The organism is Fertoeibacter niger (genome assembly GCF_009380135.2).
Classification (GTDB): domain Bacteria; phylum Pseudomonadota; class Alphaproteobacteria; order Rhodobacterales; family Rhodobacteraceae; genus Fertoeibacter; species Fertoeibacter niger.
On record NZ_WHUT02000001.1, the window covers coordinates 219,173 to 448,464 of the forward strand.

Sequence of the window (229,292 nt, forward strand, 5' to 3'; positions counted from 1 at the left end):
ACCTATGGCGAATCATCGTGTTTCACGGTAGGTAACGCTGCCATGATGCTCAAGGATTACCTCAACCAGCACGACCTCAGCTTGAAAGGCTTTGCCGATCAGTGCGGACTAAGTGCGCCGACGATCCTACGGGCCCGGGATGGGATCACCATGCCGTCCAGACGCACGTTAAAAGCCATCGTATCCGCGACCAAAGGAGCGGTCACCATCCAAGACCTCATTCGTGTTGAAACGAAAGGCTACGATGGGTGACGGGGGCGAGATTGATGATCGGGGCCGCTTTCTTGGCCATCCCAAGCGCATGCGAGCCAACATCGTCGTGCCGCGTCGGAAGCTTCTGCTGCGCATTTTCGATGCGACCGGTGCCCCCGTGATCTCGAACGACCTACCGGCCTTTATCCCCCGGTATGCGTCAAAACTGATAAGGATTCCGCATGACCGAGCCGTTGCCGTCTCCAGCACAGCCGAACCCGCAACCTCCGGCGACGGCAGGCGATATCGTCGGCGGGTTGATTTTCCTGGGCATCATCGGAGCGGTGGTGTTTGTCGCATTCCTGTTCGTCGTGAACTGGTTCAGCGATAGTGCCGACGGCTTCGGCGAGTGCAAGACTCGAACCCGTGAGATGTTGCTCGATCCCGGATCAGCACGCTTCGGCGCTCCCCGTAAAGCCGCTGCTGTCGATGATGATCGGGTGGTGCGGTTCCGGTATTCGGTTTCCGCGACCAATGGTTTCGGGGGGCGGATCGAGCGTCAGTTCATCTGCATGGTCGATGACAGCGGTCCGGTTCGGAAGGTGTCAGTATACTGAGTTCATTCCGAATGTAGATTGTTCTGGAGGGTTCTGACATGCGTTTGACGGGCAGCAGATCATGCGGCGAATGGTTCGGGCCACTGAGATGCATTGTCCAAAGCATGACTGCTGCGGTGATGCTCACGCTGGCGGCACCGCTAGCTTCCCACCATGCATACGCCGAGGACCGGGATTTTCCCGTATCGGCGACGATCCAGTTCGATGCAGCACGGTCCATGCGACTAGGAGAAGGATGCCCCCACCCCGCAACGGCATCAGCGAAGCGCAAGGCTGGGACACACATCTTCACCCTCCATGGCGGCGACGTGGGGCGGTGTCCGGGGGATGGGGAGGAAAACTACGGGTCACCGTTCCGCGAACGAGTGATGATCCATGCTATCTACTACCCCAAACGCGGAAATTGGTATCGGTTCAGTGCTCTTGTCCGGTTCGACCCCGAAACCCGGAGTTCCGACAGCACTGTGCTCTTCCAGGTGCATCAGAACCGGACACCCGAATGCCGCTGCTACCCGGTCATCATGATCTACATGATGGCCGATGGCACCCTTGAAGCCGAGACCTCATCCTACTCCGAGACCAGCTATCGCAGGCGAAAACTGGCAGGATGGACCCGTCAGGATTTCGAAAAGGGATGGGTTGAGGTCGCATTAGACGTGAGCACCGTCGAAGGCGTCCAGACGGCTAGGGTGTTTCTGGGCGGCAAACTTGTCTATGCCGAACCATCCCTCGTCTATGAAGCTGGTGCAACCCGCCCCCAGGTCGGCCTGTATCGACCAGGACCACGAAAAGGGAAGAACCCGACTGACCGGGTGTTCATCAAAGATATGCGTGCCGCCGAGTTCCGATAGACTCACAACCAAGCATCGGTCCTCCTGGAGTTCGAGACTTGTCAGCCGACGCCGGTCTGGCTCAAAATCTCTCGATGGAAGTCGTTCCGCCAGAGATACTTGGCACATTCGGAGGCCAAGATCGGCTCTGTCCGAACGGGTGCCTTCTCTTGTTTCATCATGGCTTTGTCTCTTGGCCGCGTTGCAACTGTTCGAGATGAGCGGGCAGTTCCAAGTCAAGCCCTGCCTCACCCGGGTGTTTCCCGGTCAGGTAGTCAACCCAGTTCAGGTGATCGGCCAAAGCGGCTGTAACAATTCCACCGAGCGATAGACCGTATCTCCGGATGTGTAACCGCACCCGATCAATGACGTCCTGATCAACATTCCGAACTGTAATGCGTGTTGTGTTCATGCTTCCGGCTCCGCTTATGGCAATCGTATTTATGCCTGATAACTATCATTGGCAGTCAATCTTCGTGAATCTGCCAGAATACACATGCGTTTCGTGTATCACCGCCACACCGAGACGGAATGGCTGCCAAAGATCGGCAAGGTGAAATGACATGTTTCAGTAGGTCCTGAAATATGCCCGATGGATGCCAGCCGGGTCGCACTCCCTGCCACGCAATCCTACACCGTTGCCGATTCCTCGGGAAGGCTGGAGTAGAGCGTAACGGGCCACCAGATCATTTCGTAATGTTGTTTAGTCGAGCCATAGGGAGGTAATGAACCCTTCATTCTTGATCAGAACCATTGGACGTCTTCAAGCGGTTTCGCATCGCGATGATGTTGGACGCACCCGATTTGATATGGTTCGCCAGATTCGAATCGATTGAAGGAATACTGCTCTCTTCACGAGCATAATACCGGACACCGTTGATGGTCTTTGGAACCCAGCCAAACTTCATCATGACATCCTTCACTCGACGTGTAGGCGCTCCATTGGAAGCGAAGTTGATCCCAATACGCTCACATACGGTTGCGAGGGTCGTGCGATCTACAACACCACGAAGGAAAGCCCGTATGGACTGCTCCAGTGGGTCTTCAACTGTGTAGATGTTACAGCGGTCTTCCATCAGCCTAGCTTGCTCAGAAGAGAGGCGATTGGTTTCACCAGCGCGAACCGCCGCAAGAGCTTCGGCAAAGAGTTGCTCCCGGATAGCAGTCACACCCTCAAAATCGATCTGATCAACTTCAACTGGCATCCACCTGGAATGACCGGTGGGATCGTTCAGAACCTCGATTTCATTGGTCGTCAAAACCAAGCACACCCGACGGGGAACACGTGTCTCATCGTTGGAGTATTTCGGAGTGAACTTGTCGATGCGGGTTGACAAGAATCCTTTGATCTGGTCCCGGTCTGCCCTTCCGATACCGACGCCCTCAGCGATCTCGATCAACCATTTGCCGCGAAGCTGGTTTCCGATGGTCACTTCATTCGAGATATCTCGAATTCTGTTGTCGTGCCAGTCATCATTTCCGGCCAGGATTCTGCATAGACCGGATTTACCAATGTCCTGTTTTCCCAGGAGGATGAGACTTCGCTTGCAGTCGATGCCGGGGAACATAGCCCGTTCGATCATTCCGATAAGAAACTTCCGACCAGCAATACGATTCACTTCTTCATCATCAGCACCGGCATAGTCGATCAGCCATGAATCCAACCGGGCGACACCATCGTGGGCGGGCAGGCCCTCAACATACATTTGCAATGTGTCAACCTGGTTCTCCCATCTAATGAGATCAAGAGCATCATCCACGAATTTTCGAGGGACGTTCTTCATATGAACATTCCCCAACAGGTAATACCAGACACGAGTGGTATCCGTATGTTTCCATACAATTGGCTCAATAGCCGCACCATCGATGTCACGCAAGCGCACAGCCTCTTGGGTGAAATTATCGTAGCCGATCATACCCATCAGGGCAGGACACGTAGTGAGAGCCCGGTGACAGTTGTCGGCACTCGGAGCGGGATAGTCCCCACGCTTCTCCAATGCATGCCACCATGACTCGTCGATGACGATAGCTTCTGGTTCAACGATTGGGGCCTTATACTTGGATAGAGCAGACTCGGCCATCTCATCATCCAGTATGACCGAGAGAGTCAGAACAAAGTCCTCGACCTTGTAGTTTCGCAGTTGATGGCCACGCTTGAACATAGTTTCTGGCGTTTCACCCCGTTGAATACGCTCGACAAGCCACATCAAGACGTCCAAGTCCAACCGAGGTTTACAAGTTGTGTTGGCGATTAATTCGGCATTGGATAAGTCAAGTTGGTCAATGTCCACGACAACTCGTTGAGGCAGATCAGCCTCAATCTCGGCAGTATCATCATCACTGATTGGTTCGAACTCTGGCCTATTCGCGACAGGAGCAGGCATAGGTTCGGACTTACGGACGAGCAGAGGGTTGACAATAGTCCGATCCAACAGGGTGGTGGGCTTGGGCATTGCCACAGGGGCAGAAACATCGACCGCCATAATGGCGGCTCTCATGGATGCGAGTGATAGACGATTTGCAGGCATAGCGATATTCTCCGGTTATCCCTGGTGGAGGGATTGTGTTTCTTGGAGAGTCGCCCTAAATACAGATTGTGAAACTTTGGATTTAAGGTTGTCTCTCGTGGGCAGTCTTGGGGGGTCACTATGGTAAACCCGTGTGACCCCCGTTCTTCAAGGTTTAACTTCTGGACGTAGGGCTTTCAGTTCAGAAACGAGGTTCAGGATCAGTTCTCGTTCCTCCGGGAGCAGCCAGACCTTCGCTAGTCTGTATCCCTGAGACTTCTTCTGTTTGGTCCATTCAGCAACACGTTCTGATGCAAGGCTCTTTGATTTACCAAGGTTGCAGGTATCAATTATGTTGGGTGGCATTGGCTAGGTCCTTTCTTGTCTCTGGTATTTAGGTAAGACCTACGGAAAGGGAATAGCGATTCTTCTGGATTGGCAGATTTTCTCCCTGAACCTTCATGGCCCCCCGAGAAACCGCCCTCAGTGCCTAATTGAGTGCGTAACTGGGCGTGCAATCGACAGACACCTATCTTGTTGAATTTTTTATAATAATACGATTCCCTGGAAGATTCTTTGCGCGGGTGCGCAACTTTTCGTCAGAAAGTATTCGATAGAAATATTCTAGACGGCATCGATGCGAGCGATGGCATCGTGCGTTGTGATGTGGTTTAGTTCAATCGTGTAGTTTCATCAGTGAGTTGAGCTATTAAGCACCTAGATCATGTTTTGTGAAAGAATATCAGTAGCTTACAGGGGTGCGCAATCGGGTGAATAACTGACGCAACGGACTGTTTTCTCAATTTAATCAATAGGTTGATTGGGTGGACAACGGATATGATCGACAAGGCTCGCCCGCCATCGCATTGAGCCAGCACGGCAGTTCGATGGAGTTCGAAGTTCGTTAATGACGAACGAAACGAAAGTTGGTGAAATCAACCATGGTGCTTCATATTTCCATAGTTGCCGACCAGGCGTTTGCGTCGTGCATGACCGGCACCGCCGTTGGGGCAGTTCCAAACTACTGGAGTTCGTGTTGGGCGATGCGACGTTTCCGGTATCGATTGTCCCATTTGAGTATACTCGTGCAGGACAGCCACATCTGGCCGAAAAGTGTCCGAAATAACTTCACGAATCATTTATCGGACGGTATGCAGATACGGGACAGTCAATTCGGACGCTGGAGGGGATATGGGGGAACTCATCGGATACGCTCGGGTGTCATCCCGATCCCAATCGCTCCACGTGCAGGTGGCGGCGTTGCTCGGTGCAGGGGTCAGCCAAGAACACCTTTACGCCGAGAAGGTGTCCGGTCGATCCACTGAGGGGCGTGCCGCGTTGGAGGACTTGCTCTGCCGGGGCATCCGTCGGAACGACACACTTGTCTGCACCCGTTTGGATCGTCTGGCCCGTTCTACCCGCGACCTCCTCCAGATCGCCAAGACGCTGGAAGACAAGGGTGTGAACCTCCGAGTCATCGATCAACCCATCGACACGTCAACAGCCGCCGGTAAGCTATTTTTCACGATCCTGGGAGCCTATGCCGAGTTTGAGGCTTCCATAAGGGCAGATCGGCAAAAAAGTGGGATCGATGCCGTGAAAGGCCGACCGGACAGTCCGTTCAAAGGGCGTCCGGCATCGATCAATGGAAATCGCATCATGGAATTGCACGCCGCAGGGGTCTCGCCCACCCGTATCGCACGAGACCTCAAGGTCGCGCGCTCCTCTGTGTATCGGTATTTAGCTGGGGTGGCATCGAACGGCTGATGTTCATACCCGTCGGTCGGCAATCCGCATCCGTGCTGATCGAGCGATGGCCGAGGCGGTGTTGACGAAATTGGCGATGTGACCCTGGATCAGGTGACGGGATAAGCTCACTTCCCCAATCCGGTCCGATTTACAAACAAGGTCTCAACATGTTCCCAGTGGGTGATCAGCGGGGCCAGTGCCAAGTGCAAGATCATCCAGACCCCATAGACCATGTTATGGTCCCAGAATTCTCCAGCAGGAATCTTCCCATGTGCCACTTGGTTCCGAAGCCCAGGGCCGCCCGCGAATAGAAACAGAAGGTCTATCTCATGGGCGTATCGTGGAGGAAGAATCTCATCAATTTTTGATCTCCAGGCTCCGTTTGGGTTCAATAGAATGGACAATGAAGCTTCGGTCTGGATTCCAAAATCATCCGTTACGGACGTCTCGATTCCCTTCAAGAGTAGCAGGTGCCGCAACGAGTTCTCCAACTGCGGCATTAGAACACTCGCGGCTTCGATATCTTCTCCAGCCAAAAAATGAAACATCCCCCGCGCAAAAATATGCACATGGCCTGGTGGTATGAAGGGACTATTCTCCAGCACCGCAATGAGTTCATCCATCGACACTGGGTGCTCGTCGGCAATGGTCCTTCTAATTGGGTTTATTGCGCCCGCAACTGCAAGTTGACGCGCAATGTTCCGGTGGAAGCACATCATGTATCTGGTGTGGTGTTCACTCTCCTCGGGTGTTCCGCCCGAACCTGGAGACCTGAATACGACATGACCTTGGTAGTCGTAGACCTGCATAGGCATCATGCCTTGCAAGGGGTGGCTGCTGATGTGTTCTACCGCAGTCTTTCGAATGACTGCTGGCGTGGGCGGCTTGTCACATTTTGCCAGAGCTAGAATCGCCTTCGGCAACGAATGCCCACGAACGGTGGCCAATGCGTGCTCTACTATTTCCGTTAAGTCGATTTCATGGGAGAACTCTCCCATTTCCTCACGAATGGTCGGTTGGATCGCACGGAGCTTGGCCTCCAATTCGGCTCGACGCGCACCAGTCCCACGAATTCCTCGGAGAGAGGTGATGGCGTCATGAAGAAATGATGACTGCAACATTGCCGACCCAACCGACTGATCGGACTTTTGAACCAAACACTCAGCGGCTGATGTGTTGCAACGGTCGGATTCAGTTTGGTTCCGTTGGATACGGTGGGCACGGGCCGCAATCTTCCATAAGTCCATCCTCTGATCAGGTTGTTCGGCCAGGGATAGGTGGTTTGCCAGTTGCTCTGCCGATTGTGCTATCTGGTCCACAGCAGAAATCTTGTGGTCAAGGTCGAGATGGGCGATCCGACAGAAGTCACCCGGTTGAACCCTGTCGTATGCGGCTTGCACCAACGATCCGACCAAAGACCTAAGGTTGTCGGATGACGCCAATGACCATTTGGTTGCATGAGAGATTGAAGCGGCTCTGACGAGGAGCATTACCGATTGCATACTCCATGGGGACTCGTTCCCATGCGCTTGAGTAGCAGTCCCGTCGCGAACAGATATCACGCATTCACAGTAGGATTGGATAGCTAGTTCGGCCATATCCATCCGCCGACGCTGCAAAAACCACACCACATCAGCGATGCGGGCGCGCAATCCAAGGTTCATTACACTGGGCGCAACTTGCCAAAGTTCGGTGATCTGTTCGACCATCATGTCGGTCGGGACCAGGGACCGACGGTCCCCGAAAACCATCTTGGGCCTAAACGGCTCAGTTCGATTGTCCGGATCGAAATGATAGTTGGTCAGTGCGGCGAGCAAGGCGAAGGCAGGTCTATCATCTGGCCCAGCCACAGCATGCATCTCATTGAGACATTGATTGATGTCAAAGCATGCGACTGACCCAACTTCATTCAACAAAGCGTTGAACCCACAATCCAGTATCGCCTGAGCCGGAACTATGAAGTCTACACCAGCATTTATCGTTCTTGTTGGTTCTACTTTAGCTGGTTCCGACTGGTCGTCAGGTTGTCTCAATGTTCTTTGTCCTTCGGTGGCACTGGGTCGTTTCCTGGAGCGATGGTGTCTTTGCTGCGGATGCGTCCATCGACACCTTTAGTTGTCAACTCACCGCCCCCCTGGTTGGTCAACATCGCCCGTGCTGCCGCCTCTGCCGCCTTCTGGGTGCCATGAACGCTTGATGCCTTCGATGCGTCGTTTCTCTTGTTGGCCCAAGAGCCGTCATCACGTCGGTATACCATCCTGTCTCGGTCCTTGCTCATCTATCGTCCTTTCCGTCTAGAATCGGTCACGCAAGGCTTGATAACGCAAAAAAACTGTGAGATAAACCGGTTAACGCCGCCTTGAGGTAGAATGTGACCGACCCAATCCGCCAGATCATCGAAGCTATCCCCCGAGAGTTCTTTCGGTCCCTGACTGAGAACATGGATGCTGCGTTCGTCCGTGCTGACACGATGGCCAAGAAAAGTTTTTCCGAGCCGGAACGTGTAGCCATGAGCGGCCAGCTTCGTCACGCATTCTGTGAGGATGCGGTGCGGAACGCGGCTTCTGCCGGTGGAATCCATGCAGTGGCGGGCTTCACTGAGCCCGCTGGGGCGAGATTCAGTTTCGTCTCATATCGCGGGATCAACTTGATCAGAAGCAACATCCAGAGCCACTGCGGGACGCCCCGTCCATCTCGGTTTCGTCGGCAATTTGCTGCCATGAACGCCTGGTTGCGGCCCGTGCAGACTGATTTGTTCAAGGCCGTGCAGCCGCCTCCGTCCGACAAGCTGTGCGGTATCATTGTTGCGACCATCAACCGCCACGGAGATCAGTCGCTACCTGCTTTCGTCGGTCTCGGAGTCCCGTTTCCTGACCTCTCAGGCTGGCTTGCATTCGAGCCGATCCATCAGGTAATGGCCCGCTATCAAGGTTTCGACGCAGAGCAAGATGTCGGGTTTGGCCCGGTTGTAACTGTTGCCGACAAGGCGGTTCCGAGACTGAAACGCAAGAACGATAAGTCCGAACGATAATCGGACTTACGACAGGGGGGCTCTATGCGTATCGGTATACCAGAATTCTCTGGCCAACGGCTCGTGGAAGCGAGGAATGCCCGAGGTATGACCCAAGTTGGGCTAGCGGACCTGATCAACCGGACGAGTTCGAGCGTCTCTCGGTGGGAGGGTGGGGATCAATCCCCAGAGTTAGATGCAGTTGAGGCCCTATCATCGGCACTGAACGTGCCGGTGTCTTTCTTTATGCAGCCGCTTCGGCAGCACGGAAATCGGCCACTGTTCTTCCGCTCCATGGCAAGCACTACCTTGACAGTCAGACGCCGCACGGAATCCAGGCTTCGTTGGGCCCAAAACATTTCACTAGTGCTCCAGGAATGGCTCGACTTCCCGTCAGTAGATTTGCCCCACCTGAACGTGAGCGACTATCGGAGTATTGGAGATCAAGACATAGAGCGCGTTGCGGCGGACTGTCGTGCAGCATGGGGCCTTGGACAGGGACCGATCTCTGATGTTCTGCTGGCCATGGAGAACGCTGGTGTCGTCGCAGTTAAGGAGGCGACAGGGACTGTGACCATGGACGGGTTGTCCAACTGGTCCGATGAAGATCAACGCCCCTACGTGCTGATCGCCCAGGACAAAGATACCTGCGTTCGATCCCGCATGGATGCCGCTCATGAACTGGGTCATCTTGTTTTGCATCGGCACATTTCCTCGCAGGAGTTGAACTCTAAGTCGGACTTCAAGGAGATCGAACGCCAGGCTTTCCTTTTCGCTAGCGCGTTCCTGATGCCTTCGGAATCTTTCCCGTCGGAGGTCTGGTCTCCGTCACTGAACACTTTTCTGGCCCTAAAAGAACGCTGGAGGGTTTCGATTGCCGCCATGATCATGCGGTGTTCAAAGCTTGATATGATCGGTGACGAATACCAGCAGCGGCTGTGGAAGCATTACAACAGCCGTGGGTGGAGACGCGACGAACCTCTGGATGACGTGCTTGTGCCGGAGGAACCCAGGTTGCTGAATAGATCGATCCGGCTCGTCATCGACGAGGGTGTAGTCACCCATAGCGATCTTCTTGCTCAGATTGCACTGCGTGGATCGGACGTGGAAAGCCTGTGTGGTCTACCGCGAGGTTTCCTATCTGGTGAGCAAGCAGAGGTGATCAAGTTGCCGACCCTCAAGAAGGACCTGCCCATTGACGGCGGTGGAGCGGCCATAGTTCAGTTTCCAAAAAAACACTGAGCGTCTTAATGACAGTGTTGAGGGGAACGAATTCGGGCCGAGGCGACCAAGCATTGGATCAAACTACGAACTGCTAACGCCAACGATCCCATGCGGGCCCAACTTAGATTCGTTTGACAGTTCCGTCAGAATCGACCCTGACTGCGGGCTGGGCCAACTTTAGTAAGTTGTTTGCTGGTCGATGACGCCTGATCCGTTCGTCACTATCGCTGGTAGCCAACAGTGAGAAGTCCAAACTGGCCTCGTCCGCCAATACTCCAAACCCCTCTCCGGAAGCAATGCCTCCACGCTCTGAGAGGACAGCACGGTTATGGAGCTTTCGATCCTCCTCCCATTCATATAGCTCAACCATGCAACCGTTGGGAATAACACCGTCCAGCCATCTGCGGGCATCCCGTTCAACAATTTCTATTGGCGGTCGCGAAGAGTGAGTCCGAAAATGCAACTCGATCTTTACATTGGTGCGACCCGCTGATGTCATCACAGAGAACATTTCTCTCAGCGGCCCGGTGTAGTCGGCTCCATGGTTACGAAGGTCAATGAACGGGTCGATGATAACGATGTCCTTGGAAGCAACAAGAAACAGCCGCAGGTCTTGTGCTATGCCCTTGGCACTCCTCGGAGCGGCCCATGAGACATCCGCCGAAAATAGAGGGTGCTGCTCGTCCAGATCATCGATCAACAATACGACATCCAAGCCGTTTGGGTTTTCACTAGTGATGATGGCTCTGAACGGATTCTCGTGATGTTGGCTCAAAACGTTCGGTAGCCAACTTCCCAAATCGGGGCGGTATTTACGATTGTTCCGGACAAGTGCATACCGCTCTGCCCTGGAAAGCTTCTCAGTAACCCTCTGGAGTTGGATGGTCTTCATATCCGAAGCCTTCGCTGTATCGAACACTTCACGGCACCACGAGCCTGGGAACCACGAAATCAGCCGCCCTTTGTCAAACCCGAACTTCTCGATCAGATAGCGGAAATTCTCCCAACTTGCCCCAACTGTCTTAGGATCGACCGCATACTCATAGAGCATCAAAAAAGCTCCTCAGCACGTTCTTCGAAGAAACCGTGAGGCCAGCGATCCTGGAAGTCGCCATCGTTGTCGACACGCATTGCACGGAACACCACTTCATCTTCGCGGCTCTCAACGTAAATCACTGCAATATCCGTGGGCTTGATCCCGATCACCCCTGGGGGAAGCTCACCGGTGTCAGTCTCCCGAACCCGTCGCAGCAACCTCAGCATAATGTGTTCACTGTGGGTTTCGACCAGAAGTGTTCTAGAAGTGCCGACAGTTCCGTTGCCAGACTGAATGGCCTCGATGAACAGATCGCCCATCCCGACCTGAATCGCCGGGTGGATGTGCAACTCCGGTTGCTCGACTGACAGAATGCCACGTCTGTCCTGCAAGCATCCAACGATCACAGGTATCATCTGGGATATCCCCACCCCGATATCGGACGGAGCCACCATAATGTTCTTTACGAAGTCGCGTAGTGCGATGTCGGTTCGAGTGGCCAACTTCGCGTAGAGTTCCTGTAGCTCAGGGATATCGTCCTCGGTCAAACTGCGGTCAAAAATCTGGCTAAAGCGGCTCGGCATAGGGATTTCCCGCTGCTTAATTCGAACGACTTCATATGTCGTCCCCAGACGCTCTTTGCCGCCCAGCCAATTGTTTACCGCATCTGTTAGGTCTCCACGGTTGTCCGTGTATAACAGGTCCCACGCCGCCATTCCGTGAGCCCATCGGGCTTCGTCTGGTGACAGCCTGGGCCTAAACCCACGGGCCGGGATATCCCGTAGCGGGCCGATATAAGTCATCGTGTTCAGGTAATCGCGTGTCAATCGAAGTGGTCCGATGATGACCTCATCCAGCAACGCAGCCAAGCCCCTTACCCGTGGCGTTTTCCTTTCAAGCTCGGACTTCTCCGCATCCGGATCGCGAAGGTCACTCACAAGGCTCCGATCAAGGGATGGCAGTGCCCCGAAAACCGTCTCAACGCCGATACGATACTTCTCTACCGGGATATCGCCAGCCCTCGCCATCTCACGGGACAATTCAGCAATCTGATCGGCCAACGGGTGGTCTGAGAGCCCCTCATCATCGTCAGAAATCTCGTCTGCATCGCGACTACGACGGAACAATGGGTGGTCAAAGTTGAATCCAGATAACACCGCCCGACCTGCCTGGGCCGGTGAAGAAATGGTGGCGATTTCGGCATCGTCTATTTCTATGGTGATGGATGATACAAACGGGCCACCATGGAGGTCGCTCCATTCGACTGACAACTCAACGCCCACCGCCTGAACAACAGCATAGTCTTTGAGGTCGGTGTTCTCTCCAACCAGGTATCGGATCGGGAGGTCAGCAAACTCCGAAGCATTCAACGATGCGCCAGAGTTTAGCGGTAAGCGTTCATCGCCGGTTCCGTCGATGTCGTCCATCACCAACTTGATCGTCATGGTTCTGCTCAGGTCGTGGCCGTGGATCAGATTGGCAAAGCCGCCGAGATCAATCAGTCCACCAGCGATGGTCTGGTCGGGGTCAGGGTTCCCACGAGCTAACACTTCCCGGACGTAGTGCAGCGATTGTAAGATCGTGCTCTTACCAGCAGAGTTGGGACCGAACAGTAAGGTAATCGGTGCCAGTTCGATCACTTGCTTGGTGCCGATCCCTTTAAAATTCGTGATCTCAAGGCGACTCAAGCGCATGGGAATGTCCGATCCATTTTTCTGCTGTTCGTCATTTCATCGTCCTGCCTGGTCATCATTTCAGACCCTTTGCCTTGCCAGGTGCCCCGAGGATTCGCGGCATCGCTGAAATGCACAGGCTCTGAAAAGCCCACTCCATCGCTTTGACGTCACCAGTGAAGAACTCACCGCCCTGGGATCGGAATGATTTGTCAAACTGCGCCTTGAGAAGGTCTTCCAGAGCATGCGCTGTCTGTCCGTCCGGGAACTTCTGGCTGTTCGCCAAAGTCCATTTGGATACAGATCGTTCGGGGAACCCGGCGTTGATTTCTGACAAACGACGAACCGGATCGTTGGATCGTCCGACCTTCACCAGTGCTTGACCAACGTGATCGCCCGACCGACCCAAGAGGAAGTCAGCACCCCCGGTAAACAACATCATGTAAAGGTGGTTGTCACCGTCGATCAATTCGCTCGACCGCTCACCGAACACTGGAGGTATGCCTCTTGAGGGCGACAGGACTTGATCCAACGTGCCAGAGGCCAAGTCCGGTGTGTCAATCGGCTCCTCACCGTAGACGTTCACTTGCTTGACATGGTGGCTCAACGCCCTGCGCTGTTCCTCGGGCTCCAAGAGCTTCCCCCGAAGTGTGCGGTCAAAGCGATGAACCCCCAGATATGAGTTCGGAGCAATCGTCTTGACGTGAACCCGGTTCGTTATTCTCCAGGCCCGCCGCACCTTGATGCCAAAAGTCCACCGTTCTTCGAGGCCGTGATTGATCCTGCGCGCAATCGCGTCCGGGCTCATTCGGTCTTGGTCAACGCACGTTTCCAGCGAGATTTCTAGGAAACCCAGAGCTTGCCGTTGCAAGTCCTTTTGGGTGAGGCTGTCCACAGCCCCGTAGATCAGAACCAGATCACCGTCACGCATCTTTCCCAGCATGGTGGTGCGGTTAGGTTCATGTGTGAAACCATAATACCCCTCCTCTTCCGGACCGAAGCCATAGAATGCACGCAGCCATATCTGCCGATCTTTGAACTCGTCCTGGTTCATCACGGCCTACGCATCATCATAGCTGCGTTCCATCAGCGGCTTGGCCTTCTCCAGGTCAGCCATCGACCGGATGGTCACCTCCAGGTCCCCGGTGCCGAAGTGACCGATCTTCCGAACATCGCGGGTGAAACCGGCAACCAGGTCCACCGTGTCGGGATCGACTTTCAGATACAGCACCACCTTCCTCTCGGTGTTTTTGATTTCCACGCAGCAGAAGTTCTTGATCCGCTTGAAAGCGAAGTAGAACTGCAAGACCTTGTGCTGCACATCGTCTCCCAGGCCCAGCAGATGGTCCCGCACAGCCTCGTAGAGGTCCGTCAGGGCAGCATCGGCTTTTTCCAGGTGTTCGGTGACCGTTGTGTATTTCGGCTTCCCAGCGGGCGTTTTTGGCGGAGTAGGGCCCGCCACGCCGGTGGCCGGTGCTACCGCAACGTTGATCTGTTCGAGCAGCACATGATCTTCACCGAATTTCACATACCGGATCAGGTCGATGTTCCGGTTCATCTGCTTGATGGCGTGGGCATCGAACTTGCTGAAATCCCCGGCGATGCAGATCAGCCTGGGGCTGGACCATTCCACCGCCTGCGCCGCTTCGACCCCAAGCGTTTTCAACACCAACATTTCGAAGTCACCGCGATGGGTGACGAGCCAATCCAGGTAGAACAAACCCTGATTGATGACGTTCATGTTGGTCGAACGCTTGTATTCGATGATCACCGGACACTTGTTCTCATCCAGCCCCAGCGTATCCAACCGGCCACCATGTTCGGGTCCGGTCGGAAATTCTGATGCGAGGAAGGTGACGCCCAGGAAAGTTGACAGGTTCTGCTCGATCAGGGTCTGGAGCGATTTTTCCAAGGCCAGGCCGGTGCCCTGCACTTCGACTGCCTTGGTTCCGTTAATTCTGAACAGTTTCAAATCACTCATCTGCAACCTTGTCGCGAAAATCTTCTATTTTATCAACTCAGGAAAGTGCTTTGCGAATGCATTTTGCACTGCGTTCCAATGGGCGGCATCATACTGCTTCTTGCTGTGGACCACGTTCAGCACCTTGTAGCCCGCTGCCACCAACGCATCCCGCAGCTTCTTTTCCAGCCCGGCCATCTGGTCCCGCACTGGGGTGTGCAGCAGCATCTGTTCGTGACGAAGCTGTTCTTTGGTCATCCCGATTTCCGGGAAGATCGGACCGTAAGAGATCAGGTCGAACTGCCCGCAGGTTTCCGGTTCCACCCCGGCCTCGGTCAGCAGCCGTCGCAGGCTGTTCTGGGCCTTGGAGAAACCCAGGTGCTGGCCCATGCGGGTGTAGGGGGCGGTGGCGTGGGGGCTGCTGCTGTCCCCTGTGCGGCCCACATAGAGCCGCTCCCCCTTGGGGGTCTGGACCCGCCAGACATAGAGCCAGAACCCCCGCTGGAGCATCGGGCCCGGAAGCGTCAGGCGATGCAGGCTGGCGGTCGTGGTGGCGTTGCTGGCGGTTTGATCGCCCGGGTGGGTCTGGGTGCTCATGCCATGCTCCTACAGGTCACCGGCAAAAGCACGTTGGGACAGGGATTGAAACAACTGCCTTGCGTCTTTGGCATCCTGCTCGACTTTCTGACGTAGAACCGATTGCTTTGCTGCTATCATACCAAACGCAGCAACCAATTCCCGAGGAGGCTTGATCATCGGGTAATTTTTGAGTTCCACCGGAGAGATATGCGGAATAGTGGTTTCCGTAGGGTTGCAATAACTCCAGAAGGATGGATGCCTTAGGCACTGAAAAACGAAAGGTTTTTCTGCTGGCACCGAACTCCGGATTCGGGCCACCCGTTGAACTAGAAGAGCAGGCAGATCAGCCTGAACGACCTCTGCTACCTTTAGACCCGACGAAATCCAGGGTCGGTCGAGCGCCAAAATGATGTCCCCAGATACCAAAGCATACTCCGCAAACCGGGCTGCGTCTGATACTGGCCAATACCGGGTGTCAGACCATTCCAACCGGTCAGGCATCGTGTTTGCACCCCGACAGAGCCTTATCCCCTCTTCTACATATTCGGCACTTTTGAAAGGGAATCCGATTTTGACCTCGGCTTGCAGGCTGAGTGGTTCACGATCCCAGTTCATCGGGTTTTCACCGGGATCACCAAACATCTCCAGAAACACCGACCGGAGGAAGTCATCCGCCAGGGTGAGGGCCTGTTCACGTTTGCGGAGGATGGCATCTGCCTTATCCAGTATCGCCGCGATCCGGCGTTGTTCGGTCAGCGGCGGCAAAGGGAACTTAACCCTCGACACTATAGCTTTGGACACCTCTTTGAAGGTTGCCCCGTTCCCCAAATCTTCCAGTTGTCGCCGGTTAGCCCGCAGCCACCAATAAAGATAGTCCGCGTTCAACTCCGGTCGCGGCACGAAACTCTTGAAACCTTGATTGGTGGCCATGGGGGTGGTGTTGATCGCCACCAGCCCTATGGGGGCCCGAGAACTGAACAGCACGGAACCAGGCGGCAGCAACCTGGCAGAGCACTCGTTCAGACCAGCTTCGGTAATCGTCCGGTCGGTCTTGTAGAGATGCTTGCCATCCAACCGCGATAGGTCAGTGGGTGTCGCCCATGCCACCGCACCGTCCCAGTAACGCGGAACGCTGGACTTCGGGGTCGAACCGCTGACGATATCTGCGATTTCACCTAGCGTTGTCTGCTGCCAACTCATCCCAACATGCCCTCAAGTTCGACCAGATCGATGCTGATTTCGTCATTGAGGGATTTCATCCGCCCAAGGATGTCCACCGGATCGTCCGTCTTTGCCAGCACGTAGTCGCGCTTCTTGTAGCGGCCCAAGGACAGATCGTAGTTAGCCTCCCGGATTTCATTCGCCGATACCATGAACGCTTTCTTTTTCCGGTCTGTCAGTTCGGATGCATCCCGGTTCCGCCATGCCGCTAAACATCCTGGCAGATCGTTTTCCGCGACGGGTTCCCGCTTGTCATCGAGAGAGAGCCCATCAGCCTCGACATCGTAGAAGAACACATCATCCGTCCGCCCACCCTTGGTGAACACCAGAATGCCCGTGCTGACCCCGGCATAGGGCTTGAACACGCCAGAGGGCAGCGAGATGACCGCTTCCAACTGGTTTTCATCGAGCAGTAACCGCCGCAGGGCGACGTGGGCGGTGGAAGACCCGAACAGCACCCCATCCGGCACAATGGTGGCCGACCGCCCACCCAGTTTCAGCATCCGCAGGATCAGCACCAGAAACAGCAGTTCAGTCTTCTTGGTCTTCACCTGACGCAGCAGACCGGAATGCACGTCTTCGAAATCCAATGAACCCTTGAATGGCGGGTTTGCCAGAATGAGGTCAAATGCATCCGTTGCGGTGGTGGGGAACTTTTCCGGGAAATTGTTCGACAGCGTATCCTGATAGTGGATGTCTGGATCATCCACGCCGTGCAACATCATGTTCATCGCCGCGATACGCAGCATCGTGGCATCGAAGTCGTAGCCGTGGAACATGTGACTGCGGATGTATTCCCGGTGCTCTTCCAGCAGGTCTCCTGAAAATATCTTGTAGTGCTTGCCAGTGTCCGGATCGGTCCCTTCGACTACGGCCTCGGGTGAGGTGTAGGTCTGGAGCAGATATTGCATGACCTCGACCAAAAATCCGCCGGTGCCGCAGGAAGGGTCACCGATCACATCGGTCGGCTTGGGTTCCAGCATGTCCACCATCAACCGGATGATGTGACGCGGGGTGCGAAATTGGCCGTTGATGCCAGCCGTGGTGAGTTTGCTCAGCAGGTATTCGTAGAGATCGCCCTTGGTGTCGCCATCGGTCAGGGGAAGACGGTCTATCATGTTGACCGCTTTGTTCAGAAGACTGGTCTTCTGGATCATCAACTGGGAGTCCTTCATGAACTCACCGAAGACAGTCCCTCGCAGGGCTGTTCCACGCAGGTGCGGGAAAACGCGATCCCGAACGAGAGGCAGCATCTGATCACCACCCAGGTGCCGGAATTGCGACCATCGCAGGTCTTGCTCGTCGGGACCAAATCGGCGTCGGAAATCCTTTCCGGTGTGGCGGCGGCGGTTCTCGTCACGAGTTTCGTTCACATCGAGCAGCCGGATGAACATCAGATAGGTGATCTGCTCGATCACCGTCAGAGGGTTCGTGATCCCCCCAGTCCAGAACTCCGTCCAGAGCCCGTCGATATAGCGTTTGAGTTCACCGGCAATCATCAGTGCAAGGTCCCTTTGTCGGTCTGATCACTGTCGGTGCTCCGCGACGGGGGCGCAAACAGGTTCACGATTCTCATGAGTTGGTCGATGTCGTCAGGTTTGTCGAAAACACCCTCGGGGCCGTCCGCATCCACCACGGTGAAGGGCTGGTCATAGAGCTTGTCGATGGTGATGAAGCCGAACTTGACGATGTGGTTTTGCAGCATGCCGAGGAACCGGGTCTGTTTGGCCGTCAGCTCTGGATGGCTGAGCACGAATGCCGAAAAGCGATCCCGCACCATCTCGGCGTCCAGCCCCACCATCGAACGGATAGCGATGTCCAGCGGCAGGGTGGTGGTGGCAAAGAACTCCTCCAGGGCCTCGCGGCCCACGTTGGGGTTTTGGGTCAGCACCAACGAGATGATGGCGTTCAGGTCTTCGGGCGTGACCGGCTCGCCATTGCGGATTTTCACCAGCGTGGGGTTGGTATCGAAATGCTTCCGCAGTTCAGCTTCAACTAGGGACTTATACGCGGCCATGTCCACGGTCCGCAGGCTGGCACTGCGACGGTTGGTCTGCACCAGGGACTGGTCCTCGGTCACGTCGATGATCTTGGGGCCGATGCCGGGGCCCGTGGTGGGCTCACGGTAGTGGATGATCTCCCGCAGGGGTATGCGGACCTCTTCCAGAGCGACCACTGTAAGGCCATCCCAGAATGCCAGTGACTTCACCCGCTTGATCACCTCAGCCCGCTCACGCACCGGGTTCAGGTGCATCTGGAGACGGTCGAGCCGTTCCATGAACTCGATGCGGAGATCGGCGACATCGGCGGATGCCATGATCGCAGCCGTCTGCAACCGGCAGATTAGGAGGTCAAATGCATGGGCCTCGGTCGCACCACGTATGTTCCGCCACTGCATTAGGGGTGCGATGGTGGTTCTCAGCACGTTGACCGTGTTGGGGTCAAACCGCCGCAGGTTTTCCATTGCCCCGAGAGAACGCTTCTCCCGCCACCTTTCCCGGACAGCAATTGATTCCTCAGGCAGGGCCTGGATGTCTGCCGCGATGAGACCGATCACGATGTCGAATGCAGGGATGTCGCTCTGACGCAAGGCTCTCTCGGCCAATGCCACCCGCTGTTCGAACAGCAGTTGCAGCAACGCTTTCGAAAGCTGCGGCTCAGCGGGCTGGAAGCCGTCCTCGAACCGCTGGAAATTGCCCCAGTGATCGAAGATGCGAAAAATCTTCTTGTCGCGACCCGGGCCGAACAGATCGGGACACAGACGTGTGCCACGACCCACCATCTGCCAGAACTTCACGGGTGACCTGACTGGCTTGGCGAAGACCAGGTTGACGATCTCCGGCACGTCGATTCCGGTATCAAGCATATCGACACTGATCGCCACAGTAAGCTCATTGGTGTTGCTTTTCAGATCGTCGATCAGTTGCTCGGCCCGAGGGTCGTAGTTGTCGATCACCCGGCAGAACTTCCCCCCATATTGGGGATACATCTCGTCGAAGAGACTGCTCATCAACATGGCGTGGACATGGTTACGTGCGAAGATGATCGTCTTGCCAATGGTCTGTCCCGATCCATCCCGGACGCCGTTTTCCATCAGGTTACGAATGATCGCCCTGTTGGTGTCCCGGTTGAAGATCGCTTGGTCGATCTGGTCCGACGTGAAGTCGTAGAGGTTCGGGTCTTCACCCTGGGCTTCCAGTTCGTCGATCTGCTCCGGTGTCAGGCCGTCAAGGCGTATGCCGTCACGCAAGAACTGGGTCGTGTGCTCGAACACCTCGAAGGGTGTCAGATAAGGTGGTTCGGATGTAACGGCCTGCTCCAGGTCGTAGTTGAACGTCGGAAGTTGGCCTTCGCAGTTGAATAGCCCGAAGGTGCTACGGGTCACAAAGTTCACCGGTGTTGCAGTCAGCCCGATCTGGAGACTGTCGAAGTAGTGAAAAAGGTCACCGTATACATTGTATATCGACCGATGCGATTCATCCGCGATGATCAGGTCAAAGAAGCCCACATCAAATGACTGATAGACCTTCAACATCGCGGGATAGGTGGCGATGAAAATCCGTTCGGTGGACTCGCCGCTGGCACGAGAGTTCACGATCCTGATTGGTTCCGACTCAAGGTATTCGGTGAATGCATTTTTGGCCTGTTTACGCAATTCCTTGCGGTCACACAGAAACAGAACCCTCTTGGCCCAACCCGCCCGGATGAGCAGTTCGGCCAGCGCAATTGCAACCCGGGTTTTCCCCGTGCCGGTCGCTTGGACGATAAGAGCCTTACGATGGCGATCCGTGAACCGTTCCGACACAGCCTTGATCGCTTCAATCTGATAAAGCCGGTTCACAATCCGCGCTTGAGGAACCAGTGTGGCAAGGTCCTTGCGGTTCTTTCGCTGGAACTTGACCAGATACTGTAAACTGTCCTTGGAATAATACCCAAAGACCTTCCTGGGCGGATAACCACCGGCATCGTCCCAAAGCCAGAGGTCATAGCCATTGGTGTAGAAGATCACAGGGCGTTGGCCGGTTTGAAGCTCCAATGCATCGGCATATAGCTGAGCCTGCTTCCGGCCACGCTCAGGGTCCGCCGCAGTTTTCTTGGCTTCAACGACCGCAAGGGGGGAACCGTCTGCGTCAAAGAGAACGTAGTCCACAAAGCCTTTGCCGGTCGCCGTCGGCTGACCCAGGACCTCATATTCTTTGGCCACCTGGTCAGTCGATTTCGTCCCAGCGGCCACGTTCCACCCCGCCGAGGCGATCATGGAATCGATGATCCGCGCCCGGGTTGTCGCTTCGTCGAACTTGAGGATGTCAGCGGAATCCGCACCCGATTTGGCAATCGCCTGGAGTTGAAGCTCCGAGAGCTTCTTGTCCGACGACTCGACCTGCTGACGTGCCTGCTCAAGTTCTGCCAACAAAAGGTCCATCTGGGCCTTCTGTGCTGCCAGTTGGTCCAGCACACGCTTCGTCTCAGCGGCAATGGTATTTGGCGACTGACCGCCAGCAGGCCGAACCGGCTTGGTGAACTGGGGTAGAGTCTTGACATCGGCTTTCTTGAAGTTGACCGCCAGCCACCGACCCAGGTCGAACGCCTCCCGTAGCAGCCAGAGGGCCTTATCGGTCGAGGCACCTTCCCCATGTGCTGCTTTGTTACCCTCAACACGAATGGCGTGAAGCTTATCGCGGACGACTTTTGGGGTGACCGAGCAGAAGGTGCCATCTTCGAGCAGATCGATCTGCGTTGCACGGATCGGTTTTGGCAGTTGCAGGTCTCGGTAGATGTCCTTGACCAGGTTCTCAGCAAAGAGCCGAAGGTTGAACATGGCACTGGTCGGGTCTGTATAAGCGTATGCTTCTGCAAACCCACCCAGCCCGGGGAGTTCAGGCCAATGCTGCCGAAGAAACTCGAAGTTCATCGAGATCATTTCATCGCCCCCGCTAGTGCAGCGATGAAGTCATCGCGGTTCTTCACGACCAACGGGGACTCGTGCGGTTCGTCCAACCACGGTGCCGCGTCCAACCGCAAACGCTTGTTGAAATAATACAACATAGCCCGCCGGACGCTGATCGTCAGAATGCCATCGATCATCCCGTATTCACCGGTGATGATTTGTTGCTGTTGCTCCGACAGCAGTGGGTTCGGAACGAGCACTACCTGGAAAAGCGAGTTCCACGTTTCATCCAGACTTGGGGTCGCACCCGCGATATCGACGTGCCGGGTGTCCAAACACCGTGAAACGATGAAGTCCTTGAACTTCTCGGACGTGTGGCAGAACGCCCGGACGTGCCAACGCAAACCGTCGTGACCGAACGCATGCGGTGTGATTCGCCGCCACATCGCGTCCGGCCTGTTGGTGCTCATTGAGACGTATTTGATCTCGACCGAGCGGCCCTCCGACACGCACTGTGCAATGGGCTGGAGCACGTATGGATCGATTTTGCGGTGCGGAAACGGCAAGCCTTCCGCGATGGGCTGGCGTTCTATCGCCCCGTCGGCAGGATTGCTGTCTATGGCCTGACCGACTGACGCCCGCAGGAACTCATCAGAATCCAGCGTGATGAACCCGGCCTTGAACCCAGCGGAACGGAAATATCGCCTTTTGCTAGGATCATAGGTGAGGTTTTCGGGGTGAAGTGCCTGATAGGCCGCAAGGTCCTTCGATGCCTGTGGCACAGACAAGCCAAAGTGCGATGTCAGATCACTACGGTTCAGACCGCCGCACCAGAACGCCTGATGTTCGATGAACTGGAACCGCTGTTCCGCCGCCCACTTGATGTCCTTCACGGTCTCCATCGCCGACTCACTATTCGAATACTTTTAATACGAATAGAAAATATTCTTACGTGCGTCAAGATGGACCACATCTCAGGCACAAGAAATCGTTCAGAGCCTCATCAGGCCGAACGAGTTTCTCTCAGGCGATGGCGAAAAAGGTGCATCACTTGGAAAGCTTGGGCTTCTTCCGCCGACGGGCCCGAGCCTTCCATTCTCCACCCTCCAGGATTTCCGCAGCCCGTTGTGCAAGTCCCTCGATATCGAGGGGGGCGAAGCTGATCTTGTCGTGAACCATCTCTTTCAACAGGCCAGGATCGTGACGCATGTGGATCAGGTAGTTTTCCACAGCAGCCTCGTTTTCCAGGTAGTGACCCATCGACAGCTTCTTGTGGTCGGAGTCAACTTTCGTCACGCATGACATGGCGAAGGTGTGACGGAGGCTGTGCAGCACGATCAACGGGTTCGTCACCCCAGCACGGTCTCGAAGATATTCAGTGAACCGTTGAGACAGCTTATCCGCTCGTCGTTCCCCATTCTGGTGTGGGATATCTTTGAACAGATGAACGGAGCCCAAATCCCTCGCAAGCTCCACAAAAGCAGGGAATCCGATGTCCATGATCTGTGACACCAGGGGGGCTACGCGATCAGACGACCACGTTTTGATACGTTTTCCCGTTCCGAGGACATCTTCTTCCCAGTCATCATGTTCATCGGTAGCTATCGACGTCGTCAGCTTGAGATATGGGGTAGGGGCGTTCAGCACGACATCTGCCACATGAAGTTGGGCGATCTCGTTCCGTCGTGCGCCCGTGAAATAGAGTAGCAGGGGAACCCAGAACTCCGATGGCCGATAACTGTTGTAGGTTTCTGGGTTGAATGCTTTCAGAAGGTCATCTTGGCTAAACGGCAGGCGAACGGGTGCATGTGAGCGTTTTCCGCTACCGGTGAAGCCGATGAATGGATTTGTCCAAGAATTGAGATCATCGACGAAATCATCATGTTTCGCCACCTGATCCAACACGGATTTCAAGCCACCCACCAACTTGGCGACGGTATCCTTGGCCAAGACAGGGTGCTTGTTCTCTCGTGCCCAATCAACCTGATCCTGTAGTGGCAACTGACGGATTTCGTTCGGTGGGCGCTTCGGAAGCTGCCGAAGTAGGTCTCGGAAACCCTTGGCATGTGTTCGGCTTATGCGGTTCACATCGAGATCACCGAACAGTTCGATGAATCGATCAACAGCAACTTGAAACTCCTCGACGCTTCCCGCCGTGATGGGCTTGTCAGCATCCGATCTTGTCCGTTCCGACGTGAACCTTTCGAAAGCCTTCGAAAGTCGCCGCTCACTGGTCTTCGGAACGCGACCCAGAGACTTGAACAATGGACTTCCAATGATCTCCGGATTGGATTCCGCATATTCGTCTTGGCACAGGCTAACGAGCTTATCCCAGTCGGGGGAAGGTATGGAAATCTGGATGCCGCGTTCTTCAACGAACTGTCGGACGAGCCCAGCCAACTGCTCCTTCGTCCGTAGGATCGGTTCTACGATCTCATCCCCGATAGGCTTTCCCATGGCTTGAAACGCATCCGGGAAACGTGACCCGAACACTGCCTCGGGCATGGTGAACTGAACCCTTTCCTCATACCAAAGTGACCAGAGGACCGCGTGGTCTTCCAGGTCTTCGTCGGTGATCCGCTGGTAGGTTCCGTTGCGGGCAGCTTCGATGATCTTGTCAGTTTCTACCAGCTTGACCCTAAGCCTGCGCTCAGCCTCGGACTGGCTGTCCGTGCCCAGAGATGATCGCCACGACTCGAACCCGATGATCGGCACCAGTTCCGTGGGGACTCGGCGGACAAACTGCCAGGACTTACCACGCCGACTCATATACTTCGGAAGGGTCAATGTATCACGTCCCGTGTCACAGTTTGTATCACACCCCGAAAGGGAAGGGTCTGAAAAGACCCTTGAAAAACAGTAACATGCTGAAAGTGTTATGGGAAGGGGAACCGCAAAAGCGGTTTGGTAGGCCCGGAGGGACTCGAACCCCCAACCAAGGCGTTATGAGCGCCCTGCTCTGACCGTTGAGCTACAGGCCCGGTCCCGTTCTGCGTAAGGGCTTGTGTTGCGGGGGTCAAGTGGTGGGGCATGTCCCGCAGGGCTTCGCGTTGCGCGCGGGGCGGGGATCGTCTATGCGGGCGCAGGATCGGGGCAGGCTTCGGGGGCCGGACATGACGACGACGCACAACGGGCTGACCTATGCGGATGCGGGGGTTGATATCGACGCGGGCAATGCGCTGGTCGAGCGGATCAAGCCTGCCGCCAAGCGCACCAACCGGCCTGGCACGCTGTCGGGTTTGGGCGGCTTTGGCGCGCTGTTTGACCTGAAAGCGGCGGGCTATAGCGACCCGGTGCTGGTGGCGGCCACCGACGGCGTGGGCACCAAGCTGCGCATCGCCATCGACACTGGCGAGGTGGACACGATCGGCATTGATCTGGTGGCGATGTGCGTCAACGATCTGGTCTGCCAGGGGGCAGAGCCGCTGTTCTTTCTCGACTATTTCGCTACCGGCAAGCTGGATGTCGATCAGGCCGCGCGCATCATCGAGGGGATCGCCGAAGGCTGTCGCGCCTCGGGCTGCGCGCTGATCGGCGGCGAGACGGCGGAAATGCCGGGCATGTATCACAAAGGCGACTTCGATCTGGCGGGTTTTGCCGTGGGCGCGATGGAGCGGGGGGCCGATCTGCCTGCGGGTGTGGCCGAGGGCGATGTGCTGCTGGGGCTGGCCTCTGACGGGGTGCATTCCAACGGCTATTCCTTTGTGCGCAAGGTGGTGGAGATCTCGGGCCTCGGCTGGGATGCGCCTGCGCCTTTTGCCGATGCGCCGCTGGGCCGGGCGCTGCTGACCCCCACGCGGCTTTACGTGACGCAGGCGCTGGCCGCGGTGCGGGCGGGCGGTGTGCATGCGCTGGCGCATATCACCGGGGGCGGGCTGACGGAAAACCTGCCGCGTGTGCTGCCCGAGGGGTTGGGGGCCACGATTGACCTGAATGCATGGCCGCTGCCGCCGGTGTTTCGCTGGCTGGCCGATACCGCTGGCATGGCCCAGCCCGAGCTGCTGAAAACCTTCAACTGTGGCATCGGGATGATCGCCGTGGTGGCGGCTGACCGGGCCGAGGCTTTGGCCGCCCTGCTGCGCGAACAGGGCGAAACCGTGGTTGCGATGGGCCATGTGACGGCGGGGCAGGGTGTGGCCTATACGGGCCGTCTGCTGTGAAACGGGTGGCCATCCTGATTTCGGGGGGTGGCTCCAACATGCTGGCTTTGGTGGCCAGCATGACCGGCGACCATCCGGCGCGGCCGGTTCTGGTGGCGTCGAACGATCCGGCGGCCATGGGGCTGGCGCGGGCTCAGGGCTTGGGCATCGCCACGGCGGCGGTGGATCACCGGCCCTTCAAGGGCGACCGCGTGGCGTTCGAGGCGGCGTTGCTGGAGCCTGTGCTGGCGGCGGAGCCCGACATCCTGTGTCTGGCCGGGTTCATGCGGGTGTTGACCCCCGGTTTCGTCGCGCGGTTCGAGGGGCGGATGCTGAACATCCACCCGTCGCTTTTGCCGAAATACCCCGGGCTGCACACCCATCAGCGCGCGCTGGATGCGGGCGATGCCGAGGCGGGCTGCACCGTGCATCAGGTGACGGCGGTGCTGGATGATGGCCCCATGCTGGGGCAGGCCCGCGTGCCCGTGCTGCCGGGCGACACGGCAGATGCGCTGTCGCAGCGGGTGTTGATGCAGGAACACCGGCTGTATCCGGCCTGCCTGCGCAGGTTTGCGGATGGTCAGGCAGCGCCGCTGTTTCTGTAACGCAGCACCCGCCCGTCGATCACCAGCAGCCCCAGCCCCAGCAGCGCGAAACCGGCATAGGCGCGCAACGGCAAAGCCTCGTCCAGCACCAGCGCGCCCAGCACGATGGCCACCGGGGCAACAAGCAGCGTGACAAGGCTGAGGTTGCCGGCCCCCGCCATGCCCAGCACGCGGTAATAAAGCAGATAGGCGAAGGCTGTGGAAACGGCGGCCAGATAGGCCACAGCGCCCCAGGCGGCGGGGCCGTGGTGCAGGGCAGGCGCACCTTCCAGCAGCAGCGCCAGCGGCACGGCCACCAGTGTCGAACCGGTCAGCATGCCCGCAGCCGCCACTTGCGGCGTCAGCCCGCGCAGCGCCACCCGGGCAAAGGCCCCCGCGCAGGCATAAGACAGCGCCGCCCCCAGCAGCGCCAGTTGCGCCAGTGAGGTCAGATCCAGCACCAGCAGCGCGGAAGGCCCGATCACCACCACCACCCCGGCAAAGCCGATGCCCACGCCCGCCAGCCTGCGCCCGGTCAGCCGCTCATCCCGAAACAGGATCGCCGCCACCAGCACACCCAGAATCGCCGTCGATGCGTTGAGAATCGCTGCCAGCCCGGTGGGAATCACCAGTTGCCCCCAGGTGATCAGAGAAAACGGTATGACGTTGTTCAGCATACCCATGCCCAGAAACGCCGCCCAGACCCGGGCGCTGCGCGGCACCGTGAGGCCCTTGAGCGCGACCCAGACCCACAGGATCAGGCAGGCCCCCGCCACCCGGGCGGCCACGGTGGTGAACACGCCCAATTCGTCCAGCGCCAGCCGGTTGGCCAGAAACGACCCGCCCCAGATGAACGCCAGCAGCAGAAGTTCGGCCCAGGCCCGGGGCGAGAGGGATTTTTGTGCAACCATCATGGCCCCGGGGGTATCAGGCCAAAAGCGCCGCCGCGACCCGAAATGCGACAAAAGAAAAGGCCCCGCGCGACGGCGGGGCCTTTTGCCGATGTGAAGCGATCAGAAGCGGTAGCCGACCGACAGGCCAAAGCCCATCGCCTTGCTGCCGCTAAATTGGGTGCCAGACCCGTCCACCGCATCGCCCAGTTCGACATATTCGATGCCGGCGGTGATCTTTACGGCGTCCTTGGTATAGGTGCCGCCAATGCCGATGCTTTTCATCCCGTCGGTGGGCGACAGGCGCGAAGAGATGCCGCCCTTGGCATCCTCATAGCCCAGCCGCGCGAAGACGCTGAAATTGTCGTTGATCTTGCGGCCAACGCCCAGTTGATAGGTGATCACGTCATTCTCGAAATCGGTCACGTTGTCGCCAGTCAGGCTTTCATATCCTGCCGGGCGCACCTCCCAGACCGACCATTCCGACCAGCGGATCGAGCCGAACACCAGCGTATCCTTGGCCACGCCAGACTGGAAATCCAGCGTGATGGTCTGGGGCATTTCAATCGTGGTCGTGCTGTCGGGGAAGGGCGTGGTGCCGGGAACCAGACCGAAGGCGGGGATGTTTTCGGTGGTGGCCAGCTTGTGTGTCAGCCCGCTTTCATAGGTCAGGCCCACACGCAGCGCGATTTCCGGCTTTTCATAGGCCGCGCCCAGGATATAGCCAACATCGCCATCGCGCGCGCCATTGGCGGTATAGGTCAACGACCCGGGAGGTGCGCCTGCGGCCAGCGCCATGCCCAGCGGGTCGCCCGAACCGGCCAGCCCGCCGCGGATCAGTGCATCGGGAATGGTGATTTCAGCCGACGATTCGACATAGCGCGCGCCACCGTAAACCGATACGCCCGGCGACACTTCATAGCGCAGCACGGCCGCCAGCTGCTGGCTTTTCCATTCCGCATCAAGGCCGGTATAGACGCCGCTGCCATAGCTTGCATCCGCACCATAGGGCGAATTGACGAACACGCCGAAAGACAGTTTCTCGGTGATGTCTTGCTTCAGCGCCAGCGACAGGCTGGTGTAGTCGCCCGCCATGTCGCCGGTGCTGCCGCCACCCAGACCCGGGGCATAGGTGCCTGTCACCTTGGGCGAGACATGCGAGAACGACAGTTCCACATAGCTGCCCGGTTCAAACAGGATGCCATAGCCGATCCGGCTGCGGTCGATCCCCCCTGCCGCTGCGGCGCCTGTCGTCAATGCGACAGCCCCCAGCGTCAACACAACTCTTTTCATGTTCCTCATCCCCGTTGTGCAATATAATTGCTCATTAAACCGTAGGTGTCGGCGGGATTCCGGTCAATCAATGACGCGGCGTCACGATTTTGTCATATGCTGCCTGTGGCTATTGCGCACGTCATGGTTGTTGCGCCGCTGCGCGGTTGGCGGCGCGGATGTTGATGATGTTGGCCAGCAGGATCACCCCGCCGCCCAGAAACACCAGCGCGTCCAGCGGTTCGCCATAAAGCCACATGCCGATCGCCGCGATGACCGGCAGGCGGGCGAAATCAATCGGCACCACGATGCTGGCCGAAGCCAGCGACAGCGCCGTCGTCAGGCACAGATGCGCGGTGACGCCGCAAAACCCGATCAGCGCCAGCCAGGGCAGGGTGGCGGCTGTGGGCCACGCCACTTGCCCGTCAATCCCCGCCGCGATCAGCCCGAAACACAGCTGCATCCCCGTCAGCCAGAACAGGATCGACACGATGCATTCGCCGCGGGTCAGCGCCTTGGTCAGGATGATCGTGGCGGCAAAGCAGACGGCAGAGGCCGCCGCCGCCAGCACCCCCGGGTCAAGCGCCGCAAAATCGGGCCGCGCCACGATCAGGATGCCGGCAAAGCCAAGGGCCGCCGCCAGCGCCTTTGTCCGGGTGATCCGCTCGCCCAGAAAGAAGGGTGACAGCAGGATGACCCAGACCGGCGAGGTGAATTCCAGCGCGAACACCTGCGCCAGCGGAATCATGGTCAGTGCCCAGAACCACAGGTTCTGTCCGGTGAAGTGAAACAGGTTGCGGATGAAATGCTGGCCCAGCCGGTCGCGGCGCACCTCGCCCAGCCGCCCGGCCATCCCGGCCACAGCCAGCACGATCACCAGCCCCACCACCGACCGCCAGAACATGATCTCGAACGTATCATGCTGGCCTGCCACCTCGCGCCCCGCCACGGCCATTGCGGAAAAGGCGGCGATGGAGCCTGTCATCCACAGGGCGGCGGCTAGGGGGCGGTGGACGGCGGGCATGGGGCTTCTCGCGCAGGGTGCGCCCGTTCTGGCGGGGTGTGGCGGGAATGTCCAGCGGTGCCGCCGGGGGGCTGATCGGCTCAGCCCTTGCGGAACCGGATGTAAAGCCGCAGCGATTGCCGCATCGTGGCAAGCCCGTTGTAAAGATCACCGTCGATGACAACGGGCGAGGGGTTTGCCATCCCGTTCCGCTGATCGTCGCGCGAATAGGTCAGTGACGCCAGCGCGCCGCGCAGCCCGTCACGGTCATAATGCCGGTCAAGACCGCCAAAGGCCGCGTCGAGCCGCCCGACATCACTCAGCCGCGACCCGGCGGTTTTGGGGGTGTAGCCCTGCTGATTGATCCACACCTCAAATCCTGCCAGCATTGGCTATTCCCACTCGATCGTGCCGGGGGGTTTCGACGTGATGTCATAGGTCACGCGGTTGATGCCCTGCACCTCGTTGATGATCCGCGTGGCGGTTTCGCCAAGGAAATCATGGGTGAAGGGGTAATAATCGGCGGTCATGCCGTCGACCGATGTCACCGCCCGCAGCGCACAGGCGAAATCATAGGTGCGCCCGTCGCCCATCACGCCAACCGTGCGCACCGGCAGAATGGCCACAAACGCCTGCCAGATCTCGTCATACAGCCCGTGCTTGCGGATCTGGTCGATGAATACCGCATCGGCCTTGCGCAATATGTCCAGCTTTTCTCGGGTGATCTCACCGGGGCAGCGGATTGCGAGGCCCGGGCCGGGGAAGGGGTGGCGGCCGATGAAATGCGCAGGCAGGCCCAGTTCGCGACCCAGCGCGCGCACCTCGTCCTTGAACAACTCGCGCAGCGGTTCCACCAGCTTCATGTTCATGCGTTCGGGCAGGCCGCCGACATTGTGGTGGCTTTTGATCGTGACTGAAGGGCCGCCGCTGAACGACACTGATTCGATGACATCGGGGTAAAGCGTGCCCTGCGCCAGAAATTCCGCGCCACCCAGGGCCTTGGCGTGTTTTTCGAACACTTCGATGAACAGCCCGCCGATGATCTTGCGCTTGGTTTCGGGGTCGCTGACGCCATCCAGCTTGCCAAGGAACAGCTCGGATTCGTCAGCATGGATCAGCGGCAGGTTGTAATGCTCGCGGAACATGCCCACGACCTGTTCCGATTCGCCCAGCCGCATCAGTCCGTGATCGACATAGACACAGGTCAGCTGATCGCCGATCGCCTCATGGATCAGGATGGCGGCCACCGAACTGTCCACCCCGCCCGACAGCGCACAGATCACCCGGCCCGTGCCCACCTGCGCGCGGATCTTGGCAATTGCCTCTTCGCGGTAGGCGCCCATCGTCCAGTCACCGGTAAAGCCTGCCAGACGCACGAAATTCTCATACAGCTTGGCGCCGCGCGGGGTGTGGTGCACCTCGGGGTGGAACTGCACGGCATAGAAATGCCGTTCTGGGTCGGCGGTGATGGCGAAGGGCGCGTTGGGCGAGGTGCCATAGACCTGAAAGCCGGGCGCGATGGCGGATACATGGTCGCCATGGCTCATCCAGACCTGTTCGCGGCCGCCATTCTCGGGGGCCGCGAACCAGCCCTTCAGTAGTGGCAGGGTGGCATCGGCGGGTGTCACAAAGGCGCGGCCGAATTCGGCTGTGCCATGGCCACGCTCCACCTTGCCGCCAAGGCAATGCATCATCACCTGCTGACCATAGCAGATGCCCAGGATCGGCACGCCAAGGGTAAAGGCCGTGGCCGGGGGCATCGGTGCCCCATCGGCAAAGACCGAGGCCGGACCGCCGGAAAAGATGATGGCCTTGGGCGCGAAACCGGCCAGAAAGGCATCGGTCACGGTCTGGAACGGATGGATTTCGCAATAGACATTCAGCTCGCGCAGGCGGCGCGCGATGAGCTGGGTGACTTGCGAGCCGAAGTCGATGATGAGAAGGCGGTCATGCTGGGTCATGCGCGCGGCATAGGGTTTGGTGCATGAATTCGCAAGGGGATTTGCTGGGGTGAGCGCCGGGGGGTTCACACCCCCGGACCCCCGTGGGATATTTGGGTCTGGAAAGAGCTGAAAGGGGCTGCAGTGGCAAGATGCGCCGTTCGCGGCATGCCGGAATGTCGCTTTTGGGCGGCAAGCGGCGGAAACGGGGGGCGGGGCGGGGTGGAATACCGGCATAAGGGGGAAAAGATGCGCCGCGCGGCGCGGGCTGGAGGATCATGCGATGAATGATGTGGCAGGGCGCAGGGCGCGCGGCGGTGGCGGATCGGCGCGGCGGGCGGAACGTTCGGCGGTGAGTTTCGAGACGGCGCGCTATATCTCGCGCAACATCCCGAATTTCGAGATCCTGAACGAAGAGGCGTTGCAGATCATCGAATGGAACGCCGACACGATTCTGGAAGAGATCGGCGTGAATTTCGTGGAAAATCCGGCGGCGCTGGATCTGTGGCGCGCGGCGGGGGCCGATGTGAAGGGCGAGCGGGTGCATATTCCGCGTGGTCTGGCGCGGAAACTCTGTGCCACCGCGCCGTCGCAGTTCACCCAATACGCCCGCAACCCGGCGCGTAACGTGAATGTGGGCGGGCGCGATCTTGTGCTGGCCCCGGTTTACGGCCCGCCCTTCGTGCGCGACCGTGCGGGCGGGCGGCGCTATGCCACCATCGCCGATTTCCAGAACTTCGTGAAGCTGGGCTATATGTCGAAATGGCTGCACCATTCTGGCGGCACGGTCTGCGAGCCCACCGATGTGCCGGTGAACAAGCGGCATCTGGACATGCTGCACGCGCATATGGTGCTGTCGGACAAGCCCTATATGGGATCAGTCACCGAACCCAGCCGCGCGCAGGATTCGGTGGATATGTCAAAGCTGCTGTTCGGCGCGGATTTCGTTGACCAGAACACGGTGATGACCAGCCTGATCAACATCAACTCGCCCATGACATTCGACGGCATCATGATGGGCGCGATGGAGGTTTACGCGCGCAACAATCAGGCCACGATCATCAGCCCCTTCATCGTGGGCGGCGCGATGGCCCCGGTGACGGTGGCGGGCACGCTGACGCAGGTGCTGGCCGAGGTGCTGGCGGGTGTGGCCTACAGCCAGTTGGTGCGCCCGGGCGCGCCGGTGATTGCGGGGGCCTTTGTGACAAGCATCGACATGAACTCGGGTGCGCCGACCTTCGGCACGCCCGAGGCTGCGCATATCACCTATGGCGCGGGGCAATTGGTGCGGCGGCTGAACCTGCCTTACCGTTCGGGCGGCAGTTTCTGCGGATCGAAGCTGCCCGATGCGCAGGCGGCTTATGAAACGGCCAACAGCCTGAACATGGCGCTGCTGGCGGGGGTGAATTTCATGCTGCATGCCTGCGGCTGGCTGGAGGGGGGGCTTGTGTCGTCCTACGAGAAATTCGTGATGGATGCTGACCAGTTGGGCACATTGCACCATCTGGCGCAGGGCATTTCGATGGATGACAACGGGCAGGCGCTGGACGCGATCCGCGAGGTGGGCCCCGGCGGGCATTATCTGGGCTGCCAGCACACGCAGGCCAATTTCAAATCGGCCTTCTGGCGGTCTGACTTGCTGGATTACAAACCCTTCGAGACATGGGACGAAGAGGGCGCACGCGATACAGAAACGCTGGCGGCAGAGCGGGTGCACAAGATGCTGGGCGATTATCAGGCCCCGGCGCTGGACGAGGGCATTGCAGAGTCGTTGACGGATTTCGTGGCGCGCAAGAAGGCCTCGGTGCCGGATGCGTTCATCTGAGGCTTTCGCGGGCTGGTCGCTCTGACCTGCGGCACCACAGTGTTCAGGGGGCGCGGGTCATTCCGCGCCCCTTTGTCTGCGGGTCAGGTGACGGCGGGCCGGGGCAGCAGCCGCACCTCGGCCATCAGCGCGATCAGCAGTTCCACATGCCGGGCGATGGAATAGCTGGCATCGCCGGTCTGGCGCGTCGCCTCCATCCGTTCCTCTTCTGACCACAGCTGCGGCAGTGCCTGATCCGCCAGCGCGGTGCCGATCAGGCGGCGCAGGTCACGCTCGCGCCGGTAATCGGCCAGACCGTGCCGCGCGGCGCGGATCAGCAGGCGGGGGCGGCGCAGGTCGGCCAGCAGGCTGCGGAAATCATTCATGTCAGTCACCTCGGTTTGGGTCTGGACAGATTGCATCTGTGCAACTGGGCGTTGCGCATTTCTGCGATTCAGCGCGCGGACCTTTCGCCTTTGTTTAGGAATTAGAAACAATTATCGACAAAACTGCCTATATTAACCATCGAGTAACCAATGCCACTCACGGTTGCAATTGTCCAAGACCCACGCATTGCCCCCGACGGGCCCTGCGGGATCAGCGCATGACACCCGAGTTGAGAACGCCCTCTGCCCTGCCTGACTGGCTGCCCGAAGCGGTGCGGCTCTATCTGCATCACACCGAGGACGGGCTGTCGCTGCGGGCCTTGGCGCGGCGCGAGGGCTGCCATGCCTCGACCGTGCTGCGCCATGTGCGGCGCTACGAAAACCGCCGCGACGATCCCTTGATGGATGCGGCGCTGGCCGCGCTGGGGCGCAGGCCCGCCGTTCCCCCCGTTTTTCCCGCCACGCCCGCATACCCGCAACAGGAGGCCCCGCCGATGACAGCCCCGATCCGCCCGCCGCTGCCCGACACCGCCGTTCCCGATGAGGCCACGATCCTGCGCGAGGCGCGGCGCGTGCTGCGCCGTCTGGCCGAACCGCAGGCTGTGCTGGCGATTGCGCCCGACATGGAAAAGGCCGCCGTGCTGCGCGAAGGCCCCGACGGCCGCACAGCCCGCACCGCGGTGGTGGAACGCGGGGTGGCACAAGCCTTTGCGCTGAAGGACTGGATCACTTGCCGCAAGGCGGGCCGGATTGCGACCTATGAGATTACCGCCGCAGGCCGCGCCGCCGTGAAACGCATGATCGAGGCCGAGGATCGCCAGCGGCAGGGCATGGCCGAGGCGGCCACCCCCTTTGCCGACCAGCACCGCGACTGGGACACGCGCGATGTGGCGGGCGAGGACGGCCCGCGCAAGTTGCGCTACAATCTGGCGGAAAGCCCGGTGGCGGCACTGGGGCGGCGGCGCGACAAGGATGGCAAGCCATTTCTGGAGCCCGATCTGGTCGAGGCCGCCGAACGTCTGCGCGAGGATTTCGAACTGGCGCAGATGGGGCCGCGCGTGGCGCAGAACTGGGACCGTTTCCTGACAGGGGCCGACCGGGGCGGGTTTCGCGCCGATGCGGGCGGGGCCGAGGGGCCGCGCGCGGCGCGCGACCGGGTGGCGCTGGCGCTGCGCGACCTTGGCCCCGGTCTGGGCGACATGGTGCTGCGCTGCTGCTGCTTTCTGGAGGGGCTGGAGGTGGCAGAGAAACGCATGGGCTGGTCGGCCCGTTCCGGCAAGATCGTGCTGCGCATCGCGTTGCAACGGCTGCGGCGGCACTATGATGCGGCCTATGGCCGGTCGGGGCCGCTGATCGGCTAGGGCAGTCACATCGCCCTGACTGGCCGGAAATGCATGGCTCCCCTGTGCGCGTGGCATCTGCTGCCGGTTGCCACGCGGCTGCAAAAGGCCTATTTCCCGAGGGATGCGGCCAGTCAGGGGGACATTCCGTTGCGCGACCTTACCATTCCCGACCAGCGCCACCCCGAAAAGGCGCATCGCGCCGACAATGAACAGCCGAAAAAGCCGTCGTGGATCAGGGTCAAGGCTCCTACCTCCGAAGGCTACAAGGCCACGCGCGAGATCATCAAGGAAAACCGCCTTGTGACGGTGTGTGAAGAGGCGGGTTGCCCCAATGTCGGCGAATGCTGGAGCCAGGGCCACGCCACCATGATGATCATGGGCGAGATCTGCACGCGCGGCTGCACCTTCTGCAACGTGGCCACCGGCAAGCCGCAGACGCTGGATGCGTTCGAACCGGGCCGGGTGGCGCAAGCCGTGGCCAAACTGGGGTTGAACCACGTGGTCATCACATCCGTTGACCGCGACGATCTGGAGGATGGCGGGGCCGAGCATTTCGCCCAGACCATCCGCGCGATCCGCCACCGCAGCCCCGCCACAACCATCGAGATTCTGACCCCCGATTTCCTGCGCTGTTCGCCGAAAGTGCTGGAAACCGTGGTCGAGGCGCGCCCCGACGTGTTCAACCACAATCTTGAAACCGTGCCGGGCCTGTATCTGGAAGTGCGGCCCGGCGCGCGTTATTTCCATTCTTTGCGTCTGCTGCAAAGGGTCAAGGAACTGGACCCTACGATGTTCACCAAATCGGGCATCATGGTGGGGCTGGGCGAGGATCGCCCCGGCGTGTTGCAGGTGATGGATGACATGCGCGCGGCAGATGTCGATTTCCTGACCATCGGGCAATATCTGCAACCCACGCCGAAACACCACCGGGTTGACCGGTTCGTGACGCCCGAAGAATTCGCCGCCTATGAAAAATCGGCCTATGGCAAGGGGTTCCTGATGGTGTCGGCCACGCCGCTGACGCGGTCCAGCTATCACGCGGGCGATGATTTCGCGCAGTTGCGCGCGGCGCGGCTGGCAAAACTGGGGATCGCCTGACAACCGGGCGCATCATCGCCACCGACGCCTGCGTGGCCGAAGGCGCGGCATGGCTGGCCGCGCGTGAACCGCGGTTTGCCGATGCTCTGGCATTGACTGGCCCCTTGCCCTTGCGCCGCCGGGCCGATGGCTTTGCCGCGCTGATGGATGCGATTGTCAGCCAGCAGGTGTCGGTCGCCTCGGCCAATGCCATTTTCGCGAGGGTTCAGGCGGCGGGGCTGACCGAACCCATGGCGGTGCTGGCGGCGGGCGAGGAGGGCCTTCGCGCCTGCGGCCTGTCGCGGCCCAAGATGCGCTATGCGCTGGCCTTGGCCGGGGCAGGGCTGGATTATGACGCGCTGCGGCAGATGCCGGATGATCAGGTGATCGCCACGCTGGTGGCTCTGCCGGGCATCGGGCCGTGGACGGCGGAAATCTATGCCATGTTCTCGCTGGGCCGGGCGGATGTGTTTGCCCCCGGCGATCTGGCCTTGCAGGAATCCACCCGGCTGCTGTTCGATCTGCCCGCCCGCCCCGATGCCCGCGCCTTTCGCGCCATGGCCGGGGCGTGGAGCCCGTGGCGCGCGGTTGCGGCGCGGCTATTGTGGGCCTATTACCGTGTGGCAAAGCAGCGGGAAGGCAGCAGATGACGCGCGAATTGAACTTCAAGCGCCGGGCGGCGAAATCGGGCAGCGCGAAAAGCCTTGTGGTGTTCGTGCATGGTTACGGGGCTGACGGGGCCGACCTTCTGGGGCTGGCCGACCCGCTGGCCGCCCATCTGCCCGACACGGTGTTCATGGCCCCCGATGCGCCGGAACGCCTGCCGGGCAGCCCGTTCGGCTTTCAGTGGTTCCCGATTCCCTGGCTTGATGGCTCGACCGAGGCGCAGGCGGCGGCGGGGCTGGCGCGGGCTGCCGATGACCTGAACGCCTTCCTTGATGCGCGGCTGGCGGAGGAGGGGCTGACCCCCGACGCGCTGGCACTGGTGGGGTTTTCGCAGGGGTCGATGATCAGCCTGCATGTGGCACCGCGGCGCGATCAGGCCATTGCCGGGGTGGTGGCGTTTTCCGGGCGGCTGCTGGCCCCCGAACGGCTGGCCCGTGAAACCCGGGTGAAGCCGCCGGTGTTGCTGATCCACGGCGATGCCGACCCGGTGGTGCCGTTCGATGACATGGGGCTGGCCGGCAATGCGCTGATCGCGGCAGGGTTTGAAACCTTTGGCCATGTCATGAAGGACACCGGCCATGGCATCGCCCCTGACGGGCTGTCGGTGGCGCTGGCGTTCCTGCGCGAACGGCTTTAGCCGCATCCGGCGGCATTCCGCGCGGATTGCCGAATTTTCAGGCTGCCCGTCTTTGCGTCATATCTTTGTGACAGGGCCGCGTTACGCCTCTGCACGGCAGTATCGCAGATTGCGGGGCTTGCCAGCGGCAGAACGCCATATATAGTTTTGCTGAACCGGGGCGGGGCTCCCCGCCTTGGTGCCGATGACCGGCAGACGAGGCGAAGACGGAGTCGAGACCCATGGACGGCGATTTCAGAACCACTTTCGTGCGCGAACCTGCCGCGCTGAAACAGTATCCGGCACTGGTGCTGAATGCCGATTACCGGCCCCTGTCCTATTACCCCCTGTCGCTGTGGCCCTGGCAGGAGGCGATCAAGGCCGCGTTCCTGGACCGGGTGTCGATCGTCGCGCAATATGACCATGTGGTGCGAAGCCAGAGGGCCGAGATACGCATCCCTTCTGTCGTCGTGCTGAAAGATTACATCAAACCCCAGAAGCGCGTGGCCTTCACGCGCTTCAATCTTTTTCTGCGCGACCAGTTCTGCTGCCAGTATTGCGGCGCCAAGGGTGATCTGACATTCGACCATGTGCTGCCCCGGTCGCGCGGCGGTATCACCTCATGGGAAAACGTGGTCGCGGCATGCAGCCCCTGCAACCTGCGCAAGGGGTCAAAAACCCTGCGGCAATCGGGCATGCGGCTGGCCCGCGCGCCCCATGTGCCCACGGCGGATGAGATGCAGAACCACGGGCGGCGCTTTCCGCCCAACCACCTGCATGACAGTTGGCTGGATTATCTTTACTGGGATGCCGAACTGGACGCCTGACCGCTTTGCCGCCGCGCAGCAATGCCTGTTGTGCGGCGGGCACAGGATGCTAGACTCGTAGCGACCCAGCCGCTATGACAAGTGGCGTTAGCGCTAACAGCCCCGCGGGGCAGAGCGAGGAGAGCCATGGTTTCGCGCGTCATTCCGGTTGAACCCTTTGATCTGGTGGTTTTCGGCGGCACGGGCGATCTTGCCCGGCGCAAGATCCTGCCCGGCCTTTACCGCCGCTTCCTTGGCGGGCAGATGCCGCCGGAAAGCCGCATCATCGGGGCCGCCCGGTCTGAAATGACCGAAGATGAATTCCGCGCCATGGCCCGCGCCGCCATCGCGGAATTCGTCAGCGCCGACAAGCGCGATGCCGCGATGATCGACCAGTTCATCTCGCTGATCAGCTATGTGGCCATTGACGCCAAGGGCGATGGCGGCTGGGCCACGCTGAAGGGCATGATGCGCAAGGGGGTGGTGCGGGCCTTCTATTTCTCGGTCGCGCCGGCGCTGTTCGGGGCCTTGGCCGAACGCCTGCATGACCACAACATCGCCGATGCGAAAAGCCGCATCGTGGTGGAAAAACCCTTTGGCCGCGATCTGGACACCGCCCGCGCGCTGAACGCCACGCTGGCCAAGCATTTCCGTGAGGAACAGATCTACCGGATCGACCATTATCTGGGCAAGGAAACCGTGCAGAACCTGATGGCGGTGCGGTTCGCCAACATCCTGTTCGAGCCGATCTGGAAGGCGCAATACATCGACCATGTGCAGATCACCGTGGCCGAAACCGTGGGGGTCGAAGGCCGCGGCGCCTATTATGACACTTCGGGCGCGATGCGCGACATGGTGCAGAACCACCTGATGCAGCTTTTGTGCCTGATCGCGATGGAGCCGCCCTATCATTTCGACCCCAACGCCGTGCGCGATGAAAAGCTGAAGGTGATCCGCGCGCTGGACCCGGTGGAACATCAGGATATCGTGCGCGGGCAGTATCTGGCCGGCGGTGGGCAGAAATCCTATGTCGACCACAGCGAAAACCCGGCGTCAAAGACCGAAAGCTACATCGCCATGAAGGTGCATGTGTCGAACTGGCGCTGGAAGGGCACGCCGTTTTACCTGCGCACCGGCAAAAGGCTGCGCGCCCGCACGTCCGAAATCGCCATCACCTTCAAGGAACCGCCGCATTCGATCTTTGACGATGCCGAAGGCTGGCGCGAAAACGTGCTGGTCATCCGGTTGCAGCCGAACGAGGGCATGAACCTGATGGTGATGATCAAGGAACCGGGGCCGGGCGGCATGCGGCTGACCCAGGTTCCGCTGGACATGTCTTTCGCCGAAGCCCTGGGCGAGGACGGGGCCGATATTCCGGATGCTTATGAACGGCTGATCATGGATGTGATCCGGGGCAACCAGACCCTGTTCATGCGCGGGGATGAGGTAGAGGCCGCCTGGGCCTGGGCCGACCCGATCATCCAGGCGTGGGAACGCAAGGGCGACAAGCCGCGCGGATACGAGCCCGGAACCTCGGGGCCCGAGGATGCGCTGATGCTGCTGCACCGCGACGGCCGCCGCTGGCGGGAGATACGCGAATGAAATTCGTCGAATACCCCGACCGCGAGTTTCTGATGCTGAAACTCGCCGATGTGATCGCGGGCGAGCTTGCCGATTTTCTGCGCCGCGAGGGGCGGGCCAGCCTGTGTGTGCCGGGCGGCACCACGCCGGGGCCGATTTTCGACACGCTGTCGGGTGTGGACATCGACTGGGCCAATGTTGCGGTATTCCTGAACGACGAGCGTTGGGTGCCGGAAGACAGCCCCCGGTCGAACACCCGCCTGCTGCGCGAACGCCTTCTGGTGGGCCGGGCGGCGGCGGCGCAGCTGGTGCCGCTTTACGCGCCCGCCGACCAGCCCGAGGACAGGCTGGCCGAACTGGCCGAAGGCATTGCCCCGCATCTGCCGATCTCGGTCCTGCTGCTGGGCATGGGGGCCGACATGCACACCGCCAGCCTTTTCCCCGGCGCCGACCGTCTGGAAGAGGCGCTGACCGACAGCGCCCCCACCCTGATGGCGCTTCGCGCCGATGCGGCGGGTGAGCCGCGCATCACCCTGACAGCCGGGCCGCTCCGCGCGGCAATGAACATCCACATCCTGATCACCGGGGCGGAAAAGCGCGTGGCGCTGGAAAAGGCGCAGCACCTGACCCCCGCCGAGGCCCCGGTAAAAGCCATACTTGCAAACGCAACCGTGCATTGGGCAGAGTGACATGACCGAAACCTGGCAGGCGCTGGCGGCGCATCATTCCGCCGTGAAATCCCGCGCGATCCTTGATCTGTTCGCGGACGACCACCGTGCCGCGGCCTTTTCGGCCCGGCTGGGCGGCATGCTGTTCGACTATTCCAAGACCAACATAGATGCCGAAGGGCTTGGCCTGCTGCTGGATCTTGCCGCAGCCGCAGGCGTGGCGGAAAAACGCGATGCCATGTTCGCGGGTGCCAAGATCAACGAAACCGAGGGCCGCGCCGTGCTGCACACCGCGCTGCGCAACATGGATGCGGCGGTGATGGTCGATGGCGCCGATGTGACGCCCGCGCTGCGCGCCACCCATGCCCGGCTGCATGCCTTTGCCAATGATGTGCGTTCGGGTGCGTTTCAGGGGCAGGGCGGGCCGATTACCGATGTGGTGAACATCGGCATCGGCGGGTCTGACCTTGGCCCGGCGATGGCCTGCCTTGCACTTGCCCCCTATGCCGACGGGCCGCGCTGCCATTTCGTGTCGAACGTCGATGGCGCGCATGTGGCCGATGTGCTGCGGGGGCTGGACCCTGCAACCACGCTGGTCATCGTGGCCTCGAAAACCTTTACCACCATCGAGACGATGACCAATGCCGAAACCGCCCGTGTCTGGATGGCGGGAAAGGTCGCCGATCCCGCTGCGCAATTTGCCGCCGTGTCCACCGCAGCCGCGAAAACCGCCGCATTCGGCATCGCGCCCGAACGGGTGTTCGGGTTCGAGGATTGGGTGGGTGGCCGCTATTCCATGTGGGGCCCGATCGGTCTGTCGCTGATGCTGGCCGTGGGGCCGCAGGCGTTTGACGAATTTCTGGCGGGGGCTGCGGATATGGATGCGCATTTCCGCACGGCGGAGTTTGCGCAGAACCTGCCGGTGCTGCTGGCCTTGGTGGGCATCTGGCACAACCAGATCTGCGGCTATGCCACGCGCGCCGTGCTGCCCTATGACCAGCGCCTGTCGCGCCTGCCCGCCTATCTGCAACAGCTGGAGATGGAATCGAACGGCAAGCGCGTGGCGATGGACGGCAGCGATCTGGCCATCCACTCCGGCCCCGTTGTGTGGGGCGAGCCGGGCACCAACGGCCAGCATGCGTTTTATCAGCTGATCCATCAGGGCACCCGCCCCGTGCCCTGCGAATTCCTGCTGGCGCGCGAGGGGCACGAGCCTGACCTGGCCCACCAGCACCTGCTGCTGGCGGCGAATTGTCTGGCGCAATCCGAGGCGCTGCTGCGCGGGCGGTCTTTGGCCGAGGCCACAGCGATCATGGCAAAAAAGGGCCTGACAGGGGCAGAGCTTGACCGGCAGGCGCGGCACCGCGTTTTCCCGGGCAACCGGCCCTCGACCACTTTGGCCTATGCCAAGCTGACGCCCTTCGTGCTGGGCCAGATCATCGCGCTTTATGAACACCGGGTGTTTGTCGAAGGCGTGATCCTGGGCATCAATTCCTATGACCAGTGGGGGGTGGAACTGGGCAAGGAATTGGCGACCGCCTTGGGGCCGATCCTGGAAGGCGCGCAAAGCGCCGATGCCAAGGATGGCTCGACCCGGCAACTGGTGGAATTCTTCCGGGGGAAATGACCGGGTCGGTCAGGCCAGCTCGGCCGCCAGAAACTCCAGCACGGCGGCCCGCATGGCCGCCGTTTCCACATGGCCGGTCAGCGGTTCGCGGTGCAGCACCAGTCGCCCGCCCTGCGCCGCATAGGCTGCGCGCGTCGCCTGCAACGCCAAGTCCACCGCATCGGGCGGGGTCAAGGGGTCGGCGTCGCCAATGGCGATGAACTGCGCGCGGGGGGCCACCAGCCCGGCGATCGTGCCATTCGATGCCAGCGGCAGCAGGCCCGGCACGGTCAGATAGATGCCATGCCGGTCATGCGCGCCGGTTTCCAGCAGCGGCGCGAAATCGGCATAGCAGCATTCATGCGCCAGCGCGCGGATGCGCAGGTCAACCGCCGCCAGCCAATAGCCCAGCGTGGCACCCATGGATATGCCGAAACACCCGATCCGCCCCGCATCGGTGCCCGGATCCGCCGCCAGCCAATCGACCGCCGCCCTGCATTCCCCCAGCATCTGCCCGGCAAGGCTGCGCCCCTGCCACAGCGCCGCCTTGGCCGCCGCCGATTCCGTGACCCCGGCGCGCAGCCCGAAACAGGGCATGTCCAGACACAGCGACTGTATCCCCAGCGCTGCCAGCGCCGGGCCCATGGGCGATTGCAGGGCCGGGCGGCCCGCCATCAGCTCATCCGCGCCGATGTCATAGCGGCCGCCATGGGCGTGGATGTTCAGCACGGCGGGCAGGGGGCCATCGCTGTCGGGGCGGCAGAGGATGCCGCGCACCGGCTCGCCGGTTTTCGTGCGGAAGGTCAGGTGGCGCAGGGTCAGGCCCGGCTGGCGTTCCACGCGTTCGGCAATCAGCGCCAACGGGTGATCGCCAAGTTCGAACAAGCCTGTCAGTTGCTCCGTCAGCCTGTCGCCCATTGCAGCCATCCCCCCCCCCGAAACACTGGATGGCGCAGAGGTTAACCGGGCAGCCGGGGCGCTGACAGGGTGAAAAGTTGCGCGCATGCAACAAAAAACCCCGGCGCTGTGCTGCGCCGGGGCCATGTGTCAGGGGTCAGACCTTACCAGGTGAAGTCGTCGGCATCCATCTGCGAGGTGCGGAAATCGTCGATCCGCAGGGTTCCCGCGCTGAAGGTCAGCACCACATCGTCACCATCCTGCCGCGCCGCACCGCGCACCTGCGCCCAGGTGTTCAGCCCGGCAATCGCCGTCAGGTCGATGGTGTCGTCGCCGGTTTCGAAATCGGTGATACGGTCGGCCCCGCTGTTGAAGGCGAAATGGTCGGCGCCTTCGCCGCCGGTCATCACGTCATTGCCCGCGCCGCCGTTGAAGCGGTCATTGCCCTCGCCGCCGACCATGCGGTCGGCACCTGCGCCACCCACCAGCACGTCATTGCCTTCGTCGCCGATGATGGTGTCGTTGCCATTGCCGCCGTTCAGCACATCGTCACCTTCGCCACCAAGGAGCGAGTCATTGCCGTCGCCTGCCAGCACCGTGTCATTGCCCGACCCGGCATAAAGACGGTCGTTGCCGGTGCCCCCGTCAAGATAGTCGTTGCCTTCGCCGGCCGAGATGCGGTCATTGCCTGCCCCGCCGTAAAAGGCGTCGTTGCCGCTTTCGTCGGTCATGATGTCATCGCCAGCGCCGCCATCCAGGCGGTCTTCGCCCTTGCCGCCCAGCATGGTATCATTGCCATTGCCGCCGAACATGCGGTCGTCGTCGTCGTTGCCTTCCAGACGGTCGCTGCCATCGTTGCCATAGATCGTGTCGGCCCCGTCAAGGCCAAGGATCGTGTCGGCCAGATTGGTGCCGAACAGGCGGTTCGCTTCGTCGTTGCCAGTAATGCGGGCCATCGGATTCTCCTGTGAATGCATGGCGCTTGCTGCGCCGAATGGGATTGCGCGAGCCTGCTCATGCAGGCACATGCAGAAAACGTCGGGGCCGTGAAATGCTTCCCTCGGGCAGAAGATTTTTTTCGATGTTCGTGTGGTCAGACGTGAACCACGCCTTTTCGCAGGGCCGAGGCGGCCGAAGCCGGGAAAACCCGTGCGCGCAGGCAAGGCGCGGGCCATGCGATCAGGGTCATGTCAGGGTGAAATGATCCGGCTGCGGTTCGCCGATCTGCAAACCGCTGGCCAAGGGTGCCTTGAGGGGTCACACGGCGGGGCTGTTCAGCGGCGCTGCAACAGATCCCAGCGGTTGCCGAACGGGTCGCGCCAGACCGCGACGGTGCCATAGGGTTCGACGCGCGGCTCCTCCTCGAACAGCACGCCTGCTGCAAGCATGTGCGCGTGGTCGCGCGCAAAATCGTCGGTTTCCAGAAACAGGAGCACCCGGCCGCCGCACTGGTTGCCGATGGCCGCCGCCTGCCGGGCCGTGTCGGCCCGGGCCAACACCAGTGCGGCACCGCCGCCCCGGGGGGCCACCGTCACCCAGCGTTTGCGGCCCTGATCCACATCGGCCAGCAGATCAAACCCCATCACGCCCACATAAAACGCGATCCCTGCGTCATAGTCGGGCACCACCAGCGCCAGCGCGCCGATGCGGGGCAGGCCCGATGTGCCGGCAGGCTCAATCAATGATCGGGCGGATGTCGGCGGGGCGGGCCTGCGGCAGGTTGATGCGGGCCACCTGCTCGGCAATCGGATCGACCGACAGCGGGTGCAGTTCGGCCCCGTGGGCGGCGGCATCGCCGATGTCCTGCCAGCGCCCGCCCTTGTAGATTTCCAGCGCGGAAAAGCCGGATTTGTAGCCCATCTTGCGGCTGCCCGGCACCCAATAGCCCAGATAGACGAAAGGCAACCCCGCCTCGCGCGCGATGGCGACGTGATCAAGGATCAGATAGGTGCCCAGACTGTCGGATTGCAGATCGGGGTCGTAGAACGAATAGACCATGCTCAGCCCGTCGTCGAACACATCGGTCAGGCAGACGGCGGCCAGCGGGCGGCTGCGCTCGCCCTCAGCGGGGGCGCGGCTGTATTCGATGACGCGGCTGCGGATCGGGGTTTCCTCGATCATCGCGGCGAATTCGAAAATGTCCATGTCAGCCATGCCACCATCGGCGTGGCGTTCGTCCAGATAGCGGCGGAACAGGGCATACTGGTCTTCGGTGGCCCAGGGGCTGGTGGCGTTGCGCATCAGCCCCCCGTTGCGGCGCAGGATGCGGCGCTGGCTGCGCGTCGGCTGAAAATCGGCCACCCGGATGCGGGCCGACAGGCAGGCCGAACACTCGGCGCAAGAGGGGCGATACAGCACGTTCTGGCTGCGCCGGAAACCCTGCTTTGACAGCGTGTCGTTCAGTTTCTGCGCATGTTCGCCCTGCAGGGCGGTGAACAGCTTGCGCTCCAGCCGCCCGTCCAGATAGGGGCAGGTCTGCGGGGCCGTCACATAGAACTGCGGCGCGATGGGAACTGTGTGACGCATGGCCGTATCCGGTTGATCCAAGCGGCAGGTTAGCAAGCCCCGGTGGCCGCGCCAAGAACTGTCTTGCGGTTGTTACGCGGCATTTGCGGGGCATTTCGCCCCGGTGTCAGGCAGTTGCGCCATATGCCGCGCGCTGGGTTCAGTCCTGCGCGGCGCGGTTGATGGCGACGGTGCCCAGAACATGATCGCTCAGCCCCTGGCCACGCGCGCCCAGCAGCATCAGCGCGACCGAGATCACCTGCGGCACCACAAAGGCGATGGAAACGGTATAGCCCAGCGTGTGCAAGAACGCCTCGCCCCCGTTCAGCGGCTGGCCCTGGCCGTTGCGCAGCCGGATCGCCATCAGCCGCATGCCCGGCGTGGCCGAACCGCGCGCCAGCGCGACCCAGCGGTAGCAAAAGCTGACCGCCAGATACAGCAGCGGCAGAAAGAACAGCGCGACAAAGGCGGTAAAGGGCACGATCAGCGCCACCAGAATGGCGATCAGCACCGTGTCGACCAGCCAGGCAAGGCCGCGCTTCATCGGCACATCGGCATAGAATTCGGCGTGGCGGACCGGATCGGGCAGGTGTTCGGTGGGCGACCAGCTGGGCGTCATGGCAGGCTCCGTTCAGGGGCGGGACAGGGTTGGCAGGTGAAAGGCGGCCCGTCAGGGGCCGCCCGGTGACATCTTCGGTATCAAGTGCCGCAGCGGTTCAGTAGTTCCCGGCGCGTGGGGCTTCGTCTACCGGGGCTGCCGGGGGGGTGTTGCGGGCTTCGGACCCGGCACGGGCGCGATCATCCATGAAGGCGTCGAATTCCGACTTGTCCTTGGCGTCGCGCAGGCGTTGCAGGAAGGCCTCGAAGGCGGTCTGTTCATCTTCCAGACGGCGCAGCATATCGGCCTTGTAGGCGTCAAAGGCGGTGTTGCCGCTGGTGCCATGGCTGCGGTAGCCCATGTGCCCATCGCGGCGGGCGGTGCAGGCGGTGCGTTTGAACATGCGTTTGCTCCAGATCATGTAAGCGAGAAGGGCAAGGCCGACCGGCCAGACGAAAACGAAACCCAGCACCATGGCGGTGATCCAGGCCCAGCGGCCCTTGTTGTCAAGCCAGGCTTCGGCGCGGGTGAGCCAGGACGTGATCCCGCCTGCAAAGGCGGAGGATGAGGCAGTATTCATTGCGGCGGTCTCCCGGTTGCGTTGATGTGAACGTCTTTCACATGACCAAGATCGTGTGTCGCGGGGCTTTGCGCAAGGGGTATGTTAAGGAAATTTACATGAGCGTTCCGCTGCGGCCTGCCATGGGGCGGAGGCCGTTGAAACTATTGGGTAAAATCGGCCACCTTTGCCCCGGTCACACGCAGCAGCACATCGGGCGCGATGGCAAAGATGTGCCGGGGCGTGCCCGCCGCCGCCCAGACCTGTGCAAAGCTCAGCAAATGCCGGTCCATGTAGCAGGGAAATTCCGTCAGATGGCCCAGCGGTGCCACCCCGCCGATGGCAAAGCCCGAATGCGCCCGGATCACCGCCGCATCGGCCTTGGCCAGCGGCTCGCCCGCCAGCGTGGCGGCGCGGGTGGGGCAGACCTGCTGGCCGCCCGCCGTCAGAAACAGGTGCAGCCGTTGTGATGCTTCGCCCAGAAACAGGATGGATTTCACGATCTGGTCGGGCGCGCAGCCCGCCTCGGCCGCCGCCTGGTTGGCGGTGCGCGTCTCGCCCGGCATCTCGCGGATGTCCGTCGCCACCCCCGCCGCCTGCAAGGCCGCCGTTACCCGCGCCAGACTTCTGCTCATCCCGCCCCTCCGTTTTGCGGCAGTATTCACGGCCAGCCCTGTAACCGCAACCATCCTGCCACCCGGTTGACCGCCCCCGCACCACCCGCCATGGTGACAAAATGAGCACCCGCACCGCCTTTGCCCGCCGCCTGACCCGCCAGCCCATTGCGCATGATGCCGCCATGGCCGCCGATACCCGCGCGGCCTTTGCCGATCTGCCCGCAGAACTGGCCAGCCTTCTGGCCGCCACCGCTGGATGCAGCCCCTATCTGCGCGAGTTGATGGCGCGTGAGGCGGGCTGGCTGCGCGTGGCGCTGACGATGGCCCCCGAAACCGCGCTGACGACCGTTCTGGTGCGGCTGGATGATCTGGCGCTGGCCGATCTGGGCAGCGGTCTGCGGCAGGCCAAGCGGCGCGTGGCGCTGTTGACCGCGCTGGCCGATCTGGGCGGCGTCTGGCCGCTGGAACAGGTGACGGGTGCCCTGACCCAGTTGGCCGACCGGGCGGTTGACCTGTGCCTGAAGCGGCTGGTGGCCGATGAGATCCGGCGCGGCAAGCTGCCCGGTGCCACGCCAGAGGATGCCGCGACGGCGGGCGGCATGGTGGCGCTGGCCATGGGCAAGATGGGCGCGGGCGAGCTGAACTATTCCTCGGACATCGACCTGATCTGCCTGTTTGATGAGTCCCGCTATGGCGATGACAGTGCCGAGGCGCGGGCAGCCTTCCTGCGCGTGACGCGCAAGATGACCGCCCTGCTGTCGGATCACACCGCCGAGGGTTATGTCTTTCGCACCGACCTGCGGCTGCGCCCCGATGCGGCGGTCACGCCGGTCTGCCTGTCGATGGCAGCGGCGGAAAGCTATTACGAAAGCGTGGGCCGCACCTGGGAACGCGCGGCCTATATCAAGGCGCGGCCCTGCGGCGGCGACATCGCGGCGGGGCAGAAGTTTCTGACGACGCTCATCCCCTTTGTCTGGCGCAAGCATCTGGATTTCACCGCGATTCAGGATGCCCATGACATGCGGCTGCGCATCCGCGACCATCGCGGCCTGAACGGCCCCTTGGTGGTCGAGGGGCACAACATGAAACTGGGGCAGGGCGGCATCCGCGAGATCGAGTTTTTCACCCAGACCCGGCAATTGATTGCCGGGGGGCGTGACCCCGCCCTGCGTGACCGCACGACTGTGGGCGCATTGGCTGCACTGGCGGCAAAGGGCTGGCTGCCGCGCGATGTGGCGGCAGAACTGACGGCGCATTACCGCGCGCACCGCGAGGTGGAGCATCGCCTGCAGATGGTGGGCGATGCCCAGACCCATGACATGCCCAACAGCGCCGAGGGTGTGGCGCGCATCGCGCATTTCATGGGGGTCGAACCGGCGGCCTTCCGTGCCGGGCTGCTGGCCCGGCTGGCGCGCGTCGAATCGCTGACCGACAGTTTCTTTGCCCCCGGCAGGGCCGAAGATGGCCCGGAACTGACCGAGAAAACCCGCGCGGTGGTCGAGGGCTGGCGAGCCTATCCTTGCCTGCGGTCCGAACGCGCGGTCGAAATGTTCAAGCGGCTGCGCCCGGCGATCCTGAAACGGCTGGCCGAAGCGGGCAACCCGGATGAGGCGCTGGCGGCCTTTGACGGGTTTCTGGCGGGCCTGCCTGCGGGTGTGCAGATCTTCGCGCTGTTCGAGGCCAACCCGCAGCTGGTCGATCTGATCGTGGACATTGCCGCCACCTCGCCCTTGCTGGCGCGCTATCTGGCGCGCAATTCGGGGGTGATGGATGCGGTGATCGGCGGCGCGTTCTTTTCCGCATGGCCCGGGGCGCAGGCGCTGGCTGCGGAACTGGCGGCGCGGCTGGCCGATATGCCTGATTATGAACGAAAGCTTGATAACGCGCGGCGCTGGATGAAGGAATGGCATTTCCGCATCGGCGTGCATCATCTGCGCGGCCTGACGGATGCGTTTCAGGCGGGCAAGGAATATGCCGATCTGGCCGAGGCCGTGGTGCAGGCGCTGTGGCCGGTGGTGCTGGCCGAGTTTGCGCGCAAACATGGCGCGGCCCCGGGGCGGGGCGCCGTGGTTCTGGGCATGGGCAGCCTGGGCGCGGGGCGGTTGAACGCGGGCTCCGACCTTGACCTGATCGTGATCTATGACCCGCAGGATGACGAGGCCAGCACAGGCCCCAAACCGCTGGCCGCGCGGCCCTATTTTGCCCGGCTTACGCAGGCGCTGGTCACGGCGCTGACCGCACCCATGGCCGAGGGGCGGCTTTACGAGGTGGACATGCGGCTGCGCCCTTCGGGGCGGCAGGGGCCGGTTGCCACGTCACTGGCGGCGTTCCAAAGTTATCAGCAGGATGAGGCCTGGACGTGGGAGCATCTGGCCCTGACCCGCGCCCGGGTGCTGGCGGGCGATGCGGGGCTGGCGGCCGAGGTCGAAGGTTTCCGCCGCGCGCTGTTGCTGGCCAAGGGGCCGGGCGCGCAGGTGCTGGGCGATGTGGCCGCGATGCGCCAGCGGTTGCAGGCGGCCAAACCCGCAGCGGGGCTGTGGGAGGCCAAGAATGGCCCGGGCCGCCTGATGGATATCGAACTGATGGCGCAGACGGCGGCGCTGCGGCTGGGCGACCCTGCGCGGCGCGTCGAGGCGCAGATCGAGGCGGGCCGACGCGGCGGATTTCTGTCGCAAACAGCCGCGACAGACCTGCTGGCGGCCTACAGGCTGTGCTGGCGGCTGCAGGCGGGAACACGGCTGTTGACGGGCGGGGTGCTGGACCCGGCCACGCTGGGGCTGGGCGGCTGCGCCTTTGTGCTGCGCGAAACGGGTGAGGCCAGCACTGCGGCGCTTGGCGCGCGGCTGGAGACGCTGACGGCGCGGGCGGCGGCGGTGATCGGCACAGGGCTGGGCGAGGCGGCCGCACCGGTCGGCGATGACGGCCAGACATGACGGGAGAGGCCGCAGATGACGGAAGGACGCATCGTGCAACGGGATGAGGCAGACCCCAAGGGGCTGATCCGCGAAAGCTATGTGATCGAGGGGATCACGCCGGGCGAATGCCGGTCGGTCTTCATGGACTGGGCGCTGAGCCTGCCGGTGGATCTGCCGGTGCCCGTCGCCCTGCGCGCGCTGATCGCGCATTATGCGGTGGCCGAACCCGACCACCCGATGAGCGGGGTTCTGCACGAAGGCCTGACCCTGCCCGACCACCCCCGCCGCCGTGGCGGGCGCGCGGCGCGTGTGCCGGGGGGGTGAAGCGGGCGTTTTTGGCCGTAGGTCGCACCGCACTCGCCCGCCACAAGGGCGGGCTCGCGCGGCGCGGGGGCACGGATGGCGGCTGTTTCGGCGGGACGTTTCTGTTGCGCGGAGTTTGGTGTTACGACCCGGAGGCTGTCTGGCCCCGGCCACCAGCGCGCATGTTTGGATCTGGCACCTATGCGGACTTGAAGCGGACCGAAGCCCGGGTCTGCATGGTGTAGAAGGGCGCAGCGCGGGCTGACCTGCCGGGGCTGCTGCGCCCGCCGCTCAGCCGGCCAGAGCCGCCGCCTCGCGCGCCAGAGCGGTGATGCCGGCCCAGTCGCCCTGTTCCATCAGCGCCTTGGGGGCGACCCAGCTGCCGCCCACGCAGACCGTGTTCGACAGGCCCAGATAGTCGCGCGCATTCTTCAAGCTGACGCCGCCGGTGGGGCAGAAGCTGACCTGCGGGATCGGCGCACCGATGGCTTTGAGCGCGGGCGCGCCGCCCGACGCCTCGGCCGGGAAGAATTTCTGCATCGTGTAGCCGCGTTCCAGCAAAGCCATCACCTCGGTCGCCGTGGCGGCGCCGGGCAGCAGCGGCATGCCCTGATCGGCGCAGGCCGCCAGCAGCCGGTCGGTGGCGCCGGGCGACACGCCGAACAGCGCACCCGCCGCCAGTGCCGCCGCCACATCCTCGGGCGTGAGAAGGGTGCCCGCGCCCACGATGCCGCCCGGCACCTCGGCCATGATGCGGATCGCCTCCAGCGCCACGGGGGTGCGCAATGTCACCTCCAGCGCGGGCAGGCCACCGGCCACCAGCGCCTCGGCCAGCGGGCGGGCATGGGCCAGATCGTCGATCACCAGCACGGGAACGACAGGGGCGCGGCGGCAGATCTCGATGGCGCGGCGGCTTTGCTCTGCGGGGGTCATGAGGGGTGTCCTTTTGCCGGAGACATGGGGAGGGTTTGCGGTGGAGGCCTCCGGCGGGGATATTTGGGCCAGCAAGAAATTGCCAGCAAAAGATCGATCTGCCCGAAACAGGATCGGGCCTGGCGTGAGGACGCCCTGCCTCGGGCGGCAGAGGGGCCGGGGAGGCAGGGCGTTTTCTCACTGGGCGGTCATCGGCGTCCCCGCCTGTACCGCAAGACCGAGTTTCGCCGACCATCCTTTCTCAATGGTTAAAATATCCTCGCCGAAGGCATAAAAGTTCTGGTTTCCTGCCACGGTCGCCCGGGGCACGGCGCCGGGTTTACACCACGACGGCCGCGCCCTCGGTCGAATTGCCCACGCTGCGGCGGAAGGCCTCGAACAGCTCGCGCCCGATGCCGTGGCTGTTGGCGGAGAGGTCGGCCACCACCGGGGTGCGGCTGTCGAAATCGGCGGCCAGCACCGACAATGTGCCCGCCACCGCATCGACCCGAACGGTGTCGCCATCGCGCACCCGCGCCAGTGGCCCGCCATTCGCCGCCTCGGGCGCCACGTGGATGGCCGAGGGCACCTTGCCCGATGCGCCCGACATGCGGCCATCGGTGACAAGCGCCACTTTCAGCCCGCGGTCCTGCAACACGGTCAGCACCGGGGTCAGCGAATGCAGTTCGGGCATGCCATTGGCGCGCGGGCCCTGAAAGCGCAGCACGACCACGGTGTCACCGGTGAATTCGCCCGCCTTGAACGCGGCCTTCACCGCCGCCTGGTCGTGGAACACCCGGGCCGGTGCCTCGACCACGTGGCGTTCCGGTGCCACGGCGGAAACCTTCATCACGCCGCGCCCCAGATTGCCGGAAAGCTGCTTCAGCCCGCCGGTGGGCTGGAACGGGGCCGAGGCCGGGCGCAGAATCTTGTCGTTCAGCGTATCGGGCGCGCCCGGCTCCCATGTCAGCGCGCCGTCTTTCAGCTTTGGCTCCTGCCGGTAGAGGCTCAGGCCTTCGCCCAGCACGGTCTTGGCATCGGCATGCAAGAGGCCCGCATCCATCAACTGCCCCATCATGTAGCCCAAGCCACCCGCCGCGTGGAAATGGTTCACATCGGCCAGCCCGTTGGGATAGACCTTGGCCATAAGCGGCACGACATCGGACAGGTCGGCAAAATCCTCCAGATCAAGGATGATGCCCGCAGCGCGCGCCATGGCGGGCAGGTGCAGCACCAGATTGGTGGAACCGCCGGTGGCCATCAGGCCGACAAGGCCGTTCACGAACGCCCGTTCATCAAGGATCTCGGACGCCGGGCGGTAATCATTGCCCAGCTGCGTGATCGCCGCCGCGCGTTCCACCGCCGCCGTGGTCAGCGCGTCGCGCAGGGGCGTGCCGGGGTTCACAAAGCTGGAGCCGGGCAGGTGCAGGCCCATGAATTCCATCAGCATCTGGTTGGTGTTGGCCGTGCCGTAGAAGGTGCAGGTGCCCGGCCCGTGATAGCTGGCCATTTCGGCAGCCATCAGCGCGTCGCGCCCCACCTCGCCGGTGGCAAAGGCGTTGCGGACGCGTGATTTCTCGTCATTGGGCAGGCCCGAGGTCATCGGCCCGGCGGGCACGAACACCGCCGGGATATGGCCGAAGGTGGCGGCGGCGATGATCAGGCCCGGCACGATCTTGTCGCAGACACCCAGATAAAGTGCCGCGTCAAACGTGTTGTGGCTAAGCGCGACACCCGCCGCCAAAGCAATCACATCGCGGGAAAACAGCGAAAGCTCCATCCCCGGCTGGCCTTGCGTCACGCCGTCGCACATCGCCGGAACCCCGCCCGCCACCTGCGCGGTGGCCCCCACGCGCCGGGCTGCGGCGCGGATCATCTGGGGATAGGTCTCATAGGGCTGATGGGCGGAAAGCATGTCGTTATAGGCGGTGACGATGCCGATGTTGGGCGCGCGGTCGCCCAGCAGGGCGGCCTTGTCATCGCCCATCGCGGCATAGGCATGGGCCTGATTGCCGCAGGCCAGGTGGCCACGCGCCGGGCCATCCTGCGCCGCCGCCGCCATGCGCGCCAGATAGGTGCCCCGGCTGGCGGCGGATCGGGCGCGGATGCGGTCGGTCACGCGGGCGACGGTGCTGTTGAGCGGGATCGTGGTCATGGGGCCACCTCTGGCGGAAATTGCGGGGTCGGGCTGACGATATGTTAGCGCTAACAAGGTGACTAGGAAAGCACAAAATCAGCTTGATCGGCGCGGGAGCGGGTTTTTGGCAGCAATCTGGGGCATAATGCCCTTTGCGGCATGGTGGGCCGGATGGCCCACGCTTGCAAGCCGTGCCGACGCCGAATTTTCAGGCGGACCGTCTTGGGGCGGACGGTTTTGGGGCGGTCGGTTTTGGGGCGGACGGTTTTGGGAAGGACCGGCTGGGTGTCAGGTGGTTGTTGCCTTTGGCGGCAAGATGCTGCTGCCGCCGCCCCATGTCAGCCGATCACGGCGGCATGAAAGCCGATGGTTTGTAACGCATCCAGCATGGCTTGCGGGGCTGCGTCACCTTCGGCTTTCACCTGCCGCGCGGGCAGGTCAACCGTGACCTTTGCCATGCCGGGCAGCGGGGCCAGCGCAGATTCCACCGAAGCGCGGCAATGGCCGCAGGTCATGTCGGGCACGGAAAGCAGGGTCATCGCGGGTCTCCTTTATCTGCCTGTGGCAACATGGGGCTTGCCATGGGGGGAAGGTCAAGGGGCGGGAGAGCGGGGCCCTGCAAGAAAACCTGCGGCGGGGTCTTGACCTTCCTGTGACGGGAAGCCCCATGTGATGGGTGAAGGAGATTGCCATGAATGCCGGTGCACCCTTGCCGCAGGCGACAAGCCCTGCATTGCTGACCGCCCGGTTCAGCCCGGAGGGGATGACCTGCGCGTCCTGTGTGGCCCGGGTGGAACGTGCCTTGCGGGCCGTGCCGGGGGTGGCCGGGGCGCGGGTCAATCTGGCGGATGAAACGGCAGAGGTGCGCTTTGCCGCGCCTGCCACCCGGGCCGCGCTGGCCGATGTGCTGGCAGGCGCGGGCTATCCGGTGCGGGAAACCACGGTGATGCTGGCGGTCGAGGGCATGACCTGCGCCGCCTGCACGGGACGGGTGGAACGGGTGCTGGCCGCGCAGCCCGGCGTTACGCGGGCGGCGGCCAATCTGGCCACGCGGCGGGCCGAGGTGACGGTGCAGCAGGGCGGGGCAAGCGTGGCAGAGCTTGCCGCCGCCGTGACCCGTGCGGGCTATGCCGCTGCACCGCTGGGCGCGGCCCCCGATCACCGCGCCGAAGATCTGGCCGCGCTGACTCGTGACGCATGGCTGGCCGCCGGGCTGACCCTGCCGGTGTTTCTGGCCGAGATGGGCGGGCATCTTTACCCGCCGTTCCACCACTGGTTGCTGGGGTTGCTGGGGCAGGGGCCGCTGTGGGTGGCGCAGTTTTTGCTGATCTCGGCGGTGCTGGCGCTGCCCGGGCGTCGGTTCTTTGCCAAGGGGCTGCCAGCACTGTGGCGGCTGGCCCCCGACATGAACAGTCTTGTCGCCTTGGGCACGCTTGCCGCCTGGGCCTATTCCACAATCGCCACCTTTGCCCCCGCGCTGCTGCCGCCCGAGGCGCGGGTGGTGTATTTCGAGGCTGCGGGCGTGATCGTCGCGCTGATCCTGCTGGGCCGTGTGCTGGAGGCGCGGGCGCGTGGCCGGGCAGGGGCGGCGATTGCCGGGCTGATCCGCCTGCAACCCCGCACGGCGCGGGTGGAAGGGCCGGATGGCATCACCGAACAGCCCATCGACAGCCTGACCATCGGCGCGCGCATCCACATCCGCCCGGGCGAGCGTGTGGCGGTGGATGGTCTGGTGCTGGCGGGCGAAAGCGCGGTGGATGAAAGCCTGCTTACCGGCGAATCGCTGCCCGTGGCCAAGGCGCCGGGCGATGCGCTGACCGGCGGCACGGTGAACGGCACGGGGGCGCTGGTGATGCAGGCGACCCGCGTGGGGGCCGATACCGCGCTGGCCCGCATCATCCGCATGGTGGAACAGGCCCAGGGCGCGAAACTGCCGGTTCAGGCGCTGGTGGACCGGATCACCCTGTGGTTCGTGCCGGTGGTGCTGGTGGTGGCGCTGCTGACCGTGGCGGTCTGGCTGGTGTTTGGCACGATGGCGCAGGCACTGGTGGCGGGGGTGGCGGTGCTGATCATCGCCTGCCCCTGCGCCATGGGGTTGGCGACCCCGGTGTCAATCATGGTAGGCACGGGCCGCGCGGCGGAACTGGGCGTGCTGTTCCGGCGTGGCGATGCCTTGCAGATGCTGGCCGGGGTGCGGCAGGTGGCCTTCGACAAGACCGGCACGCTGACCGAGGGCCGCCCGGTGCTGACCGATCTGCTGGCGGCCCCGGGGTGGGAACGGGCCGAACTGCTGCGGCTTGCGGCGGGGGTGGAGGCCGGGTCGGAACACCCGCTGGCCGGGGCGATACTGCGCGCGGCATCCGAACACGGGTTGGCGCTGCCCGGGGCCGCAGGATTTGCCGCGCGTCCGGGGCAGGGGGCCTCGGCCATGATCGAGGGGCGGCGCCTGACCATCGGCAATGCGGCGATGCTGGCGGGCGTCGATCTGGGCGATCTGGCCGCCGAGGCTGACCGGCTGCACGGGCTTGGCCGGTCCGCCCTGTTTCTGGCGGTGGACGGGCAAGCGGCGGGGCTGCTGGCGGTGGCCGACCGCGCAAAACCTACGGCCCGCGCGGCGATCACGGCGTTGGCCGCCATGGGCCTGCCCGCCGCCATGATAACCGGCGACGCGCCCGGCGTGGCGCGGGCCATCGGCGCGGAACTGGGCATCACCCGGATCAGCGCAGGCGTGCTGCCGGGGGCCAAGGTTGACGCGATCCGCGCGCTGGGGCCCGGCACGGCCTTTGTCGGCGATGGTATCAACGACGCGCCCGCGCTGGCGGCGGCGGATGTGGGCATCGCCATCGGCACCGGCACCGATGTGGCGATTGAATCCGCCGATGTGGTGCTGATGGCAGGCGACCCGGCGGGTGTGGCCACCGCCATCACCGTCAGCCGCCGCACCATGGCCAATATCCGCCAGAACCTGCTGTGGGCCTTTGGTTATAACGCCGCGCTGATCCCGGTGGCGGCCGGGGTGCTGGTGCCCTTTGGTGGCCCGCAACTGTCGCCCATGCTGGCGGCGGGGGCGATGGCGCTGTCGTCTGTGTTCGTGCTGACCAACGCGCTGCGCCTGCGCCGCATCCCTGCCCACCTTACGGAAAAAAGCCAGCCATGAACATCTCCGAAGTCGCAGCCCGCGCGGGCTTGCCCGCCAAGACCATCCGTTACTACGAGGAAATCGGCCTGATCCGCCCGCTGCGCGGGTCCAACGGCTATCGCGCCTTCCGCGAGACCGATCTGCACAAGCTGGCCTTTCTGGGCCGGGCGCGCAGCCTTGGGTTCTCCATCGAGGATTGCCGCACCCTGCTGGCACTGTATGAGGACCGCAGCCGCGCCAGTGCCGATGTAAAGGCGGTGGCGCGCAGCCATCTGGGGCGCATCGCCGCGAAAATCGCGGAACTTCAGGCCATGCAGGCCACGTTGACCGCCCTGGTTGATGCCTGCGCAGGCGATCAGCGGCCCGATTGCCCGATTCTGGGCGGTCTGGCCCTGCCGCCCGCACAGGGCTGACCGCCGCCTCTGGCCTTCCCCCGTCACGCATGGCAGGCTGCCCCACCAAGACCGGCACGACAGACGGAGTAAGCCATGTTCCCAGCCCCGCCGATCCCCGTGTTCGATGGCCATAACGACATTCTGCTGCGGCTTTACTATGCCCCCGACCGGCGCGAACAGATCTGGCTGAAGGGCGAGGGGCGCGGCCATCTGGATCTGCCCCGCATGAAGGCGGGTGGCTTTGCGGGCGGCATGTTCGCCATCTACATCCCCTCGCCGCGCGACCCCAACGCCCCGGATTTCGAGGCGATGATGGACCGCCCGCCCTATGACCTGCCGCTGCCCGCCGCCATCAACGCGCCCGCAGCGCAGCCCGTGGCCCTGACCATGGCCGCGCATCTGATGTGGATGGAGCGTTCCAGCAACGGCGCCTTCCGCATCTGCCGCACGGCGGCCGAGATCGGGGCCTGCATGGCGCGCGGCACCATCGCAGGCGTGATGCACATGGAGGGGGCTGAGGCGATCGGCCCCGATCTGGATGCGCTTTACGCCTTTCACGCCATGGGCCTGCGCAGCCTTGGCCCGGTGTGGAGCCGCCCGACCGTGTTCGGCCATGGCGTGCCCTTCCGCTTTCCGTCGGGCCCCGACACCGGCCCGGGGCTGACCGACAGCGGCAAGCGGCTGATCCGGGCCTGCAACGCCCTGCGCATATTGGTGGACCTGTCGCATCTGAACGAGACGGGGTTCAACGACGTGGCCGCCATCACCGATGCGCCGCTGGTGGCCACCCATTCCAATGCCCATGCCATCACCCCTTCCAGCCGCAACCTGACTGACCGGCAACTGGCGATGATCCGCGACAGCGGCGGCATGGTGGGGCTGAACTTTGCCACCGTGTTCCTGCGCGAGGATGGCCGCCGCGCCCCCGAAATCGGATGGGAGCCCGTTCTGCGGCACATGGACCACCTCATCAGCCATCTGGGCGAGGATCATGTGGGGTTCGGGTCGGATTTTGACGGGGCAACAGTGCCCGAGGGCATCACCGATGTGGCCGGCCTGCCCGCGCTGCAACAGGCGCTGCGCCGCCACGGCTATGACGACGCGCTGCTGGAAAAGCTGTGCTGGCGCAACTGGCTGGCCACCTTGCGGCGCTGCTGGGGGGCTTGACAGCCTGCCCCGCTTTGCGCGCAATCTGGCACAGCGATACCGGGGCTGCACATTTCCTGCGCAAATCCTGTCACGCCGCGGGGCGGCACAAGATGCCGCAGCGCAGAAAATCCCTGCCGCAATGCCATTGCATCCGCAATAATTTGAAAACGCTTTGATTCACGAAAACCGCAGAAAACCTAAGAAAAAGGTTGTCATATTGACAAGTTGTTTGCGATAACGGCAAAGCGGTTTGGAAGACCTGTGGGCGAAGGCTGCCCTGTCCCTTCGGCTGGCCCGCCGTTCCGGCGCGCTTGACCGTCTGCGGCAGGTGGCAGCATCCTGTCGGGCATCCCGTCCGCATGCCGGACCTTATCCAACGGACGTTGCAAGTGACTGATCAAAGCCTTACCCCCAACCTGCTGAAATCCGACATCCTGCGTCACCTGACGTTCACGCTTGGCAAGGATGCGGATACCGCCAGCATCTATGACTGGCGCATGTCACTGTCCTATGCGATGCGCGACCGCATCATGGAACCGTGGTTCGCCTCCACCCGCCGCACCTGGGCCGAAGACCGCAAGCGGGTGTATTACCTGTCGATGGAATTCCTGATCGGGCGTCTGCTGGAGGATGCCACGGTCAACCTGGGCCTGCACGAGATGGCTGCGAAAACCCTGGCCGATCTGGGGCAGGATTTCCGCGCCATCATCGGCAACGAGCCTGACGCGGCGCTTGGCAATGGCGGGCTGGGGCGGCTGGCCGCCTGTTTCATGGAAAGCATGGCCACGCTGGGCTGCCCCGCCTATGGCTATGGCATCCGCTATGAACACGGGCTGTTCGTGCAGCGTTTCGAGGGTGGCCAGCAGGTGGAGGCCCCGGAAGACTGGCTTGGCCAGACAAACCCGTGGGAATTCACCCGCCCCGAAGCGGCCTATACCATCCCCTTCAAAGGCCACATCGAACACAGCGGCGGCAAGGATGTCTGGGTGCCGGGCGAAAGCGTCATCGCATCGGCCTTTGACACGCCGGTGATCGGCTGGCAGGGCAAATGGGCCAACACGCTGCGGCTGTGGGGGGCCAAGCCCACGGGCATGTTCGACCTGGCGCGTTTCAACCGGGGCGACTATGCGGCGGCGGCGGAATCCGAAACACTGGCACGCACGCTCAGCCGCGTGCTTTACCCCGATGACACCACCTATGCCGGCAAGGAACTGCGCCTGAAGCAAGAGTTTTTCCTGACCTCGGCCGCGCTGCAAGACATCCTGCGCCGCTATCTGGCCCGGCATTCCGACCTGAAAGCCCTGCACAAACACGTCGCCATCCAGATGAACGACACCCATCCCGCCATCGCCGGGCCGGAACTGATCCGCCTGCTGCATGACGAGCATGGCATGGAATTCACCGAGGCGCTGGAAACCGCACGCGCCTGCCTTGGCTATACCAACCACACCCTGCTGCCCGAGGCGCTGGAACGCTGGGCCACCTTCACCTTTGGCAACGTGCTGCCGCGCCACATGCAGATCGTCGAGCGTATCGACCATTGGCACAAGGACGAACATCATTCGCGCCCCCACTACATCGGCATCGTGAAACACCACGAGGTGCGGATGGGTGAGTTGGCCTTTGTCATGGCGCACAAGGTCAACGGCGTGTCGGCGCTGCATTCCGATCTGGTGAAAACCAACCTGTTCCCCGAGCTGAACAAGCTGCACCCGGGCCGCATCATCAACCAGACCAATGGCGTGACCCCGCGCCGCTGGCTGAAAATGTGCAACCCCCCGCTGGCGGGCCTGATCACCGACACGATCGGCGACGGCTGGGAGGCTGATCTTGACCGGCTCAAGGAACTGGAACCGCATGTGAAAAAGGCGGGCTTCCTGAAGGCCTTCGATGCCGCGAAACGCAAGAACAAGGTGGCCCTGTCAAACTGGATCGGCACCGAATGCGGCGTGAAGGTGAACCCCGACGCGCTGTTCGATGTGCAGATCAAGCGGATCCACGAATACAAGCGCCAGCTTCTGAACATCCTTGAAACCATCGCGCGCTGGGATGCCATCCGGCAAAACCCGGGCGGTGACTGGGTGCCGCGCGTCAAGATTTTTGGCGGCAAATCGGCCCCGGGCTATGCCGTGGCCAAGGAAATCATCCATCTTATCAACGATGTGGCCGAGGTCATCAACAACGATCCCGAAACCGGCGATCTGTTGAAAGTGGTCTATCCGGCCAATTACAACGTCAGCATGGCCGAACGTCTGGTGCCCGCCACCGATCTGTCGGAACAGATCTCCACCGCCGGGAAAGAGGCGTCCGGCACCGGCAACATGAAGTTCATGATCAACGGCGCGCCCACCATCGGCACGCTGGACGGTGCCAATGTGGAAATTCTGCAAGAGGTGGGGGCGGAAAACTTCTTCCTCTTTGGCCTGACGGCGGAAGAGGCGATGAAACGGCGGCAAGACCCCGACCATTCCCGCCACGCGATCGAGGCCAGCCCCGTGCTGCCCGATGTGTTGCAGATGATCGCCGAGGGCCGGTTCAGCCCCGGCCAGACCGACCGCTATCATGATCTGGTGCACCGCGTCTGGCACCACGACTATTTCCTCGTGGCGGCCGATTTCGACGCCTATCTGGCGGCGCAGGCCGCAACCGATGCCGCCTATGCCGACCGCAAGCGCTGGGTGAAGATGGCCGCGCTGAACACGGCCAGATCGGGCTTTTTCTCATCCGACCGCACGATCCGTGGTTACATGAAGGACATATGGTCGGTCGAGTCGGCACTCTGACCCGTCGCAAGACGGGCCTTGCAAAACGGGGCCATCAAGGGGGGAGAACTTATGGCGACGGCAGACAAAATTCAGATGGACGCGCAGGTGGCGCGCTCCATTCTGGAGGGTGGGCATGGCGACCCGTTCTCGGTGCTGGGCCTGCATGCCGAGGGCGCGGGTTTCGTGGTGCGCGCCTTCGTGCCCGGTGCCGACCGGCTGTGGGTGCTGACCGATTCCGAGGTTCAGGCGCAGCCGGTGGCCGATGCGCCGGGCCTGTTCACCTGCGCCATGCCCGCCCGCCAGCCCTACCGCCTGCGGGCCGAGGGCCATGGCGCGACATGGGAATTTGACGACCCCTTCCGTTTCGGCCCCGTGCTGGGCGAGATGGACGAATATCTGCTGGGTGAGGGCACGCACAAACGCATCTGGCAGGTGCTGGGCGCGCATCCGATCACCCATGACGGGGTGGAGGGCACGCATTTCGCCGTCTGGGCCCCCAATGCCGAACGGGTGTCGGTGGTGGGCGATTTCAACATCTGGGATGGCCGCCGCCACCCGATGCGCAGGCGTGGTGCCACCGGCGTTTGGGAAACCTTCATTCCCGGCGTGGGCGAGGGTGTGGCCTACAAATACGAACTGCGCGCGCAGGGCGGCGGGCTGCTGCCACTGAAGGCCGACCCCGTGGGTTTCGGGTCGGAACATGCGCCCAAAAACGCCAGCGTTGTCCGCGACATCCGCGAAACCCACTGGCAGGACGGCGCGTGGATGGAAACGCGCGCCCCGCGCCAGACCATCGACGCGCCCATTTCGGTTTACGAGGTGCATCTGGGGTCATGGCGGCGCGCGCCGGGCGACCGGATGCTGTCCTACACCGAACTGGCCGATCAGCTGGTGGGCTATGCCGCCGACATGGGGTTCACCCATATCGAACTGCTGCCGGTGTCCGAATACCCCTTTGACGGATCATGGGGTTATCAGCCGGTGGGGCTTTTCGCCCCCACCATCCGCCATGGCACGCCCAACGAATTCCGCGCCTTCATCGACGCGGCGCACCGGCGCGGCCTTGGCGTGTTGCTGGATTGGGTGCCGGGGCATTTCCCGACCGATGCACATGGCCTTGGCCGGTTCGACGGCACCCCGCTTTATGAGCACGCCGACCCGCGCGAGGGGTTCCATCAGGACTGGAACACCCTGATCTACAACTATGGCCGGACAGAGGTTTCAAACTTCCTCGTTTCCAACGCCCTTTATTGGATGGAGGAATACCACATCGACGGGCTGCGGGTGGATGCGGTGGCATCCATGCTCTACCGCGATTACAGCCGGAAGTCCGACGAATGGGTGCCCAACAAGGACGGCGGCCGCGAGAATTACGAGGCGATCGCCGTGCTGCAACGCACCAACATCACCGCCTATGGCGAGGTGCCGGGCGTGATGATGGTGGCCGAGGAAAGCACAGCCTTCCCCGGCGTGTCGCGCCCGGTGAACCACGGTGGCCTTGGCTTTGGCTTCAAGTGGAACATGGGCTGGATGAACGACAGCCTGAAATACATGGAAAAAGACCCGCTCTACCGGCGGTATCACCACCACCAGTTCACCTTCAGCCTGCATTACGCCTGGTCGGAAAACTATGTCCTGCCGATCAGCCATGACGAGGTGGTGCATGGCAAGGGGTCGATGCTGGCCAAGATGCCGGGCGACGGGCCGGAAAAATTCGCCAACCTGCGCGCCTATTATGGTTACATGTGGACTCATCCGGGCAAGAAGCTGCTGTTCATGGGCTGCGAATTTGCGCAAGGGCGTGAATGGAACCACAACCACAGCCTTGACTGGCACCTGCTGGAAGACCCCTCGCACAAGGGCATGCAGAATCTGGTGCGCGATCTGAACACGCTTTATCGCGGCACGCCCGCGCTGCATGTGAACGACGCCCGGCCCGAAGGCTTTCAATGGCTGGAAAGCAATGATGCGGAAAACTCCACCTTTGCCTTCATCCGCAAGGGCGGCGCCGCTGACCCGTTTGTTGTCGTCGCGCTGAACATGACGCCGGTGGAACGCCGGATGCGGCTTGGCTTTCCCGTGGCGGGCCAGTGGGATGAGGTGCTGAACACCGATGCCGGGCTTTACGGCGGGCAGAACCGGGGCAACATGGGCGGCATCACGGCGGATGGCGAGCCGTGGCACGGCCAGCCGCAATCGGCGCTGGTCACGCTGCCGCCGCTGTCGGCGGTGATCTTCCGCCAGGCATGAATCTGCCACGCCGGGCAGAGGAGGCCCGGCGCGGCTGTGGCGATCAAGGCGGGGCCAACCCGCAAAAGGGAGGACAGAATGAAACCAAGACCCAACCAGCGGCTTTCCTCGCAGGCCATGGCATTCGTGCTGGCCGGGGGGCGCGGCAGCCGTCTGAAGGAACTGACCGACCGGCGCGCGAAACCGGCGGTGTATTTTGGCGGCAAGACCCGGATCATCGACTTTGCGCTGTCGAACGCGCTGAACTCGGGCATCCGCAAGATGGCCATCGCCACGCAATACAAGGCGCATTCGCTGATCCGCCACATGCAGCGCGGCTGGGGGTTCTTCCGGGCGGAACGCAACGAATATCTGGATATCCTGCCCGCCAGCCAGCGGGTAAGCGAGAGCAAATGGTATCTGGGCACCGCCGACGCCGTGACGCAGAACATTGATATCGTTGATTCTTACGGTATCAAATATGTGGTCATCCTGGCAGGCGACCATATCTACAAGATGGATTACGAGATCATGCTGCAACAGCATGTGGAAACCGGAGCCGATGTGACCATCGGCTGCCTGACCGTGCCGCGGATGGAGGCTGTGGCCTTTGGCGTGATGCATGTGGATGCCGAGATGCGCATCACGCAGTTTCTGGAAAAGCCCAAGGATCCGCCCTCGATTCCGGGCGACCCCGATCATGCGCTGGCCTCGATGGGCATCTACATCTTCAACTGGGATCTGCTGCGCGATCTGTTGATCCGCGATGCCGAGGATGAAAACTCCAGCCACGATTTCGGCAATGACATCATCCCGCAGATCGTGAAGAACGGCAAGGCGGTGGCCCACCAGTTCGCCGACAGCTGCGTGACCTCGGGGCTGGAGACCGAGCCCTACTGGCGCGACGTGGGCACGATCGACGCCTTCTGGCAGGCCAACATCGACCTGACCGATTTCGTGCCTAAGCTGGACCTTTACGACAACGCCTGGCCGATCTGGACCTATGCCGAGATCGTGCCGCCGGCCAAGTTCATCCATGACACCGACGGGCGGCGCGGGTCTGCGGTATCGTCGCTGGTGTCGGGCGATTGCATCGTGTCGGGGTCGGCGGTCAGCAATTCGCTGCTGTTTACCGGTTGCCGCACGCATTCCTTCTCGACGCTGGAATATGTGGTGGCGCTACCGCAGGTGATCGTGAACCGCAAGGCCGAGCTGAAGAACTGCGTCATCGACCGCGGCGTGATCATCCCCGAGGGGCTGGTGGTGGGCCATGATGCGGAGGAAGACGAGAAATGGTTCCGCCGCACCGATGCGGGCATTGTGCTGGTGACGCAGGACATGCTGGATGCACGGGCGCGTGCCATCGGCTGACGGGGCACTTGCGGAAAGCGCCGGGGGGTTTCACACCCCCCGGACCCCCCGTGGGATATTTAGAGACAGAAAATGAGGGACGGCATGGAGATACGCGGGCGGGTCTTGTCGGTGGCTTCCGAATGTGTGCCCTTGTTGAAAACCGGCGGGCTGGCGGATGTGGTGGGGGCGCTGCCTGCCGCGCTGGCCGCCGAGGGCTGGCAGATGCGGGTGCTGATGCCCGCTTACCGCAGCCTGCGGGGCCGGGCCGAGGGCTGGGCGGAGGTGTTCCGCGAGCCTGATCTGTTTGGCGGCGAGGGGCGGGTGCTGGCGGGCGAGGTTGCGGGCAATGCCATGCTGCTGCTGGACGCGCCGCATCTTTATGACCGCGATGGCGGCCCCTATTCCGGCCCGGGAGGCGACTGGACCGACAATGCGCAAAGGTTCGCGGCGCTGAGCTGGGTCGCGGCGCGCATCGCGCGCGAGGGGCTGGCCGATGGCTGGCGGCCCGATCTGCTGCATGCGCATGACTGGCAGGGCGGCTTTGCCCCGGCCTATCTGGCTTATGGGCCACCTACGGATGTGAAATCGGTGATCACGGTGCACAACATCGCCTTTCAGGGCTGGGCACCGGCATCCATGCTGGGGGCTCTGCGGCTGCCCTATGAAGAGTTCCACGCCGAGGCGCTGGAATATTTCGGCGGGTTGTCCAGCCTGAAGGCCGGGCTGGTGACGGCGGATGCCATCACCACCGTGTCGCCCACCTATGCGGCGGAACTGATGCGGCCCGAGTTTGGCATGGGCTTGCAGGGGGTGATCGCGGCGCGGGCCGACCGGGTCAGCGGCATTCTGAACGGGGTGGATACCGCCGTCTGGTCGCCCGAGGCGGAAGAGCGGCCCTATGCCCTGCGCAGCCTGAAACGCAAGGCCGAGAGCCGGGCGGCGCTGTGCACCGCCTTTACGCTGGATGTGCCGGGGCCGCTGGCCATCGTGGTCAGCCGGTTGACCGACCAGAAGGGCATCGACCTGATCCCATCTGTTTTGCCCGATTTCATTGCGGCGGGCGGCGGGCTGGCGGTGCTGGGATCGGGCGACCCGGCGCTGGAAGGCGCGATGCGCGCGTTGGAGATGCGGTTTCCGGGCCGGGTGGGGGTGCGTATCGGCTATGACGAGGGGCTGAGCCATCTGATGTTTGCCGGGGCCGATGCCGTGCTGGTGCCCAGCCGGTTTGAACCCTGCGGGCTGACCCAGATGTATGGGCTGCGCTATGGCACGCTGCCGGTGGTGGCGGCGGTGGGCGGGCTGGCCGATACCGTCATCACCGCCAATCCGGCGGGGCTGGCGGCGGGCGTGGCGACCGGCATCACCTTTCACCCCACCGATGCGGCGGCCTTCGGGCAGGCGCTGCGGCAGTTGCTGGCGCTTTACGCCGACCCGGTGCAATGGGGCCAGGTGCAGCGCAATGCGATGAAACACCCGGTGGGCTGGGAAAGCTCTGCCGCTGCCTATGCCGCCCTTTACGCACGGCTGGCGGGATGAGCGGCGAAGTCTCGGGCCATGCGATCCATCCCGGGCGGCCCTGGCCGATGGGGGCCACGTTTGACGGCGACGGGGTGAATTTTGCGGTGTTTTCGGCCCATGCCCGGGCACTGGATCTGTGCCTGTTCGCCCCGGATGGCCGAAAGGAACTGGCCCGCATTCCGCTGACCGAACGCGACGGCGACATCTGGCATGTGCATGTGGGCGGGCTGACGCCGGGCACGCTGTATGGGTTTCGCGCGCACGGGCCCTATCAACCGGAGGCTGGCCACCGCTTCAACCCCGCCAAACTGCTGATCGACCCCTATGCGCGGCAATTGTCGGGGCGGCTGAAATGGTCGGATGCGCTGATGGGCTACAAGATCGGCAGCCCGCGCGCGGATCTGTCCTATGACACGCGCGATTCTGCCTTTGCCGTGCCGAAATCGGTGGTGGTGGACCCGTCCTTCAACTGGGGCAATGATGCCCCGCCCGAAGTGCCGCTGAACGCCACCGTGTTCTACGAGGCGCATGTGAAGGGCTTGACCGCCCAGCACCCGGGGGTGGAGCCGGGGCTGCGCGGCAGCTATCTGGGTCTGGCATCCGACCGGGTGCTGGAGCATCTGACGAAGCTGGGCGTCACCAGCATTGAACTTCTGCCGGTGCAGGCCTTTGTCGATGACCGTTTCCTGATCGCCAAGGGGCTGCGCAATTACTGGGGCTACCAGACCATCGGCTTTTTTGCGCCCGAACCCCGCTACATGTCGAGGGGCGCGATCTGGGAGTTTCAGTCGATGGTGCGGCGGTTCCACGCGGCGGGCATCGAGGTGATCCTGGATGTGGTTTACAACCACACCGGCGAGGGCGATGCCATGGGTCCGACGCTCAGCTTTCGGGGCCTCGACAACCGCAGCTATTACCGCCTGACCGAGGGCGGGCGGCATTACGTGAACGACACCGGCACCGGCAACACGCTGAACCTGACGCATCCGATGGTGCTGCGCATGGTGATGGACAGCCTGCGCTACTGGGTCGAGGTGATGCATGTCGATGGCTTCCGGTTCGATCTGTGTTCCGTGCTGGGGCGTGAGCCGCATGGCTTTGACCCGAATGGCGGGTTTTTCGACGCGATCCGGCAAGACCCGGTGCTGAACCGGGTGAAACTGGTGGCCGAACCCTGGGATATCGGGCCCGGCGGGTATCAACTGGGCGGCTATCCGCATCCGTTTCTGGAATGGAACGACAAGTACCGCGACGGGATGCGGCGGTTCTGGCGCGGCGATGCGGGGATGACATCGGAACTGGCGCGCCGCCTGCTGGGCTCTGCCGAACAGTTCGACCATTCGTCACGGGCGGCCACGTCATCGGTCAATTTCCTGACGGCGCATGACGGGTTCACCCTGGCCGATCTGGTCAGCTTTTCGGTGAAGCGCAATCTGGCCAATGGCGAGGACAACCGCGATGGCCATGATGACAACCATTCCGACAATCTGGGGGTGGAAGGGCCGACCAAGGATGCCGCCGTGCTGGCCGCCCGCGCGCTGCGGCGGCGCAACATGCTGGCCACGCTGATGCTGAGCCAGGGCGTGCCGATGATCCTTGCAGGGGACGAGATCGGCAACAGCCAGGGCGGCAACAACAACGCCTATGCGCAGGACAATGACACCGGCTGGGTGAACTGGGACGGGGCCGATATGGCGATGGCCAGTTTCGTGGGCCGTCTTGTGGCGCTGCGTCGCGCCTATCCGGTGCTGCGCCAGCGCCGTTTCCTGCATGCGCGAAACCGCGCCTCCGATGGCCTTCCCGATGTGATCTGGCGGCGGGCGGATGGCAAGACGCCCAGCCCCGGCGACTGGCACGACCCGGCATTCCGCTGTCTGTGCGTGGAATTGCGCATGGCGGCCGAGGGCGAGGACCAAGGCGAAACCCCGGTTTTCGCCGTGCTGAACGCGGGCCCCGCCATGCCCCTGACCCTGCCCGATACCGCGCCCGCCTGGCGCATGGTGCTGGATACCACGCGGCCCACCGCGCCGCATCTGCCCGCCAAACCGGGGCTTGAAGCCCCCGCGCATTCCGTGCTGGTCTTTGTGCCAGCCGCATCACCAAACCCGTTACCGGGAGGAAAACCATGACCATTCAGACCGTGCCCACCACCGCCTTTGCCGACCAGAAACCCGGCACATCGGGCCTGCGCAAAAAGACCCCGGCCTTCATGAAGCCGAACTATCTGGAAAATTTCGTGCAGGCGACCTTCACCGCCATCGGCGGGGCGGCGGGCAAGACCTTTGTTCTGGGCGGCGACGGGCGCTATTTCAACGACCGCGCGGCGCAGATCATCCTGCGGATCGCGGCGGGCAACGGGGCCGCGCGGGTGATCGTGGGGCAGGGGGCGGTGCTGTCAACGCCCGCCGCCAGCCACCTGATCCGGCTTAACAAGACCGATGGCGGCATCATCATGAGCGCCTCGCACAACCCCGGCGGCCCGGAGGAGGATTTCGGGGTGAAGTTCAACACCCCCAACGGCGGCCCGGCCCCCGAAAGCGTGACCGAGGCGATGTTTGCCGCCACCAAGACCATCACGGAATACAAGCTGCTGGATGCCCCCGACATCGACCTTGGCACCCTTGGCCGTGTCAGCCTTGGCGACATGATCGTCGATGTGGTGGACCCGGTGGCCGATTATGCCGACCTGATGGAAAGCCTGTTTGATTTCCCCGCTATCGCGCAGATGTTCGCCAATGGTTTCCGCATGCGGTTTGATGCGATGTGCGCCGTGACCGGCCCCTATGGAAGCGAAATTCTGGAGCGGCGTCTGGGTGCTGCGGGCGGCACCGTGACCCACGGCACGCCCTTGCCCGATTTCGGCGGCATGCACCCCGATCCCAACCCCACTTGGGCGCATGAGTTGATGGCGGAAATGTTCGGCCCCGACGCGCCCGATTTCGGCGCGGCATCCGATGGCGACGGCGACCGCAACATGGTGGTGGGGCGCGGCATTTACGTGTCACCGTCTGACAGTCTGGCGGTGCTGGCCGCCAATGCCCATCTGGCCCCGGGCTATGCCAAGGGTCTGGCCGGTGTGGCCCGTTCGATGCCCACCTCGGCGGCGGTGGACAGGGTGGCGGCGAAACTGGGCATCGCGGCTTATGAGACGCCGACCGGCTGGAAATTCTTCGGCAACCTGCTGGATGATGGTCGTGCGACACTGTGCGGCGAAGAGAGCTTTGGCACCGGATCAGACCATGTGCGCGAAAAGGACGGGCTCTGGGCGGTGCTGCTGTGGCTCAACATCCTTGCGGTGCGCAAGGAAAGCGTGGCGGAAATTCTGGCGCAGCATTGGGCCGAGTATGGCCGCAACTACTACTCCCGCCATGATTTCGAGGCGATTGCCACCGACAAGGCCGATGCGATGATGTCCGCCTTGCGCGCCAGCCTGCCCACGCTGCCGGGCACCCAGATCGAAGGCATGACGATCAGCGCCGCCGATGATTTCGCCTATACCGATCCGGTGGATGGCTCGGTCAGCCAGAAGCAGGGCGTGCGCATCCTGTTCGCCGATGGCAGCCGCATCGTGATGCGCCTGTCGGGAACCGGCACCGAAGGCGCCACCCTGCGCGTCTATCTGGAACGCTATGCCCCCGGCCCCGAAGGGCTGGATCTTGACCCGCAGGATGCACTCGCCCCGGTGATCCGTGCTGCGCATGCGCTGGCGGGCATCGGTCCGCACACCGGGCGGACCGAGCCGAACGTGATAACCTGAGCCGCGTCCGACCTTTGGCTTGCTTGTAACCAGCCCCCGGCCTGCTAGGCTGGGGGAAACAGGCCACAGGCACGCGAATGACCCAGACCGCCCTGCACATGCCACCCCCGGATCCCAATCTGCAATCCGCGCTGATCATCGACGATCATCCGCTGTTCTGCGATGCGCTGGCGATGACGCTGAAGGCGGTGGCGGGCATCAGCCATATCGAGACCGCCGACCGGCTGGAAACCGCGCTGGCGCGGCTTGATCTGTCGCCCGCATTCGACGTGGTGGTGCTTGATCTGAACCTGCCCGATGTGAACGGGCTGGATGGGCTTATCCGCCTGCGTGCGGGGCTGGGGCCGGTGCCGGTGGTGGTGGTCTCCAGCCTGGCCGACAACCGGGTGATCGGGGCGGCGATGAAAGCGGGGGCGGCGGGGTTCGTGCCGAAACATTCACGGCGCGAGGTGTTTCGCGCGGCCTTCGATGCGATCCGCGAGGGGCGGCGTTTCGTGCCCGAGGGCTTTACCCCCGCGACAGACCCCGGCGCGCCGGCCAGCCAGCGCGAGGATGCCATCGCGCGCCTGTCGCTGCTGACCCGGCAGCAGGCAAAAATTCTGCAACTGATCTGCGAGGGGCGGCTGAACAAACAGATCGCCTATGACCTGACCATCGCCGAAACCACGGTCAAGGCGCATGTGACGGCGATCATGCGCAAGCTGGGCGTGCAAAGCCGCACGCAGGCCGTGCTGATCGTGCAGGAAGCCAGTTTTGCCAGCCTGATGCCCGAAAACGGCTGACCGGCGCGGGGGGCCGGGCTGCGAACGGGGCTTGCGTCCGCCCCGGCTTTGCCTGTCAGATGACGCCAAGGTGCAGCGGGGGAGGCTGCGGCACCGCACCGGGGCAACCCGGGGGGAGGATGACCATGGACAGCCCGTCAACCGCGCCGCAGGGCGCGGGCCTTTTGCCATCGCTGGCTGCGCTGCCGCCGCTGATGGTGACGGCGACCGTTGCGGCCCATGCCGCCGGGGCCGCCGCCGCGCTGCGCGAGGGGCTGGGCTGCGGGCCGTTCGCGCTGGTGATCCTGTTCATCTCGCCCGAGGCTGACATCACCTTGCTGGCCGCCCAGGCGGAAGCCGCCTTTGCTGGAACCCCGGTTATCGGCTGCACCACGGCAGGCGAAATATCCGACCGGGGCTATACCGAGGGCGAGATCGTGGCCGTTGGCCTTTCCGCGGCGCATTTCGCGGTTGATCCGCTGCTGATCCCCGATCTGGGCGATCTGAACCCCGAGGCGCTGATCGGCCGTCTGATCCGCGCGCGGGCCGGGCTGGGCCGCGAAAACCCCGGCTGGCTGCATGAATTCGCCTTTCTGATGGTCGATGGCCTGTCAATCCGCGAGGACGAGCTGACATCGGCGCTGGCCTCGGGCCTTGGCCCCGTGCCGCTGTTTGGTGGTTCGGCGGCCGATGGCACGCGGTTCCGCGAGACGTTCGTGCTGCACGCGGGCCGGGTGCTGCGCAATGCCGCCGTGCTGGCGCTGGTGCGCAGCGATTGCCGGGTCAAGGTGTTCAACCTTGATCACCTGATCCCCACCGACCGCCGCATGGTGGTGACAGAGGCCGATCCGAAACACCGCATCGTGCGCCGCATCAATGCCGAACCCGCGGCGCGGGAGTATGCCCGCCTTCTGGGCAAGGATCCGGCGCAACTGACCACCTTCACCTTTGCCGCGCATCCGGTGGTGGTGCGCATCGGCGGCAAGCACCATGTGCGCGCCATTCAGCAGGTCGCGGAAAACGGCGATCTGGTGTTTTTCTCGGCCATAGACGAGGGGCTGGTGCTGACCCTGGCCGAACCGCAGGATATGGTGGCGCATCTGGATGCCGAACTGACCGCACTGGCGCGCGGTGGTGCCCCGCAGGCGATACTGGCCTGCGACTGCATCCTGAGGCGGATGGAGGCGCAGGAAAAACAATCGCTTGGCGCGATCAGCCAGTTGTTGCGCCAGCACCGGGTTGTGGGTTTTTCCACCTATGGCGAGCAGTTGAACGGCATGCACGTGAACCAGACCATGACCGGGGTGGCGATCTATCCGCCCGATCCAAGCCCATGATAGACAGCCTGCTGAACCCCGCCGACCCGCCCGCCCGGCAGACCGAAAAGCTGCTGCAGATCGTGCAGGTGCTGATGCGGCGGGTGGAAAGCATCACCGATGACGGGGGCGCCGCCTATGCCCAGTTCCAGCGCGCCGCCATGCTGGAGGATCAGGTGCGCGAACGCACCGCCGATCTTGAACGCACGCTTGACCTTCTGAACCTTTCCAACGCCCGCCTTGCCGATGCCAACAAGGCGACCGAGGCCGCGCGGCAGAACCTGGCCAATGCGATTGAAACGGTGCAGGAAGGGTTCGCGCTGTTCGATGCCGATGATGTGCTGGTGCTGTGCAATTCGCGCTTTGGCATGCATATGGTTGATATCGTTGACCATCTGAGGCCCGGCCTGACATTTGATGCCTATATCACCCATGTCAGCCGGTCACGCTATCTGGCCCTGCCGGAGCGAGAGACACCCGAGGATTGGGCGGTGCGCCGCCGCCGCAGGCACCTTGACCGGCATGTGATCTTCAACGTCCGCATGATCTGGGACCGCTGGGTGCAGGTATCCGAACACCGCACGGCCGATGGCGGCACGGTGATCCTGCAGACCGATGTGACCGACATCATCCGCAGCGAGCGGCTGGAACGCGGCAAGATGCTGGACGATCAGGCCCGCATCATCCGCGCCACGCTGGACCATATCAACCAGGGTGTCTGCATCTTTGATGCCGATGCGCGGCTGGTGGGGTGGAATCAGCGGCTGGGCACCTTGCTGGCCATCCCTTTGGCGCGGTTCCGCATCGGTGCCAGTTTCGATTACCTGCTGGAGCGTTTCCAGCGCGAGATCAGCTTTGGCGAAGGCATGAGCGCGCCGCTGCTGGAAGCTTGGGTCAAGGCGCGGGCGGGGCGGGCGGCACTGAACTTTGAACTGCGGCGCGGCGATGACCTGATACTGGACGTGTTCGCGCAGGAAATGCCCGACCGGGGTTTCGTGATGAGTTTCACCGATGTGACCGCCGAGCGCGCGGCCATCGAGGCGCTGTCACGCGCCAATGAGACGCTGGAGGCGCGGGTGATGGAGCGCACGCTGGAACTGGAGGATGCGCTGGCCCATGCCGAGCGCGCCAATGCCAGCCGGTCGCGTTTCGTGGCCGCCGCCAGCCATGACTTGCTGCAACCCCTGTCGGCGGCGAAACTGTTCATCGCATCCATCGGGGATGAGGCGGTGGAGCCGCAGTCGCGCGAGGCGCTGGAAAAGGCGCAGAACGCGCTGGATTCGGTGGAGGGGATTCTGGCGGCGCTGCTGGACATCTCCAAACTGGAAAGCGGCAAGGCGGCGGTCAGCGTGGGCCCTGTGCGGCTGGACCGGCTGCTGGCGCAACTGCGCGATGAATTTGCGCCCCTGGCGGCGGCCAAGGGGCTGCGGCTGGTGGTGGTGCCCTGTTCGGCGGTGGTGGCATCCGACCCTGCCTATCTGCGCCGCATCCTGCAAAACCTGATCGGCAACGCCATCCGCTATACCACGCAGGGCCGTGTGCTGGTGGGTGCGCGGGCAAAAGCCGGCCTGTTGCGGCTGGAGGTCTGGGATACCGGGCCGGGCATTCCCGAGGCGGATCAGGAGAACATCTTCAAGGAATTTCACCGCCTGAACGCGCCCGCCTCGGCGTCAGAAGGCATGGGGCTGGGGCTGGCGATTGTCGAGCGCGCCTGCGGGTTGCTGGGCCATCCGCTGGGCCTGAGTTCGCAGGTGGGTCGCGGCACCTGTTTCATGCTGCAACTGCCGCGTGCCGATGGCGCCGGGCCGCCAATGGTGCCATCCGAATCCCGGCGCGGCGGTGACGAATCGCGCCGTGTGGCACAGGACAAGATCGCCTTTCTGGTGGAAAACGACAGCGACCTGCGCCGCGCCATGGGGCTGTTGCTGGAAAAATGGGGCATGAGCGTGCTGGATGCCGCATCCGGCGAAGAGGCTTTGGCCCTGATCGAGGAAATCGGCATATTGCCGGATTTCTTCCTTGTGGATCAACAGCTTGGTGCGGGCATGACCGGTGTGGACTTCATCATTGCGCTGCGTGCGCGGCACGGCGCTGTGCCTGCATCCATCGTCACGGCCAACCGGCGGGCCGAACTGGCCGCTTTGTGCGCCGCGTCACAGATCGGGCTGATCTACAAACCCGTCGATGCCCGCGCGCTGGAAGTGTTCCTGTCAGGGCTTTGACGCGCGCGCAGGCTGTGCGGCTTGTGATCCGGCCCACCGGGCGGGAGATTTTTTTGCCAGGCTGCATGCCGCGCCGGTGTTATGCTACCTTGGTGGCGGGGCGGCGGTTTTCGCACCAAGGTCGCATTGGCCGCAACGAACGGGGCGGATAGCAGGGACACAAGCCCCCGGGACCGATGGCAATACTACCAAGGTCACATAGCCGGGGCGGTGAACTGGCCCTAAAGTTTTCAAGGAAATGAGGCGCGCATGCAACTTACCGACCAACGCGACATTGCAGCCGATCCGGCGACCGTCTGGGCCGCCATTCTGGACCCGCAGGTTTTGATGGCCTGCATTCCGGGCTGCGAAAGCCTGACCGGATCGCCCGAGGACGGGTTCGAGGCGGTGGTGGTGCAAAAGGTCGGCCCGGTGAAGGCGCGGTTTACCGGTCTGGTCAAATTGTCCGACATGGTGGCGGGCGAAAGCCTGACAATCTCGGGCGAGGGCAAGGGCGGGCCTGCGGGCTTTGCCAAGGGCGGGGCGAAGGTGACGCTGACCGCGATCCCCCAGGGCACGCGGCTGGGCTATGACGTGCAGGCCAATGTGGGCGGCAAGTTGGCGCAGCTGGGCAGCCGGATCATCGACGGTTTCGCGAAAAAGATGGCCGATGATTTCTTTGCCCGGTTTCAGGAAACCGTGGAAGGCCCGGCAGCGGCGGATGACATGCCCGAAGACGCGGCCCCGGGCAATGATGCCGGGGGCGAAGCGGGCAATGGGCAGAAAAAAGGCTGGTTCAAGCGGCTGATCGGCTGAACCCGGAAGACTGGTGAGGGAGGATGACATGACGAAAGTGACGATGACCGTCAACGGCAAGACCGTATCGGCGATGACGGAAGGGCGCACGCTGCTTTCTTCCTATCTGCGCGAAGGGCTGGGTCTGACCGGCACGCATATCGGTTGCGACACGTCGCAATGCGGCGCCTGCACTGTGCATGTGGATGGGGTGGCGGTGAAATCCTGCTCGGTCTTCGCGCAGGATGTGGCGGGGGCCACGGTGACGACGATCGAGGGCATGGCGAATGCCGATGGGTCGCTGTCTGTGATCCAGCAGGCGTTCCAGGATCACCACGGGCTGCAATGCGGCTATTGCACGCCGGGCATGGTGATGGCCTCGGCGGCGCTGCTGGCGTCAAACCCCAGCCCGACCGAAGGCGAAGTGCGGCACTATCTGGAAGGCAACATCTGCCGTTGCACCGGCTACCACAACATCGTCAAGGCGGTGCTGGCAGCCTCGGGGCAGGATGTGGCCGCCGTCGCCGCTGAATAAATTCAGATATTTACGGTGCGTCTTTGACGTATCGCATCAAGGGAGGATGACATGCCCAAAGACGGTGGCATTGGCGCCAGCACCAAGCGGCGCGAGGATATCCGGTTCCTGACCGGCAAGGGACGCTACACCGACGACATCAACCTGCGCGGTCAGGCCTATGCGCATTTCGTGCGATCCGAGGTCGCACATGGCCGGATCAAGGGTATCGACTTTGCCGCGGCTGAGGCGATGGAAGGTGTGGTGAAAGTGTTCACCGCCGCCGATTTCGCCGGTGTGGGCGGCATTCCCTGCGGCTGGCAGATCACTGACAAGCACGGCAAGGTGATGCTGGAGCCCAAGCATCCGGTGCTGGCCGATGGCAAGGTGCGCCATGTGGGCGACCCGATCTGCGTGGTGGTGGCTGACACTTACGAACAGGCCCGCGACGCGGCGGAAATGATCGAGATCGACATCGAGGAACTGCCCGCCGTGCTGGACATGAAGGCGGCGATTGAACCGGGCGGCACGTTGGTGCATGAAGAAATCGGTTCAAACCTTTGCTTTGACTGGGGTTTTGTCGAAGAAAACAAGGCGGCGGTGGACGAGGCCTTTGCCAAGGCGGCCCATGTGACCACGCTGGAACTGGTGAACAACCGTCTGGTCGCCAACCCGATGGAGCCGCGCGTGGCGGTGGCCGATTTTGAAAGCCACTCCGACCAGTATACGCTTTATACCACCAGCCAGAACCCGCATGTCATTCGCCTGCTGATGGGCGCATTCGTGCTGGGCATACCGGAGCATAAATTGCGCGTGGTGGCCCCCGATGTGGGCGGCGGGTTCGGGTCGAAAATCTATCACTATGCGGAAGAGGCGTTCGTGACCTTTGCCGCCAAGGTGGTGAAACGCCCGGTGAAATGGACATCTTCGCGGTCCGAGGCGTTTTTGTCGGATGCGCAGGGCCGCGACCATGTGACCAAGATCGAACTGGCGCTGGATGCCGAGAACAACTTTACCGCCATCCGCACCGATACCTATGCCAACATGGGGGCTTATCTTTCCACCTTCGCGCCGGCCATTCCCACCTGGCTGCATGGCACACTGATGGCGGGCAACTACAAGACGCCGCTGATCTATGTGAATGTGAAGGCGGTGTTCACCAATACCATCCCGGTCGATGCCTATCGCGGCGCGGGCCGCCCCGAGGCGACGTTCCAGCTGGAGCGTCTGGTGGACAAGGCGGCGCGCGAGTTGGGGGTGGATCCGGTGGCGCTGCGGCGGCAGAATTTCATCACCGAATTCCCCTATCAGACGCCGGTGGCCGTGGTCTATGACACCGGCAATTACCATGCCACGATGGACAAGCTGCTGGAAATTTCCGACCACGCCGGGTTCGAGGCGCGGCGGATGGAAAGCGCCGCGCGCGGCAAGCTGCGCGGCTTCGGCATCGCGCATTACATCGAGGCTTGCGGCATCGCGCCGTCAAACCTGGTGGGCCAGTTGGGCGCGCGGGCGGGGCTTTACGAATCCGCCACCGTGCGGGTGAATGCGACCGGCAGCATCAGCGTCTATACCGGCAGCCACAGCCACGGGCAGGGGCATGAGACCTCTTTCGCGCAGGTCGTGGCCGAGATGATCGGTATCGACGCCGCCCAGATCGACATCGTGCATGGCGACACGTCGAACACGCCGATGGGCATGGGCACCTATGGCTCGCGTTCTCTGGCGGTGGGCGGGTCGGCCATCGTGAAGGCCACAAACAAGATCATCAACAAGGCCAAGAAGATCGCCTCGCATCTGCTGGAAGCCGCCGAGGGTGACATCGAGTTGAAGGACGGCAAGTTCACCGTCGCGGGCACCGACAAATCGGTGGATTGGGTGGGCGTGACGCTGGCGGCCTATGTTCCGCACAACTACCCGCTGGAAAGCCTGGAGCCGGGGCTGGAGGAGACGGCGTTTTACGACCCGTCGAACTTCACCTATCCCTCGGGTGCCTATGGCTGCGAGGTGGAGGTGGATGCCGACACCGGGCAGGTCACGGTGCTGGCCTTTTCGGCGGCGGATGACTTTGGCAATATCGTCAACCCGATGATTGTCGAAGGACAGGTGCAAGGCGGTCTGGCGCAGGGTATCGGCCAGGCGCTGATGGAAAACTGCGCCTATGACGAAAACGGCCAGTTGCTGAGCGGATCCTTCATGGATTACGCGATGCCGCGCGCCACCGACCTGCCGATGTTCAATGTCGATCATTCCTGCGTCACCCCCTGCACCCACAACCCCCTTGGGGTGAAGGGCTGCGGCGAGGCGGGGGCCATCGGCTCGCCCCCCGCCGTGGTGAATGCGGTGATCGACGCGCTGATCCGTGGCGGCCATGATGTGAAACATATCGACATGCCCCTGACGCCCTCGCGCGTCTGGGCGGCGATCAACGGCTGAGGAGGCGAGGATGCACAACTTTGACTTCGTGAAACCGGCCTCGGTCGCCGATGCGGTGGCGGCCCTGGCGGCAGAGGGCGCGCAGGCGCTGTCGGGCGGCATGACGCTGCTGCCCACGATGAAACAGCGGCTGGCGGCACCCGAGGTTCTGGTGTCGCTGACCGGGATTGCCGAACTGCGCGGCGTATCGGGGCGGGCCGGGGCATCCGTTACCATCGGCGGGGCGACAACCCACGCCACCGTGGCGGCAGAGGCCAAGGCGTTCTACCCCGCGCTGGCGGCGCTGGCGGGGCAGATCGGTGATCCGGCGGTGCGCAACCGGGGCACCATCGGCGGATCGCTGGCCAACAACGATCCCTCGGCCTGCTATCCTTCGGCGGCGCTGGCCTCGGGTGCCACCATCACCACCAACCAGCGTGACATCGCGGCGGAGGATTACTTTCAGGGCATGTTCGCCACCGCGCTGGGTGAGGGCGAGATCATCACCGCCGTCACCTTTCCGATCCCGGAAAAGGCGGCTTACATCAAGTTCGCGCAGCCTGCGTCACGTTTCGCGCTGGTGGGGGTTTTCGTGGCCAAATACGCCGATGGCGTGCGCGTGGCGGTGACGGGTGCGTCGAACGACGGCGTGTTCCGTTGGGCCGAGGGCGAGGCGGCGCTGTCGGGCAATTTCAACGGTTCGGCGCTTGAAGGGCTGAGCGTTCCGTCCGACGGCATGATCGCCGACCTGCACGGCACGGCGGCCTACCGCGCGCATCTGGTGAAGGTGCTGACCAAACGGGCCGTTGCCGCAGCCATGTGAACATCTGTTCAGGAACGAAAAAGGCCCCCGGCGGGGGCCTTTTTGCTGTCAGCCCAGCGAGGCCAGATAGAAGGCGCAACCGGTCAGGGCGGCAAAATCATCCTCGACCACGCGGATGGTGAAATCGCGGGTCAGCAGATCCACCCGCCGGTTTTCGCGGAACACTTCGGTCAGGCCAAAGCGCGGCAGATGCGGGGTCATCGCTCGCGACATGCCGCCGATCAGGTAGATCCCGCCATAGGGCAGGTGGATCAGCGCCAGGTCGGCCAATGTCTGCGCCAGAATCCGGGTGTAAAGCTGCGCCGCATGCACGCAGACCGGATCATTGGCCGTCAGCCCCGCCAGCACCTGATCGGAGTTCAGGCCGGGCGCGGCCCCCGCCTCAGCCGCCGCAAAGCTGTAAAGATTGGCCAGACCCCGGCCCGCCAGCACCTCTTCAACACCGGCATGAGGGGCGTCGCCACCCCGCGCCACCAGCGCCTCGATGAAGCGCATCAGGCGGAAATCCTCGTCGCTGCGCACCGGCATGTTCACATGGCCGCATTCCGACGGGGCCACCACGCGGCCCCGCGCGGTGTCATGCACGGGTGCGGCATTCACCCCGGTGCCCAGACCCACCACCAGCATCGGCGCGCCCGGCTTGTCCGGCCCGTCCATCAGCAGCCGCAGCTTTTCCGGTGCGATATGCCCCAGCGCATGCCCCTGCGCTTGCAGATCGTTCAGCAGCGCCACTGTGCCCGCCCCGGTGGCCGCCGACAGTTTGGGGCCATCCATCGTCCAGGCAAGGTTGGTCATCGCGGCTGACCCGTCCTGCACCGGGCCTGCCACCGCCACACAGACGCCATCCACCTTGGCCCCGGTGTCGCGCAGGTAGTCTGACAGGATATCCGCGATATCCTGCCCCCGGCCATGGTATTCACGGTTCGAGAACCGCCGCAGGCTGGCCTCGTCCACCCGGCCATCCTCGGCCAGCGCCACACGGGTGTTGGTGCCGCCAAGGTCGGCAACGATCGAAAGGGTCATGGCAGGCTCCCGTCTTTGGTGCGGAATGTTGGGTGCGGAATGTGGATCAGCACGCGGCTCGGGTTTTCGTTTCAGCGCGCCAGTGCGCGGGTCAGGTTTCTTTTCAGCGCGCCAAAGCGCGCGTCAGGTTTCTTTTTCAGCGCGCCAAGGCGCGCGTCAGGGCGTGATAGGACGCTTTCGGTGTGCGCTGCAAGGTATCGAAATCCACATGCACCATGCCAAAGCGTTTCTCGTATCCCAGCGACCATTCGTAGTTGTCCATCAGCGACCACAGGTAATAACCCTGCACCGGCACCCCTGCCGCAATGGCGCGGCGCACGGCGGCCAGATGGCCCTCGACATAGGCGATGCGGCCCTGATCATCCACCGCGCCATCCACCAGCACATCTGGGTTGGCCATGCCGTTTTCGGCCACGAACAGCGGCAGGCCCTTGGTGTATTCGGCGTGGGTGCGTTTGAGGAAAAACTCCAGCCCCTCGGGGTAAATCTCCCATCCCATCTGGGTTTTCGGCAGCGGGCCCTCGACCTCGCCATGGCTGGGCCAGGGGCCGTCGACCGGGCCGATCAGCTTGCGGGTGTAGTAGTTCAGCCCCACCCAATCGACCTTTGCGCCGATCACGCCGAAATCATCCTGCCAGCCGTTCGGCATGTGCGGGCCCAGCCCTTCCAGCACATTCGCCGGATATTCGCCCTTGAACATGCCGGACAGGAACCAGTGGTTGTAATAGCCATCATACAGCGCCGCCGCCTTGGCCGCCTCGGGGCTGTCATCGGCGGGGGCGGCATATTCGAAATTGCACACGGCACCGAGGTTTTTCATCCCCAGCCCCCGCATCACGCCAATGGCCGTGCCATGCGCCAAAAGCACATGGTGCATCGCCCGCGCGGTCGCCCGGATGTCGCGCAGGCCCGGCGCATGGTGGCCCAGGAAATGCGACAGCCAGGCCACGCACCACGGCTCGTTGATCGGGGCTGCCGACCAGACACGGTCGCCGATACGCTCCATCACCACCTGCGTGTAATCGCCGAACCAGCCCGCAATATCGCGGTTGCGCCAGCCGCCCGCGTCTTGCAGGGGCGAGGGCAGCTCCCAGTGATACAGCGTCGCCGCCGGTTTCAACTCGCGTTCCAGCAGCGCATCGACCAGCCGGTCATAATAATCCAGCCCCTCGGCATTCACCGCGCCGCGCCCTTCGGGGATCACCCGCGCCCAAGAGGTTGAAAAGCGATACACATCCAGATTGCCCGCCTTCAGCATGTCGAAATCAGCGGCATAGCGGTGGTAATGGTCGCAGGCCAACTGCCCGTGCTCGGCCCGCACCACATTGCCGGGGGTGGCCGCGAAATCATCCCATTGCGTGCGGCCCGCGCCGCCGAAACCATGGCCCTCGATCTGATAGCTGGAGGTGGCGGCCCCGAACAGGAAACCTTCGGGAAAATCGGCGCGGGTAAAGTTCATGTCATGGTCCGGTTTGGGGGTCAGCGTTTCGGCGCGGGGCCGGTTGACTGGCCGATGATAAGCTCCGCCTCCAGCAGCCGCTGCTGCGGGGCGCTGTCGGGGTTGGCGATGATGTCCAGCAGCATTTCCGCCGCCTGCCGCCCGGCATCGCGCACCGATGACCGCGTGGCGGTGTAGATCGGCACATCATCGCCGTTGCGCATGTAGGATAGTTCGTCGTCATGGATGATGATCGACACGTCGCGGCCGATTTTCAGCCCGCGGTCGTCAATCGCGCGCCGCACCCCCATGGCCGAGATCATCGAGGATACGACAAAGGCGGTGGGCGCATCGGCCATGGCCAGCATGCGGCTGGCGGCGCGAAAGCCGCTGGTTTCGGTCATCTCGTCCGAGGCCATCAGCGCGGGGTCGGGCAGGATGCCCCGCGTGGCCAGCGCATCCAGATACCCGGTGCGGCGGCGCACGGCAAAATCCATGAACTCCAGCCCGTTGACCAGACCGATGCGGGTATGGCCCAGATCCAGAAGGAATTCGGTGGCGCGCTGGAACGCGCGGCGGTTGTTCACGTCCAGCCAGGAATAGGGCAGGGTGGTGCCGGTCGCCCGGCCATGCACGACAAAGGGAAAGCCGATGTCATGCAGCAGCGGAATGCGCGGGTCTTGCAGGCGCGGCGCATGCACGATGATGCCATCCACCGTGCCGCGCGATTTCAACTCGCGGTAGCTGCGCTCCTCGTCCTCATCCGGCACAACCGACAGCACCATGTCATAGCCCGCACGGCTGTAGGCCTCGCCCGCACCGGCGATGAAATCGGCAAACACGGGGTTGACGATTTCATGCCGCGTCGCAATTGGAATGACATGCCCAACGGCCATGGCCCGCCCTGTCGCCAGCCGGATCGCCCGCGTGTTGGGGCGGTAATTGTGCCGTTTGGCCGCAGCCATCACGCGCTCGCGGGTCGCCTCATTGACCTCGGGATAGCCGTTCAGCGCACGGCTGACGGTCGTGGGCGACAGACCAAGCTTTTGGGCCAGTTCCTTGAGATTCATGGTCGGGCGGTCATGCGGGGGCGTGCCAAAACGGTTTCAATCGCCTTCATCAATAGTGCGCGTTTGCACCGGGGTCAAAGCCATTCCTGCCATTGACGCGCGCCAATTTTCTGTTTCTGCATGCGCAAAATAAGGGGAAAAGTTGGCCCACCGCCGCCGCAGAATTGACTTCACAGCATGGATCGGCAAAGGTTTGCCATCCAAAGCGGTTTGGAAATGATTCGTATCGCTTGGTGTTTTAACCGCGCAGCATGGCGCGTGTGATCGGGAGGATCGACATGAAATCCAGGTTTTTGGCAAGCGCGGCTGCGCTTGCTTTGTTGTCAGGCGCCGCGCAGGCGCAGGATCTGAAATTCGCACCGGGCGAGGATGCCCGCTTCAACTGGGCCAGCTTTGACGCGTTCAAGCAGGATCTGTCGGGCCAGAGCCTGGTCATCGACGGGCCGTGGGGCGGGCCGGACAAGGAACTGTTCGAAAGCGTGATCGCCTATTTCGAGGCGGCCACCGGGGCCAGCGTCGAGTATACCGGCGGCGAGGGCGTGGAACAGCGCATCAACATCGCCACGGGTGCAGGTTCGCCCCCCGATCTGGTGGTGCTGCCGCAGCCGGGTCTGGCGCGCGATCTGGCCTCCAAGGGCTATCTGGTTGATCTGGGCGCCGAAACAGCGACCTGGCTGAAAGACAACTACGCCGCCGGGCAATCCTGGGTTGATCTGTCGACCTACCCGGGCGCAGATGGCAACCCGGGCCTGTTCGGCTTTTTCTACAAGGTCGATGTGAAATCGCTGGTCTGGTATGTGCCGGAAAACTTCGAAGATGCGGGCTACGAGATTCCCGAGACGATGGAAGATCTCAAGGCGCTGACTGACCAGATCGTTGCCGATGGCGGCACGCCCTGGTGCATCGGTCTGGGTTCGGGCGGTGCTACGGGCTGGCCCGCGACCGACTGGGTCGAAGACATGATGCTGCGCACCACCACGCCGGAAAACTATGACAAATGGGTGTCGAACGAGCTGAAGTTCGACGACCCCATCGTTGTGGCCGCCATCGAGGAATTCGGCGCTTTCGCCAAGGTGGATGAATACGTGGCCGGTGGTGCCGGTGCCGTGGCCTCGACCGACTTCCGCGACAGCCCCAAGGGCCTGTTCTCGTCGCCGCCCCAGTGCTACATGCACCGTCAGGCGTCGTTCATCCCGTCGTTCTTCCCCGAAGGCACCGTGATCGGCGAGGATGCCGATTTTTTCTACCTTCCCGCCTATGCCGACAAGGATCTGGGCCAGCCGGTTCTGGGCGCAGGCACGCTGTTTGCGATGACCAAGGACAGCCCGGCAGCGCGCGCCTTTGTCGAATTCCTGAAGACCCCGATCGCGCATGAAGTCTGGATGGCGCAGACCGGCTTCCTGACGCCCTACAAGGGCGTGAATGCCGAAGCCTACGGCGACCCGACGCTGAAGAAGCTGGGCGACATCCTGCTGAACGCCACCACCTTCCGCTTTGACGGCTCTGACCTGATGCCGGGTGCCGTGGGTGCGGGCGTGTTCTGGACCGGCATGGTTGACTACACCGGTGGCAAAGCCGCCGCCGAAGTGGCCACGCAGATCCAGTCCACCTGGGATACGCTGAAGTAACCTTGCGACAATACCGGCCTGTCCGCAGACGCGGGCAGGCCATCCCTGCGAAAGCGCGGGGCCCTGCGGGGGAGCGGGGCGTTACAAAAGGGGGGGCTTCGGGTGGAACAATTGTTCATGGCAACCGCCACCATCGTGATCGGTGTGGCCGGGTGCGTCTTTTACTTCTTCATGTCCAACATCGTGCTGGACAGCATCTTTCCGCCGCGCGGGGCCAATGCCGGGCGCAACATCCTGCGCGCCGGGCTGATCCGGCCCTGGCTGTTCCTGATGCCCGCCATCATCCTTTTGACTGTCTATCTGGTCTATCCGGTCTTCGTGTCGGTCTGGCTGTCGTTCCATGATTCCAACGGGCAGAATTTCGTCGGGGCCGACAATTACCTCTGGCTGGTGAATGACCCCAAGTTCCGGGAATCCTTGTGGAACAACTTCATGTGGCTGCTGGTCGTGCCCGCCGGTTCCACCTTCTTTGGCCTGATCGCGGCGGCGTTGACCGACCGTATCCGCTGGGGCAATTTCGCCAAGGCGATGATCTTCATGCCGATGGCGATCTCTTTCGTGGGTGCCTCGGTCATCTGGAAATTTATCTACGACTATCGCGGTGACGGGCAGGCCGAGGTGGGCATGCTGAACGCCATCGTCGTGGCCCTGGGGGGAGAGCCGCAGACCTGGCTGTCACAAATCCCCACCAACTCGTTCCTGCTGATGGTGGTGCTGATCTGGATCCAGACAGGTTTTGCCATGGTGATCCTGTCGGCGGCCCTGCGCGGCATCCCCGAGGAAACCATCGAGGCCGCCATTCTGGACGGCGCGTCACCCCTGCAAATCTTCACCAAGATCAAGGTGCCGCAGATCTGGGGCACCATCGCCGTGGTCTGGACCACGATCACCATCACCGTGCTGAAGGTGTTCGACATCGTGCTGGCGATGACCAACGGCCAATGGGGCACGCAGGTGCTGGCCAACCTGATGTTCGACTGGATGTTCCGCGGCAATGATACCGGGCGGGCTTCGGCCATCGCCATCGTCATCATGCTGACGGTGACGCCGATCATGATCTGGAACATCCGCAACGCGCGGAAGGAAATGCGCTGATGGACAATATCGCAGGCACCAAAAGCAGCCTCGTCTGGACCGTGAACCTGTCGGTCGTGGCGCTGGTTCTGTTGTGGACGATCCCCACCTTCGGCCTTCTGGTCTCGTCGTTCCGTGACCGTGACCAGATCACCACCTCGGGGTGGTGGCAGTCGCTGTTCCCGTCGGAACAGAACATCGTCTACCGCATCGGTGACGCCGACACCCAGCGCCCCGAGGGCGCGGGTTTCGTGATCGACGGCAATGTGTTTGGCGACGGCACGGGCGAGGTGAACGCCTTCGGCATCACCTCGCGCGAGCCCACCGCCTTTGCCCCGGGCGATGTGGCCGACATGGGCGATGGCGTGACCGCCACCGTGCAAGAAGATGGCACCTATGCCGTTACCTCGCCCGTGGCGTTCGAGGGGCGCAGCCCGCGGCTGTTCATCACATCTGTCACCCCGCCACGCTTCACGCTGGAAAACTATGACCGCGTGCTGTTTGCCGAAGGGCTGGGGCGTGCGTTCCTGAACACCATGACCGTGACCATTCCCGCGACGGTGATCCCCATCCTGATCGCGGCCTTTGCCGCCTATGCCCTGGCGTGGATGGAGTTTCCGGGCCGTGCGCTGCTGATTGCCGGTGTGGTGGGGCTGCTGGTGGTGCCCTTGCAACTGTCGCTGATCCCGCTGCTGAAACTGCACAACACGCTGGGCATCGCGGGCGAGTATCTGGGCGTCTGGCTGGCGCATTCCGGGTTCGGCCTGCCACTGGCCATCTACCTGTTGCGCAACTACATGGTCGGCCTGCCGCGCGAGATCATTGAGTCCGCACGGGTGGACGGGGCGACCGATTTCCAGATCTTCATCAAGATCATCCTGCCGCTGTCCTTCCCCGCGCTGGCCAGCTTTGCCATCTTCCAGTTCCTGTGGACATGGAACGACCTGCTGGTGGCCATCGTGTTCCTGGGCAATTCCGAGGATACGCTGGTGATGACCGGGGTCATGAAGGAACTCTTGGGGTCGCGCGGCGGTGATTGGGAAATCCTGGCAGCCTCGGCTTTCGTGTCGATCTTCGTGCCGCTGGTAGTGTTCTTTGCCATGCAGAAATACCTGGTGCGCGGCCTCTTGGCCGGCTCGGTGAAGTGACGGAAAGAATGAACGTGATGCAGACCCAAACCGCCACCACACTGGCGAAAGACCCTGACTGGTGGCGCGGTGCGGTGATCTATCAGATCTACCCCCGCAGCTATCAGGACAGCAACGGTGACGGTGTGGGCGACCTTGCCGGCATTGTCGAACGGCTGCCGCATATCGCGGGGCTGGGGGCCGATGCGATCTGGATCAGCCCGTTCTTCACCTCGCCGATGAAGGATTTCGGCTATGACGTGTCGGATTACTGCGATGTCGATCCGATGTTCGGCACGCTGGCCGATTTTGACGCGGTGGTGGCGCGGGCGCATGGGCTGGGCCTGCGGGTGATGATCGACCTGGTGCTGTCCCATACATCCGACCAGCATCCGTGGTTCAAGGAAAGCCGGGCCAACCGCACCAACCCCAAGGCCGATTGGTTCGTTTGGGCCGACCCAAAGGGCGACGGCACGCCGCCGAACAACTGGCTGTCGATCTTTGGCGGATCGGCCTGGCAATGGGACGGGCGGCGTGAGCAATATTACCTGCACAACTTCCTGACATCGCAGCCCGACCTGAACTTCCATTGCGACGCCGTGCAGGAGGCGCTGCTGGATGCCGTGCGCTTCTGGCTGGAGCGCGGGGTGGACGGGTTCCGGCTGGATACGATCAATTTCTACATTGCTGACAAATACTTGCGCGACAATCCTCCGCTGCCGAAGGAATTGCGCAACGACTCTATCGCGCCGGGGGTGAATCCCTATAACCACCAGCTGCACATCTTTGACAAGAACCAGCCGGAAAACCTTGAATTCCTGAAGAAATTCCGTGCGATCTGCAACCCCTACGGCGCGGCCGCGGTGGGCGAGGTGGGCGATGCCCAGCGTGGGCTGGAAATCATGGCCGAATACACCTCGGGCGGTGACAAGGTGCAGATGTGCTATCCGTTCGAGATGCTGCAACCCAAGCGGCTGACGGCGGCGCTGCTGGCGGATACATTCGCGCGCATGGCCAAAGCGGCCCCCGATGCCTGGCCCTGCTGGGCCTATTCCAACCACGACACGGTGCGCCACATCACGCGCTGGGGTCTTTCTGACGCCGCAGCAAGGGCTTATACGACAATGCTCGTGTGCCTGCGCGGCTCGCTGTGCCTGTATCAGGGCGAGGAATTGGGCCTGCCCGAGGCGGACATCGCGTTTGAAGATCTGCAAGACCCCTATGGCATCGAATTCTGGCCAGAGTTCAAGGGCCGCGATGGCTGCCGCACGCCGATGGTCTGGCAGACCGACAATGCAAGTGGCGGATTTTCCACGGCAAAACCCTGGCTGCCGGTGACGGCGGCGCATCTGGGTCTGTCGGTGGCGGCGCAGGACGGCGATGCTTCCTCGATGCTGGCGCATTACCGCGCCGCGCTGGCGTTCCGCCGGGCGCATGCCACGCTGCGTTACGGCTCGATGGAGGGCATCGCTGCGACGGGCGATCTGGCGCAGTTCCTGCGCGTGGGTGACGAGACGATTTTCTGTGCCTTCAACCTTGGCGATGCCGAGGCCGAGGTGGTTCTGCCCGGGGGGAGTTGGGCAGCTTTGGGCACCGATCTGGGCAGCCAGCCCGTCGGTGCGGGGACGATAACGCTGGGGCCGTGGCAGGTCTGCCTGGCGAAAAAGATCTGAGGGAGGGGAGACCCATGGCCGATCTGAAACTGACGAATGTGGAAAAGGCCTATGGCGAGGTCAAGGTGTTGAAAAACATCAACCTCGACATCAAACAGGGTGAGCTGATCGTGTTTGTCGGCCCCTCGGGCTGCGGAAAATCGACGCTGCTGCGGATGATCGCGGGGCTGGAGCGGATCACCGGCGGCACGCTGGAAATTGACAAGCGCGTGGTCAACGACGTGCCGCCCGCACAGCGCGGCATTGCCATGGTGTTCCAAAGCTATGCGCTTTACCCGCACATGACGGTGCGGCAGAACATGGAATTCGCGCTGAAAATCGCCAAGAAATCGGCGGCCGAAATTTCGGCCGGGGTCGAGAAGGCGGCGAAAATCCTGCAACTGACGCCGTATCTGGACCGTCTGCCGAAAGCGCTGTCGGGTGGCCAGCGGCAGCGGGTGGCCATCGGGCGGGCCATCGTGCGCGACCCCAAGGTCTATCTGTTCGACGAACCGCTGTCGAACCTTGATGCGGCGCTGCGGGTGGCGACCCGGCTGGAGATTGCCCAGCTGAAGGAAAAGATGCCCGACAGCACGATGATCTATGTGACCCATGACCAGGTAGAGGCGATGACGCTGGCCAGCCGCATCGTGGTGCTGGCCGGTGGCGGCATCAGCCAGGTCGGCACCCCGATGGAGCTTTATGAACGCCCGCAGAACGAATTCGTGGCGCAGTTCATCGGCAGCCCGGCGATGAACCTGATGCCCGGCGAAATCGTGGAAACCGGCGCCGAGACGGTGGTGAAACTGGCCAATGGCGGCATGGCGCGGGCTGCGATCCCAACGCAGGTGTCGGATCTGGGCATGAAGGTGAACCTGGGCGTGCGGCCCGAGGATATGCTGGAAACCACCGGCGACGCGGTTTTCACCGGCAAGGTGGAGATCACCGAGGCGCTGGGGGAGGTGACGTTGCTTTATTTCGCGCGGGTCGGGGATCAGGCGCAGGTGGTGGCGAAACTGCCCGGCATCCATGGCGACCTGCGGCACCGCGAAGTGCGGCTGGCGGCAGACCCGAAGAAGATCCACCTGTTCCATCAGGGCAAGTCGCTGCTTTACCGTTGAGAGAGGCGGCGCGCGGGACGCGGCCTTGACAGCCCGCAACCACAGGCGTCTAGCTTTGCACAGGATGGCGTGCGGCGGGCAACAACTGCCCCCGCGCTCCGGTGCGCCCCTGCCGTTGCGGCTCGCTGGCCGCAAACGGTTGAACCGGAAGGGAAAAAGACCATGGCCAAAGGGCAGATGCGGTCGAACAAGGAAGTGAAGAAGCCGAAGAAGGACAAGTCGAAACCGGCGGTCGTGGCGGTGGCCAGTTCCACCACACGGATCACCGGGTCATTGGACAAGGCCAAGGGGAAGGACTGAAAGGGCGGCTGCGCCATGTTTCGGGCCTTGCGGCCTTGGCGCGCGCCGGGGGTTTCACACCCCCGGACCCCCGTGGGATACTTGAAGGCAGAAAATAGATTTTTCTTGTGAAAACAAGTCGTCAGGCGATTTTCTTTGCGTGAAAGATGAAGCCCAGCAGGTTCAGCAGCACCTGGGCCGCCAGAATGGCCGTGCTGCCGGAATGGTCGTAATCGGGGGCAACCTCGACCAGATCAATGCCCACCACCGCATGCGCCTTTGCCGCGGCCTGCAAGATCTCCAGCACCTCGTAATACAGAAAACCGCCGTGCGACGGCGTGCCGGTGCCCGGAGCGATCGAGGGGCAGAAGCCGTCGATGTCGATGGTGATGTAAAGCCGCGCGCCTGCCGGGATGCGTGCCAGAACCCCGGCCACCCCCAGCGCCCGCACCTGCCGCACCGACAGGATATCGGCCCCCATGGCGCGGGCGGCGTCGTAACCCTCTTTCGTGGTGGAGCTGACGTTGCGGATGCCCAGTTGCGTCAGGCCGGTCACATGATCCTGTTCCGCCGCGCGGCGCATCGGGTTGCCGTGGCCGTGGCGCACGCCGTGGCGCACATCGACGAAATCCAGATGCGCGTCGATTTGCAGGATATGGATCGGCCCGCGTCCGGCAAAGGCGCGGATGCAGGGGATGTTCACCGAATGGTCGCCACCGATGACCACGGGCAGGGCGCCCGCATTCAGCATCGCGCGCACGCCGGTTTCGATATTGGCATGGCTGGACTCGGTATCGGTATGCACGATGTCGGCATCGCCGATATCCACCATCGTGACCTCGGGGCCCAGATAGATTGCGTCATCCTCATGATCGTAAGCCCCGGCATGGCCGAAGCTGAAAAGGGTTGACGCATCGCGCACCGCCCTTGGGCCAAAACGCGCCCCGGCGCGGAACTGGGTGCCGAAATCGAAGGGCGCGCCCATCACCGCCACATCGGCCCGTATCGCGGACCAGTCGGCGACATAAGGCCGCTTGCCAAAGGTTGAAATGCCGACGAAGGGCAGGTTCAGCCGCCCGGTGTCATAGGAATGTCCGCTCATGTCATGCCCCCGTTTTTCCGCAGCCTGATGCGGGCGCGGGGGCTTGGCAAGGGCAGGCATGCAGGGCAGGCTGCGGCAAAACGGAGGATGCGATGCCGGTTCAGGTGACGGATGACATGGTGGCCGCCTATCAGCGCGACGGGGCGGTGCTGATCAAGGGGCTGTGGGCCGATTGGGTGGAGGTGATCCGCGCAGGCATCGCGCACAACATGGCCGAACCCGGGCCACATGCGGCGGAAAACCTGAAACCGGGCGAGGGCGGGCGGTTTTTCGACGATTACTGCAACTGGGAGCGGATTCCCGAATTTGGCCAGGTGATCCGCGAAAGTGGCGTGGCCGAGGTGGCGGCGCGGCTGATGGGGTCTGACCGGGTGCAGATGTTCCACGATCATGTGCTGGTGAAGGAGCCTGGCACGGCCAAGCCGACACCCTGGCATCAGGACGGGCCATATTACTTTGTGGACGGGGTGCAGAACGTCAGCTTCTGGTCGCCGGTCGATCCGGTGCGCGAGGCCAGCCTGCGCTGTGTGGCGGGGTCGCACCGCTGGCCGAAGGAAGTGTTGCCGAAACGCTGGCTGTCGGACACGTCGTTTTACCCCGACCCTGACCTGTATATGCCGGTGCCAGACCCCGATGCCGAAGGCATGCCGGTGCTGGAATGGGCGATGGAGCCGGGCGACGCCGTGGCCTTCCACTACCGCACCCTGCATGGCGCGCGGGGCAATGAGGCGGCCATCCGGCGGCGTGCGTTCTCGCTGCGGCTGCTGGGCGATGACGCGCGCTATGTCGAGCGCCCGGGCCGCACCTCGCCGCCCTATCCGGGGCATGGCATGGTGGCGGGGCAGCGGCTGCGCGAGGACTGGTTTCCACTGCTGCGCTAGCGGCGGTCAGATCAGCGCCACCCAGGCGCGGGCGATGGCCAGGCCAGCAGCATCGGCGCGCGGCCCGTGGCGGTCTGCCAGCAGCGGATGCGCGCTGGTCCAGCCCGGTTGCATCGCTTCTGTTGCCTGAGGAAAATCGCGGGTCCAGTGGGCCACCACGGCGCGGTCAGCCTCGAAATGGAACTGCGTGCCGTAGGTTTTCGCACCGATGCGGAAGGCCTGATTGGCCGCCAGCGCCGTGCCCGCCAGCCGCACGGCGCCGGGCGGCAGGGTGAAATGGTCGGAATGCCATTGAAACGCCGTGACAACGGGCCCCGCCGCCGCCAGAACCGGGTCGGCACGCCCGGCATCGGTCAGGGGAACATCCGTCCAGCCGAATTCGCGCGCCGTGCCGATCTGGTTTTCCGCGCCAAAGGCCCGCGCCAACAGTTGCGCACCAAGGCAGATGCCCAGCACCGGGCGGCCTGCCTCGGTCATCTGCCGCATCAGGGCCGCCAGCCCCGGAAGGTAGGGGTGGCGCGCATCATCCCGCGCGTTCTGCTCGCCGCCAAAGACCACCAGCGCATCGGCATCGGCGGGCAGGGCCTCGCCCGCCCAGGGGCGGTGCAGCACCACCTCGGCCCCCGCCTCGCGCAGCGCCTGGCCCACAAGGCCCTGCGCGGTCTGCGCCATGTTTTCCACCAATGCAACGCGCATGTCCCACCTCTGCCAGCCCCTGCGCCAGCAGAACCACGCCGCGCCGCGCAGCGCAATATGCCGGGTAAAACTTGGGGAACAGCCCTTGCCTTCACCGGCGAAGGGTGAAACAGGGAACCGTCAAACGAACCCTCCCAAGGAGACACCCCATGGAGATTCGAGAGGCGTTTACCTTTGATGATGTGCTGCTTGTCCCGGCTGCCAGCAATGTGCTGCCCGCCGATGCCGACACCTCCACCGTGGTGACAAAGGCGATCCGGCTGAACATCCCGCTTCTGTCCTCGGCGATGGATACCGTGACCGAGGCGCGCATGGCCATTGCCATGGCGCAGGCGGGGGGGATGGGTGTGATCCACCGCAATCTGGGGGTCGAGGAACAGGCGCGCGAGGTGCGCCGGGTGAAACGGTTCGAATCCGGCATCGTCTATTCGCCGATCACCCTGACCCCCGATCAGACGCTGGCCGATGCCAAGGCCTTGCAGGACCGCTATAATGTGACCGGCTTTCCGGTGGTCGATGCCTCGGGGCGGGTGCTGGGCATCGTGACGAACCGCGACATGCGTTTTGCCAGCGATGACCGCACGCCGGTGCGGGTGATGATGACCGCCGACAATCTGGCGATCCTGCAGGAACCGGCTGACCGGGAAACCGCGATTTCGCTGATGAAGGCGCGGCGGATCGAAAAGCTGCTGGTGACGGATGGCAAGGGCGTGCTGACCGGGCTTCTGACGCTGAAGGATACCGAAAAGGCCGTGCTGAACCCGCATGCCTGCAAGGATGAACTGGGCCGGTTGCGGGTGGCCGCAGCCTCGACCGTGGGCGATGCCGGGTTTGAACGGTCGCGCGCGCTGATCGAGGCGGGGGTGGATATGGTGGTGATCGACACCGCGCATGGCCATTCCGAAGGCGTGGCGCGGGCGGTGGAGCGTATTAAGGCGCTGTCGAACACGGTGCAGGTGGTGGCGGGCAATGTGGCCACCGCCTCGGCCACGCGGGCGCTGATTGCCGCAGGGGCGGATGCGGTGAAGGTGGGCATCGGCCCGGGGTCGATCTGCACCACGCGCATCGTGGCGGGAGTGGGTGTGCCGCAACTGACCGCGATCATGGACGCCGCACAGGCGGCGGGCGACATTCCGGTGATCGCCGATGGCGGCATCAAGTATTCCGGCGATTTCGCCAAGGCGATCGCGGCGGGGGCGTCTTGCGCCATGGTGGGGTCTGCAATCGCAGGCACGGATGAGAGCCCGGGCGAGGTGATCCTGTATCAGGGCCGCAGCTTCAAATCCTACCGGGGCATGGGGTCTTTGGGCGCCATGGCGCGCGGCTCGGCGGACCGATATTTCCAGAAGGATGCGGCATCCGACAAGCTGGTGCCCGAGGGGATCGAGGGGCAGGTGCCCTACAAGGGATCGGCGGCGGCGGTGGTGCATCAGCTGGTGGGGGGCCTGCGCGCCGCCATGGGCTATACCGGCAACCGCACCATCCCCGAGATGCAGAAGAATTGCACCTTCGTGCGCATCACCGGCGCGGGGCTGAAGGAAAGCCATGTGCATGATGTGCAGATCACCCGCGAAAGCCCGAACTACCGGTTGATGTAAAACAATGGGTTGTGCGGTTATCCTCATGTCTTGCGTGAACTGTGCATGACGCCTGCCGCGCGCCTTTCCGCCGCCATCGGCATCCTTGACCGGGTGCTGGCCGGCACACCCGCCGAACAGGCGCTGACCAACTGGGGCCGCGCCAGCCGCTTTGCCGGGTCGGGTGACAGGCATGCCGTGCGTGATCTGGTGTTCGACGCCATCCGCAACCGCCGGTCGCATGCCGCGCTTGGCGGGGCAGAAACCGGGCGCGGGTTGATCCTGGGCGGGCTGCGTGCGGCGGGGGTGAACCCTGACACGCTGTTCACCGGCGAGGGCCATGCGCCCGGCCCGGTGACGGCAGGCGAGCAGCCGCAGACCCCGTCGGAACTTGCCGCGCTGGATTGCCCCGACTGGCTGGCACCCGCGCTGCAAGCCTCGCTGGGTGGCGATTTCGCCCCGGTGATGGAAACGCTGCGCCACCGCGCCCCGGTGTTCCTGCGGGTGAACACGGCGCGGCTGTCGCGCGACGCGGCCATCGCGCGGCTGGCCGCCGAAGGTATTGGCACCCGCCCGCATCCCCTGGCCGAGACTGCGCTGGAAGTAACTGGCAACGCTCGCAAAATCCAGATTTCGCCCAGCTATCTGGAGGGGCTGGCAGAGCTTCAGGATGCAGCCTCGCAGGCCGTGGTCGCGGCGCTGCCGCTGCATGCGGGCCAAAGCGTGCTGGATTATTGCGCAGGCGGCGGCGGCAAGACGCTGGCCATGGCGGCACGCGCCGAACTGCGGCTTTACGCCCATGACGCAGCCCCGCAGCGCATGGCCGATCTGCCCGCCCGCGCTGCGCGGGCCGGGGTGGCGGTGACGGTGCTGGCAGGGGCCGACGTGCCCCGCCATGCGCCCTATGATCTGGTGCTGGCCGATGTGCCCTGCACAGGTTCGGGCAGCTGGCGGCGCGCTCCCGAGGCGAAATGGGCGCTGACCCCGGCAAGGCTGGCTGAGCTTTGCGCGCTACAAGCCCGGATTCTTGATACAATCGCCCCGCTGGTGGCAGCGGGCGGTCATCTGGCCTATGCCACCTGTTCGTTGTTGGAACCGGAAAATCAGGCGCAGATTGCCGCGTTCCGGCAGCGCCACTCAGGCTGGCATGTGACCGCCGAGCGTCGTTTCACCCCGCTGGAGGGTGGAGACGGGTTTTATCTGGCGGTTCTGGCGCGAAAATAGCGGCAGATCGCGCAGATCCCGTCAGCGATTAAGTCGCGCTTAATCATTTGTGCCCGCTATTGTCAGCAGGCGATTCCATGATGGGCGGGGATGGTGGGCAAGGCGGGGGTTCCGGCAGACAGGCAGGGCGCGGCGCGGCTGTGGCTGATGCTGGCCATTGCGGCGGGCTGTCTGCTGGCGGCCATTGCTCTGCCCGACAGCGGGCGGCGGCTGATGGCGGCGATGGCGGGGTTGACCGTGGTGGCGGTGGTGCTGCTGGCGCGCGGGCAGGCATGGTGGCGGCATTGGCAGGACCGACGGCTGGAGCAGCGTCTTATCCGGCTGATCGGGCTGGATGCCACGCCTTGCTTCACCACCGATGCCGAGGGCCTGATCGGTTTTCAGAACCGTGCGGCGGAAGAACGCTTCGGGCGGCGCGACAGGACCACGCTGGTGGCGGCGCTGCATGACCATTTCGCCAACCCGGCCTCGGTGCTCTACCGGCTGCAGAGCCGTGCCGCCAACCTGGGCGCGGCACGCGAAGATGTGCTGACAAGGCGCGGACACACAAGGCTTTCCGTTCACCGGCTGGGGCAATTGCGCTATCTGTGGCGGCTGGAGGAATTTGTGGATCGCGCGGCCTCGGGGCGCGGGGCGGAAACGCTGAGCCTGCCGATGCTGGTGGCCAACAAATCCGGCGTGATCCTGTTTTCCAATGAGGCGATGCGCCGCCTGCTGGGCGGGCGGCCCAAGCGGCTGGACCGGATTTTCACCGTGGCCACCCTGCGCTCGGGAGAAGAGGTGGAGGTGGCGTCGGTCGATGGCCCCGTGCGCGCCATTCTGGCCGAGGTGGAAGGCGCGGGCGAGCGGCGCGAGATTTACCTGATGCCGGTGCCAGATCGCGCGGGGCGCGAGGCGGTGCTGGCGGATTTTGAGCATGTGCCTGTATCGCTTATGAAATTCGGCGGCGATGGCAGCCTGCGCGCCGCCAACCGCGCGGCGCGTGACCTGCTGGCGCTGGAGCCGGAGGCCGAGATCGGCTTTTCCGACCTGTTCGAGGGGCTGGGCCGCGCGGTGGCCGACTGGCTGGCCGATGTGGCCGCCGAACGCCTGCCCGGCGGGGCCGAGGTGCTGCGCCTGCGCCGTCCGGACGAGGATGTGTTCCTGCAGATCACCCTGCGGCGGATCGTCGAGCAGGGCCGGCCCGCCGTTCTGGCCGTGCTGAACGACGCCACCGCGCTGAAAACGCTGGAGGCGCAATTCGCGCAAAGCCAGAAAATGCAGGCGATCGGGCAGCTTGCCGGTGGAATCGCACATGATTTCAACAATTTGCTGACCGCGATTTCCGGCCATTGTGACCTGCTTTTGCTGCGCCATGACCGGGGCGACCCCGAATATGCCGATCTGGTGCAGATCCACCAGAACGCCAACCGCGCGGCCAGTCTGGTGGGCCAATTGCTGGCATTCTCGCGCAAGCAGAACCTCAAGCCGGAACGTCTTGATCTGCAGGAGGTTCTGTCAGATCTGACGCATCTGTTGAACCGGCTGGTGGGCGAAAGGGTCAGCCTGAAACTGGCGCATGCGCCCGATCTCGGCCCGATTCGCGCTGACAAGCGGCAGCTGGAACAGGTGCTGATGAACCTTGTGGTGAACGCGCGCGATGCCATGCCCGAAGGAGGTGTGATCTGCATCGAAACCGAGGCGCTGACCCTGCGCGAAGAGCTGCGGCGTGACCGTGCGATGGTGCCGCCCGGCGATTATGCGGTGATCCGGGTGATCGACACGGGGACCGGCATACCGCCGGAACGGTTGCAGAAAATCTTCGAGCCGTTCTTTACAACCAAGCGCACGGGCGAGGGCACCGGCCTTGGGCTTTCCACCGCCTATGGGATCGTGAAGCAGTCCGGCGGCTTCATTTTCGTTGACAGCGCCCCGGGCGAGGGCAGCATCTTTCATCTTTATTTCCCGATACATGACGGGCCGGAGGATGCGGCCGATCCGCCACCACCCCGGCCAAAAATGCAGTTGAAACAGGGCGACGGGGTTGTGCTGCTGGTGGAGGACGAAGCCCCGGTGCGCGCCTTTGCCAGCCGCGCCCTGCGGCTGCGCGGCTATACGGTTCTGGAGGCCGAGAATGCCGAAGAGGCGTTGAAAACGCTGGAGGATCCGGCGCTTGAAGTGGATGTTTTCGTCACGGATGTGGTCATGCCGGGAATGGACGGGCCAAGTTGGGTGCGTCAGGCCCTGACCGCACGCCCGCATGTGCGGGTGATCTTTGTCTCCGGCTACGCCGAGGACTGTCTGACAGAAAGCCAGGCGCGCATTCCGAATTCCGTCTTCCTGCCGAAGCCGTTCTCGCTGAACGACCTGACGGCGACGGTGCAGGGCCAGCTGCACTGACCATGGCGGCCCGAGCGCAATGCCCCCGGGAGGCCCCTCAGGCCAGGCTTTCGTAAAGGGCAAAGTCGTCTGCGGCGACCTGGCGCAACAGTGATTCCGTTGCAGGCGACAGATCCATCGTCGCGGCAGGCGAGACGTTCAACCGTGGCAGAATGATTTCACATCCCAGTTTTTCTTCCAGAAAATCAATGAAGTCGCCAATCCGGTCATAGCGGAAAAGATGGTCAACCCCGCGCCCGTTCTTGGGCTGCAAGAACCGCGCCTGCGAGCCGACGGCGGCAAAATCGGGCTGCGGATCGCTGGCATAGGCGCGCACGAAATCGTCAAAGCTGATGCCCGCCGTGCTTTTCGTGGCCTCGGCCAGATCTTCGCGCTGGCGGTAGCGATACCAGCTGCCCAGCCAGTCACGCGGCTCGCGCATCAGCGCCACAACGGTGAAGTCATGCCCCGAGGCGGCCTTGAAATAGGGGCCGAGAAAGCGGTGATAGCGCTGCACTGTCGTGTGTTTCAGCAGGGGCGGCCGTTGCACCGAGAGGGCAGCCAGTGATTCGAGCGCGGCCTCGATCGCCGTCGAACCCGTCTTTGGCGTCGCGAGAAACGCCAGTTTCTGATCCCAAAACACCAGCATGCCTGCCCCTTTTTTCCATCCGGCCTCTTTGGGCCCGTCGGGTAAACTATCCCTTAACTGTTTTGCGAAAAAGCTGGTTCTGCGAAAAAACTGTTGAAATGTTCCCGTTTTGATCGCATATGAACGGGAACGTAAAATGAACACCGCAAGGATTGCTGCCCGCGCGCGGCTGTGAAATAAGGAATGAGGCCTATGGCTACTGCGAACCTCCTCGATTTGAACGGAAAGCGCGAAATGGACAAGTCTAAGGCGCTGGAAAGCGCGCTGGCGCAGATTGAGCGGCAGTTCGGCAAGGGCTCGATCATGCGGCTGGGCTCCAACAACCCGGTGATGGAGATCGAGGCGATTTCCACCGGCTCGCTGGGGCTGGACATCGCGCTGGGGATCGGCGGGCTGCCCCGTGGCCGGATCATCGAGATTTACGGCCCGGAAAGCTCGGGCAAGACCACGCTGACGCTGCATGTGGTGGCGGAAGAGCAGAAAAAGGGTGGCGTCTGCGCCTTTGTCGATGCCGAACACGCGCTTGACCCGCAATATGCCAAAAAGCTGGGCGTGAACCTGGATGAGCTGCTGATCAGCCAGCCCGACACCGGCGAACAGGCGCTGGAGATTGTCGATACGCTGGTCCGCTCCGGCGCGGTCAGCCTGATCGTGGTCGATTCGGTGGCGGCGCTGACGCCGAAGTCGGAAATCGAGGGCGACATGGGCGACATGCAGATGGGCGCGCAAGCCCGCCTGATGAGCCAGGCCATGCGCAAGCTGACCGCCAGCATCGGCCGCAGCAATTGCATGGTGATCTTCATCAACCAGATCCGCATGAAGATCGGCGTGATGTTCGGCAGCCCCGAGACGACGACGGGCGGCAATGCGCTGAAATTCTACGCGTCCGTCCGGCTCGACATCCGCCGCACCGGCTCCATCAAGGACCGTGACGAGGTGATCGGCAATGCCACCAAGGTGAAGGTGGTGAAGAACAAGGTGGCACCGCCCTTCAAACAGGTGGAATTCGACATCATGTATGGCGGCGGGATCTCCAAGACCGGTGAGCTGGTCGATCTGGGGGTGAAGGCCGGCGTGGTGGAAAAATCCGGTTCCTGGTATTCCTATGGCGATGAGCGGATCGGCCAGGGGCGCGAGAATGCCAAGCTGTTCCTGAAGGCCAATCCGACTGTCGCCGCCGATATCGAGGACAAGATCCGGGCCTCGCACGGGCTGGATTTCTCGGCCACCGATGGCGGCAAGGATGAGGATCTGGTGGATATGTAACAAAGGGTGCCCGTGCTTTTCGTCAAAGCACGGGCGCGCATGGTGGACAGGCCCGACGCGCCCCGCTAAACGGAACGCCGAACCATCGCCATCCGCCTGACAGGGGGCCGCCCACCATGCCGTCGCTGAACGATATCCGCTCGACTTTCCTCGATTTCTTCGCCCGCAACGGTCATCAGGTGGTGGAAAGCAGCCCGCTGGTGCCGCGCAATGACCCGACGCTGATGTTTGCCAATTCCGGGATGGTGCAGTTCAAGAACTGCTTCACCGGGGTGGAGAAGCGCGATTATGTGCGCGCCACCTCAGCGCAGAAGTGCGTGCGCGCCGGTGGCAAGCACAATGACCTTGACAATGTGGGCTATACCGCGCGGCACCATACGTTCTTTGAAATGCTGGGGAATTTCAGCTTTGGCGATTATTTCAAATCGGATGCGATCCCCTTTGCCTGGGAATTGCTGACGAAGGATTTCGGCATCCCGAAGGACAAGCTGCTGGTCACGGTCTACCACACCGACGAGGAAGCGGCGGATATCTGGAAGAAGGTGGCGGGGCTGACGGATGACCGGATCATCCGCATCGCCAATGACGACAATTTCTGGCGCATGGGGCCGACCGGGCCTTGCGGCCCCTGCACCGAGATCTTCTTTGACCACGGCGACAAGATCTGGGGCGGCCCGCCGGGATCGGCAGAGCAGGACGGCGACCGGTTCATCGAGATCTGGAACCTCGTGTTCATGCAGAACGAACAGTTTGCCGATGGTTCGATGATCCCGCTGCCGAAACAGTCGATCGACACCGGCATGGGGCTGGAGCGGATCGGCGCGCTGTTGCAGGGCAAGCACGACAATTACGACACCGACCTGATGCGCAGCCTGATCGAGGCCTCGGCCCATGCCACCAGTTCCGACCCCGACGGGCCGGGCAAGACGCATCATCGCGTCATCGCCGACCATCTGCGCAGCACGTCCTTCCTGATCGCCGACGGCGTGATGCCGTCGAACGAGGGGCGCGGCTATGTGCTGCGGCGGATCATGCGGCGCGCGATGCGGCACGCGCATCAGTTGGGGGCGACCGATCCGGTGATGCACCGGCTGGTGCCCGCGCTGGTGCGGCAGATGGGGGCGGCCTACCCGGAACTGACCCGCGCGCAGGCGCTGATCGAGGAAACGCTGCGGCTGGAGGAGACCCGGTTCCGCACCACGCTGGACCGCGGGTTGAAACTGCTGGAGGATGAGGTGGCGCGCCTGCCCGAAGGTGGCGCGCTGCCGGGCGCGGCGGCGTTCAAACTCTATGACACCTATGGTTTCCCGCTGGATCTGACGCAGGATGCGCTGCGCGAACAGGGCCGCGCGGTGGACACTGCCGGGTTTGACGCGGCGATGGCGGAACAGAAGGCCAAGGCGCGGGCCAGTTGGGCAGGGTCTGGCGAAAGCGCCGATGCGGCGGTGTGGTTCGATCTGGCCGAGGCGGGCGCGACGGAGTTTCTGGGCTATGACACCGAAAAGGCCGAGGGGCAGGTGCTGGCGCTGGTGCAGGGTGGCGCCGCCGTGGCCCGGGCCGAGGCGGGCCAGCAGGTTCAGATCGTGCTGAACCAGACGCCGTTCTATGCGGAATCGGGCGGGCAGGTGGGCGACACCGGCATTCTGCGCACCGACACCGGGCTGGCGCGCATCACCGACACGAAAAAGGGTCAGAGCCTGTTCATCCATCTGGCCGAAGTGACCGAGGGCACGATTGCGCAGGGCCAGGGGGCCAGCCTGGTTGTGGATCACGCGCGCAGGCAGGCGATCCGCGCGAACCATTCGGCGACCCATCTGCTGCACGAGGCGCTGCGCCGCGCGCTTGGCGATCATGTGGCACAGCGCGGCAGCCTGAATGCGCCCGACCGTCTGCGGTTTGACTTCAGCCATTCCAAGGGGTTGACGCCTGAGGAACTGGCGCAGGTAGAGGCCGAGGTGAACGCCTATATCCGCCAGAACGGGGTGGTTGACACGCGGATCATGACGCCCGACGACGCGCGCGGACTTGGCGCGCAGGCGCTGTTCGGCGAGAAATATGGCGATGAGGTGCGGGTTGTGTCGATGGGCAGCCTTGATGGTTCCGGCAAGGGGGCCGATGGGCGCACCTATTCGCTGGAGCTGTGCGGCGGCACCCATGTGGGGCGGCTGGGTGAGATCGGCCTTTTCGTGCTGCTTGGCGATTCCGCATCATCGGCGGGTGTGCGGCGGATCGAGGCGCTGACCGGTGAGGGCGCGCTGGCCTATCTGGCCGAGCAGATGAAGCGGCTGGCCGAGGTGGTGGCGGTGCTGAAAACCGTGCCGGGCGAGGTTGCAGACCGTGCCCGTGCGCTGGTGGACGAACGCCGGGCGCTGGCCAATGAGGTGGCGCAACTGCGGCGTGAAGCGGCGATGGGCGGCAGTGCCGGACCCGAGGCGAAAGACATCGGCGGGGTGAAGTTCTTGGCGCAGATCGTCAGTGGCGTGCAGGGCAAGGATCTGCCGGGGCTGATCGACGAGATGAAGGCGCGCATCGGCTCGGGCGCGGTGCTGCTGATTTCCGACACGGGCGGCAAGGCGGCGCTGGCCGCGGGTGTGACGGCCGATCTGACCGACAGGTTTTCGGCCGTGGTGCTGGTGAAGGCGGCTGCCGAGGCTTTGGGCGGCAAGGGTGGCGGCGGCCGGGCGGATATGGCGCAGGCGGGGGCTGCTTCGGCGGCCAATGCCGAAGCGGCGGTTGAGGCGGCGGAAGCCGTGATCGGGGGATAAGATGCCAACAGCTTTGTGGATTGCCCATGTGATGGTGACGGACGCCGAGGCTTACGGCATCTATGCCAAGGGCGCGGGCCCGGCGATTGCCGCGCATGGCGGCGTGTTTCTGGCGCGCGGCGGCCGCCATGTGCAGCTGGAGGGCAACGACCGCGCCCGCAATGTGGTGGCGCGCTTTCCCTCGCTGGAGGCGGCGGTGGAATGTTACCATTCGGCGGACTATCAGGCGGCGCTGGCCCATGCCAAGGGCGCATCGGTGCGCGATCTGGTGGTGGTGGAAGAGGCGGAATAGAAACGATTTTGTAACATAACGTCAGTTGCCCCGTGACTCGTGCCGCTGTATTTTTGGGCGGCAACAAGAAACGAAACGGGGCAGGTATGACATTGAGGGGCGTTCTGCCGTTCATCGGGCGGTGGTGCTGATATGTGCCGCTGGGCTGCCTACACCGGTGCGCCGATCTTTCTGGAAGAGATCGTCAGCCGCCCGGGCCATTCGCTGATCCATCAAAGCCATTGCGCCACCGAATGCCGCACGGCGATCAACGCTGACGGGTTCGGCATCGCCTGGTATGGCGAGCGACCAGAACCCGGGCTTTACCGTGACGTGCTGCCCGCCTGGTCTGACCCCAATCTGCGCAGCCTTGTGGCGCAGGTGAAATCCGGGCTGTTTCTGGCGCATGTGCGCGCCTCGACCGGCACGGCGACCAGCCGCAACAATTGCCATCCCTTCGTGGTGGGGCGGTGGAGCTTCATGCACAACGGGCAGGTGGGCGGCTATGACTATTTCCGCCGCGATGCCGATATGATGATCCCCGACGGGCTTTACCCGCAGCGGCGGGGGGCCACCGACAGCGAGGCCTTGTTCCTTGTGGCTTTGGCCGAGGGGCTGGATGCCGATCCGAAAGGTGCGCTGGAACGCGCGGTGATGCGGTTCGAGGCGCTGGCGCGCGAAAAGGGCGCGGCCCCGCATTTGCGGCTGACTGCGGCGTTTTCCGACGGGCAAAGGCTTTATGCCGTGCGTTATGCCAGTGACGACCATGCGCCGACGCTGTATCACCGCTGGTCGGACACGCGGGGCGGGCGGGCCGTGGTGTCGGAACCGCTGGAAAGCGATGAATGCGGGTGGGAGCCTGTGCCCTCGGGCAGTTTTTGCGTTTTTGATGGTGATGCAGTGCGAGTGCAATCCTTCAGCCCCGGCGCGCTGAGCGCCGCTGCCTGAAGCAACTGAGGCCGCACCGGTGACGGTGCGGCCTTTTTCATTGGTTTGACAGTGGCTTAGCTGGCGCGCGACTGGCGCTTGCGCTCGTGCGGGTCAAGATAACGTTTGCGCATACGCACCGATTTCGGCGTGACTTCCACCAGTTCGTCATCATCGATGTAGGCGATGGCCTGTTCCAGCGACAGTTTCACCGGGGTGGTCAGGCGCACAGCCTCGTCCGTGCCCGATGCGCGCACGTTGGTCAGTTGCTTGCCCTTCAGCGGGTTCACTTCCAGATCATTGTCGCGGTTGTGTTCACCGATGATCATGCCGGTATAGACGGGTTCCTGCACGCCGATGAAGAAATGGCCGCGGTCTTCCAGCTTCCACATGGCATAGGCCACCGAGGTGCCTGATTCCATCGAGATCAGCACACCCTGACGGCGGCCTTCGATCGGGCCCTTGTGCGGCGCCCAGTCGTGGAACACGCGGTTCAGCACGCCGGTGCCGCGCGTGTCGGTCATGAACTGGCCGTGATAGCCGATCAGACCGCGCGAGGGCACATGCGCGATGATGCGCGTCTTGCCCGCACCCGCCGGTTTCATTTCCACCAGATCGCCCTTGCGCGGGCCGGTCAGCTTTTCGATCACCGGGCCGGTGTATTCGTCATCCACGTCGATGGTGACTTCTTCGATCGGCTCCAGTTTCTGCCCGTCAACCTCGCGGAACAGCACGCGGGGGCGCGAGATCGACAGTTCGAACCCTTCGCGGCGCATGTTTTCGATCAGCACGCCCATCTGCAATTCGCCACGCCCGGCCACCTCGAAGGCGTCGCCGCCGGGGGTGTCCGTGACCTTGATGGCCACGTTGATCTCGGCCTCTTTCATCAGGCGCTCGCGGATCACGCGGGACTGCACCTTGTTGCCGTCCTTGCCGGCCAGAGGCGAATCGTTGATGCCGAAGGTCACGGAAATGGTGGGCGGATCAATCGGCTGGGCGGGCAGGGCGGTTTCGATTTCCAGCGCGCAAAGCGTGTCGGCCACAGTGGCCTTGGACATGCCCGCCAGCGTCACGATATCGCCCGCCTCGGCCACGTCGATGGGGGTTTGCGACAGGCCACGGAAGGCCAGCACTTTCGACACGCGGAACTGTTCGATCTTTTCGCCGTCGCGGCTCAGCGCCTTGATGGTCTCGCCCGCTTTCAGCGTGCCCGCTTCCACACGGCCGGTCAGGATGCGCCCGATGAACGGGTCGGCCGACAGGGTGGTGGCCAGCATCAGGAAGGGCTCGTCGCGGCGCGACAGCTGTTTGGGCTGCGGCACATGTTTCAGCACCAGATCATACAGCGCCGACAGATCCTTGCGCGGGCCGTCCAGTTGCGCGTCAGCCCAGCCAGAGCGGCCCGAAGCATAAAGCACCGGGAAATCAAGCTGGTCGTCATCGGCACCCAGGTTGGCGAACAGGTCGAACACCTCGTTCAGGGCGCGGTCAGGTTCGGCGTCGGGCTTGTCAACCTTGTTCAGCACCACGATGGGGCGCAGGCCAAGCGCCAGCGCCTTGGAGGTCACGAATTTGGTCTGCGGCATCGGGCCTTCGGCGGCGTCCACCAACAGCACCACACCGTCAACCATGCTGAGGATCCGCTCCACCTCGCCGCCGAAATCGGCGTGGCCGGGGGTGTCGACGATGTTGATCCGCTTGCCCGCCCATTCAAGGCTGGTGCATTTGGCCAGAATGGTGATGCCACGCTCACGCTCGATGTCGTTGCTGTCCATCGCGCGCTCGGCCACGGCCTGATTGTCGCGGAAGGCGCCGGATTGTTTCAGCAGCTCGTCAACCAGGGTGGTCTTGCCATGGTCAACGTGCGCAATAATGGCGATGTTGCGAAGCTCCATCGGGGGTCACTTTCACTTGTCAGAGGTTGAGGCGGCGATACATGACGCCGCGCAGTTTGGCCAGAGCCTATTCGGCCCCGATGCTGCGCTGCCGCAGAATGCCGCCGCGTTCAGGCTGCCACATACCAGTCACGCCGATGATTCAGCATGATGACAGAGTTCAGCACCACCGCGCCCAGCATCGACCACAGCACCCTGTCGGCGGGCAAGACGGCGAAAGAGATGATGAACAGCGTGGTGTCATAGGCCAGCAGCACCCATCCGGCGCGGATGCCCCAGCGGTCCTGCACGATCAGCGCCACGATGGACACGCCGCCAAGGCTGGCGGCATGGCGGAACAGGCCCAGAAGGCCCACGCCCGCCACCACGCCGAACAGCACGGCGGCCACGGCGGGGTGGATGGCGCGCAGATCCATCACCCCGGGCAGCGCATCGGCAATCAGGCTGACGGCCAGCACGGTCAGGAAACTTTTCACTGTGAAAGGCAGGCCGCGCTTGGCATAGGCGAATGCGTAGAACGGCATGTTCACCAGAAAGAACAGCAGGCCAAAGCTGAGGTCTGTCGCATAGGCCAGCAGCAGCGCAAGGCCCGCCGTGCCGCCCGTCACCAGCCCCGCCGTGCGCAAAAGGTGAATGCCAAGCGCCGACATGATCGTGCTGACGGCGACGCCTTGGGCGTCCTCCAGCAAAGTATAGCGGGGGGTGTTGGCTGTGGTCATGCGCCGCTGATAGCGTGACGCGCGGCGGCAGGCGAGGGGCAAGGCCGCCGTGGCGCTGCGGCGCTTTTGCCTTGCCTTCGCCTTGGTCAATGCGGGGCGCTGCTGCCTGATTGCGCATCGGTAAAGGGGCGTGGGCGGCCAGCTTTCAGGCCGCGCTTTCCCAAAAAGCAAAGGCCCCGGGGTGAACCGGGGCCTTGTCACTCGTTAAGCGCAAAACTCAGCCGCGGTAGGCCAGACCGCCAAAGATGCGGCCCTCGTCGCGGTGACGCCCGCCACGCACCGCACCGATATAGGCGGCGGCAGCGGCGACCAGCGAGGCGGCGGTCAGCAGGAAGGCCGTCAGGATGGCCGAAACGCGGGCGGTCTCGGCGGCGTCCTGCGCCAGTTGCTCGGCTTCGGCGGCCAGACGTTCCGCCTCGGCCTGTGCATCCGTCACCAGTTGCGCAGCCTCGGCGCGGGCGGTTTGCGCGCCCTCGATAGCCTGATCGACGCGGGTGTTCACCTCGGCGGGCGACAGGCCGGTCTGGGCGGCCACGGCGCTGACCAGATAGGCGCGTTCGCTGTCCGAAATCTCGCCTGTGCGCAGCACGTTGCCAAGGATGGCGGCGGTCTGACGGGCCATTTCCTCGGTGTTGGCGGTGCCTGCGGGCACCTGATCGGGGCGCATCAGCGTGTCGCTGATATAGCCGACCGGGTCTTCCACCGCGTCTTCGGGCACGGCAGCGCCCACGGCGGCGAGGGCCCCCTGCGCCGCACCACCCACGACCGAACCGGCAGCGGTGGCCACGGTGCCCACGGTTTGCCCGGCGACCGAAGCGGCGGTGCCGACGGCGGAGACGGTGGCCGAAACGGCCGCACTCAGCAGCACAAGCCCCGCGATGGTGCCCAGACCCCAGACCACAAGGCCGTTGATCCCGTCACGCACCGTCACCTCGTCGGCGCTGGCCTTGTCGACCCGGCGGCGCATGCGTCCGGCGATATAGCCACCGGTCATGTAGCTTGCGACCAGCGTGACCACGACCCACAGCGCGCTGACGATCAGCATGAAGCTGAAGCCTTCGCCCGGGTCAGGCAGGCTGGAAAGCCCCAGCGCCGCGCCGAATGTGGTGAAAAGCGTGGCCACGGCCACCGAAACGACGGCACCGGCAAAGATTGCAGGCCAGTCAACGTAGGAACCGTCCAGCACCTGTGCGGGGGCTGCGGCGGCGGTCATCTGTTCTGTGCGTTCCATGCGTGCGGTCCTCAGCGGATGCCGAGAAGCGACAGAACCGCCAGAACGACCACGACGAGGCCGACGAGATAGATGATGCTGTTCATGAACTGTCCTTTCGAATTGACCCTCTCGGGGGTCTGTTGTCATGGGTCATAAACAGCCGGGGCGGGTGGCGGGTTCCCGCCCGAAGAAAAATAACCCGGTGGCGGGGGGCATGACGCCCGTCAACCGCGCGGCCAAGTCATTGGCAACAAAGAAAAAGGGCTGGCGGATGCCAGCCCGTTTCCCTTGCGGAAGCCCCGGTGGTTCAGCCCACCAAAGCCTTGTTCAGATATTCATCCACCTTTTCCAGATAGCCGATGGTGGTCAGCCATTTCTGGTCAGGCCCGACCAGCAGCGCCAGATCCTTGGTCATGTGACCGTCTTCCACCGCATCCACCGTTACCTTTTCCAGCGTGGTGGCAAAGCGCATCAGCTGTTCGTTGCCGTCCAGTTTCGCGCGGTGTTTCAGGCCGCCGGTCCAGGCAAAGATCGACGCGACCGAGTTGGTCGAGGTCTGCTTGCCCTGCTGATGCTGGCGGTAGTGGCGCGTCACGGTGCCATGTGCGGCTTCGGCCTCGACCACCTGGCCATCGGGCGTCATCAGCACCGAGGTCATCAGCCCAAGGCTGCCAAAGCCCTGCGCCACGGTGTCGGATTGCACGTCGCCGTCATAGTTCTTGCAGGCCCAGACATAGCCGCCCGACCATTTCATCGCGCTTGCAACCATGTCGTCGATCAGGCGGTGTTCGTAATGGATGCCCGCTGCCTTGAACTTGTCTTCGAATTCTTCGGCATAGACCTTGGCGAACAGATCCTTGAAGCGCCCGTCATAGGCTTTCAGGATGGTGTTCTTGGTCGACAGATACACCGGCCAGCCTTTCAGCAGGCCATAGTTCATCGACGAACGGGCAAAGTCGATGATGCTGTCGTCAAGGTTATACATGCCCATGTAGACGCCCGAGGAGGGGGCCGAATATACGTCACGCTCAATGGTGGTGCCGTCGTCGCCCACGAACTTCATCGTCAGCTTGCCCGGGCCGGGAAAGCGGAAATCGGTGGCGCGGTATTGGTCGCCAAAGGCGTGGCGGCCCACCACGATGGGCTGGGTCCAGCCCGGCACCAGGCGCGGCACGTTCTTGCAGATGATCGGCTCGCGGAAGATCACGCCGCCCAGAATGTTGCGGATCGTGCCGTTGGGCGATTTCCACATCTGTTTGAGGTTGAATTCCTCGACCCGTTGTTCATCCGGGGTGATGGTGGCGCATTTCACGCCGACGCCGTATTGCTTGATGGCATGGGCGCTGTCGATGGTGATCTGGTCGTTGGTGCGGTCACGCTCCTCGATGCCCAGATCGTAGTATTTCAGGTCGATGTCGAGGTAGGGCAGGATCAGTTTCTGCTTGATGAAATCCCAGATGATCCGGGTCATTTCATCGCCGTCGAGTTCGACGACCGGGTTGGCTACCTTGATCTTCGACATGGGGGCCTCGCTGTTGGGGATTCGGGTTCAGGGGGTCATAACGGAAAAGGCAGGGCTTGGGAAGTGCGGTATGCGGTGGTATACCGAACGGTTGCTGGCCGAGCCTTGCTCGCGTGTTACTCTGTCGCAGTGCAGATGCAAAACCTTCACGGTATTGTCATCGATATGTTACTGACGCGCTGTTGATGGCGAAAGAATAGCGCGATCCGTGCATCGCATGCTACACTGGTGGCTAATCTCGCGGGGGTGACGGTGATCGAGGCGCAAACTTCCGGCGAGGCGCAAACTTCCGGCGAGGCGCTGACGGCAGGGCCGGTGCCACCGCGTGTCAGCATCGTGGTGCCCATGCGCGACGAGGCCGAGGCCGCAAGCTGGCTGATCGACGAGATTTTCACCACCTGCGCCGCGCTTGCCCCGCTGGAGGTCATCGTGGTGGATGACGGATCACGCGACGGCACGGTGGCGCAGGTGCGCGCATTGATGGCGCGGCATCCGGGTTTGCGTCTGTTGGCGCATGCGCAATCGGCTGGCCAGTCGGCGGCTGTGCATAGCGGCGTGCTGGCGGCGCGGGCGGCGCTGGTCTGCACCATGGATGGCGACGGGCAGAACCCGCCCGCCGATCTGCCGCGTCTGGTGGCCCCCTTGCTGGCCGATGCCGCAGGGCGTGTGGGGCTGGTGGCCGGGCAGCGCGTGGGCCGCAAGGATACATTCGCCAAGCGGCTGGCCTCACGCTTTGCCAATGGCTTGCGGGGCTGGCTGCTGAAGGACGGCACGCGCGACACCGGCTGCGGGCTGAAGGCGTTTCGCCGCACGGCCTATGTCGCGCTGCCCTATTTCGACCACATGCACCGCTATCTGCCCGCGTTGTTCAACCGGGATGGCTGGGGCGTGGTGCTGGTGGATGTGGGGCACCGCGAACGTGCGGCGGGCCGGTCGAAATATACCAACCTGCAACGCGCGCTGGTGGGGCTGCATGATCTGGTGGGCGTGGCCTGGCTGATCCGGCGGCGCAAGAAGGCGGTGGCGGCGGAATGGCCCGCCCTGCCGCACGCCGCGCCCGTGCCCGTGCCCGAGCCCGCCGAATGGCGGCTGGAACAGACACATGGCTGAACAGATCTTCGCGTGGCTTCAGGTGCACAGCTGGGTTGAACTGATGTGGCTGGCCGTAGGGCTGGGTGGGCAGGCGCTGTTCATGAGCCGCTTCATCGTGCAATGGGGCGCTTCGGAACGCGCGGGCCGGTCGGTGATGCCCGAGGCCTTCTGGTATCTGTCGATCAGCGGCGGCATCATCCTGTTCATCTATGGCATCCACCGGCGCGAGCCTGTGCTGATCCTGGGCCAATCGGTCGGGATTTTCGTCTATCTGCGCAACATCTGGCTGATCCATGCTGAAAAGCGCCGGGTCTGACCTCAGCCTGCGCTGGCTGGGCCCTGCGCTGGGTCTGGTGCTGGCGATCACCGCGCTGCGCGTGGTGGCTTTGGCCTTCGACCGCACCGACCTGTTCGTGGACGAGGCGCAATACTGGCTGTGGGGGCAGGTGCCCGCGCTGGGGTATTACTCCAAGCCGCCGATGATCGGCTGGGTGATCGGCGCTGTGACGGCGCTGGCGGGGTCGGATGCGCCGTTCTGGGTGCGGCTGCCCGCCCCGCTGTTTCACGGGGCCACGGCGCTGCTGCTGGCGGCCACGGCGGCGCTGCTTTACGGCGGGCGCGCGGCGGTCTGGGTGGCGGCGGGCTATGTGACGCTGCCGATGGTGGCGGTGGGCAGCCTGCTGATCTCGACCGACACCATCATGTTTCCGTTTCTGGCGCTGGCGCTGTGGGCCTGGGTGCGGGCAGGGGATGAGCCGTCATGGCCGCTGGCGGTGCTGTGCGGGGTGGCCCTGGGTCTGGCGGCGCTGTCGAAATATGCGGCACTTTACTATCTGCCCTGTGCGGTGCTGGCGGCAATGCTGCTGCCGGGCGCGCGGCGGCCATGGGGGTTTGCGCTGGTGGCGCTGGCGGCGGCGCTTGCCACGCTGTCGCCCAATCTGGTCTGGAACGCGCTGAACGGTTTTGCCACGCTGAACCACACGATCGACAATGCCGACTGGATGCGCGACCCCGCCACGCGGGCCGGGCTTCGGTTTGGCGAACTGGGGTCATTTGCCGCCAGCCAGTTTGCGGTGTTCGGCCCGGTGCCTTTCGCGCTGCTGCTGTGGCTGGCGCTGCGGCGCGGGCAAAGCCCGGCAACGCGGATGCTTTTGTGGTTCAGCCTGCCCATCCTGCTGCTGGTCTGCGGGCAGGCGCTGCTGTCGCGCGCCTATGCGAACTGGGCGGCGGCGGCCTATCTGGCGGGGGCGGTGGCGGTGTTTGCCGCCATGGCGCGCGGCCCGGGCTGGCTGCGCGCGGCCAGTTTCGTGCTGAACGGCGCGGTCTGTGTGGCGCTGCCGCTGGCCACGACGCAAGCCGACCGGCTGAGGTGGGACGGGCGGCTGGTGCTGGCACGCTATACCGGGCAGGCCGAGATGTCAGGCCGGATCATCGCGGCGGCTCAGGCGGCGGGCACCAACCGCGTGGTCAGCGACAACCGCGACATTCTGGCCGATCTGTTCTACACTGGGCGCGATGCCGGGCTGGACATCTACGCCGTGCCCGCGCCGGGCCGCGCGCTGAACCATTACGCCCTGCGCTATCCGCTGCCGGCGGGCCTTGACGGTGCGGTGCTTTATGCCGGGCCGGGGCCGCTGCCCGAGGGCTGCGCGCTGGGGCCCGCCGTGGCGCTGGAGGCGGCCCAGGGCCGCTGGGCCGGAAAGGGCCTGTTCGCGCAACCCCTGCGTGCCCACTGCTGGGGGGGCGCGGAATGAGCCTTGGCCTGCGCCTGTTCATCGTATTTGCGCTGGTGCATCTGGGCTTTGCCATCTGGCCCGAGGTTGATCTGGCGGTATCGCGGCTGTTCCACCGCCCGACCGAGGGCTTTCCCTTGGCCGCGCATCCGGGGCTGGGCGCGCTGCGCTATCTGTTGTGGAACCTGACGTTGCTGGCGCCGCTGGTGGCGCTGGCGGGCTGGTGCATCGCGTTGATGCTGAACCGGCAGGCAAGGGTGCTGCCCCGGGTCTGGGGGTTTGCCCTGGCCTGCTTCGTGACCGGGCCGGTGCTGGTGGCCGATACGCTGTTCAAGTCGCACTGGGGCCGGGCCCGGCCCGCCGACGTGGCCGAATTTGGCGGCATGCTGCCCTTTACCCCGCCGTTCGAGATGGCCGGAAACTGCGCGCGCAACTGTTCGTTTGTGTCGGGCGAGGGCGCGGGCATTGCCATGTTGGCCTTTGTGATCGGCGTGCTGGGCTGGCATCTGGTGCCGCGGCCGCTGCGCCGCCGTTTCGCGCTGGGGTTGCTGGTGCTGGCGGTGATCGGTGGCGGGCTGCGGGTGGCGACGGGGCGGCATTTCCTGTCAGACGTGGTGTTTGCGTGGTTTTTCATGGGTTTCGTGGTGCTGGTTCTATATCGCGCCATGGGTATGGCCGAGGCGCGGCACAGCCTGACGCTCGTCAACCTGCGCGCCGACCTTGGTGCTTTCCGCGCGGGCCTGCGCGCCATGCAGCAGCGGCCGCGATAGGTTTTCCCGCCGATTGCCGCAGCGCAGGGCTTGAACCGGCGAAGATGATCCGCTATCCCGCCCCGCAGCGGGTTGTTAGCTCAGTTGGTAGAGCGCTTCGTTTACACCGAAGATGTCGGCGGTTCGAGTCCGTCACGACCCACCATTCACCTTGCACAGATGCACAAGAGTTTCGCGCAGGTGGGTATTTGCGCGCGGGTGCAGAGTGGTATGCTTGGGCCAAACCGAAAGGAGGCCCTGATGAGCTGGAACCCCGCACTTGACCCCGACATTCCGCTTGGCGATGCCGTGGACGCGATCGAAACCGTAATCGTGCCGCGCGCCCGTGATCTGGGCGGCTTCGAGGTGCGGCGCGCGCTGCCCTCGGCCGCGCGGCAGATGGTGGGGCCGTTCATTTTCTTCGACCAGATGGGCCCGGCCGAATTCTTGACCGGGCAGGGCATCGACGTGCGCCCGCATCCGCATATCGGGCTGGCCACTGTCACCTATCTGATGAAGGGCCGCATCCACCACCGCGACAGCCTGGGCACCGACCAGTGGATCGAGCCGGGGGCGGTGAACTGGATGCTGGCGGGGCAGGGCATCACCCATTCCGAACGGATGGATGGCCCTATCCGCAACGCGCCGCACGGGCTGTTCGGATTGCAGACCTGGGTGGCGCTGCCGAAAGACCGCGAGGATGACGGGGCCGCGTTTACCCATGTCGCCCGCGCTGACCTGCCGCTGCTGGAAGGTGAGGGCAAATCGGTGCGGCTGGTGCTGGGGCACGCCTGGGGCGAACGGATGCCAATGGAAACCCCGTCCGAGATTTTCTATGCCGACGCGGTGCTTGCGGCGGGTGCGGCGATTCCGCTGCCCGACGAGCATGAGGATCGCGGGGCCTATGTGCTGGCCGGGTCTGTCACCGTGGCGGGCGAAACCTATGCCGAGGGGCGGATGCTGGTGTTCCGCCCGGGCGACCGGATTTCGCTGCGGGCTGGCGATCAAGGCGCGCGCATGATGCTGTTGGGCGGTGCCACGATGGACGGGCCGCGGCATATCTGGTGGAACTTCGTCGCCTCCAGCAAAGACCGCATTGATGCGGCCAAAGAGGCCTGGCGCGCGGGCGACTGGGCGCATGGCCGTTTCCGCCTGCCGCCAAACGACGATGCCGAGTTCGTTCCGGCACCCGAGCGGTAGGCCCGGCCCCCAAAACCTGATGCCCGGGGTAAGACACGCACCCGCCGGATGAAAACGGCGGGTGGCGATAAATCTGCCCGAGGGCGCTTGACGCCGCCTGCGGGCTTCCGTAATACGACCGCACGTTCGGGCGATGATCCGGGCGGCGACGCGGGGTTGTAGCTCAGTTGGTTAGAGTATCGGCCTGTCACGCCGGGGGTCGCGGGTTCGAGCCCCGTCAACCTCGCCATCGCCCCCGGATCGCCCGAACGTCTTGACCCTGCTGGGTCACGGAAATGCGCGGTTGTAGCTCAGTTGGTTAGAGTATCGGCCTGTCACGCCGAGGGTCGCGGGTTCGAGCCCCGTCAACCGCGCCAGTTTCCCCCCTTCATAATCTGATCCGGTAGCGCACATGGTCATCGGCCAGCGCATAGCGGTCATAGAGTTTGCGCGCTGTGTGGTTGGTTTCGCTGGTCATCCAGTAAAGCCGCGCCCAGCCCTTTGCGCGGCTGATCGCCACCAGATCATCCAGCAGCGCCCGGCCAAGGCCGAAGCCCCGGGCATCGGCGGTCAGGAACAGATCCTCCAGATAGCCGTCATCGCCCAGCCCCCAGGTGCTGATATGGTTGTGGTGCAGCGCAAAACCCAGCACCCGCCCCTGCACCACCGCCAGACGGGCGGTCAGCGGCGATGCGGGGTCAAGGATTCGCGCCCAGGTCTGCGCCGTCACCTCGTGTGGCAGGGTGACGTTGTAGAACGCCAGATACTCCGCCCAGAGGCGGCGAAAGGCGGATTCGTCGGCGGCGGTCGCATCGCGGATGTCGTGGGTCATCAGGGCCTCGGGATGGGTTCGCCGGTGCCGTCCTCGTCGATCAGCAACAGGCTGGCAGAGGGAAATGCGGCATGCAGGGCGGCGGGAATGGCGCGGGCAAAGACCCCGAACAGATCTGGGTCTTTCTGCCAGCAATAGCTGGCGGTGGATTTTGCACCTGGCAGGGGGCCGGCATCGCTGGCCGGTATCACCCGGCTGAACCATACCGCCGCATCCCACCCCGGATGCGCGGCCCGCAGCGTGGCCAGCCGTTCGGCCAGTGCTGCGGGCGGCAGGGTGCTGAGGATGCTGTGGCAGGCCGCCATCACATCATCCGGGCAATCACCCGCGCCCAGGACCGGATGCCCTTGTGGAAGCTTTCCACATCATATTTCTCATTCGGGCTGTGGATCTGGTCATCATCCTTGCCAAAGCCCACCAGCAGCGCATCCATGCCCAGCACGGTCTTGAAATAGCCCGCGATGGGAATGGACCCGCCGCAGCCCACATAGGATGCGGCACGGCCCCATTCCTCGGTCAATGCCGCGCGGGTCTGCTCGAATGCGGGATGGGTGATCTGCATCTGGCCCGCGGGCGATCCGCCGACATCGTGGAATTCCACGCGGCAATCGGCGGGCAACTGATCTGTCACCCATGTCTGGAAGGCCGCGACAATGGCATCGGGATCCTGCTCCGACACAAGGCGGAAGCTGACCTTGGCATGCGCCTCGGCGGGCAGCACGGTCTTGAAACCGGCCCCGGTATAGCCGCCCCACATGCCGTTGATTTCCGCCGTGGGCCGCGACCAGATCATTTCCAAAGGCGTGCGGTCCTGTTCACCCGCTGGCACCGACAGGCCCACATCGCCCAGGAATTTGGCATGGTCAAAAGCCAGGCTTTGCCATTGCGCGCGGATATGCTCGGGCAGTTCCTTGACCCCGTCATAGAACCCGGGCACCGTGACGCGGCCCTGATCGTCATGCAACCGGCCAAGGATGCGCGTCATCACCCGGTTGGGGTTGATTGCCGCGCCGCCATACATGCCCGAATGCAGATCCTTGTTCGGCCCGTGGATGGTGAACTGCGCCGAGGCGAGGCCGCGCAGCATGGTGACGATGGCGGGCGCGGTGGATTCGAACAGGCCGGTGTCGCAGATCAGCGCCACGTCGCAGGTCAGCTCTTCCTTGTTGGCCTGCATGAACGGCACCAGCGAGGGCGAGCCTGATTCCTCCTCCCCCTCAAGGAAAATCGTGATCGGGCCGGGCAGGGTGCCCGTCACCTCTTTGAACGCGCGGCAGGCCTCGATGAAGGTCATCAACTGGCCCTTGTCATCCGACGATCCGCGCGCGCGGATCACCAGGCCTTTGGCCGTGTCCTCGATCGCCGGATCAAAGGGGTCGCGGTCCCACAGGCTGAGGGGATCCACCGGCTGCACGTCGTAGTGACCATAGAACAGCGTGCGCGGCCCGTCGCCCTGCGAATGCGCCACCACCATCGGATGCCCGGGCGTCACCCGCTTGGAGGCGTCAAACCCAAGGCTGTTCAGTTCATCCACCAGCCAGTCGGCCGCGCGGTCGCAATCGGGCTTGAACGCGGGGTCGGTAGAGATTGACGGGATGCGCAGCAGGGCGAACAGGCGGTCCATCGCCTCGGGCAGGGTGGCGTCGATCCGGTGCAGCACGGCGTCCAGCGACATCATTCACTCCATTTTGTGATTTGCTGACCAAGGGTAACAGGTGCCGACCCACTGTCCAGAGGCGGCGGCGCAGGGTAAACTGTGGCCCTGTGCTGTGCAGGAGGCGAAAATGCGGGCAATCGGTGGGCTGATGGCGGTTCTGGCGGCAGGTGCCGCCCAGGCGCAGGCGGTGGATGGCAAGACGGCGCGGACCCTGCTTTTTCCGGCCACGGGGGCGGTGGTGGAACTGCTGCCGCAGGATTTTCTGCCTGAAGATCAGGCGGCCCTGCTGGCCGCAGTGGGTGCGCAGCAGCCCTATTACGGTGCCATCGCCGTGTCACCCGATGAAGGCCTGATGGTCGAGGCGACGGTGGCGGCGGCCAATTACCACGAGACCGAGGCGGCAGAACGCGCGGCCTTGGCGGGATGCGAGGCGAAACGGCAGGGCGCAACGCCTTGCGCCGTGGTGGCGCTGATCCGCCCCGAGGGCTGGCAGGCGCAGCCCCTGCAACTGTCGGCAGCCGCGACCGAGGGCTTTGCCGATTACGGCCGCAGCGGCCCGCGCGCGCTGGCGGTTTCGGCCAGCACGGGGCTGTGGGGGCTGGGCAAGGGCGATTCTGCCGCAGATGCAGCCATTGCCGATTGCGCCGCCAAGGCCAGCCCGCCCGCCGCCGATTGCGCGGTGGTGATCGCCGATTGATGCGACTTTCGCAGGGGCCGGCGGGTGGGGCGGCAAATTGCCCTGTTCCTTCTTGGCGCGCTGCTGCTTAATCAGGCATACCGGCCTTCGGGCCACCCCAGCCTGCCCGGGTTCCGGGTGTCAGGGAGAATGGCATGAACTACGATCTGGCGCTGGACGCCGCCTTGAACCGCCTGCATGACGAAGGGCGCTACCGCACCTTCATCGACATCGAACGGCGGGCCGGGGCCTTTCCGCAGGCCACATGGCGCAAGCCGGATGGGTCCGAGGCGCCGATCACCGTCTGGTGCGGCAATGATTATCTGGGCATGGGCCAGCACCCGGCGGTTCTGGCCGCGATGCACGAGGCGCTGGATGCTGCGGGCGCAGGTTCGGGCGGCACGCGGAACATCTCGGGCACCACGGTATATCACAAGCGGCTGGAGGCTGAACTGGCCGATCTGCATGGCAAAGAGGCGGCGCTGGTGTTCACCTCGGCCTATGTCGCCAATGACGCCACGCTTTCGACGCTGCCAAAGCTGTTCCCCGGCCTGATCATCTATTCCGACGCGCTGAACCATGCCTCGATGATCGAGGGCGTGCGGCGCAACGGCGGGGCGAAACGGGTGTTCCGGCACAATGACGTGGCGCATCTGCGCGAACTGCTGGCGGCGGATGATCCGGCAACGCCCAAGCTAATAGCCTTCGAGTCGGTCTATTCGATGGATGGCGATTTTGGCCCCATCGGCGCAATCTGCGATCTGGCCGAAGAGTTCGGCGCGCTGACCTATATCGACGAGGTGCATGCCGTGGGGCTTTACGGCCCGCGTGGCGGCGGCGTGGCCGAGCGCGACGGATTGTCGCAGCGCATAGATGTGATCAACGGCACCTTGGCCAAGGCTTACGGCGTGATGGGCGGCTATATTGCTGCAAGTGCGAAAATGGTCGATGCGGTGCGGTCCTATGCCCCCGGATTCATCTTTACCTCGTCGCTGCCGCCCGCGATTGCGGCGGGCGCTGCGGCCTCGGTCAGGCATCTGAAAACCGACCATGACCTGCGCGAACAGCACCAGTCCAAGGCGCGGATCCTGAAGCTGCGGCTGAAGGGGCTGGGCCTGCCGATCATCGACCATGGGTCACATATTGTGCCGGTGCATGTGGGCGACCCCATTCATTGCAAGATGCTGTCCGACATGCTGCTGGATCACTATGGTATCTATGTGCAGCCGATCAACTATCCCACCGTGCCGCGCGGCACCGAACGGCTGCGCTTCACCCCCTCGCCGGTGCACGATTCCGGGCAGATCGACCATCTGGTGCGCGCCATGGATGCGCTTTGGAAACATTGTGCGCTGAATCGCGCCGAGGTGTCGGCCTGACCGCTTCTGCGGATGCAAAGGCCCTTGCCCTGTGCTAGCTTTTGCCAAATAGCACGCATATGAGTCGACGGCAGAGCGACTCGGGCGATCTGGGGCAGGGACGGGCATAGCGCATGATCTGGCGGAGGACGGCACCTTCGACGGCAGAAACCGACAAACCCAAGGGGTTTGACGATTTCGAACTGCGGTTGGGCGACCTGATGCGTGGCGAACGCGCGACCATGGGCAAAAGCCTGCTGGACGTGCAGCGCGAACTGAAAATAAAGGCCACCTATATCGCCGCCATCGAAAACTGCGATGTTTCCGCCTTTGAAACCCAGGGTTTCGTGGCGGGTTACATCCGGTCCTATGCCCGCTATCTGGGCATGGACCCCGATTGGGCCTATCAGAAATTCTGCGTCGAGGCGAATTTCACCCTGGCGCATGGCATGTCTGCGGCGGCCTCGCCCGCACGGCTGACGGCGGCACGGGCCAAGCAGGCCGATTTCAGCGACCCGCTGGCCAACCCGAATGCCAGCTTCGTGCCGCGCGGCCAAAGCATGTTCGCGCAGATCGAACCCGGGGCTGTCGGCTCGGTTCTGGTTCTGATCGCGCTGATCGGGGCCATGGGCTATGGCGGCTGGTCGGTGCTGCAAGAGGTGCAGCGCGTGCAACTGGCCCCGGTGGATCAGGCCCCGGTGGTGGTGGCCGAGATTGATCCCTTGGGCAATGTCTCGGGCGAGCCGCCTCTGGTGCGGTCTGCCCCTGCATCGGAAACGACAGATACCGTGGTGGCTGACGCACAGCCCGCAGCCCCCGATCTGATGGGGCGGCTTTATCGCCCGCAGGCGCAGGCGCTGGATGTGCCGGTGCTGGTGTCGCGCGATGGGCCGATTGCGGCGATCAACCCGCGCGCCGGTGCGGTGGCCGAAACCGTGGCTGCGGCCGCGCCCGCTGCCGAAGCCCCCGCCGCCGATGCCGTGCAGGTGGTCGAGGCTGGTGCCCCTGCGGTCGAGCTTTTGGCCGTGCGCCCGTCCTGGGTGCGGGTTCAATCGGCGGATGGCACGGTGCTGTTCGAAAAAATCCTTGATGCGGGTGAACGTTACGTCGTGCCGCAGATGGAAGAGCCGGCGCTGCTGCGTGCGGGCAATTCCGGTTCGGTCTATTTCGCGGTGAATGGCGAAACCTATGGCCCCGCCGCCCCCGGCGCGCAGGTGGTCAAGAACGTGGCCCTGTCGCCCGACGCGCTGAAAGAGAAATTCCAGCTGGCCGATCTGGAGGCTGATCCCGCCTTGGGTGAACTGGTGCCGGTGGCAGATGCCAGTGCCGCCGCCACGCTGCCGCTGGCCGACTGACCCCACCATTTGACGCAGCCGGGTTGATGACCGGGCCTTGCCGGGTTATCTAAGGGGCGACCCCGGAGGCCTGCCCATGTCGCTGAACACCGTCCGTCCCTGGCGCAACATCATGCGCCGCAAATCCCGTCAGATCATGGTGGGCAAGGTGGCCGTGGGGGGCGATGCGCCGATCTCGGTGCAGACCATGACCAACACGTTGACGCATGACGTGGCGGCCACGCTGGAACAGGTGCAGCGTTGCGCCATCGCCGGGGCCGATATCGTGCGGATTTCCACCCCCGATGAGGAAAGCACGGCTGCGCTGCGCGAGATCGTGCGCGAAAGCCCGGTGCCCATCGTGGCCGACATCCATTTCCACTACAAACGCGCAATCGAGGCGGCCGAGGCGGGCGCGGCCTGCCTGCGCATCAACCCCGGCAATATCGGGGATGAGCGCCGGGTGCGCGAGGTGATCAAGGCCGCCAAGGATCACGGCTGTTCCATCCGCATCGGGGTGAACGCCGGGTCGCTGGAGCGGCACCTGCTGGACAAATATGGCGAGCCTTGCCCGGATGCGATGGTGGAATCCGGCATGGACCACATCAAGATATTGCAAGACAACGATTTTCACGAATTCAAGATCTCGGTGAAGGCGTCGGATGTGTTCATGGCGGCGGCGGCCTATCAGCAACTGACCGATGTCACCGATGCGCCGATCCATCTGGGCATCACCGAGGCGGGCGGGCTGGTGTCGGGCACGGTGAAATCGGCCATCGGTCTGGGCAACCTGTTGTGGATGGGCATCGGCGATACGATCCGCGTCAGCCTGTCTGCCGATCCGGTGGAAGAGGTGAAGGTGGGGTTCGAGATCCTGAAAAGCCTTGGCCTGCGGCACCGGGGCGTCACGATCATTTCCTGCCCCAGTTGCGCGCGTCAGGGGTTTGACGTGATCAAGACCGTGGCGGCGCTGGAGGACCGGCTGGCGCATGTCACCACGTCACTCAGCCTGTCGATCATCGGCTGTGTGGTGAATGGCCCGGGCGAGGCGCTGATGACCGACATCGGCTTTACCGGCGGCGGGGCCGGGTCTGGCATGGTCTATCTGGCGGGCAAGCAGCATCACAAGCTGGGCAACGAAGGCATGATCGACCATATCGTCGAACTGGTGGAACAAAAGGCCGCCGAGATCGAGGCGACAGCGGCGCAGGCAGCGGAATAGCGCGACATCGCCCGTCAGGGCAGAGGATTGGCCCGCAGTTCAACGCACGGTATCATAGCCTTTCAGCGCGCCAGCCATATGGTCGATGAATACCCGCAGCCGCGCCGTCACAGATTGCGCGGTGGGATAGACGAAATAGAGGCCCTTGCGCGGCGTCTCCCACCCCGGTAACACCTGCACCAGACGGCCCGCCGCAAATTCCGGCTTGGCCAGCAGATAGGGCAGAACGGCCACCCCGGCGCCTGCCACGGCCGCATCCCGCACCGCCAGAAATGACCCCAGCGCAAGGCCGGGTTTGGCCGCAACCTCTGCCCTTTGGTCGCCATTGCCCAGCGGCCAGGCGGCGGCCCAGGGCGCGGCGATGCCGATCAGCGGCATGTGATCCAGATCGGCCGGGTGGTGCAGGCTGTCCAGCCCCGGCAGGCCGGGGGCTGCGGCCAGCACCGCATGGCCATGCTGCAACAGCCGCGCCACCTGTGCCGAATTGTCCATCGGGCCAAAGCGGATGCAGCCATCAAACCCCTCTTCCAGCAGGTCGGGGGTGCGGTCAAGGAAATGGATTTCCAACGTGATATCAGGATATTGCGCGCGGAAGCGGGCGGCAATCGTGCCGATCAGCACATGGCCCAGCACGGGTGGCACCGCGATGCGCAAATGGCCACGCGCGCTGCCGCCCTGTTCGCCAAGCGCGCGGCGAATGTCATCCGCGTCACCCAGCAGCCGGTCGGCGCGCAGGGCCAGCACCTCGCCCTCGGCGGTGATGCGCAATTGGCGGGTGGTGCGTTCGATCAGCCGCACGCCCAGATCGGCCTCCAGATCGGCGACACGTTTTGACACGGTGGATTTCGGCGCGCGCAGCACCAGCGCCGCGCCCGAGAAGGACCCCTCCCGCACGACCGCCCGAAACGCGCGCAAGGCAGCAAGATCAAGGTCATTGTCCATGTTTCGGGATTATCTTTTCGTAAGTGGCTGTCTTGTCCATTATCCTGTCTCTGGCTCATGGTGCGGTCAAGCGTTTTCAGGATGAACCCCATGTCGCAGCCGCCCATTCCCGCCGCCGCCATTGCGCCGATGCCCCGCCCGATGGTGACGGTTGCGGTGCTGCTGCTGGCCGCGATGACGATCATGGCCAATGCCACCATCGCCTCGTCCCTGCCGGGGATGAAGGCGCATTTCGCCGATGTTGCGGGAATCGACACGCTGACCGGGCTGATACTGACGCTGCCCTCGCTGACCATCGTGTTCACCGCCGGGCTGGCGGGCTGGCTGGCCGACCGGGTGGACCGCCAGAAGCTGCTGGTTGCTGCGGCGCTGCTTTACGCCATCGGCGGGTCATCGGGGCTGTGGGCCGAAACGCTGCCGCAGCTTTTGTTCGGCCGCGCGGTGCTGGGCGCAGGTGTGGCGGGCACGATGACGCTGGCGATGGCCTGGGGGGCCGATCTGTGGCAGGGCCCGGCGCGGGCGCGGATGATGGGCATCCAGGGTGCGGCCATGTCGTTTGGCGGCATCGTGGTGATGCTGCTGGGCGGGGCTTTGGCCACGCTGCACTGGCGCGGGGCGTTCAGCGTCTATCTGCTGGTGCTGCCGATTGCTGCGCTGGGGCTGGTGATGCTGGCGCCGCATGCCCGGCAGTTGCGCGCCACCCGCGCCACCGCCCGGGCCGAGGGCAGGGCAAAGACGACCGAGGCCTTTCCCTGGGCGATCTTCGCCTTTGTCGGATCACTGGCCTTCGTGTTCATGGCGATTTTCTATGTGATGCCCACCCGCATGCCGTTTCTGCTGGAGCAGTTGGGCGTCAGCAACACGTTCCTGATCGGCGCGATCATGGCCACGCTGACGCTGGCCTCGATGCCCGGGGCGCTGTCTTATGGCTGGCTGCGCCGCTTTGTCGGGCCGATGACGATCTTTGCCGCGTCGTTCGCACTGATGGGGCTGGGCATGGTGGTGATCTCGCAGGCCGGAGGCGTGGCTGGCGTGGTGATCGGCACGCTGATTGCGGGGGCGGGCATGGGGCCGTCGATGCCGAACTATACCACCTATTTCATGGGCCATGTGCCCGCATCGCAGCGTGGCCGCGCCTCGGGCCTGCTGACGACCGCGTTCTTTGCGGGGCAGTTTGCCGCGCCGCTGGTGGCAGCACCGCTGGTGGTGGCGTTCGGGCTTCAGGGCACGTTCGAGGCGCTGGGTCTGGCGCAGATCGTGCTGGGGGCGGGGCTGGGCGTGGCGGTGCTGAACCGTCGTCGCCCGACCGCCGCCGAGGCCTAGGCCCGGTCAGCCCCGGCTGCGCTGATCCGCGACGATGGTTCGCATGCCGTCCAGCGGCACATAGCCGCGCAGCATGGTCTGGTTGATCACGAAACTGGGCGTGCCGTTGATCGCCAGCTTTCCGGCCAGCAGTTGATTGGCGGCGATAACCTCTGTTACTTCTTCGCTGTCCATCCGCGCGGTGATCGCCGCCGCATCCAGCCCCAGATCGGTGGCCAGCCGCGCCAGCGCCTCGGGCGTCGCGTCGCCGCGCAGCGTCATCAGTGCATCATGCGCCTGCTTGTAGGCGTCATTGCCCGCCACTTGCAGCACGGCAATGGCAAAGCGCGAGGCCAGCACCGACTGTTCGCCCAGAATCGGGTATTCCTTGACGACAAAGCGGATGTTGCCATCGGAACGCACCAGTTCCTCCACCTCTTCAAAGGCTTTCCGGCAGTAACCGCAGCGGTAATCCATGAATTCCACCACCGTGATGTCGCCATCGGGGTTGCCACCCACCCAGCTTACGCCGTCGTTGAAGATCTCATCCGCGTTGCTTTGCAGCATCTGGGCATCGGCGTTCACCTGTTCGGCGGCCTGCCGCTGTTCCAGCACGCCGATCGCCTCCATCAGCACTTCGGGGTTTTCCAGCAGATAGGCCCGCACCTCGGCGCGAAATGCGGTGCGTTCGTCATCCGTCATTTCTTGCGCGGCAAGGGGGAAGGACAAGGGCAGGGCAAGTGCGGCCAGAAGGGGGGCGGCAAGGGAAAGGCGGGTCATGATGCAGGCTCCGGGCGTTTGCGGGATGGGCCGCCCGGGCGGGGCGGGGTGGCGGCCATGAACATGGCAAAGCGACGGATTCTGCAACCCGTCGCCTCGCGGCAAGCCTAGCGGGCATGCGCGCCCCGGATCAACCCCGGTCCGGCCCGTTCGCCGCCCCGTTCGCCGCATTGTGATGCCCCGCCGACCCCGCCGGGGCATGGACCTTGGCCCAAGGCGCGGGCATAGTCGCCGCAAAGGCATGGCATGGGGCGGGTGGTGATGCGGGCAATGGTCTTTGCGCTTCTGGTGCTGTGCCGGGCGGCTGCGGCCCCCGCGCAAGAGGCCCTTGTTCCGGATTCTCCCGTGCCGGAGGCCACCGCGCAGGGATCCGCGGCGCAGGAGGATGTTTTGGCGGGCGTTCCCGCGCAGGAACTGTCGGCTTTGGCCCGGCTGGATGCGGCGGATTCCTTTGTGGATGACCGTGGCGGCGGCATCGCGCTGGAACTGGCGCTGTCGCAGCCGGTGCCCTGGCGGGTGCGGGTGCACGATCAGCCGCCGCGCCTTGTGCTGGATTTCCGCGAGGTGGATTTTTCCGGCATCGCGGCGATGGAGAATGACAGCGACCGGGTGACGGCCCTGCGCGCGGGTGTGTTCCGCCCCGGCTGGTCGCGGCTGGTGCTGGAACTCGACGGCCCCTATCTGGTGGCCGAGGCCGGCATGGGCACGGATGGCGAGGCGCGGGTAACGATCCGTCTTGACCCCGCCGACCCGGTGGAATTTGCCGCAAAAGCCGCGCTGCCCGAACCGCCTGGCTGGACTGCGCCTGCGGCGCTGACCGCCGAGCCCCGGGCGCAGGGCGGTGGCCCGCTGGTCGTGGTGCTGGACCCGGGGCATGGCGGCATCGACCCTGGCGCAGAGCGCGACGGGCTGACCGAGGCCAATCTGATGCTGGGCTTCGCGCGCGAGTTGAAAGAGGTGCTGCTGCGCGACGGTGGTTTTCGCGTGGTGCTGACGCGGGATGACGATGTGTTCGTGCCGCTGGAAACCCGCATCACCATCGCGCATGAGGCCGATGCCCATATGTTCCTGTCGCTGCATGCCGACGCCCTGGCCGAGGGCGAGGCGGTGGGCGCCACGCTTTACACCCTGTCGGACGAGGCGTCGGATGCCGCAGGTGCGGCGCTGGCCGAACGGCATGACCGTGACGATCTGCTGTCAGGCGTGGATCTGACCGAACAGGATGATCTGGTGGCCTCGGTGCTGATGGACATCGCCCGCACGGAAACCACCCCGCGCATCGAACGGCTGGCGCTGGCGCTGGAGGCGGCGATCAAGGGGGCCGAGATTCGCATGCACCGCCACCCCCGGCAGGCCGCCGGGTTTTCGGTGCTGAAATCGCCGGATATTCCGTCGATACTGGTGGAGCTTGGCTTCATGTCTTCCCCGCGCGACCTGGTGCTGTTGCAGGACAAGTCCTGGCGCGAAAACATGGCGGGTGCGTTGCGCGACGGGCTGAAGGCCTGGGCGGCCGAGGATGCGGCCCTGGCGGAACTGCTCAGGCGCTGAACTGAGCCAGCCAGACCGAACGGCCCCGGCATTGGGGGTCTTCGGGAACGAAATCCAGCACGGTGAAACCTGCCTCGGCCAGCAGAATTCTATACTCATCAGGGTCGAGGCTGGCATGATAGACCGGCGCACCATCGACTTCGCCCACAGGTTCCCCCGCGCGGGGGCCCGAGGTGAACAGCAGCACTGCCCGCGGCACGCTATGGGCGGCAAAGGTGGCAAACATCGGGCGCTGGTCCGCAGGCGACAGGTGGAAAAAGCTGTCAAAGGCCAGCACCGCGTCGAACCGCCGCCCCAGCTGCAACCCGCGCATGTCGGCCAGCAGCGCATCTGCCTGCGGCACATGCTGGCGGAACAGCGCCAGCATCGCCGCCGCGCCATCCACACCCGTCACCTGCGCGCCCGCAGCCACCAGATGCTGCGCGATGGGCCGCCCGGTGCCGCAGCCCAGGTCCAGCACGCGCCGCCCCGGGGCCAGCGCCAGCATGCGCGCCAGCCAGCCCGCCTCGAACAATGAGCGGTCGCGCAGCCGGTCAAACCCGGTGGCGACCGCCTCATAGGTGGGCAGGATGTCATCCGGCGTCGTCATCCGTTCACAGCCCCGTGCTATGCGCGGGTTTCGGCCATGGCACGGCCCGCGAGGTTTTGACCTTGGCGGCCAGCTTCACTATAAGTCGGTCGCAGCGCAACGGGGGTTTTGGTCTTGCTCAGGTTCATCGGGTCTTTCTTCGGGGCCATCTTCACCGCGCTGACGCTGGGGCTGTTTGCCATCGCGCTGACCGTTGGCGCGATTTTCTGGATGTATTCCCGCGACTTGCCCAGCCATGAAAGCCTTGCGCAATACACGCCCCCCACCATCAGCCGGATCTACAACGGCGAAGGCCGGATGATCGACGAATTCGCGCAGGAACGCCGGATCTTTGCCCCGATCGAGGAAATCCCCGATCTGGTGAAACAGGCCTTCATCAGCGCCGAAGACCAGAATTTCTATACCCACAAAGGCTATGACGCGCGCGGCATCGCGGCGGCGGCAATAGAGGCGGTGCGGTCGCGCGGCCAGAACGTGCGCGGGGCATCGACCATCACGCAGCAGGTGATGAAGAACTTCCTTCTGTCGGGTGATCGCACCGGCGAACGGAAAATCAAGGAAATCATCCTGGCGACCCGCATCGAGGAAACGCTGAGCAAGGACAAGATCCTTGAGCTTTACATGAACGAGATCTTTCTCGGCCAGAACTCCTATGGTGTGGCTGCGGCGGCGCAGACCTATTTCAACAAGACGCTGGCCGATCTTTCGCCCGCCGAGGCGGCAATGCTGGCCGCCATGCCGCAGGCCCCGGGACAATACCACCCCGTGCGCGCAAAAGAGCGTGTGACCGAGCGGCGCAACTATGTGCTGAACCGCATGGCAGAGGATGGCTACATCACGCCGGAAGTGGCAGCCGCCGAGACGGCCAAGCCGCTGTTGACCGTGCAGAACGGCGACTATCCGGCGTTCCGCGACACGTTGCAGCCGCGCGATTATTTCACCGATGAAATCCGCCGCCAACTGTCGGGCAGCTTTGGCGAGGAAGAGTTCTTCGGTGGCGGCCTCAGCATCCGCGCCACGGTTGACCCCGAATTGCAGACCGAGGCCGCCCGTGCCCTGCGCGAGGGGCTGGAGCGCTATGACCGCAATCAGGGCGTCTGGCGCGGCACGAAACTGGTGATCGCGCCCGACCGGCTGACCTCCGAGGCGGATTGGCGCGCGGCGCTGGCCGAAACCGGGGCCCCGCGCGACATTGCGGGCTGGCATCCGGCGGTGGTGCTGGAACTGGGCGAAAGCAACGCTCGCATCGGCATCGAGGGGGTGGACGAAGACGAGGACGGCCATTTCATCCCCGCCGAGGATGTGACCTGGGCGCGCAAGCGTCAGGCCGATGGCCGGCTGGGGCCAAGGGCCGATGCCGCATCCGATCTGGTGTCGGTGGGCGATGTGGTGCTGGTGCGTGCCGTCACCAGTGACGAGGATGGCAGTTTCCGCCGCTGGTCTTTGCGCCAGGTGCCCGAGGTGCAGGGTGGCTTCATGGCGATGGACGTGAACACCGGCCGGGTGATCGCCATGCAGGGCGGGTTCAGCTATCAGGATTCGGTGTTCAACCGCGCCACGCAGGCGCAGCGCCAGCCGGGTTCCAGCTTCAAGCCTTTCGTCTATGCGGCGGCGCTGGACAGCGGGTTCACCCCCGCCACCATCGTCATCGACGCGCCGATCGAGATCGAAACCCCGCAGGGCTTGTGGACGCCGAAAAACGCATCGAACAAGTTCTACGGGCCTACACCGCTGCGCACCGGGATCGAACAGTCGCGCAACCTGATGACCGTGCGTCTGGCGCAGGAAATCGGCATGGATACGGTCGCGGGCTATGCCGAACGTTTTGGCGTCTATGACCGGCTAAGCCCGCTCTTGGCTAATTCGCTGGGCGCGCAGGAAACCACGCTGCTGAAGATGGTGGCCAGCTACGCCATGTTCGCCAATGGCGGCGAGCGGGTGGAACCCACGCTGGTTGACCGGGTGCAGGACCGTTTCGGCAAGACCGTTTACCGCCACGATCAGCGCATCTGCGAGGATTGCACGCTGCCCACGCTGTCGCCCGGTGCCACGCCGCGCATCGACAACAACCGCGAACGGGTGATGGATGCGATCACCGCCTATCAGCTGACCTCGATGATGGAGGGGGTGGTGATCCGCGGATCCGGCTCGGGCGTCAACCTGCCTGTGCCGGTGGCGGGCAAGACCGGCACCACCAACGACGCCAAGGATGTGTGGTTCGTGGGCTATTCGTCGAACATCGTGGCGGGTTGCTACATCGGTTACGACCAGCCGCGCACGCTGGGGGAATCGGCCTTTGGTGGCACGCTTTGCGTGCCGGTGTTCCAGAGCTTCATGGAAAAGGCCGTGGCGAAACGTGGCGGCACGGCGTTCAAGGTGCCGCCGGGCGGCTATTTCATCAAGATCGACCGTTTCAGCGGCGCGCGGCTGCCCGATGACGCCAGCGGCCCCAATGTGGTGGCCGAATATTTCCGCGAGGGCGAAGACCCGATCTTTGGCATTGCCGCGCTGGTGGATGGCGGCTTTGCCATGGGGTCGAACCTGCCGCTTTTCGCCTATGGCGAGACGGATGACGGGCAGGGCGCCGCCACCGTCACCACGGCCAGCGGCAAGACCAAGGTGATCCCGAAAAAGGCCGATTTCGGCACGCTGAGTTCGGGCGGGCTGTATTGACCCGGGCCGCCCCCGCCTGACAGCATCCCCTTTCCAGCAAAGAAAGCCCGCAGGGGCCTGATGCGCGCCGCCTGCGCCATCTTGCCCGCAGCGTGGCCAATCGCTATCTACCGCCTCTGAACAGACCAAGGACCGACACCGATGCGCACCGAGACCCAGTATCATGTGGATGCCATTGCCAAATCGCTGGCTCTGCTGGGTCAGCGGCTGGATGTGGAAACCGCGCCGCACCGGCTGGAGGAAATGAACGCCATCATCGAGGATGGCAACCTGTGGTCAGACCCGGCCCGCGCGCAGAAACTGATGCGCGAACGGCAGGCGCTGGTGGATGCAATTTCCACCTACAAGCTGATCGACTCGGGCCTGCGCGACAATGTGGAACTGATCGAGATGGGCGAGGCCGAGGGTGACGCCGAGATCGTGGCCGAGGCCGAGGCGGCACTGAAGGCGCTGGTCGAAACCGCCCGCGCCAAGGAACTGGAGGCCCTGCTGGACGGTGAGGCCGATGGCAACGATACCTTTCTGGAAGTGAACGCCGGGGCAGGCGGGACGGAAAGCTGCGACTGGGCCTCGATGCTGGCGCGTATGTATGTGCGTTGGGCGGAAAAGAAGGGCTACAAGGTTGAATTGCAGTCGATGAGCGACGGCGAAGAGGCGGGCATCAAATCGGCCGCCTACAAGATTTCCGGCCCCAATGCCTATGGCTGGCTGAAATCGGAAAGCGGCGTGCACCGGCTGGTGCGCATTTCGCCCTATGACAGTGCTGCGCGGCGGCACACGTCGTTTTCCTCGGTCTGGGTCTATCCGGTGGTGGATGACAATATCGAGATCGACATCCCCGACCGTGACATCCGCATCGACACCTACCGTTCCTCGGGGGCAGGTGGCCAGCACGTCAACACCACCGACTCGGCGGTGCGGATCACCCACCTGCCCACCAATATCGTCGTGACCAGCTCGATGAAATCGCAGCACCAGAACCGCGAAGCCTGCATGATCGCGCTGCGCGCGCGGCTTTATCAGCTGGAGCTGGACAAGCGGAATGCGGCCATCAACGCGCAGCATGAAAACAAGGGCGATGCGGGCTGGGGCAACCAGATCCGCAGCTATGTGCTGCAACCTTACCAGATGGTGAAGGATCTGCGCACCGGGGTGGAAACCTCGGATACCGACGGGGTGCTGAACGGCGATCTTGACCGGTTCATGGCCGCCACGCTGGCGCAGGATGTGGCGGGCAAGAGTCGGGCCGAGGCGAACGCCGAAGGGTAAGGCGGGGGCTGTCGCGGTTGTGCTGCGCTTGCCTTGCGGGCACCCCCGCATGCCCGAACTGACCGGCTGATGCGGCCTCGGCCACCAAACAAAAAGGGCACCCGCGGGTGCCCTTTGTCATGCAGATGTCGCTGAAATCAGACGCCGTCCATCGGCCGTGTCACTGGTGCGGCAATCGCCGCGGGCGGTGCGGAAATCGCCAGCTTGCCATTGGCCAGCGGGTCTTCCTGACGCTGCACCGAGCCTTCGAAATGCGCGCCCGATTCAATCGCAATGGTCTTGTGGATGATGTCGCCCTCGACCCGCGCGGTCGACGTCAGGCGCACTTTCAGCCCGCGCACCCGGCCGATCACCCGGCCGTTGACCACGATGTCATCTGCCACGATCTCGCCCCGGATTGTGGCGCTTTCGCCCACGGTCAACAGATGCGCGCGGATGTCACCCTCGACCGTGCCTTCGACCTGAATATCGCCGGTGGTGCGAAGGTTGCCCACCACGGTCAGATCCGAAGACAGCACCGAGGCCGCAGCCTTCACCTTGGGCGTGCTGGGGGTATAGTCCATCGCGGGCTTGGTTGCCGTCATGTCGGGGGCCTTGTTCTTGTCGCCCTCGGCCTGCTTGGGGCCGGGTTCGTTGATTCTGCTTTTAGAAAACATCGTTCGCTGCCTTGATGAAGGTCATCGGATTGGTGGGCTTGCCCCCCTGATGGACCTCGTAGTGAAGATGAGTGCCGGTGGACCGGCCTGTAGAGCCCATATCACCGATCTGATCACCGCGCGATACCCTTTGTCCCACGTCCACGCGGATTCGTGACATATGGGCGTAAAGTGTCTCGACGCCGAAATCGTGGCGGATGCGCACGGCCTGGCCATAGCCGCTGTCCCAGCCCGCGCTGATCACCACACCGTCGCCGGTGGTGTAGATCGGGGTGCCGTGGCTGGCGGCAAAATCGGTGCCGCTGTGCATGCGGGTGCCGGCGCCCTTTGGGTCGCGGCGATAGCCGAAGCCCGAGGTGAAACGGAAGGCGCTTTTCACCGGCATGGCGAAGGGCAGTTTCATGGCGGCAAGGCGGTAGCTGTTGGTGCGGTCCAGCGACTGCAACACGGCATTGGCGCGCGCCTCGTCGGGGCTGATCGCCGCGCCCTTGGTGGAAAGGGTCAGCGGCGACAGCGGGCCACCCTGGCCGGAATAGCCGCTGCGCACCTGGTCGATCAGCGCGTCGGGCGACAGGCCCGCCTGGCGGAACATCCGGTCAAGCGGGGCCATGGATACGGTCACGGCCTCTTCCAGCTTGGTGAAGATCGCGTCGTTGCGCGCCTCCATCGCCTCGATTTCCAGTTGCGCGGTTTCGGTCTGTTCCTTGGCCAGAAGGGCGGCGCTGGCCATGTCGTCGCGCTGCTGCGCGGTGGCACCCAGCGCCGAGGTCAGCACCTCCAGCGTGGCAATGGCATCGCGGCTGCGCTCATCACCCGTGCGCACCGATCCGGTTTCGGCGGCCAGTGCCAGCGTCATGCGCTCGGCCTCGTCACGGGCGGCGTCGCGTTCCTTGATGGTGCGGCGCAGCGTGTCCTGGATCACGTCGATCCCGGTTTCCAGTTCCTTGCGGCGGTCTTCGGAGGCCAGCAATTCGCCCTGCATGTCCGACACCTGATCCAGCGCAAGGTTGAACCGTTCCTGCGCGCGCAGCGCCTCTTCGGCCCGCAGGTCGCGGTCGGCGGACAGCGCGTTCAGCCGCGATTCATACAGCGCCTGCTGGCGTTCGGTCTGGTCGCGGGTGGAGCCTGCGGCGATCTGGTCCATCAGGATGATCGAGCTTGCCACCAGCGTCCAGCCCACGAACATCGTGGTGCCCATCAGGGCGGCCAGTTGGGTGGCAGGGCGCAGGCGGATGAAGCGCGTCTCGCTGTCGGATTTCAGGTAAAGCCGCTTTTCCGGCAATATCCCCTCAAGGGCGGTGTGAATCCGATAGGTGAGGCGTGTCAGCACTGGGCTACCTGTTCGTTAGTTCGCTCAGGGCGCGGATCACACGGCACCTCAGCGCCCTTGTCCCCAATCCCCCTCGTCCTGATATGCCAGCAGGCTGCAAGGTCGCAACAAATTTGACCAATCTGCCCGGCGAAGCGGCGGAACCCTGCCGAAATAGGCGAAAACCTGCCGATCAACCCCGGCGGCGCGCAGCGGTTTCTTCGGCCAGCGGCCAGTAGAAATCGGGGGGCAGGCCCGCTTCGGCGCGTTTTTCGGCGTTGAAGGGCGGTTTCAGGGCGCCGTGGAAATACTGCCGCACCAGCGCGTGAAACCGGTCTTTCGGGTCATGTTCGTGCCGCCCGCACAGGAAATGGAACCATTTCGATCCATAGGCCACATGGCCCACTTCCTCGGCATAGATGGTTTCCAGCGCCGCGATGGCCTGCGCATCGCCCGCGTTGCGGAAAATGGCGATCATGCCGGGCGTCACATCCAGCCCCCGCGCCTCCAGCACCATGGGCACCACGGCCAGCCGGCCCATCAGGTCATCCGCCGTATCCTCGGCGGCGCGCCACATGCCCTCATGCGCGGCCATCGCGCCATAATGGCTGCCATGGGATTCGAGGCAATCGCACATCAGGTTGAAATGTTTCGATTCCTCATCTGCGGCCTTTACCCAGTCATCGTAGAACCCGGGCGGCATTTGCGTATCGGTGAAACGCGCGATGATGTCCCAGTGCAGATCGACCGCGTTCAGTTCTATATGCGCCACGGCATGCAACAGGGCTGCGCGCCCCTCGGGTGATCCAGGGCGGCGGCGCGGCACATCGCGCGGGTCCAGCAGGGCAGGCGATTCAGGCCGGGCGGGGCGAGGGGGCGGGCTTGCCTGCCCGACCGGCAGGCTTTGCCCCGCCGCCCGCGCGGCGAACCATGTGGCGGCATGGCGGCGCGACAGCGCGGTTTTCGCGCGGCCATCGGCGGTGGTCAGCACCTGCACCGCCATTTCAGCCAGTGTCAGGGTCAAAGCCCCTGCACCGCCGCCAGCACCTCGTCCACATGGCCCTTGACCGACACCTTGCGCCAGATGCGGGCCAGATTGCCGGACCCATCCACCAGAAAGGTGCTGCGCTCGATCCCCATATAGGTTTTGCCATACATGCTTTTCTCGGCCCAGACGCCGTAATCTTCGCAGGTCGTGCCGTTCTCGTCCGATGCGAGGATGATCGACAGGCCGTATTTCTTGCAGAACTTGTCGTGGCTTTTCACCGAATCCTTGGAAATACCGATGACGGTGGCCCCGGCTGCGGTGAAATCGGCCAGTCGGGCGGTGAATTCCTGCGCCTCCAGCGTGCAGCCGGTGGTATCGTCCTTGGGGTAGAAATAGACCACCACCTTTTGCGGGCGCAGGGCCGACAGGGTGATGCTTTCGCCCCCGTCGCGCGGCAGGGTGAAATCGGGGGCGGGCCCCATTTCGGAAAAAGGCTGGCCTTGGATCAGGGCGGTGGTCATGGGCGGCTCCTTGCGCAAGATGCTGTGTCTGCGTGGTGTTTTAGTTGCCTTCGGCCAAAGATAAAGGCAAGCCCGCAACATGACCGAAACAGAGCTTTCCCCCCAAGGCATGCCGCCGCCGCGCCGCCGCAGGCGCGGGGTGGGGCTGCTGGCGGGTCTGCTTCTGCTGGGGCTGCTGGCGGGGCTGGCGCTGCTGGTGCTGACCGGGCGGCCCATCGCCCTGCCGGTCTGGGCGGTGGCCGAGGTGGAACAGCGGCTGAACCGCAGCCTTAGCGCGGGGGCCAGCGGGGCCGCCGTTTCGCTGGGCGGCATCGAGGTGACGTTCGGGCGTGATGGCGTGCCCCGCCTGCGGCTGGAGGATATTCGCCTGTTGCAGCCCGGTGGCCGCAGCTTGCTGACCTTGCCCGAGGCGCGGGTGGCCTTTGACGCCGGGGCGCTGTCCACCCTGCGGCTGCGGGCGCAAAGCGTGGTGCTGGCGGGCGCGCATGTGGCGCTGCGCCGCCGCGCCGATGGCAGCCTTGATCTGGCGCTGGGAAATGCCGAGGATGCGGGGCTTGACAGCTATGCCGCCGTGATGGCCGCCGCTGACCGGATCTTTGCCTTGCCCGCCTTGTCGCATCTGGATGTGATCGAGGCCGGGGCGCTGACCCTGCGGCTGGATGACGCCCGCGCCAAACGGGTGTGGGAGGTGGGCGACGGGCGGCTGCGGCTGGAAAACCGCCCGGGCGAACTGGCGCTGGAACTGGGGCTGACGCTGCTGGGGCAGGGGGCCGATGCGCCCGCGCAGGCGCTGCTGACCTTCGTGCGCGCCAAGGGCAGCCCCGAAACCCGGCTGACCGCCACGGTTGACCGCGTGCCCGCCGCCGACCTTGCGGCGCAGGTGTTGCCCATCGCCTTTCTGGGGGTGCTGGATGCGCCGATCTCGGGCCGGCTGGCCGCGGCACTGGATGGCGCGGGCAGTCTGACCACGCTGGAGGCGACGCTGGACATTGCCGCCGGTGCCCTGCGCCCCACGCCGGAAACCCGGCCTGTCGCATTCGAGCGCGCAGGCCTGTCGCTGCGCTATGACCCTGCCGCGCGGCGGGTGAACATGACGGACCTGACCGTGCAAAGCACATCCTTGCGGCTGGCCGCCAGCGGGCATGCCTATCTGCCGGTGCCGGGCCAGCCCCCGGCCTTTCTGGCGCAGATCCGCTTTGCCGACATGCGGGTCGATCCCGAGGGGCTGTTTGAACGCCCGGTGGCGTTTTCCGAAGGCGCGCTTGACCTGCGCATCCGGCTGAACCCGTTCAGCATCGACATCGGCCAGTTGTCGCTGGTGGAAGGCGGGCAGCATCTGACGGGCAAGGGCCGCATGGTGGCCGATCCGCTGGGCTGGCGCGCCAGCCTTGATGTGGAACTGGACGAGATCGCGCATGACCGGCTGCTGGCGCTGTGGCCGGTGGCGCTGGTGCCGCGCACCCGCGAATGGCTGGCCGAGAATGTGCAGCAGGGCCAGCTGTTCGACGTGAAGGCCGCGCTGAGGATGGAGCCGGGGGCCGAGCCGCGCCTGTCGCTGGGCTACGAGTTTCAGGACGCCGATGTGCGGTTCCTGAAAACCCTGCCGCCCATCGAAGGCGGCACGGGTTATGCCACGGTCGCCGATACCCGCTACACGCTGGTGCTGGACAAGGGCCATGTCACGCCACCCGCGGGCGGGGCCATCGACGTGGGCGGGTCGGTCTTTGCCGTGCCCGACATCACGCAGCGCCCCAGCCGGGCCGAGTTGCGGCTGACCACGCGCAGCAGCCTGACCGCAGCCCTGTCGCTGCTGGATCAGCCGCCGTTTTCGTTCCTGACCAAAGCCGGCCAGCCGGTGGATCTGGGCGAGGGGCGGGCCGAATTGCTGGCGGTGCTGCGCCTGCCTCTGGTGGCCAGACTGCTGCTGCCCGAGGTGGATTACAGTGTGACGGGCCGCATCCTTGACCTGCGGTCCGAGGTGCTGGTGCCGGGCCGCGTGCTTACCGCGCCGGAACTGGCGCTGGCGGTGGATGTCACGGGGCTGCGGCTGTCAGGGCCGGGGCTTTTGGGCAATGTGCCGTTTGATGTGACCTATGCGCAGGGGTTCGGGCCGCGCGCCCGTGGCCGGTCACGGATTGACGGCATCGTCACCCTGTCGCCCGATGTGGTGGACGAATTCAACCTGGGCCTGCCCGAGGGTATGGTCACAGGCACCGCCCCCGCCCAGATCGGCATCGCGCTGGAACAGGGGCAGCCGCCGCAGCTGACGCTGGTGTCGGTGCTGAACGGGCTGGGGCTGGGCATACCCGGCATCGGCTGGCAGAAACCGCGCGACGCGGCGGGGCGGCTGGAGCTGACGGCCCGGCTTGGCCCGGTGCCGCAGATCGACGCCCTGCGGCTGGAGGGTGGCGGGCTGGAGGCGACAGGCAATGTGCGCCTGCGCGAAGGCGGCGGGCTGGAGGCCGCGGTGTTTGACCGGGTGCGCCTGAACGGCTGGCTGGATGCCCCGGTAACGCTGACCGGGCGGGGGCAGGGCCAGCCCCCTGCCGTGGCGCTGAACGGCGGCACTGTCGATCTGCCACGGCTGAACCTTGGCGCAGGCGGGGGCCGTGGCGGCGATACCGGGCCGCTGGATCTGGCGCTTGACCGGTTGCGCGTGACCGACACGATCAGCCTGACCGGACTGCGGGGCCAGTTTTCCATGCGCGGCGGGTTCAACGGCACCTTCACCGCACAGGTCGATGGCAAGGCGGCTGTGCAGGGCACAGTCGTGCCGCAGGCCGCAGGCACGGCGGTGCGCATCCGGTCTGCCGATGCCGGTGGCGCGCTGGCGGCGGCCGGAATCTTTCCCAATGCGCGCGGCGGCACGCTGGATCTGCAACTGGCCCCGGCGGGCACCCGGGGCCATTACGTCGGGCGGGCGGACATCACCGATGTGCGGCTGCGCCGGGTGCCGGTTTTGGCCGAGCTGATCAACGCGATTTCCGTCGTGGGGCTGATCGAGCAGCTCAACGGGTCGGGCCTGCTGTTCGCGCAGGCTGACGCCGAGTTCCGCTTGACGCCCGACGCGGTAGAGATCACGAGGGCGTCGGCCACCGGGGCGTCTTTGGGCGTGTCTCTGGCGGGGCTTTACCGGGTGGCGGACAAGAGGCTGGACATGCAGGGCGTCATCTCGCCGATCTATCTGCTGAACGGCATCGGCTCGATCTTTACCCGGCGCGGCGAGGGGCTGTTCGGTTTCAACTATGCCATCGGCGGCACGGCGGATGACCCGCAGGTCTCGGTGAACCCGCTGTCGATCCTGACCCCCGGCATGTTCCGCGATATTTTCCGCAGCGCGCCCCCCGTTCTTGAAAACCAGTGACCCAGCGGACCCCTGCCATGAACCTTTCGGATTTCGATTTCCATCTGCCCGAGGCGCTGATCGCCACCCGCCCCGCGCGGCCCCGCACCTCGGCCCGGCTGCTGCTGGTCGAGGGCGACCGGATGACCGACCGGCGGGTGGCCGATCTGGTGGATATCTTCCGCCCCGGCGACCGGCTGGTGCTGAACAACACCCGCGTGATTCCCGCCCGGCTGTCAGGCGTGCGGCGGCGGATGACCGGGCAGGGGCTGGCCGAGGCGCGCATCGAGGTGACGCTGATGGAACCCGCCGCGACCGGCTGGCGCGCCATGGCCAAACCCCTGCGCAAGCTGGCGGTGGGCGAGGAGGTGGTGTTTTCCGATGCCCTTTCCGCCACCGTGGCCGAAAAGGGGGCCGATGACCTGCGGCTGGTCTTCAACCTGACGGGCGAGGATTTCGACGCGGCTTTGGCCCGCGCCGGGGCCATGCCGCTGCCGCCCTATATCGCCGCCAAACGCGCGCCCGATGCGCAAGATGCGACGGATTACCAGACCGTATTCGCCCGCCATGCCGGGGCGGTGGCGGCCCCCACCGCCAGCCTGCACTTCGATGCGGAATTGCTGGCGGCGCTGGCAGCCAAAGGGGTGGAGTTTACCGAAGTCACCCTGCATGTCGGCGCGGGCACCTTCCTGCCGGTGAAGGTGGAGGATGTGACCACCCACCGCATGCATGCCGAATGGGGGCAGGTGACGGATGCGGCGGCAGCCCAGATCAACGGCACAAAGGCGGCGGGCGGGCGCATCATCCCGGTAGGCACCACGGCGCTGCGGCTGATCGAATCGGCGGCTGTGGCCGGGCAGATGCAGGCGTGGCAGGGCAGCACCGACATCTTCATCTATCCCGGCTTCCGGTTCCAGATCACCGATGCGCTGATGACCAACTTTCACCTGCCGAAATCCACCCTGCTGATGCTGGTCGCCGCCCTGATGGGCAAGGACCGCATGGCGCGCGCCTATGGCCATGCCATAGCACGGGGCTACCGGTTTTTCTCGTATGGCGATGCGTCGCTGCTGATCCCCGACTGACGACGCCGCATTTGTGCCGCCCGCTGTGCCGCACCATGCTAGGCTGCCCCAAACCCTGATGGAGACGACAATGCTGAAGGTTCTGGCCACCACCTGGCCCCTGCTGCTGGGGGTGATGCTGCTGATGGTCGGCAACGGCATGCAAAGCTCGCTGTTGGGTATTCGTGGCTCGATCGAGGGGTTTGGCACCTTCCAACTGTCCATCGTCATGTCATCCTATTTCGCTGGTTTTCTGGCCGGATCGCGCATCGCGCCCCGGATGATCCGCCGCGTGGGGCATGTGCGGGTGTTCGCCGCGCTGGGGTCGCTGATTTCTGCCGTGCTGGTCTGCTACCCCGTGCTGCCTGACTGGACTGCCTGGGCGCTGATGCGGGTGCTGATCGGGTTCTGTTTCGCGGGGGTCTATGTCACCGCCGAAAGCTGGCTGAACAACACCGCCACCAATGAAACGCGCGGGCAGGCGCTGTCGGCCTACATGATCGTGCAGATGATCGGCATCATATCGTCGCAGGCGTTGCTGAACGTGGCCGAACCGACCAGTTTCACCCTGTTCGTCATCCCTTCGGTGCTGGTGTCGCTGGCCTTCATGCCCTTACTGCTGGCCGCCACCCCCGCCCCGGTGTTCGAGGATACGACGCCGCTGTCATTCGGCCGGCTGATCCGCATCTCGCCCTTGGGCGTGGCGGGCATGCTGCTGACCGGGGGGATATTCGCGGCGATGTTCGGCATGGCCTCGGTCTGGGGCGCGATGAGCGGGCTGAGCGTGCAGAACATCTCGATCTTCATCGCGGCGATGTACGTGGGTGGGCTGATCCTGCAGTATCCCATCGGCTATGCGTCAGACCGGATGGACCGCCGCCACCTGATCTTTGGTCTTGCGGCGGCGGGGGCGCTGGTGATGCTGCCGCCCGCGCTGCTGGATCTGCCGTTTCTGGCGCTGATTGCGGTGGCGATGCTGCTGGGGGGCATCACCAACCCGCTGTATTCGCTGCTGATCGCCCATACCAACGACTTTCTGCGCAAGGAAGAGATGGCGGCGGCCTCTTCGGGCCTGCTGTTCATGAACGGGCTGGGGGCGATTGCCGGGCCGCTGGTCACGGGCTGGATCATGGGGCAGGTGGGGCCGGGCGGGTTTTTCCTGTTCATCGGCATGCTGTTCGGGGTGCTGGCCGTCTATGCCGCCTGGCGGATGACGCAGCGTTCGGCACCCTCTGTTGCCGATACCGGGGCCTTCGCCTCGCTGTCGCCTTCGGCGTCGTCGCTGGCGGTGGGGGCCATCGTGGCCGAAAAGGGGCTGGATATCGAGGCGGCAACCACCCGCCGCAAATAGCCGCCAGCGTTGCGGGCCGGTGAAAACCCTGTCAGGTTGCCCCAAGGGGCCACCGCCCCCGGGGGAATGCGACCATGGCCGACGATCCTGTTTCGGTGCTGGACTACTGGCTGGGCGACATCGGCCCCGAGGGCTGGTATGCCGGGGGCGACGATATGGATGACGCGATCCGCGACCGTTTCGCCGACCTGTGGCAGGCCGCGATGGAGGGAGGGCTGGACCATTGGGCCGAGGGCACGGTGGGCAGCCTGGCCTTTCTGATCCTGACCGACCAGTTTCCGCGCAACATGTTCCGCGGCGATGGCAAGGCCTTTGCCTCTGATCCGCTGGCCCGCGCGGTTGCGCACAAGGCCACGGTCGAGGGCTGGGATCTGGCCTGCCCCGAACCCGAACGACAGTTCTTCTACCTGCCCTTCGAGCATTCCGAAGACCCCGCCGATCAGGACCGCGCGGTAAACCTGATTGCCGAACGCATGCCCGAAAGCGGTGCCGAAACCCTGCGCCATGCCAAGGTGCATCAGATGGTCATCGCGCGCTTTGGCCGTTTTCCCTACCGCAACGCGGCGCTGGGGCGGCAGACCACGCCCGAGGAACAGGCGTTTCTGGACGCGGGCGGCTATGCCGAGGCGCTGCGCTGGCTGCCCGCCTAAGCCATGCGCGGGCTGCATGGGCCTGCGGCGCAGGCTTTGTTGCTCGGGCGCGCGGAATAGTTTAATGGCAAACTACTTTTTGTGAGGAGGAAAAGATGGCTGCCAAGAGCTTTGACATGATCGTGATCGGGGCTGGCCCCGGGGGCTATGTGGCCGCGATCCGTGGCGCACAACTGGGCCTGAACGTGGCGATCGTCGAACGCGAGCATCTGGGCGGCATCTGCCTGAACTGGGGTTGCATCCCGACGAAGGCGCTTCTGCGTTCCGCCGAAGTGTTCCACCTGATGCACCGCGCCAAGGAATTCGGTCTGTCGGCGACCGGCATTTCCTATGATCTGGATGCCGTGGTGGCCCGGTCGCGCGGCGTGGCGAAACAGCTGTCGGGCGGCATCGGCCATCTGATGAAAAAGAACAAGATCACCGTGTTCATGGGCGCGGCCACCATTCCCGCCAAGGGCAAGGTGACGGTGAAAACCGACAAGGGCAGCGAGGATCTGGAATCCAAGGCGATCATCCTGGCCACAGGTGCCCGCGCCCGCGAATTGCCGGGGCTGGAAGCCGATGGCGATCTGGTCTGGACCTACAAGCACGCCCTGCAACCCAAACGCATGCCAAAGCGGCTGCTGGTGATCGGGTCGGGCGCCATCGGCATCGAATTTGCGTCGTTCTTCAACACGCTGGGCGCGGATACCACTGTGGTCGAGGTGATGGACCGCGTGCTGCCGGTAGAGGATGCCGAAGTGTCGGCCTTCGCCCGCAAGGCCTTTGTCAAGCAGGGGATGAAAATCCTTGAAAAGACCACGGTGAAAAAGCTGGATCGTTCCCCGGGCAAGGTGGTGGCGCATCTGGAATCCAACGGCGCGACCACAACGCAGGAATTCGACACCGTGATTTCCGCCGTGGGCATCATCGGCAATGTCGAAGGTCTGGGGCTGGAGGCTTTGGGCGTGAAGATCGACCGCACGCATGTGGTGACGGATGAATATTGCCGCACGGGCGTTGAGGGGCTTTATGCCATCGGCGACATCGCCGGTGCGCCATGGCTTGCCCACAAGGCCAGCCATGAAGGCGTGATGGTGGCCGAACTGGTGGGCGGCGGGCATCCACACCCGATCAAGCCGAATTCGATTGCCGGTTGCACCTATTGCCACCCGCAGGTGGCATCGGTGGGTCTGACCGAAGCGAAAGCCAAGGAAGCCGGGTATGAGCTGAAGGTGGGCCGCTTCCCCTTCATCGGCAACGGCAAGGCCATTGCACTGGGCGAAGCCGAGGGTTTCATCAAGACCATTTTCGATGCGAAAACCGGCGAGATGCTGGGCGCGCATATGGTGGGTGCCGAAGTGACCGAGCTGATCCAGGGCTATGTTGTTGGCCGCCAGCTGGAAACCACCGAGCAGGATCTGATGAACACCGTGTTCCCGCACCCGACCCTGTCGGAAATGATGCATGAATCGGTGCTGGACGCCTACGGCCGCGCGCTGCACATGTAAGCCTGCGCCAGCAAGGCGGGGCCAAAGCGGCACCGCCTTGCATGTGCCAGCGCAACGGCCCAATTTTGCCGGATTGACCGCTGAACATCATGCGTCGCCTGCGGGTGGCGCATTGATTTTGGAACCCACCGGAAAGTCGCCACATGGTCAGCCTGAACCGCATCGTGATGCAGAAGAAATCCCGCGCGCTGATCCGCGCCCTGCATCCCGAACGGCTGGAGGTGGCCGAGATTTCCGGCAAATGGGGCCGCCAGTTCCCCTTCCGCAGCTATGAGCGGTTTCTTTACCCCACGCATGACATCTGCGCTGGCCCGGTCCTGGGCGCGGACGGTGCCCCGCGCCAGTTCGATCTGGTCATGGCCAATCAGGTCTGGGAACATCTTGACAGGCCCTATGCCGCCACCCGCCATGTGCTGCAGATGCTGCGGCCCGGCGGGCATTTCTGGGTGGCTGTGCCGTTCCACATCCCGTTTCACGCCGCCCCCACCGATTGTTCACGCTGGACAGCGCGCGGGCTGAAGAACCTCTTGATCGAGGCGGGCTTTGCCGAGGATGCCATCTCTGCCGACCAATGGGGCAACCGCGCCGCCGCCCTGCGCAATCTGGAGCCGGATTGGCCCCCCGAACATGCCCCCGAAACCGATGACCTGACCAATGACCCGGAGTTTCCGCTGGTCAGCTGGGCCATCGCGCGCAAGGGGTGATACCCTGCGGGGTGAAACCGCCCGCAGGCTCTGGCCCTTGCCGCTGGCTTGATCTAACCCTTGCGGCATGACTCGCGCGATCCCTCCGATGCTGCTGGTTCTGGTGCTGTGGTGTGCGGGCCTCGGCTCTGCCGCGCAATTTGCCAAGCTGGGGGTGGTGTTTGATCTGCTGGCCGCCGCCTATCCGGGGCAAAGTGCCGCCATGTTGGGGCTGGCGATTTCCATCGTGGGGTTCGTAGGGCTGATCTTCGGCACCACGGCGGGTCTGCTGGTGCAGCGGCTGGGGTATCGGCGGGTGCTGGTCGGGGCCTTGGCGGCGGGGGCGCTGCTGTCGGCGCTGCAAGCCATGCTGCCGCCGCTGCCGGTGCTTCTGGGCCTGCGGCTGGCTGAGGGGCTGTCGCATCTTGCCATTGTGGTGGCCGCGCCGGTGATGATCGCGCAGGTGGCCCCGCCGCGCCAGCAGGGGCTGGCGATGACGCTGTGGAGCAGCTTTTTCGCCGTCTGTTTCGCGCTGGTGGCCTGGGCCGGGCGGCCGCTGGCCGAGGCGCAGGGGTTGGGCGCGCTGCTGCTGGCACATGCGGGCTACATGGCGGTGTTTGCCGGGCTGCTGTCCTGGCTAATGCCGCGTGATGTGCCGCAAGCGCCGCAGCCCCTGTCTGTGGGCGGCCTGCTGCGCCAGCACGGGCATATCTATGCTTCGCCCCGCATCGCCGCCCCGGCGCTGGGTTTCTTTTGTTACACAGTTACTTATGTGGCGCTGCTTACCCTGTTGCCACCGCTGTTCGGTGCGCGGCAGGCGATGGTGGCGGCGGCCTTTCCGTTGGTCAGCATCGCGGTATCGCTGACGCTGGGCGTCTGGCTGCTGAAAAAACTGCCCGCTGTGACCATCGTGCAGGGCGGCTTTGCGCTGGCGGTGCTGGGGGCGGTGGTGCTGTGGCTGTTCTGGGCGGTGCCAGTGGTTGCCTTGGCCGGGGCCTTTGCCATTGCCGCCGCTTTGGGGCTGGTGCAGGGCGCGTCCTTTGCCGCCATTCCGCAATTGAACGCGGCGGCTGCCGACCGGGCGGGTGCCTCGGGTGCCGTGGCGCAACTGGGCAATCTGGGCACCACCACCGGCACGCCGCTGCTGGCCTTGCTGCTGGCCGGGCAGGGCATCGGTGGGCTGGCGCTGTTCGTTCTGTTGCCTTCCGCGCTGGGGATTGCCTTGCATCTTTGGCTTTCCGCCCGCCGCAGCACCTCGCCGTAAGGTTTTTTGCGCCGCATCGCAAAAGTTCACCAATTGTTCACGTTTAGCAGTTGGAGACTCAGCCCAAAGCCTCTATCTGTTGGCAGTTGACCACGATGGGGCGGGCCATGGCCGAGCAGAAGTTCATTTCGGTGCGCGGGGCGCGCGAACACAACCTCAAAGGCATCGACGTGGACATTCCGCGCGATCAGCTGGTGGTTATCACCGGTCTGTCGGGGTCGGGCAAGTCGTCACTGGCCTTTGACACGATCTATGCCGAGGGCCAGCGCCGTTATGTCGAAAGCCTGTCGGCCTATGCCCGGCAATTTCTTGACATGATGGGCAAGCCCGATGTCGATCACATCTCGGGCCTCAGCCCCGCGATTTCCATCGAACAGAAGACCACCTCGAAAAACCCGCGCTCCACCGTCGGCACGGTGACGGAAATCTACGATTACATGCGCCTGCTTTATGCCCGGGTCGGCACGCCCTATAGCCCCGCCACCGGCCTGCCGATCACCGCCATGCAGGTGCAGGACATGGTGGATGCCGTGATGGCGATGGAAGAGGGCACGCGCGCCTATCTGCTGGCCCCGATCATCCGCGACCGCAAGGGCGAATACAAAAAGGAATTTCTGGAACTGCGCAAGCAAGGCTTCCAGCGGGTCAAGGTGAACGGCGCGTTTCACGATCTGGAAGACGCGCCGACGCTGGACAAGAAATTCCGCCACAACATCGACGTGGTGGTTGACCGGATCGTGGTCAAGGATGGCATCCAGACCCGGCTGGCCGACAGTTTCCGCACCGCGCTGAACCTGGCCGATGGCATCGCGCTGATCGAAACCGCCCCGGCCGAGGGCGAGCCCGTGCGCACCACGTTCTCCGAAAAATTCGCCTGCCCGGTGTCGGGTTTCACCATCCCCGAAATCGAACCCCGGCTGTTTTCCTTCAACGCGCCCTTCGGGGCCTGCCCGGTCTGTGACGGGCTGGGGGTGGAACTGTTCTTTGACGAGCGGCTGGTGGTGCCCGATCAGGGCCTGACCCTGCTGCAAGGGGCCATCGCGCCCTGGGCCAAGTCGAAAAGCCCCTATTTCACCCAGACCATCGAGGCGTTGTCAAAGCACTATGACTTTGACAAGAAAAAGAAATGGAAAGACCTGCCAGAAGCGGTGCAGCAGGTTTTCCTTTATGGTTCGGGCGAGCAGGAGATCACCTTCCGCTATGACGAGGGCGGGCGGATCTATCAGGTATCCCGCGTGTTCGAGGGCGTGATCCCCAACATGGAACGCCGCTACCGCGAGACGGATTCGGCCTGGAGCCGCGAGGATATGGAGCGGTTCCAGAACAACCGCCCCTGTGGTTCCTGCCACGGTTTCCGCCTGAAACCCGAGGCGCTGGCGGTGAAGATCGGCGGGCTGCATGTCGGCAATGTGGTGCAGATGTCGATCCGCGAGGCGCATGCCTGGGTCGCCACCGTGCCCGATGCGCTGACGGCGCAGAAGAACGAGATCGCAAAGGCCATTCTGAAGGAAATCCGCGAACGCCTTGGATTCCTTGTGAATGTGGGGCTGGATTATCTGTCGCTTTCCCGTGCGGCGGGCACGCTTTCGGGCGGGGAAAGCCAGCGTATCCGGCTGGCCTCACAGATCGGGTCGGGGCTGACCGGCGTGCTTTATGTGCTGGATGAACCCAGCATCGGCCTGCACCAGCGCGACAATGACCGGCTCTTGACCACGCTGAAAAACCTGCGCGATCAGGGCAATTCGGTGCTGGTGGTGGAACATGACGAAGACGCGATCCGCGAGGCGGACTATGTGTTCGACATCGGGCCGGGGGCCGGGGTGCATGGCGGCCGCGTTGTGAGTCACGGCACGCCGGCCGAGATCATGGCCGATGCGGGCAGCGTGACGGGGCAGTATCTGTCGGGTGTGCGGTCGATCCCGATCCGGGCGGAGCGGCGCAAGGGCAACGGAAAAAAGGTAACGGTGGTAAAGGCTTCGGGCAACAACCTGCGCGATGTGACGGTGGATTTTCCGCTGGGCATGTTTGTCTGCGTGACCGGCGTGTCGGGCGGCGGCAAATCCACCCTGACCATCGAGACCCTGTTCAAGACCGCCGCCACCCGGCTGAACGGCGCGCGCGAAACGCCTGCGCCCTGCGAGACGATCCGGGGGTTCGAACATCTGGACAAGGTGATCGACATCGACCAGCGGGCCATCGGGCGCACGCCGCGTTCCAACCCGGCCACCTATACCGGGGCCTTTACGCCGATCCGCGACTGGTTCGCGGGACTGCCGGAATCGAAGGTGCGCGGCTATCAGCCCGGGCGGTTCAGTTTCAACGTCAAGGGCGGGCGCTGCGAGGCCTGTCAGGGCGACGGCGTGATCAAGATCGAGATGCACTTTCTGCCCGATGTCTATGTGACCTGCGAGACCTGCAAGGGCGCGCGCTATAACCGCGAGACTTTGGAAGTAAAGTTCAAGAACAAAAGCATAGCCGACGTTCTTGACATGACGGTTGAAGATGCGCAGGAGTTTTTCCAGGCGGTGCCCGGCATCCGCGAAAAGATGGACGCGCTGGTGCGGGTGGGCTTGGGCTATATCAAGGTGGGCCAGCAGGCGACCACGCTGTCAGGCGGCGAAGCGCAGCGGGTGAAGCTGTCGAAAGAGCTCAGCCGCCGCGCGACGGGGCGGACGCTGTATATTCTGGATGAGCCGACCACCGGGCTGCATTTCGAGGATGTGAAGAAGCTATTGGAAGTGCTGCATGAACTGGTCGATCAGGGCAATACGGTCGTGGTGATCGAGCATAACCTCGACGTGGTGAAAACCGCTGACTGGATCATCGACATCGGCCCCGAGGGCGGTGACGGCGGCGGGCAGGTGGTGGCGGTGGGCACGCCCGAAGATGTGGCCAAGGTGGAGGCCAGCCATACCGGGCGCTATCTGAAGGCCATGCTGAACCCGCGCCGTCTGGCGGCGGAATAGGCGGCGCAATAGGTCGGGGGTCCGGCCGCGGGGGGCATCGAGCCCCCGCTTGGCCGGGCTGCCGCAAGCAGCAGGCCGGTGCGCCGCGGATGGCCGCGGGCAGGGGCCTCCGGCGGGGATATTTAGGGGCAGAAAATTAGGGGCAGAAAATGCTGCGTGGGGCTTGGCTTAGTGCCCGATGTGGCGCTTTGTGAACCGTGGCAGCATGGCCGAGAAATCCATGCCTTTGCCGCCTTCCTCCTCGACAAACTGGCGGTAGAGTTCTGCGGCCAGGGCACCCATCGGGGTTTCGGCATGGCTGGCCGTTGCGGCCTGTTGTGCCAGCAGCAGGTCTTTCAGCATCAGTTCGGCGGCGAAACCCGGGCGATAGCCGTTGTCGGCGGGGCTGGCGGGGCCGATGCCGGGGGCAGGGCAATAGCTGGTGAGCGACCAGCTTTGCCCCGAGGAGGTGGAGGCCACATCGAACAGTTTCTGCCGGTCAAGGCCCAGCCGGTCGGCCAGGGCAAAAGCCTCACATGTGGCGATCATCGTGACGCCCAGGATCATGTTGTTGCAGATCTTTGCGGACTGGCCGGCACCGGACGGGCCGCAATGCACGGCTTTGGCCCCCATGATCGCGAAGAGGGGTTCAGCGGTGGCAAAGGCGCTGGCGGGACCGCCCACCATGAAGGTCAGCCTGCCTGCCGCAGCGCCCGCTGTGCCGCCCGATACCGGCGCATCAAGGGCTGCAATGCCCCGCGCTTCGGCCAGGGCGGCCACGGTGCGGGCGCTGTCGACATCGACGGTGGAGCAGTCGCAGAACACGGCATGGGCGGGCAGGGCGGGGATGATCTCGGCCGCCACCCTGCGCAGGATGTCCCCGTTGGGCAGCATGGTGATGGCCACATCGGCCCCGGCAACGGCAGCGGCGGCGCTGCTGGCGGCGGTCAGGCCAGCGGGGATGGTTGCCGTGTCATATCCGGTGACGTTGTGACCGGCGGCGGCAAGGTTCAGCGCCATGGGTGCGCCCATGTTGCCAAGGCCGATGAATGCGATGTTCATGCGATGTCTCCGGGGAAGGTCAGGGTGTCGGGGCCGAGGGGGGCCAGCATCCGCGCGATCTCGGCCTCGGGTGCCGGGCCGCTGTGGGCCCAGCGGGGGTTGCGGTCACGGTCGATGATGGCGGCGCGGATGCCTTCGAGAAAATCGCCCTGCGCCTGCGCGCGGTGGGTGAAGCGGTATTCCAGTTCCAGTGCCGCCCTCAAGGTGGGGGCCGGGCCAAGCAGGCGCTGAATGGCAATGGTGCAGGCCCCGGCGAGTGGAGAGATGCGGGCGATCTGGTGCAACGTGTCGGCGGCAAAGGGGCTGGCATCGGCGCGCAGGCTGTCGGTGATCGCGGCAAGGCTGGGGGCCGCAAAATGCCGGTCGATCAGGGGGCGCAGGGTGGCCAGCGGGGCTTCGGCTGCGAGATGGGGGGGAATGGTGATCGCGCCCGAGATCAGGCTTGCGGTCAGCGCGGGCCAATCGGCCTGCGGCACAAAGGCATCGGCGAACCCGGCATGAAGCGCGTCCCCCGGCCCCATCCGCGCACCCGTGACACCCAGATAGCTGCCCAGTTTCCCCGGCGCGCGGGCCAGCAGGGCAGAACTGCCCACATCGGGCACCAGACCGATACCGCATTCGGGCAGGGCAATCTGGCTGGTTTCACCCACGATGCGGTGGCTGGCGTGGCAGCCAAGGCCCACGCCGCCGCCCATGGTGAAACCCTGCATCAGCGCGACCACCGGCTTGGGATAGGCGGCAATGCGGGCGTTCATGCGGTATTCGTCGCGCCAGAAGGCCTGGCCATGGGCATGGTCGCCCGCGGTGCCGCGCGCATACAATTCGGCGATGTCGCCCCCGGCGCAGAAGGCCCTGTCGCCGATGGCGTCGATCACGATCAGGCGCACCTGCGCGTCATCCCGCCAGCCCTGCAACGCCGCGTCGATGGCCATGCACATCGGATAGCTGAGCGCGTTCAGCGCCTCGGGCCGGTTCAGCGTGATGCGTCCGGCATGGCCTTCGCGGCGGATCAGCACATCGCTCATGGCTGGGTCAGTGCGCGGGCGATGATCACGCGCATGATCTCGTTCGTGCCCTCCAGGATCTGATGCACCCGCAGGTCGCGCACGATCTTCTCGATGCCATAATCGGCCAGATAGCCATAGCCGCCAAAGAGTTGCAGGCAGTTGTTCGCAACCGTGAAAGCCGCGTCGGTGACATGCAGCTTGGCCATGGCGCAGAAATGCGTGGCATCGGGCGCGCCCTGATCCAGCTTCCACGCCGCCTGCCGCAAGAAGATGCGGGCGGCCTGCAAGGTCACCTCCATATCCGCCAGCCGGAATTGCAGCGCCTGAAACTGGTTGATCGCCTGCCCGAAAGCCTGCCGTTCGGCCATATAGGCGCGGGTCGCGTCAAAGGCCGCCTGCGCCCCGCCCAGGGCGCAGGCCGCGATGTTCAGCCGCCCGCCATCCAGCCCCGCCATGGCATAGGCAAAGCCGCGCCCTTCCTCGCCCAGCAAAGCGCCCGCGCAGCCATCCATCTGCAACTGGCGGGTCGGCTGTGCGCGCCAGCCCATCTTGTCCTCCAGCCCGCCAAAGCTGAGGCCCGCGGTGCAATCCTTCACCACAAAGGCCGAAATTCCCTTGGGGCCGGGGCCACCGCTGCGGGCCATGACGACATAGCCATCGGAATAGCCACCGCCCGAGATGAAGGCCTTGGTGCCGGTCAACACATGGCCATCGCCCGCAGGCTCCGCGCGGCTGCGCAAGGCGGCCGCATCAGACCCGGAACCGGGTTCGGTCAGCGCATAGGAAAACACCGTTTCCATCCGGCAAAGCCCGGGCAGAAGCTGGGCCTGCATGGCGGGGGTGGCAAACCTGTCGATCATGCCGCCGCACATGTTGTGGATCGACAGGAACGCCGCAACCGAAGGGCAAGCCATGGCCAGCGCCTCGAACACCAGCGTTCCGTCCAGCCTGGTCAGCTCCGATCCGCCATGCTCCCCGGCCACATAAAGCCCACCCAGGCCCAGTTCCGCCAGTTTCGGCCACAGGGCGCGGGGGATGGTGCCGTCACGCTCCCACAGGCGGGCATGCGGGGCGATTTCAGCCTGCCCGACCGCATGGGCCATGGCAAAGATCGCCTGCTGTTCCTCGCTCAGCGCAAAATCCATGTCCCCACCCTTTCTTGCTGGCCCAAATATCCCCGCCGGAGGCCTGCAACCGTTCAAGCCGCAGGCCATCCGCTGGGCGGGTGCCAAAAATTTTGCTGCAAAATTTTTAGCCCCGCCCGGCCGTGTCAGTCCATCGCCTTGAAGTTGAAGGCCGAACCTTCCTTGATGCCGGAAGGCCAGCGCGCGGTGATGGTCTTGGTGCGGGTGTAGAAGCGGAAGGCATCCGGCCCGTGCTGGTTCAGATCGCCAAAGCCCGATTTCTTCCAGCCCCCGAAGGTGTGATAGGCCAGCGGCACCGGGATGGGCACGTTGATGCCGATCATCCCGATATTCACCCGGTTGGCAAAATCGCGTGCCGTGTCGCCGTCGCGGGTAAAGATCGCGGTGCCATTGCCGTATTCATGGTCCATCGCGTAACCCAACGCCTCCTCATAGGTCTTGGCGCGCACCGTGGACAGGACCGGGCCGAAAATCTCCTTGCGGTAGATGTCCATGTCGGTGGTCACATGGTCAAACAGATGCGGGCCAACGAAATAGCCGTTCTCATAGCCTTGCAGGTTGAAGTTGCGGCCGTCGACCACCAGTTTCGCGCCCTGATCGACGCCGGATTGCACCAGTTTCAGGATGTTGGCCTTGGCGGCGGCGGTGACGACCGGGCCGTAATCCACATCATTGCCAGCGGTATAGGGGCCGACCTTCAGTTTCTCGATGCGCGGGATCAGCCGCTCGATCAGCGCATCGGCGGTCTTGTCACCCACCGGCACGGCCACCGAAATCGCCATGCAACGCTCGCCCGCAGCCCCGTAACCCGCACCCACCAGCGCATCGGCGGCCAGATCCAGATCGGCATCCGGCATGATGATCATGTGGTTCTTGGCACCGCCAAAGCACTGCACGCGCTTGCCGTTGGAACAGCCGCGGCCATAGATGTATTCGGCGATCGGGGTGGAGCCGACAAAGCCCACGGCGGCGATGGTCGGGTTGTCCAGAATCGCATCGACCGATTCCTTGTCGCCGTTGATGACCTGCAGCACGCCATCGGGAAGGCCCGCCTCCTTGCACAGTTCCGCCAGCATCAGCGGCACCGAGGGGTCACGTTCCGAAGGTTTCAGGATGAAAGCGTTGCCGCAGGCCAGCGCCGGGCCCATTTTCCACAACGGGATCATGGCGGGAAAGTTGAACGGCGTGATTCCGGCAGCGACGCCAACGGGTTGGCGCATCGAATACATGTCGATGCCTGGCCCGGCGGCGTCGGTGAATTCGCCCTTCAGCATCTGCGGCGCGCCGATGCAGAATTCGATCACCTCAAGCCCGCGCTGGATGTCGCCCTTGGCATCGGGGATGGTCTTGCCATGTTCGCGGGACAAAGCCTCGGCCAGCTTGTCCATGTCGCGGTTGATCAGGCCCACCAGCGCCATCATCACGCGGCCGCGCTTTTGCGGGTTTGTGGCGCCCCATTTCGGCTGGGCCTTGGCGGCATCGGCCACGGCGGCGTCAAGCTCGGCCTTGGAGGCCAGCGGCACGCGGGCCTGCACCTCGCCCGTGGCGGGGTTGAACACATCGGCGAAGCGGCCCGACGTGCCCTTCACATGTTTGCCGTTGATCCAGTGGGTGAGTTCTTGCATCGCGGTCTCCCTTGTTGCGCGCAGGATAGCCTTGCAAAATCGCTGGGCAAAGCGGCAATATGCCAAAAGCATTTTGCACATTTGAAGGTATTGCATGGATTGGGACGATTTGCGGGTATTTCTGTCGGTGGCGCGGGCGGAAAGCCTGTCGGGCGCGGGCAAGCTGCTGCGGCTGGATCCGGCCACGGTGGGGCGGCGCGTGGCGCGGCTGGAAGAGGTGCTGGCGGCGCGGCTGTTTGCCAAATCGCCGCAGGGCTATGCGCTGACGGACGAGGGCGCGCGGGTGCTGGCCCATGCCGAACGCGCCGAGGCGGCGCTGGCCGCCGTGGCCGATGTGCAGGGCGACCGCGGGCTGACCGGCCAGATCCGCATCGGCGCACCGGATGGCTGCGCGAATTATCTGCTGCCGCAGGTGCTGGCCGCGATCTGCGACGCCAATCCGGGGCTGGAGGTGCAGATCGTGGCCTTGCCCCGCGTGTTCAACCTGTCAAAGCGCGAGGCGGATATGGCCATCGCCGTCAGCCGGCCGGAAGCTGGCCGCCTGACGGTGCAGAAACTGACCGATTACCGCCTGCATCTGGCCGCCAGCCGCGATTACATCGCCACGCATCCAGCCCTGGCCAGCCCTGCCGACCTGCAAGCGCACCGGATGGTGGGCTATATCGCCGACATGATCTTTGACAAGGAACTGGATTATCTGGCCGCCATCGGCGCAGGGCCGGTGCCGCTGGCGTCAAACTCTGTATCGGTGCAGCTGAACTGGTTGCGCCACGGCGCGGGGGTGGGCGTGGTGCATGATTTCGCCATGCCAAGCGCGCCCGAACTGGTCAAGCTGATCCCGGAACAGATCAGCCTGACCCGCGCCTTCTGGCTGATCCGCCATGCCGATGACGGCCGGGTGGAGCGGCTGAACCGCTTTGCCGACCTGCTGGCGCAGGGCATGCGCCGCGAGGTCTTGCGTCTGGAAAGCATGACTTGACATAATGTTGCGCCGGGGCGAGGCTTTACGAAAGAAACGGGAGGTTGCCATGCTTGTCTCACAGATCCTGAAATCGAAATCCGATGACGGGGTGGTCACGGTGCCGCCGGGCACTTCGGTGGCGGCCGCGGCAGAGGTGCTGTCGTCGCGGCGCATCGGGGCCATCATCGTTTCGAGCGATGGCAAGCATGTGGCGGGCATTCTGTCGGAACGCGATGTGGTGCGCGAACTGGGGCGGCGCGGCCCGGCCTGTCTGGCCGATCCGGTCGATGCGATCATGACGGCGAAAATCATCGGCTGCACCCGCAGCGATTCCGCCATGGATGTGATGCAGAAGATGACTGATGGCCGTTTCCGCCACATGCCGGTGATGGAGGGTGATGAAATGGTGGGCCTGATCTCCATCGGTGACGTGGTGAAGGCCCGGCTTTCCGAGCTGGCGATGGAAAAGGATGCGCTGGAAGGCATGATCAAGGGGTTCTGACAGGGCACCCTGCCGCCGATTGAGGCTTGCATCCGCGCGCGCAATATTGTTGCGTGCCATTGGCGGCAACTGGGGGGCATCCATGCGCATCGGTCTTTATCCCGGCACCTTCGATCCGGTCACGCTGGGGCATGTGGATATCATCCAGCGCGCCATGGCGCTGGTGGACCGGCTGGTGATCGGCGTGGCGATCAACCGCGACAAGAGCCCGCTGTTCTCGCTGGAGGAACGGGTGGCCATGGTGGAAACCGAATGTTCGGCCATCGCCGCGCGCTGCGGTGGCGAGATCGTGGTGCATCCGTTTGAAAACCTGCTGATCGATTGCGCCCGCGATGTGGGGGCGGGCATCATCATCCGCGGTCTGCGCGCGGTGGCGGATTTCGAATATGAATTCCAGATGGTCGGCATGAACCGCGCGCTGGATGCCAGCATCGAGACGGTGTTTCTGATGGCCGATGCGCGGAGACAGGCCATCGCCTCGAAACTCGTGAAGGAAATCGCCCGTCTGGGCGGGGATGTTTCAAAGTTTGTCACACTTCCCGTCGAGGCGGCCTTGAACAAGCGTTTCGGACTGCGTTAACTCGCGGCGGGCAAAACGGCCCGGACGGGGATCGAATTGCTATACCGCCTGAGTTCATGGGCACTTGATGCGCGGGTGGCCCCCGCACGCTGGACAGTTGCTGTCGCCGGTTTTGCGAGTGCCTTCGGGCTGCGCTTTGCGCTGGACGGTGATCTGCCGCCGGGCTTTCCCTATCTGACCTTCTTTCCGGCGGTGATCCTGACCACATTCTTTGCCGGGCTTTGGCCGGGCATCGCCGTGGCCTCGGCATCGGGGCTGGCGGCGTGGTATTTCTTCATCCCGCCGTTCTACAGCTTTGGCCTGACGGGCGATACGGTGCTGGCGCTGGGGTTCTATGGCGTGATTGCGGCCACCGACATTGCCCTGATCCATCTGATGCATATCGCCCTGCGCGACCTGAGCGCGGAACGCCGGGTGTCGGCGGATCTGGCGGAACAGCGCAAGCTGATGTTCCACGAATTGCAGCACCGGGTGTCGAACAATCTGGCCACGGTGGCGGGGCTGTTGAAACTGCAACGCCGCAGCATCGCGGACGAGACGGCGCGGCATGCGCTGGAGCAGGCCGTGGGGCGGATAAATCTGGTGTCGAAGATGCAGCGCATGCTGCATGATCCGGCGGCGCAACAGATTGATTTTGGACGGTTTCTGGCCGAGATGGCGCAAAGCATGGTCGAGGCCACGGGCTCGACCGAGCGTATCGCCTTGCAGATCGCGGTCAAGCCGGTGCTGGTCGTGTCGGATCAGGCGATACCTTTGGGCCTGATTGCGACTGAGCTTGTGTCGAACGCGCTGGAGCATGGCTTTGGCGAACACGCGCCCGGCACGCTGTCGGTCACATTCGGGCGCGAAGGCGAAACGGCGCGGCTGGAGATCAGCGATACCGGCGCCGGTCTGCCGCCGGGGTTTGATCTGGCGACCACCAGCAGCCTGGGCATCAGCATCGCGCGGCAATTCGCACAGCAACTGGACGCCAGCCTTACGCTGGAAAACCGCCCCGGCGGCGGGGCAGTTTCGGTGCTCGTCTTCCCCGTGGCGGGGGCGGCGGGCTGAGATCAGCCCCAGATCGCGCGTTTCGCCACGGCGCGCGTATCGTGAATATCCAGATCCAGCCGCGCATCCAGCGGCAGGCGGTCAAGCTCGTTCCGCGTGCGGATATAGCGAACCCGGTTGCGGGCGGCGTTCAGCAGGGTGTCAAGCAGAGTGTTCATTTTGGTTCCTTTCGGAAAGCGTGGTCGTTCAGCCTCCCTGTCGCCAATATGCGCCTTCTGGTGGCGCTAACAATGCCCGATGCTGCTGTGCAGCATTGCGTGAAATGCATGGCTTGATCGCATGAAAAAAGGGCATCCATGGGATGCCCTTTTGATAACATTCGGTAATTGGCATGTCAGATCAGCTTGCCCATTGCCACGGCGGTATCAGCCATGCGGTTGGAAAAGCCCCATTCATTGTCATACCAGGACAGGATGCGCACCATGTTGCCATCCAGCACCTTGGTCTGGTCCATGTGGAAGATCGACGAATGCGGATCGTGGTTGAAGTCGATGCTGACATTCGGCTGGTCGGTATAGCCCAAGATGCCCTTCAGGCGCCCGTCAGCCGCCGCGCGGATCGCGTCATTGATTTCGGCCACCGTGGTGGGACGGCTGGCCTCGAACACCAGATCAACCACCGACACGTTCGGCGTGGGCACGCGGATCGCCACACCGTCCAGCTTGCCCTTCAGGTCGGGCAGCACCAGACCCACGGCCTTGGCCGCCCCGGTGGAGGTGGGGATCATGCTGAGCGCGGCAGCGCGGGCGCGATACAGATCCTTGTGCATCGTGTCCAGTGTGGGCTGGTCGCCGGTATAGCTGTGGATCGTTGTCATGAAACCCTTGGTGATGCCCACGGCGGCATGCAGCACCTGCGCAACCGGCGACAGGCAGTTGGTGGTGCAGGAGGCGTTCGACACCACGATGTCGGCGGAGGTCAGCGTGTCATGGTTCACGCCAAAAACGATGGTCTTGTCGGCATTGTCGCCGGGGGCCGAGATCAGCACGCGTTTCGCACCGGTGGAAAGATGCGGCTGCACCTTTTCCTTCGAGGTGAAGATGCCGGTGCATTCCATCACGATGTCGATGTCGCCCCAGGGCAATTCAGCCGGGTTGCGGATCGCCGTCACCTTGATCGGGCCACGGCCCACGTCGATCGTGTCGGCGGTGGTGGTCACGGTCGCGGGGAAACGGCCATGCACCGAATCAAAGCGCAGCAGATGGGCGTTGGTTTCCACCGGGCCCAGATCGTTGATCGCCACCACCTCGATATCGGTGCGGCCCGATTCGATGATGCCGCGCAGCACGTTGCGCCCGATACGGCCGAAACCGTTGATTGCCACTTTGACGGTCATTGCAAAACTCCTTGTCTGCCTGCGGATCGGCGAATCCGGCGCGATGTTAGCGCCAACATCCCCGGTATGCCAAAAATTTCAACCCAAGACTGCCCGGTTCACCGCCAGAAAGCCAGATATTCGACCAGTTCCGCCAGCTTGCGCATCAGGAACAGCGTGGCCCCGGTGTCCAGCAGCGCCAGATCCAGCACGACGGCCAAGGCGATCAGCGCCGCGAGGATGAAGGCGATACGGTCTGTCATGCGGCCCCATTCTGTCTGTGCGTCGTCCGGGGCGGGCTGGCCGCTTCCCATCTGGCGCCGACGATAGACCAGCGCCGCGCGCGCGCAAGGCCGCTTGGCGCTGTGACACTGGCATGTCGTTTGGTCCTGCCGGTTGGCCCGTCATTCACACATCCTTTGCGCCTTGCGCCGCATTTGTTCCGCGATAGCGCGCTTCTGGGCTGCAGAAAAGCATAAAGTGATATGTTTTCATGGTGTTAGCGCAAACTGCTGCGCAGCAGCATGGCGGGGGTTTGCGGCTGGGCCCGCATCGGCTAGCCTTGCCGCGAAATGCGGCCTGCGCCGCAGCCGGGACGAGGGCACGGAATGAGCGGATTGTTGGCACTGCTGGATGATGTGGCGGCGATTGCCAAGGTTGCGGCAGCCTCGGTCGATGATGTGATCGGGCAGGCGGCCAAGGCGGGGGCCAAGGCGGCGGGCGTGGTGATTGACGATGCCGCCGTGACGCCGCGCTATGTGGTGGGCTTTGCACCCGCGCGCGAGCTGCCGATCATCTGGCGCATCGCCAAGGGATCATTGAAGAACAAGCTGGTGATCCTGCTGCCCGCGGCGCTGCTGCTGGCCAATCTGCTGCCTTCCGCGATAACGCCGCTGCTGATGGTCGGCGGGGCCTATCTGTGCTTCGAGGGCGCGGAAAAGCTGTGGCACATGCTGGTGCCGCATGACGATCACGCGCCCGCCGAGGTGGCAGGCGACCCGTTGCATCTGGAAGAGGAAAAGGTGGCGGGTGCCATCAAGACCGATTTCATCCTGTCTGCGGAAATCATGACCATCGCGCTGGCCGCCATCCCCGAAAGCGGAATCGTGACCGAGGCGATCACCCTGGCCGTCGTGGGGGCGGGCATCACGTTGTTCGTCTATGGCGGCGTGGCGCTGATCGTGAAGGCTGATGATGTGGGGCTGCATCTGGCCAATACCAGCCGGGTGGGTGCCTTGCGCGCCTTTGGCCGGGGTCTGGTGCAGGCGATGCCGGGCTTCATGGCGCTGTTGTCGGCGGTGGGCACGGCGGCAATGCTGTGGGTGGGCGGCCAGATCGTGATTCACGGGCTGGAACAGCTGGGCTATGGCGGGCTTTACCACGCGATCCACGATCTTGCCGTGGCGGCGGCGGCGCTGCTGCCGCAGGCGGCGGGCGCGGTGGAATGGATTGTGACGGCGGCGGCAGACGGGTTGTTCGGGCTGGCGCTGGGGCTGCTGTTGATCCCGGTGGCAACAAAGCTGATCGCGCCGCTGTGGGGCCGGATCACCGGCAAGAGTGCCGCCGCGCATTGAGCGGCATTGACGGTGCAGAGCACCTCATCAAGCCGTCAGGCTTGATGAGCGGCCATTGGGCAGGATGCGCCAGCCGGATCAGCCGGCAGCGGCGACCACAATGACTTCGACCAGGTAATCCGGCGCGGCCAGTTTCGATTCGCCGGTGGCGCGGGCCGGGGTGTGGCCGGGCACGACCCAGGTATCCCATACGGCATTCATCTCGGCGAAGGTGGAAATATCCGCCAGCCAGATCTGTGCCGACAGGATGCGCGTCTTGTCGCTGTTGGCGGCGGTCAGAATGCGGTCCACCTCGGCCAGACAGTCGCGCGTCTGTTCGGCTACCGAGCCGCCGGGTTTGCCGACCTGACCGGCCAGATAAACGGTGCCGTTGTGAATGACCGCCTCGCTCATGCGCGGGCCGGTGCCGATACGGGTGATGTCTGACATGGGATATCCCTTTTGGCTGCGATGCCGCTGCCTAACGTGTTGCGGTGCCCAAGGAAAGGGCTGCGCACGCATGAGGGGGGCACGCATGAAGGGGCCAAGCATGAATGGGATGGAGCGGGTGAAGGGAATCGAACCCTCGTATTCAGCTTGGGAAGCTGCTGCTCTGCCATTGAGCTACACCCGCGACGCTGCCTGACCTAAGCCAGACCGCTGCCATCGTCAAGCCGGTTTGGCGCGGGGGCGACGCGGGCGGGGTGGCGTGAAGGCGGAAAACCAAAGGGGGGCCGCCGGGACAGGGCGACCCCCCAAGCCTTGCCCGGCCGGGGGACATATGGCCGGACAAGGCCGGTTGTGCGAGACTCGAGCCGGGTGTGACGCACCGGACCGCGCCCCGTTCAACAGCAGTTCCGCACCGCTTCAGCGCCAAGGCGCATGGTTGATGCGGTGCGGGCAACAGACAGCCAACCCGTTGAACCAACACCAAAGACGAAGGCGCGGGTCATGGCAGCAAACTTTGGTTCGGGTGCGAGTGTCGCTTTGCCAGCGGCGAGGAATGTCTGTTTGATCGGCTTGATGGCCGGTTCCGTTCCGGTCCGGCCGCCAAAGCGCGTGGAAACATTTACCCACTAAACGGCGCGGGGCTTAAGGGGGCTTGTCGCCCCGCGCCGCAACGGTGGCGGGCCGGATTTCCCCCGGCCCGCCCGCCGGTCTCAGCTTGCGGGCAGCAGCACGGTGTCGATCACATGGATCACCCCGTTCGACTGCATCACATCGGCCACGGTGACATTGGCGACGTTGCCCTGACCATCCTCGATCGTGACCTTGCCATCCGCCGCCTTCACGGTGAATTCGCAGCCGCCCACGGTCGTGACCTTGTGCATGCCGCCATCAGCATCGACCATGGCCGTGATCGCTTCGGCAGTCGCATTGGCCGCAACGACGTGGCAGGTCAGGATCTGGGTCAGCATGTCCTTGTTTTCCGGCAGGATCAGCGATTCCACCGTGCCTGCGGGAAGCTTGGCAAAGGCCTCGTCCGTGGGGGCGAAAACGGTGAACGGGCCAGCGCCCGACAGGGTTTCCACCAGACCGGCGGCCTGAACGGCGGCGACCAGCGTGGTGTGGATCGGCGAGTTCACCGCGTTTTCGATGATGTTCTTGTCGGCGAACATGTCAGCGCCGCCAACCTGCGGGTTCGCCATCGCATGGCCATCTGCGAAAGCGGCACCAGCAAGCAGGGCAAGCGCGGCAACCGAAGTTGCAAGTTTGGTGAGGGTCATGGCAGTCTCTCCCGGTAAGGCAAAGCGGAGGGGCTGTTCCCATCCGACGTTGCAGTAACGGAAGCTTGGGCGGCAGAGTTTCAGCGCCGCGAATAAAGTTTGCCGAAAATATGGTGAAATCCGAAAATTGTTTTGCGCCGGTCTGCCCCGCGTTTTCCGCCATGGCGAAACGCAAGTCACCGTCAGCCAAACGGCCCGCCCAGTAAGGGGCGGGCCGCGGTGGCAGAGCAAAGCGCCCCGACCGGTGTCAGATCAGTTGGCGGGCAGCAGCACCGCGTCGATCACATGGATCACGCCGTTCGACTGCTGCACATCGGCGATGGTCACATTCGCCGGGGCCGTGGCCGCCGCACTGACGATCACCGCGCCTGCTGCGTCTTTCTTCAGCGTCAGCGGGCAACCGCCCACCGAATCCACCACCACGGGCACGTCATCGGCTGCCTGGCTGGTGGAAATCGCATCCGACATCACCGAATCCGCGACCACATGGCACAGCAGGATCTTGGTCAGCTGTTCCTTGTTCTCGGGCAGCAGCAGCGTATCCACGGTGCCGGCGGGAAGCGCGGCAAAGGCGTCGTTCGTCGGCGCAAACACCGTGAACGGGCCAGCGCCCATCAGCGTTTCGGCCAGACCGGCAGCCTGCACGGCGGCGACCAGCGTGGTGTGATCGGCCGAATTCACCGCGTTTTCGACGATGTTCTTGTCGGCGAACATTTCAGCGCCGCCGACCATCGGGTTGGTCTGGGCAAAGGCTGCGCCTGCGGCCAGAACAACAGCGGTGCTGGCGGCGAAAGTGCGGAAATTAAAGCTCATTTCGTTCTCCTCAAACGATGACGGCCGATCTGCGGCCTCATGTCAGGATAACTGCGGGGCAGCGTTAAGGTTCCGTTCCAACGCCTTGCGCCTGTTCACCTTTTTGTCAACACTCGGGGGTGGATGCGGCCCGCCCACGCGCTAAGGACGCCGCAAGATGCGGCGCCCTTCAGAACGCGCAACCACTGATACGCTAGAGCGAGGCCACCACGCCCGTCACCAGAACCGGCCCGGTGGGTGCGCCGGTGGTCGATCCGCCGGTGGGCTCCAGACTGACGGCCAGCACCGCGCCCGGGGCCAGATCGGCCAGCGGGCGGGTGATGCTTTGCGCGTCGATCACGCCCAGCGACACCGGCGCCGCTTCACCGGCGATCAGCCACAGCTCATACACCCGGCCGGTCTCGGCGGCGGGGCCAGCGGTCTGCGTCAGGGTCAGAGCGTCGCTGGATGGATCATAGACAGCCGCGAAGGTCAGCGGCTGCGCCTCGGCGGCCAGTGTGGCGGTCAGGGCAGGGGCCGCCGGTTCGGGCGCGGGCAGCAGATACAGCGCCCCCACAACCAGAGCCGCCGCAACGGCAGCCCCGGCGAATGCGCTGCGCAGGCGGCCGAACAGGCCCGGACGGCGGTCAGGATCGGCACGACCGAACAGCCGCGCCTCGATCTGTGGCAGCAGGTTGGGCGCGGGCACAGGCACATAGTCGGCGTTGAGCGGGGCGAAATGCTGCTCCCATGCCGCTATGCGGGCGGCAAAGCCCGGCTGGGTCTTTGCCAGATTCTCGGCAGCGATCCGTTCCGCCAGCGGCAATGTGCCCAGCACATATTCCGCCGCCAGACCTTCGGCCTCGTCGTCGTCATGCCTATGATCGCCCTGGTCGCTCATGCCTCGAGACAGTCCTTCAGTTTCATCAGGCTGCGGCGCAGCCAGGTCCGCATCGTGTTGAGCGGCACATCGAATTTTTCGGCCAGCGCCTGATAAGACAGCCCGCCCAGATAGGCACCCCGCACCGCCTCGGCCCGGTCAGGCTCCAGCGTGTTCATGCATTCGATCACGCGCTGCGCCTCGCCGCGCGCGATCAGGCCAGCCTCGACCCCGGGGCGGGTGTCGGCAAGCAAATCGGTCTCGTCCTCGCCCGCAGTCTGCTGCGGCCGAGCCCGGATACGGTCGATGGCGTGGTTGCGGGCGATGGCGATCAGCCATGTCATCGCGCGGCCCCGTTCAGCATCGAAGCGGGCGGCCCGAAGCCAGACGCGCGTGAAAACTTCTTGCAGCGCATCCTCGGCTTCGGCCCGATTACCCAGAATACGCAGCAACGTGCCGAAAAGTTTCGCAGAGGAAGCGGAATAGAGTTCACGAAAAGCGGCGCGGTCCTGTGTGGCCACGCGCGCCAGCAAACTGGCCAGCGTATCGTCGGTCATGCGTCAGGAGGCCCCTCTTTGTCCCAGGTCAAACATAGCAACACGTGGTCGCATGGCAACCCCGCGCAACCCTCAACTCCGCCGCCGCCTCCCGGTTCCCCCGCCGCCTCCGGTATTGTAGCTGACATCGGGCAGGGTCACGATTGCCGCCAGCTGCGGGAAGGGATCGGTGGCATGGGGAATGGCGTTGGCATTCACGAAATGCTCTTGAAACCGGGGCTCGATGGCGGTTTCCACCTTGTGAATCCGGTGAACCACCGCCTCGATCCGTGCCCGCGCGGCCACGTTGCACAGCGCGATGCGCGCCCCGGTTCCCGCCGCATTGCCAGCCGACGTGACCGCCGACAGCGGCGCATCGGGGATCATGCCCAGCACCATGGCGTGTTTCGGGCTGATATGCGCGCCAAAGGCCCCGGCCAGCACCACACGGTCCACATTATCAATGCCCATCTCGTCCATCAGCAGCCGCGCGCCGGCATAAAGCGCCGATTTCGCCAGCTGGATGGCACGGATGTCGCCCTGCGTGACCATGATCACCGGGCCACCCTGGGCCGTGCCATCATGCAGCAGGTAGGAATGGGTGCGCCCCTCGGGCATGTTGCGCAGGGTGCCGGTCTGTTCGGCCGAGCCGATCAGCCCCTTGGCATCGACGAGGCCCGCCATGCGCATTTCGGCCACCGCCTCGATGATGCCAGACCCGCAGATGCCGGTGATGCCGCTGCGGGCCGTCGCCTCGGCAAAGCCCGGATCATCCGACCAGAGGTCAGACCCGATGACGCGAAAGCGCGGTTCCTTCGTCACGGGGTCAATCTCCACCCGCTCGATCGCACCCGGGGCGGCGCGCTGGCCGCTGGAGATCTGCGCGCCCTCGAACGCGGGGCCGGTGGGGCTCGAACAGGCCAGCACCCGGCTTTCATTGCCCAAGAGGATCTCGGCATTGGTGCCCACATCGACGATCAGCACCATGTCCTTTGATGTGTTCGGCTCTTCCGCCAGCGCAACTGCCGCCGCATCGGCGCCCACATGGCCCGCGATGCAGGGCAGCACATAGACCCGCGCGGCGCGGTTGATCGCCGTCAGGTCCAGATCGCGGGCGTCCAGCGACAGGCTGCCCGAGGTCGCCAGTGCGAACGGGGCCTGCCCCAGTTCCACCGGGTCGATGCCCAAGAGCAGGTGGTGCATCACCGGGTTGCAGACGAACACCACCTCGTAGATCGCCGCAGGGTCCACCGCCGCCTCGGTCGCAATCGCACCTATCAGCGTGTTCAGGCTGTCGCGCACTGCCCGCGTCATTTCCACATCGCCGCCGGGGTTCATCATCGCGTAAGAGACGCGGCTCATCAGATCCTCGCCAAAGCGGATCTGCGGGTTCATCACGCCCGATGACGCCAGCACCCTGCCATCGCGCAGGTCGCACAGATGCGCCGCGATGGTGGTGGAGCCCAGGTCGATCGCCAGCCCCAGGATCGGCCCCTCGTGATAGCCCGGCCAGATGTCGAGGATGCGGGGATGCGTGTCATTGTGCCCCTTGTGCAGGGCGACGGTCACGTTCCATTCACCCTTGCGCAAGGCGGGTTGCAGGCGGCGCAGGATGCCCAGGTTGGCGGTCACGTCATCAGCCTGCCACTGGTCGGCCAGCGCCTGTGCCAGCCGTTCGAAATCGCCGGTGGGCTCGTGCATGTCGGGTTCGGCCACGGCGACATAGACGGCGCGGGTGGCGGGATCCATCACCATCACCCGCTCGGACGCGGATTTGCGGATCACCTGTTTATGCACCTGGGATTCGGGCGGCACGTCGATGACCACATCACCCATCACGCGGGCCTGGCAGCCCAGACGCCGCCCCTCGGCCAGACCGCGGATGGATTTGTAGCGTTCCTCAACCGCGTTCCAGCCCGACAGTGCATTGGCGGCGACGGTGACGCCGTGTTTCGGAAACTCACCGATGCCGGGCTGCACCTGGCATTTGGAACAGATGCCGCGCCCGCCGCAGACCGAATCGAGATCGACGCCCAACTGGCGTGCGGCGGTCAGCACCGGGGTTCCCAGCGCGAAACGGCCCCGCTTGCCGGAGGGGGTGAAGATCACCAGCGCGTCGTCGGTCATGAATGCCTCGTTCCTGTCGATCTGTGGCAAGTGGCGCGAAAGACGCCGAACGGCAACGAATTTTCTGCGAAAATTCTGATTTTTCGCAGAAAAATCGTAAGCCGCAGGGTCAGAAATGCATGTGGATCGGGCCGCTGTGGCAAACGACAATCAACTGATCCGCCGTTTCCAACAAATGAAACCCGCGCTGGCGCACTTCGGCCACGAACCGTGCCCGGCCCACCTCTCGGTCCACCCAGGCGCGGTTGCGCCGGATCACCCGCCCTGACAGCGCGGATTTCGCCGAGAAAATCTCGGCAATCCAGGCGTCGGGGGTGGTGGTGCGGATGACAAGGCTCATGGTCCACAGCTTGCCAGCCCATAGTTAACGACAGGTTATCGCCCCCGGAGGCCGTCACCCCCGGCTGCGCCGCCCGCCGCGCCGCCCGGATGCAGCGGCATTGGCGGCGGCACTGGCCTCGGCGAATGTCGCGCCCTCTTTCACCGCCTCGAGAATCTTCGCCAGTCGGATCCATTCCCCGCCATTGGCATCATGGTTCATCAGGAAGTTGGCCGCGCGGATCGCCTCCATCTCGACCGACCGCACCGGGTTCATGATCGCGCTTGTCATCCCCGCGCCAATCGCCATCGGAAGGAAGGCCGCGTTGATGCCATGCCGGTTGGGCAGGCCAAAGCTGATGTTGGACGCACCGCAGGTTGTGTTGACCCCCAGCTCGTCGCGCAGGCGGCGCACCAGCGCAAACACCTGCTGGCCTGCCGAGCCCATCGCCCCAACCGGCATCACCAGCGGGTCAACGACAATGTCATGCGCCGGAATGCCGAAATCCGCCGCGCGTTCGACGATCTTTTTCGCCACGGCAAAGCGCACATCCGGGTCTTCGGAAATGCCGGTGTCGTCGTTCGAAATCGCCACCACAGGCACATTGTATTTCTTGACCAGCGGCAGAACCAGTTCCATCCGCTCTTCCTCGCCCGTGACCGAATTCAGGAGCGGGCGGCCCTCACAGGCGATCAGCCCCTGTTCCAGCGCGCCGGGAACCGAGCTGTCGATGCACAAGGGCGTGTCGGTAATCGCCTGAATCCGCAGGATCAATTCGCGCATCAGGGGGGGCTCGACAAAGTTGTTGTCGGCATAGCGCGGATCGTCAGCCATCTTGTTGGTGAACACCGCGCCCGAATTCACGTCCAGCACCATGGCACCGCAGGCGGCCTGTTCCAGCGCGTCACGCTCTACCGTGCTGAAATCCCCGGCCTCCAGCTCTGCCGCGAGTTTCTTGCGTCCGGTGGGGTTGATGCGCTCGCCGATCACGCAGAAGGGTTCGTCAAAGCCGATGATGACGGTTTTCGTTTTGGATTCAATGACGGTGCGGGTCATGCTTCAACCTTTTTCTGAACTGTGCGCGGGCTGGCCAGAGGCGCCGCCATGGTCGATGGCCCAGGTGGCGTTGGTCTTGATACCGCCCAGGGGAAAGAAATGCACGGCCTCGATGCCGAAACCGGGGTGGCGGGCCTTGTGTGCGGCCAGTGCGCCCAGGAACTCGGTCGGCTCATAGGGCAGCAGCAGCTTGGTCACATCCATCGCGCGCTTTTGCAACACGCGCAGCGACGGCCCCACACCGCAGGCGATGGCGAATTTGATCAGGGTTTGCAGCTTTGCCGGGCCTGCCACACCGATATGGATCGGCAGCGCAATGCCCTCGGCGGCCAGACGGTCGGCCCAGGCGATCACCGGGTCGGCCTCGAAACAGAACTGGGTGGCGATGGCCATCTGCGCATCTGTCCGTTCGGAAAACGCCTGTTTCCATGTCAGCGCCTGCATCACCATGCGGTCTGATCCGTCGGCGTCGATATCCTTGTTGCCCTCGGGGTGGCCCGCCACATGCAGCCGGTCGAACCCGTCGAACAGCCCGGTTTCGATCATCTGCATGGAACTGTCGAATTCGCCAGCGGGAGTAGACACCCCGCCACCTAGCAGCAGGGCCTGACGCACATCTGCCTCGCCCTGATAACGCGCGATCCAGTCGGCCAGTTGCTCGCGGCTTTTGATGATGCGGGCGGGGAAATGCGGCATCACCACATAGCCTTCGGCATGCAGGCGCCGCGCGGTGGCCACCATATCCTCGATCAGCGTGCCCTCGATGTGGGCGATATACACCCGCGTGCCGCGCGGCAGCAGGGGGCGGAAATCATCCACCTTTTCGGCGGTGCGGGGCATCACCTCGATGGAATAGCCGCGCAGCAAGGCTTCGACCTCGGGGTTCACGCCGGGGGTTGCGGGGGCCTCGCGGCGGAAGTTGAACAGCGCCATGGTCGTCTCCGGGTGTCGCGGGGGCCTTACGCCCAGCCGTCGTTGGCAATCAGCGTCTTGATGCGGGCGGTGTCATATTCCGCCTCAAGGCGCGCGGCTTCGGAAGCGGCGAGGGCAGCGGGCTCGCCCTCGGCCGTATGGCCCACACGCCGCCATTCGGCCAGATAGGCGCTGTCATCCTTGGCGCCCACCTTCATCGCGCAGCGGTCGATCGCCTGCTCGAACCGTTCGGGCAATTGCACTTTGGATGCGCTGCGCCCCTTGCCCACCAGAACCTGAGCCGGGATGTCGCGCCAATAGATGATGGTAACTTCGGGCATCTGATTCCTCTTCCTCGCCTGTGTTTACGGGGCAACCACCGCCATCCGATGCCGGTTTTCGACATGGTGGACGTGCAGAGCGACCCTGCGGCGACGCGGGCCCTGCATAGCCGGGAAACCGCGCCGCCGCGAGACGGGCAAAGCTGAAAAATCCTCATGCAGATGATGAACGACGTGTGACATGTGCAGCGGCATCGCCGCTTGCGAAGGGGGGCGCGCGGGTCTAGCATGAATGCAACCATGAATGGAGGGCGACAGATGACGCCCGAGCGTCCCAGGGGTGGGGACGCGCTCCCGCAGGTCATTGGCGATGGTGCTGACGGCCCGGTCGAACAGTTCGCCACCCCTCTGCCGGGTCAGGGGCAGCTTTACGCTGCGCTTGATCTGGGAACAAACTCGTGCCGGATGCTGATTGCCCAACCGCGGGGCAGTCAGTTTCAGGTCGTGGACAGTTTTTCCAAGACTGTCCAGCTTGGCGTGGGGCTGGAGGCTTCGGGCCGGCTGTCGCGTGCCTCGATGGGGCGCACGGTGCAGGCGTTGCGCATCTGCCAGAAAAAGATCGAAAAGCACAATGTCCGCCGCATGCGTCTGGTGGCGACCGAGGCTTGCCGCCGCGCGCGCAACGCCCGCGATTTCATCCGGCAGGTGCGGCGCGAAACCGGGCTGAACATCGAAATCATCGCACCCGAGGAAGAGGCCCGGCTGGCGGTGATTTCCTGCGCGCCGCTGGTCAACACCAGCACCGAGCAGTTGCTGGTGGTGGATATCGGCGGCGGGTCAACCGAACTGGTCTGGATTGACCTGTCGCGCGTGGTGCCCGAGGATCGGCCAAAATCCATCATGCGGCTGCATGCCGGTTTCGCGCCGCAGGGCGATGGCAATGCGCGGGTGGTGGATTGGATCTCGGTGCCGCTGGGGGTGGCCACGCTGAAGGACCAGTTCATAGATGTGGAGGATGACGCCGCGCGTTTCGCGCTGATGTCGTGGTTCTTCGAGGAGAATCTGGCCAGTTTCAGCCCCTACAACGCCGACAACCCGCGCGAGGGGTTTCAGATCATCGGCACATCCGGCACGGTGACCACGGTGGCCGCGTCTTTCCTGGGGCTGCGCCGCTATGACCGCACCAAGGTGGACGGGCTGCACATGTCATCCGACCAGATCGACACGGTGATCCGCGATTATCTGTCGCTGGGCCCCGAGGGGCGGCGCACCGACCCGCGCATCGGGCGCGACCGGCACAGCCTGATCATGTCCGGCGCGGCTATCCTTCAGGCGCTGATGCGGATATGGCCCACGGATCGCCTGTCCGTGGCCGACCGTGGCCTGCGCGAGGGGCTGTTATATGCACAGATGAGCGCGGATGGCGTTCTGGAAGACGGGCCTTACACATGACGACAGACAAACCCAACTCCGGCCGGGGCCAGCGCGAATTGCGCGTGCGGGTGAAAACGGCCAAGGGGCGCAAGCTCAGTTCGACCCGCTGGCTGGAACGGCAGCTGAACGACCCCTATGTGGTGAATGCCAAGAAAGAGGGCTACCGGGGCCGGGCGGCCTACAAGATACTGGAGCTTGACGACAAATACGGGTTCCTGAAGGCCGGGGCGCGGGTGGTTGACCTTGGCTGCGCGCCGGGTGGCTGGTGCCAGGTGGCCGTGGCGCGGGTGAACGCGCTGGGAGACCGCAAGAACAAGCCGCAGGGCACCGTTCTGGGTGTGGACCTGCAAGAGGTGGAGCCGATCGCCGGGGCCGAGATTCACGTGCTGGATTTTCTGGCCGAGGATGCCGATGCGCAGGTCAAGGGCTGGCTGGGCGGCGGGGCCGATGTGGTGATGAGCGACATGGCGGCGGCGGCATCGGGGCACAAGGGCACCGACCACCTGCGTATCATCGCGCTGGTGGATGCTGCGCTGGATTTTGCCTTTGACGTGCTGGAACCGGGCGGCACTTTCGTGGCCAAGGTGCTGGCGGGCGGGGCCGAGATCGGCATGCAGACCCGGCTGAAAAAGCATTTCACCAAAGTGGCGAATGTGAAACCCCCTGCCAGCCGCGCCGACAGTTCGGAGAAATTCGTGGTGGCGATGGGGTTCCGGGGCCGTGATCTGGCCGCGGGCGACCTGGCGGCGGAGGTTGATTAGGCCGCGCGGTTGACGTTCGGCACGCAAGCATGCGGGAGTTGGCATCCCGTCTGACCGTCCTGATTTGCGGACCCGGCCCGCCGGGCCACCCGGCAAGAGGGGCCGCGGCGCTTTGACCTTTTCGGTTGACCGGCCACACCATCTTGCTTCGTGCCGGATGGCTTGCAATTGACGCAGCGTTAACAAAGAAATATTCATTTCCGCGAAAATCTTCGGCCAACTCATCCATCCAGCTTGGGAGAATGTGTTTTGAGCTTGCGCTACCTGTTGTCTCTTGGCCTTTTTGCAACGGCCTTGCCTGCCTTGGCCCAAACTAACGGATATGGCGGCTACGACATTGTTGCCTTTCCGCCGGCAGAAACCTTCTATGCGTCGGCACGCAACTGGCATGTGTTCAGCGCGCGGGGCCCGGTCGGCTTTGCCTATTGCTTTGCCGAAGGGGTGCGGGACGGGGCCGCTTACCGGCTGGGCTGGGATGGCATGCAATGGCAGCTTGCGGTTCCGATCACCTCCAGCCCCGACTGGCAGGGCACGTTGCAGATCGACGGCGCGGGGTCGGGGCAGGGCTATCTGCGCGGCGGGGATTACAGCTCTGGCACCGCTTCCGGCGGCTGGACCATTGCCTGGCTGGGCCTGGCCGAGCTTGACGGATTGCAAAAGGGCAGCGTGGCGGTGCTGGGGCCGGGGCGTGCGGACTTCGACTTTTCGCTGGCGGGCAGCACGGCGGCCATCCTGAAGGTCGAGGAATGCGTGGCCCGGCAGGGTGCCACCGCTGTGATAGCCGCGCCCAGCTTTGCAGATCCGTCAGAACGGACGCTGCGGACCTTCGCCGTTGTTGGCGACTGGGTCATCAGCGAGCATCTTCAGGGCAGTCAGGTGCGGGCCTGCGAAGCGCGCGACACTGTGCAGCCGACGTTGCGATTCGAGATTGATCGCGACAATTCCTATATCGACTTCAAGGACAACGGCCAGATGGGGGGCATCGGTGCCCGTGTGCCTGTCATGATCGGTTTTGGCCCCGGCTCTGCGCCGACGCAGCACATGGTCGAGATCATCGAAGGCAGCGACGGAGAGATTTGGGGCCGCCTTACCGAAGGGCGCATGGACGGCCCGGGCCTGATTGACGATGCGTTCCAGAATGCGTCGCAAGTGTCGTTCCAGGGCCCGAACATCATCCTGGAACGGGGCCTTTACGGCAGCGGGGCGGCGCTTGACGCCTATTTCCGGTGCAGCAACGGCATCCAGTGATCCAAAGGCCGGGCGGCGCAAAACCCTTGCGCCGTCCCTGGCCGCCATTGGCCTGTCGGTGCCGCACAATTGCCAAGCCGCTGGCGGTGAGGCCAGCCAGCGACGGCAAACCGCTGCCGACTCAGGTTGTGCCACCTCGTCGCTGCGATCAACTCTGGTTCAATATGAACGAATGGTTTGCCGGAAATTCACTCCGTGCACCGAGCCGAGTGGCCGCATTCCAGTCTTTCAGGCTTGAATCAGCCGCCCCAGCTGCGCACCGGGCCGCAATCCATATGCACGAAATTCGACCGCGAATAGCGCCCCACGCCACCCGAAGCACAGGCCTCGGCCGCCTTGGCCATCTGGCCGACCGAGCGCGATTTCAGCCGCAGGTCGGCAGCCTGGCCCACCATATGCAGCGAATGCTTGGCCACACCGCCCGACTTCGACCGCAGCATGGCATTGGTGCCGGGGCTGCGGTAACCTGACAGCATCATGTAGGGTTCCGACACGTCCATCAGACGGTGCGAGGCCGCCATGATATCCACCGTGCGCGGGTCGATCTTTGTGGTTTCACCCGAGCGCCAGTCGCGCATGAAGTGGTTGATTTCCTTGATGGCCTCGGGAATGTAATCGCCCTCGATCCAGTAGATCGTGTCGATGCTTTCCCCGGTCCGGCCCGAATACATCCGCACGCGGCGAATGTCGCCTGCGCCTTTCAGCAACCCGAACGCATTCGAATAGGTAGGAGCGGCTATCAAGGCGGTGGCCGCAAACGCGCCCAACAGGCCACGCCGCGTCAACCCCGAAACTGTCGTCTGTGTCATTCTATGCGATGTCCCGTCGCTGGTATTCGCCCGCCTGTAACCGGCGGCTTGCTGCCCTTATCCCCAAGTGCCTCAAATCTATGCCATAGCGGGGGGTGCAACCCAAGCGCTGAATCCCCGTCTGTGGCCATATCAAGGCCAATCGGCAAAAAATTGCTGAACGTGACGAAAATTTGCGCAACCATCCGCGCGGTCACATAGCGTGGTAAAAAGGTGACAAACCGGCGCATGCTGGCGTTTATGTGAATGGACAGGGCAGGGCAAATCGCGGAAGTTTGAAGAAAATCAGGCCTCAACATGATTGGTGGCCAGAATATCCGGCCAGAGGACAGTATGACGCCAGCATTCTACCGCCCGCTTCGGCTTTCGGCAGCGCCGCTCTTTCTGTCGATCATTTTATCTTTCGGCTCGCCCGATCATGCGCAGGCGCAGATATCGCCCTTCACACAGGCACTGGCGGCGGCCGCGGGGCAGGATGATACCATTTCGGCGTTCTACCGCGCCCGCGATTACCGCACGCTCTGGACCGGGGCAGCCGATGCCGAACGGCGCAATGCGCTGCTGTCGGCGCTGCTGACGGCGGGCGATCATGGCCTGCCGGTGCGGCGCTATGACCCGGCGGAACTGATGGCGGCGTTGCAGGCGGCCGTGACCGAAGGCGACCGGGGCCGGCTGGAAGTGGCGATGACCCGCGCTTTTCTTGATTACGCGCGCGATATCCAGACCGGCATTCTGGTGCCGGCCAAGGTCGATGCGGGCATCGTGCGCGAGGTGCCGCTGCGCGACCCGCTGGCCAATCTGGCGGCGTTTGAAAGCGGCTCGCCCACCGCTTTCCTGAAGAACCTGCCACCGAAAGACCCGGAATATGCCCGGCTGGTAAAGGAAAAGATCACGCTGGAACGGCTGATCGCCACCGGCGGCTGGGGGCCATCGGTGCCCGCCGAGAAACTGGCGCCCGGGGCCAGCGGGGCGGCGGTTGTGGCGCTGCGCGACCGGCTGATGGCCATGGGCTATCTGCGGCGCACCGCGACCGGCAGCTATGATGCCGCAATGGAAAATGCCGTGCAGGAATTTCAGCGCCATCATGGGCTGGAGGCTGACGGCGTGGCTGGCATCAGCACGATCGAGGAAATCAACGTGGGCCCCGACGTGCGGCTGCGTTCTATACTGGTCGCTCTGGAGCGTGAGCGCTGGATGAACATCCCGCGTGGCCAGCGGCATATCTGGGTGAACCTTACGGATTTCAGCGCCAAAATCGTGGATGATGGCAAGACCACCTTCGCCACCCGTTCGGTGATCGGCAAGGATGTGCCCGACCAGCGCAGCCCCGAGTTTTCCGACGTGATGGATTACATGGTGATCAACCCGTCGTGGAACGTGCCGCGCTCGATCACCACAAAGGAATATCTGCCGCTGATGCAGCGAAATCCGGGCGCTGCGGGCCATCTGCAACTGATCGACAGCCGGGGCCGTGTGGTGCCGCGCGGGGCGGTGAATTTCAACGCCTATTCGGCGCGGACATTCCCGTTTTCCATGCGCCAGCCGCCGTCGGACGGCAATGCGCTGGGGCTGGTGAAGTTCATGTTCCCGAACCAGTGGAACATCTATCTGCATGACACGCCGTCAAAATCCCTGTTCGACCGTGAGGTGCGGGCCTTCAGCCACGGCTGCATCCGACTGGCCGACCCCTTCGATTTCGCCTATGCGCTGCTGGCCAAGCAGACCGACGACCCCGAGGGGCTGTTTCAGGGCCATCTGAAGACCGGCCGCGAAACTGTTGTCAATCTGGAACAGCCGGTGCCGGTGCATCTGGTGTATTTCACCGCCTATTCCTCGGCCAAGGGGCAGATGAACTATCGCCGCGATGTCTATGGCCGCGATCAGCGCATCTATGAGGCGCTGGAACAGGCCGGGGTGGCATCGGCCCCGGTTCAGGGCTAAATCTGGCGGCGGCGGGCCGTTCCGCCGCCTGAACCGGAGCCTGCCCATGCCCACGATCCGCGCGATTGCCGATGCCCTTGGCGCTGTGGCCGAGGGTGATCTTGACCTGCAGGTCACGCGCGCCGCCGAACCCGCCATGGCGGGGCCGGATGATCTGGCGCTGGCGATGGACCTGAAATATGCAGACGGCTTTGCCACGGGCCATGCGCGGGCGGCGCTCTTGTGGCCGGGGGCCGACTGGCAGGCGCTGGGTTTGCAGGCTGCGATCTTTGCACCGCGCGGGCGGCTGGCGATGGCCGGGCTGACTCGGATGCTGGACGCCGGGCCGCAGATTGCGCCGGGCGTGCATGCCATGGCGCTGGTTGACCCATCGGCGGTGATCGGGGAAGGCGCGGCCATCGGGCCGTTTGTCAGCATTGGCGCAGGCGTGCGAATCGGCGCGCGTGCGCGCATTGCCAGCCATGTGTCGGTGGCCGAAGGTGCGGTGATCGGGGATGATGCGCTGATCCTGCAAGGCGCGCGGATCGGCGCGCGGGTGGTGCTGGGTGATCGCATCATCGTGCAACCCGGCGCTGTGATCGGGGCCGATGGGTTTTCCTTTGTCACGCCGGAGAAGTCGGGGGTGGAACAGATCCGCGAAACCCTGGGCCAGCGCGACCATATCGCCGCACAAAGCTGGACGCGGATACATTCGCTTGGTTCCGTAACCATCGGGGATGATGTCGAAATCGGCGCGAATGCCTGTATTGACCGGGGCACGATCCGCGATACGGTGATCGGCCATGGCACAAAGCTCGATAACCTGGTGCATGTGGGGCACAATGTGCAGGTGGGGCGGGATTGCCTGTTGTGCGGGCAGGTCGGCATCGCAGGCTCGGCCCGGATCGGCGACCGGGTGGTGCTGGGCGGGCAGGTCGGCGTCAGTGACAACATCTTTGTCGGCGATGACGTGATCGCGGGCGGGGCCACCAAGATCATGACCAACGCGCCCGCAGGCCGGGTGCTGCTGGGTTATCCGGCGGTCAGGATGGAAACGCATGTCGAAATGCAAAAGGCGCTGCGCCGCCTGCCGCGTCTGGCGGCAACGGTGGCCGCATTGCAGAAAGCTGTTTCAAAGACCGGCGAGAGTGACTAAATCTGCGCCAGACAGCAGCAGGAGACGGCCATGGCAGACAGCGTGAAGGATCGGGTCATTGCGATCATTGCCGAACAGGCGGTGCTGGACGTGGCCGATGTGAAACTGACCTCCACGCTGGATGATCTGGGCATCGACAGCCTGGGGCTGGTGGAATCGATCTTTGCGATTGAAGAGGCGTTCGACATCACGGTGCCGTTCAACGCCAATGAACCGGGCGAAAGCAACTTCGACATATCCTCGGTCGCGGCCATCGTTGCGGCGGTCGAGGGGCTGGTGGCAGCGCGCGCGGCATGAAGCGCGTCGTCATTACCGGGGCGGGCACGATCAACGCTTTGGCGCATGATGTGCCGGGCACGCTGGCGGCGTTCCGCGAGGGGCGCTGCGGCATCACCGATCTGGTGATCCGCGACAAGGAACGCCTCTCGATCCAGATCGGCGGTCAGGTGCATGACTGGGATCCCGAGGCGCATTTCAACCGCCAGCAGATTGTTCTTTATGACAAATTCACCCAGTTCACCCTGCTTGCGGCGCGTGAGGCCGTGGCGCAGTCAGGCCTGAATTTCGACGGCATGCTGGGATACGATTCCGGCGTGGTGCTGGGCACGGCGGGCGGCGGCGTGAACACCTGGGATGACAACTACCGCGCGGTCTACGAAGAGGGCAAGAACCGCGTGCATCCCTTTGTGGTGCCGAAACTGATGAACAACGCGGCGGCAAGCCATCTGTCGATGGAGTTCAACCTGAAAGGCCCGTCATTCACCGTGGCCACGGCCTGCGCCAGTTCCAACCATGCGATGGGACAGGCGTTCCATATGGTGCGGTCGGGCATGACGCGGGCGATGCTGACCGGCGGATCGGAATCGATGCTGTGCTTTGGCGGGATCAAGGCGTGGGAGGGGTTGCGCGTGATGTCGAAAGACGCCTGCCGCCCGTTCAGCCTGAACCGCAACGGCATGGTGCAGGGCGAGGGTGCGGCGGTGTTCGTGTTCGAGGAATATGAACATGCCAAAGCCCGCGGTGCCGTGATGCTGGCCGAGGTGGTGGGTTTCGCCATGACCTCGGATGCGTCCGACATCGTGATGCCGTCGAAACAGGGGGCGGCGCGGGCCATCGCTGGGGCCCTGCGTGACGGGCGGCTGAACGCCGAGGATGTGGGTTACATCAATGCCCATGGCACCGGCACGGCGGCCAATGACAAGACCGAATGCGCCGCCGTGGCCGATGTGTTCGGCCATCACGCCGACCGGCTGATGATATCCTCGACCAAAAGCATGCACGGCCATCTGATCGGCGGCACCGGCGCGGTGGAGCTTCTGGCCTGCATCATGGCGCTGCGCGACGGGGTGATCGCCCCCACCATCGGCTATGAGGAACCCGACCCCGAATGCGCGCTGGATGTGGTGCCGAATGTGGCGCGCGACGCAAAGGTGGATGTGGTGTTGTCAAATGCCTTTGCCTTTGGCGGGCTGAACGCGGTGCTGGCGCTGCGCAAGGCAGCCTGATGCTTTCAGCCCGGCGGCACTACTGCGCGTTTTGCGGCAATCCGTCGGCAATGGCATAATAATCGCCCTTGTCGGCAACAAAGATGTGGATGTGCAAATGCGTTTGCGTGGGGCCGTCGAACGCGCCCATCGCCACGCCGATCCAGTCGCGGTGCGGCGGGTCAAAGAACAGCGACGATCCGCAGACCCCGCAAAACCCGCGCCGCACCTTCTCGGATGACGCGAACCAGCGCAGGTGTTCGCCGCCATGCAGCGTCAGACGGTTTTTCTTCACCTCGGTCGAGGCAAAGAAATGCCCCGAATGCTTGCGGCATTTCGTGCAATGGCAGGCGTCGGGGGGTGGCAGATCGCCTGCCACGTCAAACCGCACCGCGCCGCACAGACAAGACCCGTGGTGCATCATCCACCCCCTGCCATTTCGCCTTGCCGGGGCCGCCCGGCAAGGCTTTGGCCTGCCTCAGTTCCCGGTGGTGGCGTTCACCGCGTCAAACCCGGCGGTAAAGCCGATCAGCGACACGTCCAGCAGCACTTTCTCATCCGGGGCGACCATGGGCACGATGGTGATCGTGGCCTTGTTGCCGCGCTTGAAACCGTCCACCTCGGCCTGGGTAAAGCCCACGCGCGCCACGCAGCCCAACTGGCTGCACCAGGTAAAGGGGTAAACCTTCGCGGTCGCCGAATCCACCTGCAGCGCCAGATTGGCGGTCAGCAGCGTTTCCAGCGGCGCGATGATCGTGGCACCGGCCACGGCCTGGCCACCGGCAGGCAGGCCGAACATGCTGATCTCGGCCACGGCATTGCCCTGCGCGTCTGTCAGCAGCTGGTAAAGCTGGCAAGGGTCTGACCCGTCTTCGGTGCGGATGCAGCGCTGCTGCCAGTCGCCATGCTCCGCCGCGATATAGGTGGAGCCGGGGCCGTCGTCGGCCTCTTGCCCCATCGACAGGTCGTCGATCGGGTTGACCGGCGCGGCACCTTCGGCGGGGGGTTCGGTCGCGGGGGCCTCGGTTGCGGGAGCGGTCGTTTCCTGCGCGGAAGCGGTGGCGCCCAGGCCGATCAACAGGGTTACGGCAAAAAGTTTGGTCACGTCGGTCATCAGCATTCCTGCATCGTCCTTGAATGATTTTGGGGCCGTTTAACATGGGCAGGCCGGGAAGTCAGGCCTGAATTGCGCCCGCCACGGGCCCCGCCCGGCAAGAACTCGCTGACTGCGCGGCCGGCCGCGCGGCAAAGCGAAAAGGGCCGGTAAACCGACCCTTTTCAACCTGTTTTTTGCTCCCTGTCGGACTGGCCGACTTCATGAAAGGGGACGCTAAGGTCTTATCACGCGGGCGTCAACAGCGAATCGCATCACATTGTTGAGCGGTGGGCCAATAAAAAAACCGCGCCTTTTCAAGGGCGCGGCCAGTCTGACAGGGAGGAAGCACCACCACGGGGAAAGAACAGCGCCCCTTGGCAAGAACCACTCTGGCGAAAAAGCATTAACATTGTATTTTGGCACCGGATCAGGGCAGGGGGTGCAGGCGTGAATGAACTGGCAGCGGGGCAGGACAGGGTGTTTGTGGGCGGCGGTGGCGAGGGTTACGGCCAGCCGCAGCACCTGCTGCTGAAATACGGCAACCGCCACGGGCTGATCGCCGGGGCCACCGGCACGGGCAAGACCGTCACGCTGCAAATCCTGGCCGAAGGGTTTTCGGCTGCGGGCGTTCCGGTGTTCCTGTCGGATGTGAAGGGCGATCTGGCGGGGCTGGCGGCCTCGGGCTCACCCGAGGGCAAGCTGCACCAGGCCTTTGTGACCCGCAGCCAGACCATCGGGCTTGATCTGAAATATGCGGCCTTTCCGGTGACGTTCTGGGATCTCTATGGCCAGCAGGGCCACCCCGTGCGGGCAACAGTGGCCGAGATGGGGCCGCTCTTGCTGTCGCGCCTACTGGAACTGACCGAGGCGCAGGAAGGTGTGCTGAACGTGGCCTTCCGGCTGGCGGATGAAGAGGAGCTGCCGCTGCTGGATCTGAAAGACCTGCAAGCGATGCTGGTCTTCATTGCCGAAAATGCCCCGGCGATCTCCGCGCGTTACGGGCTGGTGGCGCAGGCCTCGGTCGGGGCGATCCAACGCAGGCTGCTGGTGCTGGAAAATCAGGGCGCCGCGCAGTTGTTCGGTGAGCCCGCACTGGAACTGGCGGACATGATGAGCCTTGCGCCCGACGGGCGGGGCCGCATCAACATTCTGGCGGCGGACAAGCTGATGCAGTCGCCCCGGCTTTACGCCACGTTCCTGCTCTGGCTGCTGTCGGAACTGTTCGAAACCCTGCCCGAGGTGGGCGACCCCGACAAACCCCGCTTCGTGTTCTTTTTCGACGAGGCGCATCTGCTGTTTGATGACGCGCCACGCGCGCTGGTCGCGCAGGTGGAACAGGTTGCGCGGCTGATCCGGTCGAAGGGCGTGGGGATATACTTCATCACCCAGCAGCCCGCCGATGTGCCCGACGACATTCTGGCGCAACTGGGCAACCGGGTGCAGCACGCGCTGCGGGCGTTCACGGCCAAGGATCAAAAGGATCTGGCGAAGGCCGCCCAAACCTACCGCGACAACCCGCGCTTTTCCACCGAACTGGCGATCCGTGAGGTGGGCACGGGCGAGGCGGTGACATCCTTCCTTGAAAACAAGGGCATACCGGGCGTTGTTGAACGCACTCTGGTGCGGCCCCCGTCCTCGCATCTGGGGGTGATCGCGCCCGATTTGCGCGCCCAGATCATCGCCGCCTCGCCCTTCCACGGCAAGTATGACACCACGCTGGACCGTGACAGCGCGTTCGAGCGGCTGCAACGGCGCACCGAAGCCGCCGCGCGGGACGCGGCGCGCGAAGACGCTGAAAGCGAACGGGCACCGCAGGCCGACGCGCCGCAAGACCGCGAGTTCAACAGCGGGCGGCGCTATGACGGCGGCACCACCCGCCGCACCCCGGCCCCGAAACCCGCGCCCAAACGCAGCAGCCGCAGCGATTCAGTCGGCGAGGCCTTTGCCAAATCCTTCGCCCGGCAATTGGGCACGCGGTCGGGTCAGGCGGTGGTGCGCGGCGTGCTGGGCACGCTTTTCGGCAAGAGGCGCTGAGCCGACGCTCTGCGCGTCTTGCTCTCTTTCCAGACAAAAGTATCCCACGGGGGTGCGGGGGTGTGAAACCCCCGCCTACAACGCCCGCAGCTTCAGCTTCATCAGCCGGTTTTCCTTGCGGCTGACCACCTCGAACCGGAAGCCGTGAAAGCTGAAGGCCTGGCCTTCCGACGGTATCATCTGCGCCTCGTGGATCACCAGACCGGCAACGGTATTGGCCTCGTCATCGGGCAATTGCCAGTCCATCATGCGGTTCAGGTCGCGGATGGTCATCGCGCCCTCCACCAGATAATCGCCGTTCTCGGCGCGTTTCAGGGTCACGTCCTGCGCGATATCGAATTCGTCGGAAATCTCGCCCACGATCTCCTCGATGATGTCCTCCAGCGTGATAAGCCCGCGCAGCGCGCCGTATTCATCCACCACCAGCGCGAAATGCGTGCGCCGTTTCAGGAACTGGCGCATCTGTTCGTCCAGCGGGGTGGTTTCGGGCACGAAATAGGGCTTCATCGCCACTTTCAAGATATCCAGCCCCTCCACCGTGCCGCCCGGTTCGCGCATCAGGCGGTTCACCTCGCGCAGCAGATCCTTGGCGTGGATCACGCCCACGACATTCTCATGTTCGCCCCGGAACAGCGGAATGCGCGTGTGCGGCGAGGCCAGCGCCTGGCTGATGATGACATCGGGGCTGTGTTCGGCGTTGATCATTTCTATCTGGCTGCGGTGGCGCATGATTTCCTCGACCGTGCGGTGCGACAGATCCAGCGCGCCCAGCAGGCGGTCGCGGTCCTCCTTTTCGACCGCACCTTCGGAATGGCCCAAAGCGATGGCGCCCATGATCTCTTCGCGCAGGGCAAGGATGTGGCTGTCAGGGTCGGTGCGCACGCCGAACAGATACAGCAGGCCGCGCACCAGTTGCCGCACAACGCTGACGATGGGCGAAAACACCAGGATCAGCACGCGGATCACCGGCGACACGCGCACGGCGACCAGTTCGGGGTTGGTGATGGCAAAGGTTTTCGGCAGCACCTCGCCAAATATCAGCACCAGCGCCGTCATCCCCAGTGTGGCCAGCGCCACGCCGCTGTCGCCGAAGGCGCGGGTCAGCAGCGCCGTGGCAAGGGATGCCGACAGGATGTTGACCACGTTGTTGCCCAAAAGCAGCGCGCCGATCATCCGCTCGTTGTCTTCGGTGACTTTCATCGCGGCCTTGGCGCCGCTGCTGCCCTTGTCGGCCTGCGTCTTGAGTTTTGCACGTGACGCGGCGGTCAGCGCGGTTTCCGACCCGGAAAAGAAGGCCGACATGACCAGCAGGCACAGGATGGCAGCGGCGGTCAGCCAGAATGCGGCGTCGAAGGGCGAGGGCGAGGCGTCCATGGGGGCAATCCGGTGTTGGGGATGTATCTGGTCCCGTATGCGGCATGCGAGGGCAGGGCGCAAGCATGTGGGGCGGTCTGGCGGGGCCTGCCGCAACGGCGGGCAAGCGGTGGGGTGGCGCTTTGCCCGTCTAGCGCCCGGTCAGCCAGTTGCCCAGCCGCCCCAGCCGCGAGGGCAGGCCGCGCCTTGCTGCCTCGCGCCGGTCGGCGGCGTTCAGCAGGGCATACATGCCGGTCACGCCCAGCCAGCGCAAAGGTTCAGGCTCCCACCGGCGGACGCGGTGGTTGACCCAGGGCAGGGCGGTGAGCCCCGTTTCGCGGCGCAGCGCCAGATCGGCCAGCGTGCGGCCCGCCAGATTGGTGGTGGAAACCCCCACCCCCACATAGCCCCCGGCCCAGCCCAGCCCGGTGGCCGGATCAAAGCCCACCGTCGCGCACCAGTCGCGCGGCACGGCCAGCACGCCGCACCAGGCATGCGCCAGCCCCACATCGCGCGCGGCAGGGAAATGGCGGTGCAGCACAGCGGTCAGCCGGGCAATCGTCACGGCATCGGCCTGCCCCCTGTCGTCGATCTGCGATCCCATGCGATAGGGCACGCCGCGCCCGCCCACCGCGATGCGGCCCTCGCGCGTGCGCTGACAATAGCAATAGGCATTGGCGAAATCGCCCAGTATTTCATGGCCTTGCCAGCCTATCCTGGCCCATGTCTCGGCCGGCAACGGTTCGGTCACGATCTGGGCCGAGTTCAGCGGCAGCCAGTCACGCTCTGCCCCCGGCAGGCGGGCGGTAAAGCCCTCGGTCGCGCGCAGCACCACACCGGCGGTCACAATGCCCCGGTCAGTGGTCACGCGGCCGGGGGCAATGGCGGTAACGCGGGTGCCCTCGGCAATCGTCACGCCCAGCCGTTCGACTGCGCGCGCCAGCCCCTGCACCAGTTTCGCGGGCTGCACCCGGGCGACATTGCCCACCACCATGCCACCCAGCACACCGGGGATATTCACCCGCACCCGCGCCTCGTCTGCCCCGATGGCCCAGACGCGGCCCTGTTCGCCCCAGCCCTGCCGATGCGCCACCTCGGCCTGCATGCGGGCCAGTTGCGCGGGGTTGGTGGCCACCATCAGCTCATCCGTGCGCAGGATGTCGGCGTCGATGCCCTCGGCCCCGGCCACGCGGATCACCTCATCCACCGTGCCGTTCATGGCCGTGACCATCGCGCGCACCCCGGCCTCTGAACTGCCCGCCAGATAGCGTTCGTGGCTCCAGGCGAAACCGCCGGTCAGCCAGCCGCCATTGCGCCCCGATGCGCCGAAACCGGCAAACTCCTGCTCCACCACCAGCACATTCAGCGCGGGGTCGGCCTGTTTCAGGTAATAGGCCGCCCAAAGCCCGGTATAGCCTGCGCCCACAATGCAGACATCGGCGGTCGTGTCGCCTTCAAGCGGTGGGCGGTGGGGCGGCAGACCACCGATATCGGCATACCAGAAGGATACGTCACCGTTGCGGGCAGGCTGGGGCGGCATCGGCGGTCCTTTGAACGTATGCGTCTGTGACAGGCAGCATGCCGCCGGGCCATCAGGCTGGCAAGGGCGTGCCGGCCACCCGAAGCCGCCGCATGCGGCACGCCCGGCAGAAAACGGGGAAAAGTGCCGCGCCACGGTGGCGGGGCGCAGCCATCTGTTGCCGCGCGTCCTGTTCTGTGGCAAGAGGATTCCGACGGAAACTAGACTGATGAGTTTAGCCATGACAGATTACTCCTCCCGCCGCGTGATGATGGTCGATACCCAGGTGCGCCCGTCGGACGTGACGAAGTTTCCGATCATTGCGGCCATGCTGCATGTGCCGCGCGAGGTTTATGTGCCCGCCGCGAAACGCGAGGCCGCCTACGCCGGGCACAATGTGGAAATCGGCCATGGCCGGGTGATGCTGGAACCGCGCACTTTGGCCAAGCTGCTGGACGCGCTTGATATTCAGCCTGACGAGATGGTGCTGGATCTGGGCTGTGGCCTTGGCTATTCCACCGCCGTCATCGCCCGTCTGGCCGAGGCCGTGGTGGCGGTTGAGGAGGACGAGGGCCTTGCCGCCGAGGCGCAGCGCACGCTGTCGCAGGAAGGCGTCGACAATGCCGCCGTCATCACCGGCCCGCTGGCGGCCGGTGCGGCCAAACACGGCCCCTATGACGTGATCACCCTGCAAGGCGCGGCAGAAACCATCCCCGAGGCGCTGCTGGCGCAGTTGAAAGAGGGCGGGCGCATCGGTTGCCTGTTCATGGAGGGCGCGCTGGGTGTGGTGCGCGTGGGCTACAAGATCGACCGACGGATAAGCTGGCGTTTTGCGTTCAACGCAGCGGCGCCGGTTTTGCCGGGGTTTGCCGCCACGCGCGGCTTTCAATTGTGATCAGGCCCCCGCGGCCCGGTCATTGATGCAACAGGAGACGGCGATGCGTGGTGTAAGGATGTTTGCGGCTGCGGCTGCTTCGGTGCTGGCGCTGGCCAGTGCCCCGGCCGTCAGTGCCGAAACGCTGGCCGATGCGCTGATTGCAGCCTACAAGAACAGCAACCTTCTGGAACAGAACCGTGCCCTGCTGCGCGCCACGGACGAGGATGTTGCCGTGGCCGTGGCAGCGTTGCGCCCCGTCATCGCCTTTACCGCCGATGCGGAATATGCGGTGGCCAACAGCAACGCCGTTCTGGGTGGGCGGACGCGGTCTGAATCGCTGTCGTCCAGTCTGGGCCTGACCGCGCAGATGACGGTCTATGATTTCGGCCGCAACGCGCTGGCGCTGGAGGCGGCGAAGGAAACCGTTCTGGCCACGCGTGAGGCTTTGGTGGCGCTGGAGCAGGACGTGCTGCTGCTGGCGGTATCGGCCTATGTCGATGTGCGGCTGGCGCAGGATATCGTCGCGCTGCGGCAAAACAACGTGCGCCTGATCGAACAGGAACTGCGCGCGGCGCGTGACAGGTTCGAGGTGGGCGAAGTGACCCGCACCGATGTGGCGATTGCCGAGGCGGCGCTGGCGGCCGCGCGTGCCGGGCTGACCTCGGCGCAGGGCGATCTGACCATCGCGCGCGAAAGCTACAAGGCGGCGACCGGGGCCTATCCGGGGGCGCTGGCCGCCCCGCCCGCAGCCCCCGCGACCGCCCGTTCCTTGGACGAGGCGCGCGCCGTGGCGCTGCGCACCCATCCCGATATCCGGCAGGCGCAGCGCAACGTGACGGTGGCCGAACTGAACGTGGCGCGCGGCAAGGCCGCGATGCGCCCCAGCCTGACCGCCCGCGCCGGTGTGTCGCTGAACGATGACGGCACCGACCGCAGCTCGCTGTCGCTGTCGCTGGGCCAGACGATCTATGCCGGGGGCGAATTGTCGGCGGTTTACAGGCAGGCGCTGGCCAGCCGCGATGCGCAGCGCGCCTCGTTGCAGCAGGCTGGCGTCACGGTGGCACAGGGCGTGGGCAATGCCTGGTCGAATGTCGATGTGGCCCGCGCCAGCATCGCGGCCAATGACGAACAGGTGCGCGCCTCGCAGACCGCCTATGAGGGCGTGCGCGAAGAGGCGACCCTGGGCGCCCGCACCACGCTGGATGTGCTGGATGCCGAGCAGGATCTGCTCGATGCCCGCTTTGCCCGCGCCTCGGCCCAGGCCACGCTGTATGTGGGCACCTATCAGGTGCTGTCGTCGATGGGCCTGCTGACCGTCGATCACCTGAAGCTGGGCATTCCCACCTATGATGCCGCCGCCTATTACAACGCGGTGAAAAATGCGCCGGCCACCTCGTCGCAGGGCAAGAAGCTGGACCGTGTGTTGCAGGCCATCGGCGGCAACTGACACCGTGTCTTGCGGTGGCTTGCCGATGCGCGGGCTAATTCTAGTGTGTCTGCGGGGCAGGGGGCGATAATCTGCCCGCTTTGGCCGCGCCGCGTTCTTGTGTTGCGCGGCGGTTCGGTCTACGCTTGTGGTTGTGCGACAGATCGGGGCTGCAATGTCTGAACCCATGACTTCCGGGGAAATCGAGGATGTTCTGTCCTCCATCCGCCGTCTTGTGTCCGAGGATCTGCGGCCCGCGCCGCGCAGCCCTGCGCCAGCGCCAGCGCCCGAGGCGGGCAAGCTAATGCTGACACCGGCGCTGCGTGTCGTGTCGCCAGAGCCGGAGCCGGTTTCCGCAGCACCCGACCTGTTTGATGCGCCGTTCCGTGCAGCCGCCGCACCGCTGCCCCTTCCCGATGTTTTCCCCGAGCGGGATGCCATGGCCCTAGGCCCCGACCTATCGCTGTTGCTGTCTGCTGCGCAACAGCCGCGGTTTGGTGATTTCGGCTTTGCCGAAGCTATCGAAGAGGCGATTGATTCGGGCGAGGGGTTGCAGGCCCTGCTGGATGATCCGGCCAATGCGCTGGTGGGCGACGCCGCCTTTGCTGCGGATGAGCCGGAAGACGCGCCCGCCGCGCCGGGAATCGAGACGGTGGTGGTGGCTTTGGGCGCTGCCGTCGCCGCCCAGCCCGGTGAATGGGAGCCGGATGGCGGTGATCCGCAGCCCGCCGCGGCTGACTGGCCCGGGGGCGACTGGATGACCCCGCAGGACACGGATTCTGACGGCATGGCGCAGCTGGCAGGGCCGGCGGATCAGAACAGAGTGGCCGATGACGGCAACCAATGGGCCGCCGAGGCGGTCTGGGCGCAGGAAGACGATACGCCCGAAAGCCATATCATCGACATGACCACCCGCCTCCCCGCCGTGCCCGAGGTGTGGGACGAAGAGCAGCAGCGCATCGCCGATCTGGCCGAAGCCGCCGCCGTGGCCGAGATCATGGCCGCAGCGGTTCCCACCCCCGCCCGCGCCCTTCCGGATGATGAAGACGATTCCGCGCTGTTCGACGAAGAGGTGCTGCGCGATCTGGTGCGCGACATCATCCGCGAGGAATTGCAGGGCACGCTGGGCGAACGCATCACCCGCAACGTGCGCAAACTGGTGCGGGCCGAGATCAGCCGCGCGCTGGCCAGCCGCGATTTCGACTGAGGCTTGAACACACCCGCGCATCTGATCTTTGGCCTGGCCGCCTTTGGCAGGCCGGATCGGCGCGATGTGACGGCGGCCGCACTGGCGGGCGCGCTGGCTCCGGATGTCTCGCTGTATCTGCTGGCGGGCTGGTCGCTGCTGGTGATGGATATTCCGCCGCAGGTGGTGTTCGGCCAGCTTTATTTTTCACCGCTGTGGCAGGGCATCTTTGCCGTCGACAATTCCTTGCCGCTGTGGGGGGTGCTGCTGGCCGCAGGGCTGGTGCTGCGCGCGCCGGTGCTGGTGGCCTTTGCGGGCGCGGGGCTGCTGCATCTGGCGTTCGATGTCGTCCTGCACAACGAGGATGCCCGCCGCCAGTTCTGGCCGCTGACCGACTGGGTGTTCCGCAGCCCGTTCAGCTATTGGGATACCGCGCGCCATGGTGCCATCATCGGCCCGCTGGAAGTGGCGGTGTCGCTGGCGCTGTGCGGGGTGCTGTGGCGGCGCTATCGCGGCTGGGTGATGCGCGGCATCATCGCCGCGCTGGCCGTGGCCGAATGTGCGCCGGGGCTGGTGTTCTTCCTGATGTTCCGCGGCTGACAGGCAAACGAAAAACGCGCCCCGGGGGGCGCGTTGCCATCCGCCACGCCGGTCTTGGATCAGGCCGCTTCGGCCTGATCCAGTTCCAGCGCGTGCCGGCGTTCGCTTTCCTCGCGCGACAGCGCAACGGAGGTGCGGATGCCCTTGGACACGAATTCCATCAGGCCCTTCACGACACGCTCGTTCGGGTCGATCCCGGCGCAGGACAACACTTCGCGGCCATCGCGCGAGCGGGCCCAGCGGGCGATCTGTTCCGGGCCATTCCCGTATTTCTTGTCATCCGCAATGGCATCGTCCAGCGCGGCAAGAACCACGGCTGCGAAAAGTTTGCGGGCGCGCTGCCCCTGTTCAAAGTTGAAGGCAGTGCTGTCGATAAAATCGGCCATCTTGGGGCGTCCTGTTCTTGCTCTTGTCTTTTCCGGCGTCGGAGGAATATGGCGGATTTGCCACGATTCGGTGTATCTGGTTTGGAATGACGGCCATGCATTTAGCACATGGCTGCCGCTGAGTCCCACAGTATCTAGTCGGGTTGCCACCCGTTCTTGGTCCATATATAGGGGCGAGGAAATTCCCTTCAACCTTATGTCAAGGTTTTGCCATCATGCCCAAGATCAACGGTAACGAAATCAAGCCGGGCTTCATCCTGGAACATGACGGCGGGCTCTGGGCCGCCGTGAAGGTGAACCATGTGAAACCGGGCAAGGGCGGGGCTTTTGCGCAGGTCGAATTGAAGAACCTGCGCGACGGGCGCAAGCTGAACGAACGTTTCCGGTCGGAAGACAAGGTGGAGCGGACCGAGCTGGAAAACAAGGATCAGCAGTTTCTGTATGAAACCGATGGCCGCCTGGTGTTCATGGACAATGAAACCTATGAACAGACCGAGATTGACGCCGAATTGCTGGGTGACCGCCGCCCGTTCCTGCAAGACGGCATGACCGCCACGGTGCAGTATTTCGGCGAAGAGGCGCTGAACGTGTCGATCCCGCAAAAGGTGAAATGCCGCGTGGTGGAAACCGAGCCGGTGCAAAAGGGCCAGACCGCCGCCAACAGCTTCAAGCCCGCGATACTGGACAATGGCGTGCGGATCATGATCCCGCCGTTCATCGGGCCGGATGAGGATATCATCGTGCATACGGAACTGATGGAATATTCTGAACGCGCGTAACGCACGATTTTTCTACGAAAAATCAGAAACTTCGCAGAAGTTTCGTCCTGGGCTCAGGTCGCCGTCACGATGGCCTCGCCCGCCCGCATCACGCCCTCGGCCCGGTCGAACCTGAGCCAGGCCAGACCATGCCCGCCAGACTGGGTGTAAAGCGTGCCCGCCTCCTTCTCGCCCGCCATCACCGGCGTGCCCAAGGGGGCGGCACCCTCCACCCGCACCCGGGCCAGACCCTTGCGCAACTCGGTCTTGTGCTTCATGCGGGCCGTCACCTCTTGCCCCACATAGCAGCCCTTGCGGAAATCGACGCCATGCAGGCGCTCGAACCCCATTTCAAGGATATAGCTGTCATTCGCGATCAACTCGATCCCGCTTTCGGGGATGGCATGGGTGACACGGATCGCATCCCAATCCACCACCGCAGGCCCGCCCGCAGCACCGTAAGCCCGCCAGCCCAGCGCCGGGTGGCGCGGGTCGGCAAAGGCGCCTTCGGGCGCATCGCCCAGCCCGCGTGTGACGCTGAGCGGGCTTTCGCCGATCTGCACATCGGCGCGCAGTTTATACATCATCAGACGGCGCAATGTGGCATCGGCCAGCGCGCCGGGCAGATCCAGCAGCAAGGCATCGCCGGTATGCACCACGAAGAAATCGGCCAGATACTTGCCCTGCGGTGTCAGCAAGGCCGTCCAGACCAGCCCTGGCGCGGCCAGCCGCAGCACGTCATTGGTCACAAGGCCCTGCAGAAAGGGCAGGGCATCGGCCCCGGTCAGCGCCACAAGCCTGCGGTCGGTTGCTGTTTCGCCTGTCATCGGAATGTCTCGCCTTCTTGAAGGGGCCATGGCCCCCCTGCAACATAGGCGGGCGGGCCGTGGCGCAAAAGGTCAGTCCTTGAATTGCAGCCGGTAAAGCTCGGCATAAAGCCCGCCGCGCGCCAGCAATTCGTCATGCGTGCCCTGATCCACGGCGCGGCCCTTGTCCATCACCACGATACTGTCAGCCTCGCGCACCGTGGCCAGCCTGTGCGCGATGACCAGCGTGGTGCGGCCCTCGCCCAGCCGGTCCAGCGCCTGCGCCACCAGCGCCTCGGATTGCGCATCCAGCGCCGAGGTCGCCTCGTCCAAGAGCAGCACCGGCGCATTGCCGATCAGCGCGCGGGCGATGGCCACCCGCTGCCGCTGCCCGCCCGACAGGCCCGACCCGCGCGGCCCGGCGGGCGTATCCACCCCCTGCGGCAGGCCAGCCAGAAAGTCGCTGACATGGGCCGCGTCCAGCGCCGCCTGCAAACGGTCATCGGGCACGGCGCGGCCCAGCGTCACATTCTCGCGGATCGTCTCGTCAAACAGCGCGGCATCCTGCGACACGACGGCGAAACAGCCGCGCAATGCCGCCAGATCCATCGCCGCAACATCCTGCCCGGCCAGCGTGATCGCGCCCGAGGCCGGTTCCGCCAGTCCGGTCAGCAGGTGAAACACCGTGCTTTTGCCCGCGCCCGAGGCACCCACCAGCGCTGTCATCCGCCCCGCCCGGGCGGTAAAGTTCAGCCCCTGCAACACCGGCTGGTCGCCATAGGCGAAATGCACGTCGCGCAGCGTGATTTCGGGCGCGGTGGCGGGCGGTGCTGCGGTCGCCACGCCGCGTATGACAGCGGGCGCCATGTCGAACACGCGGTAGATGCGTTCAAGGCTGGCCGCCGCCACTTGCCAGAAGCCCGCCAGATCGCCCAAGCGGCGCAGGGGCTGGAAGGTCAGCGCCATGGACGTGAAAAACGCCATGAACTCGCCCGTCGTGCGTTCGCCGCTGGCAATCTCGCGCCCGCCCAGCAGCAGCACGGTGAAAAACCCGATGCCGGTGATGATGTCGATCAGCGCGGGCATGGTGGCGCGGCCCATCATGGTTCGGGTTTCGGCGCGCACGATCAGCCCCACGATGCGGCGGAAACGGTCGGTCTGGTAATCCTCCATCCGGTTCAGCTTGATCGCCTGAATGCCGTGGAAAATCTCGTCCAGCCGTGTGGCGCGCAGGCCCGCCTGAATGCGCATCTGGTCGGTCTTGCGCCGGATATAGCGTTGCACCACCAGCGCGGGCAGGATCAGCAGCGGCGCACCGATCAGGGCGGCAAGGCACCACACGGGGTCGATCGACAGCGCCACCGCAAACAGCGCCAGCAGCGAAATGGCATCGCGCCCCACGCCGGTTATCAGGGTGGACCACACGCCCTGCACCGCAATCGTATCGCCCTGCACCCGTTCCATCAGCGCGCCGGGCGGGTTTTGCTGAAAGAATGCCTGATCCAGCGTCAGGATATGGCGCAAGAGATCGGTCTGCATGGTGGTGGAGCTTTTCTGCGCAATCGCCGTCAGCAAGGACTTCGACGCAACCGAAGTTATGGCGCGGATCAGGAACAGCCCCAAGATGCCAAAGCCCACCCAGATCAGCCAGCCTTCGCCGCCGGGCGCGAACACCCGGTCAAACAGCGGCTGGATCAGATAGCTGAGCGCGCCCAATGTGCTGCCCTCGATCACCATCAGGCCAAAGGCCAGCGCCATCAGGCCGGTATAGCCGTGCAGATAGCCCTGCCACATCCGCCCAAGCAGGCGGCGCGAGGCATAGCGCGGGTCTTTGCCGGTGGCAGCGTTCAGTGAGGCGGACATGGCCGAGGGGGTGGGGGGCAAGGGCGGGGCCTTGTGTCAGGTGCGTTGCCTGCGGGTCTATCCCGAAACCGGCGGCAAGGGCAAGGCGCGGTGCTGCGCGGTTCCTTGACCTTGCCGGGGGCGGGGCGTAGCCAAGACAGGCCATTCAGCGGAGAAGATGATGAGCCTTGCCCACGGCCGCCCCTACCTTGCCATTCCCGGCCCCTCGACCATGCCTGACCGGGTGCTGGCGGCCATGCACCGCGCGGCACCCAACATCTATGAGGGCGAGCTGCATGCCATGGTGGCCTCGATCTGGACCGACCTGAAGGCGGTGGCGCGCACGGCGCAGCATGTGGCGCTGTATATCGGCAACGGCCATGCGGCGTGGGAGGCGGCAAATGCCAATCTGTTCAGCCGTGGCGATGCCGCGCTGGTGCTGGCCACCGGCAATTTCGGCATCGGCTGGGCCAATTCGGCGCGCGCCGTGGGGGTTGATGTGACGGTGCTGGATTTCGGCAAATCGTCGCCCGTCGATCTGGGGCAGCTGGAACAGGCGCTGCGGGCGGATGCAGCGCACCGGCTCAAGGCGGTGCTGTTGACCCATGTGGATACCGCCAGTTCCATCCGCAACGATGTGGCCGCGGTGCGCGCGGTGCTGGATGCGGTGGGCCACCCGGCGCTGCTCGCGGTGGATTGCATCGCGTCGCTGGGCTGTGATGAATACCGCATGGATGCCTGGGGCGTCGATGTGACGGTGGCCGCCAGCCAGAAGGGGCTGATGGTGCCGCCCGGTCTGGGCTTTGTGTGGTATTCCGACAAGGCGCTGGAACGCTGCAAAGGGTCAAATCTGCGCACCCCCTATTGGGATTGGACGCCCCGCGCCTTCGGCACTGAATTCTGGCAGTATTTCTGTGGCACCGCGCCCACGCATCACCTGTTCGGCCTGCGCGAGTCGCTGAACATGATCGCCGAGGAAGGGCTGGAAAACGTCTGGGCCCGGCATGAGGTGCTGGCGGGTGCGGTCTGGGCCGCGTTTGACGCGTGGGCCATGGGCAATCCGGCCATCGGGCTGAACGTGGCCGATCCGGCTTTTCGGGGCCGGTCGGTGACGGCGGCGCGCTTTGGTGCCCCGCATGCCACGCGCCTGCGGCAATGGACGGAACACAAGGCGGGCGTCACGCTGGGCATCGGTCTGGGCATGGCGGCAAGTGACGATCCGGCCTATCACGGCTTTCTGCGGGTGGCGCATATGGGCCATGTGAACGCCCATATGACGCTGGGCGCGCTGGCGGTGATGGAGGCGGGTCTGGTGGCGCTGGACATTCCGCATGGGCCGGGCGCCTTGGCGGCGGCGGCGCGGGTGGTGGGGCAGGGCGCGCGTTAAGCCGCGCTCAGATCAGGTCGCGCAGCGCAGGGCCCCGCGCCGCACCGGGCCCGGCAAAACCGGCCTCTGTCGGCATCAGCCCTTCCAGCAGGCCGCGCAGCGCGGGCAGGCGGATCGGCTTGGCCAGATGCGTCTCGAACCCGGAGGCAAGGTAATGCGCCACATCCTCGGCCATCACATTGGCCGTCACCGCCACGGCGCGCGCCGGGCTGCGCCGTTGCGCGGTCTCGACCCCCCGGATCAGATGCAGCGTTTCCAGCCCCGACAGGCCGGGCATGGATATGTCGAACAGATAGACATCGAACGCCGCCGCCGTGGCTGCCGCCACCGCCGCCTGCCCATCCTCGACAATCACCGGGTCGATGCCCATCGGGCGCAGCATCTTTTCCAGCACCAGCCGGTTGGTGCGGCTGTCATCGGCGCACAGCACCCTGAGCCGCGCCAGATCGGCGGGTGCTGCGGGCAGGTCCAGCACCACTGGCTGCGCGGGCGCGGCCACCCGTTCCAGCGGCAGCGCCACGGCAAAGCGGGTGCCCACCCCCGGCGCGCTGGCGGCGCTTATCGTGCCGCCCATCAGCGTCACCAGCCGGTGCGTGATCGCCATGCCCAGCCCGGTGCCGCCAAAGCGCCGGGTGATGTCGCTGTCGGCCTGCATGAATTCCTGAAACAGCGCGGTGATCTGCGCCTCGGTCATGCCGATGCCGGTATCGGTGATCTCGAACAGCAGCCCGCCGCTTGCCGGGGCCGACAGTGACAGACTGACCGCGCCACCCGGGCTGAATTTCACCGCGTTGCCCAGTATGTTATGCACGATCTGGCTGATGCGGTGCGGGTCGCCCGACCAGTGACCCGCCGTTTCCGGCGCCTCGGCCATGGTCAGCGTCACGCCGCCCGCCCGGCACTGTGGCCCGAACGAGGTGGCGATCTGGCGCAGCAGGGCACCCGGTGCAAAGGGCACGCTTTCGGTTCTGACGGCGCCCGCCTCCAGCTTGGCCATGTCGAGCACGTCGTTCAGGATATGCACCAGCAAGGTGCCCGAGGTTTGAATCTGCGCCACCGTCTCGCGCGCCGCGCGGTCGGTCAGGTCGGCGGCCAGCACATCCACCAGCCCCAGAACGCCGTTCAGCGGTGTGCGGATCTCATGGCTCATATGCGCCAGAAACCGGGTGCGGGCGCGGGCCAGATCCTGCGCCTGCTGGCGTTCGCGCGCCAGCGACCGGTTCAGCCGCGCCGCCCTGAGCGCGATCAGCGCAAAGGCCCATTGCAGCGCCGAAAACGCCAGCACAAAGGCGATGACGGCGGATGAGGTGATCAGGACCGCATCCGGCATGCCCAGCGCCACCGCCAACAGCCGCAGGCTGTAACCCAGGGCAATCACGAAAAACGGCAGCGTCACCAGCACCGACAATTCGACGCCGAACGACCGGACGGCGGGCCACAGCAGCCGCGCCATCACCAGCGCCATCACCCCGTTGATGGCCGAGGATGTGACGAACAGCGGCAGCGCCGTTTCCGCCAGCAGGGCCACGCTTGCCTGCCCCAGCAGCACGGCCGTGCTGAACCAGCTGAACAGCCGCAGGCGCGGGGCCAGCCCCAGACCGCTTTGCAGCCCACAGAACCCGGCGACAATGCCCAGATGCGCCCCGCCCAGCACCAGAAACGCGCTCAGCGCGAAGGGCAATTGCAAGTGCAGCATCATCCCCGCCGCCGCCAGCAGCAACAGCACGTTGCCGCCAACCAGCCACAGCATGCCCCGCTCGAAGGCGGCGTCACCGCTGCGGCGGCGTGACAGCAGGCAGATCACCAGCGCAAAGGCCACCATGGCGGCAGCCACCACGACGATGACACTGATTTCAACGGCGGTGTTCACGTCTGGCTACCTTCGGCCAAGGGGAACAGTCAGGGTGCTTGACCCGCTGCATGTCTGTCACCTTGCCGGATAACACCAGAAAGAACCATGGGAAAAAGCCGCAGCACGGCGAAGCCTGTCGCCGCGCCGACCTGCGCCGTGCCAACCTGCGCCGCGCCGACCTGAGCCGTTCCAGCCTGCGCCGTGCCCTGGCGCTACTGGCCCTGTCTTGCCAGCCAGCCTTTCATGAAGGCGATCTCGGCCTCCTGCGCTGCGATCACGGCATTTGCCAGCGCGCGCACCTCGGGGTCGGTGCCATAAGCCAGCACGATGCGCGCCATGTCGACCGCGCCCTGATGATGCGGGATCATCCCCGTGATGAAATCGACATCGGCATTGCCGGTAAAGGGTATGTCCATCGCTGAGTGCATCGCCGCATTGGCCGCGCGGAAGGCGGCGGTGGCGGGTGTCGCATCGGATGAGTGCGCAGCATGGCCGGAATGGTCCATGGTTTCGGCAAGGGCGGGCAGGGCAAGCAGCAAGGCGACGGGCACGGCAAGCAGGGGGCGGGGCATGGCAGATCCTTTCCTGTGTTCGGACCCCGATGCAGGATTCCCGCCACCGGAAGGCAAGTCACGACCGCGTGACGCAAGGCGCTGTGCCTTTCGCGCTGATCGCAACCCGGCCCGCCTGGGGACGGCGCGGGCCGCCGCTGCCTGAAATCCGGGCAGAAACCGCGAATGTGTTGCCATTGCTGCGGCATTCCCCCTTCACCCCGGCGCGGGATGGGCCTATCTTTGCACCATGCATACCCCAGTTGGCCCGGCCATGCCCCGTTCCGCCCCCCGCCGCCCCGTCGTCGGCATCATCGGCAACATGACGCTGCTGAACGAATCCTACCCGGTGCACGCCGGGGGCACGATGAATTCCGAAGCGGTGGCCGAAGCTGCGGGCTGCCTGCCCGTCATCATTCCCACCGACCCGCGCTATGTGACGGTCGAGGAACTGTTGTGCATGTGTGACGGGTTCCTTCTGACCGGCGGGCGGCCCAATGTGCACCCGTCGGAATATGGCGAGGATGAAACCCCCGCGCATGGCACATTCGACCGCTGCCGCGATGCCATCACCCTGCCCTTGATCCGCGCCTGTGTGGAACGTGGCCAGCCCTTTCTGGGCATCTGCCGCGGGTTTCAGGAGGTGAATGTGGCGATGGGCGGCACGCTTTACCCCGAGATCCGCGACCTGCCGGGGCGGATGAACCACCGCATGCCCCCCGACGGCACGATCGAGGAGAAATTCGCCCTGCGCCACCCGGTGCGGTTTACCCCCGGCGGGGTGTTTCACCGGCTGATGGGCGCGGATGAGGTGATGACCAACACGCTGCACGGGCAAGGCATCAACCGCCCCGGCAGCCGTGTGGTGATCGACGGGCAGGCCCCCGACGGCACGCCCGAGGCGATCTATATCGAAGGGGCGCCGGGCTTTACCCTGTCGGTGCAATGGCACCCGGAATGGAACGCGGCGGCAGACCCGGTATCGCGCCCGCTGTTTCAGGCATTCGGGGCGGCGGTGCGGGCCTATGCCGCCGGTGACGCCGGGCTGCGCCGCTCGGCGTGATCGTTGGGCGATCCCGAACAGCGTGAAACGTCTGTTGCAAAAGCAAAAGGACGGCCCGCAGGCCGTCCTTTTTTTCATGGCTATGGCCCGCGCCTTATTCCGGCTGCGTGGCCGGGGCCTGCAACGAGGGCGGCACCTGACCCAGCAGCACCGGGTTGAAACTGGGCAGCGGCGTGACCACGGCGGGCGTCACCGGGGCCGGGGTGGCCGGGGCCACGGCGGGCACGACGGCCGCCGGTTTCGGCTTTTTCGGCGCGGGCGGCGGCAGGCTGAGCCCGGTAGGCTTCGTGCCCGCAGCGGTCAGCACGATCACCTTGGCATTGGGCTGCACCCGGTTATACAGATCCACCACATCCTGATTGATCATGCGGATGCAGCCGGACGAGGCATTGCGCCCGATCGACTGCCATTCCGGCGTGCCATGGATGCGGTAGCCGTAATCCACGCCATTGGTGGTCAGATAGATTGCACGTGCGCCCAGCGGGTTGGTCGGCCCCCCCGGCTGGCCCTTTTCCCATTTCACCAGTTTCGGATCACGCTCGATCATCTCGGGCGGCGGGGTCCAGGTGGGCCAGGGCCGCTTGTTCGTCACCAGCGCCTCGCCCGACCATTCAAACCCGGCGCGGCCCACCGAAATGCCATAACGGATGGCGCTGCGTTCGTCCTGCACCAGATAGAGCAGGCGCGAGGCCGGGTCGATGATGATGGTGCCGGGCACTTCTTCGGACGGGTAGGGCACGACCTGGCGCTGGAATGTGGCGGGCACCTGCTCGACCGGGATCGCAGGCAGGGAATAGCTGCCATCGGCCCGGGCCACATAGGCATCGGGGAACATTACCGGCTCTACCGGCTTGGTCGCCGTCATCGCCGTCAGTTCCGGCGGCAGGCAGCCCCCCAGCACGGCCATCATGGCCAGCGCCGACATACACCGTGTCACAATCCCGAAACGCATTCTGCTCTGCTCCGTCATGCCCCGGGGCTGCCCCGCCCCTGATTGCGGTGTTATGATCCGGCGCAATGGCCAGTGAACATTCACCTTTATCCACAGGGTAAGCGATGCGGGCAAAAGGGTCCAGAGCCTTCATGGCATCAGGCTTGCCATGCGGGCGGAAAGCCACACACGCAGGCCCGGGTCTTCGGTCAGGCCCAGCGCGCGGGTCAGCGCCGCCTGCGCCTCGGCCGAATGCCCCGCCCGCAGCCGGATCTCGGCCAGCAGCGCCCAGTAGGGCTGAAAACTGTCAGCCTCCGGCCCCAGATCGGCAAGCCGCGCCATCGCCGCCAGCGGCCCGCGCCGCTCCAGCGCCACCGCCGCCGCCGCCACCGTCGCCCCGGTAGAGGGGCACAGCCGCGCCAGCGCGTCATGCAGCGTTTCCAGTGCCACATGGTTCACCCGGCCCGTGCGGCTGCGTTCGCAATGCACCGCCTGAATCGCCGCCTCGCACTGGAACCGGCCCAGTCGGCCGCGCGCCTGCGCCCGTTCGCCTGCCGCAGCCAGCGCCAGATCGGCCCGCACTATCAACGTCTTGTCCCACAGCCGCGTGTCCTGCTCGGTCAACGGCACATAGCCCGCGCGCCGTGCCCCCTCGCGCGCGCGAACATACAGCAGCTGCGCCAGCAGCGCCTGCGGCTCAGGTTCGCCCGGGGTCAGGTCGGCCAGGGTTTCGGCCAGAAACACCGCCTCTTGCGCCAGATCGGCACGGCCGGGGTCAGACCCCGGCACGCTTTCCCAGCCCAGCGCGGCGGCGGCCAGAATGCACTCCATCACCTGCCCCAGATGCGGGGCCACATCCGCCGGGTCGGGCCGTTCAAACCGCGCGCCCGCCTCGCGCAGCCGCTGCTTGGCACGGGCCAGCCGTTGCCCCATGGCAGCGGGTGACATGAGGAAAGCCGAGGCGATGCGCTCCGCCGAAAGCCCCAGCACCGCCTGCAACATCAAGGGCGTCTGGGTGGCCGGGTCAATCGCCGGATGGGTGCAGGCGAACATGAGGCCCAGCCGGTGATCGGGCCAGGCGTCAGGCTCTTCCGCCGCCTCGTCCGTCACCAGCGCCAGCGCGGGCAGGGCGCGGCTGGCTGTGGCCATGCGCGCCCGGGCCTGCCCTTGCGCGCGTTTCGCCGCCGTCATCAGCCAGGCTGCGGGCCGGTCGGGCACACCGCGCGCGGGCCACGCCTCCAGCGCCTGCCGCAGCGCCTCGGCCACCGCATCCTCGGCCCCGGCCAGATCGCGGCTGCGCGCAGCCAGCAGCGCCACCAGCCGGGCCCGGTGGCTGCGGGCGGCATCCGCCACCGCCCGCAGCGCCGCGTCACTCATCCCGGCATCGCCAGCACGGGCCGCACTTCGGTAGAGCCTGAGGCTGAGGATGGCGCTTTCGCGGCCCAGTCCAGCGCGGCCTCCAGACTGTCCACTTCGATGACAAAGAACCCGCCCAACTGTTCCTTCACCTCGGCAAAGGGGCCGTCTTGCACGGTGCGGCCCTTGGGCCCCACCCGCACCGTCACGGCCCCGGCGGGCGGCAGCAGGCCCGCGCCCGACACGAACACCCCGGCCTGTGCCAGCGTGGCGCCATAGGCCGACCAGCCCGCCCAATAGGGGCCAGCCTCGGCCGGGTCGCTGCGGCGGGCAAAATCGGCGGCAGTCTCATAGCAAAGGATCGTGTATTGCATCATCAGCCCTCACATGCCCGGCGCGGCAATGCCTGCGCGCACTTCAACCCGGCCTGTCGTGGCCGCAGGCAGCTTTGCCGCCCAGGCCTCTGCCGCCGCCGCATCCGCCACATCCAGCAGGAAAAAGCCCCCCAGCGTCAAGCCATCCGTGGCCGCAGGTCCGGCTCCCGCCACCGCCACCGGCACCATGGCGGCCCCGCCGCGCACCACACCTGCCGCCTGCGCCTCTTGCCCGAAGGCGGCATAGGCCCCCCAATAGGCCTGCCCCGCCGCGCCCTTGTCCTCCCGCAGCGCCAGTTCGGCGGCGCTCTCATAGATCAGCAGCACGAAAGGCTCGGCCAGCGCAGGGGAGCCGCCCAGCAAAGCCGCCATCAATGTCAGGTATTTCATGTCATCCTCATCCGCTTGCAAAGGCCGCATCCTGCGCCTTCTGCAAGGATGAGCGGCGGGGCAGGGCGATTTCGACAGAAGCCCGAAAATTTTCTGCACCGCCCGCGTTTTTTCCGCCCCACCTGCCTGTCGCTACAGCGCCGTCCTCAGATGCCAAAGCTCGGGGAACAGCTCCACCTCCAGCATCCGGCGCAGGTATTGCACGCCCGATGTGCCGCCGGTGCCGCGCTTCAGGCCGATCACCCGCTCCACCGTGGTCACATGGTTGAAACGCCAGCGGCGGAAGTAATCCTCGAAATCCACCAGCTTTTCGGCCAGCTCATAGGCCTCCCAATGCTGGCCCGGGTCGCGGTAGACGGTTTCCCACACCGCCTGCACGCCCGCATCGGCCACCCAAGGCTGCGCCACATCGCGCGTCAGCACCGCCGCAGGCACCGGCAGCCCCGTGCGCGCCAGATGCCGCAGTGCCTCGTCATAAAGCGATGGCCGCGCCAGTTCGGCCTGCAACCGTGCCAGCAGGTCGGGGCGGTGGGCATGGGGCCGCAGCATGGCATGGTTGCGGTTGCCGGCGGCAAATTCGATCAGCCGGTATTGCCAGGACTGAAAGCCGGACGATTGCCCCAGCCCGTCGCGAAACGTGGTGTAGTCCGACGGCGTCATGGTGCGCAGCACATCCCAGGCGTTGTTCAGCTGCTCCATGATCCGCGCCACCCGCGCCAGCATCTTGAAGGCCGGGCGCAGGTTGTCTGCAGCTATACTGGCCCGGGCGGCGTCCAATTCATGCAAGGCCAGCCGCATCCACAGCTCCGATGTCTGGTGCTGGATGATGAACAGCATCTCGTCATGCGCGCCGGTCAGCAGCGTCTGTGCGTTCAGGATGGCGTCGGTCTGCAAATAGTCGCCATAGGACATGCGCCCGGCGAAAGACATTTGCGCCCCGTCGCTTTCGGGGTTCAGCGGGCTGGTGGCATGCATCGGGCATTGCGGCGTGTCAGTGGGGTCGGTCATCGGGATGCTCCCTCGGGAAAACGGATACTCCCCGCCAGTGCAGGGTCTCAGACGCTTGCCCGGGCCCTTTGCGCCAGCACCACCACCGCCCCCATACGCCGCCAGGCACAGACCCAGCCCGATGGCCGGCACAAGGGTCTGTGCAGCACCCTGTCCCCGCATGTCTTGCTGGCCCAAATATCCCCGCCGGAGGCCTCGACACCGGCCACAGGTGCGGCCGCAATGGCCATCTCCCGGCAGGCCGCCCGACGGGGCTCGATGCCCCCGAGGGCGGCACCCCCGGGCGGAAGGGCGGGCCTCCCGGTCATGTCACCTTGGCGCGCTGCTTGTGCTCGGGCCGGTCCCACAGGTTGCCCTGCATCACCTCGGCCAGCACCTCCACCGCCCGCGCCACTTCCGCCGCCCCGATATACAGCGGCGTGAAGCCAAAGCGCAGAATGTCCGGCGCGCGGAAGTCGCCGATCACGCCGCGCGCGATCAGCGCCTGCATGATGGCGTAACCCTCGGGGTGGCGAAAACTGACCTGCGATCCGCGCTCAACATGGTTGCGCGGGGTGGCGAGTGTCAGCATCGGGCAGGCGGCCTCGACCCCCGCGATGAACTGATCCCCCAGTGCCAGTGACGCCGCGCGCACATCGGCGATGTCGGCGATGTCCCACACATCCAGCGCGGCCTCCAGCGCGGCCATCTGCAACACCGGCGGCGTGCCCACCCGCATCCGGTCGATGCCCGCAGCGGGGCGATAGCGGCCCTCGAACGCAAAGGGCGCCTCATGCCCCAGCCAACCCGACAGCGCGGGCAGGGCGGCATCGGCATGGCGCGGGGCCACATAGATGAAGCCCGGGCCACCGGGGCCGGAGTTCAGGTATTTATAGGTGCAGCCCACGGCGAAATCGGCCCCGTCGCGCGCCAGTTCCACCGGCAGCGCGCCCGCCGAATGCGCCAGATCCCAGATCGCCAGCGCGCCCGCCGCATGGGCCGCCGCCGTCAGCGCCGCCATGTCATGCCGCCGGCCCGTGCGGTAATCCACCTCGGTGATCAGCATCACCGCCACCGATCCGTCAATCACGCCCAGCACATCTTCCGGGGCCACGGTCTTCAGCACATAGCCGTCGCCCAGCATGCCGCACAGCCCCTCTGCCATGTAAAGGTCGGACGGAAAGTTGCCGGTATCCGACAGGATCACCCGGCGGTCGGGGCGCAGCGCCAGCGCCGCCGCCAGTGCCTGCCACACCTTGATCGACAATGTGTCGCCCAGCACGACCGAGCCCGACTCTGCCCCGATCAGCCGCCCGATCCGGTCGCCGATGCGCGCGGGCTGGTCCATCCAGCCCGCCTTGTTCCAGCCGGTGATCAGCATCTTGCCCCATTCGCCCGTCACCGTATCTGCCACACGGGCGGCGGCGGCGCGGGGCAGGGCGCCCAGCGAATTGCCATCCAAATAGACCAGACCCGCGGGCAGGTCGAACAGGGCGCGGGTGGCGGCGAAATCGGTGGGCATCATCGGTCCTTTTCTGGCGCAGGATGCGCCGGTTTGCCCTGTGCTACAAGACGGGCTGGCAACGCTTCAAGTTTAAAATTTATCCGCGCACCGGCGGCGGCTGCGTTGTGGCGGCGCGGCCATGCCGTTGTGCCAGGCGGCATGACGCGCCCGCTGCATGGCAGATCTGCCCGATTAGGCTTTGACGTTGCGTCCGTTGCGCAGGATAACCCGCGACAAGGAATCTGCCGCAGGGCAGCATGGCGCTTGAGAAATTATCTTGCGCGGTGTCTAACAGGTTCGGCACGATGAACGGGTGCCGCAGGGCATCACCAGACGGGGGAGAGACTGTTGAAGATCGGGGCACCCAGAGAGGTTTTCGAAGGCGAGGCGCGCGTCGCCATGACGCCGGATTCGGCGGTTCAGTTGCAAAAGCTGGGCCACACCTGCGCGATTGAAAGCGGAGCAGGGGCAAAGGCGGGCTTTTCCGATGCGGCCTATGCGGCGGTTGGGGTCGAGGTGCTGCCCGATGCGCAGGCGCTGTTCGATGCGGCGGATGTGGTGGTCAAGGTGCGCGGACCCGAGATGTCCGAGGCCGGGCTGCTGCGGCCGGGCCAGACGCTGATCTCTTTCTTCTGGCCCGCGCAGAACGCGGAACTGCTGGAGGCCTGCAAGGCGCGCGGGGCGACCGTTGTTGCGATGGATATGGTGCCGCGGATCAGCCGCGCGCAAAAGATGGATGCGCTGTCATCCATGGCCAATATCGCAGGCTACCGCGCGGTGATCGAGGCCGGGTCGAACTTTGGCCGGTTCTTCACCGGTCAGGTGACGGCGGCGGGCAAGGTGCCCCCGGCCAAGGTGCTGGTGGTGGGCGCGGGCGTTGCGGGCCTCGCCGCAATCGGCACGGCGACCAGCCTTGGCGCGATCGTCCATGCCTTTGACGTGCGCCCCGAAGTGTCGGAACAGATCGAATCCATGGGCGCGAATTTCGTGTTCCTGGAATTTGCCGAGGCGCAGGACGGTGCCGCGACCGGGGGCTATGCCGCCCCGTCGTCCCCCGAATTCCGCGAGGCGCAGCTGGCAAAATTCCGCGAACTGGCGCCCGAGATGGATATCGTCATCACCACCGCGCTGATCCCCGGACGGCCCGCGCCAAAACTGTGGACCGCCGACATGGTGGCGCTGATGAAGCCCGGATCGGTGGTGGTTGACCTTGCCGCCGAACGTGGCGGCAACTGCGACCTGACGGTGCCCGATCAGAAGATCGTCAGCGACAATGGCGTGACGGTGGTGGGCTATACCGATTACCCCAGCCGGATGGCGGCACAGGCCAGCACGCTTTATTCCAACAACATCCGCCACATGATGACCGACCTTACGCCGAAGAAAGACGGCGTGATCGATCACAACATGGGCGATGACGTGATCCGTGGCGCGACCGTGACCCATGCGGGCGAGATCACCTTCCCGCCGCCGCCGCCGAAAGTCGCGGCCATCGCAGCGCAGAAACCCAAGCCCAAGGCCGTGGAACTGACCCCGGTGGAAAAGCGCGCGGCAGAGGTTGCGGCCTTCAAGGCGCAGACCCGCAGCCAGGTGGGCATGCTGGTGATCGGCGGCGGGCTGATCCTGCTGGCGGGGCTTTATGCGCCTTCCAGCTTCATGAGCCATTTCATCGTCTTCGTGCTGTCGGTCTATGTCGGCGTGCAGGTGATCTGGAACGTGTCGCATTCGCTGCACACACCGCTGATGGCGGTCACGAACGCGATTTCATCCATCATCATCCTGGGCGCGCTGATGCAGATCGGTTCGGGCAACTGGCTGGTGGTGGTGCTGGCCGCGCTGGCGGTGTTCATGGCCGGGATCAACATTTTCGGCGGTTTCATGGTGACGCGCCGGATGCTCGCCATGTTCCAGAAGTCCTGAGGAGAGCGGCAGAATGGAATTCGGATTCACCACAGCCGCCTATGTCGTCGCGGCGGTTCTCTTCATCCAGTCGCTGGGCGGCCTTTCGGGGCAGGAAAGCGCGAAACGCGCGGTCTGGTATGGCATCGCAGGCATGGCGCTGGCGGTTGCCGCCACGCTTTACGGCCCCGGCGCAGGCAACTGGCTGATCTCGCTGGCGATGATCGCGGCGGGCGGGGCGATTGGCTGGGTCGTGGCCCAGCGCGTGCAGATGACCGAAATGCCGCAGCTTGTGGCCGCCATGCACAGCCTTGTGGGCCTGGCCGCGGTCTTCATCGGCTTCAACACCCATATCGAGATGACTTCGGTCGCCGCGATGACCGCCGAAGCCCGCGCGGCGCTGACCGGCTTTGCCGGTGTCATCGCGCACAAAAGCGGGGTCGAGATTTCGATCCTGCGGGTGGAAACCTTCCTGGGCGTGTTCATCGGGGCTGTCACCTTCACCGGGTCGGTCATCGCCTTTGGCAAGCTGGCGGGCAAGGTGGACGGCAAGGCGAAAAAGCTGCCGGGCGGCCATATGCTGAACGCAGGTGCCGCGCTGGTGTCGGTGGTGCTGCTGGTGGTCTATCTGCAAACCGGATCGACGGCCGCGCTCTTGGTGATGACTTTGGCCGCGTTCTTCATCGGCTATCACCTGATCATGGGCATCGGCGGCGCCGACATGCCGGTGGTTGTGTCGATGCTGAACAGCTATTCCGGCTGGGCGGCGGCGGCGATCGGGTTTTCGCTGTCGAATGACCTGCTGATCGTGGTCGGCGCGCTGGTCGGCTCCTCGGGTGCGATCCTCAGCTATATCATGTGCAAGGCGATGAACCGGTCGTTCATCTCGGTGATCCTGGGCGGCTTTGGCGGCACCACCGGCCCGGCGATGGAAATCGCCGGTGAACAGATCGCCATCGACACCGAAGGCGTGGCAGCGGCGCTGAACGACGCCGACAGCATCATCATCATCCCGGGCTATGGCATGGCAGTGGCGCAGGCGCAGCAGTCGGTGTCGGAACTGGTGCGCAAGCTGCGCGCCAAGGGCAAGAACGTGCGTTTCGCCATCCACCCCGTCGCGGGCCGCCTGCCCGGCCACATGAACGTGCTCCTGGCCGAGGCGAAGGTGCCCTATGACATCGTGCTGGAAATGGACGAGATCAACGAGGATTTCCCCACCACCGACGTGGCCATCGTCATCGGCTCGAACGACATCGTGAACCCGGCGGCACAGGAAGACCCCAACAGCCCCATCGCCGGCATGCCGGTGCTGGAATGCTGGAAGGCGAAACAGGTGTTCGTGTCGAAACGCGGGCAGGGCACCGGTTATTCCGGCATCGAAAACCCGCTGTTCTACAAGGAAAACACCCGGATGTTCTACGGCGATGCCAAGAAAAGCATCGACGCCCTGCTGCCGATGATCGACTGATCCCGGCACCCTGACACCACCCGAACGCCCCGCCCCGACCGGCGGGGCGTTCTGCATTGCGGGGGCTGCCTCGCCGGGTTGGCGCAAAACTGCGGCCCGCCTGCAAGTATGCCGAAGTATGCCTGCAATACAGGCTTTCCCTTTGGCAATGCCGCTTTACAGCCTTCACAGCCCCGCTAGGCTGCCTGCCAAACCGGAGGCCCCATGCCCATCGAAGATCATCCGCTGCGCTACAACCTGGTGAACGAACTGCACGCCCGGCCCTTTCCGGCGCTGGATGTGCCCAGCCATGCCGTCTATGTGGCGATCAAGCAGACGGTGGATGCGGCCAACCGCGACCGGCAGGCCGACCGCGATCATCTGCTGGCGCTGCTGGACCGGCACGGCTCGGCCCATCCGCAGCCCGAGGCCACGCATTTTTCCGGCCCCATCGGCCGGGCGGAACTGAAATGGGAAAGCCACACCGAATTCGTGACCTATTCAGGCTTCATCAAGGGCCTTGGCGAACGGCCCTTCGATCCGGCACTGGCGCAGGTGTTTCCGGATGACTGGCTGGCCCGCGCGCCCGGCAAACGGCTGACCTCGGTGCTGATCCGGGTCGAGGTGATGCCCGAAGACGAGGACGAGATCACCGCAAAACTCGAAGACTGGTTCGTGCCCGAAAGCCTGGCCTGCGCGCGCGTGGTTGACGGTGCGGCGGTGGTGGCGGGTGATTTCCGCATCGACGAGGCGGGCCACATGCGCTTTGCCGTCTTCGTGCGCCCCGGCACCGGTGCCCGCCGCGTGGGCCGCATCGTGCAGCGGCTGTGCGAGATCGAAACCTACCGCTCCATGTCGATGCTGGGGCTGATGCGGGCGCGGGTCTTGTCGGGGCGGCTGAATGCGCTTGATCCACAATTGTCGGCGCTGGTCTCGGGGCTGGATTCCGACATCCGCTCACCCGAGGACACGTTGCACCGGCTGCTGGCGATCTCGGCCGAACTGGAAAGCCTGGCGGTGCAGTTTTCCTTCCGCTTCGGCGCGACCGAGGCCTATGAGGCCATCGTGAACCAGCGCATCGACGTGCTGCGCGAACAGCGCATCGCGGGCCGCCAGACCTTTGGCGAATTCATGATGCGGCGTTACGATCCGGCGATGCGCACGGTGAAATCGGCCGAGCGGCGGCTGGGAAGCATGGTGGAACGCGCCCAGCGCGCCGCCGAACTGTTGCGCACAAGGGTGGATGTGGAACGCTCGGCCCAGAACCAGAAACTGCTGGAAAGCATGGACCGCCGCGCCGACCTGCAACTGCGCCTGCAACATACGGTCGAGGGTCTGTCGGTGGTGGCGATCAGCTATTACGCCGTCAACCTGGCCGCCTATGTGGCCTATCCGCTGGCCGAACCGGCGGGGCTGTCAAAAGGATTGATCACGGCGATCCTCACGCCCTTGGTGATCCTTGGCGTGTGGGCGATGGTGCGGCGGGTCCGGAAACATATCGGCTAAACCCGCGCGACCAGCACCCATCTGCGGCATTTTCTGCCCGGAAATATCCTCGGGGGTGGGGTCCGGGGAGGGGCAGACAGCCCCATCCCCGGGTGCCAGCCATCGGCACAACCCGCCCGCAGACAGGAAAAAGGGGGCCAGCGGCCCCCCAAAAATCTTGCTGCAAGATTTTTCCCTTACCGCCCGCGAATGCGCGGGTCCAGGGCGTCGCGCAGCCCGTCGCCGATGTAGTTCACGCTCAGCACGGTCAGCGAGATGGCCAGCCCCGGCCAGATCACGCGCTCGGGGTATTGTTGCAGGTAATCCACCCCGTCAAACAGCAGCCGCCCCCAGGTCGGAAAATCCGGCGGAAAGCCCAGGCCAAGGAAACTCAGCGCAGATTCGGTGATGATGGCGGATGCGATGCCCAGCGTGGCCGCCACCATGATCGGGCTCATCACATTGGGCAGGATGTGGCGCAGGATCATCCGGCGCGACGGTGTGCCGATCGACCGCGCGGCCAGCACGAATTCGCGCTCCTTCAGCGCCAGCACCTCGCCCCGCACGATGCGGGCCGATTGCATCCAGCTTGTCACGCCGATCGCAAAGACGATCAGCAGGAAGGTGCCCAGTTCCGGCCCGAACACCCCCGCCAGCTTGTCGCGGAACAACAGCACCATCACCAGCAGCAAGGGCAGCAGCGGCAGCGCCAAGAACAGGTCGGTCATCCGCATCAAGGGCCCGTCCAGCCGCCGGAAATAGCCCGCCAGCACGCCCACCGTGGTGCCCAGCAGAATGGCGATCAGCATCGCCGTCAGCCCCACCGCCAGCGACACGCGCCCGCCCGCGATCATCCGCGCCAGCATGTCGCGGCCCAGCTGGTCGGTGCCCAGCGGATGCGCCCATGAGGGCGGCTGATTGCGCGAGCGGATCATCTTCACCGCGTCGGGTTCAATGAAAGCCGGGTCGATGCGCCAGATGAACGCGCCAAACAGCACGAAAAAGATCAGCAGCGCCAGCACAACGGCCCCGACCATGGCACCCTTGTGGGTGCGGAACTGGTCCCAGACATCGCGCCACTGGCTGCGCGGCGGTTTGAAGGCGGCCTCGACGGCGGCGGCGGGCAGGGTGTCAGTCATAGCGGATCCTCGGGTCAAGGATGCCATACAATATGTCGGCAATCAGGTTGAAAAGGACGATCAGCACGGCGAAGATGAAGGTCAGCGTCTGGACCATCGGCAGGTCGCTGGCCTCGAGCGCGTTGATCAAGAGCGCGCCCAGGCCGTTCACCCGGAACACCTGCTCGGTGACGATGGCCCCGGCAAACACCGTGGGCACGCCAAGCGCGATCACCGTGACAACCGGGATCAGCGCATTGCGCAAGGCATGTTTCAGCACGACAGCCCGCTCACCGATCCCGGTGGCGCGGGCGGTGCGCACATAATCCTGACCAAGCGTGTCAAGCATGGAAGACCGCATGTAACGGCTGATTTCGGCGGCGTTGAACAGTGCCAGCACCATCACCGGCATCGCCATCTGACCGGCTTGTTGCACGAAGCTGTTCCATCCCGTCATGCGCAACCGGGTGTCGTAGACCGAAGGCAGCCATCCGAGGTTCACCGAAAACACCACGATCAGCACCACCCCGGTCAGAAACGTGGGCACCGAAAAGCCGACCATGGCAACGAACGTGCCGATCTGGTCGAACCACGAATACGGCCGGTAGGCGGAATAGATGCCGATGGGCAGCGCGATCAGCACGCCGATCACATAGGCCAAGCCGATCACGGTCAGCGTCTGGGGCAGGCGTTCTGCGATGATGTCCATCACCGGGCTGCGCGATTGCCAGGAAAGGATGCGCTGCCTGCCGGTGGACAGCGTTGTTCCGAACATCTGGTCCAGCAGATAGGCGGGCTCTACAACAAAGAACTGGTAAAGCCATAGTCCGAAGCGCAGATGGATCGGTTCGTTCGCGCCCAGCGCCTCGACGATGCGGGCGCGCACGTCTGGCGGCACGGTCAACGGAATCTGGCTCATCGGTGATCCGGGGGCGAAATCGACCAGCAGAAAGATCACCAGACTGGTGAAAAGCAGCGCCGGGATCGCAAGCAGCAGCCGCCGGATCATGTATGTCAGCATCTGCCGCGCCCCGCGTCAGCAAAGGGTGAACATCAAACTCTGACCTCCCGCTAAACTGCGCGGCGCGACGCGGGCGCAGCGGCGGGTGCATCCCATACAGTGATCCGGCCCAGACGGCGGGCCCACTGGCCCGGTCAGTCATAGCGGATCCTCGGGTCAAGGATGCCATACAATATGTCGGCAATCAGGTTGAACAGCACGATCAGCACGGCAAAGATGAAGGTCAGCGTCTGCACCATCGGCAGGTCGCTGCCATGGATGGCGTTGATCAGCAAGGCACCCAACCCGTTCACCTTGAACACCTGTTCGGTGATGATGGCCCCCGCAAAGATCGTGGGGATGCCCAGTGCGATGACCGTCACCACCGGGATCAGCGAGTTGCGCAGCACATGCTTCAGCACCACCACACGCTCGACCATGCCCTTGGCGCGCGCGGTGCGCACATAATCCTGCCCCAGGTTTTCCAGCATGGATGACCGCATGTAGCGGCTGATCTGCGCCGCGTTATACAGCGCCAGCACCGCCACAGGCATGGCCATCTGGCGCACCTGCATCAGGAAACTGTCCCAGTCCGTCACCCGCAGCGTGGTGTCGTAGATGGACGGGAACCAGCCCAGCCAGACCGAGAAGATCACGATCAGCAACACGCCGGTAAAGAATGTGGGCACCGAAAAGCCGATCATGGCAATGAACGTGCCGATCTGGTCAAACCACGAATACTGCCGGTAGGCCGAATAGATGCCGATCGGCACCGCGATCAGCACACCGATCAGATAGGCCGAGCCGATCACGGTCAGCGTTTGCGGCAGGCGTTCGGCGATGATGTCCATCACCGGGCTGCGCGACTGCCATGACAGGATGCGCAGACGGCCCTGGCCCAGATCGGTGCCAAACAGGGCATCCATCATGTAGGCCGGTTCGATGATGAAGAACTGATACAGCCACTTGCCGAACCGGATCAGGATCGGCTCGTTGGCGCCCAGCGCCTCGATCATGCGCAGGCGCACGTCGGGCGGCACGGTCAGGGGGATCTGGCTCATCGGTGATCCGGGGGCGAAATCCACCAGCAGAAAGATCACCAGCGAGATGAACAGCAGCGTGGGTATTGCCACCAGCAACCGGCGGAAGGTGTAGGTGAGCATCGGCACCTCGGGTGTAGAAAGCCTGGGGGAAGGGGGCGGGCCGCGGCCTGCGGAAAAGGGCACGGCCCCCGGCGGCGTGGCCGGGGGCCGTGCGTTGGTCAGATCACTTCACGCGGAACCAGTCCGATGCGTTCCACAACTCGCTGTCCCATGTGTTCAGCACCACGCCGCCCAGCGTGTTCGAATGCGCCGACAGACGGCCACGGTCCACCAGCGGAACCACGACATAGGTGTCTTTGGTCAGCACTTCGTTCATCTTGCGGGCCAGTGCGCCGCGCGCTTCCATGTCGCGGGTCTGGGCCAGTTCGACGACCATGGCGTCATAGGCCGGGTCGCAGAAGCGGTTGATGTTTTCGCCCTGCCACTGGGTTTCCGGGCGCGGGGCCTTTTCACAGGTGTATTGCGCCAGATAGGGCTCGGGGTCGGTGCCGTCGAAGTTGTTGGCATACATTTCCACGTCAGCATAGAATTTCTGGAACGTGTCGGGCGAACCGGGGTCGCCACCGAAATAGACGCCACCATCAATGGCTTTCAGTTCCACTTCGACGCCCAGCTCGTTCCACCAGCCCTTGATCAGCGCCTGGAAGTCCTGACGCACCGCGTTCACCGAGGTCTGATACAGCAGGGTGAACTTCTTGCCATCCTTCTCGCGGATGCCGTCGCCGTCGCTGTCGGTCCAGCCAGCCTGCTCCAGCAGGGCTTTCGCGCCTTCCATGTCCTGCGCGATGCAGTCGGTGTTCGGCGAAGCGTAGATTTCCGGCGCGGGCACCAGGTTGCAGGTGGCACGGCCAGCCGCGCCATAGCCCACATCCACCAGCAGTTGCCGGTCGATTGCCATCGACAGCGCCTTGCGCACGTTCAGATCCGACAGGATCGGGTGGGGATGCTTGGCGGTGGCACGCTCGCCTTCGGGCAGATCAGCCGAAGGATCGGTCATGTTCATCTCGATGCGCTCGACCAGCGTGCCGAAAGCGTTCACGAACTTGCCCTTGCCGCCGGCTTCCATCTGGGCCTGAAGCTCGGGGTTGATCTGGGTGTTCCAGGCGTAATCGAACTCGCCGGTTTCCATCACGGCGCGGGCCGCCCCGGCCGCATCGCCGCCGCCCTTCAGGGTCAGCGTGGCAAAGGCCGGTTTCGCCGGATCGCGGTAGTTCGGGTTGGCGGCCATTTCCACCACGTCGTTCACCTTGAAATCGGTGACGACAAACGGCCCGGTGCCGATCGGGTTGAAGTTGGCTTCGGTGCAGGTCGGCGCGGCAGCGCCCAGGCAATTGGCAAACTGCGCCTTTTGCAGGATGGGCGAGGTGGCGCCCACAAAGGCGGTGAAGGGGTTCGGCTTCGGCCCGTCAAAGGTGATTTTCACCGTGGCGGGGTCAACAGCCTCGACCGAGGCGATGCCCTCATAGCGGGCGGCTTGCGCGCAGCCGCCTTCGGGATGGGTGCAATATTCATAGGTGAACACCGCGTCATCCGCCGTGACCGGCGTGCCATCCGACCACAGCAGGCCGGGGATCAGTTTCCAGGTGATCGTGGTCAGATCTTCGGAAATGCCGCCGTTTTCCACCGACGGAATTTCGGTGACCAGACGCGGAATCACATCGCCCGCCTCGTTGAAACCGGCCAGCGGCTCCAGCACAAGGCTGCCCGCCTCCACGTCCTTGGTGCCGGATGACAGATAGGCGTTCATGATCGACACGGCCTGCGAATAAAGCACCTTCACATTGCCATCGGCCCCGCGCTCGGCGAAGGCGGCAGGCGCCATCGCAAAGCAGGCCACAGCGCCCATCAGGGCGGTTTTCAATTTCATCGTGTTGCTCCTTGTTGATTGTGCTCTTTGGCCTCGGTGCCGCCGGTTGGTCCGGCGGTCAGGGCTGTGGGCTGGACGAGATGGCAGGCGACGAAACGCCCGGGCGCCACTTCGGTCAGGGCGGGCTGCACCTCACGGCACACAGGGATGACCTGCGGGCAGCGGGTGCAGAAATTGCAACCCTTGGGCGGGTTTGCGGGCGAGGGCACATCGCCTTGCAGGATGATGCGGGCGCGGGCCGCCTTGGCCGGGTCAGGCTCCGGCACGGCTGACAGCAGCGCCTTTGCATAGGGGTGCAGCGGGTCGGCATAAAGCGCGTCGCGGGCCGAAAGCTCCATGATCTGGCCCAGATACATCACCGCCACCCGGTCGGCGATATGGCGCACCATCGACAGGTCGTGGCTGATGAACAGATAGGTCAGGCCGAATTTTTCCTGCAGATCCTCCAGCAGGTTCACCACCTGCGCCTGGATCGAGACATCCAGCGCCGCAATAGGTTCATCGCAGACGATGAATTTGGGGTTCAGCGCCAATGCGCGCGCGATGCCGATGCGCTGGCGCTGCCCGCCCGAAAACGCATGCGGATAGCGGTTGGCGAAATTGCGGTTCAGGCCCACGGCATCCATCAGTTCATAGATGCGCGCCAGCTTTTCGGCCTTGGTCAGCGTCGTATGTTCGTCCAGCGGCTCGCCGATGATGGCGGACACGGTCATGCGCGGGTTCAGGCTGGCTTGCGGATCCTGAAACACCATCTGCATCGTAGGGCGTTTCAGCCGCAACTGTTCGGCAGACAGGGTGGCGATGTCCACCCCGTCGATGGTGACAGAGCCGGAGGTGAGTTCATAAAGCCGGATCAGCGCGCGCCCGGCGGTGCTTTTGCCGCAACCGGATTCGCCCACAAGGCCAAGGGTTTCGCCCTCGTAGATGTCAAAGCTGATGTCATCCACCGCCTTCACATCGCCGGTATGGCGGCGCAGCAGGCCCGTGTGGATGGGGAAATACATCTTGAGGTTCTTCACCTCGACCAGCTTCTTGCGCGGGGGGGAAGCGTCAAGCATGTGTCACCTCTGGCGTCCAGTGGCAGGCCACGTCATGCCCATAGCCCACACGGCCAGCACCGATCGCCCGGCGCTGCGGGTTTTCGCGGTGGCAGCGGTCGAACGCATGGGCGCAGCGCGCGCGGAACGGGCAGGCGGTGGGCGCGGCTGACAGGATCGGCGGCTGCCCCTCGATCACCTGCAACCGGCCTTCCCGCTCACCCGATACCTTGGGGATCGTTTTCAGAAGCGCGCGGGTATAGGGGTGCTGCGGGTTGGCGAAAAGCTCTCTTACCGGGGCCTGTTCCACCACCTGCCCGCCATACATCACCATAACCCGGTCGGCTATGCCCGCGATCACGCCCAGATCATGCGTGATCCACACAATCGCCATGCCCAGCTTTTGCCGCAGCTCTTTCACCAGCTCCAGTATCTGCGCCTGAATCGTCACATCCAGCGCGGTGGTGGGTTCATCGGCGATCAGCACCTCGGGGTTGCAGGCCAGCGCGATGGCGATCATCACCCGCTGCCGCATTCCGCCGGAAAACTGGTGCGGAAAGTCATCCAGCCGCCGCGCCGCATCGGGAATGCCCACAAGTTCCAGAAGTTCCAGCGCACGTTGCCGGGCGGCCTTGCGATCCATCCCCATATGCTTGCGCAGCGGCTCCATGATCTGGTTGCCGACATTGAACACCGGGTTGAGGCTGGTCATCGGATCCTGGAACACGAAACCGATCCGTGCGCCGCGCACGGCGCGCAACTGGTCCGGGGTGGCCCGAAGCAGGTCCATCCCGCCCAGAAGCACCTGGCCCTCGCGCACATCGGCGGGGGGCGAGGGCAGCAGCCCGATCAGCGACATCATCGTTACCGACTTGCCGGAACCGCTTTCGCCCACAACGCCCAATAACTCACCGGGTTGCAGATGAAAGCTGACCGAGTTTACGGCATGAACCTCGCCGCCGCGGGTGCGGAATACGGTTTTAAGGCCCTTGACATCAAGGACGGGCAGGGCCCCATCGGGCATATAACGCTCCCCAAGTCGTTGTTATTGTTTGTTTTTTTGAAGGCGCGTCGTTGCGTGCCCCCGATCTTTGACCAAGTGTTAGACATTTTTGGAATACTCGCAAGTTGCATTATGCGGTCGGGGCGGGTTTCGCAGCGGCAACGCCCAAAACTTGCGCAAGGCCGCCTTTCGGCCCGGCGCAGGCTTGACCATTCCGCAACCTCCCGCCACGTTGCAGCCCAACAGGAGAAGCGCCATGCCCGCCGTCCTTTCGCCCCGTGCGATCCTTGACCGTCTGGTGGCCTTTCCCACCGTCAGCCGCGATACCAACCTGCCACTGATCGACTGGGTGGAGGATTATCTGGATGGGTTCGGCATCGCCGCGCACCGGGTCTGGAATGCCGAACGCACCAAAGCCTCGCTTTACGCCCATGTGGGGCCAGAGGAACCGGGCGGTGTCGTGCTGTCGGGCCATACCGATGTGGTGCCGGTGGACGGGCAGGCATGGACCACCGATCCGTGGGTTGTCACCCAGCGGGGGGGCCGGCTGATAGGGCGCGGCACCTGCGACATGAAGGGGTTCGATGCGCTGGCGCTGGCTGCCTTGCCGCTGGCCTTGCAGGCGGGGGTGAAACGCCCGTTGCAGATCGCGCTGAGCTATGACGAAGAGGTGGGCTGCACCGGTGCCCCGCCGATGATCGCGGCGCTGGCGCGGCATCTGCCCAAAGCCTCGGCGGTGGTGGTGGGCGAGCCCTCGATGATGAAAATGGTCAACGGCCACAAGGGTGGAAACGGCTTTCGCGTGCATGTGCAGGGGTTTGAGGTGCATTCCTCACTTTTGCACACCGGCGTAAGTGCCATCATGGAGGCGGCACGGCTGATCGACTGGGCCAACCGTGTGAATGCCGAAAACGCAGCACGGCCCCCCACGGCGCTGGGGGTGCTGTTTGATCCGCCCTGGACCACGCTGCATGTGGGCACCATCAGCGGCGGCACGGCGCAGAACATCACCGCCAAGGATTGCCGGTTCGATTTCGGTTTCCGCGTGGTGCCGGGCGAGCGGCTGGATGACTGGATCGCCCTTTTCCGCGCCGAGGTGGCGCGGCTGGAGGCGCAGATGCAGGCCATCCGCCCCGAGGCCGCCATCACGGTGGAGGAGGTGTTCTATGTGCCGCCGCTGGAACCCGAACGCGGCGGTGCCGCCGAGCAACTGGTGCGCCGCATCACCGGCGACAACGGCACGGCGGTGGTCAGCTATGGCACCGAGGCCGGGCAGTTTCAGGCCGAAGGCTATTCGGCGGTGGTCTGCGGGCCGGGCGACATCGCGCAGGCCCATCAGCCCGATGAATATATCGAAGTGGCGCAATTCGATGCCGGTTGGGATTTCATGCAGAAGCTGGTGAAAGATCTGGCGGCATGATGGAATTTCCGATCTCGGCCGGATCGCCTGCCCGGCATGCCGGGCCGCTGCCCGCCGCCTGCGATGTGGTGGTGATCGGCGGCGGCGTGATCGGGGTGATGAGTGCGTGGTTTCTGGCCGAACGCGGGCTTCGCGTGGTGCTGTGCGAAAAGGGCCGCATCGCGGGCGAGCAAAGCAGCCGCAACTGGGGCTGGATCCGCCAGCAGGGCCGCGACCCGGCGGAACTGCCGATCATGGTCGAGGCTTTGCGCATCTGGCAAAGCCTTGCGCAGGAATTCGGCGATGCGCTGGGGTTCCGGCAGACCGGGGTGCTGTATCTGGCCAATGCCGACAAGGGGTTGGAGGGATTCGAGGCATGGCTGCCGCATGCCGAGGCCAACGGCGTGGATACCCGCATGCTGAGCCGGGCCGAGGTGGCCGCGATGCTGCCCGGCGCGGCGGTGCAATGGCCGGGCGGGCTTTACACCGCATCCGATGCGCGGGCCGAGCCTTGGGTGGCGGTGCCCCTGCTGGCGGAAGGCGCTGCGGCGCGGGGCGTGACGTTGCTGGAACGTTGCGCGGCCCGCAGCCTTGACAGGGCGGGCGGGCGGATCACCGGGGTTTACACCGAACAGGGCCGCATCGCCTGCGATCAGGTGGTGCTGGCGGGCGGGGCATGGTCGGCCTTGTTCGCCCGCGCGCATGGGGTGAACCTGCCGCAGCTTTCGGTGCTGGCCTCGGTTGCCGCAACCGAGCCGATGGCAGAGGTTTTTCCCGGTGCCGCCGCCGATGACCATTTCGCATTCCGCCGCCGCGCGGATGGCGGATATTCCATAGCACCGGGGGCGGAGCATGATTTCTTCATCGGCCCCGATGCGTTCCGGCATCTGCCGAAATACACTACAATCCTGCGGCGCGATGTGAAATCCACGCATTTCCGCCCGCGCGCCCCGCGCCACTACCCCGATGGCTGGGCCACGCCCCGGCGCTGGCAACCCGATGAGCCTTCGCCCTTCGAGGCGATGCGCGTGCTGAACCCCGCGCCCAACATGGCCACGATCGGCCGCACGCAGGATGCGTTTGCCCGGGCCTTTCCCGCGCTGGGGCGGCCGAAACTGCGCGCGGCCTGGGCGGGCATGATCGACAGCATGCCCGATGTGGTGCCGGTGGTGGACCGGGTGGCGGCGATTCCCGGCCTGACGATTGCCACGGGGATGAGCGGGCACGGCTTTGGCATCGGCCCCGGCATTGGCCGCGTAGTGGCCGATCTGGTGGCGGGCCATGCGCCCGGCCATGACCTGCACCGGTTCCGCCTGTCGCGGTTCAGCGACGGATCGAAGATCGAACTCGGGCCAAGCCTTTAGCGCCGTTCAGTCATCGCCCGCCAGCGGATGATGTTTCAGCACCAGCGCCTTCAGATGCTCGTCCAGCACATGGGTGTAAATCTCGGTCGTGGCCAGATCGGCATGGCCCAGCAGGGTCTGGATCACCCGCAGATCGGCCCCGCCCGCCAGCAGATGCGTGGCAAAGGCGTGGCGCAGCGTGTGGGGTGTGACCTTGGCCGGGTCCACCCCGGCCAGAACGGCAATGTTCTTGATCAGCACATAGAAATATTCCCGCGTCACATGGCCGCCCGCGCCGGTGCCGGGAAACAGATAGCGTGACGCGGCGCGGCCCGCCTTCACCGCCAGTTCCTGCGCGCGGTCGCGGGCGGGCAGCCAATCGGCCAGCGCCTCGCGCGCAGGCGGTGACAGCGGCACCATGCGTTCCTTGCCGCCCTTGCCGCGCACCAGAATCATCGCCGGATCACCACGCGCGGCGGCCACCGGCAGTTCCACCAGTTCCGACACCCGCATGCCCGTGGCATAAAGCAGTTCCAGCATCGCGCGGTTGCGCTGCTGGTCGGCGTGGCTGCGGCCCTTGTCGCGGGCGGCGTCAAGCAGGCGGTCCACCTCATCCACCGTCAGGGTTTTTGGCAGGCTCTGGCTGGCACCGGGCCCCTTGATGCGCAAGGCGGGGTTGTCGGCCCGCCAGCCTTCCTCATGCGCGAAACGGTAAAGCTGGCGGATGGCCGACAGGCGGCGGGCGCGGGTGGCCTTGGCCAGCCCCTGCGCGTCGCAGAAGATCAGGTAATCCTCGACCATGCCCCGGTCTGCGGTCAGGAAATCGGCCTGCCGCCGGTCCAGCCAGCCCGCGTAATCCTTCAGGTCGCGCCCATAAGCCAGCCGTGTGTTCTTGGCCGCATCCAGTTCTGCCGCCTGCGCCTCAAGAAACGTTGAAATCCAGCGGTCCATGCCGGCCGGGCCCAGCGGCATCACCCGCGCCGCTCCAGCAGCAGCAGTTCCAGCGCGCCACGCCGCGCGGTATCTTCCAGCCCCACATGGCGCAGCAGAGTCAGCCCGTCGGTGACGCCGCGCAGATCGCCCTGCACCCCGGTGGCAATGCGGTCCATCGCCCAGAGCAGCGCCTCGCCCAGACGGTTCTGGTCCAGCAACACCTGCGCGTCGGGGGCCAGCGCCGGGGTCAGAAACGCCTGCGCCACGGCCCGGCCCATCGCATCCTGCGGGGCCACACCGGCCAGCGCGCCGCGCGCCACACCCACCAGAAACGCCTCGGCCGGGTCGGCTGCGGTGCGGGCCATGGCAATGCGCTCATAGCGCGGTGAAAGCAGACCGATGCGGAAAGCCAGCGCCGCCGCAGGCCCGGTCAGCGTGAGATCGGCCAGCCGTTCGGAAAATAGCGTGGCAAAGGGCACCTCCAACTCGGCCCCGGTCATCTGCGCCCAGGCGGCGGGCAGGCGGCGGGACGCCTCTTCGGCATTGCCTGAAGTCAGCGCGGCATCAAGGCGCTGGAACGCCTCGACCCGGTCCCACACCCCGCCGGATGCGGCGGGCAGGCGTTCGGTATACAACCCCAGCAGCAGGTTGGGCTCAATGGCCCCGGCGCGGGCCAGACGTTCCGCCGCCTCGATCTGCGCCTTCCAGCCCGCCGCGTCGCGCAGTTCGGCATGGGAAAAGGCAATGGGCAGCGTGTGGGTGGACAAAGGCTCGCCCACCGCCTCCATCATGCGCCAGCCCAGTGGGGTGGGGCGGGCAGGGGCGGGAAGATCGCCCTCGCCTTCATAAAGATCGGGGTCAAGAAAGCGCGACAGCAGCGCATCCTCTTCCTCGGTCACGAAACCCAGCGCCTGCGCGGTGCGCAATGTCAGCGCCGCCGCGTTCCAGTCGCCCGAGCGGGCAAGGCAGAAGATGCGGGCGGGAAAGGTGGGGGCCAGATCGGGGGCGGCCTGCATCACCTCGCAGGCGCGGTCTTCGGTGCCGGTCAGCAGCGCCACGTCAAAGCTGCGGCGAAAGAAATCGGGGGCCTGGCTGCCGCCCGCCTCCAGCAGCGCCTGCGCCTGATCCAGCGCGCCCATCGCCAGCAGCCGGTCGATGCGCGCCAGCAGCAGCACACCCCGGCCTGCGGCATCGGCGGGCGCCTCGGCCTCGGCCAGCAGCAGGGTCAGCAGCAGCGATTGCAGCGCGGGCAGGTTGCCCGGGTCGGCGGCGGTCAGGGCGGCGGCAATCTCATCGGTCCGGCCCAGACCCCACAGCGCGCGGGGCAGGCCGGTGGCCTGCGGCGACAAAAGGCCCGCCGCATCGGGCGCAGGCCCGTCCAGCGTGCTGACGGCCACATCGGCGGGCAGGGCGCCCGCGCTGACGGCCGGTTCCTCGGGGGGCAGGGGTTGGGCCACCGGCACGGCAACCGATTGCGACAACCAGTCGATCGCCGACAGCGGCGCTTCGGCACGGGCGGCGGTGCCTGCGCAAAGGCTCAGGGCAAGCAGGGCGCATGAAACCGATGCGCGCTCCGTCAAACCCCGCAGCACTTTGTCAATCGGCATTCAACACCACCGGCTTCGTCACCTCGGCCTGATCTGGCGACAGGTCCGCCAGATAGGCATAGCCCGTGAGGGCGGCGAAGGCCACCACCGCCAACACCAGTATTGCCTTGATGATGCGCCCCATGCCCGTATGACCTCGTGTTTTCTGGTTCATGTTGTTGCCCATGCCACAGATGCGGTTGTCACACCGCACGGGCCGGGATCGGATGCGCAGATTATAACTGGCATTTGCGCCGAGTTCACGCCATTCAGGCACAAAACATTGCATTCGGCGGCAGGTCGCCGTGATGTGATACGGGGGATATGGCCGGGGACCATGGGGCGGCTGAAGAAAACAGTGGTGCTGGTGGGCATGATGGGGGCGGGAAAGACCGCAGTGGGCACGCAGCTGGCGCGCCTGCTGGGGGTGCCTTTCCTTGATTCGGATGAGGAAATCGTCAAGGCGGCCAACCGCACGATTGCCGAGATATTCGAACGCGATGGCGAGCCGTTCTTTCGCACCAAGGAAAGCCAGGTGCTGAACCGGCTGCTGCGCGGCACGCCTTGCGTGCTGTCCACCGGGGGCGGGGCCTTCTTGGCCGAGGCCAACCGCAGCATGGTGGCCGAACAGGGTGTGTCGGTGTGGCTGCGGGCCGATCTGGATGTGCTGTGGCAACGGGTGCGGCACAAGACCTCGCGCCCGCTGTTGCGCACCGCCAACCCGCGCGAGACATTGCGCAGCCTGCATGTGGCGCGCGAGCCGGTCTATGCGCTGGCCGATCTGGTGGTGGACAGTCAGGCAGACCTGCCGGTGGAACAGATGGCGCAGCGGGTGCGCGACGCGCTTTTTACCCGGCCCGACGTGCTGGAAAGGAAATGAGATGAGCGTTGATGTGGTGCCGGTCGCGCTGGGGGCGCGCAGCTATGAGGTGCGCATCGGCGCGGGCCTGATTGATCGCGCAGGGGTGGAAATGGCCCCGCTGCTGCGCCGCAGGCGGGTGGCCGTGGTGACGGATGAAACCGTGGCCGCGCATCATCTGATGCGGCTGTCGGCGGCGCTGGAGGCCGAAGGCATCGCCATGACCGCGCTGGCCCTGCCGCCCGGCGAGGGCACGAAAGGCTGGGAGCAATTCGCCCGCTGCGTGGAATGGCTGCTGGAGCAGAAGGTGGAACGCCGCGATGTGGTGGTGGCCTTTGGCGGCGGCGTGGTGGGCGATCTGGTGGGCTTTGCCGCGGCCGTGTTGCGGCGCGGGGTGCGTTTCGTGCAGATCCCCACGACGCTGCTGGCGCAGGTTGACAGTTCGGTGGGCGGCAAGACCGGCATCAACACGCCGCAGGGCAAGAACCTTGTCGGGGCCTTTCACCAGCCCAGCCTGGTGCTGGCCGATATCGACGTGCTGGAAACCCTTCCCCCCCGCGATTTTCTGGCAGGCTATGGCGAGGTGGTGAAATACGGCCTTCTGGGCGATCCTGCGTTCTTTGACTGGCTGGAGCTGAATGCCGCAGCCTTGCCCACCGATGCGGCGTTGCGCCAGAAGGCCGTCCTGCGCTCGGTCCAGATGAAGGCCGAAATCGTGGCCCGCGACGAGACCGAGGAAGGCGACCGCGCTTTGCTGAACCTTGGCCATACATTCTGTCACGCGCTGGAAAAGGCCACCGGCTATGGCAACCGGCTGCTGCATGGCGAAGGTGTGGCGATCGGCTGCGCGCTGGCGTTTGAGCTGAGCCAGCGGCTTGGCCTGTGCGCGCAAGAGGCCCCCAGCCGGGTGCGCGCCCATCTGCGCGGTCTGGGCATGAAGGTTGATCTGGCCGACATTCCGGGCGACCTGCCGGGGGCTGATGTGCTGCTGGCCCTGATGGCGCAGGACAAAAAGGTGGTGGACGGCAAGCTGCGCTTCATTCTGGCGCGCGGGATAGGCGAGGCTTTCGTGGCCGACGACGTGCCCTCGGATCAGGTGCTGCGGCTGTTGGGCGATGCGCTGCACCGGCGGCATTGAACCGATCATCCGGTTGCAAAACGAACGTCCCGCCCCGGCCTTCGGGGCGAACTGCGCCACCCGTGAAAGGCCCCGGGGCAATTTATTCTGCGCTGCAAGGTAGTTGGCTGGGGCGCCAGGATTCGAACCTGGGTATGGCGGTACCAAAAACCGCTGCCTTACCGCTTGGCGACGCCCCAACTGCGGCGGTGTTTAGCGAAGCCTGCCGGGGGCCGCAAGGGGGTTTTGCGGGAAAAACGCGGCGTTGTTCGCGGCCGCGTGGCAGGGTAGGAAAACCCGATGGAAAACTGTGATGTCCTTGTTCTGGGGGCCGGTGCCGCCGGTCTGTTCTGCGCCATCGAGGTGGCCCGGCGCGGCCGGCGCGTGCTGGTGATCGACCATGCAAAGGCGGCGGGAGAAAAGATTCGCATATCCGGCGGGGGGCGGTGCAACTTTACCAACACCGGCATCGCGCATGACCGTTTTCTGTCGCAAAATCCGCGCTTTGCACTGTCGGCGCTGAAGCGGTTCACTCAGTGGGATTTCATCGCGCGGGTCGATGCGGCGGGCATCGCCTGGCATGAAAAGACGCTGGGGCAATTGTTCTGCGACGGGTCGGCCATGCAGATCGTGCAGATGCTGCTGACTGATCTGGCCCGTGCGGGTGGTGTGCTGTGGCTGGGCACGACGCTGGGCGATGTGCGGCGGGATGGTGCGGGGTTCGTGGTGGATACCGCGCGCGGGCCGGTTCAGGCGGCCTCGGTCGTGGTGGCGACGGGGGGCAAGTCGATACCCAAGATGGGGGCCAGCGGCTATGGCTACCGCGTCGCCGAGGCGCATGGCCTGCGGCTGGTCGAAACCCGCCCCGGTCTGGTGCCGCTGACCTTTGCCGAGCAGGAGCTTGCGGCCATGGCGGGGCTGGCGGGCGTGGCGGTGCAGGGCAGGGTGACGGCAGGGCCGGCGGGGTTTGACGAGGCGGTGCTGTTCACCCACCGGGGCCTGTCGGGACCTGCGGTGTTGCAGGCCAGCTCTTACTGGCGCGAGGGTGACAGCATCACGCTGGATCTGGCGCGCGGGCAGGATGCGCTGGCGCATCTGCGCGCCGCCAAGGCGCAGAACGGGCGCATGGCGCTGCGCACAGCACTGGGGCAACTGATGCCGGAACGGCTGGCCCGGCATGTCGAGGCGCTGGCGGGCGCGCAGGGCAATCTGGCCGACCAGCCGCAGGCGGCGCTGGCCCGGGTGGCGGCGCTGCTGCATGGCTGGGAACTGCGCCCCGTGGGGTCCGAAGGCTACCGCACCGCCGAGGTGACGCTGGGCGGCGTGAACACCGATGATCTGGACGCCCGCAGCATGCAGGCGCGCGCGGTGCCGGGGCTGTATTTCATCGGTGAAGTGGTGGATGTGACCGGCTGGCTGGGCGGCTACAATTTTCAATGGGCCTGGTCGTCGGGCTGGGCGGCGGGGCAGGTGGCCTGACCCCCCGGGCAGCCACCATCCGGAACAAAAAAACGGCACAGCCCTGGGGAGGCCGCACCGCTTTTCCGTCGCGCCGCACCATTGGGGATGAGGACGGGCGCAGGACTCACACTGGCCTTGGCACGGCAAACCGCGCCTTGGCTGATCGCATCCGGCAAGCCGGGCCGCATCAGGACGCGCTGCAAAACACAGCCTGCGCCTGTTGCACGTTTCAATGGCCAAGCCATTGTCCTTGAAGCCCTTGCACAATCGACATTTACGCGGCGTCAGGAAAGTAGGGGATTCCCTACCTTGCGGTGGCGTGAACCGGGTCGGGCAATGCCACCCGCACGAAGATCATGTTCAACAGCGCGGCCTTGGCCACCGCCTGCGCCGTGGTGTCCACATCCAGCGCCTCGCGCGCCAGCCGCAGGTGCTTTTCCACCATCGCGCCGGAAACCCCCATCAGCAAGGCGATGTCCTGCGTTGTCTTGCCATCGGCCACCCATTCCAGCGCCTCGCGCTGCCGTTCGGTCAGGGCGCGGCGGCGGATGGCCATCGGCAGTTGCACCACCTTGAGATGCATCATATGCGCCACGGCCAGCATTTCGCCACCATGCGCCGCCCAGATCCGGTCCACGTCATCATGCGACAGGCCGGGGTCGGCGATCATCCCCAGCGCGCCCTTGCTGCGCGGCGAGGATTCGGGAAAGCTGATGGTGATGCCCGCCACGATGCCGATGGCGGCATTGCGGCGCACCGCCTCGGCCTCGGAGGGCGACAGGCGGCCCGCCGCATAATCCTCGGCCACCCAGCGCCAGGTGCAGGCGCCCACGTTCTGCGTCATCCAGCGGTAGACAGGGGTTTTCGCATAGAACCCGCCCTGAAAGTAGAACTGCACATATTCGGCGCTGTTGGTCGAAAGGCACACCGCATCATCCGGGTCGCCAATCGAATTGTCGTGGCGAAAGCGGGTGAAGCCATAGTTCAGCCGGGCAAAGCCCTTGTCGCGCATGAACTCTGCCGTCTTGGCCCAGACCGCATCAACAGATGCCGCCTGGGCGATCTCCCCCAAAAGGGCAATCACTTCGGTCATATTATCCCTCGTGTTCCGGGCGCAGAGCACGGCTGTAATTGCCGCAACTGTTTTACCGCGCCCGGGGTGTTCTCATCCCAAGGGTTGTAATACGCCTGTCTTGCCGCGGCTGTCGAGAACTGCCTGCGGTGGATTCGGTGCAGCGTGGCTTTTGGGGGCGTTTATGGCGGTGCGGGATGTGGTGGTGGTGGGTGGCGCGGTGATGGGGGCCTCGGCCGCCTGGTGGCTGACGCGGATGCAGCCCGGCCTGCGCGTGACGGTGGTAGAGCGTGACCCGACCTTCGCCCGCGCTGCCACGGCGCTGTCGGTTGCCTCGATCCGCCAGCAGTTCACCACGGCGGTGAATGTGGCGATCTCGCGGTTCGGCATCGGCTTCATCCGCGATTTTCAGGCCAGCCTGGGGGTGGATGTGGGCGTGGCCTCGCTGGGGCTGAAGGAGAATGGCTATCTGTTTCTGACCGGATCGGCGACGGGGGCTGCGCTGATGGCCGAGGTTGCCGCCATGCAGCGGAGCCTTGGCGCTGCGACCGAGGTGCTGACACCCGACGCGATCAAGGCACGTTTCCCCTGGCTGGAGGTGGGCGATCTGGTGGCCGGTTCCTTTGGCCCGCGTGACGAAGGCTGGTTTGACAACATGGGCTTGCTGGCCGGTCTTCGCGCGGCGGCCAAGGCGCAGGGGGCGGAATTTCTGCGCGATGCCGTGACCGGGCTGGTGCGCGAGGACGATCATCTGGTGGCGGTCGATCTGGCCAGCGGCGGGCGCATCGCTTGCGGCGCGGTGGTGAATGCGGCGGGCACAAGGGCCGCTGCGGTGATGGCCATGGCGGGCCTGACCCTGCCGGTGGAGCCGCGCAAGCGAACGGTGTTCGTGATCGACGCGCCGAACGCCCGGCACGCCGATGCGCCCTTGCTGGTGGATGCCGGGTTTTACCTGCGCCCGGAGCATGGCCATTGGATCACCGCCACCGTGCCCGCCGATGACGGCCCCTGCGATGCGGATGATTTCGAGCCCGACCTGCACATCTTCGAGGACCAGATATGGGAGCAGCTTTTCGCCCGCGCACCGGGGTTCGACGCGGTGAAGGTGATCCGGCACTGGGTGGGGCACTACGATTACAACACGCTGGACCAGAACGCGATTCTGGGCCCGCATCCGGCGCTGGCCAACCTTTACCTGATGAACGGCTTTTCCGGCCACGGCTTGCAGCAGGCGCCCGCCGTGGGGCGCGGCATCGCCGAACACATCCTGACCGGCGGCTGGCAAAGCCTTGACCTGTCGGATCTGGGGGTTGAGCGCGTGCTGGCCGGGCGTGCGTTTCGGGAGCGTGCGGTGGTGTGATGCCTGAGCATTGTCCTGCAAGCCATTGTCAACGATGTAAAAGTGATCTCTGCGTGTTTGACGCGGGGACCGTGTGCCTTGGGAGGCAAGAGAACCACGGCACGACCATTAAATTACATAATATTGATTATGGGTTAATGATGCGACTGCAAAGTTCCACTTACCAAACTATTCCCCGATTGGTTCTCGGGTGTCCGTCTTCACTATCATGAGCTTAAGTTCAATCTGAGAGCCACACCCTTCGCACTGCCAAGACGTGCCTTGGCGCACTTCATTTTCCCATAGCCAAGAGGGAGTCTCACAACTCTTGTCCGGGCATACGACTTCCAATTGTCGGGGCTCAAAATGGACCTGCGTTTTGTTGGCCTTTGTCATGTCGTAGGTAGCCCCGCACACCCAGCACTCGATCCTCCTGGGATGGCCTTCCAAGCCCATTCGGCGTCTGATATTTTGGCCACATTTCATGCATTCAATTTGACCCGTAACGGAAAAAGATGCATTGAACGACGAGTTGACCACAGGCTCCAAAGCTTCATAAATCTGCATGCAACGTGCTCTAACCTTCGCTTCATCGTGCCCTCTACCCTTCTCCAACTGCTTGATCGTGGGCAAATGCAGGAAAGAACCGAGAGCATCGTAGTGCTCATTCAGCGTGGCTAGGTCCAGAACTCTGTCTGTCCCCAGAAACTGAATTTTTTCAGGTTCTTGACCTATGCTTGGTTCGACACCATACGAAAACGTAGATGTTTGATCTGCATGCGGATCGACCTCGAGCATACGTTTCATGAGGTTTTTTGGCTGCCATGTTTTCATGAGTTTTTCTGGGCCAAGATCCTCAATATATGTTTTGGAACGCTCATAGGTGACGGCTTCCATACACATCCGCAAATTGAGGCAAGCCAGCAAGAGATCCTGCTCGGCACTTGATTCAATCAACGCTTTGACTGCGCCAAGGTGCTTCCGCGCTAAGGTCTTGTAGTTCATTTCATGACCCATAAATTGCATATCAGTTTGAGTTCAAGGTAGCAGTCCACTACGAAAAAAAAGCCCGGTCAACCGACCGGGCCCTTCCGCAGACATACTGGCCAAAAATCAGCCAGCCAGGGTTTTCGCCACTTCCGCCGCGAAATCCTCTTTCTCTTTCTCGATGCCTTCGCCCACCGACATGCGCACGAAACCCACAACCTCGACGCCCGCATCCTTGGCGGCCTGCGCCACGGTGATGTCGGGGTTCAGCACGAATTTCTGGCCCAGCAGCGTGACTTCCTCGAAGAACTTCGCCATCCGGCCCACGATCATCTTTTCGATCACGGCCTCGGGCTTGCCCGATTCACGCGCCTGTTCGGTCAGGATGTTCTTTTCCCGTTCCACCAGCGCCGGATCCAGATCCTTTTCCGACAGCGAGGCAGGGTTGGTCGCGGCCACATGCATGGCGATCTGCTTGGCGATGCCGTTGTCGGTGCCCTTCACGGCCACCAGCACGCCGATCTTGCCCATGCCGTCGGCTGCCGCGTTGTGCACATAGGCGGCGACGAAATCACCTTCCAGCACGGCCATGCGGCGCAGGGTCATGTTCTCGCCGATGACGGCGATGGCCTCGTTCAGCACGGTTTCCACGGTCTTGCCGTTCAGGTCGGCGGCTTTCAGCGCCTCGACCTGATCCACGCCAAGCGCGGTCTTGGTGATGCCGGCCACAAGGCCCTGGAAATCGGCGTTCTTGGCGACGAAATCGGTTTCCGAGTTCACTTCGACGGCCACAGCCTTGCCACCCGAAACGGCGACGCCGACCAGACCCTCGGCCGCCACGCGGCCCGATTTCTTGGCGGCCTTGGCCAGCCCCTTGGTGCGCAGCCAGTCGACCGCAGCTTCCATGTCGCCATCAGTTTCGACCAGCGCTTTTTTCGCGTCCATCATGCCTGCGCCGGTGGATTCGCGCAGTTCTTTCACCATCTGAGCGGTGACGGCCATCGTGGCTCTCCTCATGTCATGCGGATATCCCGGCGGGATTAACCCCACCGGGTAACAATCTTGCGACGGGAGGAATTCCCCCCGCCCTGCGGGATCAGGCGTCCAGCGCTTCTTCTTCCGGGGCCGCGTCCAGCGCGCCCAGGTCGATGCCGGCGGCACCCATCTGTGCGGTCATGCCGTCCAGCGCCGCGCGCGACACCAGATCGCAATACAGCGCAATGGCGCGGGCCGCGTCGTCATTGCCGGGGATGATGTAATCCACACCCTTGGGCGAGCAGTTGGTATCGACCACGCCAACCACCGGAATGCCCAGCTTCTGCGCTTCAAGGATCGCCAGATCCTCTTTGCCCACGTCGATGATGAAGATCAGGTCGGGGGTGCCGCCCATTTCACGGATGCCGCCCAGCGAGGCTTGCAGCTTGCCCTGCTCGCGCTCCATGTTCAGGCGCTCTTTCTTGGTCAGGCCCTCGGCGCCATGCGCCATCAGCTCGTCCAGCTGCTTCAGCCGCTGGATCGACTGGGACACGGTCTTCCAGTTGGTCAGCGTGCCGCCCAGCCAGCGGTGGTTCATGTAATGCTGTGCGCATTTCTCGGCAGCTTCGGCGATCGGCTTTTGTGCCTGGCGCTTGGTGCCGACGAACAGGATGCGGCCGCCACGGGCGACGGTGTCGCGCACCACTTTCAGCGCCGCGTCCAGCATGGGCACGGTCTGCGTCAGGTCGAGAATGTGAATGCCGTTGCGGTCGCCGTAGATGAATTCACCCATCTTCGGGTTCCAGCGTGCGGTCTGGTGGCCGTAGTGAACGCCAGCTTCAAGCAGCTGACGCATGGAAAACTCGGGGAGCGCCATGTCCAATATCCTTTTTCCGGTTTGCGCCTCGGCGAAGCTGTCTCAGACCCTGCGGTCCAACCGGCGGACAGTCGGGGATGTCTCCCCCGAACAACCCAAGCCTCGCCTGTGAAGTGCGGTGCCATTAGCCCCGGCAGAAAGGGATTGCAAGCGGTCACGCGCCGCACCCGGCAGTGCCCTTGCAGATTCTTGCCTTCGGCGAGGATATTTGAGGGCAGAAAATGCAGAAAGACCACCCTGCCCCATTTTCTGTCCCTAAATATCCCCGCCGGAGGCCTCCGCATTCCGGGCTTGCGCCACGCTCGCGGGCCGGGCAAAACCGCCGCCATGACAAGGCCTGACATTCTTTGCATCGGTTCTGTCCTGTGGGACATCATCGGGCGTTCGCCCACCGCAATGCGGCTGGGGTCGGACGTGCCCGGGCGCATCAGCCGCCTGCCGGGCGGGGTGGCGATGAACATCGCCATGACGCTGCGCCGCTTTGGCCTGACCCCTGCCCTGCTGTCCGCCGTGGGCCGTGATGCCGAAGGGGATGAACTGATCGCCGCCTGCGCCCGGATGGGCATGGATACCGCGCATCTTTACCGGTCCGACGATCTGCCGACCGACCGCTACATGGCCATCGAGGGCGCCAACGGCCTGATCGCCGCCGTGGCCGATGCGCATTCGCTGGAGGCGGCGGGCGACAAGATCCTGCGCGCGCTGGGTGACGGGCGGCTGGGCAGCGACGATGCGCCCTGGCCCGGCATGATCGCGCTGGATGGCAACCTGACCGAGGCGCTGCTGTCGGTCATCGCCGCCTCGCCGCTGTTTGCCGCCGCCGATCTGCGGGTGGCACCGGCCAGCCCCGGCAAGGCCGAACGGCTGCTGCCGCTGCTGTCGCATCCGCGCGCCACGCTGTATGTGAACCTCGAGGAGGCGGGCATATTGTGCAAGACCCGCTTTGCCGGTGCGGATGAGGCGGCCGAGGGGCTGATCGCGCGGGGCGCGCCGCGCGTGCTGGTGACGGATGGCGGGCGCATCTGCGCTGAGGGCCGGCAAGGCGCAGGCGTGATCAGCGATGCGCCGCCGCCGGTGCTGGTCACGCGCGTCACCGGCGCGGGCGACACATTCATGGCCGCGCATATCGTGGCCGAACGGCGCGGTCTTGCGCGCGAGGCGGCACTGGCCGCCGCCCTGCGCGCCGCCGCCGATTATGTATCAGGAGAGATCGGAACATGACCCTGCCCCTTGCCCTGTTGCCCCCGCTCACCATCCTGCCCGAAGTCGCCGATGCGCTGGCCACAGGCCGTGCGGTGGTGGCGCTGGAAAGCACCATCATCACCCATGGCATGCCCTTTCCGCAGAATGTCGCGGCGGCCCGGGCGGTCGAGGCCGAGATCCGCGCCAATGGCGCCGTGCCTGCGACCATCGCGGTGGTGGGCGGGCAGATCCTTGTGGGCCTGTCGGCGGATCAACTCGATGATCTGGGCCGCACGCCCGATGCGATGAAACTGTCGCGCGCCGATCTGGCGGCCTGCCTTGCGCAGGGCCGCACCGGGGCCACCACCGTCGCCGCCACCATGATCTGCGCGCGGCTGGCGGGGATCGACGTGTTCGCCACCGGCGGCATCGGCGGGGTGCATCGCGGGGCCGAAACCAGTTTCGACATTTCCGCCGACCTGCGCGAACTGGCGCATACCGCCGTCACCGTCATCGCCGCCGGGGCCAAGGCGATACTGGACCTGCCGAAAACGCTGGAGGTGCTGGAAACCCTTGGCGTGCCGGTCATCGCCTATAGCCAGGACGATTTTCCGGCCTTCTGGGCGCGGTCCTCGGGCCTGCCCGCCCCGCTGCGGATGGACACGGCGGGCCAGATTGCCGCCGCCCATCTGATGCGCGCGCGCCTTGGTCTGCCCGGCGGGCAACTGGTGGCCAACCCGATTCCCGCCGCCTCGGAAATACCCCTGTCGGTTATTGGTCCGGTCATCGAACAGGCGCTGGCCGAGGCCGCAGCGCAGGGCATCGCCGCCAAACAGGTCACGCCCTTTTTGCTGGACCGGATCTTTGCGCTGACCGAGGGCCGGTCGCTGGCCGCCAACATCGACCTCGTGCTGAACAACGCGCGGCTGGGCGCCGCGATTGCCCGCGAAATCGCCAGCGCGCGGCAGGGCTGAACGGCGCTGGCCCACGGCCGACGCTTTGGCATTGCCGCAGTGCAACACGGCTTCTACAGTCGGGGCGGAACAGAGGGAACCGCATGACCGAACATCTTCCGCACCGCCGCAAGGGGCTGCTTGCCGGCCTGCGCTCCAGCTTTCTGACGGGGCTGATCGTCATCCTGCCCATCGGGCTGACCATCTATCTGATCTGGACCGTGGTCGGCTGGATCGACAGCTGGGTGCTGCCCTTTGTGCCCGGCCCCTACCGCCCCGATGTGCTGTTCCGGCAATATCTGGGTGAAGACACGGTGTTCAACATCCGTGGCATCGGCGTGATCATCTTTCTGCTGTTCACGGTGCTGATCGGCTGGCTGGCCAAGGGTATCATCGGGCGGTCGCTGATCCGCTGGGGCGAAGGGCTGGTTGACCGGATGCCGGTGGTGCGGTCGATCTACAACGGGCTGAAGCAGATCGCCGAAACCGTCTTTGCGCAATCGGACACGAATTTCGAAAAGACCTGTCTGGTGGAATATCCCCGGCAGGGGCTGTGGGCCATCGGCTTTGTCTCGACCAAGGCCAAGGGCGAGATTGCCACGCGCTTTCCGTCAGACGAGGACGTGCTGTCGGTGTTCATTCCCACCACGCCCAACCCGACATCGGGGTTCCTTTTGTATGTAAAGGCCAGCGATGTGATCATCCTCGACATGAAGATCGAGGATGCGGCCAAGCTGATCATCTCGGCGGGCCTTGTCTATCCCAGCCCGAAAGAGGCGGTCGAGGCGCTGACCGCCAAATAACCACCATCCAGCCTTGGTCAGCCGAACAGCAGCGGCAGATCAACGCTGCTGCGCTGGCCGATGCTGGCGCGGTGGTCGGCCAGGAATGTATCCGCCGCCACCCGCCCCGCGGCTTTCAGCCGGGCCAGCAGCAGTGGCGCGGGGCGCAGCTTGGTGCTGGCGGTCAGGTCGGTCATCAGCGCATCATCGGCAATCATGTGGATCAGCACATCCTTCATCGTGCCGCGTTCCAGCTTGCCTTCGCGGATCAGCCGTTTGACAAAGGCAATCGCCCGCAATTCCTGCAACAAGGATGCGTTGAAGCTGATTTCGTTCATGCGGTTCTGAATGTCCAGCGGGGTTTCCGGCACTTCCTCGCGCCGCAACGGGTTGATGCTGACCACCAGAATGTCATCCGGCAGCCCCGCCGCAAACAGCGGGAACAGCGCCGGGTTGCCGGTAAAGCCGCCGTCCCAATAGGCCTCGGCCACGCCTGTCTTGGGGTCGGTGATTTCCTGCGCCTGAAACACCGTGGGAATGCAGGCCGATGCCAGCAGCACCTCGGGCCCGATCTCGCGCCCGGAGAACACCCGCACCTTGCCCGAACGCACATTGGTGGCCCCGACAAACAGGCGGGGGCCATCATCATGGCAGACCTTTGTGAAATCAAACCGCCGCACCACCTGTTCCAGCGGGTTCTGCCACCAGGGGCCATAGGCATAGGGGGAAAACACCTGCGCCGCGATGCCCTGCGGCGATACGGGGAAGGCCTGTTCCACGGCATCGGTCACGGCTGTGACCACCGGCATCCAGGCCGTCAGCCAGGCGTTCAGCCGCAGATCACCCACAGAACCGACCTGCGCCCACAGGGCATCAAGGCTGGCCTTCGCCCCCTCGCGCCCGCCCGCCGCCAAACCCGCCTTCAGCGCCGCCGCGTTCAGCGCACCCGCCGAGGTGCCGGAAATGCCGGCAATCTCGATGCCGTCATCCTCCAAGAGCCGGTCCAGCACACCCCAGGTAAAGGCACCATGCGCGCCCCCGCCCTGCAACGCCACATTGATGCGCAGGCTCACAGCGCCGTCCAGCCGCCATCGACCGAAATCGTGGTGCCGGTGATCTGGTCGGCGGCGGCCGAACACAGGAACACTACCGTGCCGCCCAACTGCTGTGTGGTGGCAAATTCGCGCGACGGCTGGCGTTCCAGCATCACCTGTTTGATGACTGTCTCGCGGTCCATCCCGTGTTTCTTCATCTGGTCGGGGATCTGCGCCTCGACCAGCGGGGTCAGCACATAGCCGGGGCAGACCGCGTTGCAGGTGATGCCCTGCCCCGCCGTTTCCAGCGCCGTCACCTTGGAAAAGCCGACGATGCCGTGTTTCGCCGCCACATAGGCCCCCTTGTAGGGGCTGGCCGTCAGCCCGTGGGCCGAGGCGATGTTCACCACCCTGCCCCAGCCTTTAGCCCGCATCATCGGCAGGGCGACTGCCGTGGTGTGAAACGCCGAGGTCAGGTTGATGGCCAGGATCGCATCCCATTTTTCAGCCGGAAATTCGTCGATCGCCGCGACATGCTGGATGCCCGCGTTGTTCACCAGAATGTCGCAGGCCCCGGCCTTTTCCACCAGCGCGCGGCACTGGTCGCCCTTTGACATGTCGGCGGCGATATAGCGCGCGGTCACGCCGAATTCGGCCCCGATTCGCGCCGCCAGCGCATGATCCTCTTCCCGGTCGGTGAAAGAGTTGATCACCACATCCGCCCCGGCGCGCGCCAGTTCTTCGGCCACACCCAGCCCGATGCCAGAGTTCGATCCGGTGATGATGGCTGTCTTGCCTGCCAGGGTCGTTGCCGGTGTCATGCCTGTCTCCGCTGATGCTGCACAGCAGAAATAGCGCAAAGCCGCGCGGGGGGCGAGACACGTTATCGGGTGCCTGCCATGGCGGCGGCTTTCCGCAACGCATAAAAAAAACGCCAGCACGAAGCTGGCGTTCAGTTATTGAGGCAGGTTTCATACAGGCAAGAAACCTATCGAGCAGTAAGGCCCTTATACGCCGATCATTTCGGCTGGCCAAGTTAAAAGTTTGAAAAGGTTCACAAGCAGCCGTAATCTTTCCTTCAAGAAAACCTGGGACAGAGGGATTGTTGCCGGAATGAGACAGGATTTTTTCACCATTCTGCGCCATGCGGGGGCTGCGTTTCTGCTGGGTGCGCTGGCCGTTCCGGCACTGGCAGAACCGCGCCATGGCATAGCTATGTATGGCGAGCCGGCCTTGCCACCTGATTTTGTGGCCCTGCCCTATGCCAACCCCGATGCGCCCAAGGGCGGGCGCATCGTCTTTGGCGAATCCGGCGGGTTCGATTCGCTCAACCCCTATATCGTCAAGGGCATCGCCCCCTATGCGCTGGGGTCGATGACGGTGGAAACCCTGCTGGGCCGGTCGTTCGACGAGCCTTTCACGCTTTACGGCCTGCTGGCCGAATCGGTCGCCACCGACGATGACCGGACATACGCAGAATTTACCCTGCGTGAAGGCGCGCGATTCGCCGATGGCAGCCCGGTGACGGTCGAGGATGTGATCTGGTCCTTCGAAACCCTGGCCACGCAGGGCCTGCCGCGCTACGCCGGGGCCTGGGCCAAGATCGGCAGCACCGAAATCACCGGGCCGCGTTCGGTGAAATTCACCTTCAACACCATCGACCGCGAACTGCCGCTGATCCTGGGCCTGCGCCCGATCCTGCAAAAGGCCCAGTGGGAGGGCAAGGATTTCACCGCCTCCACGCTGGAGGCGCCCATCGGCTCGGGCCCCTACACCGTCGGCGCGTTCGAGCCCGGCC

The 229,292-nt window shown here is 64.3% G+C and carries 202 protein-coding genes, 6 tRNA genes and 2 pseudogenes (2 of these 210 running past the window's edge); 108 read left to right on the forward strand and 102 right to left on the reverse strand.

The features are described from left to right. The 3 genes from GEU84_RS01155 to GEU84_RS01165 form a co-directional block, all read left to right on the forward strand. On the forward strand, positions 1-252 hold the 3' portion of the coding sequence (locus GEU84_RS01155; RefSeq protein WP_152823672.1) for a helix-turn-helix domain-containing protein. It extends 9 nt beyond the left edge of the window; 252 of the gene's 261 nt are visible here — the last part of the coding sequence; the start codon falls outside the window, past its left edge; its stop codon occupies positions 250-252. A gap of 182 nt (positions 253-434) precedes the next feature. Continuing rightward, positions 435-809, forward strand: a complete 375-nt coding sequence (locus GEU84_RS01160) for a hypothetical protein (RefSeq protein WP_152823673.1) — start codon at positions 435-437, stop codon at positions 807-809. Positions 810-1,177: 368 nt separating this feature from the next. Continuing rightward, complete coding sequence (locus GEU84_RS01165) at positions 1,178-1,660, forward strand: polysaccharide lyase family protein (protein ID WP_152823674.1); 483 nt, start codon at positions 1,178-1,180, stop codon at positions 1,658-1,660. A 157-nt stretch (positions 1,661-1,817) separates the two neighbouring features. Here the strand turns inward: GEU84_RS01165 and GEU84_RS01170 are convergent, their stop codons facing one another. From GEU84_RS01170 to GEU84_RS01180, 3 genes are all read right to left on the reverse strand, one after another. Then, positions 1,818-2,051 (reverse strand): hypothetical protein, encoded by a 234-nt coding sequence (locus GEU84_RS01170; protein WP_152823675.1) that lies wholly within the window; start codon positions 2,049-2,051, stop codon positions 1,818-1,820. 322 nt (positions 2,052-2,373) lie between these two features. Further along, positions 2,374-4,137, reverse strand: coding sequence for a VapE domain-containing protein (locus tag GEU84_RS01175; protein ID WP_174539249.1), 1,764 nt, complete (start codon positions 4,135-4,137; stop codon positions 2,374-2,376). Between the two features lie 177 nt (positions 4,138-4,314). Beyond that, entirely contained in the window at positions 4,315-4,512 is a 198-nt protein-coding gene (locus GEU84_RS01180; protein ID WP_174539250.1) for a hypothetical protein, read from the reverse strand. 825 nt (positions 4,513-5,337) lie between these two features. Here GEU84_RS01180 and GEU84_RS01185 point away from each other — a divergent pair. Further along, complete coding sequence (locus tag GEU84_RS01185) at positions 5,338-5,913, forward strand: recombinase family protein (protein WP_152823677.1); 576 nt, start codon at positions 5,338-5,340, stop codon at positions 5,911-5,913. Between the two features lie 107 nt (positions 5,914-6,020). Here the strand turns inward: GEU84_RS01185 and GEU84_RS01190 are convergent, their stop codons facing one another. Both GEU84_RS01190 and GEU84_RS01195 read right to left on the reverse strand, forming a co-directional pair. Further along, positions 6,021-7,928 carry a DUF4209 domain-containing protein gene (locus GEU84_RS01190; protein WP_152823678.1) on the reverse strand — a complete coding sequence of 636 codons (1,908 nt, stop codon included), beginning with the start codon at positions 7,926-7,928 and terminating at the stop codon, positions 6,021-6,023. After that, positions 7,925-8,173, reverse strand: coding sequence for a DUF2188 domain-containing protein (locus tag GEU84_RS01195; RefSeq protein ID WP_152823679.1), 249 nt, complete (start codon positions 8,171-8,173; stop codon positions 7,925-7,927). Before GEU84_RS01195 ends, GEU84_RS01190 begins: the two co-directional genes overlap by 4 nt. Positions 8,174-8,266: 93 nt before the next feature. On the opposite strand from GEU84_RS01195, the gene GEU84_RS01200 reads away from it, so the two are divergent. The 3 genes and pseudogenes from GEU84_RS01200 (at position 8,267) to GEU84_RS21000 (ending at position 10,147) form a co-directional block, all read left to right on the forward strand. Next, a complete protein-coding gene (locus GEU84_RS01200) occupies positions 8,267-8,926 on the forward strand; it encodes a hypothetical protein (protein WP_152823680.1) in 660 nt (219 codons plus the stop codon). Positions 8,927-8,950: 24 nt separating this feature from the next. Further along, a pseudogene (locus GEU84_RS21515) lies at positions 8,951-9,136 on the forward strand (helix-turn-helix domain-containing protein); the annotation flags it as partial. 186 nt (positions 9,137-9,322) lie between these two features. After that, positions 9,323-10,147 (forward strand): ImmA/IrrE family metallo-endopeptidase, encoded by an 825-nt coding sequence (locus GEU84_RS21000; protein ID WP_338144735.1) that lies wholly within the window; start codon positions 9,323-9,325, stop codon positions 10,145-10,147. Between the two features lie 103 nt (positions 10,148-10,250). Here GEU84_RS21000 and GEU84_RS01210 read toward each other — a convergent pair whose 3' ends face one another. The 11 genes from GEU84_RS01210 to GEU84_RS01260 all read right to left on the reverse strand — a co-directional run bounded on the left by GEU84_RS01210 (position 10,251) and on the right by GEU84_RS01260 (position 24,467). Continuing rightward, positions 10,251-11,180, reverse strand: coding sequence for a hypothetical protein (locus tag GEU84_RS01210; protein ID WP_152823682.1), 930 nt, complete (start codon positions 11,178-11,180; stop codon positions 10,251-10,253). Beyond that, positions 11,180-12,859: an AAA family ATPase gene (locus GEU84_RS01215; RefSeq protein ID WP_152823683.1), complete on the reverse strand. Its 1,680-nt coding sequence runs from the start codon at positions 12,857-12,859 to the stop codon at positions 11,180-11,182. The genes GEU84_RS01210 and GEU84_RS01215 overlap by 1 nt, the downstream gene beginning before the upstream one ends. Positions 12,860-12,914: 55 nt before the next feature. Beyond that, positions 12,915-13,892 (reverse strand): GIY-YIG nuclease family protein, encoded by a 978-nt coding sequence (locus GEU84_RS01220; protein ID WP_152823684.1) that lies wholly within the window; start codon positions 13,890-13,892, stop codon positions 12,915-12,917. A 6-nt stretch (positions 13,893-13,898) separates the two neighbouring features. Next, positions 13,899-14,819, reverse strand: a complete 921-nt coding sequence (locus GEU84_RS01225; RefSeq protein WP_152823685.1) for a DUF5655 domain-containing protein — start codon at positions 14,817-14,819, stop codon at positions 13,899-13,901. A gap of 24 nt (positions 14,820-14,843) precedes the next feature. After that, positions 14,844-15,395 carry a hypothetical protein gene (locus tag GEU84_RS01230; RefSeq protein WP_217438494.1) on the reverse strand — a complete coding sequence of 184 codons (552 nt, stop codon included), beginning with the start codon at positions 15,393-15,395 and terminating at the stop codon, positions 14,844-14,846. Between the two features lie 9 nt (positions 15,396-15,404). Then, the gene (locus GEU84_RS01235) at positions 15,405-16,577 is read right to left on the reverse strand and encodes a restriction endonuclease subunit S (RefSeq protein ID WP_152823686.1); all 1,173 of its coding nucleotides are present in this window, start codon (positions 16,575-16,577) and stop codon (positions 15,405-15,407) included. Then, positions 16,574-18,097 carry a type I restriction-modification system subunit M gene (locus tag GEU84_RS01240; protein ID WP_152823687.1) on the reverse strand — a complete coding sequence of 508 codons (1,524 nt, stop codon included), beginning with the start codon at positions 18,095-18,097 and terminating at the stop codon, positions 16,574-16,576. The genes GEU84_RS01235 and GEU84_RS01240 overlap by 4 nt, the downstream gene beginning before the upstream one ends. Continuing rightward, complete coding sequence (locus GEU84_RS01245; RefSeq protein ID WP_152823688.1) at positions 18,097-21,519, reverse strand: DEAD/DEAH box helicase family protein; 3,423 nt, start codon at positions 21,517-21,519, stop codon at positions 18,097-18,099. The genes GEU84_RS01240 and GEU84_RS01245 overlap by 1 nt, the downstream gene beginning before the upstream one ends. Next, positions 21,516-22,388: a BrxR family helix-turn-helix transcriptional regulator gene (locus GEU84_RS01250; RefSeq protein WP_152823689.1), complete on the reverse strand. Its 873-nt coding sequence runs from the start codon at positions 22,386-22,388 to the stop codon at positions 21,516-21,518. The genes GEU84_RS01245 and GEU84_RS01250 overlap by 4 nt, the downstream gene beginning before the upstream one ends. 145 nt (positions 22,389-22,533) lie before the next feature. After that, entirely contained in the window at positions 22,534-24,255 is a 1,722-nt protein-coding gene (locus tag GEU84_RS01255; RefSeq protein ID WP_152823690.1) for a DUF6538 domain-containing protein, read from the reverse strand. Between the two features lie 136 nt (positions 24,256-24,391). Then, a tRNA-Ile gene (locus tag GEU84_RS01260) sits at positions 24,392-24,467 on the reverse strand. 132 nt (positions 24,468-24,599) lie between these two features. Here GEU84_RS01260 and purM point away from each other — a divergent pair. After that, positions 24,600-25,646 carry a phosphoribosylformylglycinamidine cyclo-ligase gene (gene purM, locus GEU84_RS01265; protein WP_152823691.1) on the forward strand — a complete coding sequence of 349 codons (1,047 nt, stop codon included), beginning with the start codon at positions 24,600-24,602 and terminating at the stop codon, positions 25,644-25,646. Next, the gene (gene purN / locus GEU84_RS01270) at positions 25,643-26,230 is read left to right on the forward strand and encodes a phosphoribosylglycinamide formyltransferase (RefSeq protein ID WP_174539253.1); all 588 of its coding nucleotides are present in this window, start codon (positions 25,643-25,645) and stop codon (positions 26,228-26,230) included. Before purM ends, purN begins: the two co-directional genes overlap by 4 nt. On the opposite strand, the gene GEU84_RS01275 is transcribed toward purN, so the two are convergent. From GEU84_RS01275 to guaA, 5 genes are all read right to left on the reverse strand, one after another. After that, complete coding sequence (locus GEU84_RS01275; protein ID WP_152824073.1) at positions 26,206-27,120, reverse strand: DMT family transporter; 915 nt, start codon at positions 27,118-27,120, stop codon at positions 26,206-26,208. The genes purN and GEU84_RS01275 overlap by 25 nt on opposite strands. Positions 27,121-27,222: 102 nt before the next feature. Beyond that, a complete protein-coding gene (locus tag GEU84_RS01280) occupies positions 27,223-28,392 on the reverse strand; it encodes an OmpP1/FadL family transporter (RefSeq protein WP_174539254.1) in 1,170 nt (389 codons plus the stop codon). Between the two features lie 121 nt (positions 28,393-28,513). Next, positions 28,514-29,395: a DMT family transporter gene (locus GEU84_RS01285; RefSeq protein ID WP_152823693.1), complete on the reverse strand. Its 882-nt coding sequence runs from the start codon at positions 29,393-29,395 to the stop codon at positions 28,514-28,516. Positions 29,396-29,475: 80 nt separating this feature from the next. Next, positions 29,476-29,763, reverse strand: a complete 288-nt coding sequence (locus GEU84_RS01290; RefSeq protein WP_152823694.1) for a hypothetical protein — start codon at positions 29,761-29,763, stop codon at positions 29,476-29,478. Between the two features lie 3 nt (positions 29,764-29,766). Continuing rightward, positions 29,767-31,335, reverse strand: coding sequence for a glutamine-hydrolyzing GMP synthase (guaA, locus tag GEU84_RS01295; RefSeq protein WP_152823695.1), 1,569 nt, complete (start codon positions 31,333-31,335; stop codon positions 29,767-29,769). A gap of 262 nt (positions 31,336-31,597) precedes the next feature. On the opposite strand from guaA, the gene GEU84_RS01300 reads away from it, so the two are divergent. Further along, positions 31,598-33,139 (forward strand): trimethylamine methyltransferase family protein, encoded by a 1,542-nt coding sequence (locus GEU84_RS01300; RefSeq protein ID WP_152823696.1) that lies wholly within the window; start codon positions 31,598-31,600, stop codon positions 33,137-33,139. A gap of 83 nt (positions 33,140-33,222) precedes the next feature. Here the strand turns inward: GEU84_RS01300 and GEU84_RS01305 are convergent, their stop codons facing one another. Further along, on the reverse strand, positions 33,223-33,504 hold the full coding sequence (locus tag GEU84_RS01305) for a DUF6477 family protein (RefSeq protein WP_152824074.1): 282 nt from the start codon (positions 33,502-33,504) through the stop codon (positions 33,223-33,225). A gap of 218 nt (positions 33,505-33,722) precedes the next feature. On the opposite strand from GEU84_RS01305, the gene GEU84_RS01310 reads away from it, so the two are divergent. From GEU84_RS01310 to pgi, 8 genes are all read left to right on the forward strand, one after another. Then, positions 33,723-34,865 carry a DUF6456 domain-containing protein gene (locus tag GEU84_RS01310; protein ID WP_152823697.1) on the forward strand — a complete coding sequence of 381 codons (1,143 nt, stop codon included), beginning with the start codon at positions 33,723-33,725 and terminating at the stop codon, positions 34,863-34,865. Positions 34,866-34,994: 129 nt separating this feature from the next. Further along, positions 34,995-35,945, forward strand: a complete 951-nt coding sequence (lipA, locus tag GEU84_RS01315; protein ID WP_241427565.1) for a lipoyl synthase — start codon at positions 34,995-34,997, stop codon at positions 35,943-35,945. Beyond that, entirely contained in the window at positions 35,942-36,574 is a 633-nt protein-coding gene (locus GEU84_RS01320) for a DNA-3-methyladenine glycosylase family protein (RefSeq protein WP_152823699.1), read from the forward strand. Before lipA ends, GEU84_RS01320 begins: the two co-directional genes overlap by 4 nt. Continuing rightward, positions 36,571-37,227, forward strand: a complete 657-nt coding sequence (locus GEU84_RS01325) for an alpha/beta hydrolase (RefSeq protein WP_152823700.1) — start codon at positions 36,571-36,573, stop codon at positions 37,225-37,227. The genes GEU84_RS01320 and GEU84_RS01325 overlap by 4 nt, the downstream gene beginning before the upstream one ends. A gap of 221 nt (positions 37,228-37,448) precedes the next feature. Further along, positions 37,449-38,033 (forward strand): HNH endonuclease, encoded by a 585-nt coding sequence (locus GEU84_RS01330; protein ID WP_152823701.1) that lies wholly within the window; start codon positions 37,449-37,451, stop codon positions 38,031-38,033. Positions 38,034-38,159: 126 nt separating this feature from the next. Continuing rightward, entirely contained in the window at positions 38,160-39,614 is a 1,455-nt protein-coding gene (gene zwf / locus GEU84_RS01335) for a glucose-6-phosphate dehydrogenase (RefSeq protein WP_152823702.1), read from the forward strand. Next, positions 39,611-40,282: a 6-phosphogluconolactonase gene (gene pgl / locus GEU84_RS01340; RefSeq protein ID WP_152823703.1), complete on the forward strand. Its 672-nt coding sequence runs from the start codon at positions 39,611-39,613 to the stop codon at positions 40,280-40,282. The genes zwf and pgl overlap by 4 nt, the downstream gene beginning before the upstream one ends. 1 nt (position 40,283) lies before the next feature. Continuing rightward, entirely contained in the window at positions 40,284-41,888 is a 1,605-nt protein-coding gene (gene pgi / locus GEU84_RS01345) for a glucose-6-phosphate isomerase (protein ID WP_152823704.1), read from the forward strand. Between the two features lie 9 nt (positions 41,889-41,897). Here pgi and GEU84_RS01350 read toward each other — a convergent pair whose 3' ends face one another. The 7 genes from GEU84_RS01350 to GEU84_RS01380 form a co-directional block, all read right to left on the reverse strand. After that, the gene (locus GEU84_RS01350; RefSeq protein ID WP_152823705.1) at positions 41,898-42,794 is read right to left on the reverse strand and encodes a dienelactone hydrolase family protein; all 897 of its coding nucleotides are present in this window, start codon (positions 42,792-42,794) and stop codon (positions 41,898-41,900) included. A gap of 134 nt (positions 42,795-42,928) precedes the next feature. After that, positions 42,929-43,720, reverse strand: coding sequence for a calcium-binding protein (locus GEU84_RS01355; protein WP_152823706.1), 792 nt, complete (start codon positions 43,718-43,720; stop codon positions 42,929-42,931). A gap of 318 nt (positions 43,721-44,038) precedes the next feature. Then, on the reverse strand, positions 44,039-44,446 hold the full coding sequence (locus GEU84_RS01360) for a VOC family protein (protein ID WP_420899255.1): 408 nt from the start codon (positions 44,444-44,446) through the stop codon (positions 44,039-44,041). Next, a complete protein-coding gene (locus GEU84_RS01365; RefSeq protein WP_152823707.1) occupies positions 44,439-45,290 on the reverse strand; it encodes an arginyltransferase in 852 nt (283 codons plus the stop codon). The genes GEU84_RS01360 and GEU84_RS01365 overlap by 8 nt, the downstream gene beginning before the upstream one ends. Positions 45,291-45,429: 139 nt before the next feature. Beyond that, positions 45,430-45,888 carry an RDD family protein gene (locus GEU84_RS01370; RefSeq protein ID WP_152823708.1) on the reverse strand — a complete coding sequence of 153 codons (459 nt, stop codon included), beginning with the start codon at positions 45,886-45,888 and terminating at the stop codon, positions 45,430-45,432. 97 nt (positions 45,889-45,985) lie between these two features. Beyond that, entirely contained in the window at positions 45,986-46,447 is a 462-nt protein-coding gene (locus GEU84_RS01375) for a DUF2852 domain-containing protein (protein WP_152823709.1), read from the reverse strand. Positions 46,448-46,590: 143 nt separating this feature from the next. Then, positions 46,591-47,061, reverse strand: coding sequence for a YbaK/EbsC family protein (locus tag GEU84_RS01380; RefSeq protein WP_152823710.1), 471 nt, complete (start codon positions 47,059-47,061; stop codon positions 46,591-46,593). A 101-nt stretch (positions 47,062-47,162) separates the two neighbouring features. Here GEU84_RS01380 and GEU84_RS01385 point away from each other — a divergent pair, with 101 nt between their 5' ends. Continuing rightward, positions 47,163-49,976 carry a [protein-PII] uridylyltransferase family protein gene (locus tag GEU84_RS01385; RefSeq protein ID WP_152823711.1) on the forward strand — a complete coding sequence of 938 codons (2,814 nt, stop codon included), beginning with the start codon at positions 47,163-47,165 and terminating at the stop codon, positions 49,974-49,976. 33 nt (positions 49,977-50,009) lie between these two features. Beyond that, positions 50,010-50,282 (forward strand): hypothetical protein, encoded by a 273-nt coding sequence (locus GEU84_RS01390; RefSeq protein ID WP_174539289.1) that lies wholly within the window; start codon positions 50,010-50,012, stop codon positions 50,280-50,282. Between the two features lie 270 nt (positions 50,283-50,552). Here the strand turns inward: GEU84_RS01390 and eda are convergent, their stop codons facing one another. The 3 genes from eda to GEU84_RS01405 form a co-directional block, all read right to left on the reverse strand. Beyond that, complete coding sequence (eda, locus tag GEU84_RS01395) at positions 50,553-51,194, reverse strand: bifunctional 4-hydroxy-2-oxoglutarate aldolase/2-dehydro-3-deoxy-phosphogluconate aldolase (RefSeq protein ID WP_152823713.1); 642 nt, start codon at positions 51,192-51,194, stop codon at positions 50,553-50,555. A 319-nt stretch (positions 51,195-51,513) separates the two neighbouring features. Further along, positions 51,514-53,319: a phosphogluconate dehydratase gene (gene edd, locus GEU84_RS01400; RefSeq protein ID WP_174539290.1), complete on the reverse strand. Its 1,806-nt coding sequence runs from the start codon at positions 53,317-53,319 to the stop codon at positions 51,514-51,516. A 329-nt stretch (positions 53,320-53,648) separates the two neighbouring features. Further along, entirely contained in the window at positions 53,649-53,849 is a 201-nt protein-coding gene (locus tag GEU84_RS01405; protein ID WP_152823715.1) for a heavy-metal-associated domain-containing protein, read from the reverse strand. 152 nt (positions 53,850-54,001) lie between these two features. Here GEU84_RS01405 and GEU84_RS01410 point away from each other — a divergent pair, with 152 nt between their 5' ends. From GEU84_RS01410 to GEU84_RS01485, 16 genes are all read left to right on the forward strand, one after another. Further along, positions 54,002-56,467: a heavy metal translocating P-type ATPase gene (locus GEU84_RS01410; RefSeq protein WP_277604746.1), complete on the forward strand. Its 2,466-nt coding sequence runs from the start codon at positions 54,002-54,004 to the stop codon at positions 56,465-56,467. After that, entirely contained in the window at positions 56,464-56,862 is a 399-nt protein-coding gene (gene cueR / locus GEU84_RS01415; protein ID WP_152823716.1) for a Cu(I)-responsive transcriptional regulator, read from the forward strand. Before GEU84_RS01410 ends, cueR begins: the two co-directional genes overlap by 4 nt. Positions 56,863-56,937: 75 nt before the next feature. Beyond that, the gene (locus tag GEU84_RS01420; RefSeq protein ID WP_152823717.1) at positions 56,938-58,011 is read left to right on the forward strand and encodes a dipeptidase; all 1,074 of its coding nucleotides are present in this window, start codon (positions 56,938-56,940) and stop codon (positions 58,009-58,011) included. 365 nt (positions 58,012-58,376) lie between these two features. Continuing rightward, positions 58,377-60,776, forward strand: a complete 2,400-nt coding sequence (locus tag GEU84_RS01425) for a glycogen/starch/alpha-glucan phosphorylase (RefSeq protein ID WP_152823718.1) — start codon at positions 58,377-58,379, stop codon at positions 60,774-60,776. A gap of 51 nt (positions 60,777-60,827) precedes the next feature. After that, positions 60,828-63,008, forward strand: coding sequence for a 1,4-alpha-glucan branching protein GlgB (glgB, locus tag GEU84_RS01430; RefSeq protein WP_152823719.1), 2,181 nt, complete (start codon positions 60,828-60,830; stop codon positions 63,006-63,008). A 78-nt stretch (positions 63,009-63,086) separates the two neighbouring features. Beyond that, the gene (gene glgC, locus GEU84_RS01435) at positions 63,087-64,358 is read left to right on the forward strand and encodes a glucose-1-phosphate adenylyltransferase (RefSeq protein WP_152823720.1); all 1,272 of its coding nucleotides are present in this window, start codon (positions 63,087-63,089) and stop codon (positions 64,356-64,358) included. A gap of 72 nt (positions 64,359-64,430) precedes the next feature. Further along, complete coding sequence (gene glgA / locus GEU84_RS01440) at positions 64,431-65,876, forward strand: glycogen synthase GlgA (RefSeq protein ID WP_420899256.1); 1,446 nt, start codon at positions 64,431-64,433, stop codon at positions 65,874-65,876. Continuing rightward, positions 65,873-67,987, forward strand: coding sequence for a glycogen debranching protein GlgX (gene glgX / locus GEU84_RS01445; protein ID WP_152823722.1), 2,115 nt, complete (start codon positions 65,873-65,875; stop codon positions 67,985-67,987). Before glgA ends, glgX begins: the two co-directional genes overlap by 4 nt. Continuing rightward, positions 67,984-69,615: an alpha-D-glucose phosphate-specific phosphoglucomutase gene (locus GEU84_RS01450; RefSeq protein WP_152823723.1), complete on the forward strand. Its 1,632-nt coding sequence runs from the start codon at positions 67,984-67,986 to the stop codon at positions 69,613-69,615. The genes glgX and GEU84_RS01450 overlap by 4 nt, the downstream gene beginning before the upstream one ends. A gap of 77 nt (positions 69,616-69,692) precedes the next feature. Continuing rightward, positions 69,693-70,397 (forward strand): response regulator transcription factor, encoded by a 705-nt coding sequence (locus tag GEU84_RS01455; protein ID WP_241427542.1) that lies wholly within the window; start codon positions 69,693-69,695, stop codon positions 70,395-70,397. Between the two features lie 194 nt (positions 70,398-70,591). Next, positions 70,592-71,713 carry an FIST N-terminal domain-containing protein gene (locus tag GEU84_RS01460; RefSeq protein ID WP_152824078.1) on the forward strand — a complete coding sequence of 374 codons (1,122 nt, stop codon included), beginning with the start codon at positions 70,592-70,594 and terminating at the stop codon, positions 71,711-71,713. Next, the gene (locus GEU84_RS01465) at positions 71,710-73,914 is read left to right on the forward strand and encodes a hybrid sensor histidine kinase/response regulator (RefSeq protein ID WP_152823724.1); all 2,205 of its coding nucleotides are present in this window, start codon (positions 71,710-71,712) and stop codon (positions 73,912-73,914) included. Before GEU84_RS01460 ends, GEU84_RS01465 begins: the two co-directional genes overlap by 4 nt. Positions 73,915-74,163: 249 nt before the next feature. Continuing rightward, positions 74,164-74,709, forward strand: coding sequence for an SRPBCC family protein (locus GEU84_RS01470; protein WP_152823725.1), 546 nt, complete (start codon positions 74,164-74,166; stop codon positions 74,707-74,709). Between the two features lie 28 nt (positions 74,710-74,737). Further along, positions 74,738-75,223: a (2Fe-2S)-binding protein gene (locus GEU84_RS01475; protein WP_152823726.1), complete on the forward strand. Its 486-nt coding sequence runs from the start codon at positions 74,738-74,740 to the stop codon at positions 75,221-75,223. 51 nt (positions 75,224-75,274) lie between these two features. Beyond that, on the forward strand, positions 75,275-77,638 hold the full coding sequence (locus GEU84_RS01480) for a xanthine dehydrogenase family protein molybdopterin-binding subunit (RefSeq protein ID WP_152823727.1): 2,364 nt from the start codon (positions 75,275-75,277) through the stop codon (positions 77,636-77,638). 10 nt (positions 77,639-77,648) lie between these two features. Next, entirely contained in the window at positions 77,649-78,440 is a 792-nt protein-coding gene (locus GEU84_RS01485) for an FAD binding domain-containing protein (protein ID WP_152823728.1), read from the forward strand. Positions 78,441-78,488: 48 nt separating this feature from the next. Here the strand turns inward: GEU84_RS01485 and GEU84_RS01490 are convergent, their stop codons facing one another. The 3 genes from GEU84_RS01490 to GEU84_RS01500 form a co-directional block, all read right to left on the reverse strand. Continuing rightward, a complete protein-coding gene (locus GEU84_RS01490; RefSeq protein WP_152823729.1) occupies positions 78,489-79,463 on the reverse strand; it encodes a glucokinase in 975 nt (324 codons plus the stop codon). A gap of 136 nt (positions 79,464-79,599) precedes the next feature. After that, positions 79,600-80,922 carry a GH1 family beta-glucosidase gene (locus tag GEU84_RS01495; protein WP_152823730.1) on the reverse strand — a complete coding sequence of 441 codons (1,323 nt, stop codon included), beginning with the start codon at positions 80,920-80,922 and terminating at the stop codon, positions 79,600-79,602. A 20-nt stretch (positions 80,923-80,942) separates the two neighbouring features. Continuing rightward, the gene (locus tag GEU84_RS01500; RefSeq protein WP_152823731.1) at positions 80,943-81,971 is read right to left on the reverse strand and encodes a substrate-binding domain-containing protein; all 1,029 of its coding nucleotides are present in this window, start codon (positions 81,969-81,971) and stop codon (positions 80,943-80,945) included. 278 nt (positions 81,972-82,249) lie between these two features. Between GEU84_RS01500 and GEU84_RS01505 the strand changes: the two genes are divergently transcribed. From GEU84_RS01505 to GEU84_RS01530, 6 genes are all read left to right on the forward strand, one after another. Beyond that, positions 82,250-83,599 (forward strand): ABC transporter substrate-binding protein, encoded by a 1,350-nt coding sequence (locus GEU84_RS01505; protein ID WP_152823732.1) that lies wholly within the window; start codon positions 82,250-82,252, stop codon positions 83,597-83,599. Positions 83,600-83,701: 102 nt separating this feature from the next. After that, positions 83,702-84,694, forward strand: a complete 993-nt coding sequence (locus tag GEU84_RS01510; RefSeq protein WP_174539255.1) for an ABC transporter permease subunit — start codon at positions 83,702-83,704, stop codon at positions 84,692-84,694. Continuing rightward, positions 84,694-85,821, forward strand: a complete 1,128-nt coding sequence (locus tag GEU84_RS01515) for a carbohydrate ABC transporter permease (protein WP_152823734.1) — start codon at positions 84,694-84,696, stop codon at positions 85,819-85,821. The genes GEU84_RS01510 and GEU84_RS01515 overlap by 1 nt, the downstream gene beginning before the upstream one ends. A gap of 8 nt (positions 85,822-85,829) precedes the next feature. Next, positions 85,830-87,473 carry an alpha-amylase family glycosyl hydrolase gene (locus tag GEU84_RS01520; protein ID WP_420899257.1) on the forward strand — a complete coding sequence of 548 codons (1,644 nt, stop codon included), beginning with the start codon at positions 85,830-85,832 and terminating at the stop codon, positions 87,471-87,473. Positions 87,474-87,487: 14 nt separating this feature from the next. Next, positions 87,488-88,573, forward strand: coding sequence for an ABC transporter ATP-binding protein (locus GEU84_RS01525; protein WP_152823736.1), 1,086 nt, complete (start codon positions 87,488-87,490; stop codon positions 88,571-88,573). Between the two features lie 162 nt (positions 88,574-88,735). Beyond that, positions 88,736-88,873: a hypothetical protein gene (locus GEU84_RS01530; protein ID WP_174539256.1), complete on the forward strand. Its 138-nt coding sequence runs from the start codon at positions 88,736-88,738 to the stop codon at positions 88,871-88,873. Positions 88,874-88,994: 121 nt separating this feature from the next. Here GEU84_RS01530 and speB read toward each other — a convergent pair whose 3' ends face one another. Next, on the reverse strand, positions 88,995-89,954 hold the full coding sequence (gene speB, locus GEU84_RS01535; protein WP_152823737.1) for an agmatinase: 960 nt from the start codon (positions 89,952-89,954) through the stop codon (positions 88,995-88,997). Positions 89,955-90,046: 92 nt separating this feature from the next. Here speB and GEU84_RS01540 point away from each other — a divergent pair, with 92 nt between their 5' ends. Next, entirely contained in the window at positions 90,047-90,835 is a 789-nt protein-coding gene (locus tag GEU84_RS01540) for a phytanoyl-CoA dioxygenase family protein (protein WP_152823738.1), read from the forward strand. A gap of 6 nt (positions 90,836-90,841) precedes the next feature. Here the strand turns inward: GEU84_RS01540 and GEU84_RS01545 are convergent, their stop codons facing one another. Then, on the reverse strand, positions 90,842-91,531 hold the full coding sequence (locus GEU84_RS01545; RefSeq protein ID WP_152823739.1) for a type 1 glutamine amidotransferase: 690 nt from the start codon (positions 91,529-91,531) through the stop codon (positions 90,842-90,844). A 149-nt stretch (positions 91,532-91,680) separates the two neighbouring features. Here GEU84_RS01545 and guaB point away from each other — a divergent pair, with 149 nt between their 5' ends. The 3 genes from guaB to GEU84_RS01560 all read left to right on the forward strand — a co-directional run bounded on the left by guaB (position 91,681) and on the right by GEU84_RS01560 (position 96,711). Further along, positions 91,681-93,129 (forward strand): IMP dehydrogenase, encoded by a 1,449-nt coding sequence (guaB, locus tag GEU84_RS01550; protein WP_152823740.1) that lies wholly within the window; start codon positions 91,681-91,683, stop codon positions 93,127-93,129. 45 nt (positions 93,130-93,174) lie between these two features. Next, complete coding sequence (locus GEU84_RS01555; RefSeq protein WP_152823741.1) at positions 93,175-94,332, forward strand: RsmB/NOP family class I SAM-dependent RNA methyltransferase; 1,158 nt, start codon at positions 93,175-93,177, stop codon at positions 94,330-94,332. A 90-nt stretch (positions 94,333-94,422) separates the two neighbouring features. Further along, entirely contained in the window at positions 94,423-96,711 is a 2,289-nt protein-coding gene (locus tag GEU84_RS01560) for a hybrid sensor histidine kinase/response regulator (RefSeq protein ID WP_152823742.1), read from the forward strand. Between the two features lie 37 nt (positions 96,712-96,748). Here the strand turns inward: GEU84_RS01560 and GEU84_RS01565 are convergent, their stop codons facing one another. Further along, positions 96,749-97,339, reverse strand: coding sequence for a hypothetical protein (locus tag GEU84_RS01565; RefSeq protein WP_152823743.1), 591 nt, complete (start codon positions 97,337-97,339; stop codon positions 96,749-96,751). A 192-nt stretch (positions 97,340-97,531) separates the two neighbouring features. On the opposite strand from GEU84_RS01565, the gene recA reads away from it, so the two are divergent. The 4 genes from recA (at position 97,532) to GEU84_RS01585 (ending at position 102,589) form a co-directional block, all read left to right on the forward strand. Further along, positions 97,532-98,605, forward strand: coding sequence for a recombinase RecA (gene recA, locus GEU84_RS01570; RefSeq protein WP_152823744.1), 1,074 nt, complete (start codon positions 97,532-97,534; stop codon positions 98,603-98,605). Between the two features lie 116 nt (positions 98,606-98,721). Next, on the forward strand, positions 98,722-101,370 hold the full coding sequence (gene alaS, locus GEU84_RS01575) for an alanine--tRNA ligase (protein ID WP_152823745.1): 2,649 nt from the start codon (positions 98,722-98,724) through the stop codon (positions 101,368-101,370). Between the two features lies 1 nt (position 101,371). Continuing rightward, a complete protein-coding gene (locus tag GEU84_RS01580; protein ID WP_152823746.1) occupies positions 101,372-101,662 on the forward strand; it encodes a DUF1330 domain-containing protein in 291 nt (96 codons plus the stop codon). A gap of 132 nt (positions 101,663-101,794) precedes the next feature. Further along, entirely contained in the window at positions 101,795-102,589 is a 795-nt protein-coding gene (locus GEU84_RS01585; protein ID WP_152823747.1) for a class II glutamine amidotransferase, read from the forward strand. A 56-nt stretch (positions 102,590-102,645) separates the two neighbouring features. Here GEU84_RS01585 and typA read toward each other — a convergent pair whose 3' ends face one another. The 4 genes from typA to GEU84_RS01605 all read right to left on the reverse strand — a co-directional run bounded on the left by typA (position 102,646) and on the right by GEU84_RS01605 (position 107,917). Then, a complete protein-coding gene (gene typA, locus GEU84_RS01590; protein ID WP_152823748.1) occupies positions 102,646-104,463 on the reverse strand; it encodes a translational GTPase TypA in 1,818 nt (605 codons plus the stop codon). A gap of 110 nt (positions 104,464-104,573) precedes the next feature. Continuing rightward, positions 104,574-105,272, reverse strand: a complete 699-nt coding sequence (locus GEU84_RS01595) for a YitT family protein (RefSeq protein ID WP_338144738.1) — start codon at positions 105,270-105,272, stop codon at positions 104,574-104,576. 127 nt (positions 105,273-105,399) lie between these two features. Further along, on the reverse strand, positions 105,400-106,413 hold the full coding sequence (locus GEU84_RS01600) for a hypothetical protein (RefSeq protein WP_241427543.1): 1,014 nt from the start codon (positions 106,411-106,413) through the stop codon (positions 105,400-105,402). 289 nt (positions 106,414-106,702) lie between these two features. Then, positions 106,703-107,917, reverse strand: a complete 1,215-nt coding sequence (locus tag GEU84_RS01605; RefSeq protein ID WP_152823749.1) for an NADP-dependent isocitrate dehydrogenase — start codon at positions 107,915-107,917, stop codon at positions 106,703-106,705. A 228-nt stretch (positions 107,918-108,145) separates the two neighbouring features. Between GEU84_RS01605 and GEU84_RS01610 the strand changes: the two genes are divergently transcribed. The 8 genes from GEU84_RS01610 to GEU84_RS01645 all read left to right on the forward strand — a co-directional run bounded on the left by GEU84_RS01610 (position 108,146) and on the right by GEU84_RS01645 (position 113,047). After that, positions 108,146-109,027, forward strand: a complete 882-nt coding sequence (locus GEU84_RS01610) for a glycosyltransferase family 2 protein (RefSeq protein ID WP_338144739.1) — start codon at positions 108,146-108,148, stop codon at positions 109,025-109,027. Continuing rightward, on the forward strand, positions 109,020-109,325 hold the full coding sequence (locus tag GEU84_RS01615; RefSeq protein WP_152823750.1) for a lipid-A-disaccharide synthase N-terminal domain-containing protein: 306 nt from the start codon (positions 109,020-109,022) through the stop codon (positions 109,323-109,325). The genes GEU84_RS01610 and GEU84_RS01615 overlap by 8 nt, the downstream gene beginning before the upstream one ends. After that, positions 109,303-110,763, forward strand: coding sequence for a glycosyltransferase family 39 protein (locus GEU84_RS01620; RefSeq protein ID WP_152823751.1), 1,461 nt, complete (start codon positions 109,303-109,305; stop codon positions 110,761-110,763). Before GEU84_RS01615 ends, GEU84_RS01620 begins: the two co-directional genes overlap by 23 nt. After that, the gene (locus tag GEU84_RS01625) at positions 110,760-111,512 is read left to right on the forward strand and encodes a phosphatase PAP2 family protein (protein ID WP_152823752.1); all 753 of its coding nucleotides are present in this window, start codon (positions 110,760-110,762) and stop codon (positions 111,510-111,512) included. Before GEU84_RS01620 ends, GEU84_RS01625 begins: the two co-directional genes overlap by 4 nt. 69 nt (positions 111,513-111,581) lie before the next feature. Continuing rightward, positions 111,582-111,657, forward strand: a tRNA-Val gene (locus GEU84_RS01630). A 95-nt stretch (positions 111,658-111,752) separates the two neighbouring features. Beyond that, positions 111,753-112,691 carry a pirin family protein gene (locus GEU84_RS01635; protein WP_174539257.1) on the forward strand — a complete coding sequence of 313 codons (939 nt, stop codon included), beginning with the start codon at positions 111,753-111,755 and terminating at the stop codon, positions 112,689-112,691. Positions 112,692-112,843: 152 nt separating this feature from the next. Beyond that, a tRNA-Asp gene (locus GEU84_RS01640) sits at positions 112,844-112,920 on the forward strand. Positions 112,921-112,970: 50 nt separating this feature from the next. After that, positions 112,971-113,047: transfer RNA gene (locus tag GEU84_RS01645), tRNA-Asp, on the forward strand. Positions 113,048-113,058: 11 nt separating this feature from the next. Here GEU84_RS01645 and GEU84_RS01650 read toward each other — a convergent pair. Genes GEU84_RS01650 through GEU84_RS01660 form a run of 3 tightly spaced genes read right to left on the reverse strand, consistent with a single transcriptional unit; the run spans position 113,059 to position 115,177 of the window. Then, positions 113,059-113,502: a GNAT family N-acetyltransferase gene (locus GEU84_RS01650; protein WP_152823754.1), complete on the reverse strand. Its 444-nt coding sequence runs from the start codon at positions 113,500-113,502 to the stop codon at positions 113,059-113,061. Further along, positions 113,502-113,807, reverse strand: coding sequence for a hypothetical protein (locus tag GEU84_RS01655; protein WP_152823755.1), 306 nt, complete (start codon positions 113,805-113,807; stop codon positions 113,502-113,504). The genes GEU84_RS01650 and GEU84_RS01655 overlap by 1 nt, the downstream gene beginning before the upstream one ends. Continuing rightward, positions 113,807-115,177, reverse strand: a complete 1,371-nt coding sequence (locus tag GEU84_RS01660) for a M20/M25/M40 family metallo-hydrolase (protein WP_152823756.1) — start codon at positions 115,175-115,177, stop codon at positions 113,807-113,809. Before GEU84_RS01660 ends, GEU84_RS01655 begins: the two co-directional genes overlap by 1 nt. A gap of 109 nt (positions 115,178-115,286) precedes the next feature. Here GEU84_RS01660 and GEU84_RS01665 point away from each other — a divergent pair, with 109 nt between their 5' ends. The 4 genes from GEU84_RS01665 (at position 115,287) to ispG (ending at position 119,749) form a co-directional block, all read left to right on the forward strand. Then, positions 115,287-115,856 (forward strand): 5-aminolevulic acid synthase, encoded by a 570-nt coding sequence (locus GEU84_RS01665; protein WP_152823757.1) that lies wholly within the window; start codon positions 115,287-115,289, stop codon positions 115,854-115,856. A gap of 134 nt (positions 115,857-115,990) precedes the next feature. After that, a complete protein-coding gene (gene hemA / locus GEU84_RS01670; RefSeq protein ID WP_152823758.1) occupies positions 115,991-117,214 on the forward strand; it encodes a 5-aminolevulinate synthase in 1,224 nt (407 codons plus the stop codon). 113 nt (positions 117,215-117,327) lie between these two features. Next, positions 117,328-118,548, forward strand: coding sequence for a helix-turn-helix domain-containing protein (locus GEU84_RS01675; protein ID WP_152823759.1), 1,221 nt, complete (start codon positions 117,328-117,330; stop codon positions 118,546-118,548). 76 nt (positions 118,549-118,624) lie between these two features. Next, entirely contained in the window at positions 118,625-119,749 is a 1,125-nt protein-coding gene (ispG, locus tag GEU84_RS01680; protein WP_152823760.1) for a flavodoxin-dependent (E)-4-hydroxy-3-methylbut-2-enyl-diphosphate synthase, read from the forward strand. A gap of 39 nt (positions 119,750-119,788) precedes the next feature. Here the strand turns inward: ispG and GEU84_RS01685 are convergent, their stop codons facing one another. Then, entirely contained in the window at positions 119,789-120,691 is a 903-nt protein-coding gene (locus tag GEU84_RS01685; protein ID WP_152823761.1) for a LysR family transcriptional regulator, read from the reverse strand. Positions 120,692-120,781: 90 nt separating this feature from the next. Between GEU84_RS01685 and GEU84_RS01690 the strand changes: the two genes are divergently transcribed. Continuing rightward, positions 120,782-122,014 (forward strand): MFS transporter, encoded by a 1,233-nt coding sequence (locus GEU84_RS01690; protein ID WP_174539258.1) that lies wholly within the window; start codon positions 120,782-120,784, stop codon positions 122,012-122,014. Positions 122,015-122,020: 6 nt separating this feature from the next. Here the strand turns inward: GEU84_RS01690 and GEU84_RS01695 are convergent, their stop codons facing one another. After that, entirely contained in the window at positions 122,021-122,773 is a 753-nt protein-coding gene (locus tag GEU84_RS01695; RefSeq protein WP_152823763.1) for a DsbA family protein, read from the reverse strand. A gap of 258 nt (positions 122,774-123,031) precedes the next feature. Here GEU84_RS01695 and GEU84_RS01700 point away from each other — a divergent pair, with 258 nt between their 5' ends. Next, on the forward strand, positions 123,032-124,321 hold the full coding sequence (locus tag GEU84_RS01700) for an N-acetylmuramoyl-L-alanine amidase (RefSeq protein ID WP_338144740.1): 1,290 nt from the start codon (positions 123,032-123,034) through the stop codon (positions 124,319-124,321). On the opposite strand, the gene GEU84_RS01705 is transcribed toward GEU84_RS01700, so the two are convergent. Continuing rightward, positions 124,311-124,910, reverse strand: a complete 600-nt coding sequence (locus GEU84_RS01705) for a class I SAM-dependent DNA methyltransferase (RefSeq protein WP_152823764.1) — start codon at positions 124,908-124,910, stop codon at positions 124,311-124,313. The two genes, GEU84_RS01700 and GEU84_RS01705, sit on opposite strands and share 11 nt — an antisense overlap. A gap of 114 nt (positions 124,911-125,024) precedes the next feature. Between GEU84_RS01705 and GEU84_RS01710 the strand changes: the two genes are divergently transcribed. Together GEU84_RS01710 and prfB are read left to right on the forward strand one after the other, a co-directional pair. After that, entirely contained in the window at positions 125,025-127,583 is a 2,559-nt protein-coding gene (locus GEU84_RS01710; protein ID WP_152823765.1) for a penicillin-binding protein 1A, read from the forward strand. Between the two features lie 141 nt (positions 127,584-127,724). Next, a complete protein-coding gene (gene prfB / locus GEU84_RS01715) occupies positions 127,725-128,852 on the forward strand; it encodes a peptide chain release factor 2 (RefSeq protein WP_152823766.1) in 1,128 nt (375 codons plus the stop codon). A gap of 137 nt (positions 128,853-128,989) precedes the next feature. Here prfB and GEU84_RS01720 read toward each other — a convergent pair whose 3' ends face one another. From GEU84_RS01720 to GEU84_RS01735, 4 genes are all read right to left on the reverse strand, one after another. Beyond that, entirely contained in the window at positions 128,990-129,508 is a 519-nt protein-coding gene (locus GEU84_RS01720; RefSeq protein WP_152823767.1) for a bactofilin family protein, read from the reverse strand. After that, the gene (locus GEU84_RS01725; protein ID WP_174539259.1) at positions 129,498-130,838 is read right to left on the reverse strand and encodes a DUF5930 domain-containing protein; all 1,341 of its coding nucleotides are present in this window, start codon (positions 130,836-130,838) and stop codon (positions 129,498-129,500) included. The genes GEU84_RS01720 and GEU84_RS01725 overlap by 11 nt, the downstream gene beginning before the upstream one ends. A gap of 172 nt (positions 130,839-131,010) precedes the next feature. Next, the gene (locus GEU84_RS01730; RefSeq protein WP_152824084.1) at positions 131,011-131,820 is read right to left on the reverse strand and encodes a ferritin-like domain-containing protein; all 810 of its coding nucleotides are present in this window, start codon (positions 131,818-131,820) and stop codon (positions 131,011-131,013) included. Positions 131,821-131,837: 17 nt separating this feature from the next. Then, positions 131,838-132,326 (reverse strand): peroxiredoxin, encoded by a 489-nt coding sequence (locus GEU84_RS01735; protein ID WP_152823768.1) that lies wholly within the window; start codon positions 132,324-132,326, stop codon positions 131,838-131,840. A gap of 79 nt (positions 132,327-132,405) precedes the next feature. On the opposite strand from GEU84_RS01735, the gene GEU84_RS01740 reads away from it, so the two are divergent. The 8 genes from GEU84_RS01740 to uvrA all read left to right on the forward strand — a co-directional run bounded on the left by GEU84_RS01740 (position 132,406) and on the right by uvrA (position 145,137). Next, positions 132,406-135,690: a YhdP family protein gene (locus tag GEU84_RS01740; RefSeq protein WP_152823769.1), complete on the forward strand. Its 3,285-nt coding sequence runs from the start codon at positions 132,406-132,408 to the stop codon at positions 135,688-135,690. 17 nt (positions 135,691-135,707) lie between these two features. After that, positions 135,708-136,754: a tRNA preQ1(34) S-adenosylmethionine ribosyltransferase-isomerase QueA gene (gene queA, locus GEU84_RS01745; protein ID WP_152823770.1), complete on the forward strand. Its 1,047-nt coding sequence runs from the start codon at positions 135,708-135,710 to the stop codon at positions 136,752-136,754. Positions 136,755-136,824: 70 nt separating this feature from the next. Then, complete coding sequence (locus GEU84_RS01750) at positions 136,825-138,084, forward strand: MFS transporter (protein ID WP_152824085.1); 1,260 nt, start codon at positions 136,825-136,827, stop codon at positions 138,082-138,084. Between the two features lie 74 nt (positions 138,085-138,158). After that, positions 138,159-138,734 carry a DUF924 family protein gene (locus GEU84_RS01755; protein WP_152823771.1) on the forward strand — a complete coding sequence of 192 codons (576 nt, stop codon included), beginning with the start codon at positions 138,159-138,161 and terminating at the stop codon, positions 138,732-138,734. 95 nt (positions 138,735-138,829) lie between these two features. Beyond that, positions 138,830-140,224: a dihydrolipoyl dehydrogenase gene (gene lpdA / locus GEU84_RS01760; RefSeq protein ID WP_152823772.1), complete on the forward strand. Its 1,395-nt coding sequence runs from the start codon at positions 138,830-138,832 to the stop codon at positions 140,222-140,224. 143 nt (positions 140,225-140,367) lie between these two features. Beyond that, complete coding sequence (locus GEU84_RS01765; RefSeq protein ID WP_152823773.1) at positions 140,368-140,928, forward strand: class I SAM-dependent methyltransferase; 561 nt, start codon at positions 140,368-140,370, stop codon at positions 140,926-140,928. 67 nt (positions 140,929-140,995) lie between these two features. Next, positions 140,996-142,171 (forward strand): MFS transporter, encoded by a 1,176-nt coding sequence (locus tag GEU84_RS01770; protein WP_152823774.1) that lies wholly within the window; start codon positions 140,996-140,998, stop codon positions 142,169-142,171. A 107-nt stretch (positions 142,172-142,278) separates the two neighbouring features. Next, positions 142,279-145,137 carry an excinuclease ABC subunit UvrA gene (gene uvrA / locus GEU84_RS01775; RefSeq protein WP_152823775.1) on the forward strand — a complete coding sequence of 953 codons (2,859 nt, stop codon included), beginning with the start codon at positions 142,279-142,281 and terminating at the stop codon, positions 145,135-145,137. Between the two features lie 168 nt (positions 145,138-145,305). Here the strand turns inward: uvrA and mmsB are convergent, their stop codons facing one another. The 4 genes from mmsB to GEU84_RS01795 form a co-directional block, all read right to left on the reverse strand. Further along, positions 145,306-146,178, reverse strand: a complete 873-nt coding sequence (gene mmsB / locus GEU84_RS01780; RefSeq protein WP_152823776.1) for a 3-hydroxyisobutyrate dehydrogenase — start codon at positions 146,176-146,178, stop codon at positions 145,306-145,308. Continuing rightward, complete coding sequence (locus tag GEU84_RS01785; RefSeq protein WP_152823777.1) at positions 146,175-147,203, reverse strand: enoyl-CoA hydratase/isomerase family protein; 1,029 nt, start codon at positions 147,201-147,203, stop codon at positions 146,175-146,177. The genes mmsB and GEU84_RS01785 overlap by 4 nt, the downstream gene beginning before the upstream one ends. Beyond that, positions 147,200-148,330, reverse strand: coding sequence for an acyl-CoA dehydrogenase family protein (locus GEU84_RS01790; RefSeq protein WP_152823778.1), 1,131 nt, complete (start codon positions 148,328-148,330; stop codon positions 147,200-147,202). The genes GEU84_RS01785 and GEU84_RS01790 overlap by 4 nt, the downstream gene beginning before the upstream one ends. Positions 148,331-148,455: 125 nt before the next feature. After that, on the reverse strand, positions 148,456-149,955 hold the full coding sequence (locus GEU84_RS01795) for a CoA-acylating methylmalonate-semialdehyde dehydrogenase (RefSeq protein WP_152823779.1): 1,500 nt from the start codon (positions 149,953-149,955) through the stop codon (positions 148,456-148,458). A gap of 94 nt (positions 149,956-150,049) precedes the next feature. Between GEU84_RS01795 and GEU84_RS01800 the strand changes: the two genes are divergently transcribed. The 4 genes from GEU84_RS01800 to GEU84_RS01815 all read left to right on the forward strand — a co-directional run bounded on the left by GEU84_RS01800 (position 150,050) and on the right by GEU84_RS01815 (position 153,048). Further along, a complete protein-coding gene (locus GEU84_RS01800) occupies positions 150,050-150,934 on the forward strand; it encodes a LysR family transcriptional regulator (protein WP_152823780.1) in 885 nt (294 codons plus the stop codon). Between the two features lie 49 nt (positions 150,935-150,983). Then, the gene (locus GEU84_RS01805) at positions 150,984-151,418 is read left to right on the forward strand and encodes a CBS domain-containing protein (protein ID WP_152823781.1); all 435 of its coding nucleotides are present in this window, start codon (positions 150,984-150,986) and stop codon (positions 151,416-151,418) included. Positions 151,419-151,500: 82 nt separating this feature from the next. Next, on the forward strand, positions 151,501-151,998 hold the full coding sequence (coaD, locus tag GEU84_RS01810; protein ID WP_152823782.1) for a pantetheine-phosphate adenylyltransferase: 498 nt from the start codon (positions 151,501-151,503) through the stop codon (positions 151,996-151,998). Between the two features lie 36 nt (positions 151,999-152,034). After that, complete coding sequence (locus tag GEU84_RS01815; RefSeq protein WP_152823783.1) at positions 152,035-153,048, forward strand: sensor histidine kinase; 1,014 nt, start codon at positions 152,035-152,037, stop codon at positions 153,046-153,048. Between the two features lie 2 nt (positions 153,049-153,050). Here GEU84_RS01815 and GEU84_RS01820 read toward each other — a convergent pair whose 3' ends face one another. The 3 genes from GEU84_RS01820 to GEU84_RS01830 all read right to left on the reverse strand — a co-directional run bounded on the left by GEU84_RS01820 (position 153,051) and on the right by GEU84_RS01830 (position 154,626). Beyond that, positions 153,051-153,206, reverse strand: coding sequence for a hypothetical protein (locus tag GEU84_RS01820; protein ID WP_174539260.1), 156 nt, complete (start codon positions 153,204-153,206; stop codon positions 153,051-153,053). Positions 153,207-153,382: 176 nt separating this feature from the next. After that, a complete protein-coding gene (gene gap, locus GEU84_RS01825; protein ID WP_152823784.1) occupies positions 153,383-154,384 on the reverse strand; it encodes a type I glyceraldehyde-3-phosphate dehydrogenase in 1,002 nt (333 codons plus the stop codon). A gap of 98 nt (positions 154,385-154,482) precedes the next feature. Then, complete coding sequence (locus GEU84_RS01830) at positions 154,483-154,626, reverse strand: hypothetical protein (RefSeq protein ID WP_174539261.1); 144 nt, start codon at positions 154,624-154,626, stop codon at positions 154,483-154,485. A gap of 345 nt (positions 154,627-154,971) precedes the next feature. On the opposite strand from GEU84_RS01830, the gene GEU84_RS01835 reads away from it, so the two are divergent. Then, positions 154,972-155,937 (forward strand): DUF808 domain-containing protein, encoded by a 966-nt coding sequence (locus GEU84_RS01835; protein WP_152823785.1) that lies wholly within the window; start codon positions 154,972-154,974, stop codon positions 155,935-155,937. 78 nt (positions 155,938-156,015) lie between these two features. Here the strand turns inward: GEU84_RS01835 and GEU84_RS01840 are convergent, their stop codons facing one another. The 11 genes from GEU84_RS01840 to GEU84_RS01890 form a co-directional block, all read right to left on the reverse strand. Next, the gene (locus tag GEU84_RS01840) at positions 156,016-156,366 is read right to left on the reverse strand and encodes a RidA family protein (protein WP_152823786.1); all 351 of its coding nucleotides are present in this window, start codon (positions 156,364-156,366) and stop codon (positions 156,016-156,018) included. Between the two features lie 110 nt (positions 156,367-156,476). After that, positions 156,477-156,550 (reverse strand) — tRNA-Gly (locus GEU84_RS01845). A gap of 526 nt (positions 156,551-157,076) precedes the next feature. Further along, positions 157,077-157,643 carry a fasciclin domain-containing protein gene (locus GEU84_RS01850; protein WP_152823787.1) on the reverse strand — a complete coding sequence of 189 codons (567 nt, stop codon included), beginning with the start codon at positions 157,641-157,643 and terminating at the stop codon, positions 157,077-157,079. Positions 157,644-157,895: 252 nt separating this feature from the next. Then, the gene (locus GEU84_RS01855) at positions 157,896-158,456 is read right to left on the reverse strand and encodes a fasciclin domain-containing protein (RefSeq protein ID WP_152823788.1); all 561 of its coding nucleotides are present in this window, start codon (positions 158,454-158,456) and stop codon (positions 157,896-157,898) included. Positions 158,457-158,649: 193 nt separating this feature from the next. Next, positions 158,650-159,336, reverse strand: a complete 687-nt coding sequence (locus tag GEU84_RS01860; RefSeq protein WP_152823789.1) for an anti-sigma factor — start codon at positions 159,334-159,336, stop codon at positions 158,650-158,652. Then, a complete protein-coding gene (locus GEU84_RS01865; protein WP_152823790.1) occupies positions 159,333-159,872 on the reverse strand; it encodes a sigma-70 family RNA polymerase sigma factor in 540 nt (179 codons plus the stop codon). The genes GEU84_RS01860 and GEU84_RS01865 overlap by 4 nt, the downstream gene beginning before the upstream one ends. 72 nt (positions 159,873-159,944) lie before the next feature. Then, positions 159,945-161,978 carry an ASKHA domain-containing protein gene (locus GEU84_RS01870; protein ID WP_152823791.1) on the reverse strand — a complete coding sequence of 678 codons (2,034 nt, stop codon included), beginning with the start codon at positions 161,976-161,978 and terminating at the stop codon, positions 159,945-159,947. A gap of 109 nt (positions 161,979-162,087) precedes the next feature. Continuing rightward, positions 162,088-162,318, reverse strand: a complete 231-nt coding sequence (locus GEU84_RS01875; protein WP_152823792.1) for an N-(5'-phosphoribosyl)anthranilate isomerase — start codon at positions 162,316-162,318, stop codon at positions 162,088-162,090. Positions 162,319-162,372: 54 nt separating this feature from the next. Next, positions 162,373-163,353, reverse strand: coding sequence for a methyltetrahydrofolate cobalamin methyltransferase (locus GEU84_RS01880; protein WP_152823793.1), 981 nt, complete (start codon positions 163,351-163,353; stop codon positions 162,373-162,375). 3 nt (positions 163,354-163,356) lie between these two features. Next, on the reverse strand, positions 163,357-164,286 hold the full coding sequence (locus tag GEU84_RS01885) for a methylenetetrahydrofolate reductase (protein WP_152823794.1): 930 nt from the start codon (positions 164,284-164,286) through the stop codon (positions 163,357-163,359). Positions 164,287-164,312: 26 nt separating this feature from the next. Next, on the reverse strand, positions 164,313-164,606 hold the full coding sequence (locus GEU84_RS01890) for a virulence factor (protein ID WP_152823795.1): 294 nt from the start codon (positions 164,604-164,606) through the stop codon (positions 164,313-164,315). Positions 164,607-164,864: 258 nt separating this feature from the next. On the opposite strand from GEU84_RS01890, the gene GEU84_RS01895 reads away from it, so the two are divergent. From GEU84_RS01895 to GEU84_RS01905, 3 genes are all read left to right on the forward strand, one after another. After that, a complete protein-coding gene (locus GEU84_RS01895; RefSeq protein WP_152823796.1) occupies positions 164,865-165,998 on the forward strand; it encodes a Ppx/GppA phosphatase family protein in 1,134 nt (377 codons plus the stop codon). Further along, entirely contained in the window at positions 165,995-166,741 is a 747-nt protein-coding gene (locus GEU84_RS01900) for an RlmE family RNA methyltransferase (protein WP_152823797.1), read from the forward strand. Before GEU84_RS01895 ends, GEU84_RS01900 begins: the two co-directional genes overlap by 4 nt. Positions 166,742-167,044: 303 nt before the next feature. Next, positions 167,045-167,989, forward strand: a complete 945-nt coding sequence (locus GEU84_RS01905; protein ID WP_152823798.1) for a hypothetical protein — start codon at positions 167,045-167,047, stop codon at positions 167,987-167,989. A 239-nt stretch (positions 167,990-168,228) separates the two neighbouring features. Here the strand turns inward: GEU84_RS01905 and mepK are convergent, their stop codons facing one another. Beyond that, the gene (gene mepK / locus GEU84_RS01910) at positions 168,229-168,798 is read right to left on the reverse strand and encodes a peptidoglycan L,D-endopeptidase MepK (protein ID WP_152823799.1); all 570 of its coding nucleotides are present in this window, start codon (positions 168,796-168,798) and stop codon (positions 168,229-168,231) included. Positions 168,799-169,131: 333 nt separating this feature from the next. Between mepK and GEU84_RS01915 the strand changes: the two genes are divergently transcribed. From GEU84_RS01915 to GEU84_RS01930, 4 genes are read left to right on the forward strand one after another with little or no spacing between them, the layout of a single operon-like run. Beyond that, on the forward strand, positions 169,132-170,739 hold the full coding sequence (locus GEU84_RS01915; protein ID WP_152823800.1) for a L,D-transpeptidase family protein: 1,608 nt from the start codon (positions 169,132-169,134) through the stop codon (positions 170,737-170,739). Positions 170,740-170,785: 46 nt separating this feature from the next. Next, positions 170,786-171,874: a UDP-3-O-(3-hydroxymyristoyl)glucosamine N-acyltransferase gene (gene lpxD / locus GEU84_RS01920; protein WP_152823801.1), complete on the forward strand. Its 1,089-nt coding sequence runs from the start codon at positions 170,786-170,788 to the stop codon at positions 171,872-171,874. Positions 171,875-171,904: 30 nt separating this feature from the next. Further along, entirely contained in the window at positions 171,905-172,171 is a 267-nt protein-coding gene (locus tag GEU84_RS01925; protein ID WP_152823802.1) for an acyl carrier protein, read from the forward strand. Then, a complete protein-coding gene (locus GEU84_RS01930; RefSeq protein ID WP_152823803.1) occupies positions 172,168-173,379 on the forward strand; it encodes a beta-ketoacyl-[acyl-carrier-protein] synthase family protein in 1,212 nt (403 codons plus the stop codon). The genes GEU84_RS01925 and GEU84_RS01930 overlap by 4 nt, the downstream gene beginning before the upstream one ends. Positions 173,380-173,398: 19 nt before the next feature. On the opposite strand, the gene GEU84_RS01935 is transcribed toward GEU84_RS01930, so the two are convergent. Then, on the reverse strand, positions 173,399-173,779 hold the full coding sequence (locus GEU84_RS01935; protein ID WP_152823804.1) for a GFA family protein: 381 nt from the start codon (positions 173,777-173,779) through the stop codon (positions 173,399-173,401). A gap of 57 nt (positions 173,780-173,836) precedes the next feature. Then, positions 173,837-174,472 (reverse strand): invasion associated locus B family protein, encoded by a 636-nt coding sequence (locus GEU84_RS01940; RefSeq protein ID WP_241427544.1) that lies wholly within the window; start codon positions 174,470-174,472, stop codon positions 173,837-173,839. A gap of 438 nt (positions 174,473-174,910) precedes the next feature. Between GEU84_RS01940 and GEU84_RS01945 the strand changes: the two genes are divergently transcribed. After that, entirely contained in the window at positions 174,911-176,488 is a 1,578-nt protein-coding gene (locus GEU84_RS01945) for a helicase HerA-like domain-containing protein (RefSeq protein WP_152824086.1), read from the forward strand. Between the two features lie 75 nt (positions 176,489-176,563). Here the strand turns inward: GEU84_RS01945 and GEU84_RS01950 are convergent, their stop codons facing one another. Both GEU84_RS01950 and GEU84_RS01955 read right to left on the reverse strand, forming a co-directional pair. Beyond that, the gene (locus GEU84_RS01950; protein ID WP_152823806.1) at positions 176,564-177,862 is read right to left on the reverse strand and encodes an HlyC/CorC family transporter; all 1,299 of its coding nucleotides are present in this window, start codon (positions 177,860-177,862) and stop codon (positions 176,564-176,566) included. Positions 177,863-177,992: 130 nt separating this feature from the next. Further along, positions 177,993-179,381 (reverse strand): NAD(P)/FAD-dependent oxidoreductase, encoded by a 1,389-nt coding sequence (locus GEU84_RS01955; protein ID WP_152823807.1) that lies wholly within the window; start codon positions 179,379-179,381, stop codon positions 177,993-177,995. Between the two features lie 220 nt (positions 179,382-179,601). Between GEU84_RS01955 and GEU84_RS01960 the strand changes: the two genes are divergently transcribed. The 4 genes from GEU84_RS01960 (at position 179,602) to GEU84_RS01975 (ending at position 183,449) form a co-directional block, all read left to right on the forward strand. Then, positions 179,602-180,255 (forward strand): protein-L-isoaspartate O-methyltransferase family protein, encoded by a 654-nt coding sequence (locus GEU84_RS01960; protein ID WP_152823808.1) that lies wholly within the window; start codon positions 179,602-179,604, stop codon positions 180,253-180,255. A 43-nt stretch (positions 180,256-180,298) separates the two neighbouring features. Next, positions 180,299-181,684, forward strand: coding sequence for a TolC family outer membrane protein (locus tag GEU84_RS01965; RefSeq protein WP_152823809.1), 1,386 nt, complete (start codon positions 180,299-180,301; stop codon positions 181,682-181,684). Positions 181,685-181,850: 166 nt separating this feature from the next. Beyond that, on the forward strand, positions 181,851-182,870 hold the full coding sequence (locus tag GEU84_RS01970; RefSeq protein ID WP_174539227.1) for a hypothetical protein: 1,020 nt from the start codon (positions 181,851-181,853) through the stop codon (positions 182,868-182,870). Positions 182,871-182,873: 3 nt separating this feature from the next. Further along, entirely contained in the window at positions 182,874-183,449 is a 576-nt protein-coding gene (locus GEU84_RS01975) for a cobalamin biosynthesis protein CobQ (RefSeq protein ID WP_152823811.1), read from the forward strand. Between the two features lie 59 nt (positions 183,450-183,508). On the opposite strand, the gene GEU84_RS01980 is transcribed toward GEU84_RS01975, so the two are convergent. Beyond that, positions 183,509-183,835 (reverse strand): DUF6280 family protein, encoded by a 327-nt coding sequence (locus tag GEU84_RS01980; RefSeq protein ID WP_011909033.1) that lies wholly within the window; start codon positions 183,833-183,835, stop codon positions 183,509-183,511. Between the two features lie 215 nt (positions 183,836-184,050). On the opposite strand from GEU84_RS01980, the gene efp reads away from it, so the two are divergent. Further along, positions 184,051-184,614 carry an elongation factor P gene (efp, locus tag GEU84_RS01985; protein WP_152823812.1) on the forward strand — a complete coding sequence of 188 codons (564 nt, stop codon included), beginning with the start codon at positions 184,051-184,053 and terminating at the stop codon, positions 184,612-184,614. A 53-nt stretch (positions 184,615-184,667) separates the two neighbouring features. Here efp and ygfZ read toward each other — a convergent pair whose 3' ends face one another. Both ygfZ and GEU84_RS01995 read right to left on the reverse strand, forming a co-directional pair. After that, entirely contained in the window at positions 184,668-185,420 is a 753-nt protein-coding gene (gene ygfZ, locus GEU84_RS01990) for a CAF17-like 4Fe-4S cluster assembly/insertion protein YgfZ (RefSeq protein ID WP_152823813.1), read from the reverse strand. A 72-nt stretch (positions 185,421-185,492) separates the two neighbouring features. Next, positions 185,493-187,262, reverse strand: coding sequence for an ABC transporter ATP-binding protein (locus GEU84_RS01995; RefSeq protein ID WP_152823814.1), 1,770 nt, complete (start codon positions 187,260-187,262; stop codon positions 185,493-185,495). Between the two features lie 160 nt (positions 187,263-187,422). Here GEU84_RS01995 and GEU84_RS02000 point away from each other — a divergent pair, with 160 nt between their 5' ends. Next, entirely contained in the window at positions 187,423-188,628 is a 1,206-nt protein-coding gene (locus GEU84_RS02000) for a pyridoxal-phosphate-dependent aminotransferase family protein (protein WP_152823815.1), read from the forward strand. Between the two features lie 7 nt (positions 188,629-188,635). Here the strand turns inward: GEU84_RS02000 and GEU84_RS21005 are convergent, their stop codons facing one another. Continuing rightward, on the reverse strand, positions 188,636-190,498 hold the full coding sequence (locus tag GEU84_RS21005) for an ATP-binding protein (RefSeq protein WP_152823816.1): 1,863 nt from the start codon (positions 190,496-190,498) through the stop codon (positions 188,636-188,638). Positions 190,499-190,548: 50 nt separating this feature from the next. Between GEU84_RS21005 and GEU84_RS21520 the strand changes: the two are divergent. Then, positions 190,549-190,680 (forward strand): annotated as a pseudogene (locus GEU84_RS21520) (pentapeptide repeat-containing protein); the annotation flags it as partial. 12 nt (positions 190,681-190,692) lie between these two features. Here GEU84_RS21520 and copM read toward each other — a convergent pair. Then, positions 190,693-191,052: a CopM family metallochaperone gene (copM, locus tag GEU84_RS02010; protein ID WP_152823818.1), complete on the reverse strand. Its 360-nt coding sequence runs from the start codon at positions 191,050-191,052 to the stop codon at positions 190,693-190,695. A gap of 253 nt (positions 191,053-191,305) precedes the next feature. On the opposite strand from copM, the gene GEU84_RS02015 reads away from it, so the two are divergent. After that, complete coding sequence (locus GEU84_RS02015) at positions 191,306-192,094, forward strand: gamma-glutamyl-gamma-aminobutyrate hydrolase family protein (RefSeq protein WP_174539262.1); 789 nt, start codon at positions 191,306-191,308, stop codon at positions 192,092-192,094. Positions 192,095-192,188: 94 nt separating this feature from the next. On the opposite strand, the gene GEU84_RS02020 is transcribed toward GEU84_RS02015, so the two are convergent. The 6 genes from GEU84_RS02020 to kynU form a co-directional block, all read right to left on the reverse strand. After that, positions 192,189-193,046, reverse strand: coding sequence for a L,D-transpeptidase (locus tag GEU84_RS02020; protein ID WP_174539263.1), 858 nt, complete (start codon positions 193,044-193,046; stop codon positions 192,189-192,191). 129 nt (positions 193,047-193,175) lie between these two features. After that, positions 193,176-194,402, reverse strand: coding sequence for an RNA polymerase sigma factor (locus GEU84_RS02025; protein WP_152823820.1), 1,227 nt, complete (start codon positions 194,400-194,402; stop codon positions 193,176-193,178). Then, positions 194,399-194,755: a YciI family protein gene (locus GEU84_RS02030; protein ID WP_152824088.1), complete on the reverse strand. Its 357-nt coding sequence runs from the start codon at positions 194,753-194,755 to the stop codon at positions 194,399-194,401. Before GEU84_RS02030 ends, GEU84_RS02025 begins: the two co-directional genes overlap by 4 nt. A gap of 9 nt (positions 194,756-194,764) precedes the next feature. Continuing rightward, positions 194,765-195,175 (reverse strand): YciI family protein, encoded by a 411-nt coding sequence (locus GEU84_RS02035; protein WP_152823821.1) that lies wholly within the window; start codon positions 195,173-195,175, stop codon positions 194,765-194,767. Between the two features lie 102 nt (positions 195,176-195,277). Beyond that, on the reverse strand, positions 195,278-196,153 hold the full coding sequence (kynA, locus tag GEU84_RS02040; RefSeq protein ID WP_152823822.1) for a tryptophan 2,3-dioxygenase: 876 nt from the start codon (positions 196,151-196,153) through the stop codon (positions 195,278-195,280). 304 nt (positions 196,154-196,457) lie between these two features. Then, positions 196,458-197,654 carry a kynureninase gene (gene kynU, locus GEU84_RS02045; protein ID WP_152823823.1) on the reverse strand — a complete coding sequence of 399 codons (1,197 nt, stop codon included), beginning with the start codon at positions 197,652-197,654 and terminating at the stop codon, positions 196,458-196,460. Positions 197,655-197,984: 330 nt separating this feature from the next. Here kynU and GEU84_RS02050 point away from each other — a divergent pair, with 330 nt between their 5' ends. From GEU84_RS02050 to GEU84_RS02060, 3 genes are all read left to right on the forward strand, one after another. Continuing rightward, positions 197,985-199,556: a Re/Si-specific NAD(P)(+) transhydrogenase subunit alpha gene (locus GEU84_RS02050; RefSeq protein ID WP_152823824.1), complete on the forward strand. Its 1,572-nt coding sequence runs from the start codon at positions 197,985-197,987 to the stop codon at positions 199,554-199,556. Between the two features lie 13 nt (positions 199,557-199,569). Further along, positions 199,570-201,003: an NAD(P)(+) transhydrogenase (Re/Si-specific) subunit beta gene (locus GEU84_RS02055; RefSeq protein ID WP_152823825.1), complete on the forward strand. Its 1,434-nt coding sequence runs from the start codon at positions 199,570-199,572 to the stop codon at positions 201,001-201,003. Positions 201,004-201,207: 204 nt separating this feature from the next. Next, positions 201,208-202,488 carry a DUF3422 family protein gene (locus tag GEU84_RS02060; protein WP_152823826.1) on the forward strand — a complete coding sequence of 427 codons (1,281 nt, stop codon included), beginning with the start codon at positions 201,208-201,210 and terminating at the stop codon, positions 202,486-202,488. Positions 202,489-202,664: 176 nt separating this feature from the next. Here the strand turns inward: GEU84_RS02060 and GEU84_RS02065 are convergent, their stop codons facing one another. From GEU84_RS02065 to GEU84_RS02090, 6 genes are all read right to left on the reverse strand, one after another. After that, positions 202,665-203,606, reverse strand: a complete 942-nt coding sequence (locus tag GEU84_RS02065; RefSeq protein ID WP_152823827.1) for an ABC transporter permease — start codon at positions 203,604-203,606, stop codon at positions 202,665-202,667. Continuing rightward, entirely contained in the window at positions 203,599-204,606 is a 1,008-nt protein-coding gene (locus GEU84_RS02070; RefSeq protein ID WP_152823828.1) for an ABC transporter permease, read from the reverse strand. Before GEU84_RS02070 ends, GEU84_RS02065 begins: the two co-directional genes overlap by 8 nt. A gap of 134 nt (positions 204,607-204,740) precedes the next feature. Continuing rightward, the gene (locus tag GEU84_RS02075) at positions 204,741-205,748 is read right to left on the reverse strand and encodes an ABC transporter permease (protein ID WP_152823829.1); all 1,008 of its coding nucleotides are present in this window, start codon (positions 205,746-205,748) and stop codon (positions 204,741-204,743) included. 103 nt (positions 205,749-205,851) lie between these two features. Beyond that, on the reverse strand, positions 205,852-207,555 hold the full coding sequence (locus tag GEU84_RS02080; protein ID WP_152823830.1) for a peptide ABC transporter substrate-binding protein: 1,704 nt from the start codon (positions 207,553-207,555) through the stop codon (positions 205,852-205,854). After that, positions 207,552-208,613, reverse strand: a complete 1,062-nt coding sequence (locus GEU84_RS02085) for an ABC transporter ATP-binding protein (protein ID WP_152823831.1) — start codon at positions 208,611-208,613, stop codon at positions 207,552-207,554. Before GEU84_RS02085 ends, GEU84_RS02080 begins: the two co-directional genes overlap by 4 nt. Further along, a complete protein-coding gene (locus GEU84_RS02090; RefSeq protein ID WP_152823832.1) occupies positions 208,606-209,616 on the reverse strand; it encodes an ABC transporter ATP-binding protein in 1,011 nt (336 codons plus the stop codon). Before GEU84_RS02090 ends, GEU84_RS02085 begins: the two co-directional genes overlap by 8 nt. A 235-nt stretch (positions 209,617-209,851) precedes the next feature. On the opposite strand from GEU84_RS02090, the gene argE reads away from it, so the two are divergent. Continuing rightward, on the forward strand, positions 209,852-211,015 hold the full coding sequence (gene argE / locus GEU84_RS02095) for an acetylornithine deacetylase (protein ID WP_152823833.1): 1,164 nt from the start codon (positions 209,852-209,854) through the stop codon (positions 211,013-211,015). After that, positions 211,015-212,358 carry an NAD(P)/FAD-dependent oxidoreductase gene (locus GEU84_RS02100; RefSeq protein ID WP_174539292.1) on the forward strand — a complete coding sequence of 448 codons (1,344 nt, stop codon included), beginning with the start codon at positions 211,015-211,017 and terminating at the stop codon, positions 212,356-212,358. The genes argE and GEU84_RS02100 overlap by 1 nt, the downstream gene beginning before the upstream one ends. A 6-nt stretch (positions 212,359-212,364) precedes the next feature. On the opposite strand, the gene GEU84_RS02105 is transcribed toward GEU84_RS02100, so the two are convergent. The 3 genes from GEU84_RS02105 to GEU84_RS21295 are packed head-to-tail and all read right to left on the reverse strand — an operon-like array spanning position 212,365 to position 215,001. Continuing rightward, complete coding sequence (locus GEU84_RS02105) at positions 212,365-213,303, reverse strand: site-specific tyrosine recombinase XerD (protein WP_174539293.1); 939 nt, start codon at positions 213,301-213,303, stop codon at positions 212,365-212,367. 5 nt (positions 213,304-213,308) lie between these two features. Continuing rightward, a complete protein-coding gene (locus tag GEU84_RS02110) occupies positions 213,309-214,877 on the reverse strand; it encodes a hypothetical protein (protein WP_152823835.1) in 1,569 nt (522 codons plus the stop codon). Next, a complete protein-coding gene (locus GEU84_RS21295; RefSeq protein ID WP_152823836.1) occupies positions 214,867-215,001 on the reverse strand; it encodes a hypothetical protein in 135 nt (44 codons plus the stop codon). Before GEU84_RS21295 ends, GEU84_RS02110 begins: the two co-directional genes overlap by 11 nt. A 192-nt stretch (positions 215,002-215,193) precedes the next feature. Between GEU84_RS21295 and GEU84_RS02115 the strand changes: the two genes are divergently transcribed. Further along, a complete protein-coding gene (locus GEU84_RS02115) occupies positions 215,194-215,736 on the forward strand; it encodes a shikimate kinase (protein WP_152823837.1) in 543 nt (180 codons plus the stop codon). A 1-nt stretch (position 215,737) separates the two neighbouring features. After that, on the forward strand, positions 215,738-216,853 hold the full coding sequence (aroB, locus tag GEU84_RS02120; protein ID WP_152823838.1) for a 3-dehydroquinate synthase: 1,116 nt from the start codon (positions 215,738-215,740) through the stop codon (positions 216,851-216,853). A gap of 104 nt (positions 216,854-216,957) precedes the next feature. On the opposite strand, the gene GEU84_RS02125 is transcribed toward aroB, so the two are convergent. Further along, positions 216,958-217,032, reverse strand: a tRNA-Gln gene (locus tag GEU84_RS02125). Between the two features lie 100 nt (positions 217,033-217,132). On the opposite strand from GEU84_RS02125, the gene GEU84_RS02130 reads away from it, so the two are divergent. Then, positions 217,133-218,311 carry a BaiN/RdsA family NAD(P)/FAD-dependent oxidoreductase gene (locus GEU84_RS02130; protein ID WP_152823839.1) on the forward strand — a complete coding sequence of 393 codons (1,179 nt, stop codon included), beginning with the start codon at positions 217,133-217,135 and terminating at the stop codon, positions 218,309-218,311. Between the two features lie 286 nt (positions 218,312-218,597). Here the strand turns inward: GEU84_RS02130 and GEU84_RS02135 are convergent, their stop codons facing one another. Then, complete coding sequence (locus GEU84_RS02135; RefSeq protein WP_152823840.1) at positions 218,598-219,386, reverse strand: helix-turn-helix transcriptional regulator; 789 nt, start codon at positions 219,384-219,386, stop codon at positions 218,598-218,600. A 163-nt stretch (positions 219,387-219,549) separates the two neighbouring features. Between GEU84_RS02135 and GEU84_RS02140 the strand changes: the two genes are divergently transcribed. Then, positions 219,550-220,725, forward strand: a complete 1,176-nt coding sequence (locus GEU84_RS02140) for an NAD(P)/FAD-dependent oxidoreductase (protein ID WP_152823841.1) — start codon at positions 219,550-219,552, stop codon at positions 220,723-220,725. 168 nt (positions 220,726-220,893) lie between these two features. Here the strand turns inward: GEU84_RS02140 and GEU84_RS02145 are convergent, their stop codons facing one another. From GEU84_RS02145 to rpsB, 3 genes are all read right to left on the reverse strand, one after another. Further along, positions 220,894-221,709: a hypothetical protein gene (locus tag GEU84_RS02145; protein WP_152823842.1), complete on the reverse strand. Its 816-nt coding sequence runs from the start codon at positions 221,707-221,709 to the stop codon at positions 220,894-220,896. Between the two features lie 108 nt (positions 221,710-221,817). Further along, complete coding sequence (gene tsf / locus GEU84_RS02150; protein ID WP_152823843.1) at positions 221,818-222,693, reverse strand: translation elongation factor Ts; 876 nt, start codon at positions 222,691-222,693, stop codon at positions 221,818-221,820. Positions 222,694-222,787: 94 nt separating this feature from the next. Beyond that, entirely contained in the window at positions 222,788-223,543 is a 756-nt protein-coding gene (rpsB, locus tag GEU84_RS02155; protein ID WP_174539264.1) for a 30S ribosomal protein S2, read from the reverse strand. 327 nt (positions 223,544-223,870) lie between these two features. Here rpsB and GEU84_RS02160 point away from each other — a divergent pair, with 327 nt between their 5' ends. The 3 genes from GEU84_RS02160 (at position 223,871) to GEU84_RS02170 (ending at position 226,481) form a co-directional block, all read left to right on the forward strand. Then, the gene (locus GEU84_RS02160; RefSeq protein ID WP_152823845.1) at positions 223,871-224,764 is read left to right on the forward strand and encodes a PfkB family carbohydrate kinase; all 894 of its coding nucleotides are present in this window, start codon (positions 223,871-223,873) and stop codon (positions 224,762-224,764) included. After that, complete coding sequence (locus GEU84_RS02165; protein ID WP_174539265.1) at positions 224,761-225,699, forward strand: pseudouridine-5'-phosphate glycosidase; 939 nt, start codon at positions 224,761-224,763, stop codon at positions 225,697-225,699. The genes GEU84_RS02160 and GEU84_RS02165 overlap by 4 nt, the downstream gene beginning before the upstream one ends. A gap of 83 nt (positions 225,700-225,782) precedes the next feature. Further along, the gene (locus tag GEU84_RS02170) at positions 225,783-226,481 is read left to right on the forward strand and encodes a DUF502 domain-containing protein (protein WP_152823846.1); all 699 of its coding nucleotides are present in this window, start codon (positions 225,783-225,785) and stop codon (positions 226,479-226,481) included. Positions 226,482-226,498: 17 nt separating this feature from the next. Here the strand turns inward: GEU84_RS02170 and GEU84_RS02175 are convergent, their stop codons facing one another. After that, positions 226,499-227,533 carry a patatin-like phospholipase family protein gene (locus tag GEU84_RS02175; protein ID WP_174539266.1) on the reverse strand — a complete coding sequence of 345 codons (1,035 nt, stop codon included), beginning with the start codon at positions 227,531-227,533 and terminating at the stop codon, positions 226,499-226,501. After that, positions 227,530-228,315: a 3-hydroxybutyrate dehydrogenase gene (locus tag GEU84_RS02180; RefSeq protein WP_152823847.1), complete on the reverse strand. Its 786-nt coding sequence runs from the start codon at positions 228,313-228,315 to the stop codon at positions 227,530-227,532. Before GEU84_RS02180 ends, GEU84_RS02175 begins: the two co-directional genes overlap by 4 nt. A gap of 292 nt (positions 228,316-228,607) precedes the next feature. Here GEU84_RS02180 and GEU84_RS02185 point away from each other — a divergent pair, with 292 nt between their 5' ends. Then, a protein-coding gene (locus GEU84_RS02185) for an extracellular solute-binding protein (RefSeq protein WP_152823848.1) crosses the window boundary here: on the forward strand, positions 228,608-229,292 show its 5' end (the start). It continues 1,130 nt past the right edge of the window; the window shows 685 of its 1,815 coding nt (coding positions 1-685); the start codon lies at positions 228,608-228,610; the stop codon falls past the right edge of the window.

Excerpts from the sequence above, each read along its gene's own strand:
- GEU84_RS01460 (WP_152824078.1), top strand. The coding sequence starts at position 70,592 with ATGGTGACGGCGACCGTTGCGGCCCATGCCGCCGGGGCCGCCGCCGCG.
- GEU84_RS01230 (WP_217438494.1), bottom strand. The coding sequence starts at position 15,395 with ATGAGCACCCAGACCCACCCGGGCGATCAAACCGCCAGCAACGCCACC.
- GEU84_RS01565 (WP_152823743.1), bottom strand. The coding sequence starts at position 97,339 with ATGCTGGTGTTTTGGGATCAGAAACTGGCGTTTCTCGCGACGCCAAAG.
- GEU84_RS02100 (WP_174539292.1), top strand. The coding sequence starts at position 211,015 with ATGGAATTTCCGATCTCGGCCGGATCGCCTGCCCGGCATGCCGGGCCG.
- GEU84_RS01960 (WP_152823808.1), top strand. The coding sequence starts at position 179,602 with ATGACAGATTACTCCTCCCGCCGCGTGATGATGGTCGATACCCAGGTG.
- GEU84_RS01740 (WP_152823769.1), top strand. The coding sequence starts at position 132,406 with ATGACCGAAACAGAGCTTTCCCCCCAAGGCATGCCGCCGCCGCGCCGC.
- GEU84_RS02035 (WP_152823821.1), bottom strand. The coding sequence starts at position 195,175 with ATGCGGCCTTTGCAAGCGGATGAGGATGACATGAAATACCTGACATTG.
- GEU84_RS01485 (WP_152823728.1), top strand. The coding sequence starts at position 77,649 with ATGCACAACTTTGACTTCGTGAAACCGGCCTCGGTCGCCGATGCGGTG.
- GEU84_RS01585 (WP_152823747.1), top strand. The coding sequence starts at position 101,795 with ATGTGCCGCTGGGCTGCCTACACCGGTGCGCCGATCTTTCTGGAAGAG.
- rpsB (WP_174539264.1), bottom strand. The coding sequence starts at position 223,543 with ATGGCGCTCCCCGAGTTTTCCATGCGTCAGCTGCTTGAAGCTGGCGTT.
- guaA (WP_152823695.1), bottom strand. The coding sequence starts at position 31,335 with ATGACCCAGCATGACCGCCTTCTCATCATCGACTTCGGCTCGCAAGTC.
- GEU84_RS01500 (WP_152823731.1), bottom strand. The coding sequence starts at position 81,971 with ATGAATCTCAAGGAACTGGCCCAAAAGCTTGGTCTGTCGCCCACGACC.
- glgC (WP_152823720.1), top strand. The coding sequence starts at position 63,087 with ATGAAACCAAGACCCAACCAGCGGCTTTCCTCGCAGGCCATGGCATTC.
- GEU84_RS01235 (WP_152823686.1), bottom strand. The coding sequence starts at position 16,577 with ATGAGTTGGCAGCAGACAACGCTAGGTGAAATCGCAGATATCGTCAGC.
- lpdA (WP_152823772.1), top strand. The coding sequence starts at position 138,830 with ATGGCTGCCAAGAGCTTTGACATGATCGTGATCGGGGCTGGCCCCGGG.
- GEU84_RS01635 (WP_174539257.1), top strand. The coding sequence starts at position 111,753 with ATGAGCTGGAACCCCGCACTTGACCCCGACATTCCGCTTGGCGATGCC.
- GEU84_RS01675 (WP_152823759.1), top strand. The coding sequence starts at position 117,328 with ATGATCTGGCGGAGGACGGCACCTTCGACGGCAGAAACCGACAAACCC.
- glgB (WP_152823719.1), top strand. The coding sequence starts at position 60,828 with ATGGCGACGGCAGACAAAATTCAGATGGACGCGCAGGTGGCGCGCTCC.
- GEU84_RS01555 (WP_152823741.1), top strand. The coding sequence starts at position 93,175 with ATGACGCCTGCCGCGCGCCTTTCCGCCGCCATCGGCATCCTTGACCGG.
- alaS (WP_152823745.1), top strand. The coding sequence starts at position 98,722 with ATGCCGTCGCTGAACGATATCCGCTCGACTTTCCTCGATTTCTTCGCC.
- GEU84_RS02000 (WP_152823815.1), top strand. The coding sequence starts at position 187,423 with ATGAGCCTTGCCCACGGCCGCCCCTACCTTGCCATTCCCGGCCCCTCG.
- GEU84_RS01545 (WP_152823739.1), bottom strand. The coding sequence starts at position 91,531 with ATGCGCGTTGCATTGGTGGAAAACATGGCGCAGACCGCGCAGGGCCTT.
- GEU84_RS01300 (WP_152823696.1), top strand. The coding sequence starts at position 31,598 with ATGAATGATGTGGCAGGGCGCAGGGCGCGCGGCGGTGGCGGATCGGCG.
- eda (WP_152823713.1), bottom strand. The coding sequence starts at position 51,194 with ATGACCCCCGCAGAGCAAAGCCGCCGCGCCATCGAGATCTGCCGCCGC.
- GEU84_RS01255 (WP_152823690.1), bottom strand. The coding sequence starts at position 24,255 with ATGAGTCGGCGTGGTAAGTCCTGGCAGTTTGTCCGCCGAGTCCCCACG.
- GEU84_RS01365 (WP_152823707.1), bottom strand. The coding sequence starts at position 45,290 with ATGCGTCACACAGTTCCCATCGCGCCGCAGTTCTATGTGACGGCCCCG.
- GEU84_RS01720 (WP_152823767.1), bottom strand. The coding sequence starts at position 129,508 with ATGTTTTCTAAAAGCAGAATCAACGAACCCGGCCCCAAGCAGGCCGAG.
- GEU84_RS01560 (WP_152823742.1), top strand. The coding sequence starts at position 94,423 with ATGGTGGGCAAGGCGGGGGTTCCGGCAGACAGGCAGGGCGCGGCGCGG.
- typA (WP_152823748.1), bottom strand. The coding sequence starts at position 104,463 with ATGGAGCTTCGCAACATCGCCATTATTGCGCACGTTGACCATGGCAAG.
- GEU84_RS02080 (WP_152823830.1), bottom strand. The coding sequence starts at position 207,555 with ATGAAATTGAAAACCGCCCTGATGGGCGCTGTGGCCTGCTTTGCGATG.
- GEU84_RS01615 (WP_152823750.1), top strand. The coding sequence starts at position 109,020 with ATGGCTGAACAGATCTTCGCGTGGCTTCAGGTGCACAGCTGGGTTGAA.
- GEU84_RS02165 (WP_174539265.1), top strand. The coding sequence starts at position 224,761 with ATGACCCTGCCCCTTGCCCTGTTGCCCCCGCTCACCATCCTGCCCGAA.
- GEU84_RS01455 (WP_241427542.1), top strand. The coding sequence starts at position 69,693 with ATGACCCAGACCGCCCTGCACATGCCACCCCCGGATCCCAATCTGCAA.
- GEU84_RS02170 (WP_152823846.1), top strand. The coding sequence starts at position 225,783 with ATGACCGAACATCTTCCGCACCGCCGCAAGGGGCTGCTTGCCGGCCTG.
- GEU84_RS01855 (WP_152823788.1), bottom strand. The coding sequence starts at position 158,456 with ATGAGCTTTAATTTCCGCACTTTCGCCGCCAGCACCGCTGTTGTTCTG.
- GEU84_RS01655 (WP_152823755.1), bottom strand. The coding sequence starts at position 113,807 with ATGGCGGCCTGCCACAGCATCCTCAGCACCCTGCCGCCCGCAGCACTG.
- mmsB (WP_152823776.1), bottom strand. The coding sequence starts at position 146,178 with ATGAACATCGCATTCATCGGCCTTGGCAACATGGGCGCACCCATGGCG.
- uvrA (WP_152823775.1), top strand. The coding sequence starts at position 142,279 with ATGGCCGAGCAGAAGTTCATTTCGGTGCGCGGGGCGCGCGAACACAAC.
- GEU84_RS01695 (WP_152823763.1), bottom strand. The coding sequence starts at position 122,773 with ATGACCCGCCTTTCCCTTGCCGCCCCCCTTCTGGCCGCACTTGCCCTG.
- GEU84_RS01385 (WP_152823711.1), top strand. The coding sequence starts at position 47,163 with ATGAGCACCCGCACCGCCTTTGCCCGCCGCCTGACCCGCCAGCCCATT.
- GEU84_RS01465 (WP_152823724.1), top strand. The coding sequence starts at position 71,710 with ATGATAGACAGCCTGCTGAACCCCGCCGACCCGCCCGCCCGGCAGACC.
- GEU84_RS01830 (WP_174539261.1), bottom strand. The coding sequence starts at position 154,626 with ATGACAGACCGTATCGCCTTCATCCTCGCGGCGCTGATCGCCTTGGCC.
- GEU84_RS01185 (WP_152823677.1), top strand. The coding sequence starts at position 5,338 with ATGGGGGAACTCATCGGATACGCTCGGGTGTCATCCCGATCCCAATCG.
- GEU84_RS02030 (WP_152824088.1), bottom strand. The coding sequence starts at position 194,755 with ATGCAATACACGATCCTTTGCTATGAGACTGCCGCCGATTTTGCCCGC.
- GEU84_RS01835 (WP_152823785.1), top strand. The coding sequence starts at position 154,972 with ATGAGCGGATTGTTGGCACTGCTGGATGATGTGGCGGCGATTGCCAAG.
- GEU84_RS01915 (WP_152823800.1), top strand. The coding sequence starts at position 169,132 with ATGACGCCAGCATTCTACCGCCCGCTTCGGCTTTCGGCAGCGCCGCTC.
- recA (WP_152823744.1), top strand. The coding sequence starts at position 97,532 with ATGGCTACTGCGAACCTCCTCGATTTGAACGGAAAGCGCGAAATGGAC.
- lpxD (WP_152823801.1), top strand. The coding sequence starts at position 170,786 with ATGCCCACGATCCGCGCGATTGCCGATGCCCTTGGCGCTGTGGCCGAG.
- GEU84_RS01170 (WP_152823675.1), bottom strand. The coding sequence starts at position 2,051 with ATGAACACAACACGCATTACAGTTCGGAATGTTGATCAGGACGTCATT.
- GEU84_RS01885 (WP_152823794.1), bottom strand. The coding sequence starts at position 164,286 with ATGGCGCTGTTCAACTTCCGCCGCGAGGCCCCCGCAACCCCCGGCGTG.
- GEU84_RS01980 (WP_011909033.1), bottom strand. The coding sequence starts at position 183,835 with ATGGCCGATTTTATCGACAGCACTGCCTTCAACTTTGAACAGGGGCAG.
- GEU84_RS01870 (WP_152823791.1), bottom strand. The coding sequence starts at position 161,978 with ATGACCGACGACGCGCTGGTGATCTTCACCCCCTCCGGCAAGCGGGGC.
- hemA (WP_152823758.1), top strand. The coding sequence starts at position 115,991 with ATGAACTACGATCTGGCGCTGGACGCCGCCTTGAACCGCCTGCATGAC.
- GEU84_RS02020 (WP_174539263.1), bottom strand. The coding sequence starts at position 193,046 with ATGCGTTTCGGGATTGTGACACGGTGTATGTCGGCGCTGGCCATGATG.
- GEU84_RS01210 (WP_152823682.1), bottom strand. The coding sequence starts at position 11,180 with ATGCTCTATGAGTATGCGGTCGATCCTAAGACAGTTGGGGCAAGTTGG.
- cueR (WP_152823716.1), top strand. The coding sequence starts at position 56,464 with ATGAACATCTCCGAAGTCGCAGCCCGCGCGGGCTTGCCCGCCAAGACC.
- GEU84_RS01470 (WP_152823725.1), top strand. The coding sequence starts at position 74,164 with ATGCAACTTACCGACCAACGCGACATTGCAGCCGATCCGGCGACCGTC.
- GEU84_RS01600 (WP_241427543.1), bottom strand. The coding sequence starts at position 106,413 with ATGGAACGCACAGAACAGATGACCGCCGCCGCAGCCCCCGCACAGGTG.
- GEU84_RS02025 (WP_152823820.1), bottom strand. The coding sequence starts at position 194,402 with ATGAGTGACGCGGCGCTGCGGGCGGTGGCGGATGCCGCCCGCAGCCAC.
- GEU84_RS01800 (WP_152823780.1), top strand. The coding sequence starts at position 150,050 with ATGGATTGGGACGATTTGCGGGTATTTCTGTCGGTGGCGCGGGCGGAA.
- GEU84_RS01940 (WP_241427544.1), bottom strand. The coding sequence starts at position 174,472 with ATGACCGACGTGACCAAACTTTTTGCCGTAACCCTGTTGATCGGCCTG.
- GEU84_RS01665 (WP_152823757.1), top strand. The coding sequence starts at position 115,287 with ATGCGGGCAATCGGTGGGCTGATGGCGGTTCTGGCGGCAGGTGCCGCC.
- GEU84_RS01310 (WP_152823697.1), top strand. The coding sequence starts at position 33,723 with ATGACACCCGAGTTGAGAACGCCCTCTGCCCTGCCTGACTGGCTGCCC.
- GEU84_RS02140 (WP_152823841.1), top strand. The coding sequence starts at position 219,550 with ATGGCGGTGCGGGATGTGGTGGTGGTGGGTGGCGCGGTGATGGGGGCC.
- kynA (WP_152823822.1), bottom strand. The coding sequence starts at position 196,153 with ATGACCGACCCCACTGACACGCCGCAATGCCCGATGCATGCCACCAGC.
- GEU84_RS02135 (WP_152823840.1), bottom strand. The coding sequence starts at position 219,386 with ATGACCGAAGTGATTGCCCTTTTGGGGGAGATCGCCCAGGCGGCATCT.
- GEU84_RS01875 (WP_152823792.1), bottom strand. The coding sequence starts at position 162,318 with ATGAGCCTTGTCATCCGCACCACCACCCCCGACGCCTGGATTGCCGAG.
- GEU84_RS01705 (WP_152823764.1), bottom strand. The coding sequence starts at position 124,910 with ATGACGACGCCGGATGACATCCTGCCCACCTATGAGGCGGTCGCCACC.
- zwf (WP_152823702.1), top strand. The coding sequence starts at position 38,160 with ATGGTTTCGCGCGTCATTCCGGTTGAACCCTTTGATCTGGTGGTTTTC.
- GEU84_RS01605 (WP_152823749.1), bottom strand. The coding sequence starts at position 107,917 with ATGTCGAAGATCAAGGTAGCCAACCCGGTCGTCGAACTCGACGGCGAT.
- GEU84_RS02180 (WP_152823847.1), bottom strand. The coding sequence starts at position 228,315 with ATGACACCGGCAACGACCCTGGCAGGCAAGACAGCCATCATCACCGGA.
- GEU84_RS01405 (WP_152823715.1), bottom strand. The coding sequence starts at position 53,849 with ATGACCCTGCTTTCCGTGCCCGACATGACCTGCGGCCATTGCCGCGCT.
- GEU84_RS01275 (WP_152824073.1), bottom strand. The coding sequence starts at position 27,120 with ATGGTTGCACAAAAATCCCTCTCGCCCCGGGCCTGGGCCGAACTTCTG.
- argE (WP_152823833.1), top strand. The coding sequence starts at position 209,852 with ATGCCCGCCGTCCTTTCGCCCCGTGCGATCCTTGACCGTCTGGTGGCC.
- gap (WP_152823784.1), bottom strand. The coding sequence starts at position 154,384 with ATGACCGTCAAAGTGGCAATCAACGGTTTCGGCCGTATCGGGCGCAAC.
- GEU84_RS01690 (WP_174539258.1), top strand. The coding sequence starts at position 120,782 with ATGTCGCAGCCGCCCATTCCCGCCGCCGCCATTGCGCCGATGCCCCGC.
- GEU84_RS01245 (WP_152823688.1), bottom strand. The coding sequence starts at position 21,519 with ATGATCTCGATGAACTTCGAGTTTCTTCGGCAGCATTGGCCTGAACTC.
- GEU84_RS01165 (WP_152823674.1), top strand. The coding sequence starts at position 1,178 with ATGATCCATGCTATCTACTACCCCAAACGCGGAAATTGGTATCGGTTC.
- GEU84_RS02145 (WP_152823842.1), bottom strand. The coding sequence starts at position 221,709 with ATGAACTACAAGACCTTAGCGCGGAAGCACCTTGGCGCAGTCAAAGCG.
- glgX (WP_152823722.1), top strand. The coding sequence starts at position 65,873 with ATGAGCGGCGAAGTCTCGGGCCATGCGATCCATCCCGGGCGGCCCTGG.
- kynU (WP_152823823.1), bottom strand. The coding sequence starts at position 197,654 with ATGCCCACCGATTTCGCCGCCACCCGCGCCCTGTTCGACCTGCCCGCG.
- GEU84_RS21295 (WP_152823836.1), bottom strand. The coding sequence starts at position 215,001 with ATGGGGCGCATCATCAAGGCAATACTGGTGTTGGCGGTGGTGGCCTTC.
- GEU84_RS01620 (WP_152823751.1), top strand. The coding sequence starts at position 109,303 with ATGCTGAAAAGCGCCGGGTCTGACCTCAGCCTGCGCTGGCTGGGCCCT.
- GEU84_RS01540 (WP_152823738.1), top strand. The coding sequence starts at position 90,047 with ATGCCGGTTCAGGTGACGGATGACATGGTGGCCGCCTATCAGCGCGAC.
- copM (WP_152823818.1), bottom strand. The coding sequence starts at position 191,052 with ATGCCCCGCCCCCTGCTTGCCGTGCCCGTCGCCTTGCTGCTTGCCCTG.
- GEU84_RS01860 (WP_152823789.1), bottom strand. The coding sequence starts at position 159,336 with ATGAGCGACCAGGGCGATCATAGGCATGACGACGACGAGGCCGAAGGT.
- GEU84_RS02070 (WP_152823828.1), bottom strand. The coding sequence starts at position 204,606 with ATGCTGACATACATGATCCGGCGGCTGCTGCTTGCGATCCCGGCGCTG.
- GEU84_RS01285 (WP_152823693.1), bottom strand. The coding sequence starts at position 29,395 with ATGCCCGCCGTCCACCGCCCCCTAGCCGCCGCCCTGTGGATGACAGGC.
- prfB (WP_152823766.1), top strand. The coding sequence starts at position 127,725 with ATGCGCACCGAGACCCAGTATCATGTGGATGCCATTGCCAAATCGCTG.
- GEU84_RS01795 (WP_152823779.1), bottom strand. The coding sequence starts at position 149,955 with ATGCAAGAACTCACCCACTGGATCAACGGCAAACATGTGAAGGGCACG.
- GEU84_RS02055 (WP_152823825.1), top strand. The coding sequence starts at position 199,570 with ATGGAATTCGGATTCACCACAGCCGCCTATGTCGTCGCGGCGGTTCTC.
- GEU84_RS01650 (WP_152823754.1), bottom strand. The coding sequence starts at position 113,502 with ATGACCCACGACATCCGCGATGCGACCGCCGCCGACGAATCCGCCTTT.
- GEU84_RS01305 (WP_152824074.1), bottom strand. The coding sequence starts at position 33,504 with ATGAATGATTTCCGCAGCCTGCTGGCCGACCTGCGCCGCCCCCGCCTG.
- GEU84_RS01380 (WP_152823710.1), bottom strand. The coding sequence starts at position 47,061 with ATGAGCAGAAGTCTGGCGCGGGTAACGGCGGCCTTGCAGGCGGCGGGG.
- GEU84_RS02065 (WP_152823827.1), bottom strand. The coding sequence starts at position 203,606 with ATGACTGACACCCTGCCCGCCGCCGCCGTCGAGGCCGCCTTCAAACCG.
- GEU84_RS01880 (WP_152823793.1), bottom strand. The coding sequence starts at position 163,353 with ATGACCCGCACCGTCATTGAATCCAAAACGAAAACCGTCATCATCGGC.
- GEU84_RS02115 (WP_152823837.1), top strand. The coding sequence starts at position 215,194 with ATGGGGCGGCTGAAGAAAACAGTGGTGCTGGTGGGCATGATGGGGGCG.
- GEU84_RS01515 (WP_152823734.1), top strand. The coding sequence starts at position 84,694 with ATGGACAATATCGCAGGCACCAAAAGCAGCCTCGTCTGGACCGTGAAC.
- GEU84_RS01765 (WP_152823773.1), top strand. The coding sequence starts at position 140,368 with ATGGTCAGCCTGAACCGCATCGTGATGCAGAAGAAATCCCGCGCGCTG.
- GEU84_RS01890 (WP_152823795.1), bottom strand. The coding sequence starts at position 164,606 with ATGCCCGAAGTTACCATCATCTATTGGCGCGACATCCCGGCTCAGGTT.
- GEU84_RS01350 (WP_152823705.1), bottom strand. The coding sequence starts at position 42,794 with ATGGCTGCAATGGGCGACAGGCTGACGGAGCAACTGACAGGCTTGTTC.
- GEU84_RS02110 (WP_152823835.1), bottom strand. The coding sequence starts at position 214,877 with ATGCCGATTGACAAAGTGCTGCGGGGTTTGACGGAGCGCGCATCGGTT.
- pgi (WP_152823704.1), top strand. The coding sequence starts at position 40,284 with ATGACCGAAACCTGGCAGGCGCTGGCGGCGCATCATTCCGCCGTGAAA.
- GEU84_RS01505 (WP_152823732.1), top strand. The coding sequence starts at position 82,250 with ATGAAATCCAGGTTTTTGGCAAGCGCGGCTGCGCTTGCTTTGTTGTCA.
- GEU84_RS02060 (WP_152823826.1), top strand. The coding sequence starts at position 201,208 with ATGCCCATCGAAGATCATCCGCTGCGCTACAACCTGGTGAACGAACTG.
- GEU84_RS02075 (WP_152823829.1), bottom strand. The coding sequence starts at position 205,748 with ATGCTCACCTACACCTTCCGCCGGTTGCTGGTGGCAATACCCACGCTG.
- GEU84_RS01495 (WP_152823730.1), bottom strand. The coding sequence starts at position 80,922 with ATGAACTTTACCCGCGCCGATTTTCCCGAAGGTTTCCTGTTCGGGGCC.
- GEU84_RS01750 (WP_152824085.1), top strand. The coding sequence starts at position 136,825 with ATGCTGAAGGTTCTGGCCACCACCTGGCCCCTGCTGCTGGGGGTGATG.
- GEU84_RS01865 (WP_152823790.1), bottom strand. The coding sequence starts at position 159,872 with ATGACCGACGATACGCTGGCCAGTTTGCTGGCGCGCGTGGCCACACAG.
- coaD (WP_152823782.1), top strand. The coding sequence starts at position 151,501 with ATGCGCATCGGTCTTTATCCCGGCACCTTCGATCCGGTCACGCTGGGG.
- guaB (WP_152823740.1), top strand. The coding sequence starts at position 91,681 with ATGGAGATTCGAGAGGCGTTTACCTTTGATGATGTGCTGCTTGTCCCG.
- aroB (WP_152823838.1), top strand. The coding sequence starts at position 215,738 with ATGAGCGTTGATGTGGTGCCGGTCGCGCTGGGGGCGCGCAGCTATGAG.
- GEU84_RS01330 (WP_152823701.1), top strand. The coding sequence starts at position 37,449 with ATGGACGGCGATTTCAGAACCACTTTCGTGCGCGAACCTGCCGCGCTG.
- GEU84_RS01580 (WP_152823746.1), top strand. The coding sequence starts at position 101,372 with ATGCCAACAGCTTTGTGGATTGCCCATGTGATGGTGACGGACGCCGAG.
- GEU84_RS01965 (WP_152823809.1), top strand. The coding sequence starts at position 180,299 with ATGCGTGGTGTAAGGATGTTTGCGGCTGCGGCTGCTTCGGTGCTGGCG.
- GEU84_RS01625 (WP_152823752.1), top strand. The coding sequence starts at position 110,760 with ATGAGCCTTGGCCTGCGCCTGTTCATCGTATTTGCGCTGGTGCATCTG.
- GEU84_RS01820 (WP_174539260.1), bottom strand. The coding sequence starts at position 153,206 with ATGAACACTCTGCTTGACACCCTGCTGAACGCCGCCCGCAACCGGGTT.
- GEU84_RS01770 (WP_152823774.1), top strand. The coding sequence starts at position 140,996 with ATGACTCGCGCGATCCCTCCGATGCTGCTGGTTCTGGTGCTGTGGTGT.
- GEU84_RS01370 (WP_152823708.1), bottom strand. The coding sequence starts at position 45,888 with ATGACGCCCAGCTGGTCGCCCACCGAACACCTGCCCGATCCGGTCCGC.
- GEU84_RS01995 (WP_152823814.1), bottom strand. The coding sequence starts at position 187,262 with ATGTCCGCCTCACTGAACGCTGCCACCGGCAAAGACCCGCGCTATGCC.
- GEU84_RS01755 (WP_152823771.1), top strand. The coding sequence starts at position 138,159 with ATGGCCGACGATCCTGTTTCGGTGCTGGACTACTGGCTGGGCGACATC.
- GEU84_RS01925 (WP_152823802.1), top strand. The coding sequence starts at position 171,905 with ATGGCAGACAGCGTGAAGGATCGGGTCATTGCGATCATTGCCGAACAG.
- glgA (WP_420899256.1), top strand. The coding sequence starts at position 64,431 with ATGAGGGACGGCATGGAGATACGCGGGCGGGTCTTGTCGGTGGCTTCC.
- GEU84_RS01895 (WP_152823796.1), top strand. The coding sequence starts at position 164,865 with ATGACGCCCGAGCGTCCCAGGGGTGGGGACGCGCTCCCGCAGGTCATT.
- GEU84_RS01195 (WP_152823679.1), bottom strand. The coding sequence starts at position 8,173 with ATGAGCAAGGACCGAGACAGGATGGTATACCGACGTGATGACGGCTCT.
- GEU84_RS01280 (WP_174539254.1), bottom strand. The coding sequence starts at position 28,392 with ATGAAAAGAGTTGTGTTGACGCTGGGGGCTGTCGCATTGACGACAGGC.
- tsf (WP_152823843.1), bottom strand. The coding sequence starts at position 222,693 with ATGGCCGTCACCGCTCAGATGGTGAAAGAACTGCGCGAATCCACCGGC.
- purM (WP_152823691.1), top strand. The coding sequence starts at position 24,600 with ATGACGACGACGCACAACGGGCTGACCTATGCGGATGCGGGGGTTGAT.
- GEU84_RS01935 (WP_152823804.1), bottom strand. The coding sequence starts at position 173,779 with ATGCACCACGGGTCTTGTCTGTGCGGCGCGGTGCGGTTTGACGTGGCA.
- GEU84_RS01325 (WP_152823700.1), top strand. The coding sequence starts at position 36,571 with ATGACGCGCGAATTGAACTTCAAGCGCCGGGCGGCGAAATCGGGCAGC.
- GEU84_RS01970 (WP_174539227.1), top strand. The coding sequence starts at position 181,851 with ATGACTTCCGGGGAAATCGAGGATGTTCTGTCCTCCATCCGCCGTCTT.
- GEU84_RS01900 (WP_152823797.1), top strand. The coding sequence starts at position 165,995 with ATGACGACAGACAAACCCAACTCCGGCCGGGGCCAGCGCGAATTGCGC.
- GEU84_RS01685 (WP_152823761.1), bottom strand. The coding sequence starts at position 120,691 with ATGGACAATGACCTTGATCTTGCTGCCTTGCGCGCGTTTCGGGCGGTC.
- GEU84_RS01240 (WP_152823687.1), bottom strand. The coding sequence starts at position 18,097 with ATGATTGCCGGTGAACTCAAACGCTATATCGACGGGCTCTGGACGGAG.
- GEU84_RS01450 (WP_152823723.1), top strand. The coding sequence starts at position 67,984 with ATGACCATTCAGACCGTGCCCACCACCGCCTTTGCCGACCAGAAACCC.
- speB (WP_152823737.1), bottom strand. The coding sequence starts at position 89,954 with ATGAGCGGACATTCCTATGACACCGGGCGGCTGAACCTGCCCTTCGTC.
- GEU84_RS01850 (WP_152823787.1), bottom strand. The coding sequence starts at position 157,643 with ATGACCCTCACCAAACTTGCAACTTCGGTTGCCGCGCTTGCCCTGCTT.
- pgl (WP_152823703.1), top strand. The coding sequence starts at position 39,611 with ATGAAATTCGTCGAATACCCCGACCGCGAGTTTCTGATGCTGAAACTC.
- ispG (WP_152823760.1), top strand. The coding sequence starts at position 118,625 with ATGTCGCTGAACACCGTCCGTCCCTGGCGCAACATCATGCGCCGCAAA.
- mepK (WP_152823799.1), bottom strand. The coding sequence starts at position 168,798 with ATGACACAGACGACAGTTTCGGGGTTGACGCGGCGTGGCCTGTTGGGC.
- GEU84_RS01410 (WP_277604746.1), top strand. The coding sequence starts at position 54,002 with ATGAATGCCGGTGCACCCTTGCCGCAGGCGACAAGCCCTGCATTGCTG.
- GEU84_RS01225 (WP_152823685.1), bottom strand. The coding sequence starts at position 14,819 with ATGAGTGATTTGAAACTGTTCAGAATTAACGGAACCAAGGCAGTCGAA.
- GEU84_RS01355 (WP_152823706.1), bottom strand. The coding sequence starts at position 43,720 with ATGGCCCGCATTACTGGCAACGACGAAGCGAACCGCCTGTTCGGCACC.
- GEU84_RS01525 (WP_152823736.1), top strand. The coding sequence starts at position 87,488 with ATGGCCGATCTGAAACTGACGAATGTGGAAAAGGCCTATGGCGAGGTC.
- GEU84_RS01930 (WP_152823803.1), top strand. The coding sequence starts at position 172,168 with ATGAAGCGCGTCGTCATTACCGGGGCGGGCACGATCAACGCTTTGGCG.
- GEU84_RS01950 (WP_152823806.1), bottom strand. The coding sequence starts at position 177,862 with ATGGACGCCTCGCCCTCGCCCTTCGACGCCGCATTCTGGCTGACCGCC.
- GEU84_RS01480 (WP_152823727.1), top strand. The coding sequence starts at position 75,275 with ATGCCCAAAGACGGTGGCATTGGCGCCAGCACCAAGCGGCGCGAGGAT.
- GEU84_RS01420 (WP_152823717.1), top strand. The coding sequence starts at position 56,938 with ATGTTCCCAGCCCCGCCGATCCCCGTGTTCGATGGCCATAACGACATT.
- GEU84_RS01490 (WP_152823729.1), bottom strand. The coding sequence starts at position 79,463 with ATGACCCTTTCGATCGTTGCCGACCTTGGCGGCACCAACACCCGTGTG.
- GEU84_RS02160 (WP_152823845.1), top strand. The coding sequence starts at position 223,871 with ATGACAAGGCCTGACATTCTTTGCATCGGTTCTGTCCTGTGGGACATC.
- GEU84_RS01290 (WP_152823694.1), bottom strand. The coding sequence starts at position 29,763 with ATGCTGGCAGGATTTGAGGTGTGGATCAATCAGCAGGGCTACACCCCC.
- GEU84_RS02090 (WP_152823832.1), bottom strand. The coding sequence starts at position 209,616 with ATGCCCGATGGGGCCCTGCCCGTCCTTGATGTCAAGGGCCTTAAAACC.
- ygfZ (WP_152823813.1), bottom strand. The coding sequence starts at position 185,420 with ATGACAGGCGAAACAGCAACCGACCGCAGGCTTGTGGCGCTGACCGGG.
- queA (WP_152823770.1), top strand. The coding sequence starts at position 135,708 with ATGAACCTTTCGGATTTCGATTTCCATCTGCCCGAGGCGCTGATCGCC.
- GEU84_RS01660 (WP_152823756.1), bottom strand. The coding sequence starts at position 115,177 with ATGTCGCTGGACGCCGTGCTGCACCGGATCGACGCCACCCTGCCCGAG.
- GEU84_RS01180 (WP_174539250.1), bottom strand. The coding sequence starts at position 4,512 with ATGCCACCCAACATAATTGATACCTGCAACCTTGGTAAATCAAAGAGC.
- GEU84_RS01215 (WP_152823683.1), bottom strand. The coding sequence starts at position 12,859 with ATGCGCTTGAGTCGCCTTGAGATCACGAATTTTAAAGGGATCGGCACC.
- GEU84_RS01520 (WP_420899257.1), top strand. The coding sequence starts at position 85,830 with ATGAACGTGATGCAGACCCAAACCGCCACCACACTGGCGAAAGACCCT.
- GEU84_RS01375 (WP_152823709.1), bottom strand. The coding sequence starts at position 46,447 with ATGAATACTGCCTCATCCTCCGCCTTTGCAGGCGGGATCACGTCCTGG.
- GEU84_RS01790 (WP_152823778.1), bottom strand. The coding sequence starts at position 148,330 with ATGGATTTTGCGCTGAGCGAGGAACAGCAGGCGATCTTTGCCATGGCC.
- GEU84_RS01220 (WP_152823684.1), bottom strand. The coding sequence starts at position 13,892 with ATGAACCAGGACGAGTTCAAAGATCGGCAGATATGGCTGCGTGCATTC.
- GEU84_RS01250 (WP_152823689.1), bottom strand. The coding sequence starts at position 22,388 with ATGGAGACCGTGAAGGACATCAAGTGGGCGGCGGAACAGCGGTTCCAG.
- GEU84_RS01805 (WP_152823781.1), top strand. The coding sequence starts at position 150,984 with ATGCTTGTCTCACAGATCCTGAAATCGAAATCCGATGACGGGGTGGTC.
- GEU84_RS01730 (WP_152824084.1), bottom strand. The coding sequence starts at position 131,820 with ATGGCGGTGCAGGTGCTGACCACCGCCGATGGCCGCGCGAAAACCGCG.
- efp (WP_152823812.1), top strand. The coding sequence starts at position 184,051 with ATGCCCAAGATCAACGGTAACGAAATCAAGCCGGGCTTCATCCTGGAA.
- GEU84_RS01530 (WP_174539256.1), top strand. The coding sequence starts at position 88,736 with ATGGCCAAAGGGCAGATGCGGTCGAACAAGGAAGTGAAGAAGCCGAAG.
- GEU84_RS01840 (WP_152823786.1), bottom strand. The coding sequence starts at position 156,366 with ATGTCAGACATCACCCGTATCGGCACCGGCCCGCGCATGAGCGAGGCG.
- GEU84_RS01785 (WP_152823777.1), bottom strand. The coding sequence starts at position 147,203 with ATGAGCGATGTGCTGATCCGCCGCGAAGGCCATGCCGGACGCATCACG.
- GEU84_RS01160 (WP_152823673.1), top strand. The coding sequence starts at position 435 with ATGACCGAGCCGTTGCCGTCTCCAGCACAGCCGAACCCGCAACCTCCG.
- GEU84_RS01475 (WP_152823726.1), top strand. The coding sequence starts at position 74,738 with ATGACGAAAGTGACGATGACCGTCAACGGCAAGACCGTATCGGCGATG.
- GEU84_RS01735 (WP_152823768.1), bottom strand. The coding sequence starts at position 132,326 with ATGACCACCGCCCTGATCCAAGGCCAGCCTTTTTCCGAAATGGGGCCC.
- GEU84_RS02130 (WP_152823839.1), top strand. The coding sequence starts at position 217,133 with ATGGAAAACTGTGATGTCCTTGTTCTGGGGGCCGGTGCCGCCGGTCTG.
- GEU84_RS01955 (WP_152823807.1), bottom strand. The coding sequence starts at position 179,381 with ATGCCGCCCCAGCCTGCCCGCAACGGTGACGTATCCTTCTGGTATGCC.
- GEU84_RS01175 (WP_174539249.1), bottom strand. The coding sequence starts at position 4,137 with ATGAGAGCCGCCATTATGGCGGTCGATGTTTCTGCCCCTGTGGCAATG.
- GEU84_RS02015 (WP_174539262.1), top strand. The coding sequence starts at position 191,306 with ATGCCCCGTTCCGCCCCCCGCCGCCCCGTCGTCGGCATCATCGGCAAC.
- GEU84_RS02085 (WP_152823831.1), bottom strand. The coding sequence starts at position 208,613 with ATGCTTGACGCTTCCCCCCCGCGCAAGAAGCTGGTCGAGGTGAAGAAC.